We start from the raw sequence: 218,450 nt of genomic DNA, 5'->3' as shown, positions 1-218,450 counted from the left end.
CCGCGGTCCGCCGTTCGGTGCCCGCGGCGGCTCCGTCCATCGACGGCTTCTTGTCGCGCCGGCCTGCTACGACGGGTATCGGAACCCCCGAGGGACACTCGTGACACGGACCATCGACGCGCGGGCGACGCTCAGCTACACCGGGAGCATCGTGAAGCTCCTCTCGGCGTCCATGGCCGTCCCGCTCGTCGTCGCGCTGATCTACGGCGAGGACGCGCTCGCGTTCGCGGCGTCGATGACGGTCGCCGTCGCGATCGGCGCCGGGCTCGAACGGCTCGACGACGAGCCGGAGCTCGGCCCGCGGGACGCGCTGGCGGTCGTCTCGCTGGCGTGGTTGATGGCCGCGGTCGTCGGCGCCATCCCGTACGTCATCGCCGGCTACGGGACTCCCTCCGCGCTCGCGCATCCCGTGAACGCGCTGTTCGAGTCGATGAGCGGCTTCACGACGACGGGCGCGACCGCGACCGCGGAGATCAGCTTCGAGCAGCACTCCCACGCGGTGCTGATGTGGCGGCAGCTCACGCAGTGGCTCGGCGGGATGGGGATCATCGTGCTGATGATCGCGATCCTGCCGCAGCTGGCGGTCAACGGCGCCCAGCTGATGGAGTCGGAGGCGCCGGGGCCGGGGCTCCAGAAGCTCACCCCGCGGATCGTCGAGACGGCCCGCGCGCTTTGGCTCATCTACCTCGGGTTCACGGTGGCGATGGTCGCCGTGCTGGCGCTGCTCGGGCTCACCGGGTACGCGCCGGAAATGGACCTGTACAACGCCATCGCCCACGGGTTCTCCACGCTCCCGACCGGCGGGTTCTCGCCGGAGGCGGAGAGCATCGGCGCGTTCTCGCCGGTGGTGCAGTGGGCGTTCGTCCCGTTCATGGTGATCGCCGGGGTCAACTTCGCGCTGTTCTGGTACGTGCTCAGGGACGACCCGCGGGAGATGTTCGAGAACACGGAGTTCCGGATCTACCTCGGGCTGGTGACCGCGTTCGCGGCCGTGCTCGCGGTCGGGCTGTTCTACGGCGGCGCGCCGGCCACCGACATCGGCGGCGTCACGGAGGGCGTCCCGGAGAACGCGCTCCGGCAGGGGGTGTTCCAGGTCGCGTCGCTGATGAACTCGACCGGCTTCGCGACCGCGGACTTCGCGGAGTGGGACACCCAGACCCAGTTCCTCCTGCTGTTCGCGATGTTCATCGGCGGCTCCGCCGGGTCGACCGGCGGCGGGATCAAGGTGATCCGCTGGCTCATCCTGCTGAAGACGCTCCGCCGCGAGCTGTACACGACGGCGAACCCGGACGTGGTCCGGCCGGTCCGGCTCGGCGGCGAGGTCGTCGACGAGGACGTGATCCGCGGGATCCTCGTGTTCACCCTGCTGTACTTCCTCGTGTTCGCGCTCTCGGCCGTCTTCATCGAGCTCGACACGGCGCGGATCGGCGAGCGGCTCACCGGCACGGAGGCGCTCGCGGCGTCGCTCGCGACGATCGGCAACATCGGACCGGGGCTCGGCCCGCTGGGCCCCTTCGGGAGCTACGAGTTCCTGCCGAACACGACGAAGCTGCTGATGATCGGGCTGATGTGGATCGGGCGGCTGGAGATCGTCCCCGTGCTCGCGCTGTTCGTCGCCGGCGTCGACGAGCAGTGACCTTCCGGGGCGCGGTCAGGTCCTCGACGCGACGCCCGGGGAGGCGAGGCCACCTTCTTAAGCGCAGCCGGCCGTACTACCTCGCATGGACGGACCCGACGACACCGGCGGCCAGGATCTGCTCGGGCACGTGCTCCTCCCGGTCGCGAACGAGGAGGACGCGCTTCGAACGGCGCGGGCGCTCGACCCCTACGACCCCGCGCGGGTGACCGCGCTTCACGTCGTCGAGAAGGGGGACGGCGTGCCGGACAAGACCCCCATCGAGCAGTCGGAGGAGCTCGCGGCCGAGTCGTACGCGGCGGTCAGAACGGTGTTCCCCGACGCCGCCGAGCACACGGCCTACGCCCGGGACGTGGTCGAGGCGATCTTCGACGCGGCGGGCGAGGTGGACGCGAGCGCGATCGCCTACCAGTCGCGCGGGGGGAACCGCCTGGTCCAGTTCCTCTCCGGGGACCTGTCGGCCGAGATCGCGACCGACGCGCCGGTGCCCGTGATCGCGCTCCCGCGCGCCGACGCGGACGAATGAGCCGCCGTCGCGCCCGCGAGGGCGGGTCGTCGGCGCGCTGACGCGGCGGTCGACCGATGCCGCACAGCGACGACCGACCGACGGGACGCGCCGACGACCGCCCCGTCGTCATGGTCGCCCTCTCGAACCCGCGCACCGAGGCGGCGCTCGTCGCGCTCGCCGGCGCCGTGGCCGACAGCCGTGACGCCCGCCTCCTCGCGGTTCACGTCGTCACCGTCCCCGACCAGACCTCGCTGGAGAACGCTGCCGCGAACCGGGAGCGGCTCGACCGGTCTTCCGCCGAGCTGCTCTCGGCGGCCGTCGCCGACGCGGCGCCGTTCGACGCGCCGGTCGAGACGAAGACGATCCTCTCGCACCGCGGGATCGAGGAGGTGTTCGACGCCGCGCGGGCGACCGGCGCCGACGCCGTAGTGATGGGCTACGGCGGGGCGCGGTTCGCCGGCGGGCGCGTCGAGGGCTCGCTGGACGAACTGGCCCGCGACCTCCCCTGCGACTTCCTCGTCTTCGACGGGCGGCGGCTCGACCCCGCCGACGTGCTCGTGCCGACCGCCGGCGGCCCGTCGTCGGACCTCTCCGCCGAGGTCGCGCTCGCGCTCCGGGAGGCGGTCGGCGCCGAGGTCTCGCTGCTACACGTCGTCGAGGAGAGCGACGAGGCGGCGGGCCGCGAGTTCCTCGCCGACTGGGCCGAGGGGCACGGCCTCGGGGACGCCGACCTGCGCGTCGAGACCGGCGACGTGGAGGCGGCGATCGGTCGCGTCGGCGAGGGGTACGACCTCGTGATCGTCGGCGCCACTGAGCGCGGCCTCCTCTCACGGATCGTCCGCGGGTCGCTCGCGCTCGCGGCCGTCGAGGCCCTCGATACGCCGGTGCTGCTCGCGGAGCGCCCCACGCCGCGGTCGCTCCGCGACCGGCTGTTCGGGGATCGCTGAGCCGACCGCTCGGTGGGCGATCGGCCCGTGCCGAGCGCGACGAGGCGGTCGTTTCCGGGGTCGCTCGCGGCCGCCCCTTTCAGAATATAATGAATATTTATACCCGACCGGCGGGTAACGGGCGGTATGTACGACGACGAGGAGCTCTCCGAGATCCGCGAGGCGAAGGAGTCGTGGGAGGCGGAGACGCTCGACCCCACCCTCGACCGCCACGGGGAGCGGAAGTCGCGGTTCGCGACCGTCTCGAACCGCGAGGTCGACCGCCTGTACACCCCCGCGGACGTCGCCGACCTCGACTACGACGAGGACCTCGGGTTCCCCGGCGAGGAGCCGTACACCCGCGGCGTCTACCCGACGATGTACCGCGGCCGGACGTGGACGATGCGGCAGTTCGCGGGGTTCGGCACCGCCGAGGAGACGAACGAGCGGTTCCGCTATCTCATCGACGAGGGACAGACCGGCCTCTCGACCGCGTTCGACATGCCCTCGCTGATGGGGATCGACTCCGACGACAAGATGTCGCTCGGCGAGGTCGGCAAGGAGGGCGTCGCGGTCGACACGCTCCGCGACATGGAGGTGCTGTTCGACGGCATCGACCTCGCGGAGGTGTCGACCTCGTTCACGATCAACCCGAGCGCGCCGGTGATCTACGCGATGTACGTCGCGCTCGCCGACCGCCGGGGCGTCCCGCGCGAGGAGCTCCGGGGCACCCTCCAGAACGACATGCTCAAGGAGTTCATCGCGCAGAAGGAGTGGGTGATCCCGCCGGAGCCGTCCCTCGACCTGGTGACCGACACCATCGAGTTCGCGGTCGAGGAGACGCCCAAGTTCAAGCCGATCTCCGTGTCGGGCTACCACATCCGCGAGGCGGGGTCGACCGCGGTCCAGGAGCTGGCGTTCACCCTCGCCGACGGGTTCGCCTACGTCGAGGCGTGCCTCGACCGCGGGCTCGACGTCGACGAGTTCGCCCCGCAGCTCTCCTTCTTCTTCAACTCCCACAACTCGCTGTTCGAGGAGGTCGCGAAGTTCCGCGCCGCGCGCCGCATCTACGCGACCGTGATGGACGAGTGGTACGGCGCGGAGGCGGACGCCTCGAAGCAGCTGAAGTTCCACACCCAGACCGCGGGCCAGTCGCTGACGGCCCAGCAGCCGCTGAACAACGTCGCGCGCGTCACGATTCAGGCGCTGGCGGGCGTGCTGGGCGGCACCCAGAGCCTCCACACCAACTCCTTCGACGAGGCGCTCGCGCTCCCCTCCGAGCAGGCGGTGCGCGTCGCGCTCCGGACCCAGCAGATCATCGCCGAGGAGTCCGGCGCGGCCGACATCGTCGACCCGCTCGGCGGCTCCTTCGCGGTCGAGAGCCTCACCGACGAGACGGAGGCCGAGGCGATGGCGTACATCGAGGAGATCCGGGAGATGGGCGACGGCTCCGTGCGCGACGGCGTTCTCCACGGCATCGAGCAGGGGTACTTCCACCGCGAGATCCAGGAGTCGGCCTACGAGTACCAGGAGCGCGTCGACGAGGGCGAGGAGACGGTCGTCGGCGTCAACGCCTACGAGATCGACGAGGACACCCGGCCGGACCTGCTGAAGGTCGACGAGACGACCCGCGAGCGCCAGCTCGACCGGCTGGAGTCGGTGAAAGCCGAGCGCGACGACGACGCGGTCGCGGCCGCGCTCGACGACCTCCGCGACGCGGTCGCGGCCGGCGAGAACGCCATGCCCGAGATCGTCACCGCCGTCAAGGCGTACGCGACGATGGGCGAGATCATGGAGGTGTTCGAGACGGAACACGGCGCGTACCGCGAGCGGATCGGCGTCGCCTGACGCCGGAACGGAAAAACGAAACCGGACGGGTCGGTCGGCCGCGCGATCCCGCGGGCCGCGAACTACGCCGTCTCGACCGGACGCGCGGACTCCGCGCACCACGCGTTTCCACGGCGGCCCGCTCGCCGGAGGTCGAGCTCGACGACCGAGCCGGCGTCGAGCGACGACAGCTCGGCCTCCACGTCTGGGTCGTCGTACTCGACGACGTACAGCGTCCCGTTGCGCGGGTATTCACGGAGCGTGATCGCCCCGTGGTCGTTACACGCTCTGACGACCGTGTACTTCCCAGTCCGATTCATCACGCGCGGCGTTTCGGTTTCCAGAAACTTAGTTATGCCATCCGTCCGGCCGCGGCGGAGGCGACTGAGGCCGGCGAGCGGACGAGGGGGCGGCGGTCCGGCGCCGCCGACCGTGAACGGTCCATTTTAATCGACCCGTCGCCTCCCTCGGGTATGACGGAGACGGAGATCCCCGAGGACCACCCCCGGTACGCCTCGCTCGTGACGCGCCACCGGATCGAGGCGGGCGTCGAGAAGGGGATCACCTCGAAGCAGGGGCTGATCGCGCAGGGGCGCGGCGAGGCGTTCGACTACCTCCTCGGCGAGCGCACGCTGCCGAGCGCCGACGCCGCCGCGCGCGCCGCGGCCGCGACGCTCCTGCTCGCCGAGCGCCCCGTGATCTCGGTGAACGGCAACGTCGCCGCCCTCGCGCCGAGCGAGACGGTCGACCTGGCCGCGGCGGTCGACGCCGACCTCGAGGTGAACCTGTTCAACCACACCGACGAGCGGGTCCGGCGGATCGCCGACCACCTGCGCGAACACGGCGCCGACGAGGTGAAGGGGCTCGCCGGCGACGGCGAGATCCCCGGGCTCGACCACGCGCGCGGCGTCGTCGACGCTGACGGGATCGAGGCGGCCGACGTCGTCGTGGTCCCCTTGGAGGACGGCGACCGCGCCGCCGCGCTCGACGCGATGGGGAAGACCGAGATCGTGATCGACCTCAACCCCGGGAGCCGCTCGCCGCGCACGGCCGACGTGCCGATCATCGACAACCTGATCCGCGCCGTGCCGAACGTCGCGGCGCACGCGCGAGACCTCGCGGACGCGATGCCCGAGGAACTCCGCGGGATCGTCGACGAGTTCGACGCCGCCGCCGCGCTCGACGCGGCGGAGGCGGCGATCCGCGAGGGGTCGTTCGCGGACGCGGACGGGTCGTAGCCGCCGGTTGCTCCCGCCGGAAAACAAAAGCCTCCGCCCCCCGTACGGACTCGTATGGAACTCGACGAGACGGACCGGGCGATCCTGCGAATCCTCCAGGAGGACGCGCGGACCCCGTTCTCGGAGGTCGCGCGGCGGATCGACATGTCCAGCGCGACCGTCCACGACCGGGTCAGCCGCCTCGAGGAGGCGGGCGTCATCCGCGGGTACCACGCCGACATCGACCCGAAGGCGGTGGGGTACGGCGTCGGCGCGTTCGTCGGCCTCCGCGTCGAGCAGGGCCGCGAGGAGGACGCGCTCGAACGCCTCCGCGGTATCGACGGCGTCCGCGAGATCCACCTCACCACCGGCGAGTGGGACGTCATCCTCCGGGTCGTCGCGGCCGACACCGATCGGCTCCGGGAGCTGATGTTCGAGCGGATCGCGGAGACCGAGGGGTTCTCGCGCTCGCAGACGATGGTCATCCTCGGCACCGACTACGAGCGGGCCGGGCCGCCGCTGTAGGCCGGCGCGGCGGGGCGCCCCGCGGCGCGACCGCTCGACCGCGTCGCCCGCGACCGGAACGCTCAACTCGGGACCTCCCCGAACGGTGACCATGAGCACAGGCCTCGCGGACGGGTTCGACCCGTCGCCGGAGCGCGCGTGGGCGGCTGTCGTCGGCGGCGTCACGGCGTTGTTGGCGGTCGGATCCGTCGTCTTCCCCCGCGTCGTCTACGACCGGTTCCTCTGGCGCTACTTCTGGGGGCCGGTGGTCGCGGACGGCGAGGGCGCGCAGTGCGCGGTCCGGGAGGCCGGCGGCACCACGGAGCTGCTCGGCAGCAGCGCGGCGTGCGAGGCGGCGCGGAGCGCCGGCGAGGTCGTCGCGGCGCCGGGGTACACCACCTTCTCGACGGTGAGCTACGTGGTGATCCTGCTGGCGATGCTGATCGGTGTCGTCTTCCTCCTCCGCCGGCTCGACATCGCGACGGAGCTCCGCTTCTTCTACGCGCTGTTCCCGTTCATGCTGTTCGGCGGGGCGATGCGGACGGTCGAGGACGCGGGCGTCGCCGCGACCGCCGCCGGCGTCGACCCGCTGATCGCGTTCCCGGCGAGCGCGGTGCTGATCAGCCCGTTCATCTACTTCACGGTGTTCCTGTTCACGCTCGCGTGCGTGCTGACGGCGTACGGCCTCGAACGCCGGGGCGTCGTCGACGACTACGCGCGGCCGCTGTTCGCGCTGGGAACCGCGGGGCTCGCGCTCGCGGTCGGCTACCTCGCGTACCTGGCGGCCACGACGGGCTACGTCACCTTCTACCCGCAGGTGCTCGTCCCCACGCTCGTCATCGCGACGGTCGCGACCGCGGTCACGTGGGCGCTGGCGACGCGCCGGATCGCGACGATCCGCCAGGGCACCGGCGCCGCTGGGATCGTGATCATCTGGGGACACGCGATCGACGGCGTCGCGAACGTGATCGGGCTCAACTGGATGCCCGCGCTGACCGGCACCGCGAACCTCGTCCCGAAGCACGTCGTCAACGCGCTGATCGTCGACTGGACCGGGCGGCTGCTGCCGGAGTCGATCGTCTCCGTCACCGGGGACGCGTGGCCGTTCCTGTTGGTGAAGCTCGCGGCCGCGACGTTCGTCGTCTGGGTGTTCAACGGCGAGATGTACGAGGAGTCGCCGCGCTACACGCTGCTGTTGCTGATCACGGTGCTGGCCGTGGGGCTCGGCCCCGGCACGCGGGACATGCTGCGCGCGACGTTCGGGGTCTGAGAACCGACCGCCGTGGCCGCGCGTCGCTCTCGGGGGTCGTCGCAGTTCTCACTCGCTCGGTTCGTTGACTGGGACAGCCCGGCGGCGCAACGTCCGGGTCGCACGATAGCGTCGACCGTAGGTGCCCCGAGAGCCGTCTCGCTGAACGGAAGATTTTCACTCGTTCCGACGGCAGTACCGCTCGTGCCCTCCGAAATCGGCGGTCAATCGGCTCGCGTGTACGCGATCCAGGTCGGTTTCTGGGCGATCGTGTTCGCCGCGGGCGCGCTCGCCGTCGGATATCAGCGAGCGGTCTCGCTGGCCGCTGCTGTCTTCGGTGCGGCGATCCTGCTCGGCTCGGTCGCCTTGGAACTTACCGAGCGGTAGACGCGATTCGCGTTCGGAACTGCTCGCCGAGAGCGTCCCGTTCGGGTTCCGTCCCCGATCCGCAACGGCATCATATAAGCCGTCGGGGGCGGAACGGACTCGGTAATGCTGGACGGGGTCAACGTCGCGCTCGGCGTCTCGGGGAGCATCGCGGCGGTGAAGGTCGTCGAACTCGCGCACGAACTGCGCCGACAGGGCGCGAGCGTCCGCGCCGTCATGTCCCCGGCGGCGACGGACATCGTCCACCCGTGGGCGGTCGACTTCGCGACCGACGAGCCGGTCGTCACCGAGATCACCGGCGACGTGGAACACGTCGAGCTCTGCGGCCGCGAGGGGTGGGCCGACGTGCTGCTGCTCGCGCCCGCGACCGCCAACACCGCGGGGAAGGTCGCGGCCGCGGTCGACGACACGCCCGTGACGACCTGCGCGACGACCGCCCTGGGCGCCGACGTGCCGGTCGTGATGGCGCCCGCGATGCACGAGCCGATGTACGACCACCCCGGGGTGTTGGACGCCTTGGACCGCCTGGAGTCGTGGGGCGTCCGCTTCGCTGACCCGCGGATCGAGGAGGGGAAGGCGAAGATCGCGGCCGAGGGCGACATCGTCACCGAGGTCGCGCGGGCGACAACGCCGCAGACGCTCGCCGGGACGCACGTCGTCGTCACCGCCGGCGCGACGAAGGAGCGGATCGACCCGATCCGCATCCTGACGAACCGCGCGTCGGGGAAGACCGGCCGGGCGGTCGCGCGGGCGCTGTACGTCCGCGGCGCGCGGGTGACGCTCGTCCAGGACGGGCCCGAGGTCCCCTACGCCGACGTGGTCGCGGTCGAGACGGCAGACGAGATGATGGCCGCCTGCCGGCGGACGGCGGCGACCGCGGACGCGCTGGTCTCCGCGGCCGCCATCTCCGATTTCACCGCCGACGCGGTCGGCGAGAAGATCCGGTCCGGGTCGCCGCTGTCGCTTGACTTAGAGCCCACGCCGAAGCTCATCGACTCGGTGCGCGAGGCGTACCCGGACCTCCCAATCGTCGGGTTCAAGGCCGAGACGTCGGGAGACGACGCGGCGATGGTCGCGGAGGCCGAGCGCATCCGCGACCGGGTCGGGCTGGCGTTCGTCGTCGCGAACGACGCGAGCGTGATGGGCGACGACGAGACGCGCGTCCTGCTGGTCGGCGAGGCGGGCACCGAGCCCGCGGAGGCGACGGGGTCGAAGGACGCGGTCGCCGGGCGCATCGCCGACCGGCTCGCGGCAACGCTCGACGCGTCGGCTTGAGCGTCGGCCGACTCGGTCGCTCGCGTGAACGCTCGCGACGCCCTCGCGCGGGCCGCGGGCCGTGCGGACCGTATCGCCCGCCTCCGGCAGGGTCACCGCGGATACAAACTGTTTTGGGGCGGTAGGGTAACCACACGGATAGAGTAACCCATGTGTAACGAGACGGTCACGCACGGCTCCGTGGGAGGTGTGGTGGGTGGCTGACGGCGACCCTCCGACCGGCCAGGTCACCGACGGCGACGCGCCGGCGGACGCCGCGGCCACGGCGACGGACGCGACGGCGGAGTCGGCGTCGGCCGGCGCGGTCATCGTTCCGGTCGAGCCGAGTTCCACGCTCCGCTCGACGGTCGCTCACGTCGCGGAGGCGGCCGCGGCCGACGGCGCCTCGGCGATCCACTTCGTCGAGATCGCCTCGTGGCGGAACGGCGACCCGGAGAGCGACGAGCGCGCCGCCGCGGCCGAGCGCGTGCTCGAACGGGTCACGTCGTGGGCGACCGCCGACCTCGACGACTCGGAGGCGGAGGCCGCCTCGGAGGTCGAAGTCGTCTCGGCGGTGCTCGGCGCCGACGACTACCTGTTCGGCGCCGACGACTACGTCCGCGTCCTCGCGGAGTACGCCGAGGCCAACGGGGCCGACCGCGTCGTCTTGGACCCCGAGTACACCCCGGTCGGGAACACGACGCTGCTCCAGCCGCTGGAGTTCGCGCTCTCGAACACCCCGCTGTCGGTCGAGACCGCGCCGGTCGACCGGCCGACGCGCCGCGAGCGGTTCCGGACCGAGGCCACGACCGGACGGTTCGTGGCGCTGTTCGGCCTGTCGCTGGCGTTTTACCTCCTCCTCGGGGACCCGACCTACTGGTTCGACTTGGTGACGGGCGTCGCCACCGCCGCGGTCGTCTCGATCACCCTCTCGCGGGTGAGCCTCGACTCGAACCCGGCGATCCCCCGGACGCCGATGCGGATCGTCCGCGGGGTGATCTACGTCCCCGTGCTGCTATTCGAGATCGTGAAGGCGAACCTCGTCGTCGCCCGCGTCATCCTCGACCCCCGACTCCCGATCGACCCGACGCTCAACCGGATGCGCGTGATCGTCGGGAGCGGGCTCCCGCTGATGACGCTCGCGAACTCGATCACGCTGACGCCCGGCACGCTCACCGTCCGCGCCCGCGACAGCGACCTCTACGTCCACTCGCTGGTCCCGTGGGCCCGCGAGGGGCTGTTCGACGGCTCCCTCGAACGGTGGACCCGGTTCGTCTACTACGGGCGCCGGTCGGCGCGGCTGCCGACCCCGCGCGAGCGCGACGACGTGGCGATCCTCCAGGGCGACGAGGCGACCGAGGAGCTGCCGATCGCCGCCGCGGACGGCGGCGCGGTCGAGGCGACCGAGGCGAGCGGTGAGGCCGAGTCGACGACCGGCGCGAGCGACGCCGACGGGGTGACCGACCGATGAGCCTCGTCGACGCGCCGCTCGCGGCCGGCTACACGCTCGGCGACTTCCTGCTCGTCGCGGCCGCCGGCTTCGCCGTCCTCGCGGTCGGGATGCTCTACCGCGCGGTCGTCGGGCCGACGATGCAAGACCGGGTGCTGGCGGTGAACGTCCTCGGGACGAACACCGTCGTCATCCTCGCCATCCTCGGCGCGGCGCTCGGCGAGCCGACGTTCCTCGACATCGCCTTAGTGTACGCGCTGCTCAACTTCCTGATGGCCATCGCCATCTCGAAGTTCACCGTCGAGCGGGGTGGTGTGCTGTGACCGCCGCGACGCTGGAGACGGCCCGCGTCTGGCTGGTCGTGGCCCTCACACTGCTCGGGCTGTTCTTCTCGTTCGTCTCGATGGTGGGCGTGCTCCGGCTGCCGGACGTCTACTCGCGGGCGCACACCGCCTCGCAGGCCGACACGCTGGGCGCGGGCTTCGGGCTCGCGGCCGTCGCGCTCACCGTCGGGCTGGCGGGGGCCGGCTTCAAGTCGGTGCTCCTGCTGTTCTTCATCTTCGTGACGAACCCGACCGCGGCCCACGCCATCGCCCGGGCCGCCTTCGAGGAGGGAATCGTGCCGTGGATCGAGGGGGACGACCGCCGATGACGGGGGCGCTCGCGGCCGCCGGTCCCCTCGGTGCGCCCGTCGTCGCGCAGGTCACCGCCGTCGAGGCGAGCCTGTTCGTCTTCGTCGTGTTGACCGCGCTGTTCACCGCGCTGGCGCGCGACGTGCTCGCGGCGGTGATCATCTTCGGCGCGTACAGCCTCGGGATGGCCGCGCTGTACACGTTCTACCGCGCCCCCGACGTGGCGATGACGGAGGCCGCCATCTCCGCCGGCGTCACGACCGTGCTGCTGCTGCTCACGCTCGCGAAGACGACCCGAATCGACCACGAGGCGGCCTTCGAGTCGGTGAACCTGCCCGCGGCCGGCGCGGCCGGCCTGCTGTTCGCCGGGCTGATGCTCACGATGGCCGACATCCCGGCGGTCGGGTCCGCGGACGCGCCGATCTGGTCGAACCCGGACGTGACCCAGTGGTACATCGCGGAGACGTACGCGGAGACGCACGTCGAGAACACGGTGATGGCCGTGCTGGCGGCGTTCCGCGGCTTCGACACGTTCGGCGAGGCCGTCGTCGTGTTCGCGGCCGGGATCGCCGCCCTCATCGTCCTCCACCGGGAGGTGTTCGCATGAGCGGCACAGACGCCGGCCCCAACGGGGACGCCGAGACCGCTTCCGACGGCGGGTTCGGTCGCGACCGCCCGCCCCGCGAGGACGGCCGCCTCGACTCGGACAGCCGGCAGGGCACCCCGTACACGGAGAGCCAGGTGATCATGCCGACGGTGAAGATCGTCGCGCCGTTCGCGTTCACCTACGGCCTGTTCGTCACCTTCCACGGCGCCGGCTCGCCCGGCGGCGGGTTCCAGGGCGGCGCCATCGTGGCCGCCGTCGTGTTCATGATCGCGTTCGCGTTCGGCATCGAGGCCACCCGGCAGTGGCTCGCGAACACCGTCGTCGTCGCGCTCGCGGTCGGCGGCGCGCTCGTGTTCGCCGGCATCGGGCTGGTCCCGGTCGCGCTCGGCGGCGCGTTCCTCCAGTACGAGCTGCTCCCGATCCCGGACCCGGTCAAGTACGGGATGGAGGGCGTCGAGATCCTCGGGATCGGCACCATCGTCGCCGGCGTCCTCATGGGCCTGTTCTTCGTCCTCGCGAAGGGGTTCGCCGACGCCGGCGGGTTCGCCGACGCGGACGCCTTCGACGACGAGGTCGGCGGCGACGCCGAGGGCGAGGCGTCGCCCGACGCGGAGGGCGAGAGCGCCGGATCGACCGCCACGACCGACGACGGCGGGTCGGACCTGGGCGCCCCGGGACCGGCCGCGACCGACGGGGGTGAGCTGTAGTGTCCGCCCCGCTCGGCGCCGGCGCGGCCGTCTCGACGCTCGCCTCGGCCACCGGCGCGGTCGACGTGCTCGCAACGAGACACGCGTACGTCGCGTTCGCGGTGCTGCTGTGCATCGGCCTTTACATGATGATCGCGAATCCGAACCTCGTGAAGAAGATCATCGGTCTCAACCTGTTCCAGACGGCGATCTTCCTGTTGTTCATCGCCTCGGCGTACGTCGACGGCGGATCGATCCCGATCGTCCCGACCGGCGGGCCGGAGGGCGGCCTCTACGTCAGTCCGCTCCCGCACGTCCTCGTGCTCACCGCCATCGTCGTGGGCGTGAGCCTCACCGCCGTCGGGCTCGCGCTGTGTATCCGGATATACGACGAGTACGGGACGCTGCGGACCGACACGCTCCGCGAACTGCTCCGCGACGAGGGGTCGATCCCGTCGCGGCGGTCGGCGGGAGCGTCGGGGGCGGACGGCGCGGTCGAGTCGCCCGAGACGGGAGGTGAGGCGGATGACTGACGTCCTCCTGCCGCTCGCGATCGTCGTCCCCATCGTGGCGGCGACGCTGCCGCTGGCGCTCGGCCTGCGGTACGACCGCGTCGGCTGGCCGGTCGCCGCGGTCGGGACGACCGCCGTGGCGGGGATCGCGGCCGCGATCGCCGCTGAAGTGGTGCTGAACGGCCCGTTCGACCACGCGCTCGGCGGCTTCCTCCCGCCGGTCGGGATCGAGCTCGTCGCCGACCGGCTGTCGGTCGCGGTGCTGCTGCTCGTGGCCGCGGTCTCGGTCGCGACGCTCGCGTTCGCGCGGGCCGCCGGCCCCCACGGGAACCCCTTCTACAGCGCCTACCTCCTGCTGGTCGGGGGGCTCGCCGGGATGACGCTCACCGGGGACCTGTTCAACCTGTTCGTCTTCTTGGAGATCACCGGGCTGACGACGTACGCGCTCATCGCTTCCGACCGCACCGGGGCGAGCGCGTACGCCTCGCTGAAGTACCTCGTCGTCGGCACGGTCGGCGCCTCGCTGTACCTGCTCGGCGTTGGCTACGTCTTCCTCGCGACGGGGACGCTCAACATGCTCGACGTCCAGGCGCAGATCGTCGCGCAGGCCGGCTACGGCGACCCGCTGGTCCGCGCGAGCTACGCGTTCATCGTGACGGGGCTGGCGCTGAAGATCGCCATCTTCCCGGTCCACTCCTGGCAGCCGGACGCCTACCAGCGGGCGCCGGACTCGGTCACGACGATCGTCGCGGCGCTGGTCTCGACGACGAGCGCGTACGCGCTCATCCGCGTGACCTACACCGTGTTCACGGTCGACTTCCTCGCGGCCAACGAGGGGATCGCGACCGCGCTGCTCGCCGTTTCGACGGTCTCGATCGTCGCTGGCTCCGCGCTCGCCGCGATGCAGTCGAACCTCAAGCGGATGTTCGCGTACTCCTCGGTCGCGCAGTTCGGCATGATCGGCGCGGCGGTCGCGCTGGCGAACGAGACGGCCCTGCTCGGCGGGATCGTCCACCTGATCGGCCACGCGATCCTGAAGTTCGGCCTGTTCCTCGGGATTGGGCTGCTCGCGCTGGGCTACGGCACCCGGCGGATCGAGGACCTCGCGAGCGCCGCGCGCGCCGCCCCGTACACGTCCGGCGCGCTCGCGGTCCTCGGGCTCGCCTTGGTCGGCATCCCGCCGTCGATCGGCTTCCTCGGCAAGTGGTACATCGGCGTGGGCGCGGTCGACGCCGGCCTCGCCGGCGGCGGCGCGGTCGGGATCGCGGTCGCGGCGGCGATATTCGTCAGCACGCTGTTCACGCTGTCGTACGTCGCGCGGCTGCTCGAGCGGTTCTACTTCGCCGGCGCCGGGCTCCCGGGCGACCACGGCGAGGTGCCCAGTGACGGCGCGGCCGCCGACGGTGGCCGCGCGGGCGACTCCGCCGCGACCGACGGCGGCGAGGGGTCCGTCGCGAAGACGGCCGACGGCCTCCCGGCGCCCGTCGAGGGCGCGCCGCGGTCGTCGCTCGTCCCCGACCGGGTGCCGACGGCGCCGCTGCTCGCGCTCGCGCTGGCGGTGGTGGCGGCGGTCGGCCTCGGATTCGGCGGCTTCTCGCTCGCGGAGTGGTTCGGCCCGTTCATCACGGAGGTGTTCGCATGACTGACGTTGTACTCTCAGACCCACGACCCCTGCTGGCGGTTCTCGTCTCGTTCGTCGCGGCGTTCCTCATCGTCGCGTCGCACCGCTCGCCGAACGTCCGCGAGGGCTGGACGCTCGTCGCGTCGCTCGCGAAGTTCGGTATCGTCGCGTCGATGCTCCCGGCAGTCCTCGACGGTCGGACCTTCGAGTGGTCGGCCGGCGCGTTCCTGCCCGGCGTCGGCGCGCCGATCGAGTTCGCCCTCCGCGCGGACGCGCTCGGCATGCTGTTCGCGTTCCTCGCCAGCGGGCTGTGGATAATCACCTCCTTCTACAGCATCGGCTACATGCGCGGGCTCGACGAGCCGAACCAGACCCGGTACTTCGCGGCGTTCGCGGTGTCGCTCGCCGCGACGATGGGCATCGCGTTCGCCGGCAACCTCGTGACGATATTCGTCTTCTACGAGCTGCTGTCGATCGCGACGTACCCGCTCGTCGCGCACGACGAGACGGCCGAGGCGCGCTCGGCCGGCCGCAAGTACCTCGCGTACACGATGTTCGGCGGCGGCGTGCTCGTCCTCGCTGGCACCGCGCTCGTCTACCTGCTCGCGGGCAGCGTCGACTTCACCGCGGGCGGCATCGCGGAGCTCGCGAACGCCGACCCCGGGCTGGCGATGCTCGCCTTCTTCCTGCTCGCGATCGGGTTCGGCGTGAAGGCCGGGATCATGCCGCTCCACCAGTGGCTCCCCGAGGCGATGGTGGCGCCGACGCCCGTCTCCGGGCTCCTCCACGCGGTCGCCGTCGTCAAGTCCGGCGCGTTCGGCGTCTCGCGGGTCGTCCTCGACGTGTTCGGCCCCGAACTGGTCTTCGACCTGTCGCTCCCGCTCGGCTTCACGGCGGGGCTCGTCCTATCGACCATCGGCGCGATCACGCTCACGGCGGCCTCGCTCATCGCCCTCCGGAAGGACCACCTGAAGCGCCGGCTCGCCTACTCGACGATCAGCCAGCTGAGCTACATCATCCTCGGGCTCGGCCTCTTCGGGTGGTACGGGCTCGTGGGCGCGCTCCTCCACATCCCGGCGCACGCGTTCATGAAGCTCACCCTGTTCTTCTGTGCGGGCAACATCCACGTGTCCACCCACACGGACTACATCTCGCAGATGGCGGGGATCGGCAAGCGGATGCCCCTGACGATGGGGGCGTTCACGGTGGCCTCGCTCGGGATGGCGGGGATCCCGCTCCTCGCCGGCTTCGTCAGCAAGTACTACATGCTCATCGGCGGGGTGCGGATGGGGATGAGCTTCACCCCGGTCGCGTACTACCTCGCCGGCGCGCTGCTGCTCTCCGGCGTGCTCAATATCGCGTACTTCTGGCCCGTGATCTACACCGCCTTCTTCGAGGCGGAGGACGCCCACGACGCGAAGCCCCTCGTGGACTTCCCGCTCGGCGGCGAGTCGCGGTCGATCGTCGCGGCGACGGACGGCGGCCGCGCCGAGGACCACGCGGCGACGGACGGCGGCCGCGCCGGTGACGACGCGGACGAGGGAAGCGACGAGGCGAACGAGGAGGACGACGACGCGGATCCCGCCGGCGACGTCGACGACATCGTCGCGGACGCTGGGGGACCGGCGCCGGACGACTCGGACGGACCCTCGTCCGCGCCCGACGGCGTCGACGAGTCCGAGGTCCCCGACGCCGACCTCGACGACCTCCCGACCGACGAGGAAGGCGTCGTCCGGCCGGACTTCGCGGCGACCGAGCGCGACTTCTCGGAGCCGGCCGAGCGCGTCGACACCGGCGACTACGCGGTCGACCAGCGGCCGTCCGACGCCGACGTGCCGTTCGGTCCCGGCCGCGGTGAGGCGAACTCGACGGACACGGGCAAGCCGGACGCCGGTGACGCGGACCGCGTCGCCGACGAGGGGCGTGGCCCCGACGACCCGCACGGCGACCACGACGACGACCCGCACGGCGGGCACGACGCCGACACGCACGACGACGGTCACCACGGCGGGCCGCCGCCGGGCGGCTGGGAGCACATTGCCGGCCTCGACGCGCTCCGCGGCCGGGAGTCGACGTGGTTCACGCTCGGGCCGATCCTCGCCGCGATGACGCTCGCGGTGCTGCTCGGCGTGATCCCCTACGAGATGGGCTTCCTGGAGCTGATCGAGCTCATCGTCGACGCGCGGCTCCCAGAGGGGGTGGTCCGCCCGTGACTGCGCCCGTCGGTCTCCTGAGCTCGATTCCGCCGTACGTCCTCGTCGCGTTCGCGGCGCTCGCGGTGCTGGCGCTGCCGCGGCGGGCAGGGCACGCGGTCGCGGCGCTGGCGACGGCGTTCACCTTCGTCCAGGCGGTGCTGCTGGGCGACGGCGGCACCGGCGCGCACCTCGCGACGCAGTTCCTCGGCTTCGAGGTCGTGTTCTTCAACGTCGACCAGTTCTCGCTGCTGATGGGCGTGGTCGTCGGCTTCCTCGCGACCGCCGCGGTGCTGTACGCCTACGGCAGCGAGGCGCCGACGTGGCTGTCCGCGTTCGCGCTGCTGTACGTCGCCACCACCCTCGGGACCATCTACGCCGGCGACTGGCTCACGCTCGTCTTCTTCTGGGAGCTGACGGCGGTCACGTCGACGCTGCTCGTCTGGCAGCACGGCGGGGCGGCCGTGCGGGCCGGCTACCGCTACGCGCTGTTCCACGGCACCGGCGGGACCGTCCTGCTCGCAGCGGTGGTCGTCCACTTCGCGAACGCCGGGACGTTCCTGTTCTCGGAGACGGCGGGCATCGACCCGGCCGCGACGGTGCTCGCCGCGATCGGGATCGGGATCAACTGCGGGTTCATCTTCCTGCACAGCTGGCTCCCCGACACCTACCCCCGCCCGCACGTCGCGGCGTCGGTGTTCCTCTCGGTGTTCACGACGAAGACCGCCGCCTACGTGATGTACCGCGCCTTCCCCGAGGGCGGCATGTGGCTCGCGTACCTCGGCGGGTTCATGGCCGTCTACGGCGCGTTCTTCGCGCTGCTCCAGTACGACCCGCGCCGCCTGCTGTCGTACCACATCCAGGCCCAGCTGGGCTACATGCTCGCCGGCTTCGGCCTCGCCACGGCGGTCGGCGAGTTCGCGGTCGTCGGAGGCTTCGCGCACCTGTTCAACAACGTCCTCTACAAGAGCCTCCTGTTCATGGCGGTCGGCGTCGTGGTGTACCGGACCGGAGTCGAGGACATCCGCGAGATGGGCGGGCTCTGGCGGGTGATGCCCGTCACCTTCGTCGTCTACCTCGTCGGCGCGGCCTCGATTACCGCGGTGCCGGGGTTCAACGGCTTCATCTCGAAGGGGATGGTGCTCGACTCCGCCCACGAGGTACACAACTACGTCCTGCTCTTGGACAGCGGGCTGCTCTGGTGGCTGCTCGTCCTCGGCGGCGTGGGGACGTTCATGTCGTTCATCAAGCTGGGCTACTACGTGTTCTTCCACGGGTCGGCGACGCTGTCGCCCGACGACGCCACGCCGTTCCAGACGGTCGGCATGGTGCTGGCCGCCGGGGCGTGCGTCTTCTTCGGCGTCTTCTACACCCAGCTGATCGAGGTGATGCCGTTCACCGACCTCATCCTCAGCGACGAGGTGTACTTCAAGCCGTACAGTCGGAGCCACCTGACCGAGAGCGCGGCGCTGCTCGTCGCCGGGTTCGTCGGCTTCTTCGCGCTGAAACGCCCGCTCGGCTGGCTCGCCCACCGGATGCCGGACGTCGACCGCGTGCTGTTCCCGGCCGCGTTCTACCTCGGGCGCAGCTCGGTGTGGGGCGTCACCGAGCTGTGGGCCGCCGTCGACCGCGCGACGATGGCGCTCGCGGGCGCGACGATGCGGACCGCGACCCGCCCGCGAGAGGTGCTCGCGCGGGCCGGGATCGACACCGAGATCCGCGCCGGCATCGGTCGCAGCGTGCTATTCTTGACGCTCGCGGCCGGCGTCGCGCTGTTCGCCTTCATGCTGGCCTGAGCCGGGATCGCTACCGCTCACGCATTCCCGTCGTCGAGCCGGCGCGCCCGTTCGCTGAGCGTGAGGAACGCGACCGCGCCGAAGAACGCGACCACGAACCCGAAGACCGCGGCGTCGCCGTCGGCGTAGTGGCCGAACAGGACGGGGGTGACGCTCAGACCGAAGAGGCCGAGGGCGTACCCCGCCCTGTCAGCCCGGTCCTCGAACCGGGGCGTCGCCGCGAGCAGCGACACGTCGAACGCGAGGTAGAAGTAGGCGGCGCCGGCGTAGACGGCCCCGGTGCCGAGGGCGGTCGGGAGGGACGGGACGAGCTGGTAGAGGCCGATGGCGGCGAGGAGGCCGACGCCGGCCGCGAGCGGGAGGGCTCGGTTCACGGACGCCCGATCCGAGAGCGCAGTGATAAAAGCCGCGAGCGACCGGCGCTCAGTACTCCTCGTACGCGAGGTTCATCATCCACTGCGAGAAGGCGTCGGCCTGCGCGTCGACCTCCTCCTCGCCGATGAACGGCGAGAGCATGTCGTCGGCCATCAGCAGCGAGAAGTCGAGGTCGCGCGGCGCGGGCTCCAAGTAGTAGGTGTTGTGACCGTCATAGACGGTGTCTTCCCGCTGGATGACCCCCGCCTCCTCTAAGGACTCGGCGATGCGGCTCCCCTTCCGCGAGGAGACGTCGAGCTCCTTCCAGAAGTCGCTCTGGTGGATGCCGCCGGTCTCGCGGATGAGTTCGAGGCCGGCGCGCTCGTCCGCCGACAGGTCGGACTCGATTTCGGACGCGCTCATACTCTCTCACGCCCCCCGAATCGCTTAAAACTGGCTTTCCGGTCGTCCGTGCCGCGCGGGCGACCCCTCGCGGGTCGACCGCGTTGCGGACCCGTCCTCCCCGGTCAGTCGTCGCCGACCGCGAAATCGGCCGGGAGCGACACCGGTTCCGCGGGCGTCTCGCACGGCGGTCCGTCGGCGTAGGCCATCTCGGGGGCGTCGCCGGTCCGGATCCGGGTGAACGACCGCGTGCCGAACGAGTCTCCGTGGAGGCAGGCGCCGTACTCGTGGTCGGCGAGGACGCCGCTCGCGCGGTCGAGCCACGACGCCCCCGACTCGCCCGGCTCCGGGACCAGGGCGGCCGCGATCCGTCTCGCGCTGTCGGCGCGCTCCTCGCCGAACGCCCGCCGCCGCTCGGGGACCGCGAACTGCTCCGTACCGTTGACCACGCCGCCGACGTTGCCGACGACGTGGACGCCCGGATCGAGCCTGGTCGCGGCCAGGCCGCCGTCGTACGCCAGCAGGAACGCCGCCCGCTCGTCCGCGAGGACGAGGTTGAAGCCGTCGTAGTCGCGCTCGTCGAGCTCGCGCTCGACCGCTCGCACCGCCGCCTCGGCGGAGGGGGCCGTCAGGCAGTCGCGGACGAGCAGCCCGCGCGACCGGTCGCCCTCGCGGTCGGCGTCGAGCCACCGGTTCGTGACGGCGACGACGAGGCCGCCCTCGGAGACGCCGATCCACGTCCCGCCGGCCTCCGCGTCGCGCGGAGCGACGTACCGGACGCGCCCGCCGGCGTCGCCGTCCGTTCCGCGGCCGCCGTCGTCCGCCCGGCCGCCGTCACCGCTCGTTGCGCCGCGAACCGCGGGGGGCTCGCTCGGGCGGTCGAGCGCCTCGTCGCGGGTGGCGGCGAGCGCGACGGGGGCGTCGCCGAACGTCCGCCACGCGAGAGTCAGGGTACACACGGCGATCCGTACGCCGGACCGACTGAAAACTCCCCCGGGGGAATCCGGAGCACGTGTTTACTCACAACAAAAGAAATCTTTTGGTGGCTGACCGCTTGGGTCGTGACATGAACGCGATAGCCGTCTACGAGGGAGCCGACGAACCGGTCGTGACAGAGAAGCCGCGACCGGAGCCCGCGCCCGGCGAGGCGCTCGTTCGGACCCTGCGGGTCGGCGTCGACGGCACGGACCACGAGGTCATCGCCGGCGGGCACGGCGGGACGCCCGCGGGCGAGGACCACCTCGTGTTGGGCCACGAGGCCGTCGGCGTGGTCGAGGACCCCAACGACACGCCGTTCGAGGTCGGGGACGTGGTCGTTCCGACGGTCCGCCGCCCGCCGAACGGCGCCAACGAGTACTTCGCGCGCGGCGAGCCGGACATGGCGCCGGAGGGGGAGTACCACGAGCGCGGCATCGTCGGCGCGCACGGGTTCATGGCCGAGTACTTCACCAGCCCCGCGGAGTTCTTAGTCGAGATCCCGCCCGCGCTCGCCGAGTGGGGGTTCCTCGTCGAGCCGGTCTCGATCGCGGAGAAGGCGCTCGACCACGCGTACGCCAGCCGGTCGGCGTTCCGCTGGGAGCCCGAGTCGGCGCTCGTGCTCGGCAACGGGTCGCTCGGCCTCCTGACCGTCGCGACCCTCGACGAGGAGTTCGAGCGGACCTACTGTCTCGGGCGGCGCGAGCGCCCGGACCCGACGATCGACATCATCGAGTCGCTGGGGGCGACGTACGTGAACTCCAACGAGACGCCGATCCCAGAGGTGCCCGGCGCGTACGAGCCCATGGACCTCGTCTTCGAGGCGACGGGGTACGCCCCGCACGCGTTCGAGACCATCGAGGCGCTCGCGCCCAACGGCGTCGGCGCGCTCCTCGGCGTCCCGGGCGACTGGGAGTTCGAGATCGACGGCGGCCGGCTCCACCGCGAGTTCGTCCTCCACAACAAGGCGCTCGTCGGCAGCGTCAACTCCGGGTACGGCCACTTCGAGTCCGCCGTCGAGTCGCTCTCGGCCCTTTCGGACGAGTTCTTAGGCGATCTCGTGACCGGCGTCCACGGGCTCGACGACTTCGAGGCCGCGTTCGCGGATGACGACACGACTATTAAAACGGCGGTCGAATTCGCCGCGTATGAAGAACGTTGACGACCTGATAGACAGCGCGGCGGAGCTCGCGGAGCGGGGGCTCTCGAAGGGCGAGATCGCTGACGAGCTGAACGTCTCCCGCGAGACGGCGAGCTGGCTCGTCGAGCGCGGCGGCGGCGCCGAGAGCGCGGAAGCGGCCGACGCGACCGCCTCCGCCGACATCCACGTCGACTGGTCGGCGCTCGGGCGCGACTCGACCCGCCTCGGCTACGCGGCGAGCGCGATGGCGGACCTCCTCGTCAAGCAGGGCGAGGAGGTCGACCTGACGGTCGGCATCGAGAAGGCCGGCGCGCCGCTCGCCACCGCGGTCGCGGACCGGCTCGACACCGACCTCGGCACGTACGCCCCCGCGAAACACCAGTGGGAGGAGGGAGACATCGACGAGCACGGCGGCGGCTTCTCGCGGAACTTCGCCGCGATCCGGAACCGCGACTGCTACGTCGTCGACGACATCATCACCTCGGGGACGACGATGCGGGAGTCGATCGACGCGATCCGCGAGCAGGGCGGCGAGCCCGTCGCGTGCGTCGTCTTGGTCGACAAGATGGGGTACGACGAGATAGACGGCGTCCCAGTCTACTCGCTCGTCGACGTGGTCCGCGTCGACCGCGACGAGTAGGCGCGGGGGCCGCGCGCGGACGACCCGTGCGCGGACGACAGCCGTGCGGAACCCATTTGCCTCGCCGACGCGTACGGATGGTCATGACGTTCAGCCCCGAAACGGACGCCGACCCGGAAGCGATCGAGGAGCGCGTCGAGACGACAATCGCCGACAACGACGTGGTGCTTTTCATGAAGGGGAACCGCCTGATGCCGCAGTGCGGCTACTCGCAGCGCGCCGTCGAACTGATCTCCCAGCACGTCGAGGAGTTCGAGACCGTCGACGTGCTGCCCGCGCTGCCGCAGTACCGCGAGGCGCTCGAGTCCCACAGCGGCTGGGAGACGATCCCGCAGACCTTCGTCGACGGCGAGTTCGTCGGCGGGAGCGACGTGCTCGCCGAGCTGGACGAGCGCGGCGAGCTCGCCGCGGAGCTTGGCGCCGAGTGAGCCCGGTTCCGCGCAGAACGTGACTCGGCCCCGGGGTGACCCCGCCCGCTCGCCGCACCGATCTTCACACCTCGAAGGGCAGGCCATATAAACCCACGGTGCCTATATAGGGCAGGTGCAGCCGTTGCCGCTGCCGCCGTGACCACCGGTTCGACCCCACCGCATCCCACAAACAATGACAGGCCGCGTGTTCCGACTTCATTCGACGCTCGAATTGCCCCTCGAAGACGTAGAGACGTACTTCGACGAAGACCCCGATCTGCCGGAGGAGATCGACGACATCGACATCACGCGTCGAAACAACACACTCATCATCAAGGCCCTGTCCGACGACGAGTCGATCAGCAAGTACACCCCCACGGCGCAGCTGAAGGCGTCGGTCACGGAGACCCGCGTCTGGGAGGAGGAGCCGCCCCGCGCCGGCGGCCCGCAGTGGATGGACGACGAGGAGGAAGAGATTCCCTCCGAGCTCGTCGAGTTCGCCTGCTTCAAGGGCGACCGCGAGACCGTCCTCCAGAACTCCGCGCTCCAGTACCCCATGTTCCTCGTGCTCCGCAAGATCGCAACCCTCTCCGAGAAGGGGACGCTGACCGCGATCACCGAGGAGGACGGCGACCTGGAGGCGACGCGGATCGTCGAGGGCGAGCCGCGCCCCGCCAGCATCGAGGTCGTCGAGAGCCCGCAAGGCGCCGGCGAGGGCGACGGCGGCGTCAACTGGCGCGACAACGAGTTCATCTCGGACTGACGCGGCGCGCCCGTCGCGCGCGCGACACGCGAAACGCGGCCCCGCTACGGCCCGACCGCCGACCCTTTATCCGCGCGACTCCCTCTCGAAGTCATGAGCAACTGGGTGAGCCTCTTCTCCGGCGGGAAGGACTCCTCGTGGGCGCTGTACCGCGCGCTGGAGGAGGGACTCGACGTCTCGCGGCTGCTGACCGTCCACCCCGCCGGCGACTCGTACATGTACCACACGCCGGCGACGGAGCTCGCCGCGCTCGCGGCCGAGAGCGTCGGGATCGACCTCGTCGAGGTGTCGCCCGACGACTTCGGCGCGGACGACGTCGACGACGCGGGCGCCCAGGGCGACGCCGAGTTGAAGCCGATGGAGGCGGCGCTCCGCGAGCTCGCGGCCGACGACGACCTCGACCTCGCGGGCGTCACCGCGGGCGCGGTCGAGAGCGAGTTCCAGACGAACCGGATTCAGGCGATGTGCGACCGGCTCGGGATCGACCTGTTCGCGCCGCTGTGGCAGCGGGACCCGGTCGAGCTGGCGGAGGCGATGTTCGACGCCGGCTTCGAGATCCGGATCGTTCAGGTGGCGGCGTACGGCCTCGACGAGTCGTGGCTCGGGCGGCGCTTCGACGCGGACGCGCTCGACGACCTGCTCGCGCTCCGCGAGGAGTACGGGGTCCACCCGCTGGGCGAGGGCGGCGAGTTCGAGACGTACGTCGTCGACGGCCCGCACATGGACCGGCGCATCGACCTCACCTACGACCCGGTGTGGGAGGGCGACCGGGGACACGTCGAGATTCGAGACGCCCGGCTGGAGTGAGGGCGGGGAGCGGCGACCGCTACGGCCAGCTACCGGCCTGGTCGTACGCGTCCACGATCCGACCGATGCCGACGACGTACGCCGCGGTGCGGAGGGTGCCGACGTCGTTCGACTCGTAGGTGTCGACCAGGGTGTCGAACGCCTCCGTGATCACCCGTTCGAGCTCCTCGTTGACGCGCTCCTCGGTCCAGCTGAACCGCTGTCGGTTCTGGACCCACTCGAAGTACGAGACGGTGACACCGCCGGCGTTCGCGAGGATGTCGGGGACGACGTGGACGTCGCGGTCGGCGAGCACGTCGTCGGCGTCCGGCGTGAGCGGCCCGTTCGCCGCCTCGACGATCAGGTCGGCGGCGACGTCCCTCGCGAGGGCCTCGTCGACCGCGTTCTCCAGCGCGGCCGGGACGAGGCAGTCGACGTCGAGCGTGAGCAGCTCGTCGTTCGTGAGCGCGTCGGCGCCCGGGTAGCCGGTCACCGACCCGGTCTCGGACTTGTGCGCCTTCACGTCGCGGGGGGCGAGGCCGTCCGGGTCGCGAACGCCGCCGGAGGAGTCGGACACCGCGACCACGTCCGCGCCGAGGTCGTCGAGCAGCGCGGCGGCGACGGAGCCGGCGTTGCCGTACCCCTGGACGGCGACCGTCGCGCCCTCCAGGTCGCGGTCGAGCCAGTCGAACGCCTCGCGCGTCGACAGCGCCACGGAGCGCCCCGTCGCCTCGACGCGGCCCTCGCTGCCGCCGGAGTCGAGCGCCTTCCCGGTGATGACGCCGGGCGCGGTGGTGTTCTCTAGGGTCTCGTAGGTGTCTTTGATCCAGTTCATCTCCCGCTGGCCGGTGTTGACGTCCGGCGCGGGGATGTCGCGGTCCTCGCCGATCAGGGGGCGCAGCTCGGTCGCGAACGCCCGGGTGATGCGCTCTAACTCCTCCTCGGAGTAGTCGGCCGGATCGATGGCGATCCCCCCTTTCCCGCCGCCGTAGGGCACGTCGACGACCGCGCACTTGTACGCCATCCAGCCGGACAGCGCCTTCACCTCGTCGCGGGTGACGCCCGGGTGATAGCGGATGCCGCCCTTGTACGGGCCGCGGTCGCCGTTGAACTGCGAGCGGTAGGCGCGCACCGTCTCCAGCGAGCCGTCGTCGCGCTCGAACGTGAGGTTCGTCTCCAGCACTCGCTCCGGGTTCTTCAGGCGCTCGATGACGCCCGGGGCGGCGTCGACGACCGCCGCGGCGTCGTCCACCTGCTCTCGCAGACTCTCGAACGGGTTCGCCTCAGAAGACATGCCAGTACGTGCTGGTGGACGGGGGTTAATTGTGACGGACGACCGGGACGATCCCGCGGCGGGCGGACGCTACCGGTCGGCGTCGGGCGCGCGGTCCAGGATCCGCTCCGCCTGCGCGATGAGCGGGGCGTCGATCATCTCGCCGTCGACCTGGAAGACGGCCCTCCCCTCCCGCTCCGCCTCGTCGCGCGCGTCGAGGACCCGCTCGGCCCACGCCACGTCCTCGGGGTCCGGGGTGAACGCCTCGGTGATCGGGCCCACCTGCGCCGGGTGGATGGCGAGCTTCCCGTCGTAGCCGAGCCGCCGCGCGAACGCCGCGTCCTCGCGGAGCCCCGCCTCGTCGGAGAAGTCCGTGAACACCGTGTCGACCGCGTCGACCCCGGCCGCGCTCGCCGCGAGGACGACGTGCTCGCGGGCGTACAGCACCTCGGTCCCCTCGTCGGTCCGGGTCGCGCCCACGTCGGCGGCGAGGTCCTCGGCGCCGAAGACGAGCGCGTCGGTCGCGTCCGCGGCCGCGATCGACTGCGCCGAGAGCACGCCGGCGGCGGTCTCGACGAGCGCGAACACGGCGGGGTCGCGCCCGCGCTCGGCGCACAGCGCGGCGACGCGCTCGACCCGGTCGGCGGCCTCGACCTTCGGGAGCATCACCGCGTCGAGGCGGACCGACTCGTTCGAGGGGTCGCCCCCGTCGAGGACGCCGTCCAGATCAGCCGCGGGCGACTCGGCGGTCAGCCGGACGCAGACCTCGGCGTCCGGGTCGAACGCGGGGTCCGCGAGCACGTCGCGGACCGCCGCCCTCGCCTCGTCCTTCCGACCGGGCGCGACGGCGTCTTCGAGGTCGAAGCAGATCACGTCGGCGCCGGCCCCGGGCGCCTTCCGCATGAGCTCGGGGCTGTCGCCGGGCGAGAACAGCAGGCTTCGGCGTGGCATGTGCGGAGGTCCGCGGGCGCGCGGCTAAAAGCCGCCGGCCGCGCCGAGAGCGGTACCGATTTCACGGCGCCGGCCGAGCGGGCGGCCATGCCCGGACTGTACTACGAGGAGTTCGCGGTCGGCGAGACGATAGACCACGCCAAGCGACGGACCATCAGCGAGGCGGACAACCAGCGCTTCTGCGACATGACGATGAACCAGCAGCCGCTCCACCTCGACGGCGACTTCGCCGCCGAGACGCAGTTCGGCGAGCGCTTGGTGAACGGCCTGTACACCATGTCGCTCGCGGTCGGCCTTTCCATCCCGGAGACGACCGACGGGACCATCGTCGCGAACCTGTCGTACGACGAGGTGGAACACCCGAACCCCGTCTTCCACGGCGACACGATCCGCGCGCGGTCGACGGTCACCGACAAGCGGGAGACGAGCGACGGCGAGCGCGGCGTCGTCACGATGCGCGTGGAGGCGTTCAAGGTCGTCGACGGGGACGACGACGTCCTCGTCTGCGAGTTCGAGCGCACCGTCCTCTCGGAGAAGCGACCGGCGGACGAGGGGGACGACTGAGCGGGCTCCGCTGGCCTCAGTCGTCCGCCGCGGCCAACAGCAGCCCGAGGTAGGAGGTCCGGACCTGCTCGGCCGCGTCGAGGCCGAGCCGGTCGAGCGCCGCGACCGCCGCCTCGCGCGCCGCGTCGACCTCGGTTTCGGCCCCGACGGTGCGTTCGATCTCGACGTACTCGTCGAGCCCGGCGACGGCGTCGAGCGTCACCGTGAAGCCGTCGTACGACCAGAACTCGCGCCGCTTCTCGACGGTCGCCGCCGGCTCGAACCCGAGCCCCGAGAGGACCGCGTCGAGGGCCTCGCCGTCGTCGATGCCGGTCTCGTGCTCGGCGCGCGTCTTCGAGGCGTCGTCGAGGAGCGGCCCCTTGTAGGTGACCGTCGCCGCCTCCTCGTCGGTCGCCTCGCCGTCCGAGAGCGGGACCTCGCGGCGGATCCGGAGCGCCTCGTCGGTCTCGGCGAACTCGCGGTGCGGCGCGTCGTAGTAGGTGTCCCGCTGCCGGCGGGCGTCGACGCGCTCGGCGCCGGCCTCCCGGAGGCGCTCCCGCGTCGCGTCCAGGTCGGCAGGGACCTTGATCTCGACCTCGTACATGCCCGAGGGTGCGGCCGGGGCGTTCATAAGCGGCGCGGGACGCCGCGCCGGTCCGGGACGGTACCGTCGGCCCCTTGGGGCGCGTCGTCCGCCGAACCGCCGCTGTCTCCCGTTCGCCGGCGGGCTTCGGGCCGAACCGTGCTTCTTAAGGGTGTAACAGGTGACCTTCAGGTATGAGCGATCAGGAGCAAGCGGACGCGGCCGAGGAGGCCGAGGAGACCGAGACCGAGACTGACGCCGACGGACTCGAAGACGGCGACTTCGTCCGCGTCGCGTACACGATCCGCACGGCCGACGACGACCGCGTCATCGACACGACCGACAAGGAGACGGCCGAGGACGCCGAGATCGACGTCGACGAGTACGAGTTCGAGCCCCGCATCATCGCGCTCGGCGCCGGCCACGTGTTCCCCTCCGTCGAGGAGGCCTTCATCGGCGCCGAGGTCGGCGACGAGGGCACGGTCGACGTCCCCGCCGAGGACGCGTTCGGCGAGTACGACCCCGACGAGGTCGAGACGGTCAAGGCCGACAAGATCCCCGAGGACAGCCGCTACCCCGGCGCGCAGGTCCAGATCGACAACCAGCAGGGCCACCTGGAGACGATCATCGGCGGCCGCGCCCGCGTCGACTTCAACCACCCGCTCGCCGGCGAGGACCTCGAGTACGAGTACGAGATCCTCGAAGTTATCGACGACCGCGAGGAGCAGGCGTCCGGCATGCTCGGCATGTACCTCCAGGAGGCGCCGGAGGTCCGCATCGAGACGGTCACCGAGGAGGAGGAGACCGTCACCGAGGACGACGACGGCGAGGAAACCGTCGAGACCGAGGAGGTCGAGAAGGAGGTCCTCTACGTCACGGCGACGCAGGCGATGCAGATGAACCAGCAGTGGATGTTCCAGAAACAGCAGATCGCGCAGGACCTCATGGACCGCCTCGACCTCGATCGCGTCGTGATCGAGGAGGTCATCGAGGGCGGCGGCATGGGCGGTCTCGGCGGCATGATGGGCGGCATGGGCGGCGCCGGCGCCGGCGACGTGGACATCGAGGAGGCGCTCGAAGACGTCGACGTCGACGCAGACGAGATCGTCGACGAGATCGACGAAGAGTAACCCGCTTCTGCCGGCCTCGGTTCGGCCGTTTTTCCCTCGCCGAGCGACGGCGTTCGCGCGCATGCGCCGGACGACCACGGCGGTGAGCGGGCGTCCGGCGAACGGATCCCTTTTGGCCGCCGCCGCGTCCACACCGAGTATGGAGATCGAACGGGCGCGCGAGGACGCGGTCGTCGCCGGGGTCGCGGGCGCGGCGACGGTCGGGGTCGCGCTGCTGTCGAGTTTCACCGGCGTCGTCTCCGTGGCGACGCTGCCGACGCTGGCGCCGCTCGCCGTCTACGCGCTGTACCTCTTCTCGCGGAAGGGCGGGCCGTACGGCGCGTTCGACACCGCGCGGAACTGGGCGGTCGCGGCGGCCGTCGCGGGCGTCCTCGTGGTCCTCGCGTCCGCGGCGCTGTAATCCGCGTCGGGGCGACCGACCGCGTCAGGCGATGTCGCGGCTCGTGTCGACCGCGACCGTGTCCGTGAGCTTCAGCTTCAGCGGCTCTTCGAGGGCCGCGCCGCCCCGGTACTTGGGGACGACGAGGCGGTTCGCGATCTCGGTCCCGGTGACGGTCGTGCGCAGGTCGAACACCACGTCCGCGACCTGCTCCGTGACCCGCCGCGTCCGCGGGTCCTCGCCGCCGCGGAGCGCGTGGAGCAGCGCGACACCGCCGGCGTCGTCGACCCGGGACCGCAGGTCGTCGAGGAACTCGGCGTACGCAGCCGGCGCCGCGCCGTCCTCCAGCGGCTCGACGGAGTCGACGATCAGCGTGCCGGCTTCGGGGAGGTCGCCAGTCAGCGCCGCGGCCTCGTCGAGGTCGCCGACTTCCGTCGTGGCCTCGACGGTCGTCTCCTCGTCGCCGTCGCCGCTCAGCGCCGCCTCCACCGCGTCGGCGGAGCGGACGGTGGTCAGGTAGCGACACCGGCGGACCCGGGCGAACCGGTCCAGGATGAGCTCTGACTGGCTGTCCGGGTTCGCCTTCAACACGACGACGCTACCGCTCGGGAGCCCCCCGCCGAACTGTCGGTCCAGCACCGAGATCCCAGTCGGAAGCGTCTCCATACGATCGCTGCCGCCCGTGGAGGCTTGGGTCTGTCGATGGCGGCCCTCTCGGCCGGTCGCGACCCCGTCGTCCGCCGCTCCGGCGTCGCCCGTAGGCGCGATCCTCACGCGACCTGCCACCCGCTCGCCGCCGCGGTCTCGCAGAGCCGCGAGGCGAGGTCGTCGTACGCGCTCCGGACGGCCGGGTCGGACAGCGGGGCGCCGCCGCCGTCCGGGATCGCGCCGAGGACGGGACAGCCGAGCAGGCTCGCCACTCGGTCCGGCACGCTCGCCTCCCCGATCACGACCGCGCCGACCGCCGGGCAGCCGAGCCGCCGGGCGATCGCCGCCGTCTTCGCGGCGTCGCGGAGCGCGGCGCGCCTAAGCGGCGTCGCGATCAGCGCGCGGTCCGCCGCCCGCAGGGGCGCGGCCACGTCCGGCGACGCGCCCGCGGGACTGTCGAGCAGTACCGGCGCCCCGTCCGGCGTCGCCCCCGCGAGGGCGTCGAACGTCGCGCCGGCGTCGACCGACCGCGGCGCGTCCGGCGCCGCGAGGACCGTCGGGGCCGAGCGGTCCGGACGGATCGGCTCAGCGTCGCGAATCGCGTCGAGGACGGTCCGCGCCGCCGCCTCGTCGGCGCGGCCGCCGGGGTCGACCCTCGGCGGCTCGGCGCCGGTTTCCGCGGCCAACCGCGCGAGGTTCGGCAGGTCCCAGTCGGCGTCGGCCGCGACCACCGGCGCGCCGCGCCGCGAGAGCGCGCGGGCGAGCCCGAGGGTAGTCGTCGTCTTTCCGCTTCCGCCCTTCCCGCCGGCGACGGCTATCACGGCGAGGATGGGTCGGGATCCGGGATAAGGAGTCGGTCGGCGACGCGCCGCGGTGCGGTGATTTCTTCGGCGCAGTCAAGACGGGACCGGCCCGCGGGTCAGTCCTGACAGCAGCCGCCGGCCTCGCCGCCGAAGTCCACCGCGAGCGGCTCCGAGATGGCCTCGTTGACCGCTTCGAGCGTGTCCTCCAGTTCCTCCTGCGCGTCGAGGTACTCGCTCATCACCGGCATCGAGTGGAGCTCGTCTTGCGCCTCCTGGACGCGCTGGAGCTCGGCGTTCGTCGCCTGCCCGGTCTGCCGGGCCTGCATGAACTCCGCGCGGAGCTGCTCGAACTCGTCGATTCGCTGCTGGACCTCCTCGTCGCGCTGGACCGCGGCTCTCGCCTCCTCGAAGCGCTCGTACTCCGGGGTTTCGGCGATCCGCTCGCCGAGCTCTCGGCCGAGGTCCTCGATGGAGACCTGTTCGACGCTCATACCCGAACGTCGTGGGCGAGCGGTTTGAACCTGCCGGAGCCGGGGCTCCGAGTCGGTTTCCCGCGCGCCCTACGCCGTCCGCGACCCGACGAACTCGACGACCGCTTCGAGCTCCTGCGGGCCGATGCCGTGCCCGCCCGGGAAGCTCCCGTGAGCGACGTCGGCGCCGACGGCTTCAAGCCGTTCGACCGCCGCCTGCGTCCGCGACTCGGGGATCACGCGGTCGCCGGCGCCCGCGCCGACGAAGACCGGCTTGCCCTCGATGCCCGCCGGGTCGAGGTCGGCGTGCGACTCCGCGAGGTAGCCGTGGAGCGCGACGACCCACGCGTAGCGGTCGGGGGCTTCGAGGAGGAGCGAGAGGCTCGTGATCGCGCCCTGGCTGAACCCGAGCAGGCCGATCCGGTCGGCGTCGAGCCCGTACGCGTCGACGGCGCCCTCGACGCTCTCGACGATCAGATCGAGGCTCCGGCGGAAGTCCTCGGAGTCCGGCTGGCTCGACTCCAGCCCGCCCGCCGAGAGGTCGAGTTCGTACCACGTGTACCCGCCCTGGAGCGGGTCGGGCGCGCGGAGGCTGACGACGTGGCGGTCGCCCGGCAGCTCGGCGGCGACGGGGAGCAAGTCCTCCTCGTCGGCGCCGCGGCCGTGGAGGACGAAGACGGCGGGCGCGGGCTCGCCGTCGGCCTCGTCGTCCGGCGCGACGTGAACGTGTTCGAGCGGAATGTCGGTCATCGGTGCGCGGTTGGCGAGGGCGGCGGTTAGGTCCGTCGGCCGCGGCAGCGCGTCCTCCCCGGGCGCCACAGGATACTTGCCCGCTCCCGGAGTAGCACCGGTCGCATGCGTCCCCGCGCCCTCCCCCTGTTGGTCGCACTGCTCCTCTGCGCGACCGCGGCGGTCGCCGTCCCGGCCGTCGACGCCCGCGCCCCGCCGACGCCCGTCTGCGGCGTCTGCGATCTCGACCGAACCACGCCGAGCGGCGAGCGCGTGGTCGCCGGCGAGAGCGAACTGACCGTCACGATTCACGCGAACGGCTCGACCACCTGGCGGGCGCGCGCCGACCTCGCGGCCGGCGCGGAGGCGCTCGCGGCGAACGAGTCCCTCCGTCGCGCGGTCGCGGCCGAGGCGGCCCGGGACGGCGTCGCGGAGCCGAGGGACCTCAGCGCCCGGCTCGATGGCGATACGCTCGTCGTCGACTACCGCGACCCGAACGCGACGGAGCGGCACCTCGGCGTCGCGGTCTTCACTCCCTTGACGCCCGCCTCGCCCTCGACTCCCTTCGTCATGGGCGGCGAGGGCGCGCGGTACCTCGCCGCCGACCGCCTCACGGTCCGCGGCGAGCCGGGGTGGGCGGTCCGCGGCGACGCGCCCGGCGGCTCCGACACCGAGTTGGTCTGGTCCCCTCGGGACGCCGCACGCGACGACGCCGGGCGAGCGCCGTTCGACGTCGCCCGCGACCCGGTCGCCGTCGAGAAGGGAGCGATCCTCCCCGGACCGAGGGCGTGGATCGCCCGACTGCTCGCCGCCGACGGCCCCTGAACTCCCGGCGGGCCAGCGACGGTCGCGACCGCCCGGAACGACGCTCGGGGTCGAACGCGCCGTTTAACCGTCCAGCCGCACAATTCGGTCGACATGAGCGGCTCTACTGAGGGCGACCTGACGAAGACGGGGATGGCCCTCAAACACGACCGAGAGTGGGACTACGAACTCGACCGGATCCTCGAAGCCATCGAGGAGCGCGACGCCTCGAAGGTCGGCCTCCAGTTCCCCGAGGGACTGAAGCGCCGCGGCCCGAAGGTCGCCGACGACCTCCGCGAGGTCGCGCCCGACGACGTGACGTTCATGCTCTCCGGGCAGCCCTGTTACGGCGCCTGCGACCTCGACACGTACCTGATGCGCCGGACGGACGTGTTCGTCCACTTCGGCCACACGCCGATGAAGGAGTCCGACAGCATCGTCTACGTTCCCCTCTTCTCGAACGTCGACCCCTTCCCGATCATGGAGGACGCGCTCGACGAGGAACTGGCGCCCCCCGAGGAGGACCCTGACGTGGGCCTCGTCACGACGGCCCAGCACATGAACCGCTTCGAGGAGATGACCGACTGGTTAGAGGAGCGCGGCTACGAGGTCCACACCCGCCGGGGCGACGATCGCCTCACCAAGGAGGGGCAGGTGCTCGGCTGTAACTACGCCTCCGCGGACATCGACGCCGAGCAGGTGCTGTACGTCGGCGGCGGGAAGTTCCACCCGGTCGGGCTCGCCATGGAGCACCCGGACAAGCGCGTCGTCATCGCTGACCCCGTCAACAACGCGGTGTCGATCGCCGAGCACGACCAGTTCCTCAAGCAGCGGTACGCCGCGGTCCACAAGGCGATGGACGCCGAGAAGTGGGGCGTCATCTTCTGTACGAAGATCGGCCAGGGCCGCTGGGAGAAGGCCCAGGAGATCGTCGACAACAACGAGAACGCCTACCTGATCACCATGGACGAGGTGACGCCGGACCGCCTGCGCAACTTCGACATGGACGCGTTCGTCAACACCGGCTGTCCGCGGATCACGACCGACGACGGCCCGCGCTTCCACAAGCCGATGCTGACGCCCGGCGAGTACGAGGCCGCCATCGGCGAGAAGCCGCTCGACTCGATCGAGTTCGACACGTTCCACGACACCTGGTAGGGCGGCGCAGCGGAGGCAACAGCTTTCTTGCTCCCGATCACTCCCGCGGCGGGGGCCACACATCGCTCCCGCTCCCGTCGAAACCAGTGACTGACGGGCGTCTTCATCCGGGCGTGACGGCGCCTGCCGGCACCATCGCCCGCCCGTGCCGGAGCGCGAGAACGAAGACTATCGCCCACCACAGGCCCGCCCCGACGACTACTGGGACGAGCCCCGTTCCGTCCAGCACGCCGCCGGACCCCGATAGGACCGGCCCTAAATTCACGGTTCCGTGCATCAGCATCAGCGGGAGCACGCTGCCCTCGGTGAGGTTCACGAGCGCCCCGAACACCGCGGACGCGCCGACGACGAACAGCGTGTACTGGGCGAGGAAGGCCGGTTCGAGCGTGTACTGCTCGTGACCGATGAACAGCGGGAGATGCCAGACCCACCAGAGGACGCCGATCCCGAGTCCGGCGGTCAGTACGGACGTCGACTCCTGAACACGCGGCTGGAGGAATCCGCGCCAGCCGATCTCTTCGACACCGCCCAAGAGGAGCACCTGTGCGACCACGAACAGCGCGATGGCGGGCAGGCTCCCGGGCGGCGAGTAGGACACCGATCCCCCGCCGAGCGAACGGACGACGGGCTGGACGTTCGTGATGAACAACGGGACGAGAAGGGCGGCACCAAACAGGACGGGACGAAGTCGCCAGTCGAGCACACGTCCGAGCCACTCCCGGACCGAGAGGTTCCCGGCCCAGACGACCGCGAGCGCGGCGATCGGGACGCCCCACTGTCGCCCCAGGGTGACGGGGAGGAGTTCGCCCCAGTCGAAGACGTAGTAGAGCGCATCCCACGTCCACGTCCAGCCGAAGGCGACGAGCACGAAAGCCGCGATCTCGTGCGTCCGAGCCCATTCTCTGATCATATTCGACGGAATGTCATTAATCTGTGAAAAATATTGCTCGAACCGACTGCCGACTCTCCCGTCCGGCCTCCCTCACGTCTCGCCATCGAGTGAGCGGGAGGCGGTTGAATCGGCCGAGGCGCGCTCCGTGTCACACACGGCTACGGGAGCGCCGTCCTCGTCCTGAATGTTCCTCACGCCTCGTCGGGCGGGTTCACGAAGAGCCCGTCGACCACGAGGGCGCCGGCCGCGAGCGAGCCGCCGGCGACGGGGACCGTGTACCCGCGGGCGACGAGCGACGCGGCCGCGTACGCGGCGCAGAAGGCGAGCGGGATGGCGAGCAGGAGGAGGTCGGCGCGCTCGATTTCGTCGAGAGCGCTCGACCCCGCCCTCCGGTGCCGCCCGCTCATTCCATGTACCCCAGATCCCGGAGCTTCTGGGCGATCTGTTTCGCCTCCGCCTCGGAGACCCCCTCGTCGGACTCCATCTCCTGGACGACGACGTGTTTCACGAACTCCTTGACCGAGCCGAACGGCTCGTCTTCGATGTACGCCTCCACGTCCGCGACGAACTCCTTCCGCAGCGAGATCGTGGTGTAATCGCTCATTGCCGGATCCGTTTCGCCGCGGCCTGATAAATCTTAATTACATCTAATTACCGAGTTCGCGCCCGGAGTCGATCCCGCAGTCACGTCCGATGACGGATGAGATGGGCCCGGCGTCGCCGAGCGCCGGTGCGCTCGTCGAGGCGTGGCGAACTGCGAGCGGTTCGGTCGGAGCCACCGGCGGTGCCGGAGCTGTAAACCGCGGTTCTGCCCCGGACTTCTCTGATAACACGCCCGACCGGCGGCCGAGCGTCGACCCTACCCCGTCAGTCCGTCCGCGCGGCCCGTTCGACGTACTCGACCGCCGCCGCGGGCGAGTCGACGGCCTCGACCCCGTCGACGGCGTGGGTGTCGAGCCCGGCCACGGGGCGCCCCTGCGCGAGCGCGAGCCCGATCTCGGAGAGCGTGCCGCCCGCGCCGTCGACCGCGACGGCGGCGTCGCCGTTCATCACGACGAGCGCGTTGCGCGCGTGGCCCATCCCCGTCGCGATCGGGGTCGTGACGTGTGGGTTCGCGTCCCCGCGGTCGTCCGTCGGGAGGATCCCGATCGTCTCGCCGCCCGCCGCGCGGGCCCCGCGGCAGACCGCCTCCATGACGCCCCCCAGCCCGCCGCAGACGACGACGTGGCCGCGCTCCGCGAGCCGTTCGCCGAGGGCCTCCGCGACCGCCGCGGTCTCCGGACCGACCGAGCTCCCGCCGATGACGCTGACGCGCATACGGGGCCCACGGCCCGCGACCGGGTAAAACCGCCCGACGCCTCCCGCCCGTCGACGGAGCGACGGGGGCTCGCGTCGATTCTCGCCGGTGAGACCGCCACTGAAACCCTTATCCCGCCTCGCCGTGAATAGGTGCTATGACGTACGATACCGTCGTGTTCGACAACGACGGTGTCCTCGTGGGCCGCACGCGCTTCGACGTGCTCCGGGACGCGACCCGGGACGCGTTCGAAGAGTGCGGCGTCGAGGAGCCCGATCCGGACGACGTAGAGCAGATGACCATCGGTGCGACCCCCGGCAGCGTCGGCACCGTCTGCCAGACGTACGACCTCGATCCGGGGTCGTTCTGGCGGACGCGCGACGACGTGGTGTCGCGGGCCCAACAGCAGGAGGCCCGCGAGGGGCGCAAGACCCCGTACGACGACCTCGACGAGCTCCAGGACCTCGACGTCCAGATGGGGATCGTCTCGTCGAACCAGCAGGCGACCGTCGACTTCCTCGTCGACCACTTCGACGGCTTCGACCGCATGGGCGCCGCGTACGGCCGCGAGCCGACGATCCACTCGCTCCAGCTCCGCAAGCCGAACCCCCACTACATCGAGCAGGCGCTCGGCGACCTCGACGCCGACAACGCCCTGTTCGTCGGCGACAACGAGTCGGACGTGCGCGCCGCCGAGAACGCCGGCATCGACTCGGCGTTCATCCGCCGTCCCCACCGCCGCGACTGGGAGCTGAACGTCTGGCCGACCTGGGAGATAGAGCGGCTCTCCGACCTCCACGACATCGTGGAGTGAGGCCGCACCGCCTCCGCGCCGCCCTCGGCCGCGACAGCGACGCGTCGCGGACCCCCCGCGCCGTGCCGCCGATGAAGCGTTTAACTCGGATGGCGCGTAACTCGCCCTCGTGACCGATTCGCCCCCGTGGGCCGACCTCTTCGGCCACCCCGAACCGTACCCCGAACAGGCCGACGGCATCGACGCCGCCGTCGAGGCCGCCGACGACGGCGGCTTCCTCGCCCTCGAGGGCGCCTGCGGGACGGGGAAGACGATGCTCGCGCTCACCGCGGGCCTCGACCGCGTCCGCGACCCGGACTCCGACTTCGAGCGCGTCTTCGTCCTCACCAGCGTCAAACAGCAGCTGCGCCAGTTCGAGACGGACCTGCGGACGATAAACGGCGACCTCCCCGAGGGGTACGACCCGGTCTCCGGGCTCACCCTCGTCGGCAAGGCGGACGTGTGTCCGTACGCGAGAGAGAACCGCGGCGGGATCGACCGCGAGAACGTCTACGAGCGCTGCGAGGGGCTCCGCGAGCGCACGCGCAACCTCGTCGGCGACGGCGGGGCGACGACGACCTCGAACCTCGTGAGCGAGGCGCGCAGCCAGCAGGTCGGACTCATGGACTCCGGGACCGACGCCGGCTCGCCCGCCGACGGGCCCGCCGCCGACTACCTCTCCGTCGACGGCGAGCCCACTCCGTACCGCCCGGACACCGAGGAGTACGATGACGTCGAGTTCTGCCCGTTCTACGCCGGTTTCCTCGACGACCTCCCGGAGGACGGCGACCCCGCGGAGGCGGTCCCGTTCGACGTAACCGAGCTCGGCCACGTCGACGCCGACGAGCTGGTCCGGCTCGCCGCGGGCCACGGCTCCTGTCCCCACTCGATCATGGGCGCGCTTGTCCCGGAGGTCGAGGTCGTGATCGGCAACTACTACCACGCGTTCGACCCCGTGACGACCGGGACGTTCACCGGCGCGCTGTTGGACGACTCGACGTTCGTCGTCTGCGACGAGGCGCACATGCTCGAACCGCGCGTCCGCGACCTCGTGAGCGACGCGGTCGCCGACGCGAGCCTCCGCGACGCCGAGAACGAGCTCACCCGCGTCGTCCAGCCGCTCTCGTTCGAGTCGGCGGGCGCGGAGTCCGAGGACGCGGCGCTCGTCCGGGGGGAACTGGCGAACGCGGACGTGACCGTCGAGGAAATCGAGGCCGTCCGCGAGTTCTACGCCGACCTCCGCGGCGAGCTCGACCGCCGCGTGACCGCGCACCTCGACCGCGAGCGCCCGGACTGGCGGGCGTCGATGCGCGAACTCGACGACGAGGAGATCCCGCTCCGCGACCCCGAGGAGCCGGGCGAAGACGAGATCACGACCTGGGCGGACCGCGAGGGGTACGGCGAGCGCGTCTGGGCGCGCGCCGAGCAGGTGGGCGCGGTCGTCAAGCGCGTCCTCGACTCGCTGGAGGATGAGGACAAGCAGCGCGCGGCCCCGGGCGTCGGCCGCACCCTCAACGCCTGGTACCGCGAGGGGCACACCGACTTCTTCCGGGCTATCGAGCTCGAACGGACGTTCGACGAGACGGAGCCGCCGGACTCGTGGCGCCGGGCGTACAACGCGCGGCTCGCGCTCCACAACTGCCTGCCGAGCGAGCCGATCGGCGACCGCCTCGCGGAGTTCGGCGGCGGCGTCCTCATGAGCGCGACGCTGGAGCCGATGGACCTCTTCCGGGAGGTGACCGGGCTCGACCACCTCGCGGAGCGCGGTCGCCCGGTCGTCGAGCGGACGTACGGCCTCTCGTTCCCCGCGGAGAACCGCGCGAGCCTCGCGGTCGACGCGCCGAAGTTCACCCACCAGAACCGCGGCGCGCCCGGCGAGGAGAACCCGACGCGGCTCGCGCACCTCGACGCGACGGCCGCGGTCGCGCGCCGCGACGGGAACGTCCTCGTGGGCACCCCGAGCTACGCCGAGGCGACGTGGATGGCCGAGTCGCTCTCGGCGCGGCTCGACAAGCCGGTCCTGCTCGACGAGTCCTCCGGCGACCGCGAGACGGAATCGCTGAAGGACGACTTCTTCGCCGGCGAGGGGAAGGTGCTGGTGACGAGCCTCCGCGGCACGCTCACGGAGGGCGTCGACTACCGCGGCGACCGCCTCGCGGCCGCCGTCGTCTGCGGCGTCCCGATCATCAACACGGCGCGGCCGCAGACGCGGGCGGTGATCACCGCCTACGACCGGCGGTTCGAGTCCGGATTCGAGACGGCGCTCACGGTCCCCGCCGTGCGGAAGGCCCGGCAGGCGGTCGGCCGCGTCATCCGCGGGCCGGACGAGCGGGGCGTCCGCGTCCTGCTCGACGCCCGCTACGCCCGCGACTCGTGGAACGGCGTCCGGGAGTACCTCCCGGCGCACGAGCGCGAGGAGTACCAGCCCGTCAGCCCGGACATGCTGGAGGTCGCGCTCGACCGGTTCGAGTCGCGTTCCTCGGCGACGCCCGAGTGACGCAGGGGCCTCTCGCCGCGTGGTAGGGACTGACTATCGGGGCGGTACGGTGCTCGTAACTATGCTCCGGGGGTGAGTGTAGAGGGTATGTACTCCTCGTTCGAAGCCGAACGCTACCACGTCGTCTGTCGCGAGTGTCCCCTCGAACGCCTCTGTGACGCCTCGACGGACGCGGAGGCGCTCGGTCGGGACCACGTCGCCGACACCGGCCACCGGGTCGCCGTCGAGCGGATCGCCTGAGCGCCCGCGCTCAGACGACGTTCGAGTCGATGTCGCGCGGGTAGTTGGTGAGCCGCTCCGTTCCCGACTCGGTGATCGCGACCGTGTCGGAGTGCCGGTAGCCGTACTCGTCCGTGTAGAGGCCGGGCTCGATGGTGTAGACGTGTCCGGGCGCCATCACCGCGTCGTCGCCGTCGTAGCGCTCGCCCCAGCCGCGGTCGATGTAGGGCGGCTCGTGTGCGCCCAGTCCGATGTTGTGGCCGACGTGGTGCTGCGCGAGGTCGGTCACGCCCTGCTCCTCGAAGTACTCCCAGACGACTCGGTCGACCTCGGCGACCGGTACGCCCGGCCCCAGCGCGTCGATGGCGAGCGTCTGCGCCTCCAACATCAGCTCGAAGTAGTGCTCCTGCTCGTCGTCGTAGTCGCCGACGAACATCGTTCGCTCCAGCTCGGAGCGGTAGCCGTCGACGTTCGCCGTCGCGCCGGTGACGAGCACGTCCCCCTCGGCGAGCCGCTCGTTCGGCGTGTGGCCGTGGGGGAGCGCGGTCTCCTCGCCGGAGATGTAGCCGGCGTGGACCGGACCGTCGCCGCGGACGCGGACGCTGTAGGCGTCACCGAGCGCGTCGAGCATCGCGCGGGAGGCGTCCGCGGAGGCGCGCTGCGAGACGGTCGCCGGGTGCGCGCCCGGCTCGGAGTAGTCGGCGAGGTAGCGGTGGCCGAGGTTCGCCCACTTCGCGGACTCGCGGATCAGGTCGACCTCGGCGTCGGACTTCGCCCAGCGCATCCGGTCGACCCACGACTGCGTCTCGACGTCGAGCGACTCGGAGAAGGCGGGGCCCTCGTATCCCATCACACCCGGCGGCCCGTCCGCGTCGGCGGCGACCGCGTCAGCGCCGAGCCCGTCCAGCATCTCGACGGCGACCGAGACCGGCTCGCCGCCGGGGTAATCGAAGTAGTGATGGACGGCGTCGATCCGCGGGTTGGGCTCGACGCGCTCGACCTCCAGCCGCGGCACGGTGATCTCGACGCGGTCGTCGGTGACCGCGAGGACCACCGGCCGCTCCGTCTGGATGTGGTGGAAGCCGGTGAGGTACTCGATCGCCGTCGCGCCCACCCACGTCGCGGCGTCGGCGTCGGTCGCCGCGAGCCGGTCTCGGACCGCGGCGAGCCGGTCGTCGAAGGCCGACTCGGGGAGTTTCGTGGCCATGCCTCAAGATGTACGAACGGGCCGATAAACGGTCGGGTAGCGGAACGGCGGCGCCGCGCGGGGATACCCCCGGCGCCGCGGTCGCGCCGGCGGCTCAGTCCTCGCGGCGGGCGAACGCGAGGTTGCCGGAGACGTTCTTGATGTAGGCGGTCACGGTCTCGCCCTCCTGTGCGCCGGGAACGAAGATGGTGTACTCGCCGCGCTCGGCGACGCCGTCGCCCTTACGGCCGGTGCCGACGATCTCGAGTTCGTACGTGTTGCCCGACTCGACGGCGTCCTCCTGCCGCTGGGTGTTGGAGGTGTTCTGCTTCGCCACCGGGCGGAAGGCCCCGCAGGCCTCACAGCGGAGCATCGGCGTCCGGTTCTCGGTCTCCAGTCGCGTGTCGGGGAGGCCGCACTCCGAGCAGGTGACGAACGACTCGATGTACGAGTCGATCGCGGCCTGGAAGTCGCGCTCGCGGAAGTTCCCGCTGTAGCGGGCGCGGCCGTCCTCGTACTGGCCCGCGGTCCCCAGCTCCTGCTGGATCTTCGAGTGGACGTGCTCGGGCTCGCGGCTCAGCGCGTCGGCGATCCCGGAGAGGTTCGTCAGGCGGGTGAACGCCCCGTCTTTCTGCCATTCAGGATCGGGGACCGACAGCCGCTCGTCGGAGCCCCCGAGGTCCGGTACCGCATCCATCGCGCGGTCGAGGCTCGATTCGTAATCCATACCCGAGGGAACGACAGCGCGACGGAAATCGCTTCCGGGTTCGGTGGCCGCGGCTCCGAGCGGAGAGAGACGACGCTGGGAGGGTAGCAGCCGGCCAGAAGTAGCGGGAGGTAGATTTGAACCACGGTCACTCCGTTCCCTGGTTCAAATCTTCTCCGAGGCTATCTCGTCGACGACGGCGCTCACGCCTCGCTACGCTCGGCGTTCACGGTCGTCGACAGAAGATAGCGGGAGGTAGATTTGAACTACCGATCTCCGGGTTATGAGCCCGGCGGAATCTCCTGGCTATCCCATCCCGCTATCGTAGCAAAATCGCGTGCGACTGTTAAGGGTTCTGATCCCGACGCCGGTGTGCGATTCGTCCACGCGTCCGCGGCGGTCGCGCGCCCCGGCGGTGGCGACCGAAATCGATGCCCGGCCTCAATCCCGTTCCGTCCGTCACGCCTCGCTCTCCTCCGCGTCGCCCTCCCGCGCCGCGACGGCCTTCGTGCGGATCCGGAGCGCGAGGACCGCGACGAGCGCCAGGCCGACGGTCACCCCGACGTCGGCGGGGTCGCCCGAGAGCGCCCGCTGCGCGGTGAGTCCCGCCATCAGCGCGAACGCGAACGCCAGCAGCCCGGCGATCGGAATCACGTACCCCTCGCCGAGCGGCGACCCGCCGGTCTCGTCGGTCATTTCCCCTCTCTGCGCGGCCGACCGTGAAAAGCCTCCCGCGACCGCCGCTCCCTTGCGGCGGCCGCAAACGATTTTACTCATCATCGATAGTGATAGACGATGAACAAGCCGCTGTTGACGACGGACTTCTTAGACCGGGCGCGACGCCACTACGCCGACGAGGAGGCCGTCCTCGCGGTCGACGGCACGCGCTACACGTACGCGGAGCTCGGCGACCGCGCGGACAGGTTCTCCGCCGCGCTTCAGGCGCGCGGTATCGAGAAGGGCGACCGGGTCGCCGTGCTGGACCCGAACACGCACTACCACCTGGAGGCCGCCTACGGCGCGATGCAGGTCGGCGCGATCCACGCGCCGCTGAACTACCGCCTCACGCCGGACGACTTCTCGTACATGCTCTCGGACGCGGGCGTCGACGCCATCTACGCCGACGCGGAGTACGCCGCGAACGTCGAGGCGATCCGCGACGAGGTGCCGACCGAGACGTTCCTCACGAACGACGCCGACGCGGTTGAGGGCGACTGGGAGTCGTTCGACGCGGCGCTCGACGACGCCGACCCCGACGCCTACGACCGCCCGGAGATGGACGAGGACGACGTGATCACGATCAACTACACCTCGGGGACCACCGGCGACCCGAAGGGCGTCTGCCGCACGCACCGCGCCGAGACGCTCCACGCGTACCTCATCTCGATCCACCAAGAGATCACCGACGACGACGTGTACCTCTGGACGCTGCCGATGTTCCACGTCAACGGCTGGGGCCACATCTACGCGATCACGGGGATGGGCGCCCGGCACGTCTGTACCCGCGGCGTCGACGTCGCGGAGACGTTCGAGCGGATCCGCGGGGAGGACGTGTCGTACTTCTGTGCCGCGCCGACCGTCCTCAACATGCTCGGCGACCACTACGCCGAACACGGCGGCGAGACGACCGGCGACAACGACGTGCGGGTCGCCACCGCGGGGGCGGCGCCGCCGGAGGCGACGATCCGCACCGTCGAGGAGGAGTTCGGGTGGGACCTCAAGCACGTGTACGGCGCCACCGAGACGGGCCCGCTCATCACCACCTCCGACGCGAAGCGCCACTTCGACGAGGGCGCCGACGACCGCTTTGCGGTGAAGAAGACGCAGGGGATCGGCTACCTCGGCACGGACGTGCGCGTCGTCGACGAGGACGGCGAGGACGTCGCCGCCGACGGCGAGACGATCGGCGAGATCGTCGTCCGCGGCAACCAGGTGATGGACCGCTACTGGAACAAGCCCGAGGCCACCGAACAGGCGTTCTCGGAGCGGTTAGAGGGGTACTACCACATGGGCGACCTGGCCGTCGTCGACGAGGACGGGTTCGTCTCGATCCAGGACCGCAAGAAGGACATCATCATCTCCGGCGGGGAGAACATCTCCTCGATCGAACTGGAGGATACCCTCTTCGAACACGAGGCCGTCTCCGACGCGGCCGTCATCCCCGCCCCGGACGAGCGCTGGGGCGAGACCCCGAAGGCGTTCGTCGTCCCGGCGAGCGGCGACCCGGACGACGCGGGCGCGACGCCCGAGGAGCTCAAGGCGTTCGTCCGCGAGCGCGTCGCGGACTACAAGACGCCCGGCGAGGTGGAGTTCGTCGCGGAGCTCCCGACGACCGCGACCGGGAAGATCCAGAAGTACGAGCTGCGCGAGCGCGAGTGGGACGAGGAGGAGCGGATGGTCGGCGAGGGGTAGCGGTCGCTCGCCGCGGTCGGGAGGCGTTCGGCCCGACTCAGTCTCCGCCGTTGTCGATTTCGTCGGTGCCGTCCGCCTCGTCGCCTGCTGCTCCGCCCGACTCCTCGCCGCCGGAGTCGCTCAGGCGGTCGGTGTCGATGCTCACGCCCGGCGGCGTGACGACGAGGAAGCCCCGGAAGTGCATCAGCTCCCCGTCCATGTCCTTCACGTCGCGCGCGAAGGGCGCGGCGAGCTCGTTGAGGTCGCCGTCTATCGACAACACCAGGGTGTTCCCGTAGTCGACGCTGCGGACCCACTCCTCCGGGTCGGTCGTGCCGTCCAAGACGCCGAGGACGACGTCGCCCGCCGCCGCGAACGCCTCGTCCATCTTCGCCTCGGCGTCCCGCAGGTCGAGGTCCCAGTCGCTCATACGTGGGGGTCGACAGGGGACGGCAAAAGCGTTCGGGAGCGGTCCGACCGCCAGCGGCCGGGGTTGCCGTCGGGTCGCGGAGTCATTAAGTGCGCGCCGACCCCACCACGGATATGGAACGCACGCGGCGGTCCCTGCTCGCGAGCGCGGCGTCGGTCGGCGTCGTCGGCGCGGCGGGATGTCTCGGCGGCGGCGGGGGGACGACCCTCGACCTCAGCGGCGTGGAACTCGACACCGGCGAGTACGACTGCGACCTGACGGAGCCGTCGGACCCGGACCTCGACTACCGGCCGACCCTCGGGGACCCGGACGCCGACGTGGTCGTTCAGGCGTTCGAGGACTTCACCTGCGGGCACTGCGCGAGCTATAAGCTCGACCACTTCCCGGTCATCCGCGACGAGTACATCGACCCCGGCGAGATCCGGTACGAGCACTGGGACTTCCCGATCCCGGTCGACGAGACGTGGGCAGTTCCCGTCGCCAGCGCGGCCCGCGGCGTCGGCGCCCGGAACGGCGACGAGGCGTTCTTCGAGTTCGCCACGGCGGCCTACGAGCCGCAGCGGAGCTACAGCGGGGAGACGCTCGGCGCCGCCGCGGAGGCCGCCGGCGCGGACCCCTGTGCGGTGCTGTCCGACGCCCGGTTCGCGGCGTTCGGCCAGGCGTCGGCCGACGACCGAGCGGAGGGCGCGTCGATGGGCGTCGAGGGGACGCCGACCATCTTCGTGAACGGCAGTCCCGTCGAAGAGGGCTACGGGGCCCAGTCGATCGCCGCCGCGATCGAGTCCGAACTCTGAGGCGCGGCCGACCGGCCGGACGGCGCCGTGAGCCCACGTCTCCGAGCGGATCTTCCCGGAGCGTCGGTCTTTTGACCGTTCGACTCGTTTTATACGTAGATGAGCGACGCCGACCCCTCCCCCGCGACCGAGGCCGCCGGCGGCGACCGCTCGGTCGACGCGGACGCCGTCGGGGGCGACGCGGACGCCGCCGACCGCCGGCGGCTCGGCGCGGTCGTCCTCGCGGTGCTGATCTCGCAGGTCCTCCTCTACCCGGGCGTGCCCGACCTCGTCGTCGCGCTCGGCGCGCCCGCCGGCATCGACGCCGGCATGTGGTTCCTCGTCGCGGAGTTCGGCGCGTTCGTGGCGTTCGCGGTCGTCTGGGGCGCGCTCTCGGACGCGCTCGGACGGCGGGTCCCCCTGATCGTCGCCGGCGCCCTCGGCGGCGCGGGCTCGTACGTCGCGCTCGCGTCGCTGCCGGCCCTGGGGCTCGGCTTCGGGGCCGCGCTCCTCGTGCGGGCCGTCGGCGGCGCGCTCACCATCGGCGCGTTCTCCCTCTCTATCACCCTCCTCATGGACCTCCGCGGCGGCAACGGCCGCAACATGGGCGCCGCGGGGCTCGCCATCGGCCTCGGCGCGGCGGTCGGGTCGGTCGTCGGCGGGTCGCTCGCCGGCCTCGGCGCGCTGTACCCGGTGTACGCCGGCGCCGTCGTGCTCGGCGGCGCGGGGCTGCTCGCGGCGACCGTCGACGACCGGGCGGCGACGGTCTCGGCGGAGGGGAGCGCGGACACCGGAGCGACCGACGAGGCCGGCTTCGGCGACGTGCTCGCGCGGGCCCGGACGACGCCCGGCCTCCTCGTCCCGCTCGCGTTCGGGTTCGTCGACCGGCTCACGGCGGGCTTCTTCGCCTTGGTCGGAGTGTACTACTTCCAGGACCCGGCGACGTTCGGCCTCTCGGCGGCCGGCGCGGGCGCGACGCTCGCGCTCTTCTTCGTCCCCTTCGCGCTGCTCCAGTCGCCGTTCGGCGCGCTCTCGGACCGGATCGGCCGCTTCTTCCCCGTGGTCGCCGGGTCGCTCGCCTACGGGGTCGTCACGATCGGCGTCGGGATCGCGCCGGTCTATCCGGTCGCCGCGGGGCTGATGGTGCTGGTCGGCGTCTGCGGCGCGCTGATGGCGCCGGCGACGATGGCGCTCGTGACCGACCTCGTCGAGCCCGAGGTGCGGGGCGCGGCGATGGGGCTGTTCAACGTGTTCGGCTCGCTCGGGTTCCTCACCGGGTTCCTCATCGGCGGGAGCGCCACCGAGGCGTTCGGCTACACGCCGGCGTTCCTCGCGGTCGGCGGGCTGGAGCTGGCCATCGCGCTCGCGCTGCTGCCGGCGGTCCGCTCCATCTCGCCCGGCGCGGGCGTGGTCGGCCGGCTCGGCGCGGAGGGGTGAGACGCGTCGTGACGGCGCGCTCCGCGCTCCCCCCGTCGCGAGGCGAGTCCTTTTAACCGTCGCGTCGCCTCGGATCCCGTAACCGATGGACCTCCTCGTCGTCGGCGCCGGTGAGATCGGGCGCTGGGTGGCCGACACCGTCGCGGCCGACGCCGCGCCCGTCGACGCGAGCGTCGCGTTCGCCGACCGCGACCCGGCCGTCGCGGCCGACGCCGCGGCGGGGCGCGACGCCCGGACGGTCGAGGCCGACGGGGACTCCGTCCACGACGCCGTCTGCCTCGCGGTGCCGATGTCGGCGGTGCCGGCGGCGGTCGAGGCGTACGCGCCGCGCGCCGAGGAGGCGATCGTCGACGTCTCCGGCGAGATGACCGACGCGCTCGCGGCGATGCGCGAGCACGCCCCCGGCCTCGAACGCGCGAGCTACCACCCGCTGTTCGCGCCGCCGCGCGTCCCCGGCAACGTCGCGCTCGTCGTCGACGAGGGCGGCCCGGCGGTCGAGGGGCTCACCGCGTCGGTCGAGGCCGGCGGCAACGAAGTCTTCGAGACGACCGCCGCGGAGCACGACGGCGCGATGGAGACCGTTCAGGCGGGCGCGCACGCGGCGGTGCTCGCGTGGCGGCTCGCCGCGGAGCCGGTCCGCGAGGAGTTCCACACCCCCGTGTCGACCGCGCTCGACGACGTGGCCGACACCGTCACCGAGGGGTCGCCCGCGGTGTACGCCGAGATACAGCGCGCCTTCGACGGCGCCGAGGACGTGGCCGACGCCGCGGCCGCGATCGCGGACGCGGACGACGAGGCGTTCGCCGCACTCTACGAGCGCGCCCGCGGCGACCGCGAGGGGCGGGAGCGACTGGAGTGAGACGACGGGAGAAGACACCAATGATCGACAGAACCGCGGTCCGGAACAACGCGAACTACCTGCGCAACGTCAGACCGATCGACCCCGAGGAGATCGCGGAGTACATCGAGGGGACGCCGCACCCGGCGGTCGTCCGCGAGACGCTCCGCGAGGAGGCGTTCGACCTCCGGCTCCGCGAGCGCGAGGACGGGGCGTTCGTCCCCGTCGAGGAGGCGCCCGTCGACCCGCCGGGCTGGGCGCCCGAGGCGCTCCCCGAGGCGTACTCGTTCGCCCTGGAGGACCTGCTGGTCCGCGAGTACGGCGCGAACTGGCACCGCGGGGAGTCGGGCGCCGAGCTCCGCGAGCGCGTCCGCCAGATGAAGACGGACTACCTCTACGAGAACGAGGTCGAGTACGACCGCGTCGCGGCGCTCGGCTACGCTATCTACCACCTCCCGGCGTACTACGCGACGGTCGGGTACGTCCTCGACGACCTGACCGAGAACGGCCTGCTCGACCGCACGCTCCGCGTCCTCGACGTGGGCGCCGGCGTCGGCGGTCCCGCGCTCGGGCTCCACGACTACCTCCCGGACGACGCCGTTGTCGACTACCACGCAGTCGAGCCGAGCGCGGCCACGGAGGTCCTCGACCGGCTGCTGGAGGAGACCGGTCGCAACTTCCGCGCGACGGTCCACGAGACGACCGCCGAGGCGTTCCTCGGGCTCGACGAGGGCGAAGAGCCCGCCCCGGCGACCGACGAGGCCTTCGATCTCGTGCTGTTCGGCAACGTCCTCTCGGAGCTCGCCGACCCCGCGGCGGTCGCGGGCGCCGCGGTCGACGCGCTGGCGCCCGACGGCAGCGTCGTCGCGTTCGCGCCGGCCGACCGGAACACCGCGACCGGGCTCCGCCGGGTCGAGCGCGAGGTCGTCGCGTCCGGCGGCGACCTCGGTCGGGACGCCGAGATCTACTCGCCGGCCCTCCGCCTGTGGCCCGACGCGGTCCCGACCGACCCGGGCTGGTCGTTCGACGTGGCCCCCGACCTCGCGGTCCCGCCGTTCCAGCGCCGGCTCGACGAGGCGGCGGCGCGCGGCGAGACAGACGAACCGGGCGAGTTCGTCAACGTCGACGTGCAGTTCGCCTACTCGATCCTCCGCCCCGACGGCCGGCGGCGCGTCGACATCGAGGCGAGCGCGGAGCGGTGCGCGCGCATGGCCGAGTCGGAGCGGCACGTCACCGACCGGGTGAACCTGCTCGCGGTGAAGCTCAGCCACGACCTGAGCGAGGGGGACAACGCCGTCTACCGCGTCGGCGACGGCTCGCAGGCGACCGACCACTACCTCGTCTGTACCCGTGAGACCGCGCTGAACCGCGACCTCCGCGAGGCCGGCTACGGGTCGGTCGTCTTCGTCGAGAACGGGCTCGTCCTCTGGAACGAGGACGAGGGCGCGTACAACGTCGTCGTCGACGATGAGACGGTCGTCGACTTGGTCGCGCCCTGAGCGGGCGAAGCCGGTCCCGACGGTCGCCGCGATTCAGTCGCTCGCAACCGGTTCGATCAGCTCCGGCGCGTCGACGCTCGGCGAGTTCACCCGCGTCGACACCGGGTGCGCGGTCAGTTCGTCGCTCGGGTAGGGATCGAGCAGGGCGGCCGCCTCGTCGGCGTCGCCCCGGAGCCACGTCTCCTCCTCGCCGGCGTCCGGGTCCAGAATCACCGCCATCCGGTGGTGGAGGTCGGCGACGAGGTCGTTCGGCTCGGTGGTGACGACCGCGAACGTCTCGATCACGTCCGGGTCGTCGCCCCCGGAGCCGCCGTCACCGGCGCCGCCGCCGAACGCGTCGAGGCCGGTCTGGGTCGTCTCCGGCGTCGGCGGCTCCCACCGCTCGTAGATGCCGGCCATCGCGAACGGCCGGTCGTCCTCGAAGGCGACGCGGTAGGGGGTCTTGCCCGACCCGCGGTCGCCGCCGACCCACTCGTAGAAGCCGTCCGCGGGGACGAGGCAGCGCCGGCGCTCGAAGGCGTCCGCGAAGCTCCGCTTCTCCCGCACCGTCTCCGCGCGGGCGTTGATGAGGTCGAACGACTCGTCGGCCCACGAGGGCGTCAGCCCCCACTCCATCCGCGTCGCCGCCGACGGGTCCGCGTCGCGGATGACGGGGAGCGACTGCCCGGGCGCGCAGTTGTAGCTGGGTTCGTGGTCGCCGAACGCCGCGCCGAACCTGTCTTCGAGGTCGGCGGCGGGGGTGAAGAGGGTGTAGCGGCCGCACATACCGATCGCTTGCCGCGAGCCCACTTAATTCCGCGACGACCGGTCGGCCCCCGGCAGCAGGTCCCACCGGTCGGCGATGACCCCGTCGACGCCGGCCGCGACCAGTCGCTCGGCGTCCTCTCGGTTGGCCGCGGTCCACGCGTTCACCGCCAGGCCCGCCTCGTGCGCCGTCTCGACGAAACCTGGTTCGGTCGCGAGGTCGATCGGCGGGTGGACCGCGACGCACCCGAGTTCGGTCGCCCGCTCGACCGCGCGCTCGGGGGTCGCGTCCGCGACGAGCAGCGCGCGGTCTGTCGCCGGGTCGCGGTCGCGCAGCGACGCCAGCGCCTCCGGGCGGAACGACGAGAACAGCACCTCGCTGTCGGCCCGCCGCGCGACGGCGAGCGCGTCGAGCGCGGTCTCCGACTCCTTGATCTCGACGTTGACGCCCACACCGTCGGGGACGGCCGCGAGCGCCTCGCCGAGCCGCGGGATCGGTTCGCCGGAGTCGAGCACCGTCAGCCCGCGCAGGTCCTCCCAGTCGGCGTCCGCGACGCGGCCCGCCGCGCCGGTCAGTCGGTCGAGTTCCGCGTCGTGGACGACGACGAGCTCGCCGCTGGCGCACCGGCGCACGTCGACCTCGACGGCGTCGACGCGCGGCGCCGCGCGCTCGACGGCCGCGACCGTGTTCTCCGGGTACTGGCCGGCGCAGCCCCGGTGGCCGATCAGCGTGACACCGTCACGACCCGCCCGCTTCATCGGGCCGCCCTCGGCGCGTCGGTCGCCCCGTTCGATCGGTCGTTCACGCGCTCGCATCGGTGCCGCGGCGTGTTAGCTCTTCCCTCATGGTCGGCTCCGCGGCCGCTCCCGTCGGCTTTTTGCCCGCGCGCCGCTCGGGGACGGACATGCGCATCGAGAACAGCTTCATCCCCGTCGAGGGGGTGGGCGAGACGACCGAACGGCGCCTCTGGGAGCGAGGGGTCACGACGTGGGACGAGTTCGACCCCGCGGTCGACGTGGCGGGCGTGGGCGCGACGACCGCCGACCGGATCGAGTCGTTCATCGCGGAGGCGCTCGCGCGGCTCGACGACGGGGACGCCGCCTACTTCGACCGGGCGTTCCCCTCGGGCGAGCGCTGGCGGCTCTACGAGAACTTCCGCGAGGAGACCTGCTTCTTCGACATCGAGACGACCGGGCTCGACGAGCGGCGCGACCGCGTGACGACCGTCAGCTTCCATCAGGGCGGCGAGACGACGACCCTCGTCGCGGGCGAGGACCTCACCGCGCGGCGCCTCCGCGAGCAGTTCGCGGACGCCAGCCTGCTCGCGACGTTCAACGGCGCGCGCTTCGACGTGCCCTTCCTGGAGACCTCCTTCGACGTCGAGATCGACACCCCTCACCTCGACCTGATGTACCCCGCGAAGCGGATCGGCCTCTCGGGCGGGCTGAAGCCCATCGAGGAGGAGATCGGGATCGACCGCGACCGCCCGGACATCTCCGGTCGGGACGCGGTCCGCCTCTGGCGCGAGTACGAGCGGGGGAGCGACGAAGCGCTGGAGACGCTCGTCACGTACAACCGCGAGGACGCGGTCAACCTGCGGGCGCTCGCCGACGCGGTCTGCGACCGCCTCGACGACGAGGTGTTCGTCGCCGCCCCGGACGGAGACGGCGACTGAGAGGGACCCGATAGGTCGCGGACGGCGGGTATGGACCGCCGCGGTCGGAGTCGTCGTCGCGGTCGGCGGGGTCGACGCCCGCGTTACCGACGCAGGACGAGCCCGCTGTTACCGACGACGACGGCGTCCCCGTCGACGTCGACCGCGTTCAGGTTCTCGCCGGTCGGCGTGTCGAGCGCGAACCGATCGTCGGCGGTGAGCTCCTGGACGACGCCGCCGCTGCCGACGACGTACCCCGCCTCGCCGTCCGTCTCGACGTCGACGAGGTCGGCGTCGCCGAGCGCGTCGGGCGTCCAGTTCGCGCCGTCGTACGTCAGGACCGTCCCGTTGCCGCCGGAAACGGCGACGTCGTCGGGCGCGTCGCTGTCGAGGCCGTAGAAGGTCACGTCGGCGTCCTCGATGCCGATCGCGTTCCAGGTGACGCCGTCGTCCGTGACGAACACGCGGCCGTTCGTGTCGATCGCGTGCCCGCTGCGGGGGCCGTGGAAGTCGATCGCGGGGAGCGCGGAGCCGCTGCCCGGCGTGACGTAGTCCCACGTGCCCGTGGCGCCGTTCTCGAAGCTGTAGTAGATCTTCCCGGAGTCGCCGGCGACGTAGACGTTCGCCTCGCCGGCCTGCCCGGTGACGGCGACGGCGTTGTAGTTGTTCGTGTTGTCCATCGGCGCCGAGTGGTCCACGAGCGTGTCCGTCGCGGGGATGTACTCGCCGATGGCGCCGCTCGCGCCGACGAACCAGACGCGCTCGCCGTCGTCAGTGACGGCGGCCCCGTAGAGGTTGTTCCCGTTCCCGGTCGGGCCGCCGTCGCGAAGCGTCCGCCAGCCCTCCGCGGCGGGGGCGGTGAGGACGCCGCCGCCGCCGACCGCGAAGCGGCCGGCGTTCGCCGACACCACGTCGTGGAGCGTGCTGTCGGTCTCGGTCGCCTCGACGGTCCAGTCGCCCTCCGCGGCCGCGGCGACACCTGTCACGCTTCCCGATGCGACGATCGCACCCAGTCCCGCCAGCGTCGCGCGGCGGGTCGCCGTCAGAGATCGGCTCATGACGCACCCGGGGCTTTCGGTGCCTGTTGTAAGTGCCTTGTGTCAGTTTAGACTTATCGTGAAATTAAATTGGCTAAAACCGCGTTAAACGTCGAATGGAGCGGGGGGTTCCGCGATAAACTATCTCCAAACGACTGCGGAAAAACGGCTGTTTAGACGTAGAGAACCGGATTCCGGATTCTGTCCCTGACGGACGCAACACGTCCGACGCAACGGGTCAGGAGTTGTCGTCGGACTCGACCGTCTCGGTCGCCGCGCCGGCGTCGGCGGTCACCGCCGCGGTCTCCTCGGCGTCCGCGGCGGATCCGTTTTCGGAGGCGGTCGTCTCGTCCTCGCGCGCGGACGCCGCGGGCTCGCTCTCGGCGGTCGCGTCGGCATCCGCCTCGCCGTCGAGGTCGCGGTCGTCGTCCGCGTCCTCCGAGTCGGCGGCTTCTCGGTCGTCGACCGATCCGTCGTCGCTGTCGCGGTCCGACTCGTTCGCCTCCTCGGCTTCCGCGTCGGCGGACTCCACTGTCTCTGCGTCCGCGCCGGCGGACTGGTCAGCCTCGGCGTCTACGGCGTCGGCCCCGGTTTCGGCGTCTGCGGCATCGGCTCCGGTTTCGGCGGCCGCTTCGGTCTCCGCCTCCTCCGGTTCATCGGACTCGACCCCGTCGTCTTCGCTCGGCCGCTCCGCTTCCTGGATCAGCTTCATCTCGCCGCGCGCCCGGAGGGTCCCCTGAATCTCTGCGCCGTCGTACACCACGAGATCCCCCGCGGAGACGTCGCCGAGGACGCGCGCGCCGCTCTCGACGGTCACGGTCCCGCCGCGGGTCGTCACGTCGCCGTGGATGATCGTGTCGGCGCCGACGGTGACGTCCTCGCGGGCGCGCAGCGAGCCGAACACCTCGTTGCGCTCGCCGACGCGGATCGACGCCGCGCGGAGGTTACCGTGGAGCCGGCAGTCGTCGCCGACGGTGGCCGGGGTCGACACCCGCCAGGCGTCGTCGGAGATCTCGGCGTTCCGCGGGACCAACAGCGGGTCCCGCACGTCGTCGCCGTCGGCGAGCGCCTCCGCCAGTTCGTCGGCGGCGTCGGTCTCGCCGACGCGCAGCAGCTGCGAGAGGACGATGAAGTAGAAGACGATCGTCGGCACCGGGTTGCGGATGACGATCCAGCCGTTGGCCTCGAACCCCTCCTCGATCGTCACGTCGTCGCCGATATCGAGGTCGCCCGACACCATCAGGCGGCCGGTGACGGTCACCCGCTCACCGAGGTACGCGTCCTCGCCGACGAGCACGTTGCCGTCGACGGAACACCAGGTGTCGAGCCGGCAGTCGCCCTCGGCCTCGATGTCGTCGCCGACGCGCACGCGCTCGCCGATCGCGACGTTGCGGCCGCGGACGCCGAGCTCGACGGTCGACTGCCCGCCCACGAGCACGTCGCCGTCGACGACGACGTCGTGCTCCTCGACGGTCGTCTCCGAGGGGATCGCGAGCTCCTCTATCGGGCCGTCTCCTCGCAGCGACACACCGGGAGCAGTCGCCCCGAGCGTATAAACGGTGCGGGGCGTCGGACGAGCGTCGGACGAGAGCGCGCCGCCTCCAGCCCGAGCGGGGGCCTCCGGAGCGGGACGTGAACGCTTCCCGCGGCGGCCCCCTGTCGCCGCGCTTTTCAGTGCGCCGCCGGTAGCCCGCTCATGGGATTCGGATCGTACGACGAGAGCGAGCAGAAGGACCAGGACGTCGACACCGACGAGGACGACGCGGTGAACGTCCACGAGAACGATCACGACGGCGACGTCACCATCGAGGGCGACGCCGACACCGACGACCTCGTCGGCCGCCTCTCCGAGATGCGCGACGACGACGAGTAACGCCCGACGAACGCTCGCCGCCGACGGCCCCGTGTCGCGCTCCTTTTACAGATTCGCCGCCTACGGCCGGGTATGAGCACCGACCTGACCTTCACCGACCGCGGCGTCGACGTCGTCTACGAGGGCACCGAGTTCGAGTTAGAGAAGACGCTGATCGAGGAGGCGACCGGGAAGTCGTACCGCGACGTCACCGACCACGAGGTGCTGACGATAGTCGCCGAGGACCCGGACCTGGACGGCGAGCCGGTCCGGATCGGCGACGTGCTGTAACGGAAGACGGCCGACCGCTCACCGGACGCTCCTCGGACGACCCTGACTCTGGACTGCCTCGTTGAATCCGCTCTTGCCCTCCGACTCGACGAACTCCTCGCGAGCGCTCGCCTCGCCGACCGGAGTAAGAAATATATAACGTTAGATCGAATTAGCACACAGAGGTGACAACCGCATGCGACCTCGCACGAAGTACCGCATCGGACGGGCCGTTCACATGCTCGTCACGGTGCTGACGCTCAACCTCGGACTGGCCCGGGAGTCGGCCCCGCTCATCGCCAGCGGCGCGGTGCTGTTCGTCGCGTTCTTCCCCGTGAGCAGGACGCTCGCCGACCGCGTCGGCTACACGCCGACCGACGAGCGGACCCGAGCGCTCACGCGGACGGCCGCGAGCCGCGCCGCGGTGCTGCTGTTCGGGGGCTCGCTCGCCGTCTTCCTGGTCGGATCCGCGCTCCAAGCGACGGGCGGGATCGACGGTGTCGCACAGACCGCCTACGCGCAGGCCCGCGTCGTGGTCGTCTGGGCCGCCGTCGCGATCTGCGTCTCCTCCGTCGCCCACGGGACGCGCGCGTGGGTGCGGCGGCGCGGCGTGGAGGCGTGATCGTGGAGTTCGACACCCGCATCCGCGAGCTCCGCGAGGAGGCCGGGCTGACGCAGGCCGAGCTCGCCGACCGCGTCGACGTGACCCGCCAGACGGTCCTCTACGTCGAGAAGGGCGAGTACAACCCCTCGCTGGAGCTGGCCTGGCGCATCGCGCGCGAGTTCGACGCGCGCGTCGAGGACGTGTTCGACCTGCCCGACGAGCCACACTCGTAGCACCGCTGTCGCGCGGTCCGACCGGACGACTTTTTCCGACGCCCGCCGAAGCGAACGGCATGGACATCGGATTCGACCTCGGAGCGAACGTCCCGTCCGGCGTGCTCGCGCTCCACGCCGTCATCGCCGTCGTGTTCCTAGGCCTCGCGGGCGTGAACGGCGCGAACGGCGAACTGATCGGGCTGGGGATCTACCTCGCGATGGCGGGCATGATCGGGCTCGTCGGCCTCATGGCCGGCCGGATCGTCGCGCGTCGCTGACTCGCGTCGACTCGTCTCCCTCGGGGTGCTGTTCGTTACTGTGGCGACGCGAAAGCTCGGGACAGCATAACCCCGGAGTACGCGAACCGAAACGGATTGCGAATCGCTGTCATGCGTCTTCGGGACACGCGGCACCCGACCGTCGTTACGAGGGAGTGAAATCCTGTAGGAGTACCGTTTTTCCCAGCCCCTGTTTCGTGTACGTGACGGTGACGTCGTACTCGGTTTCGACCCCGACGGTCACGCTGTCTCCCGGACCGAATCGCGAGCGCTGCGTCGCCTCTGCGATCGTCGCTCCCGCGGTCGAAATGTCCGGATCGGCGCCCTCGGGATCGACGATCGTTCCGAAGAACGCGGTTCCCCTCGCGGGGAGCGGTCCGCCACCGCTGTGTCTCACCGTCAGTACGCCGGTCTCGTCGCCGTCGGTCGCTTCCGAGTCGAACTCCGCGTCCATGAAGACGGACGGCGGTCCCAGCGGCTCCCCGTCGATGATGAGTCCACCGACGACCAGAATCTGTTCGATGTACCACTCTTCCCTGGACTGGGACAGTCGGAACGAGACCGCTTCCGTCCGCGAGTCCCCTCGGTGCGTGATCGTGAGCTCCGTCTCGAGGATCACGTACGTCTCGTCGCGGTCAGTTCGGCGCAAGTCCCCCCGATCGAACGTGTAGTCCCCGATGTTGTCCGCCGTGAACGCACCGGCGGCCCACGACCCGACGGCCTCGTCCACCGCGTCGAGGTCGTCCTCGTTCACGCCGGTGACGAACTGGTCGACGACCGCTTTCTGCGCCTCCAACTGGGACGATCCCCCGCCGAGTTGGTCCAGGCCCCCCGAGCAGCCGGTGAGCGCTACCAGCGACAGACTTCCCCCGACCGTCAGAACCCGCCGGCGTCGATATGGCATCGCGTGTACATGTCCGGAGCGGGGCTTCAATCCACCGGCAGACGGCGGGCCGCCGTCCGCCTCTGAAACATGGTACGCGGTCCAACCAGTCGAGGGCTAGTGGGAGCGCTGCCTCGCCTCTGGGGACAAGCCCGGCTACGGCCTGTCTCTCTTCGGGCACTTATTACCGACACGTGATTCGGTACGGCGAAGTCGGCTCTGGGGTCGGAGAGATTGTGAACCGCCGTCGCCGTCGCTCGCGGTGTTGCTCGCGACGGCAAGAAGTGGGGCCGGAGGGATTGTGAACCACGCGGACTTCGCTCCGCTCCTCCGCTGGGTTCAAATTCCTCCTCAGCACGTCGCCGTCGCTCGCGAGAGTGCTCGCGACGGCAAGAAATGGGGCCGGAGGGATTTGAACCCCCGATCGACTGATATCTCCGGTGCGCCTCGGAACTCCAGAGGGTCGTCAACACGACCGATGATCAGTCGGCCGCTCGGTATATCAGTCTGGAGTGTCGTCCCGGGCGCAAGCCTCTGGAGTCAGTCGCCATGCCTGGCTTGGCCACAGCCCCGCGTGATCTCGCATCAGACAATTGCCGAAACGCGGATAAAGGGGTTTCGATCGAAAGCGATCGAGGGACGGCGGGGGGCTTCCACTCCGGGCGCCTCCGGCCCGTTCCGCCGATCGTCGGGTGAGTCGGGTCGGGCGTTTCAGTCGCGGTCGTCGGCGCTCCAGTCGCAGTCCTGGCACTTGTACCCGGTGACGAACTCCGTCACGCTCGGCATGTACCCGACCGAGATGACGTCGCCGCCGCAGTCCGGGCAGTCGCGGTCGGCGTCCGTGATCGACTCGGCCTCCAGCACCGACTCACCTTCGACCAGCTCTGCGAGCTTCTCGGGCGTCACCATCCGCCCCTGAACGACGCGGTTCGACATACCGGCCGTTCGGGGCCGAGTGCCTAAACCCCGGCGACACGCGCGGCGGTCGGAGCCACTGAGATAGCGGTCAGACGGGCGCGCCGTTCGCGGGCGGCTACCCGTCGCTCACAGCCACGGCGCGCGGGAGTCGTCGTCCGCGAACGGGTCCGCGCCGTCGTCGTCGGTCTCTCGCCCGTCGCCCCCGTTCGCGAGGACGGCGACGTCGTCGTCGACGATGGGCGAAGGCCCCTCCGGCGGGGCGTCGAGCGGCGGATCGCTCGGGGTCTCCGTGTCCGGCTCCCCGCCGGCGTCGGTCGCGTCGCCGTCGTCCGCCTCGGAGGAGTCGTCGACCGGCGCGTCGTCTTCGGGCGCGTCGTCGTCGACGCTCGCCTCGCCGTCCGCGCTCGGGTCGTACGCGAACAGGGTCGTCACCGCGAGCACCGCGAGCGCGATGGGCGCGTCCGTCTGCATGAGGTCGAACGGGCCGAGCAGGATCGGCAGCGCGAGCACGCCCAGCGCGACCGCGGAGCCGAACCGGAACCGGTCGATGTCGACGCGGCCGCGGAGGTGCGGCGAGAGCAGCGCGATCGACAGCGCGAACGCCACGCCTACGGCGGCGGCCGCGGTGCCGTTGACCACGTACTCGGTCGAGGTCTCGACGGCGAACCCCGACGGATCGAAGCTCGCGACGAGGCCCAGACCGATGATGACGCCGGGGCTCGGCAGGAACTCGCCGACCTCCGAGCTGGCGGTCTTGGCGGCGATGGTCAGGATAACGAGCCCCGCGAACCGCTCGAAGACGGGCAGGTTCAGGAGCCCCTGGAGGGTCGGCGCGAGGGCGGCCTCGACGGCGGCGACCGGGATGATGACCGCGCCGATCAGCAGGACCGAGGTGGCCATCTCCCGCCGCGAGCCGTCCATCTCGGCGAGGATCACCGCGGCGGTCGCGGAGCCGCCGAAGATGAGGATGCCGGTCTCGACGACGCCGGTGGCCGATCCGAGGACGCCGGCGACGACGAGCGCGGGGAAGATGCCGTCGACGAGCGGGAGGGCCATGACGGTCGCGAGCAGCTTCGTCGCGCTCCCGACCTGCTGTTCGAGCCGCAGGGCGACCGGATGGCGTGACGTGCTCATTTAGGGACGATAGCCCTGACCGACGGGGTGGCGGTGGGACGCGTGCGACTCGCGATGGTCCGGGGACCACCACGCGGAGTCCACGCCGCGACGGGTCCGACGAGCCCATGTAAAGCGTTTGCGCGTATTGCCGGCTGTAAAGCGGACGCCGAGGGCGGCGTTCGGCTGGCCGGCGATGCGCGCGTTCACGGGACTGTCGGAGTCCATACCCAATATACGCGTTTCGGTCGCGTTAAAGGTTGTGTGAGACGTGTCCGCACGACACGATGGATCGACGGCGATGGTAGCGCTTCGATGACGATACATCGACGTTCGCCAAACATCCCCGATCATCTCTCGGTTTTCGGACCGCGGCCGTCGGGCGGACCGAACAGTCGAGGCTGTCGCATCCGATCCGACCGCGGTCGCGTTCCCACCCGTCGAAATAGGCACGATTCTGTATATAACACGGATTCGGATGTGAGCAACCACCACGTCCGTGCCGTCTCGCAACGCTTTTCATCGGGCGCTTGTGACGGATTATATGGCGACAGATTCTGGCCGGTTCTCGGCGAAGCTCGAGGTTCCGGAAGCGCTGACGTTCGACGACGTGCTGCTCCGACCGAAGGAGAGCCGCGTCGAGCCCGACGACGCGGACCTCTCCACCCGCGTCTCGAAGAACGTCGAACTCACCGTCCCCGTGCTGTCGGCGGCGATGGACACCGTCACGGAGAGCGACCTCGCCATCGCGATGGCCCGCGAGGGCGGGCTCGGCGTCCTCCACCGCAACATGACCGTCGAGGAGACGGCCGCGGAGGTCGAGCGCGTCAAGCGCGCGCACGAGCTCGTGATCCGCCGCGAGAACGTCGTCACCGTCTCGCCCGACGACACCGTCCGCGAGGCCGACGCGGTGATGGAGCGGCAGGGCGTCTCGGGCGCCCCCGTCGTCGCCGAGGACGACACCGTCCTCGGGATCATCTCCGGCACCGACATCCGCCCGTACTTGGAGGTCGGCGAGGACGACGCCGTCCGCGAGGCGATGACCGACGAGGTCATCACCGCGCCGGAGGACGTGGACGCGCGCGAGGCGCTCGAACTGATGTACGACCACAAGATCGAGCGCGTCCCCATCGTCGACGGCGACGAGCGGCTCGTCGGCCTGGTGACGATGCAGGGGATCTTGCAGCGCCGCGAACACGAGGAGGCCGCCCGCGACGAGCGCGGCCGCCTGCTCGCCGGCGTCGCCGTCGGCCCCTTCGAGGAGGAGCGCGCCGTCGCGGCCGACGAGGCCGGCGTCGACGTCATCTTCATCGACTGCGCCCACGCGCACAACCTCAACGTCCTCGACTCCGCGGAGGCGATCAAGGCCACCGTCGACGCCGACGTGGTCGTCGGCAACGTCGGGACGCGCGAGGCCGCCGAGGCGGCGGTCGACTTCGCCGACGGCCTGAAGGTCGGCATCGGCCCCGGGTCGATCTGTACCACGCGCGTCGTCAGCGGCGCGGGGATGCCGCAGATGACCGCGGTCGCGGAGGTCGCCGACGTCGCGGCCGAGCACGACGTGCCCGTCATCGCCGACGGGGGCATCCGCTACTCCGGCGACGCGATCAAGGCCATCGCCGCGGGCGCGGACGCGGTGATGCTCGGCTCGTACTTCGCCGGCACCGACGAGGCGCCCGGCCGCGTCATCACGATGCAGGGGAAGAAGTACAAGCAGTACCGCGGGATGGGCTCCGTCGGCGCCATGAAGTCCGGCGGCGGCGACCGCTACCTCAAGGAGGAGGACGAGGACGAGGAGTTCGTCCCCGAGGGCGTCGAGGCCGCGACGCCGTACAAGGGGAGCCTCGCCTCCGAGCTCCACCAGCTTACCGGCGGCATGCGCTCCGGGATGGGGTACGTCGGCGCCGAGACCGTCCCCGACCTCCACGAGCGCGCGGAGTTCGTCCGCGTCTCCTCGGCGGGACAGAGCGAGAGCCACCCGCACGACGTGATGATCACCGACGAGGCGCCCAACTACAGCCCGGGCGAGTAACCGCGGAGGCCGCGCGGCGGGCGAGAGCGGCTTCGAGCACGGACCGGGCGGAGTCGAATCCGGCCGCGCCGCCGATCGACCCCCGAGTCGAAGAGGTATTTTAATATAGCCAGCGGCGAGACGAAACGTGTGAGCGAACACCCCCTCGCTCCCGTCATCCATGAGTGAGCAACCGCCGCTGGTCCTCGTGGTCGAGGACGAACCCGACTTGGCCGACCTGTACGCCGCCTGGCTCGGCGACGAGTACCGCGTCCGAACCGCGTACGGCGGCCGCGAGGCGCTCGATCAGCTCGACGAGGCCGACAACCAGGTCGACGCGATCCTACTCGACCGCCGGATGCCCGGCCTCTCGGGCGACGAGGTCCTCACGGCGGTCCGCGACCGCGGTATCGACTGCCGGGTCGCGATGGTCACCGCCGTCGAGCCCGACTTCGACATCCTGGAGATGGGGTTCGACGACTACCTCGTCAAGCCCGTCACGAGCGACACGCTCCGCGAGACCGTCGAGGGGCTCCTGCGGCGCGGCGAGTACGACTCGGAGGTCCAGGAGCTGTTCTCGCTGACCTCGAAGAAGGCGATGCTGGAGTCCGAGAAGAGCGCCAACGACCTCGCCGACAACGAGGAGTACCAGCGGCTCACCGACCGGATCGAGGAGCTCCGCGAGCGGGCCGACGAGTCGCGCGACGCGGTCGCGAGCGACGACGAGGACTACGAGAAGCTCTTCCAGGACTTCGACGCCGACGCGTAACCCGCGGCGGCCGAGGGGGATTCCGCCGACTCTTTATCACCGGTCCCGCCGAACGAGCGGTACATGCGCGTCCGGGACCTGCCGCTGTCTCAGCCCGTCGTCGACCACTTCGCCGAGCGGGGCGTGCGCGAGCTGTACCCGCCCCAGCGCGCGGCGGTCGACGCGGGCGTCTGCGAGGGGGCCGACGTCGTCGCGGCGGTGCCGACCGCGTCGGGCAAGACGTTCATCGCCCAGCTCGCGCTGTTGACGGCCGGCGGCCCCGGCCTGTACGTCTGTCCGCTCCGCGCGCTCGCCCGCGAGAAGTACGAGACGTTCGCGGCGCTGCCCGGCGTCGACGTGGGCATCTCCACCGGCGACTTCGACGCGACGGGCGAGGCGCTCGCCGGCAACGACGTGGTGGTCGCCACGAGCGAGAAGGTCGACTCCGCGATCCGCAACGGCGCCTCGTGGGTCGACGAACTCGCCTGCGTCGTCGTCGACGAGGTCCACCTCCTCGGCGCGAAGCGACGCGGCCCGACGCTCGAAGTGACGCTGGCGACGCTCCGGCGCCGGAACCCCGACCTCCAGACGGTGGCGCTGTCGGCGACCGTCGACAACCCCGACGCCATCGCGGACTGGCTCGACGCCGCCCTCGTCGAGTCCGCGTGGCGCCCGGTCGACCTGCGGACCGGCGTCGCGGTCGGCGGCGAGGTCGCGTTCGACGACGGCACGAGCCTCTCGGTCGACGTCGGCCCCGACGAGACCGTCGGCGACGGTGACGGCGGCGAGGCCCGGGACGGGGGTGCCGACGACTCCGACGACCCCGACGCGACCGAGGTCACCGCCGCGCTCGTCGCCGACGCGGTCGCGGACGGCGGCCAGTGCCTCGCGTTCGTCCGCTCCCGCCGCGAGGCGGTCGACCTCGCGGAGCGGCTCGCGGACGAGGGCCTCGCCGCGGCGCTGGGCGTCGAGGACGCGGCCGCGGCGGCCGCCGAGGAGGCCACCGACGTGGACGGCACCATGACCGGCCGACAGCTCGCGGACTGCCTGCGCGCCGGCGTCGCGTTCCACCACGCCGGGCTCCGCTCGGGCCACCGCGCGGTCGTCGAGTCGGCGTTCCGCGAGCGCGACGTGGCCTGTATCTGCGCCACGCCCACGCTGGCGGCCGGAGTCAACGTCCCCGCGCGCCGCGTCGTCGTCCGCGACCAGCGCCGCTACGGGGAGGGCGGCATGTCGTGGATCCCGACGCTCGAAGTCCACCAGATGTGCGGCCGCGCGGGCCGACCGGGGCTCGACCCCCACGGCGAGGCGGTCCTCGTCGCGGACGCCGACGCGCGCGACGAGGTGCGCGAGCGCTACGTCGAGGGCGAGCCCGAGGCGGTCGAGTCGCAGCTCGCCGACCCCGGCGCGCTCCGCACGCACGTCCTCGCCGCGATAGCGACGGACTTCGCGGCGACCGAGACGGAGATCCTCGACGTGTTCGAGGGGACGTTCTACGCGCGGGAGACCGGGGCGGGCGGCCTCGCCGACGCGGTCGCCGTCGCGGTCGACGACCTCGTCGCGGCCGGGATGGTCGCCCGGGAGACGGGCGGCGTCGAGGACTACCGGCTCGTCGCGACGGCCGTCGGCGAGACGACCTCGAAGCAGTACGTCCGCCCGGAGACCGGCCAGCGGATCGTCGCCGGGCTCCGCGCCGCGGCCGACCTCCCCGAGGCGACCACGCTCACCGCCTTCGAGGTGATCTGCGACACGCCGGACATGCAGGACACCTACCTCGGCAACGCCGAGCGCGCGGACGTCTACCGGTTCGCGCGGCGGAACGCCGCCCGTCTCACCACGGACATGACCGACCCGGACGACTTCGAGGGGTGGCTGGAGTCGGTGAAGACGGCGCGAATCTTAGACGAGTGGATCGGCGGCGCGACGGTCGAGGAGCTCGTCGACCGCTACCGGATCGGCCCCGGCGACCTCGACTCGCGCGTCGAGCGCGCGGAGTGGCTGCTGAGCGCGGCCGAGGCGCTCGGGGAGACTATCGGGGTGCGCGTCCCGGCGGTGTCGCGGGCGCGGTCGCGGCTGTGAGAAAGTAGCGGAGAGAAGCTGGTAGAGAGATGCGAGGGGAGCCGGCGGCGTCGGCCCGTGGTGGTCAGTCCGCCGACCCGACCGCGCGGTGGAAGGGGGTCCGCGCGATGGTCTGTCGCAGCTCCGCCAGCGAGTCGCGGCCGACGCCGCTCGCGGCGGACATCACCGCGAACACCTCCTGTCTGGACACCTTCACGCCGGTCTCGGTGAGCGCGTCCTCAGGGCGGCTCCCCAGCTCGCGGAGGGTGCCGACCGCGAGCAGGTACGGGACGGTCCACGCCTCCATCGTGTTGCCGTTCGAGAGCGGCATCGTCTCCAAGTACGCCTGCGCGTCGTCGAGGAACGAGCGGGCGTAGTCGGCGGTGCGGTCGACGACGCGCGCGGACGACTCGCGGTTCTCGGGGTGGACGACGCGCTCCTGGTCGACGCCCTCCGCCTCCAGCCACTCGGCGGGGAGGTAGACGTTGTTCTCCTCGGTGTAGTCGTCGTACACGTCCTTCGAGACGTTCACGAGCTGGAGGAGGAGCCCGAACTCCTCGGCGGTCTCCCGCAGCCGCTTCGCGCGCTCCTCGGCCACGTCGCCGCGGGTGAGCAGGTTCGTGATGAGGTTGCCGACGGTGCCGGCCGCGTAGTAGCAGTACTGCTCCAACTCGTCGCGGTCGTCGATGCGGAGCCCGCCCTCGGTGGCGTGGCGGTCGACGAACATCGCCATCCCGTCGACCATCTCCAGCACGGGCGGGACGATGGCCGCCTGCGCCTCCGGGTCGAGCTCCTCGAACGTCGCGACGATCGTGGGCGCGTCGGCGACGACGCTCCAGTCTTCGTCGCGCTCGGCCGGCAGCCACTCGTCGACCGTCTCGCGGAACTCGGCGATGTCGGTCTCGTCGTCCGGGTCGATCGCTCGCCGGTACGTCCGCAGCACGTCGCTCTGGGCGTCCGGCGGGATGTGCCCGGCGTCCTCGACCGTGTCGGCGACGCGACAGAGGAGGTACCCGACGCAGATCTGCGACGCCATCGGTTCCTCTAACACGTCGACCGTCAGCGCGAAGGTCCGCGAGACCCCCTGGACCGCCTCGTGACACCACGCGAGGTCGGCCTCGGCGGGGGCGTGTTCTCGTCCGCTCATTCAGTTGCCGGTGTTTACGGCACAACGCATAAAAAGCCTCGTGGAACGGCGGCCGCGCGTCGATCGCCGCTCGCGGCGGCGAAACCGCACGACTCGGTCCCCGTCGGCGCCGACGAACCGCCGACCCGTGTACAACCGTGTGGAAACGGCTAAGTCCGCCCGGCCGAAGGCTCCGGCATGGAGTTCACGCTCACCGAAGAGCAGCGTCAGATCCGCGACACCGTCGCGGAGTTCGTCGACGAGGAGGTCGTCCCCCGCGCGGCCGAGATCGACGAGACCGACGAGTTCCCCGCGGACTTGGTCGAGGAGATGGCCGACCTCGGACTCATGGGCATGCCGTTCCCCGTCGAGTACGAGGGCGCCGGCCTCGACTACCACAGCTACGCGATCGGGCTCGAAGAGATCTCCCGCGGCTCCGGCGGGCTCGGCACCGTCGTCGCGGCCCACACGTCGCTGGCCGGGAACATGCTCTACGAGTTCGGCGACGAGGCCCAGAAGGAGGAGTACCTCACCGCCCTGAACACCGCCGAGGACATCGGCGCGTTCGCGCTCTCGGAGGCCGAGGCCGGGTCGGACGTGCCCGCGATGTCGACGACCGCGGAGCGCGACGGGGACGGCTACCTCGTCAACGGCGGGAAGCTCTGGATCTCGAACGGCTCCGTCGCCGACACGGTCACGCTGTTCGCCAAGACCGACCCCGACGCCGGCCGGAAGGGCATCTCGTCGTTCATCGTGCGTCCGGAGGAGGACGACGGGTTCGTCGTCGAGGGGACGGAGGACAAGCTCGGGGACAAGGGGTGTCCGACCGCGGAGCTCCGGTTCGACGACATGTGGATCCCGGAGGAGCGCCGGCTCGGCGAGGAGGGCGAGGGGTTCGTCCACGCGCTGAAGACGCTCAACGGCGGCCGGATCACCATCGCGGCCCGGTCGGTCGGGATCGCGCGCGCTGCCCTCGACGAGGCAAAGTCGTACGCCCAGCAGCGCGAGCAGTTCGACCGCCCGATCAGCGACTTCCAGGCCATCCAGCACAAGCTCGCGGACATGGACACCAAGGCCCGCGCCGCGGAACTGCTGATGCACGAGGCCGCCGACCTGAAGATGCGCGACGACGACTACATCAAGGAGGCCGCGCAGGCGAAGCTGTACGCCTCGGAGATCGCCCGCGAGGTCGCCAACGAGGGGATCCAGATCCACGGCGGCTACGGCTACACTAAGGACTTCCCCGCCGAGCGCTTCTACCGCGACGCGAAGCTCTCGGAGATCTACGAGGGGACGAGCGAAGTGCTGCGCAACACGATCGCCCAGCAGCTGCTCGACGAGTAGGTCCGCGGATCGGTCCCGTCGGTCAGGTCCGCGAATCGGTCCCGTCGCCCTCGGGGTCGTCGCCATCGCCGTCGGGATCACCCCCATCACCCTCAGAACCTTCGCCGTTGGCGTCCGCCCGACCGCCATCCGTGCCGTCGCGGTCTCTTTCCCTATCCTCGTCGCGGTCGTCGTCTACCTCGGTCCCGTCGCTACCACTGTCCGCGTTCGGCCCGTGCGCCACGTCGGCGTCCGACGGGTTCTGGTCGACCGCGTACTCGCCGGTGTCGATGCGCTCCGCGGGCTCCGAGTAGTCGCGGTCGCTCGGCGAGAAGTCCGGGCGGACGACGCCGTCTTCGGGGATGTCGGGCGCGTCGTCGTCCGTCGTCTCGTCGGCGTCCGGGACCGACGGCGTCGGATCGGGCGCCGTCTCGTCGAGGTCCGCGTCGGGGTCGTCGTCGCCGGGTGCGGGCGCCCCGTCGATGTCCGCGTCGGGATCGGCGGCGTCCGCGTCGGGGCCGTTGTCCTCGTCGCCGCTCTCGTCGGCGTCGACGTTCCCGTCGAACCACTCGAAGCGGTCGGTCCCGGCGCCGCGCCGCTCCGCGACGGCGGTCGCGAGGCGCTCGGTCAGCGTCTCTTCTAGCGCCTCGGCCTCGGCCACCTCGAAGTCGACCGCGGCGGCGTCGCTGCCGGTCAGCGAGCCGGTCCCCGCCGTGTCGGCGACGACCGTCGCGACGCCCCACCGGCGCTGGAACACGGTGCGGCTGTCGATCACGTTCTGGATCCGGTAGTACGGGACGACGGCGACGGTCCGGCTCCAGAAGCCGTTCCGCGTGAGCAGGTGGTCCTCCCCGACCCAGTAGCCGCGGTGCTTCCACTTCAGGTGCGCCGCGGGTGGCGCGACGAGGAGGAGTGCGGCGACCGCGTACCACGGCAGCGACGGCGAGACGTACCAGTTCACGCCGTACGCGATCCCCGTGAGGACGCCGACGAGCAGCGCGTACCGGATGACGTACCGCCACCGGATGCGCTTCGGCGGCCGGTTGAAATCGGGGGTGCCGAACGACTCTATCTCGTGTGCGAGCCGGTAGACGCGGTCGGTCGCGGCGATGGGCACCGCGGACTGGTTGCCGGACTCCGCGCTCTGCCCGGGGGCGTACCCCGCGGTCTCGATGGAGAGGCTCGCGTAGCCGAGCGCGCGCTTGGCGGGGTTGTCCGTGATCCGCAGCGTCTGGACCTTCTCGGTCGGGATCGACCCGCTGTACCGCCGGAACAGCCCGCGCTCGTACCGGAGTTCGTCGCCGGCGCGGGAGAGCCGGAAGCCGTAGTAGTTCGAGAAGGCGACGCCCGCGCCGATGAGCCACGACGCGATGAACAGCGCCGCCACGCCGACGAACGCCGTCGCGGTGAGCGCGGCGGCCGACGTCTCCGGCAGGAAGCTCGACAGCACCGGGAACGACCCGGAGCTCAGGAACGCCAGGAGTCCGATCAGGCGCCCGTCGAACGAGAGCGCCCCGACTAAGGCCAGCTCGCTCGGCGAGATGGCGAACAGCTCCTCCTCGTCGGGCGCGAACGCGTCCTCGCGGCCGGCCTCGACCGCGTCCACGTCGGCCGACGATCCCTCGCCGGCCTCCTCGGGCCGCGCGCCCCCGGCCTTCCGGCGCTGGACCTCGCGCTGGAGCCGGGTCGCCTCGTCGGGCGTGACGAACCGGATCGACCCCTCGGTGCTGGAGCCGCCGGCGGTCTCTAGGTCGACTGCGGCGACGCCGATGGCGCGCTGGATCACGCTCCGGCTCACGTCGACGTTCTGTATCCGCCGGTACGGGATCTCGCGCTCGCGGCGGGAGATGACGCCGGAGGAGATGTCGAGGGTGTCCTCGGTGAGGACGTACTCGAACCGGCGGTAGTACGCGACCTCGTAGGCGAACATCGCGAGGAGGATGGCGGCCCCGCCGCCGACCGCGAGGGGGAGGCCGAACCCGCCGCTGTTCACGATCACGAACAGCGCGACGGCGGTTCCGGCCGCCTTCTGGAGCGCGCGGTACGGGACCGACTGCGGCGCCAGCTTCACACCGCGTCCTCCCCGTCGGCGCGGATCGCCAGCCGCTTCAGCTCCTCGCGGAGGTCGCTCGCGCCGTCCGGCGTCAGCCCCGGGATCCGCACGTCGGCGCCGCGCGACCCGGCGGTGTACACCACGCAGGAGGCGAGCCCGACGGTCCGCTCGATCGGCCCGCGGCGGGAGTCGACGTGCTGGATGCGCACCAGCGGCACCGTCGTCCGCACCTGCGTGAGCACGCCGCGGTCGAGGTAGATGGCGTCCTCGCGGATCTCGTAGCTCCAGCGTCGGTACCGGAGCAGCGCGTGCGCGACGGTCAGCGTCAGGACGACGGCGCCGACGGCGACCGGCGCCCATCGCGGGAGGTACTCGAGGTACGCGCCGCCGGCGAACGGGGCGGTCACGAGCGCCGACAGCAGCACCGCGCGGAGGACCCACACGATCTGGACCCGGGGGTGGAGCGTCTGTGCCGTCATCGACGGTCCCCCGTCGCACGTCCGTGTGTCATGGGGGGCGATTGAGGGGCCCGACGTATAAGTCCGGTCGGAACCGCACGGTGGAACTCGGCCCGACCGCCGTGCGAGAGGATCTCTCTCGGAGGCGATACTTGCCGAAACCGATATCACGGGCGACGGAGTCGTGCCGGCCATGGCCGACGACCCGTTCCAGAACATGCTCGCCCAGATGGACCGCGCCGAGGAGTACGCAGACGTGGACCACGGGGTGTTCGAGCGGCTCAAGCACCCGGAGCGCACGCTGAAGGTGACGCTCCCCGTGGAGCTGGAGTCCGGCGAAGTCGAGGTGTTCGAGGGGTACCGCTGTCAGTTCGACAGCGCCCGCGGTCCGTTCAAGGGCGGCGTCCGGTTCCATCCGTCGGTCACCCAGCGCGAGGTCGAGGCGCTCGCCGGCTGGATGACGTGGAAGACGGCGCTCGTCGACCTCCCCTACGGCGGCGCGAAGGGCGGCGTGATCTGCGAGCCGAAGGACCTCACCGACCGCGACCTCGAACGGCTCACCCGGCGGTACACCGAGGGGATCCGCCGGATGATCGGCCCCGAGATCGACGTGCCCGCGCCCGACATGAACACGAACCCCCAGACGATGGCGTGGATGATGGACACCTACTCGATGTACGAGGGGTACTCCGTCCCGCAGGTCGTCACCGGGAAGCCGCTGGAGATCGGCGGGACGCCGGGCCGCGTGGAGGCGACCGGTCGCGGCGTCTCGCTCGTCACCGAGCGGCTCTTCGAGTACCTCGACCGCGACCTCTCCGACGCCTCCGTCGCGATCCAGGGGTTCGGCAACGTCGGGTCGAACGCGGCCCGGCTCCTCGACGAGGCCGGCGCCAACGTGGTCGCGACCTCGGACGTCTCCGCCGCGGCCTACGACCCGGACGGCCTCGACGTGGCGGCGCTCGGCGCGCACGTCGACGCCGGCGGCCTGATCGAGGAGTACGTCGCGGGCGAGTACCGGGGGAACGCGGACGGGTCGAGCTGGGACGACCCCGACCGGATCACCAACGCGGAGCTGCTCACCCTCGACGTCGACGTGCTCATCCCGGCCGCCGTCGAGGGCGTGATCACCGCCGACAACGTCGACGACCTCCGGGCCTCAGCGGTCGTCGAGGCCGCGAACGGGCCGACGACGGTCGCCGCCGACGAGGTCCTCACCGAGCGCGACATCCAGGTCGTCCCGGACATCCTCGCGAACGCGGGCGGCGTCATCGTCTCGTACCTGGAGTGGGTCCAGAACGCCCAGGAGTTCTCGTGGCCGCTGGAGACCGTCAACGCCGAGCTCGAGCGCCGCATCGGGAGCGCGTTCGACAAGACGATCGACCAGTACGACGAGAAGGAGCTGCCCGACCTGCGGACCGCGGCGTACACGCTCGCCTTGGAGCGCACGGCGAAGGCCCACGAGTACCGCGGGCTCTTCCCGTAGCGAGTCGCGCGCGGCCGGGGCGAACGCCCCGCGGCCCTCAGACCCGGCGGATCCGGTCCGCGGTGACCGCGATCGGCTCGGCGTAGTGGAGCAGCGGCTCGCCGTCGGGGTCGTCGAACCCGTTGGCCGCGAACAGCGTGTTCGCCCGGATCTCCGCCGCGGCCGGGCGCAGCGTCCACGGCTCGTGTTCGATCTCGCCGACGTACAGCCGCCCGCCGGAGCCGGCGGTGTAGAAGCGGTAGTTCTCCGTGAGGAACGCCGGCAGCGACCCCGGTTCCGGCGTGAACGCCTCGCCGGCCGGGGCGTACGTCGCGTCGAACCGCGCGTGCGGGGCGCCGTCGTGGACGCGGCGGCTCGCGAACCGCACGGCGCGGTCCGCGTCCGCGCCCTCGGCGCCGCCCCCGTCCCACGCCCCCGGGTGTCGAACGTCCGTCTCGGCGCGGTAGTAGGGGAGCCGGAACAGCCCGCGGGCGACCGCGACGCCGAGCCGGTCGTCCGCGTCGAGGCTGTGGAAGTAGACGCCGGGCCCGTTCGGTCCCTCGACGTAGGTCCGGAGGTTGAGTTCGGGGAACGACAGCCCCGCCGGCACGCCCCGCGGGCGGATGTCGTCCATCACGAACGGGACGACCCCGAGGTAGGCGTCGCCGTCGTGGGTCGCGACCGACAGGCCCTCCGGCAGCGCCGCGGCGACGGTCGACGGGTCGACGGGCCAGTGCGCGAACAGTCCGTCCCGCCACGTCATCTCCAGCCAGCGGCGTTTCAGCATACCCGATCTAGGGGACGGACGGGCAAAACCCGCACGCCCCCGGCGGCCTCGGACCTCGAGCGACCGCACGGTCGACCCGCCTCACTCCGTCGGCGCGTCCGGCCCGCCCGACGGATCCGGCTCCCTCGACGCGTCCCGCTCTCCAGACGGGTTCGGCTCTCCCGACGCGTCCGACCCGTCCGCCGCGTCCTCCCACTCCGGCGCGTCCTTCCACTCCCCGAGGCCGGACGGGTCGAGGTGGACGTGGACGTCCCCGACGTCCTCCAGCGCGCGGAGGCTCGTGACGAGGTCCGTCTCCACGTCGTGGGCCGCGCGGAGCGTCATCTCCCCGTCGACCTCCACGTGGACCTCGACCTCCAGGTCGGTCCCGTCGTAGTAGACGGTGAGGTCGTGGACGCCCTCGACGGCCGGGTGGTCGCGGAGCGCGGCGACGACGCGCTCGCGGTCGCCGGAGGGCGGCGCCGCCCCGACGAGGTACGTGACGTTCTCGCGGCCGATCTCGACCCCCTGGTACACGACGAGGAGGCTGACGAGCGCGCCGGCGACCGGGTCGAGGATCGGGACGTTCAGGAACACGCCGAACACGCCGACGAGCGCCGCGATCGTCGTGTAGATGTCGTTGAGGCAGTCCACGGCGAGCGCGTCGAGCGCGGTCGAGCCGAGGTCGGCGTTCACCAGCTCCGTGTACCGGTACAGGAGGTACATGTCGGCCATCGCGAACAGCAGCGCGCCGACGAGGAGCGGGCTCGCCGTCACCTCGACCGACCCGACCAGCCCGCTGACCGACTCGCGCAGCAGGAGCAGCCCCAGGATCGCGACCGTCGCGCCGACGAACAGCGCCGTCAGCGGCTCGATCCGCTGGTGGCCGTGCGGGTGCGTCTCGTCCGGGCTCTCGTACCGCGAGCCCCCCCAGACGAACACGACCGCGCTCGCGACGAGGTCGGCGACCGAGTGGGCGGCGTCGGCGACCAGCGCGACGCTGCCGAACGCGAGCCCCGCGGCGCCCTCGACCGCGATCTTCACCGCGTTGCCGGCGACGTTCACCGCCGCCGCCCGCTGGAACCGAGCGCGGTCGTCGTTCCCGAAGGGACTCAGCATAGACGCCGGTGCGCCCCCGACCCTGTTAAGCGTCCCGCGTCGCGCCGCCGCCCGCCGCGGAGGCGTCGCCCCGACCGATCGCCCGCCGCGTCAGCGGCCGGAGACTCCGTCGTAACGCCTAAGACCGAAACGCTCCTCGGTGACGGTAATGAATCACGATCTTTTCGCCCGAGGTGGTCCCGGTGGGCGTCGAAATTAAGGAAACGGAGGTGAGCGACGAGGATTTCGAGGAGATGAAGGGGTTCGTCCGCGACTACCTCGCGGCCAGCGTCGAGAGCGAGGACGACGGCGGACGGATGCGCTGGTACCCCTGGCACTCCGCGTCGTACCGCTTCAACCACATCCTCAACGTCGTCGACCTCGCGACCGAGATCGCCGAGGCCGAGGGCGCCGACGTCGACGTGGTCCGGGTCGCGGCCGTCTTCCACGACGTCGCGAAGCTGGAGGCCGAACAGGACGTCCACGCGGAGGCCGGCGCGCGCGTCACCCGCGAGTACCTCCAGAGCCGCGGCTCCTACCCGGAGTCGTTCATCGAGGAGGTGTGCGGCGCGGTCGTCGACCACTCGTACACGGGCGACCTCGACGACGTGCCCTTGGAGAGCCGGTGTCTGATCGAGGCGGACGTGCTCGACAAGGTCGGCGCCAACGGCGCCGTCCTCATGCTGTTGCGCATGGGGTACGAGTCGCGGACGCACATGGACGCCGCGAAGATGGTCGACCGCGTGCTCCAGCGCGCGCACGACCACACCGACCGCGTCGTCTCCGACACCGCCGAGAGCATCGCGCACCAGCGGATCAAGCGCGTGAAGTGGCTCCGCGAGTGGCTCGAAGAGGAGGTCTCGCGGATGGACGCCGAGGGCGTCACGGACCGCTGAGCGCGGCTCCGGCCGCTATTCTCCCGCGCCGCTCGCGTCGACGAGCGGCAGCATCGCCTCTAGGTAGCGGTCGATCCCGGCGCGCGAGCCCGCGACCCACGGGCCGCCGTTCGTCGTCGCCCAGCGGAACATCCCGCCCGTCGCGAACGTCTGGAGCGTCGCGGCCACCTCGGCGGCGTCGACGGCGTCGGGTCCGGGCGAGTCGTCGGCGGGGCCCGGTGACCCGTCGCCGTCGGCCTCGGCCGCGGCCTCGCGGACGAGCCGTTCGAGGTACTCGCCGAAGACGCGGTCGCTGCGGTCGAAGTGGTCGCGGTACGCCTCGTCGCTCGCGGCCTGCGCGCGGAGCTCCGTCATCACCGTGACGAACCGCTCGTCGGGGGCGTACGGATCGTCGAGCGACGCGGGGTCGACGACCGCCGTGAGGTAGTCGTCGAGCTGGTCCCGGGCCGAGCGATCGAAGGCCTCCGGGGCCATCTCCGGCACGTCGTCGCCCGCGCCCGCCGCGGCGTCGCCCGACGGCTCCGCGAGGGACCCGTCCGCGACGGCCGCCTCGAACTGGTCGAGCAGGAAGCCGAGGAGGTCGAGCAGCAGGTCGTCTTTCCCGTCGTAGTGGTGGTACACGAGCGACGGGCTCTTGTCGAACTCGTCGCCGATCCGCTGGATCGTGACGTTCGCGTACCCGTGTTCGCAGAGCGCGCGGAACGCCGCGCCGAGGATGGCCTGCCGGGTGTTCGACGGCTCCGCGAACGGGTCGTCCATACCCGACGTATTCGCCCCCGGTATATACAGCCCTTGATTGAACGTTCATTCAACACGCTTATGTCGCGGGCCTCGCTCGGGGACGTATGACTCGTTCCGACGCGTCACGGTACGACCGGCCGCTCCGCGCGGCCAGATCCTCCCGCGGTCCCGCCGGAGGGGACCGATGAGCCGACCGGCGCGACTCGCCACCGCCGCGCTCGCGGTCGCCGCGGTGAGCGCCCTCCTCGTCGGGGTCTCGCTCGCCGGTGCCGCGGCGCCGAGCGCGGGCGGATCGCCAGCGGACTCGGCCGCCCTGTCCGGAGGCCCGACGGCCGACGGCGTCGTCGCGCAGACGAGCGATCCGACCGCGCGACAGATCCGCGGGTCGCCGGTCCTGGAGGTCTTCGCGTCGCAGCGAACCGTGCCTGCGGGCGCAGAGTCCACCGTCACGCTCGACATCGTCAACACCGGCGAGATGGAGATCGGCAACCAGCTCGACTCCCGGGTGACGACCGCGCGCGGGCTCACCGTCGAGGTCGACGACGGCGGCGTCCCGATCGACGTCGAGGACGGCGAGATCCCGGTCGGCGATGTCTCGACCGCCGCGAGCCCGGTCGCCGTGCCGCTCGACGTGACCGTGCCCGAGGACGTGCCGGACGGGCGGTACGAGGTGGAGGCGACCCTCCGCTACCGCTACACCTTCGAGATCATCCCCGAGTTCAACGACCACAAGGACCGCCGCGGCATCGACGACTTCGACGTCACCATCGTCGTCGACGACGGCGCGCGGTTCGCGGTGCTGGAGACCGACACCGACGCGCAGGTCGGCGGGAGCGGCGACGTGACCGTCACGCTGGCGAACGTCGGCGACGAGACCGCCCGCGACGCGGTCGTCTCCGGGAGCACGACCGCGCCCGGCGTCACCCTCGGGCAGGGCGGCGGCCAGTCGTTCGTCGGCGACTGGGCGCCCGGCGAGAACCGGACGGTGACGTTCGACTCCTCGGTCGGGCAGTCGTTCGCCGGCGGCGCCTACGCGCTCTCCTCGACCGTCGACTACCGCGACCCGAACGGACTCGACGAGACGGCGGCGCCCGCCCGCGCCGGGGTCGTCCCGCTCCGCGAGCAGTCGTTCTCCCTGGACGACGTCTCCGGCACGCTCGAAGTCGGCTACTCCGGGACGGTCACCGGCACGATCACGAACGAGGGGCCGCGCACCGTCGAGAACGCGGTCCTGATCGCCGACTCCGGGAGCAACCGCGTGAGCCTCGGCGAGAGCCGGTACGCGCTCCCGCGGATCCCGCCCGGCGAGTCGGCGGAGTTCACCTTCGACGCGGACGTGAGCGGGAGCGCCGACCCCGGGCCGCGACAGTTCCGGTTCACCACTGAGTACGAGAGCGGCGACGCGACCCTCACGGCCGAGCAGACCCGGCGCGTCGAGGTCGCGCCGCGACAGCCCGAGTTCGAGCTGGCCGTCGAGAACGCGACCGTCCAGGCGGGCGAGACCCGCCGGATCAACGCCACGATCACGAACCGGCGGCCGGAGACCCTCTCGTCGATCAACGCCGGGCTCTACGCCGACAGCCCGCTGACGGCCGTCAACGACGAGGCGTTCGTCGACGAGCTCGAACCCGGCGAGTCCGCGCGGATCTGGTTCGAGGTGGCCGCCGCGGGGAGCGCGAGCGTCGAGGACCACCCGGTCGAGCTCGACTTCCGTTACGAGGACGCCCGCGGCAACGACCGCATCTCGGACATCACCCAGGTCCCGGTGACCGTGACCGAATCGGTCGACGACGGCGGGCCGCCGCTCGGCCTCGTCGCCGTCGCCGCCCTGCTCGTCGTCGCCGCGGTCGGCGGCGCCGTCTGGTACCGACGACGGTGATCGGATGAGCGGACGCACCACCGCGCCGGGTCGCCCGCCGAGGGGTCGCCCGACGACGGACCGCGGGACAGCGGGGCACCGGTGACCGCGGCCGACCGGCTGATCGAGGAGATCGACCGCGTCGTCACGCAGCGGCCGCTGGCGGTCGTCGCGGTGTTCCTCGTCGTGACGGCCGGCTTCGCCGGCGGGCTGACCGGCATCGAGACCAGCGCGGGCGCGGACCAGTTCACGCAGGACATCCCCGCCCAGCGGGCGCTCGACGACATCGACGAGGAGTTCGAGACCTCGATCGGCGGCTCCGCGACGTCGGCGCAGGTGATCGTCTCCGACGACAACGTCCTCTCCCGCGACGCGCTCGTGCGGACCTTGGAGACGCAACACCGGCTGGAGTCGCGCTCGACGCTCCGGGTCGCGTCGACGTCGAGCCACGCGGACGCGGTCGCGCGGCAGTTGGACCCGAGCGCTTCGACCGCCGCCGAGCGGCGCGACGCCGTGACCGAGGCGACGCCCGCCGAACTGCGGACGGCCATCGCCGACGCCGACGCGACGGGCGCGATCGCGGCCCAGGTGTCGGTCGACTACAACCCCACCGCGCAGGCGGCCGACACGGCCATCGTCGGGATCACCTACGACCTGCCGGACGCGGCGACGACGGCGCGCGTGACCGAGCTACAGACCCGCAGCGTCGAGGTCGTCGACTCGGTCCCGGGCAACGAGGCCGGCGAGAACGTCATCCTCTTCGGGGACGGCGTCCTCCAGTCGGAGATCACGGCGCTGTTGACCGACACCGCGATCATCGTCTTCCCGGCGGCGCTCATCCTGATCGTCGGGTTCCTGATCTTCTCGTACCGCGACCCGTTCGACATGGCGATCGGGATCGCCGCGCTGCTCCTGTCGCTCCTCTGGACGTTCGGCTTCATGGGGTACGCCGGGATCCCGTTCTCGGACTCGCTCGTGACGGTGTTCCCGCTGCTGCTCGCGGTCGGGATCGACTTCGGGATCCACATCGTCAACCGCTACCGCGAGGAGCGGGCGACCGGGACCGGCATCGAGGCGTCGATGCGGACCACCACCGACCAGCTGCTCATCGCCTTCCTGCTGGTGACGATCACCACGGTGTTCGGGCTCGTCTCCAACGTCGTGAGCCCGTTCGACCCGAACCGCGACTTCGGGATCGTCGCGGCCGCGGGGATCACGTTCACGCTGATCATCTTCGGCGTCTTCCTCCCCGCGGCGAAGGTGCTCGTCGACCGGCTGCGCGAGCGGTTCCCGGTCCCGACGTTCGGGACGAGCGCCCTCGGCGCCGGCGGCTCGCGGCTCGCGCGCGTCCTCCACGTCGGCGTCGACCTCTCGCGGATCGCCCCGGTCGCGGTCGTCGCGCTCCTGCTCGTCGGCGGCGCGGTCGGCGGCGCCTACGGGACCGGCGTGAACACGGAGTTCTCCGAGGAGGCGTTCTTCCCCGACCAGGACCGGCTTGAGACGTACGCCGACCTCCCGGAGCCGTTCGCGCCGACGGAGTACACGTTCCTCGACGTGTTGACCCTCTTCGAGGAGGAGTTCGAGCAGGACTTCGTGGGGTCGGTGACGCTGTACATCGACCAGTCGGTCAGGGACGACGACTCCCTGGAGCTGATCCACCGCACGACGCGGAACCCCCCGGACACCTTCGCGACGACCGACGAGCGCCGCGCGCAGGCGACGAGCGTCGTCACCGTGATCGAGGACCGGGCGTCGCGCGACCCCGAGTTCGCGGCGCTCGTCGAGCGCAACGACCGCCTCGGCAACGGCGTGCCCGATCGCAACGTCGACGAGGTGTACGACGCGCTCCTCGACTCCTCCGCGGACGGCCGAGCACGCGGGTACGTCGCCGCCGACCGCGGCAGCGCGCGGATCGACTACACGATCCGACCCGGCGTCGACAACTCCGAGGCGGTCGCCGACGTGCGCGAGCTCGCCGAGCGCACGCCGCTCGACGCGGTGCCGACCGGCTCCCTCGTGGTCAACGAGGCGGTGATCGACCTGCTGACGGAGTCGGCGATCCGCAGCCTGTTCGCCGCCTTCGGGCTCACGGCACTGTTCTTGGCGCTCTCGTACGCCTACCTCGAAGGGAAGGCGGTCTACGGCCTCCTCAACCTGGTTCCGGTGCTCGTCACGGTCGGCCTGCTCGTCGGGTCGATGCGGCTGTTCGACATCCCGCTGACGCCGATCAACGCGCCGATCCTCTCCGTCTCCATCGGGCTCGGCGTCGACTACACCGTCCACTTCGTCCACCGGTTCGTCGACGAGTACAAGGCGGGCCTGCCGATAGACGAGGCGCTCGACGTCACCATCGCGGGGACGGGCGGCGCGCTCACCGGCAGCATGCTCACCACGGTCTCCGGGCTCGGGGTGCTGTGGCTCGCGGTCATCCCCCTCCTGCGCGACTTCGGCGTCCTGCTCGCGCTCGGCGTGTTCTACGCCTACCTCTGCTCGATCCTGCTCGTCCCCTCGCTCGTCGTCGTGTGGGACCGGTACGGCTCGCTCGTCGGCCTCGGGCTCGACGACGGGCTCCGCGGCGCCGGCGCCGAGCGCTGACGCCCCGCACCGAGCGACTTTCGACCGGACGGCAGAGACAGAAGGAGACCGAGTCAGCCGACCACGCCGACGACCAGCTGGACCGTGACGAGGACGAGGAACGCGGCGCCGGTCGCCAGGGTGCCCGCGGCGACGCCGTGCGCGTTCCCGAGTCCGCGGCTCCGCGTCGCGAAGTAGGCGCCGAGGAAGACGAAGCCGACGAGCAGCAGCCCGACGGCCAGGAAGGCGACGTTCACCAGCGTCCCGGCGAGCCCCTCGGGGATCCCGAAGCTCCCGACGCCGAGGAGGATGCTCCCGCCGACGAGGACCGTGATGCCGACGAACGAGACCGCCCACACGACCGGCGTCCGGACCACGTCGCCGAGCGTGTCGACGACGGCCTCGTAGCGTCCGCCCGTCTCGTCGCGGCCGGGAGCGACTCGCTTCGCCCCGATTTCGGCGACCGCGACGAACGTGGCGACGACGAGGAGGCCCATCAGCCCCGTACTCAAGAGGGTGAGTGATGTCATGGATTTCCGTTGTTAGGGGCTCCGTTCGCGCGTACAAATACCCTTCGACGCGCCTTCGACGCGGGGTCTCCGCACCGATCGGTCCCCTCGACCGCGGCGTCGATCGACCGGCCGGCGGGGTCGCACTCGGGGGGCGAAACGGGTGGGTCCACCCCCGATGGCCCGCCCCGCTACACAAGAGATAAGTGTACCATCGCTAAGGGTGGTACAAGAGCAGACAGACGAACATGATAGATCCAGTTATCCTACAACAAGGGGGCGACTGGCGCGCACAGGCGGAGGTCTTCGACGAGATCTTCTTCGTCTTCCTCGCGCTCGGCACCCTCGTCGGAACCATCGTCGTGTCGTACACGCTGTGGAACGTGTACAAGTACCGCGACGACGGGAACCGGTCGGACGAGGAGTTCGACGCGCCGGTCGTCGGCGAGCTCCCCACGGGACAGGGCGGTCCGAAAGCCAAGAAGCTCTTCCTCTCGTTCGGGTTGAGCGCGATCGTGGTCATCAGCCTCGTCGTGTACGCGTACGGGCTCCTCCTCTACGTCGAGCAGGGACCGGACACCGGCGACGAGGGAGACATCGAGATCATGGTCGAGGGGTACCAGTACGGCTGGGCCTACGAGTACCCCAACGGGCACACCGAACGGGGTGAGCTGATCGTGCCGGCCGACCAGCGGATCGACCTCAACATCACGTCGAGGGACGTGTGGCACAACTTCGGCTCGTCGGACTTACGGATAAAGTCCGACGCCATCCCCGGGGACTACAGCGAGACGTGGTTCGCTGTGAGCTCCGAGGACGTCGAGGCGCAAGGCGGGGAGGCGACCTACCGCGTCGAGTGCTTCGAGCTGTGCGGTCCGGGTCACTCCCAGATGAAGAGCCAGATCACGGTCCTGCCGCAAGACGAGTGGGAGGAGTGGTACGCGGGCACCGGTAACAGCTCCGAGAGCGCCAGCATCGGGGCCTCCGGCGCCGGCTTCGCCGCGGCCAGCGGGGTGGGCGCATGAGCGAACTCCCGCCGACGACCTCCGTCAAGCGCTGGTTCGTGACGACCAACCACAAGGACATCGGAATCTTGTACACGATCACCGCGCTGTTCTTCCTGCTGTTCGGCGGCGTGATGGCGCTGCTCATCCGCCTCCAGCTGTGGGACCCGACGAGCCAGATCCTCTCCGGGCTGGCGTACAACGAGGCCGTCACCGCGCACGGGCTGATAATGGTGTTCTGGTTCCTCTCGCCGTTCGCGTTCGGGTTCGCGAACTACTTCGTGCCGCTCCAGATCGGCGCGGACGACCTCGCGTTCCCGCGGCTCAACGCCCTCTCGTACTGGCTGTACCTAGGCTCGGGCCTCCTGCTCGCGATCAGCTTCTTCCAGGGCGGCACGCTGTCGGCGGGCTGGACGATTTACGCCCCGCTCAACGTGCCGATGTACACGCCGAGCATCGGTTCGACCGGTGCGGTGCTCGCGCTCGCGATGTTCGTCACCGGCACCACGGCGTCGACGGTGAACTTCCTCACGTCCATCCACCACTCCCGGGCCGAGGGGATGGGGATCATGGACATGCCGATGTTCACCTGGTCGATGCTCGCGACCGTCTGGATGATGCTGTTCGCATTCGCCGCGCTGCTCGCGGTGGGCCTCATCCTCGCGGCCGACCGCGTCCTCGGTAGCGTTTACTTCTCGGCGACCGAAGGCGGGTCCCTGCTGTGGGGGCACCTGTTCTGGTTCTTCGGTCACCCGGAGGTGTACATCGTCTTCTTCCCGGCGCTCGGCGTGATGCTGGAGCTGTTCCAGACGTTCTCCGGGCGCCGCCTCGTCGGTCGGAAGTGGGTGATCATCTCCATCTGTCTGATCTCCGTCCAGTCGTTCCTCGTGTGGATGCACCACATGTTCCTGACGACGATCAACCTGGAGATCAAGACGCTGATGATGGCGACCACCATCGGCATCTCGCTGCCGTTCGACCTGGTCGTCTTCGCGCTGATCTACACGCTGATCAAGGGGCGGATCCAGTTCACGACGCCGTTCCTGTTCGCGTTCGGCGCGCTCCTGCTGTTCATCCTCGGCGGGATCACGGGCGTCTTCCTCGGCGCCATCGTGCTCGACTACGAGTTCCGCGGCACCTACTGGGTGGTCGCGCACTTCCACTACGTGATGTTCGGCGGGGCGACGGCGTTGTTCGGCGGGGCCTACTACTGGTTCCCGAAGATCACGGGGAAGATGTACGACGAGTTCCTCGGCAAGCTCCACTTCGTGATCTTCTTCATCGGGTTCAACGCCGTCTACTTCTCGATGTTCCTCGGCTGGGAGACTCCCCGCCGGGTGTTCGAGTACAACCCCGAGTTCCAGATCTACCACCAGTTCGGGACGATCGGCGCGTTCGTGCTCGGATTCTCGTTCTTCATCATGTTCTACAACTTCGCGAAGTCCTACGTCTCCGGCGAGCCGGCCGGCGACAACCCGTGGGACTACTCGCGGACGGCTGAGTGGGCGGTCTCCTCGCCCCCGCCGCTCGAGAACTGGCCCAACCGTCCCTCGTACGCCTCCGGGAAGCTGGAGTTCGTGAAGGACTACGTGCCGGACGGCGGCCCCGCGATGAAGACCGACGACAACGGCGACGTGGCCACCGACGGCGGCGACAGCCACTCGGCGCACATCTCCGAGTACCCGTACTGGGACAAACACCCGAGCCACGCCAGCATCTGGCCGTTCGCGCTCTCCGTCGCGCTCGGCGTCACGCTGTTCGGCTTCTCCGGGTTCGCGGACGCGGTCACCGTCGAGCTGGGCGAGACGGCGATGCAGAGCAACGTCGTCATCTCCAACGCGATGTACCCGATCGCCATCGTGGTCGGCATGGTCGGCCTCCTCTACACCGGCGTGAAGTGGGGACTCGAAGACTTCTACGCCCCGCCGTCCGAGTTCGCCGAACGCTGGCCGTTCAACGGCGTCGAGAAGGTGAAGCTGGGGATGTGGTTCTTCCTGGCCTCCGACGTGATCGTCTTCGGTGCGTTCCTCTCGGCGGCCATCTTCGTCCGCTACAACGCGGGCTGGATGACGTGGGAGCCGCTGACCGACCCGTTACCCGGACTGATCAACACCTTCGTGCTGCTCACGTCCTCGTTCACCGTGATCCTCGCGCTGGTCGCGGCCCGCCGGAAGAGCCGGCAGGGTCTGCTGGCGTCGCTGGGGTCGACCATCCTGCTCGGGTTCGTCTTCATGGCGATCAAGATGTGGGAGTGGAACCACGAGGTCTTCGACAAGGGCGTGACCATCTCCGCGAACGCCCACGGCGACCCGATCCAGGCGTCGATCTACTACGTCACGACCGGGCTCCACGGGATCCACGTGCTGCTCGGGTTAGTGATCGCCATCTTCCTGTTCGTCAGGGCGTACCAGGGTCACTACCTCGACGACGAGCGGCCGATCGAGTACTTCGGCCTCTACTGGCACTTCGTGGACATCGTCTGGGTGTTCGTCTTCCCGCTGTTCTACCTCTTCTGAGCCGGTTCGCGGCCCCGTTTTTTCGCCGTCACGCGTCGCCCTCACCGACCGGTTCGGCGCACCACTGACAGAAGTCGAACGTCGGGTCGGTCTCCCTCCCGCACTCGGGACAGCGGATCGTCTCCCCTGACTCCGATTCCGACTCCCCGCCCGCCACCTCCGCGGACGCGCCGTCGGGACCGGGTACCGCGGCCGGCGAGTCCGTCGCTCGTCCGCGGTCGCGGTACCGCTCTGACCCCCGGTTGTGGCGGACCGCCACGACGTACGCGTCGACCACGCTGGCGACCACGACCGCGGCGGCGGGCGCGACCTCCGAGACCGCCGGCGGGTCGCCCGCGAGCGCGCCCGAGATCGCGGACTCCGGGACGAACACGAACACCGCCGCGGCGACCGCCAGGTACCATCCGAGCCCGCGGGCCCACCGGCGGAGGTACGCGTGACCCAGTCCCGAGACGACGAGCGCGAGCAGTGCGGCGAGCCAGGGCCGCCGACGAGTGCGTTCGGACATGGCCGCCCGTACGACCTCCCGCCCCGAGAACCTACCTCTCTCGGAGCGTTTATGTGGCGGACGCGCCGAACTCCGGTATGTTCGGCGTTCCGCTCGGCGAGTTCCTCTACGGGGCCGCGTTCGCGGTGTTCGGCGTCGGCACCTGGGGGATCGGCCTCGGCGTCGCGTACCTCCTCTACCGCCGGTGGCGCGGCGACGGCCCCCGCGGCGACGGCGACTGAGCCGGACGGTTCGAATTCCGGTTCGGCCACGCTTTTCACGTCGCTCGTCCGATCCCAGGTATGACAGACACGGCGCTCGTCGTCGGCGGCACGCGGTTCATCGGCCGACACACCGTCGCGGAGCTGCTCGCGCACGACTACGAGGTCGCGATATTCAACCGCGGGAACCACGAGAACCCCTTCGCGGACGACGACCGGGTGACCCACGTCGAGGGCGACCGGAAAGACGAGACCGCGCTCCGGGCCGCGAAGCTGTCGGTCGAACCGGACGTCGTGATCGACTGCGTCGCGTACCACCCGGCAGACGTGGCGACCGCGACCGACGTGTTCGCCGACGTCGACGGCTACGTCTACATCTCGTCGGGCTCCAGCTACGCCGCCGAGGAGATTCCCAAGCGCGAGGGCGAAACGCCGCTGGAGCCGTGTACCGACGCGCAGGCGGTCGACGACGACCACGAGACGTACGGCAACCGGAAGGCCGAGGGTGACCGCGAGGTGTTCGCGGCCGCCGAGGCGGGCGTCAACGCGATGGCCGTCCGCCCGTGCATCGTCTACGGCCCGTACGACTACACCGAGCGGCTCGACTACTGGATCGACCGCGTGCTCACCCACGACCGCGTCGTCGTCCCCGGGGACGGGCAGAACCTCTGGCACCGGGCGTACGTCGAGGACGTCGCGAGCGCGCTGCGGATCGTCGCCGAGCGCGGCGAGCCGGGCACGGCGTACAACGTCGGCGACCGACGGGCGCTCACGCTGCGGGAGACGCTGGAGACTATCGCCGACGCGGCGGACACCGAGGTCGATATCGTCCCCGCGAGCGCGGACGCGCTGGCGGCCGGCGGCCTCGACCCCGAGGAGTTCACCCTCTACCGCGAGTACCCGCACCTGCTCGACACCCGCGCGCTCGCCGACCTGGGCTGGGAGTCGACGCCGGTCGACGAGGCGATGGCGCGGACCGTCGAAGAGCACCGCGAGTCGGACCGGGACGGGAGCGAGTGGGACCCCGGCCGCGAGGCCGAGGAGCGCGTCATCGGCGTGAAGGAGACGCTCTGAGCCGGTCGCGCCGTTCCGTCGGCGACCCGTCAGTACGCCGCGTCCCACCGCGCGGGCTTCCGCCGGTTCCCGCAGTCGCGGCACTCCATCCGGTCCATCGTGTCGATGGCGACGTCCGTCCCCTCGCAGTTGCCACAGAGGTAGCCGTAGCGGCGCTCGTGGTCCGGGTCGACGTACGCGACGTAGAACGGCGCCTGCGAGCCGCGGTCGCTCTCGTCGAACGCGACGTGGACGGTCTCCCCGTCCTCGGTCTGGTACGTCGCCTCGGAGATGCCCCTGAGCCGCCCGACCTGCTTCCGGAACTCCCGTTCCGCGAACAGCTCGCCGCCGATGTCCACCTCGCGCTCGCCGGCGAGCTCGTACCCCTCGCGCTCGTAGAACTCGGTGCCCGCCTCGTTGTCGGCGAGGACGCGCGCCTCGATGCGGTCGACGTCGGCCGAGCGGAGCGCCGACTCGACCCGCTCTAACAGCGCCGAGCCGATGCCCGAGCCCCGGTGGTCGGGGTGGACGTGGAGCCAGTCTATCTCGCCGACGCGCTCGCGGCGGCCGACGACGTAGCTCTCCGCGAACCCGACGACGACCCCGTCAACCACGGCGACCGGGAACACCGCGTCGTCGTCCTCCACGTCGTCGCCGAGGTCCCCGGCGTCGTACCACTCCTCGACGGCCTCGTCCAACAGCGCCTCGTCGACGGCGTGCCCGTACGACGCCACGAGCGACTCGCGGGCGACCGACCGGACCGCGTCGACGTCTGCGGCGGTTGCTTCGCGTAGGTCCATGGGTGTAGATACCACCCCGACTACTAAAAACTCGGTCGGGATTTCCGTCGCACGCAACGGATCCCTGCCACCGTCGCGCGCGCCGCGGCGACCGAACGAGTCGCCCCTGCCGGATCGGTTATTACCGCACCCGCGCCGCCCTGCTCGCGCTCGACGCGGAGGCGGTCACGGCACCTCGCCTTGATCAGAGATGGTACGCATCACGATTACGGAACCCCGAATCGTTCAACCCCGATATAGTATTCTTTTATAATCGGATCTGAGTGCTGTTTTAGGGGATTTCACCTGCGTTCAGAAATAACAGGTGATTTACTGGAATGCGCTACAGAGAATCTTCTTACCCGTGCCGCGAGTACGTGTGAACGCATGAGCTACGAACTCGATCCGCTGCCGTACGAGTACGACGCGCTGGAACCGCACATCTCCGAGCAGGTGCTCGAATGGCACCACGACACCCACCATCAAGGGTACGTCAACAGCTGGAACGCCGCCGAAGAGACGCTCGAAGCGAACCGCGAGGCCGGCGACTTCTCGTCGTCCGGCGGAGCCATCCGCAACGTGACCCACAACTCTTCGGGCCACATCCTCCACGACCTGTTCTGGCAGAACATGTCGCCGGCGGGCGGCGACGAGCCCGAGGGTGAGCTGGCCGACCGCATCGAGGAGGACTTCGGCTCGTACGAGGCCTGGAAGGGCGAGTTCGAGGCGGCGGCCTCCGCGGCCAGCGGCTGGGCGCTCTTAGTGTACGACACGTTCTCGAACCAGCTCCGCAACGTCGTGGTCGACAAGCACGACCAGGGCGCGATCTGGGGCGGCCATCCGATCCTCGCGCTGGACGTCTGGGAGCACTCCTACTACCACGACTACGGCCCGGCCCGCGGCGAGTTCGTCGACAACTTCTTCGAGGTCGTCGACTGGAACGAGCCCTCTCACCGCTACGAGCAGGCCGTCGAGCTGTTCGAGTAACGCGCTCGACGCGCCGGTTTCCGCTCCGGGCGCCCGGGCCGCCGGCGACGGAGCGAGGCTGTGGGCACTCGCGGCGGTCCGCTCTCTCTTGTCTTCCTTTCGAATAACCGCCCAGCCGCGGGGTCGTCCGGCGGCTAAACCGCGTCGAACTCGGGCCCGTCGGTCTCGACGACCGTCCCGGTCTCGTCGACGCCCACGCGCATCTCGTCGCCCCCGCAGGCGACCGTCACGCGAACGCGGAGCGGCTCCTCCGAGACGACCGTCGTCGCGGCGTCGCTCACGCACCAGTCGAACGTCCAGAACGGCGCCGAACTCAGGTCGACGCCGCGGTCCGCGTGGAACCGGAGCACGTCGGCGTCGTCGAGCAGCAGGAGCCCGACCGTCGACCGGAGGTCGTAGCTACAGCGCCGGCAGGCGTGTTCGACCGCGACGGCCTGGTCCGCTTCGTCGGGCGTCCGCACGAGGTCGGTCTCGACCGTGCCGGCACACTCCGGGCAGACGCCGTCGGCGGCCAGACAGTAGTGGTGGCGGACGTAGTGGTGGAACGCGTCCAGCAGGTCGTCGGTCGACCGGCCGTCGAGCGCGCCCGCCGGGAACGGGTAGCTCACCTGGATCGCGCCGCAGTCGACGCAGCCGATGGAGAGCGTGTCGTCGACGTACCAGGCGTGGAGGTCGCCGCCGCAGGCGTGACACGAGCCGTCCGCCGGGAAGAAGCCCAACTGCGCCCGCTCCGTGAGGGTGCCGGTGAAGATGGCGCTCACCACCTTCCGCCCGGGCGCGCGGAACTCGTAGCCGTCGTCGCGCCGCCGGACGAAGTGACCGGTGAGCTGGTCGAGGTGGTAGCTGAAGTTCGCGCTGTCCGTCGCGTCGACCCGCTCGAACAGCTCGGAGAAGCTCACCGGCGACTCGTCCCCGCCGAGGTCGAGCAGCGCGTGGAGCGTCTCGACCCGCGTCTCGTTGCCGAGGACCGCGAATACCTCGGCGGGCGGGATCCGCGACTCGGTCCGCGGGGCCGCGGCGGGGTCGGCCCCCTCGATGCGGTCCGCGCGCTCGCCGTCGGGGGCGACGCCGCCGGACCGGTCGAACTGACTCATACATCTTCCCTCGTTTACCAGAAGGTAAAGTCTGTTGGAGCCGACGGAACGCGGCGACGCCCGCCCGACCGATCCGGCGGGCATCTCCGCTATCTCTCCCCTTTTTGCTGTTTCTACCATTTGGTAAAACGCAATGAGCGACCTATCGATCGACGCGGACTGGGACCGGATCTACGTCGACGGCGAGTGGCGGACCGGCGAGCGCGGCGAGACCATCGCCGTCGAGGACCCCTCGACGCGCGAGACGGTGACCGAGGTGGCCTCGGGGACCGAGGCGGACGTGGACGCGGCCTACGAGGCCGCCGCCGAGGCGCAGGCGTCGTGGGGCGCGCAGCCGCCCGCGCGCCGCCAGGCGGTGATCGAGCAGTTCCACGAGGCGCTCGACGCCCACGCCGACGAGATCATCGAGCTGCTGGAGTACGAGGTCGGCGGCTCGGCGATCATGGGCGAGACCTCGATCCAGATCGCGGGCGACCACGCGGGCGAGGCCGCGACGCTCCCGCGCCGGATGAAGGGCGAGCACGCCGCCTCCAACATCCCCGGCAAGGAGAACCAGCTCCAGGTCGGCCCGAAGGGCGTCGTCACGGTGATCTCGCCGTGGAACTTCCCGCTGAACCTCTCGATGCGGGCGGTCGCGCCCGCCATCGCGGCCGGGAACGCGGTCGTGCTGAAGCCCTCGACGAACTCGCCGATCACCGGGGGGCTGCTGTTCGCGAAGCTGTTCGAGGAGACCGACCTCCCCGACGGCGTCCTCAACGTCGTCACCGGTCGCGGCTCCGAGATCGGGGACCGCGTCGCGAGCCACCCCGAGAGCGACGTGGTCGCGTTCACCGGCTCGACGGAGGTCGGCCAGCACGTCGCGAGCCTCGCCGGCGAGAACCTCGCCGTCCCGGCGATGGAGCTCGGCGGCAACAACGCGCACGTCGTCACCGCGGACGCCGACATCGACCGCGCGCTCGACGCCGCCGCGTTCGGCTCCTTCGTCCACCAGGGACAGGTGTGTATCTCGATCAACCGCCACGTCGTCCACGAGGACATCTACGACGAGTACGTCGCGGGCCTCGTCGACCGCGCCGAGTCGCTGCCGACCGGGAGCGTCCACGACCCCGAGACGATCGTCGGCCCGATCATCGACGAGTCGCAGCGCGACGAGATGCTGGAGTACGTCGACGAGACGGTCGAGGCCGGCGCGACGCTGGAGACGGGCGGCCGCACGGTCGATGTCGACGGCGTCGACGACTCGCTGGTCGTCGCGCCGACCGTCCTCTCGGGCGTCACGAACGACATGCCCGCGGCGGCGAACGAGCACTTCGGCCCCATCGCCCCGGTGATCCCGTTCTCCGACGTGGACGAGGCGGTGGCGATCGCCAACGACACCGAGTACGGGCTCTCCGGCGCGGTCCACTCCGGCGACCTCGCCACGGCGAAGGAGATCGCCGACCGCATGGAGACCGGCAACGTCCACATCAACGACCAGCCGATCAACGACGAGGCGCACGTCCCGTTCAGCGGGATCGGCGCGTCCGGCGTCGGCCACTACAACAGCGACGCGTTCCTCTCGGAGATCACCGAGACGAAGTGGATCTCGATCCAGCACGAGCCGCGCGAGTACCCGTTCTGAGGCGACCACGCCGTCGGCGCGGCCGCTGACCGGCGCGCTCCGTCGACACGCCGCGTCAGACGCGCCACTCCTCTTCGGTGTAACACATCTCCCAGAACGCGTGTTCGAGCCGGGCGCTCCGCAGGAACGCCGCCCGCATCGCGTCGCGCTCGCCGGGGTACGCCTCGGCGTGCCGGTCCACGAGGTCGCGCATCCAGGCGACCGTCTCGCGGAAGGCGTCGCTCGTGTACTTCTCGATGAACGGGGTGTAGCGGTGCTCCTCGGTCGCGCGGTCGGCCATGTGGTCGGCGACGTCGAGGTAGCCCTGTCCGCACGGGTACACGGCGGCGACGATCTCCGCGATCGACCCCTCGTGGGCCGTCCGGACGAGGAAGTCGGTGTAGGCCGCGCAGGTCGGCGCCTTCTCGACCGCCTCCAGGTCCGCGGCCGAGAGTCCGTAGTCGGCGGCGAACGAGCGGTGGAGGTCCATCTCGTCGTCGAGCGTGGCGTGCGCGGTGGCCGTCAGCCGTCGAGTCGTCTCCTCGTCGTCCGCCTTCGTCCCCGCGATCGCGAAGACGCGCGCGTAGTCGAGCAGGTAGCGGTAGTCCTGTCTCACCCAGTGTCTGAACGCCGCCTCGTCCAGTTCCCCGTCCGCCAGTTCGACGACGAACGGGTGCTCCTTCTGTGCGTCCCAGATGTCCGATCCGGCCTCGAGGAGTCGGTCGCTGAACGCCATCTCGCCCGAAGGTCCGTTTCGGACCGTGTTATAACTAACTAATACCACTTGGTAATAACAGGCGGCGGCAACGGGGATGGAGGCGTCGCTCCACGGAAAGCGGGAGGGTCGAGAGGAGATCCGGGAGGAGGGTCCGCGGCCGTCGCGGGGTCGTTACGAGATGGAGTACGTCGCGGCCGCCATCAGCAGCATGGTGAGCGCGAGCGCGAGGCCCATCAGGTAGGTCAGCGAGCGGTTCTCCCACCGGAGGTGCTGGAAGTACGCGACGATGAGCAGCGTCTTGACCGTCGCGATCACCAGCGTCCCGGCGATCGCCGTCGTGTACGAGAACTCGATGAACGACGTCTCGAAGAGCGCGAAGTTCAGCGTCGCCGCGACGAGGAGGGCGACGTATATTGCCGAATACAGTTTCACGGAGTCGTGCGCCATCTTACGCCTCTCTTCGTCCCTGCGCTTAAAGAATTAACCATCCGGGGTCCCCCGACCTCGACGCTGAGCGAGTCCGCGGTGGCGCCCGAGGGATGGCGCCGGCGTTCCGGATCCCGAAACGCCTATCCGCGCGACGGCCGGACCTGCGGTCGGTCGCAGACACGACCGGTGCTCCCGTGACTCCGCTGGAACCGACGGACGACCTGCTCGAATCGCTGTACGTCGTCAACAAGGTCGCGAAGCAGTTCGCCGACGAGGCCACCGCGGCCTACGAGCGCGGCGACGTCACTGAGAGCAACGTCCGCTCGGCCCGCAAGGACGCCCTCTACCGGCTCAAGACCGCCGTGCTCTCCCGCGTGGTCGCGTACGACGCCGACGAGGTCACCGGCGAGTACCACGCCATCAACGGCGACGTGTGGCTGTTCCTCACGGTCGGCGACTGGCACTTCCACCAGCCGCCGCACGCGATCGGCGGCGACCTCACTGACGCGATCGCGATCTCGAACTCTCGGGCGAACCCGATCGACGCGCCCTACGAGCGAGACGCCGCCGTGCGGCGCTCAGATCGGACGCTCGAAGAGGCGCTGTCGCGGCTCGCCGAGGTCGGCGCCAACGCCAACGACCACCTCGCGCGGCCGACGGTCACCAGCGAGCACGACCGGATCGTCGACGTCCGCTGGTCGTTCCTCTCGTGAGCGCCGTTCCGCCGCCGAAAAATAGCGTTCCGTCGGACCGCCGGTCGGGACCGGCTCAGGCTTCGACGACTTCGATCGCGCCGAGCATCCCGTTCGCCTGGTGAGGCGTACACTGGTACAGCTGGATCCCGGTGTTGTCGAACGACTGCTCGAACGTGGTCCCCTCCTCGGAGACCGCGTCACCGCTGTTGAAGTCGGACTCGGACGCCTCCACGGAGGCGACGTTGTGCGCCCCGCCGGTCCCGGTCCACTCCCAGACGACGGTCGTGCTGGAGTCGATGCGGATCGCCGCCGGCGAGAAGGCGAACCCGACGTCCCCGGCGCCGACCTGGACGGTCACCTCGTCCTGTCCGGTGAAGTCCATGATGGTCCCCTCGTACATCCGGGCGTCCGAGAGGTACTCGTCGATCTCGTCGGGAACGTCGTCGGCCGCGTTCCCGCCGCCGGACCCGTCGCCGCCGTCCCCGCCGTCCGACCCGTCGCCGCCGTCCCCGCCGCCCGAACAGCCGGCGAGCGTTCCGATGGTCAGCGCGGCGCCGGTTCCGGCGAGATACCGCCGTCTGGACAGTTTGTCAGACATCACCTGAAGTAGGAGATGAAGCCTTACAAACCCCGTGATGGCTCTCGGATCGCGGGAACGCGCCGAGGGGAAATCGTCCCGTTCGGCGCGCCGCGGACTCGCCCGGGAGGGGCGGGTTTATCGCGCTTCGGACCCTCCCGGCGACCAATGCGCGAAGACGCGCTGGCGACCCGGCTCGTCGAACACTACGAGGCGACGGCCGACGACCCGGCGATCCGCCTCGAAGAGCCGTACGACGCCGACGGGCGCGAGGGCGTCGTCGACCTGTTCGTCCGGACGCGGACGCCTGAGCCGGTCGACCGCGTGATCGAGCTCAAGGCGGATGCCGCGGTCCGCCGCGCCACCGGCGCGAACGAGGTCCTCCGACAGTACCGGCGGATGGAGCGGTACTTCCACGCCGACGAGCGCCACGCGCTGCGCCCCAAGCTCGGGCGGACCGAACCGGGCGCCCGCTACCTGCTCTGTTTCGCGCCGACGCCCACCTGCGTCCACCACGTCGCGACGAACCGCACGCTGTACGGCTCCGTCGACCGGGACGCGTACGCCGGCGACGTGCCGGCGGTCCGCACCGTCGCGTTCCTGACGGGGCTGGAGGGCGACCCGGCCGACCTCGGCCTCGTCTCGGTCAACGGCGACGCGACGTTCGGCTCAGAGCCGTTCAAGCGAGCGGTCCCGGAGGGCTCGCGGCTCGCCGAGAGCTTACGCGGCGTCGACGACGACCTGATCGAGTTCCCCTGAGGCCGGACGGCGGACGACAGAGAACGCGGGACGGCCCCGTCAGAGGCCGAGTTCGCGCCCGATGACGACGTGTTGGATCTCGCTCGTCCCCTCGCCGATCTCCATCAGCTTCGCGTCGCGGTAGAAGCGCTGCGGCGCGAAGTCGGTGGTGTAGCCGTAGCCGCCGAGCGTCTGGACCGCCCCCTCGGCCACCTCGCGGGCGGCCTCGCTGGCGTCGAGCTTGGCGAGCGCCGACTCGCGGGTGACCGACTCGCCGGCGTCGTACTTCGACGCCGCGCGGTGGGTCAGCAGGCGGGCGCGCTCGATCTGGCGGTACATGTGGACCACCTTGTCGCGGACGGCGTCGAACTTCGATATCGGCTTCCCGAACTGCTCCCGCTCGCCCGCGTACTCCTTGGCGGCCTCGTAGGCGCCCTGCGCGAGCCCGACCGAGAGCGCGGCGATGGAGATCCGCCCGCCGTCGAGCGTCTTCATCGTCTGCGTCCAGCCGTCGCCCTCCTCGCCGAGGAGCCGGTCCGCCGGGATCCGCACGTCGTCGAAGGCTATCTCGCAGGTCGGCGAGCTGTTCAGGCCCATCTTGTCCCAGACCGTCGTCACCTCGAACCCGTCGTCGGCGTCCGGGTCGACGATGAACGTCGAGATGCCGTCGTACCCCGCCTCCGGGTCCGTCACCGCCTTCACGAGGATCGAGTTGGCGACGTTCGCGTTCGTGATGAACTGCTTGGTGCCGTTCAGCACGTACTCGTCCGCGTCGGCGTCGTACTCGGCGGTCGTGTCCATGTCGGAGGCGTCCGAGCCGCTGCCGGGCTCGGTGAGGGCCCACGCGCCGATTCCCTCTCCCTCCGCGAGCGGACGGAGCCACCGCTCCTTCTGTTCGTCGGTCCCGAACAGGTCGATCGGCTTCGCGCCCAGCGAGGTGTGGGCGGCGTACGAGAGCCCGATCCCGCCGGAGACGCGGCCGAGCTCCTCCGTGACCAGCGCGTACATCAGCTGATCGCCGCCGAGACCGCCGTACTCCTCCGAGACCGGGACGCCCATCATGTCCAGGTCCGCGAGCGACTCGAACACCTCCTCGGGGAAGCGGTGTTCGTCCTCGATCTCCTGCGCGATGGGCGCGATCTCCTCCTCGCAGAACTCCCGGACGGTGTCGCGTATCATCCGGTGCTCGCCGGGTACCTCGAAGTCCATGGGCAAGAATTGCGACCCGCGGGCATAAACGATGCGAACGACCGTGACAGACCGCGGCGCGCGGCGGTCGGCGAGCCGACGACTTATGACGCGTCGCCGCGTTCCGCCGGTATGGAGTTCCGGCAGCTCGTCCGCGGTCGCGTCGACTGGCCCGACATCGAGCGGGTCGCGCGCGAGCTGGCGGCCCGCTACGACCGCGACGAGATGCGAGTTCGCTTCCTCGACGCCGACAACTGGCTGTCGACGCCGATGGTCGTCGACGAGGACCTCTTCGTGAAGGTGATCACGCGGCAGAACACGATCGTCCACGCGCTGTTCACCACCGGGCGGAACCTCGGCGCGTTCTCGGCCGGCACCGAGGGGTTCTTCGAGCGCCACGAGACCCCCTACGAGATGGCGCGCCACGAGCTGGAGGCGACCCGGCGCGTCCGCGAGCTCGGGGTCAACGCGCCCGAGCCCGTCGAGGCGTTCGAGGTCGGCGACCTCGGCGTGCTCGTGTTGGAGTACCTCCCCGAGTTCCGCACGCTGGGGGAGCTCGACGCGGCGGCCGTCGCCGAGCTCGCCCCCGAGCTGTTCGGGACGCTCCGGACCATCCACGACGCCGGCCTCGCGCACGGCGACCTCCGCGCGGAGAACGTCCTCGTCGCCGACGGCGAGCTCTACGTCATCGACGCGACCCGCGTGAGCGAGGACGGCCGCGAGGCGGCGCGCGCCTACGACCTCGCGAGCGCGCTGGCGGCGCTGGAGCCGCTGGTCGGCGCCGCCGAGACGGTCTCGGCCGCGCTGACGAGCTACTCGACGGACGAGCTCCTCGCCGCGCGCCGGTTCCTCGACTTCGTCGCGATCCGGCCGGACCACGACTTCGACGCCGCGGAGCTGACCGGCGAGCTCGAAAAGCGGACGACCTGACTCGGGGCCGCGCGACCGGACCGCGGGGGGATCACCCCCCGAGGTACAGCTGCGAGACCTCGTCGTCGTTCAACAGCTCCTCGGGCGTCCCCTCGAACCGGACCGTCCCCTGGTCGAGGACGTAGCCGCGGTCGGAGATGCCGAGCCCCTTCGTCACGTTCTGCTCGACCATCAGGATCGCCGTGTCCATGTCGTTGACCTCCTGGACGTCCGCGAACACGTCGTCGGCGGTGTTCGGCGCGAGGCCGGCCGACGGCTCGTCGATGAGGAGCACGTCGGGCTCCATCACGAGGGCCCGCGCGAACGCGAGCACCTGACGCTGGCCGCCGGAGAGCGTCTTCGCCTTCGCGGTCCGCTTCTCTTCGATGATCGGGAACCGGTCGTACAGCGTCTCGATGACCGCGTCGAGGCCGCCGTCGCGGGCGACCCCGCCCATCCGGAGGTTCTCGTCGATCGTCAGCGAGCCGAACACGTTGTCGGTCTGCGGGACGTAGCCGATCCCCTCGCGGACGATCTCCTCGGGCGCCATGCCGCCGATCTCGCGGCCGTGGTACTCGACGGTCCCCGTCCACGGCGTCAGCATGCCGAACGCCGTCTTGAGCACCGTCGACTTCCCGGCCCCGTTGGGCCCGACGAGACAGACGATCTCGCCGGGGTCGAGCCGGACCGAGAGGTCGTCGAGCACCTGTACCTCCCCGTACCCGCTGTCGACGCCCGACAGCGCGAGCACCGGGTCGGTCCCGGCGCCCGAGCCGGCCTCGGGAGCGTCGCTCACGCGCCACCCCCGAGGTACGCGTCGATGACGCGGTCGTCGCTCCGGACCTCCTCGGGCGTCCCCTCGGTCAGCACGTGCCCCTGGTCCAAGACGACGATCGGATCGGCGAGGTCCATCACGAACTCCATGTCGTGCTCGATGAGCAGGAACGTCGTCCCCTGGTCGTTGAGCCGCCGTATCTGCCGCTTCAGCTTCTTCGCGAGCGTCGGGTTCACCCCCGCCACCGGCTCGTCGAGCAGGAGGACCTCCGGCTCGGCGAGCATCGCCCGCGCGAGCTCGACGAGCTTCATCTGCCCGCCGGAGATGTCCGTCGCGGGCTGCGCGGCGAGGTGATCGATCTCGAAGTCCGCCAGTATCCGCTCGGCCTCGGCGAGGTTCGCCGACTCGCTCTCGGCGACCGTCCCCGGCGACGCGAACAGCGTTAGGAACGACTCGCCGGGCTGTTTCCGCGGCCCGACCAGCATCGCCTCGCGGACCGTCATCCCCTCCAGCTTGCGCGGCGTCTGGAACGTCCGGACGAGCCCGTGGTCGGCGACCTGATACGGCTCCATGCCGGTCACGTCGGTCCCGTTGACCTCGACGGTCCCGCCGTCCGGCTCGTAGAAGCCGGAGATGAGGTTGAACAGCGTCGACTTGCCGGCGCCGTTCGGGCCGATGAGCCCGGTGATCGTGCCGCGCTCGACAGCGAACGTCGCGTGGTCCGTCGCCGCGAGCCCGCCGAACGACTTCTGGAGGTCGTCGACGCGCAACACGGCGTCCTGCTTGGGGAGCGCGCCCTCACTCACCGTCACCACCCCCCTTGCGCTCGCGGACGCCGCTGTCCGGCCGCTCTGGGCGTCCGCCCCCGTCGACCGCGCTCGGCCAGATCAGCTCCCGCTGCGGCGGGAGGACCCCCTGCGGCCGGTAGCGCATGACGGCGATGATCACGACGCCGATGAGCAGCAGCCGCAGCGGCGCGGGGTCGACCGGCAGCGCCACGTCGTTGAGGAACCGCGTCCCCTCGCGGATCGCGACGATGACGATCCCGCCGAACAGCGCGCCGCGGTTGGAGCCGCTGCCGCCTAAGATTACGGCGACCCAGGCGTAGAACGTCGTGATCGGGTCGAGGTCGCCCGGCCCGACGTAGAGGTTCAGGTGCGTGTAGAACACGCCCGCCAGCGCCATGATCAGGCTCCCGAGGACGAACGACTGCATCTTGAACGAGTAGGTGTTCTTCCCCAGCGCCCGCGCGAGGTCCTCGTCGGAGCGGATCGTCCGCAGGACACGGCCCCACGGCGACCGGTGCGCGCGCCGGAGGACGAAGTAGGTCGCCCCCGCGAACGCGAGCACCAGCAGGACGTTCAGCGAGGCCTGCCAGAACGCCGTCTCCAAGAACACCGGCGACCCCGGCACGACCTCCAGCCGGAGCCCGGGCATCGCCTCCGGGAACGTCGACAGCACCGGCCAGCCGGCGAAGAACCCGGGAATGCCCCGGACCCCCGCGCTGCCGTTCGTCAGCCAGCGCTCGTTGAGGACGACGAGCCGGACGACCTCCGCGAGCCCCAGCGACGCGATGGCGAGGTAGTCGGCCCGGAGCCGCAGCGTCGGGATCCCGATGAGGAGCGCCAGCAGGAGCGCGACGAACAGGGCGACTGCGAGGCCGACGAGCGGGCTGAGCCCGCCCGCGATCGGCGAGCCGTCTGCGGTCATCAGCGCGGAGCCGTACGCGCCGATCCCGAAGAACGCCGCGACGCTGAAGTTGATCAGGCCGGTGTACCCCCACTGCGCGTTGAGCCCGAAGGACAGCAGCGCGTACATGCCCGCGAGGCCGACGAGGAAGAGGAAGTACGTCGGGCCGAGCCCGCCCGTCAGCAGCGCGGCGAGCAGGAACAGCGCGAACCCGACGCTGACGGTGAGCACCCACCGCTCCGGGCGGCTCAGGTCCGTCACCGCCGCCTTCGCGTCGTCGAGGCGACTCATGTCGCCCCCTCGCCGGCGATCCCGTTGGGGCGGACCAGCAGGACCGCGACCATGATCACGAAGGCGATAGCGTTCGCGTACTCGATGCTGACCAGGCTCTCGAGGAGGCGCGCGAGCCACCCCGGCCAGATCGGGAGCGCTTCGACCACGTCGGAGAAGAACGGTGTGAGCTGATTGATCATGCCGATGAGGAAGCCGCCCGCCATCGCGCCGTAGACGGAGCCGATCCCGCCGAGGATCACCGCCGCGAAGATCACGAGGAGGAGGTTGAACCCCATCCGCGGCGAGAGCTGGTTGAACAGCCCGAGGAACACGCCGCCGGCGCCGGCGAGCCCGGCGCCGATGACCCACGTCCAGAGCTTGACCCGCTTCGTCCGGATCCCGCTGACCCGCGCGAGGTCGGGGTTGTCGGCCATCGCGCGCATCTTCCGGCCGAGGTCGGTGTACTGGAGCAGCACGTGGAGCCCGACGACGAGTATCACGGCCGAGACGACGATCGCCACGTCGTGGAGCGTCACCCGGATCCCGAAGGGGACGAGCGACTCGATCGGCCGCAGCGGCTGGATGTCGAACCGCGTGAAGTCGGAGCCGAACCGGATCTGGATCAGCGCGCGGTAGACGAAGGCGATCCCGATGGAGGTGATAAGCAGGCCGATCGAGTCGATCTCCAGCGGCTCGTAGATCAGCCGCTCGGTGACGACCGCGACGACCGCGGCGGCGGCGATGCCGACGACCAAGGCGACGAAGAACCCGAACGGGAGCCCGAGCACCGCGCCGCCGAGCCCGCCGATCGCGCCGAACGTCACGAGCGCGGTGTACGCGCCGATCGTCATCGTGTCGCCGTGCGCGAAGTTCGCGAAGTCCGCGATGCTGTACACGAGCGACAGCCCGATGCTCCCGAGGACGATGATGCTGCTGAAGACCAGCCCGTTGGCCAGGTATCCGAGGACGGTCATCGGTCGGAGTTAGCCTTCGACGAAGTCGATACCTTCGTACTCGTGGTTCTGGACCTCCAAGACCTGGAGGAACCCGACCGGGTCCCCGTCCTCGTTGAAGTCGATGGGCCCGCTGACCCCCTGGTAGTCCACGTCGTCGGGACCGCTGCCGTCGGCGAGGATCTCGCTGGCGGCCTCGAACGAGGTCACCTGCTCGCCCTCGGGGCCGGAGACGCGCCGGACGGTCTCCTGGAGCGCGGCGCCGCTGAACTCGTCGGCGGCCTGGATCGCCAGGGCGGCGTTGATGACGCAGTCGTACGCGTACGCCGCCCACGAGGTCGGGCGACGCCCGTACTCGGACTCAAAGGCGTCCGCGAACGACTGGTAGTTCTCCTCCTCGACCGGCGCGGAGGGGACGACGATCTTCATGCCGTCGATGCTCCCCTCAGGGGTGTTCTCCAAGACGTTGTCGCCGGAGACCGAGTCGGCGCCGTAGAACTGCGCCTCGTAGCCCGACGAGAACACCTCGTTGACCATCGTGGCGAACTCGGCCTGGTAGGTGACGAACAGCCACGCGTCCGCGCCGGAACTGTTCATCTCGGAGACGACGCCGGAGTAGGACTGCTGGTCCTGGTCGTGGGGCGTGTTGTACACCACGTCGCCGTCGTAGGCCTCGACGAACGCGTCGGTGAGGCTCTGCCCGTAGTCGTTGTTGACGTAGGTGACCGCCACCTCGTCGTAGCCGTCGTCGGCGATGATGTTCGAGAGCGCGAGCGACTGGCTGCGGCCGGACGGCGACATCCGGAGCAGCCCCGGGAAGTCGGTGAGGTTGAGCCCGGTGGAGTTCTGGCTCAGCTGGACCACGTCGGTCCCCTCGACGACGCTCTCGTAGATGGCGAGCGAGACGCCGGAGCCGACCGCGCCGATGAGGAACGGGACGCCGTCCTGGTTGACGAGCTTCTGTGCGGCGGCGATGCCGCCCTGGTTCTCGCTCTCGGAGTCCTCGGTGATCAGGGCGAGGTCGCGGCCGTTGATGCCGACGTCGTTGACGCGCGATAACGCGAGTTCGACGCCGCGCTGGTTCCGCTCGCCGAACGCCGACAGCGACCCGGTCAGCGAGTCGACCATCCCGATCTCGTACGGGCCGGACGAGTCGCCGCCGTCGCTCCCGTCGCTCCCGTCGCTCCCGTCGCCGCCGTCACTTCCGTCGCTGCCGTCGGAGCCGTCGGAGCCGTCCGATCCGTCCGATCCGTCGCCGCCGTCGTCGGTCGTGCTCAGGCAGCCGGACAGGGCGATCACTCCCGCGCCGCCGGTCAGTTTCAGCAGGGTACGCCGGTCAGCCACGTCCGTGGTATCTCGTGACATGTTTATCCGGTAGACCGGAGCACATCCGGGTATCTTAACCCCGGCCCGTCCATGGTCGGGACGAGCGGTTCGGACCGGCGAATTCGTACGTACGGGCACCGTCACAGATTTATACAAATGACATATATTCGTAAGAATTGGTCGGGTGGCAGTATATAGCGGCCCGGGGTCGCAGTGTACACATGCTACCGCCCATCGCGAGCAATTTCGTCGCCGGGGAGACGCCCGAGGCGGCGCTCGCCCACGTCGAGGGGCTGAACGACCGCGGCGTGGCCGGCATCCTGAACCTGCTCGGCGAGCACTACGAGGAGCGGCCGCCCGCCGACGAGGACGCGGACGCCTACGTCGACCTCGTCGGATCGATCGCGGACCGCGACGTCGACGCCTGCGTCTCGGTGAAGTCGAGTCAGATCGGCCTCGACGTCGGCGACGACGTCTTCCGCGAGAACCTCGCGCGGATCATCGCGGCGGCCAACGAGGGAGCCGGGGCCGAGGGGGACGGGACTGGGACGTTCGTCTGGATCGACATGGAGGACCACGAGACCACAGACGTGACGCTCGACGCCTTCGAGCGACACGCGCGCGAGACCGACGGCAACGTCGGCGTCTGCGTCCAGGCGAACCTGAAGCGGACCCGGGACGACCTCGAGCGGCTCGCGGAGCTGCCGGGCAAGGTCCGGCTGGTCAAGGGCGCCTACGACGAGCCCGCCGACATCTCCTACAAGAAGAAGGCGCGCGTCGACGAGTCGTACCGCGACTGCCTCGCGTACATGTTCGAGGCGTTCGACGACGGGATCGCGGTCGGGAGCCACGACCCGGCGATGATCGAGCACGCGGCGGAGCTCCACGCCGACCACGGGACCCCCTACGAGGTCCAGATGCTGACCGGCGTCCGTGAGTCGGCGCAGTTCGACCTCGCGGCCGACGGGGTGACCGTGTACCAGTACATCCCGTACGGCAGCAAGTGGTTCTCGTACTTCTACCGGCGCGTCCGGGAGCGCAAGTCGAACGCGCTGTTCGCGCTGCGAGCGGTCGTCGGCCGCTGACAAGGGGCCGAGGTCACGGGTCCAGGAGCTTCGACTCCGCCTTCCGCAGGTGTTCGAGCAGCGTCGTCTTCGAGACGTCCATGTCGTCGGCGAGCTCCCGGGTCGACGCCTCTCGGGGCCACTCGTAGTAGCCGGCCTCGCGCGCGTGTTCGTACACCGCTCGCTGCGTCGGCGTCAGCGTGTCGAGCCGCTGCTCGCGGGGGGTCCGCCCGGCGTGCCCGGTCGACGACATCGACTCCACCGTCACCTCGGCGCCGGACGCCGCCTGAACCGCGTCGAGCGACTCGCGGATGTCCGTCCGCTCGCCGACGAAGCACACCTGCCACTCCTCGCGCCCGTCCTCGATCCGGACCGGCGCGCTGTGGACGAAGCCGTGTTCGAGCAGCGTCGGACACACCATGTCGGCGGGGTCGTACTCCAGGAAGAACTCGCGGACGACGTTGCCCGGGGCGTCCCGCGCGCGTCCGAACCGCTCCTGGAGCTCCAGGAGGTTGCCGGCGCGGTCGGAGTCGCGGATCGCGTCGAGGAGCGCCTCGACCTCGTCCGTGGTGTCCGCGAAGGCGGTGAACAGCCCGTTCACCGAGTTGGGCGCGGCCGCGTCGGTCCGCGGCGAGTTGTAGATGGCGTGCGCGAGCACGCCGCCCTCCGTCCTGCCCGTCGCCTCGATGGCCCAGCAGTTCGGGTGCCACAGGTCGAGCGTCAGCCTGGTCCCGCTCCAGTCCTCCCGCCCCTCCGCGTCGGTCGTCGCCATTATCCGACACAGTAGGTACCGCACCACGAAGACCCTGCCGCCCATGGTAGGGTGGGTTATTTGGACGTGCCGACGGTAACCGCCACACATGGCGCAGCCCTACCAGCACTACATCGACGGCGAGTGGGTCGACGGCGACGGGTCCGAGACCTTCGAGAGCGCGAACCCCGCGACGGGCGAGTCCCTCGGCGAGTTCCGGCGCGGAACCCCCGACGACGTGGAGCGCGCGGTCGACGCCGCGGACGCGGCGTTCGAGGAGTGGCGCGAGCTCTCGCGGATCCAGCGCGCGGAGTACCTTTGGGACGTGTACCACGAGCTCCGCGACCGGACGGACGAGCTCGGAGCGGTGGTCTCGAAGGAGTGCGGCAAGGAGATCAGCGAGGGGAAAGCCGACGTGGTCGAGGCCGCGCACATGGTCGAGTGGGCCGCGGGCGACGCCCGGCACCCGAAGGGCGACATCGTCCCCTCGGAGATCCCGTCGAAGGACGCGTACATGCGCCGGAAGCCCCGCGGCGTCACCGGCTGTATCACGCCGTGGAACTTCCCGGTCGCGATCCCGTACTGGCACATGGCCATCGCGCTGGTCGAGGGGAACACCGTCGTGTTCAAGCCCGCCGAACAGACCCCGTGGTGCGCTCAGATCATCGCGGAGATGTTCGACGACGCCGGGATCCCGGACGGCGTGTTCAACATGGTCCAAGGGTTCGGCGACGCCGGCAACGCGATCGTCGAGCACGACGACGTCTCGACCGTGCTCTTCACCGGATCCGCGGAGGTCGGCCACCACATCCAGGACAAGCTCGGCGGCGTCGCCGGCAAGCGCGCGGCCTGCGAGATGGGCGGCAAGAACGCCATCGTGGTCACCGAGGAGGCGGACCTCGACGTCGCGGTCCACTCCGCGGTGATGTCCTCGTTCAAGACGACCGGCCAGCGCTGCGTCTCCTCCGAGCGCCTGATCGTCCACACCGACGTGTACGACGAGTTCAAAGAGCGGTTCGTCGAGGTCGCGGAGTCGGTCGCGGTCGGCGACCCGCTCGACGAGGACACGTTCATGGGGCCGCTGATCGAGCCGGAGCACTTGGAGAAGGTCACCGAGTACAACGAGCTCGCCCGCGAGGAGGACGTGAACGTCCTCGTAGACCGGACGGAACTCGACGCCGACGAGATCCCCGACGGCCACGCGGACGGCAACTGGATCGGCCCGTTCGTCTACGAGGCGGACCCCGACGCCGACCTGCGGTGTACCCACGAGGAGGTGTTCGGCCCCCACGTCGCCCTGCTGGAGTACGAGGGCGGCATCGAGCGCGCCGTGGAGATCCAGAACGACGTGGACTACGGGCTGGCCGGCGCGATCATCTCCGAGGACTACCGGCAGATCAACTACTACCGCGACCGCGCCGAGCTGGGGCTGGCGTACGGGAACCTCCCGTGCATCGGTGCCGAGGTCCAGCTCCCCTTCGGCGGCGTGAAGAAGTCCGGTAACGGCTACCCCTCCGCCCGCGAGGCCATCGAGGCCGTCACCGACCGCACCGCGTGGACCCTGAACAACTCGAAGGAGATCGAGATGGCGCAGGGGCTCTCCGCGGACATCAAGACGACCGACGACTGACAAGTCCGGGCTGACATCCGCCGCCGGACCGCCCGGAAACTCTCTTATTCCGTCACGTCGCGGACCGCCGCGACCGTCTCTTCAGGGGTCTCGGCCGCGGCGAGCGCGCCGCGGGGCGCCAGCCGCTCCCGCGGTCGCCCGACCGGCTGCGGCTCGGCGACCGTCTCGATCAGGTCGGCCGCCAGCAGGAGCCGCTTTATCCGCGTGAACGTCGAGGGGCTCCCGAGCCCCGCGTCCTCGCAGGCCCGCCGGAGGGCGCGGTCGAGGACGCCCTCGCGGGCCCCGACCGCGTAGGCGCGGACGCGGGCCGCTTCCGGGTCGGGACCGTCCGCGCTCGCGTCGCCCGAACCCTCCGGCGTGTCGCCCGCGTCGTCCACCGTGTCGCCCGCGTCGTCCGTCACGTCGAGCGCGCGGAGCACCGCCGCCGCGACCGACTCGTCGCACCGCGCCGCGACCCCCTCGTAGACCCGTCGTCTGCTCGGCGTTCGGAGCCCGTACGCCTCGGCGTCTCCGAACGCCGCCCCGTACCGCTCGCGGAGCGAGGCGTCGTCGCCGACGCGGTGCCACCGGGTCGTCTCCGCCGTCACCCCGTCCTCGCTCCCGACCAGGGCGAACCCGATCTCCTCGCCCGCCAGCACCGGGTTCGACTGCGGCGCGTCGAGGACGCGGAGGTCGACGACATCGGCGCCGAGCAGCGCCGCGAGCCGGCTCGCCGACCGGAACCCCGCCGTCGCGTCGTCGACCGCGCTTTCGCCCGCGAGCACCTTCAGCGTCGGGAGTCCCGACGGGTCGGTGCCGTCCGCGTCCCTGTCACCCGCGCCGCCCGACAGGTCCGCGACGCTCGGCTCGACGAGCGTCGGCGCGGCCTCGCGGTACGCCGCGACGACCGCGCGGAGCAGCCGCGGTCCGGGGTCGACGAGGAGCGGGTCGGCGAATGCGCCGAGCCGGATCGGCTCGGGTGTCGAGGGGAGCGCGGGACCGGTCGCCATCAGGCCACCCTACGGACGCGACGGATTAAGCGTGCGGGACCGGACGGAGCGCGGGACGCGGCGGCGCCGGCGCGGGGGCGTCGGATCGCGGCGTGCCGGCTCGCGCGCCTTTTTTATTCAGCGGCCGGAACCGTCTCGCGTGCCACCGCTCGACCTGTCGATCGGGCTCGGAACGTCCGGGCTCGACGACCCCGAGACCTGTACCGACACCGTCGCCGCGGCGCTGGACGCCGGCTACCGCCACGTCGACACCGCGCAGATGTACGACAACGAGGCCGCGGTCGGCGCGGGGATCGCGGCGAGCGACGTCGAACGCGACGACGTGGTCGTCGCCACGAAGGTCCACCCGGAGAACCTCGCGCCCGACGACGTGCGCGAGACCGCGCGCGAGAGCCTCGACCGCCTCGGCCTCGACCGCGTCGACCTCCTGTACGTCCACTGGCCGATCCGGGCGTACGACCCGGAGGCGACGCTGCCGGCGTTCGACGACCTCCGCGACGCGGGCGTCACCGACCACGTCGGCGTCTCGAACTTCACCCCCGACCTGCTGCGCGAGGCGCGCGAGATCCTCGACGCGCCGATCGCGGCCCACCAGGTCGAGTGCCACCCGCGGTTCCGCCAGCCGGAACTGCGCGCGCTCGCTGCCGAGTTCGACCACCGCCTCGTCGGCTACTCCCCGCTCGGCCGGGGCGAGATCCTCGACGACCCGGAGGTCGCCGCGATCGCGGAGCGGAACGACTGCTCGCCCGCGGTCGTCGCACTCGCGTGGGCGCTCGACCGCGGCGTCGCCCCGATCCCGAAGGCGCGCGGCGACCACGTCCGCGAGAACCTCCGCGCGCTCGACATCGACCTGCCCGAGTCCGACCTCGACGCCATCGACGCGCTCGATCCGGGCGAGCGACAGATCGACCCGGAAGACGCGGCGTGGAACCGCTGAGCCGGGCGGCCGACTCCCCGCCGCGGTCAGACTGCGTCAAGCCGCGCCCGTAACTCGGCGTCCGCGCGTTCGATCAGGGCGTCGACCGGCTCGTCGAGGTACGTCGCCCACTGGTCGACGAAGCCCGACCGGCCGAGCATCCTGACGACCTCGTAGACGGGGCGCCGCCGCTCGAACCCCGCCGGGAGCCCCCCGGCCCGCTCGCGGTACCCCTCGCGGAGGGCGGCGGCGAACCGCTCCGGACCGGTCGAGTCGAAGCCGTTGAGCAGTTGGTCCTCCGCGCGGACGAGGTCCCGCGCCGGGTCGCCGACGTGGGACAGCTCCCAGTCGATCGCCGCCACCGCGTCGGCGTCGATGAAGAGGTTCGGCTTCGTGACGTCGCCGTGGAGCAGCGCGGCCGGCGCCTCGTCGAGCGTCCCCCGGTTCGCGCGGACGCAGTCGATCACCGCGTCGTAGTGGCCCGCGAGTCGCTCGGAGGTACCGATCTCCCGGGTCTGCTCGATCGTCGCGAGCAGCACGTCGGACCACGGCGCGAACTCTATGGAGAGTCCGGTTGGCCCGTCGGGTCCCGCGGACATTGCTTTCTCCGCGGTCGCCGCGCGCTCCGCCGCGCTCCCGCGCTCCGTGCCTGCCCCGACTATCTCCCCGTGGTCCGGGAACCGGTCGGCGTGGAGCGCGGCGAGCGCGTCCCCGACGCGGCGGAGCAGTCGCTCGCGCTCGTCGTCGCTCGCCGCCTCGTAGGCGTCCAACAGCCCTCGGCCGGGCGCCGGCGCCGTCGCGAGGTACGCCGGGTCGCCGTCGGGCTCGGCCCCCAATACCTCGGGGACCGGGAGGGGCCCGTGTTCCGCGACGTACCGGAGTACGGCGCGCTCCCGGGCGATCCGGCGGCTCTCGTCGGCCAGCGCGACCTTGAGGAACACCCGGCCACCGTCGGCGAAGACGACGCCCACCGTCTCGTTGGCGCCGTTCCACGAGGGGCCGACGCCCGTCAACCGGTCCACGGCCCGGTCCGGAAACGCCGCCGCGAGGGCCCGTTCGATCGGCTCCGACCCGGCATCGTTCATGGCATTCGTTCCGCGCGGAGCCGTGTTAACATTGTTGTCAGGACGAAATTAGTCGGGGTGCGTGAAATCTCGGAACACGTTTCAGAATCCCGGAACCCGGTGATTATCGACACGCTCATACGTGTTGGCGAACCAAAATAAGCTCGTGAAAGACGGGGTTTCGGACGAGCGTATCGGGTTCGAGGTCGACGGGACGACGCTCACGGTCCGCGACGTGATCGAGGGCGAGGAGATGCAGTTCCATGTCGACCGCGAGCCGGAGCTCTCGCCGGCGCTCCCGGCGCTGTTCCCCTCTCCGGTCGACAACGCCGTCAGCTTCGAGGCGACGTCGCTCGTCGTCCCGGCGTACACGTCGATCGTCGTGCGCGACGCCGAGGGCGAGTTCGTCGAGCGCCCGAACGACCCGACGGAATTCCCGCGGGGATCGTACTGTGTCGAGACCACGGGCGCAGTGAAGTCGACCCTCAGGGTCGAAGACGCGGAGCTGTCGGTCAGCGGCGTCGAGGGACCGGAATCGGTCGAGATATCGCTGGACCGTCCCGCGACCGTCTCCCTCGGCGCCCGCTCGCTCCATACCCGTCCGGAGGCGACGATCACCGTCCCGGACGACCCGGAAGCCCTCGCGGAGGCGGTGTCGGTGCTGGGATCGTCCATCAGAGAGTTTTCGGCGGAGCGGTCCTGGCCGACGCTTCGCGGGTACCCGCCCCGCATCCGCCGAGGGGAGTCGCTCGAAATCCCGAGCCCGCTGACCGTCCCGGACACGGGCCTCGAGGTAGTCGTCCGACCGACGTACGCCGACGTGTACCGCCTCTCGACGCTCGCCTACTACCTCGGGGCCCGGATGACGATCGGCGAGGCGCCGGCCGTCCGGCTCGACAACGGGTACACGGAGCGGCTTCCCACCGACGGCCACCGGCTCGAAGAGCGGGCAACGGACCTGCTTCGCACGTGGTTCTTCCTCGACACGCTCGTGCGGACCGACGGCTACACGATCTCCGACAGGGTGGAGTACGACCTAGTCGGCCCGCAACTGCCGTTTTACCCGCCGAACCTGGACGATCTCTCGCTGAGCGAACGGCTGATGGAGTTCCTGGAAGTCGACGCGGAAACCGTCGAACCGTACGCTCCCGAGTGGGCGACGGAAGCGGTACTCCGTCCCGGCCCCGAAGGGGCCGAGCTCCTGCCGCACCTCGCGCACGTCCTCGCGCCGATTCGAGTCCGTGGCTCCGCCGAGGGGGTTCGCTCGGGGGATCCGGTCGGAGTCACGACGGCGGACCGGCCGACCGGCAGCCGATCGCTCTCCTCCCGCGAGGGCGACTCGGTTCCCGCCCTGGATCCGATACCGGAGTGGACCGCCGCGGCGCTCCCGGCGGCGTACGAACACGAACTTCGGCGGACGCCCCCGGACGCCGGAGACGCGAACGTCACCCTCCTCATCCGGTCCGATGAGCGAGCCCGGCGACTGCGCGAGGCGCTCACGAGCCCGTCGACGCCGGCCCGCGTCGGGTCGCTCTCGGTTATCGGAACGCCGACTTCGGACTCCGTCGCGGACGCGCTGTCGGACCCGTCGATCGACCTGTTGTACTCCGATCTCCCCGTTCGCGAAGGCCTGCCGGTCGCGGACGACCTCCCTCGTTACCCGGCGGCCGACGGCCGATCGGCTCCGGCCGTCAGCGTCTTCGAGGGAAGCTCACGTCCCGCCGTCGCCGTCGACACGGTCCGCCGCGGCGGCACCGGGGCCGCGGTGATCGACGGTCACCTCCCGGCGGACCAGCTTCGAACCGCGATCGAACTGCTCGCCGCCGAAGGCCTTCCGCTCGACACGGCCCTCGCGACGCTACGGCTTCCCAGTCACCCCCCGGTCCGCTTCGCGGGGAACTGCTCCACCAACGTGATGCCCCCGGATCCTCCGACGCCGAGGCTCATCTCTATTGAGTCGGTCTCGGAGTCACAACACCGGGTCACCTGGCGAACGGTACTTTCCCCGGCTTCGTGGCTCGGGGCGGAGTATCAGATCGTCTACGACTGTTTCGACGAGAAGACACGGCTCGTCGGACGCGACCCGACGGAGCGGCCGATTCTCTCCTCGGAAGTGGTGGCCGATTGCTCGGCCGAGCCCGACACCACGCTGTTCCTCAACGGTCAGTTCGTGCCCCCGACAGTCGATCTCACCGTCGAGGACATCGAAGCATCGGCTCGGAAGGCGCTCGCGACCGACGAGTCCGACATCGGCGACCCGAGCGAACTCCGCAGCGAGTCCGAGTGACGCGACTGACGCTGCGCCGAGCGCCGCGAACCGAGTCCGCCTCGGCGACGCCGTCAGGGATCACGCCCGTCGACATTTTTTATTCCCCCGCCGACCAACCGCCGAGTATGCCCCAGATCCACCTCGACGAGGAGACGGTCGAGCGGCTCGACGCGCTCCGGGTCGACGACGAGGAGTACGACGAGATCGTGAGCGAACTGATCAACATCTACGAGGCGGAGGAGCTGACGCTGTTCCGCGGCAGCGACCTGAAGTAACCCCGGCGTCGGCCCCGCGCCTCGGCCGCCCCGCTACTCCTGATACGCGACGCGGACCTGTTCCCACTTCCCGACCTCCTCTAAGTGCGCCTGTAGCTCGTCGGCGTACTCTTGGACGAGCCGCTCGGCGGCCTCCAGTTCCTCGTCGGACGGCCCACCGCCGCCGCCACCCCCGAGTCCGAGCGCGCCCTTGATCGAGTCGACGACCCCGCCGCCGGAGCCGCCCGAGTCGCCGCCGGGGGCGCCGCCCATGCCCGCCATCTGCGACCGGAGGTTCTCCAGTTCGGGCATGATCGCGGGCAGGCTCGACGTGTCCGCGACGACGCGGGCGGCCTCCGGGTCGTCGGCGTTCTCGATCTCGAACTCGGTGGCCGTCATGATCAGTCCCCACTCCTGGCTGGAGAAGCGCGACGCCGCGACGCGCTCGTTGAACTGGTTGTCGACGGTCATCCGCTCGCCGACGATGGCGTCGGTCCACTCGCTCATACCCCTCCGTTCGCCGGTCGCGGTGAAAAGTCCGTCCCCCTGCGGCGAGCGGCGGGTCCGCCCCCGTCGCGCTACCGCCGCAGGTCGTCGAACGCGCCGCCGGCGAGTCCGGGACCGGTCGGGACAGCGATCCGACCGCCCTCGACCCGGCAGGGGTCCGGCGCCAGGTCGCCGTCGAGCAGCGACGCGGTCGCGAGGCCGCAGGGCGACACGTCCGGGACCGCGGCCGCGACGTGGACGGCGGCCGTCCGCGCGACCACCGCGTCGATCGTGGTGGTGACGACCGGCTCGACGCCGGACTCCCGCGCCCGCAGCGCGGCCGCGAGCGCGCGGTCCGGCCCCCCGAGCGCCATCGGCTTGAGCACGACCGCGTCGGCCGCGCCCGCGCCGAGCACCGCGTCGATCCCGCGGGCCGCGACCGACTCGTCGGCGGCGATCGGGACACCGCCGCCGTCGTCGCCTCCGCCGCCATCGTCGCCTCCGCCGCCGTCGGACGGGTCGCCCCGGCGAAGCGCCGCCAAGCCGTCGAGGTCGTCCGGCGGGAGCGGCTGTTCGACGTACGCGAGGTCGAAGGGGGCCAACGCGTCCAGCGCGCGGGACGCCGTCTCGCGGTCCCACGCGCCGTTCGCGTCGGCGCGGAGCGCGACCGCGTCGCCGACGGCCTCCCGGACGGCGCGGACGCGCTCGATGTCGGCGTCGACGTCGCGGGCGCCGACCTTCACTTTCAGACAGTCGAACCCCGCCTCGACCGCGCGCCTCGCGTCGGCGGCGGTCTCCGCCGGCGAGCCGTCCCCGACGGTCGCGTTGACCGGGACCGCGTCCGCGGGGGCGGCGCCGACGCCGGCCGCGTCCGCGAGGTGAGCCGCGAGGCGCCGTCCGCGCTCGCGGGCCGCGGCGTCGGCGACCGCGAGCGAGACGCCGTGGCGCGCGGCCGGCGTCGACGCCGCGTCCAGCGCCTCCGCGGGCGACTCGACTTCTCCCCGGCCGCCGAGGCCGTCGAGCGCGGTCTCGCAGGCCTCCCGCGACTCCGTCCACCCCGGGAGCGGCGTCGCCTCGCCGAGGCCGACCGCGCCGCCTCCACCGTTCCGGCGCTCGACGGTGACCACGAATCCCTCCCGGCGGCCGATCTCCCCGCGGGCGGTGCCGAGGGGACGGGTCAGGTCGAGCGCGAACGGTCGGTGTCGAACGGTCCGGGCCGGCCCCTCGCCGCGCGTGTCGTCGTCGGTCACACCGCCAGGCCGACCGCGAACGCGACCGCGTACGCGGCGAGCAGTTTGCCGGTCGATTCGAGCGCTGGGTTGAGCGCCTCGCCGGAGGTCTCGGTCAACACGGTCCGCGCGACGGTCGCCGCCAGCGGGAGCGTGACGAACGGGAGCAGCGCCGCGAGGCCGTCCCCGCGCGCGACGAACCACAGCGGGGCGAGGTACGCGAGGGCGAGCATCGCGAGGTACTCGCCGCGGGCGAACCGGTAGCCGAAGCGGACCGCGAGCGTGCGCTTGCCGGTCGAGGCGTCCTCCTCGCGGTCGCGGAGGTTGTTGACGACGAGGATGTTCGTCGACAGCGCGGCGATCGGGAGGCTCGCGACCGCGGCCCCGACGGTGACGGTCTCACCGGGCACCCCGACCGGGAACCACCCGGCGAGGAGCGCGGCCGCCTGGACGTAGTACGTCCCCGTCACCGCGATCACGCCGAAGAAGACGAACACGAAGAGGTCGCCGAGCCCGTGGTAGCCGAGCGGGTACGGCCCGCCGGTGTAGGCGATGCCGGCCGCGACGGAGGCGAGTCCGATCACGAGTATCGGGACGCCGCCGACGGCGACGAGGTAGGTGCCGACGCCGATGGCGGCCGCGAAGGTGAGCCACATCGCCCGCTTCACCTCCGCCGGTTCGATGAGGCCGCTGGCGACGACGCGGGTGAACCCCTCGCGGTCGTCGGTGTCGGCGCCCTGGATCGCGTCGTAGTAGTCGTTCGCGAAGTTCGTCCCGACCTGGATCAGCGCCGCCCCCACGAGCGCCGCCAGCGCGGGCAGCGGGGCGAACACCCCGTCGGCGAGCGCCAGCCCGACGCCGACGATCACCGGCGCGGCCGCGGCCGGGAGCGTCTGGGGCCGGGCGGCCATCACCCACGCCCGGCGGCGGGTCACCTCGGTACTCATTGCCGCCAGTTGGTGCGTGGCGTCCCTTAACCTTGCCATCGCGGATCGCCGCCGCCCGCCCCGAGAGCGGTCGGCCGACGGCGATCGACTCGCTCCCCCGCCCTTCGCGGCGAACGATACCGAGTCGCGTACACCTATGCCGCCCGGGCGCGACCGCTCGCTATGGCCCGCGTTCCCTACGCCGAGGCGGCGGACGTGCCGGACGAGTACGAGGACCTCCTGGAGTCGTCGCTCCAGGGGAAACCGCTCCACGTGTACCAGTCGGTCGGCAACAACCCCGAGGTGTTGGCGGGGCTGCGGTCGTTCCTCGGGTCGCTGTGGACCGACAGCGGGCTCACTGAACGGGAGCGCGAGCTCGTCATCCTGGCGGTCGCGAGCGAGGTCGGCAACCGCTACGAGTGGCACCAGCACGTCAACATCGCCCGCGGGGTGGGGATCGGCGACGACGAGATCGCGGCGCTCGGGCGCGGTGACACCGCCCCCTTCGGCGACGATGAGACGACCCTGATCGAGTACGCACTCGCGGTCGTCCGCGGCGAGGTCGACGCGGTCGCGCACGACGAGGTCGCGGCGCTGTACGACGACGAGGCGATCGTCGGCATCGCCGCGACCGCGCGGGGGTACGACGCGCTCGGCGGGATGATCGACGCGTTCGACCTCGAACTGGAGCCCGGGACCGAGTTCCACGGGTGGGACCCCCGCTAACGACCGACAGGTTCGACAGGGTCCGGCCCGTATCGCGGGTATGACCGACACGGAGGCCGCGTCGGCGAACGGCGTCGAGGCGCGGTACGAGGAGACGGGCGGCGAACGACGGCTCACCTTCTCGCGGGACGGCCGCGAGGCGACCGTCGCGCAGAACGTCGAGGGGTACGCCATGCTGAAGGTCCGGCCCGGCCCCGACGGCGACGAACTGGAGCGGTACTACGGGTTCGACATGGCGCTCGACCACGCCGCCGAACTCCTCGGCGTCGCCGTCCCGGATCTCCCGATTCCGGACGCCGCCGCCGACATGGGGATGTAATCGCGGAGGAACTCTTCTTCCTCAGTCGGCGCCCCTCGCGGCCGAGACCGGACCTCGTGAGGAGTCAGCAACATGATCCGGTACCCCGAACGCGAGCCGAACGCCTTCGACCGTGCGGGCGACCGCGATCGAACCGCGCGTCCGGGCGACAGCGCGGTCGACGCCGCGTTCTGTTCGCGTGTGAACCGTCGTCACTGATGAAAATAAATAACTTAGGAGCATCATAGCCGTAGCCGAATATTCTCAATAGCCATATCGGTTTATGAGTGGCACCGGTACGAGGAGTCACGATGGAGCGAAGACAGTTCTTGCGCGGTACCGGCGCGGCGATCGGCGGCTCGCTCGTCGCCGGCTGCGTCGGGGGCGGGAGCGGCTCGGGGACGGTGACGGTCGACTACGCGTACTATAATCCGGTCAGCCTCGTGCTGCGCGAGAAGGGCTGGCTCGAGGCGGCGTTCGCGGACACCGGCACCGACGTCGAGTGGGTGTTGAGCCTCGGCAGCAACCAGGCGAACGAGTACGCGCAGAGCGGCGAGGCCGACGTCTCCTCGACCGCCGGCATCGCGGCGCTGATGGCGCGCACGAACGGCGTGCCGATCACGACGCCGTACGTCTACTCGGAGCCCGAGTGGACGGCGCTCGTCACCTTCCAGGAGACCGGCATCGAGTCGGTCGCGGACCTGGAGGGGAAGCGGGTCGCCGCGACCCGCGGGACTGACCCGTACTTCTTCCTGCTGCAGGCGCTCGGCGACGCCGGGCTGAGCGAGGACGACGTCGAGGTCGTCAACCTCCAGCACCCGGAGGGGCAGTCCGCGCTGGTCCGGGGCGACGTGGACGCGTGGGCCGGGCTCGACCCGCACATGGCCGAGCTCGAGCTCGAACACGACGGGGCCGAGCTGTTCTTCCGCGAGCCGCGGTACAACACCTACGGCTTCCTGAACTTCCTCGACGGGTTCCTCGCGGACCGCACGGAGCAGGCGCGCCGCGTCCTCGAGGCCTACGAGCGCGGCCGCGAGTGGGCGATCGAGAACCCCGAGGCGACCGCGGGGATCCTCGCGGACGCCTCCGAGATGTCGGCGCCGGTCGCGGAGCGCGTGTTCACCCGGCGGACCGACCTCTCCGAGCCCGTCCCGGGCGAGCCGCACCGCGAACTGCTCTCGGACCTCTCGCCGATCCTCGAACGCGAGGGGCTCGTGACCGACGACGCCGACCCCGCCGGCACCGTCGACGAGCTGATCGACTCCGAGTTCGCGACCGAGGTCGTCTGAGATGGCCGCGGACACCCGTCACGAGTCCGAGGCCCGCCGCGGATCGGACGGGGACGGGTCGGCCCGGAGCGCCGAGTCGCGCGGTCTCGGACCGGTCCCGCTCCCCGCCGCGAGCCGGCTCCGGCCGCTGCTCGGGCTGCTCGTTCCCGCCGCGCTCGTCGTCGTCTGGCACGTCGCGGTCGCGACCGGGGTCTTCGCGGCCCATCAGCTGCCGGCGCCGCTGCGGGTGGCGGAGACGCTCTGGGGGATGGCGGCCTCGGGCGAGCTGTGGGATCACGTCGCGATCACGGTTCAGCGCGTCGTCCTCGGCGCCGGCCTCGGGATCGCCGTCGGAATTCTGTTCGGGACCGCGACCGGGCTCTCGCGGACCGCGAGCGACCTGCTCGACCCGCTGTTACAGAGCCTGAAGAACATCCCGTCGCTGGCGTGGGTGCCGCTGTTCCTCCTCTGGTTCGGCATCGGCGAGACCGCGAAGGTGCTGCTCATCGCCGTCGGCGCGTTCTTCCCGGTGTACCTCAACCTCTCGACCGGCATCGCCGCGGTCGACGAGGAGCTGCTGGAGGTCGCCGAGGTGTACGACCTCGGCCGCGTCGAGTCGCTGCGGCGGGTCGTGTTCCCGGCCGCGCTCCCGGACCTGCTCGTCGGGATCCGCGGCGGCGTCGGGCTGGCGTGGATGTTCGTGGTCGCCGCCGAGCTGATCGCGGCGAGCCAGGGGATCGGGTTCCTGCTGAGCGACGGGCGGACCCTCGCGCGGCCCGACATCATCGTCGGGTCGATCCTGCTCTTCGCGTTCCTCGGCAACTGCTCGGACCTCGCGGTGAAGGAGGTGAGAGACCGTGTCGTCGGACGCTGACGCCGACGCCGCGCCGCCGACCGCCGACGCCGCGCCCTCGGACGCGGACCCCGTGCTCGCGGTCGACGGTCTCCGCAAGCGGTACGACGACACCGTCGCGCTCGACGGGGTCGACCTCGCGGTCGCGGACGGGGAGTTCGTCGCCGTCGTCGGCCCGTCGGGCTGCGGCAAGTCGACGCTGCTCCGCGTGCTCTCCGGGCTCGAACCGGCGTTCGAGGGGCGCGTCACGGTCGACGGGACGGACGTGCGCGACGGCGGCAGCGACGCCGTGGGGATGGTGTTCCAGGAGCCGCGGCTGCTCGACTGGGCGGACGTGCGCGAGAACGTCGCGGTCGGGCTCCCGGCGGACGTGGACCCCGACACCGAGGCGGCCCGCGGGCGCGTCAACGACCTGATCGAGACGGTCGGGCTCGACGGCTTCGCCGAGAGCCGCCCGGGCGAACTCTCCGGCGGCATGGCCCAGCGCGTCGCGCTCGCCCGGGGCCTCGCCTACGACCCGTCCGTGCTGCTGCTCGACGAGCCGTTCTCGGCGCTCGACCGGTTGACGAAGGCCGACCAGCAGGACCACCTGCTCGACGTGTGGGCGGAGCGGGGGACGACCGTCGTCCTCGTCACCCACGACGTCGAGGAGGCCGTCTACCTCGCGGACCGCGTCGCCGTCCTCGGCGGCCAGCCCGGCACGGTCGAGTCGGTCGTCGACGTGGACATCGACCGCCCCCGCGACCGGGCGGACGCCGACTTGGTCGCGCTCCGGCGCGAGGTGACGGCGGCGCTCGGTCGGTGAGGGCGGACCGCAGCGACCCCCGACGGGCACCGGCGGGCGGCGCGCGCCGATACGCGGCGCCGCTCACCGATCCGCGGCGCCGCGCGCTGCCCGCCGCCTCCCGTCGTCCCGTGCCACCGCGTGCCGCGCCGCGCGTTCCCACCGCGCGCCGGCCGCGGATCGAAGGAAACGAACGTCGATTCGGCTTATTAACCGGCTTCCGGATCGGAATAGGTCATCAATCACCGGTGTGTGTATAATCTCCTTAAGGTGTATTGATGCCGGTGCTGTCATGCGATTCTCTCGGTTCCCCTCGCGGCGCGCCGAACTTCCGGTCCGCTCCGATTTTGCGATCGTCCAAACGGTTAAGTACCCGACTGTCTTGTCGTGAGTCGATGACAGACATCACGGAGGCTTCGTCGGACACCCCGGCGGATCGAGTTCTTCCAGGGCACGATAGCTTCTAACGTCGACATAGGTCCGGTACGGATCTTCGACACGACCCTGCGAGACGGAGAACAGTCACCACGTACGTCGTTCAGCTACGATGAGAAACGCCGCATAGCGGCGACGCTGGACGACATGAACACCCACGTCATCGAGGCGGGGTTCCCGGTCAACTCGGACGCGGAGTTCGAGGCCGTCAGCGACATCGCCGCCGCGACGGACACCACCGTCTGCGGGCTGGCGCGGGTCGTCGAGGGCGACATCGAGGCCGCCATCGACTCCGGCGTCGAGATGGTCCACGTGTTCGTCTCCACCAGCGACGTTCAGCTGGAGGACTCGATGCACGCGACCCGCGAGGAGGCGAAGGGGCGAGCGGTCGACGCCGTCGAGCAGGTGAAAGACGCCGGCGTCGAGTGTATGTTCTCGCCGATGGACGCCACCCGGACGGACCCGGAGTACCTGATCGACATCGTCGAGGCCGTCTCCGACGCCGGCACCGACTGGATCAACATCCCCGACACCTGCGGCGTGGGGATGCCGACCAGCTTCGGCGAGACGGTCAACGCCGTCGTGGAGGCGACCGACGCGCGCGTCGACGTCCACACGCACGACGACTTCGGCATGGCCGCCGCGAACGCAGTCACGGGCTTCGAGAACGGCGCGGAGCAGGCGCAGGTGTCGGTCAACGGGATCGGCGAGCGCGCCGGCAACGCCGCCTACGAGGAGGTCGTCATGGCCGTCGAGTCGGTGTACGGCGTCGACACGGGCATCGACACGACCCAGATCACCAAGCTGGCTCGGATCGTCGAGGAGGCCTCGGACATCCCGGTGCCGGCGAACAAGCCGATCACCGGGCGGAACGCGTTCGCCCACGAGTCCGGCATCCACGCCGCGGGCGTCATCGAGAACGCCGACACGTTCGAGACCGGCGTGATGACCCCGGAGATGGTGGGCGCGGAGCGCGAGTTCGTGCTGGGCAAACACACCGGCACGCACAGCGTGCGCAAGCACCTGGTGGAGGCCGGCTTCGACCCCACGGACAGCGAGGTCCGGAAGATAACCAAGCGGGTCAAGGAGTACGGCGCCGGCAAGCGGCAGGTGACCGCCGGCGACGTCGAGCGGTTCGCCGAGGAGGCGGGCGTCACGCGCGAGGAGGAGGTCCGGGTCTGATGGACCCCGCCCCGACCGGAGCGCCCCCCGAGCGACCGCGAGGGCGGTCGCGGGAGCACCCGACCGAGGGGCCGTGCGCCGCCCGGCGCCGCGTCCCCCGACAGGAATTTATACCCCGGCCGCGTTGTCTCGGGCGAGATGCGACGGCGTTCCACGGCCGCGGCGCACGCGAGCGTCCCGGGAGCCGTCGCGCCGATCATCGTAGGGGTCTGACCCCCTACACTACCCCTTCCTCACCGACGCGACGCACCGCCGAACGCCGGTGGCCGGACCGTTCTCGAGCCCCGGAGTGCCGCGTTCGACGGGTCGAGGCCGCCCCCGGCCGCCCCGCGTTCGCAGCGACCGACACGACAACCCGCCAGATGCCACACCGCACACCACCACGACAATGAGCGACACAGCAGCACAGCCGCGATCCGACGCCGACGAGTCGGACGACGGCGCGACCGAGGAACCGACCGACCCGGACGACGGACCGGCCGCGGGTGCCGTCTCGACCGGCGCCGAGTCGGTCGTCGCCGCCCTCGAGGCCGCGGGCGCGAAGACCGCCTTCGGCGTCCAGGGCGGCGCGATCATGCCCGTCTACGACGCCCTGTACGACTCGTCGATCCGGCACGTGACGATGGCCCACGAGCAGGGCGCGGCCCACGCCGCCGACGCGTACGGCGTCGTCGCCGGCGAGCCGGGCCTCTGTATGGCCACGTCCGGCCCGGGCGCGACGAACCTCGTCACCGGCATCGCCGACGCCGACATGGACTCCGACGCGATGGTCGCGCTGACCGGCCAGGTCCCGACGGAGTTCGTCGGGAACGACGCGTTCCAGGAGACGGACACGGTCGGGGTCACCCGCCCCATCACGAAGCACAACTACTTCGCGGGCGGCGCGGACACCGTCGGCGACACCGTCGGCGAGGCGTTCGAGCTGTCGCGGGCCGGACGCCCGGGGCCGACCCTCGTCGACCTCCCGAAGGACGTGACGCAGGACGAGACGGACCGGACGCCCGGGCCGGCGACGCCGCCGGCCGGCACCGACCCCGACCCGAACGCCGACGCCGACGCGGTCGAGGAGGCCGCGCGCGCCATCGAGGCCGCCGAGCGCCCCGTCTGCCTGTTCGGCGGGGGCGTCATCAAGGCCGACGCGAGCGACGAGGCGCGGACCTTCGCCCGGAGCTACGGCATCCCCGTGACCACGACGATGCCCGGCATCGGCTCGTTCCCCGAGGACGACGACCTCTGCCTCTCGTGGGCGGGGATGCACGGCACCGGCTACGCGAACCTCGCGATCACCCACACCGACTGCCTGATCGCGGTCGGCACGCGGTTCGACGACCGCCTCACGGGCGGCATCGACACGTTCGCGCCCGAGGCCGAGGTCATCCACGTCGACATCGACCCCGCGGAGATCAGCAAGAACGTCCACGCCGACTACCCGCTGATCGGCGACGCCGGGCGCGTGCTGGACCAGCTGACGGCGGCGGTCCGCGAGGCGCCCGACGCCGCCGCGTGGCGCGACCGCTGCGAGGAGTGGAAGGAGACGTACCCGCTCACGTACGCGACGCCGGACGACGAGCCGCTGAAGCCGCAGTTCGTCGTCGAGGCGTTCGACGAGGCGACCGACGACGACACCATCGTGACGACCGGCGTCGGGCAACACCAGATGTGGGCCTCGCAGTTCTGGACGTACACGGAGCCCCGCACGTGGGTCTCCTCGCACGGCCTCGGCACGATGGGGTACGGCGTGCCCGCCGCGGTCGGCGCGCGCGTCGCCGCCGACACGATGGGCGAGGAGGACCGCGACGTGGTGTGTTTCGACGGCGACGGCTCCTTCCTGATGACGATGCAGGAGCTGTCGGTCGCGGTCCGCGAGGAGTTAGACGTCACCATCGCCGTGCTGAACAACGAGTACATCGGCATGGTGCGCCAGTGGCAGGACGCCTTCTACGAGGGGCGCCACATGGCGTCCGACTACACCTGGATGCCCGAGTTCGACAAGCTCGCGGAGGCGTTCGGCGCCCTCGGGCTGCGCGTCGACGACTACGACGAGGTCGCGCCCGCGGTCGAGGAGGCGCTCGACTACGAGGGGCCGGCCGTGATCGACTTCCACGTCGACCCCGAGGAGAACGTCCTGCCGATGGTGCCGAGCGGCGGCGCGAACGGGAAGTTCGCGGCCGCGGAGGACCAGCTATGAGCGGCGACTCGCCGTCCGCCGGCGCGCCGGAGGCCGACTCGCGGCCCCTCCCGGACGAACAGCCCGGGCCGGACGAGCGTGACCATCCCGAGGGGCGCCGGAATCTGGAAGGGATCCGGATCGACCCGGTCGTCGAGGCTGAACACGAGTCGCGGCGCGCCGTCATCTCGGCGCTCGTGGAGGACGAGCCCGGCGTGCTCGCGCGCGTCTCCGGGCTCGTCTCCCGCCGCCAGTTCAACATCGAGAGCCTGACGGTCGGGCCGACGACCGTCGACGGCCACTCGCGGATCACGATGGTCGTCGAGGAGACGGACCCTGGCATCGACCAGATCGAAAAGCAGATGGCGAAGCTGAAGCCGGTCATCTCGGTCGGCGAGGTCGCGGGCGACGCGGTCACCTCGGAGCTCGTCCTGCTGAAGGTCGAGGCGGACGACCCCGCCGCGGTCCACGCCGTCTCCGAGATGTACGACGGCCGGACGGTCGACGCCGGCCCGGACACGATCACGGTCGAGCTCACCGGCGACAAGGCGAGCATCGACAGCGCGATAAGCGCCTTCGACCGGTTCGGCATCGTCGAGATCGCGCGGACGGGCCCGACCGCCCTCGCGCGCGGCGACACCCCCACGGCGCCAGGAGAGAAACCCGGAACGGCCGGCGAACCGACGACGCACGACGACTGACACGCGGACCCACGCGGACACAACACGATACACATGACCGAAGACGACACCCAGACGTTCGACTCGACAGTATACTACGACGACGACGCGGACGAGGAGGCCATCGCGCACAAGACGGTGGCCGTCCTCGGCTACGGCTCGCAGGGCCACGCCCACGCGCAGAACCTCGCGGACAGCGGGGTCGACGTGATCGTCGGCCTCCGCGAGGACAGCTCCTCGCGGGCCGCCGCCGAGAGCGACGGGCTCCGCGTCGAGACGCCCGCGGACGCGGCCGCCGAGGCCGACGTGGTGAGCGTCCTCGTCCCCGACACCGTCCAGCCGGACGTGTACGAGAACGCGATCGAACCGAACCTCGACGCGGGCGACACGCTGCAGTTCGCGCACGGGTTCAACATCCACTACAACCAGATCCAGCCGCCGGAGGACGTCGACGTGACGATGGTCGCGCCCAAGTCGCCGGGCCACCTCGTCCGTCGGAACTACGAGAACGACCAGGGGACGCCCGGCCTGCTCGCGGTGTATCAGGACGCGACCGGCGACGCCCGCGACGAGGGGCTCGCGTACGCGGCCGCCATCGGCTGTACGCGCGCCGGCGTCGTCGAGACGACGTTCCGCGAGGAGACCGAGACCGACCTGTTCGGCGAGCAGGCCGTCCTCTGTGGCGGCGTCACGTCGCTCGTCAAGCAGGGGTACGAGACGCTCGTCGACGCGGGCTACTCCCCCGAGATGGCGTACTTCGAGTGCCTCAACGAGCTGAAGCTCATCGTCGACCTGATGTACGAGGGCGGGCTCGGCGAGATGTGGGACTCCGTCTCCGACACGGCGGAGTACGGCGGGCTCACGCAGGGCGACGTGGTCGTCGACGAGCACGCCCGCGAGAACATGGAGGAGGTCTTAGAGAAGGTCCAGAACGGGCAGTTCGCCCGCGAGTGGATCGCCGAGAACCAGGCCGGACGGCCCTCCTACACGCAGCTCCGGAACGCGGAGAAGAACCACGACATCGAGGCCGTCGGCGACGAGCTGCGCGGCCTGTTCGCGTGGGAGGAGTCGGCCGACGAGGACGAGGAGGAGTCGGCAGAGGTGACCGCCTGATGAGCGAGGGGACGCTGTACGACAAGGTGTGGGACCGACACAAGGTCACCGAGCTCCCGAACGGGCAGGACCAGCTGTTCATCGGGCTCCACCTCGTCCACGAGGTGACGAGCCCGCAGGCGTTCGGCATGCTGCGCGAGCGCGAGCTCGACGTGGCGTACCCCGACCGGACGTTCGCGACGACGGACCACATCGCGCCCACCGAGGCCGACAAGCGCGAGCGTCCCCTCGCCGACGACCAGGCCGAGGAGATGCTCTCCGCGCTCGAACGCAACGTGAGCGACAGCGGGATCACGTTCTTCGGCTTCGAGTCCGGCAAGCAGGGGATCACCCACGTCGTCGCCCCGGAGCTCGGGCTCTCCCAGCCCGGGATGACCGTCGCCTGCGGCGACAGCCACACCGCGACCCACGGCGCGTTCGGCTCCATCGGCGTCGGCATCGGGACGAGCCAGATCCGCGACGTGCTCGCGACCGGCTGTATCGCCGCGGACAAACAGAAGGTCCGCCGGGTCAACGTCGAGGGCGAACTCGGCGAGGGCGTCTACGCGAAGGACGTGATCCTGAAGGTGATCCAGGACCTCGGCGTCGACGGCGGCGTCGGGCACGTGTACGAGTACGGCGGCCCCGCCATCGAGGCGCTCGACATGGAGGGCCGGCTCGCGGTGTGTAACATGTCCATCGAGGGCGGCGCCCGCGCCGGCTACATCAACCCGGACGAGACCACCTACGAGTACCTGAAGGGCCGCGAGTACGTCCCCGAGGGCGAGGCGTTCGAGGAGCGCAAGGCGTACTGGGAGTCGATCAGCTCCGACGACGACGCCGAGTACGACGACGTGGTCACGGTCGACGCCGACGGGCTCGACCCGCTCGTCACCTGGGGGATCAACCCCGGACAGGTGATCGAGATCTCGGAGCCGGTCCCGCACCCGGACGACTTCGAGGCCCGGACCGACCGCGAGGCGGCCGAGCAGGCGCTCGACCACATGGAGATCGAGGCCGGCCAGTCGATGCTCGGCTACGACGTCGACGTGGCGTTCCTCGGCACCTGTACAAACGGCCGCCTCTCCGACTTCGAGGAGGCCGCGAAGATCTTAGAGGGGAACACGGTCGACGAGGACGTCCGCGCGCTGGCCGTCCCCGGGTCCGAGACCGTCCGCCAGCAGTGCGAGGAGCGCGGCATCGACCAGACGTTCATCGAGGCCGGCTTCCAGTGGCGCCGCGCCGGCTGTTCGATGTGCCTCGCGATGAACGACGACGCCCTGGAGGGCGACGAGGTGTGCGCCTCCTCGTCGAACCGGAACTTCATCGGGCGGCAGGGGTCGAAGGACGGCCGCACCGTCCTGATGAGCCCCGCGATGGTCGCGGCCGCGGCCGTCGAGGGCGAGGTCGCCGACGCGCGCGAGTACCTCGACGACGGGCCGACGGGCGGCGCCGGCGGCGTCGAGGAGGTGGCCGACTGATGAGCGCGAACGACGCGGACGACCAGCACATCACCGAGGTGTCCGGCACGGGGGTCCCGATCCCCGGCGACGACGTCGACACCGACCAGATCCTGCCGGCGAAGTTCATGAAGGAGGTCACGTTCGACAACATGGCGGACTACCTCTTCTACGACGCCCGGCGGGACGACGACGGCGAGTTCAACGACCACCCGCTCAACCGCTTCGAGGGGGCGTCGATCGCGGTCGTCAACTCCAACTTCGGCTGCGGCTCCTCCCGGGAACACGCGCCGCAGGCGATGATGCGGTGGGGGATCGACGGCGTCGTCGGCGAGTCCTACGCCGAGATCTTCCGCGACAACTGCAAGTCGCTGGGCATCCCGGCGGTCACGACGGACCACGAGACGGTCGTCGAACTCCAGGAGTGGATCGAGGCGAACCCCGACGGCGACATCGACGTGGACGTCGAGAACGAGACCGTCACCTACGGCGACACCGTCATCGACGTCGACGTCGACGACGCGATGCGCGAGGCCCTGGTCGAGGGGATCTGGGACACGACCGCCCTGATGTACTCGAACCGGAGCAAGGTCGACGAGACGGTCGCCGACCTGCCGTACGTCGAGGGGGACGACTGACCGGATGCCCGACGAGATAGTCGTCATCGAGGGCGACGGCATCGGCCGCGAGGTCGTGCCGGCCGCCGTCGAGGTGCTGGAGTCGCTCGACGTCGAGTTCGAGTTCGTCGCCGCCGACGCGGGCGACGCGACGAAAGAGGCGACCGGCGAGGCGCTCCCCGCCGAGACGTACGAGCGCGTCGCCGACGCGGACGCGACGCTGTTCGGCGCGGCCGGCGAGACGGCCGCCGACGTCATCCTCCCGCTGCGCGAGGCGGTCGACTCGTTCGTCAACGTCCGGCCCGCGAAGGCGTTCCCGGGCGTCGACGCGCTCCGCCCGGAGACGGACGTGGTGTTCCTCCGCGAGAACACCGAGGGCGTGTACTCGGGCCACGAGGACCGGCTCTCCGAGGACCTCTCGACGCTGACGCGGGTCGTCACCTCGTCGGCGTCCCGGGAGCTGGCCGAGTACGCCTGCGAGTTCGTCGACGACGGGCGCGGGCCCGCGGGCGACCCCGACGAGGGGTTCACGGTCGCGCACAAGGCGAACGTGATGCGCGAGACGGACGGCCGGTTCCGCGAGGAGGTGCTCGACGTGGCCGCCGAGCGCGGCGTCGACGCGGACGAGGAGCTGATGGACGCGTTCGCGACGAAGCTCCCGCTAGACCCGAGCCAGTACGGCGTGATCGTCTGCCCGAACCTCGCGGGCGACGTGCTCTCCGACCTGGCCGCGGGCCTCGTCGGAGGGCTCGGCCTGCTCCCCTCGGCGAACGTCGGCCACGACAACGCGCTGTTCGAGCCGGTCCACGGGACCGCGCCCGACATCGCCGGCAAGGGGATCGCGAACCCCACGGCGGCCATCCTCTCGGCGGCCATGCTCCTGGAGTACCTCGGGCACGTTGAGGAGGGCCAGCGGGTGCGCGACGCGGTGGAGGGCGTCCTCTCCGACGGGCCCCGCACCGGCGACCTCGGCGGGTCGGCGACGACCGACGAGGTCACCGCGGCGGTCGTCGACCGCGTGTAAGGCGCGTTTCGCCGCCGATCGGCCCGACGTCGGCGGTCGCGCCGACCGCGGGCGAACCACAAGACAAGAAACCCTGCGGCTCCTCCGGCCGAGTATGAGCAACTACGAAGTCGCGATGGAAGCCGCCTGGTTGGTCCGTGACGTCGAGGAGACCGACGACGCCATCGGCGTCGCGGTCAGCGAAGCCGGCAAGCGACTCAACGAGACGGACAAGCAGTACGTCGAGGTCGAGCCCGGCGTCACCGGCTGTCCGGCCTGCGGCGAGCCGTTCGACGCCGCGTTCCTCGCGGCCAACACGGCCCTCGTGGGACTCCTCTTGGAGATCGACATCTTCAACGCCGACAGCGAGGAGCACGCCGAGCGGATCGCGAAAAGCGAGGTCGGCGGCGCGCTCCGCGACGTGCCCCTCGAAGTCATCGACGTCTTCGAGACGGAGGCGGACGAGGACGAGGACGCGCCGGAGCGGTAGACGCGAGCGCGAGATCGGTCGGTGCCGAAAGCTTTTCTAATAACCTCGGGTAATTTAGCGGTATGGAACTGCCGACGCCCCAAGACCTCCGCGAGCGCCGGACCGCGCTGGAGCTGACCCAGAGCGAGCTCGCCGACGCCGCGGACGTCTCCCAGCCCCTCATCGCGCGGATCGAAGGCGGCGACGTCGACCCGCGGCTCTCGACGCTGCGCCGGATCGTCAACGCCCTCCAAGAGGCGGAAGGCGAGGTCGTCCGCGCGGCCGACCTGATGAACGAGACGGTGATCAGCGTCGCGCCGGACGACGCGGTGAGCGGGGCGGTCGAGCTGATGGAGGCGGAGGCGTACTCGCAGCTCCCCGTCCTCCAGAACGGCGTGCCCGTCGGGTCGATCAGTCAGGGCGACGTGGTCCACGCCGGCGAGAACGTCGGCGACCACCCCGTCAGCGAGGTGATGAGCGAGTCGTTCCCGACGGTCGCGCCGTCGGCGACCGTCGACGAGGTCCGGAACCTCCTCGACCACTACAAGGCCGTGATGGTCACCGACGGCGGCGAGACCGTCGGGATCATCACAGAGGCCGACATCGCCGCGCAGCTGTCGTAAGAGATCGACGCGGGGCCGCGTTCACTCCTCCCGGCGCTCCGAAAGCCGCTCCCAGATCTCCGTACAGCCCGCCCCGTCCGGCACGTCGTCGAGGTGTCCCGCGTCGTCCGGCTCGTCGCCCTCGCGCGTCTCGCCGTCCTCGCCGTCGCGCTCGTCCGGCGACGCGTCCCGGTCTGTCATCGTCTCCCGTTCGGCCCCGACGGGCATAAACGACGCCGCGTCGGCGCGCCGGGCCGACGGTCCGTAGTACCGGCAACAATAACTGCTATCGAGCGCCGATCACAGCTCCAGCCCGCGGATCGCCACCGTCGCGTCGCCGTCCGGGGCGTCGGTCCCGGCCTCGACGCGGCCGATGACGCGACCGTCGGTCTCGGCCGCCAGCGACTCGGCCGCGTCCGGGTCGACGGCGGCGACGAAGCCGGTCCCCATGTTGAACGTGCGGTGCATCTCCTCGTCGGAGACGTTCCCCTCGCGCTGAACGAACTCGAAGACCGGCTGGGGGTCGAACGCGTCCTCGACGACGTAGCGGTGGTCGCCGAGGCGTTCGAGGTTCGTCCAGCCGCCGCCCGTCACGTGGGCCGCGCCGCGCACGCCGTGAGCGCGCATCGGGTCGAGGAGGTCGGTGTAGATGGCGGTCGGTTCGAGCAGCGCCTCGCCGAGCGTCTCGTAGCCGTCGAACGGGCAGGGGTCGGCGTACTCGTGATCGCGCGTCACCGCCTCCCGCGCCAGCGTGAGCCCGTTCGAGTGGATCCCCGACGAGCGCCAGCCGACCAGGGCGTCGCCCGGCTCCGCCCGCCCGTCGAACACGCCGTCCTTCGCGGCGAGGCCGGCGCAGGTGCCCGCCAGGTCGAGCCCGCGGACCACCTCCGGCATCACCGCGGTCTCGCCGCCGACGAGTTCCATGTCGGCGCGCTCCGCGCCGCGGGCGAGCCCCTCGCCCACCTGCTCGGCGAAGCGCTCGTCCGGCTCGTCGACCGCGAGGTAGTCGACGAACGCGACGGGGCGGACGCCGGCCGCGACGAGGTCGTTCACGTTCATCGCGATACAGTCGATGCCGACCGTCGAGTAGTCGCCGAGCGCCTCAGCGACGAGCAGCTTCGTCCCGACGCCGTCGGTCGCCAGTGCGAGGTAGCGGTCGCCGATGTCGAGCAGCCCGGCGTACTCGCTCCCGGAGCCCTCCGCCTCGGTGTCCGCGCCGACCGCGCCGATCAGCGCCGCGGTCGCGGCCTCGCTCGCGTCGATGTCGACGCCCGCGTCCGCGTAGGTGAGTTCGTCGTCGGCGTCCGGTCCCCCGTCGTCGCTCCCGTCGCCCTCGGTCATGTCTGTGGGGGCACGCCCGCGGAGCAAAAACGCACCGTTCCGCCGGGCCCGTCGCGGGCCGGCCGCGTCGCCCGTCAGAACGGCCCGCCGAACCCGAGGCCGAGGACGAAGACGAGCCCGAACGCGAGCAGCGCGGAGGGGACGAAGACGGCGGCCCAGACGGGCTTGCTCCACGACAGCACCGTCTTCCCGTCGAGCGGGCCGTACGGGACGAGGTTGAACGCCGCGAGGAACGCGTTGATCGCGATCCCGCGCGCGCCGAGGACCGTGACGATCTCGCTCCCGACGATCCCCCCGAGCGCGAACAGCGGGAAGAAGACGGCCATCAGCCCGAGGTTCACGACCGGCCCGGCCAGCGCGATGTGGCCGTGCTCGCGGGGCGTCAGCCGGCCCCGGTGGTGGACGGCGCCCGGCGCGGCGAAGATGAACCCGAGGAGCGAGCTCATCACGGCGAGGAACAGCATGCTGTTGTCCGCGCGGAACTCCGCGACCTGGTCGTAGTGGACCGCGACGACCTTGTGCGCGACCTCGTGGAGGAGGAAGGCGACCCCGGCGGTCGAGAGGGCGACGAACAGCGGCGGGACCACGCCCGCCGCGAGGATGCGGCCGATACCGCCCGAGCCGCCGACGAAGAACAGCATGAACGCCACGCCGAGGGCGAGCCACGCGACGAGCAGGTCGCGGATCTCCGCCCCGCTGAAGTACAGGCCCGCGATCCGGCGCCCGGACACCGCGCTCCCGCCGCTCATGCGATCCCCCCCACGGCGCCGCGGACGAGGTCCGCGCCGTTTATCGCCCCCTCGACGAGCAGCCGGCCGACGTCCTCGACGCCGCCGACCTCGGCGCCGAACATCGCCGGGATGACGTACGCCGCGAACAGGAAGCTGGCGACGATGCTCCCGACGTTCGTCATCGCGACGACGACGATGAGCCGGAACAGCGGCACGTCGAGCATCGCGGAGACCAGCTCGGCGGCCGACCGCGTCTCGTCGGCGAGCAGGTCGTTGAGCGCGCCGATGTCGGCGACGTTGACCGTCAGGCTGCGCAGCTCGACGTAGCCGGTGAACCAGCCGGGCGCGAGCAGCGGGTTGATCGAGGTCAGCCACGCGACGGCGCCGCCGACGCCGGCCGAGAGCCAGCGCGCGCCCGCGACCTTCGCGAACGCGAACGCGAAGACGCCGTTGATCAGGAACCACGCGCCGAACAGGCGGAGCAGGAAGGCGTTCCCGGCCCCGCCCAGCGCGAGCAGGAGGAAGAAGCCGACGAAGCCGACGGTGATCGCGTAGCCGATCGCCTTCTTCCAGGGGAGCCCGCGCCCGGACTCCTGGCCGACCAGGCTCTCCATCGGCGGGAGCGTCGCGGGGTCGGCGAGGTAGCCCTCGATCCCCGCCCGGTGGCCGGCGCCGACGACGGCCACCACGTCGTGGCCCGCCTCGCGGAGCGCGACGAGCCGGTGGGCGATGAACGCGTCGCGCTCGTCGATGAGCGCCTCCGCGCCGCCCGGGGAGAACTGCCGGAACTCCTCCATCATCATCGTCACCACGTCCGTGTCGGTGAGGTCGGCCTCGTCGAGCTCCTCGATCCCCCCGGCCTCGGGGTCGACCTCGCCGCCGGCGAACGCGCCGACCGCGAGCGCGAGGACGGCCCCGACGACGAGCCCGAGGCCGATCCCGATCCCGAAGCCGCCGATGGCGGCCACGGGGAACCCGCCGAGGTACGTCGAGACGAGGCCGTTCGCGACGCCGGTGACCCCGGCCGCGACGCCGGCGGCCAGCCCGGTGCCGGCCGCGGCGTAGAGCCGCTGGTCCGGCGAGAGCGCGAGCGTGCCGACCTGGTCGACGGCGATGCCGACGGCGAGCGCGACGAGGACGCCCGCGGCGACGCTCGTCAGCACGCCGGTCGTGATCCCGACGGCGCCGCCGAAGAGCCCGATCGCCGGCCCCGCGAGGATCCCGACCATGAGCCCGCCGATCACGCCGGCGACGCGCGGGTCGCTGACGCCGAACGCCAGCCCGCCCACGAGCCGGAGCTTCTCGGGTATCGTCATGCGCGCCCAGAACCGCTGGATCGTCGTCTGGATGTCGCGGTCGACCAGGGCGACGTCGATGCCGAGCGACTCGGCGACGTCGACGGCGGCCTTCATGTCGGCGCCCGGCTCGATGTCGAACCGCTCGCCCAGCTGCGTCTGGACGTACGAGAGCATCCAGTACGCCAGGAACTGGAACACGGTGTTCCCCTTGAGCAGGTCGCCGGCGTCGAGGTCGTCCGGGGTCTCGCCGTTGAGCTGTCGGTAGCGCCCCTCGTCGAGCTCGACGGCGACGACGTCGGGGCGCTCCCGCTCTATCGTCTCCTCGACCTCGTCGACGGAGCGCTCCGACACGTGCGCGGTCCCGACGACCGTGACGCTCCCCTCGCCGCCGGAGGGCGCGCGGCGCGTCGCCCCGTCCAAGTCGCCGCCGTCGGCCCGCGGGGACCGGTCGGTCGACGGGGGCGCGTCGTCGCCGCTCCCCCGTGACGTCTCTGTCATCACCCGTCGTACTCGGTCGCCGCGTTTAGGGTTTGTGAGTCGATCGCGGGATCCGCCCCGCGAGCGCCGACTCGTCCCCGACGATCCAACAAGTTTGTATCCTCACGCGCCCCATGAGAGCGTATGTCCCGGCTGTTGCCCTCCCTGCCGGACGCGACTCCGGAGGAGCGCGAACCCCGTGTCGTCGGCGTCGACGACGAGGAGGCCGACGACCTCATCGCCGCCCTCGGCTCCGAGACGGCGCGAGCCATCCTCTCGACGCTCCACGACCGCCCGGCGACGAAGTCGGAGATCGCCGACGAGGTCGACACCTCGCTCCAGAACGTCCAGTACCACCTCTCGCGGCTCGACGAGGCCGACCTCGTCGACGTGGTCGACACCGCCTACTCGGAGAAGGGGCGCGAGATGGACGTGTACGCCGCCGCGGACGAGCCCCTCGTGCTGTTCGCGGGCGGGTCCGAGGAGTCGACCGGGATCAAGACCGCGCTCATGCGCCTGCTCGGCGGCTACGGGATCATCGGGCTGGCGGCGGTCGCGGTCCAGCGACTGCTCGCGGTCGGCTCGCTCGGGTCGCAGTTCACCGCCCGCTCCGGGGACGACGCGGGCACCGCCACCGCCGACGGCGGCGACGGCGGCGGCCCGACCATCGAGAGCGTCCCGGACCAGAACACCGCCGCGGAGGGGACCGACGGCGCGGTCGAACTCGTCGGCGACCCGATCGCGCAGTACGCCGTCTCCCTCGTCGAGCCGGGGGTCGTGTTCTTCCTCGGGGCCGCGCTCGTGTTCACGCTCGCGTGGGCGTACTGGTACCGCGCGTCGGACTGAGGCCGCGCGTGGGACAGCTATTCAAGCCGCCGTCACCACGTTCGCGTATGGAACACGAAGCCGAGGTCGTCGGGGTCGGTGCGGGCTCGGCGCCGAGCGGCGACGTCCCGGCGGTGATCCTCTCCGCGCGCGGCGAGTACGTCCCCATCTTCGTCAGCGGCGACCAGGCCCGGTCCATCGGCATGGCGCTGGAGGGCGAACCGTTCGACCGACCGCTCACGCACGACCTCCTCGTGGAGGTCCTCACGGAGTTCGGCGGCGCGATCGACCGCGTTCGCGTCGACGACCTCCACGACGGCACCTTCTACGCGAAGGTGGACGCCGAGCGCTACGACGACGGCGAGCCGGAGCGGTTCGTCTTCGACGCCCGCCCCTCGGACGCGCTCGCGCTGGCGGTCCGCGTCGACTGTCCCATCGTCGTCACCGACGAGGTGATAGACGAGGCCGGTCGGCCGCCGGACTCGATCCGGTTCGGCGACGACGACGGGCCCTCCGAAGAGCGGTAGCGCGCTCGTGCCGCGTTCCCGGCCGCCACCCGCGACGGAAGCCGGCCGTTCAAGTCGCCGGCCCTCCCACGACCGGCATGGACGAGACGGCCACGCTCGCCTCCTCGCACACCGAGATGACGGAGATGCTGCTCCCGAACGACACGAACAACCTCGGCCGCGCGCTCGGGGGCGCCGTGTTGCACTGGATGGACATCTGCGGCGCCATCGCCGGCATGCGCTTCGCGAACCGGCAGGTGGTCACCGCCTCGATGGACCACGTCGACTTCATCGCGCCCATCGAGATGGGCGAGGTCGCCATCATCGAGGGCTACGTGTTCAACACCGGCCGGACGAGCGTCGACGTGAAGGTCGACGTGCGCGCCGAGAACCCCCGCACGGACGAGACGCGGCGGACGACGACCTCTCACTTCACGTTCGTCGCGCTCGACGACGACGGGCGTCCCACGCCGGTCCCCGACCTAAACTGTCCCACCGAGGACGAGGAGGCCCTCCGCGACGCCGCCATGGAGGGGCGCGAGGAGCAGCTCCGGCAGGTGGTCGACCGGTACGACCTCTGAGGAGAGCCGCCCGGCGGCTCACTCCCCGGAGCCGTCGACCACGTCGACGGTCGCGTCCGGATCGTCCGACGACGCGACCGCCGCCTCGTGGGCCGCCAGCGCGCGCTCCACGAGGGCGTCGAGCCCGTCGCCGGCGGACAGGTGGGCTTCGCAGCTACAGTCGGAGGCGCCGAACCCGTCGATCGGCCCGGGCGGTAGGCGCTCGGCGACCGCGCACTCGATGTCGACGCCGACGCTCCGCACGACGCGGTCGATCCGCGCCGCCGGGTGACTGAGTAGATAGTCGACGTGCCAATGCCGGGTGTCGTTGTCGCCGCGCGCGGTCCGGCGGTGCCTGTCGACCCGCGAGAACCCGCCCGCGCCCAGCGCGCTCCCCGTGTAGGCGTACGCGCCCGCCGGGAGCCGGTGGTCGCCGAGCGCCCCCGCCGTCACCGTCGCGTCCGCCGCGAGGCCGACGACGAGGGTGTAGCTCCCGCCGGTCGCGTCGCTCATCGGTCGCTCCCCGTCGCGGCCGCGGTCGGCGCCCCGGTCACGACAGCGCGGCCGGCGCCTCCGCGGCGGCCGTCCGGAGCGATCCCACCAGGTCGCCCGCCTCGTCGTCGAGGCGGTAGGTGTCGTGGAAGTCGTCCGGGTCGCGGGCCCGCCCCGACAGCGTCCCGACCACGTCGGCGATGCGGTCGTAGTTGTCGCGGACCAGCCCGCCGACGATCCCGGGGGTGCCCGCGCGGTCGGCCAGCTCCTCCGCGGCCGACCGGCCGGCGTACACGCGGCGCTCGGCGGGGTCGACGAGCACCATCGCGAACGGCCGGGAGCCGAACTGCGCGTCGAGGAACGGCCCGACGGGGTCGGCCTCCCACGGGACTGCGACCACGCCGTCGAGCCGGCGCAGCGCGACCGCCGCGACCGAGCAGTACGGGCAGTCGCCGTCGAATATCAACACCGGGGCGTCCGCGCCGTCCGGGTCGGTAGGCATGCGAAAACGTAGGGGCTCGACCGGCTTAAGCGGCCGGTCGGCCGAACTCGTTCGGGCGGTGCGACGCGCCGGCGTCGGTCGGAACGACCGCGTGGCGCCCGCTCAGTGCGAGTGGCCGAGCGCGTCTTCGAGCGACTGCCCGAAGCGCTCCTCGAACAGCTCAGCGGCGGTCTCCTCCATCGCCGCGATGTCCTCGGGCACGTCGCCCTCGCTGTGGTGGACGATGACGTGGGCCTGCTGGGCCATCGCCTGGACGACCACGTCGGAGACGACGGCGGTCGACGGCTCGCCCTGCTCGCTGAGCACGTCGACGAGGCCGGCGGGCAGTTCGAACGACTCTTCGTCACCGTCGGGGCCGGTGACCGTGTAGGTCTCTGTGTCTCCCATAGACGTGTCTGGCGGCCGGGACATAAGGGTCTGTGGAAACCGGACGCGAGCCGGGTCACGCGACGGGAACGGGCGGCCGCTCGCCGTCAGCCGTGCGCCGACACGGGCGTTCCGGAGGCCCCGGAGCCGAGAATGCTCGCGAGGTACACCGCGATGGCCGTGACGACGATCGATCCCCCGGAGGGCAGCCCGAACCCGATCGAGATCGCGAAGCCGCCCAGCACCGACAACTGTCCGAAGATCACGCCGAGGTACATCGTCTCGCGGAAGCTCCGCGCGACCTGCGAGGCGGCCGCGACGGGGACGACCAGCATCGCGGCGACGAGGATGACACCGAGCACCTGCATCGCGCCGACGACGACGACCGCGGTCAGCACCACCAGCAGGGTGTTGTAGCCGGTGACGTTCAGCTGGGCGACCCGCGCGGCCTGCTCGTCGAAGGTGATGAAGAGGAGCTGTTTGTACGTCAGCGCCACGCCCGCGACGACCGCGAGCGAGAGCGCGCCCATCAGGCGTGCGCCCTCCGGCGTGACGACCGCGAGGTTCCCGAACAGGTAGCCCTGAATGTTGACGCCGGTGAGTCCGTCGCCGTAGCTGATGATCAGCGTGCCGACCGCGAAGCTCCCGCTGAGCATGATCGCGATGGGCACGTCGCCGTAGGCGTCGGTGCGCTCCGTGAGCCACTGGACCGCGAGCGCGCCGAGGACGCCGACCGCGAGCGCGACGAGCAGCAGCGACCCGTTCCACCCGGTCGAGGAGGTGACGAGGATGCCGACCGCGACGCCGGCGAACGCGGTGTGCGCGAGCGTCTCGCCGATCAGCGCCATCTCGCGGTGGACGAGGAACGAGCCGACGAGCGGGGCGACGACGCCGACGAGCACGCCCACCGCCATCGACTGCCACATGATCGGGTGCCGGAACACGTTGGTGCCGAGCGCGGCGTCCATGCCCCGGCCGAGCGAGCGGAACGCGGCGTAGAGATCGCTCGCGACCGGGAGGTCCTGCGCCCAGTAGAGCAGGAGGAACCCGAGCATGCCGACCGCGACGAACGCGGTGAGGCCGACGCCGGCGAGTTCGACGCGACGCCGGCGGTCGCGGGTCGATCCCTCGACGGCCGCGGTCTCTCCCTCGCCGTCAGCGGCGCTGCTCCGGCTCATCAGTGGTGGTGGTGGACGACCTGCCCAGTCGTGCCGTACGCCTCGGCGAGGGCCTCGCTCTCGACGAACGACTCGGTGTCGCCGTGGTGGTACAGCTCGGTGTTGATACAGGCGATGCGGTCGGCGCGGTTGGTGACGACGCCGATGTCGTGCTCGATGAGGATGATCGTGATCCCGTCGTCGTTGAGCTCGTCGAGGAGCGCGTAGAAGGCGTCGCGCGACTCGGCGTCGACGCCGACCGTCGGCTCGTCGAGCGCGAGCAGGTCGGCGTCGCTCGCCAGGGCGCGCGCAATGTACGCGCGCTGCTTCTGTCCGCCCGAGAGCTCGGAGACCAGCCGGTCGGCCAGGTCGCCGATCCCGACCGTCTCGATGGCGTCCGCGACGGCGGCCCGGTCGGCCGCGGAGAGCCGGCCCCGCCCGGCGTGCGCGAACCGACCCATGGTGACGCACTCGCGGACGGTGACCGGCATCGCGCCGCCCTGGCTCGTCGCCTTCTGCGAGACGTAGCCGATCCGACCGCCCTCGTCGAACTCCGCCACCGGTCGGCCGAACAGCTCGACCGACCCCGCGTCCGGCTCGTGGAGGCCGAGCATGAGGTGGAGGAGCGTGGTCTTCCCGGAGCCGTTCGGCCCGACCAGCCCGAGGAAGTCACCCTCCTCGACCGTGAGGGAGACGTCTCTCACGGCGACGGTGTCGCCGTAGGCGAACGTCACGCCGTCGAGGTCGACGATTGCGCTCACTGCGTGTCTCCGGTATGGGTCGGCCGCACGTTTAGCTCTTTTAGTCCGGCGGCGCCGCCGTCGCCGGGCGCCGAGCCGGTCGGCGCGCGCGTCGACCGGCTCACTGCGCGCCGAACGCCCGCTCGAAGGCGGGGACGTTGATCTCGGTCATCTGTTCGAGGTAGCCGTAGCCGGCGTCGTTCCACTCCCGCGTCGTCCCCCCGGCGGGCGTGACGGGGACCGCCTCCGTCGCGTCGCTGTTCTCTACGATCGACTCGGCGAGCCGGGGCGACTGGAAGTGGTCGTATAACACCACGTCGATCCCCGCCGAGTCGACGAGGTCGATCGTGTCGGCGATCTCTGACTGCGTCGGCTCGTTCTGCGGCGAGACCCCGACCGGCGAGTGGAGCCGGAACCCGTAGCGCGCCTCTAAGTACTGGAAGGAGTTGTGGCCCGCCAGCACCGCCACGTCGCGCGCGGCGTCCTCGGCGATCGACTCGAACGCGTCGTCGACCGCGCCGAGTTCGTCGGCGTACGAGTCGGCGTTGGCGGCGTACGCGTCGGCGTGCTCCGGGTCCGCCTCGCCGAGCCCCGCGGCGATCGACTCGACCATCTCGGCCGCGAGGACCGGGTCGGTCCAGACGTGGGGGTCGTACCGGGTCCCCCCTTCGCCGCCGTGGTCGTCGCCCTCGTGATCGTCGCCCTCGTGGGAGTCCCCTTCCCCGTCGTGGCTCTCGTCGCCGTGGTCGCCGCCCTCTCCGCCGTGGTTGTGGTCCCAGTCGAGCAGGTCGTCTTCCAGCCCGTCGAGCACGTCGACCACGGCGACGGAGTCGTAGTCGCTCTCCAGCGTCTCCGCGAGGTCCTGCGCCCACGAGAACTCCGGGCTGTCGAGGTAGACGAAGGCGTCCGTCGCGGCGACCTCCGCGGCGAGCGTCCCGTCGGGCGTCCACCCGTGGCCGAGCTGTCCCACGTCGACCGGGTCCTCGAAGCTCGCGTGCTCGCCCGCGACCTCGTTCGCCCAGTCGTTGAGGGTGAAGAAGGCCGCGTACCCCGAGTCGAACCCCTCGGAACCGCCGGTTCCCCCGCCCGAGCATCCCGCCAGCGACGCCGCCGCCCCCGCGGCCGCGAGCCCGGCGCCGCGCCGCAGTACCGACCGCCGTGAGTGAGTCATACCGATCCGTACCGTGGATTAACAGAAAAACGTTATTATTTCACAAGACAGAATTAATAACTCAGTCGTCGAGAGCGCGCTCGCTTAACAACGCGCCGCCGGCTCCGCGCGTCGGGGGCGTCGCTCGCTACTCCGTGAGGTCGACGACGGTCGCGTCCGCGAGGTCGGCGAGCGCGTCCGGACCGATCGCGAACACCGCGCTCGGCGTCCCGGCGGCGCCGTAGACGGTGTCGTACTCGGCCAGCGTCGGGTCGAAGACGGTCGGGAGCGCGGCGTCGTGCCCGATGGGCGGGACGCCGCCGATGCTCCAGCCGACGACCTCGCGGATCCGCTCCGGGTCGCCCATCTCGGCCGCGTCGGCGTCGAAGAACTCGGCGACTGCGTCGAGGTCCAGCCGGTTCGCGCCGCTCGTGACCGCCGCGACGAGCACTCCGTCCCGGTCGCCGCCGACGAGGGAGAAAACGATGGTCGACGCGATGGCGCCCGTCTCGCAGCCGACGGCGTCGGCCGCGGCGGCCGCCGTCTCCGTGCCCGCGTCGAACTCCAGCACGTCGACGTCGACGCCGTGCCGTTCCGCCGCCCGCTCCTCGAACTCCGCCGCGCGTGGATGCATGCGATCCGAGCCGCGGCCCGCCGGTATCAACCCCGCGGAGGCGGTGAAAATACGTCGCGAGCCGACAGTCCAGTCAGCGGGTCCGCAGCTCGTCTTTGTCCTTGATCACGCGGGCGTCGCCCTCGCCCGAGGTGACCTCGTTGACGAGGTCGTAGAGGTCGTTCTGGAGGCCGGCCGGGAAGGTGAGCACGCCGACCCACGAGCCGTCGTTCTGCCACTCCTCGCGTTCGAGGTCGCCGAACTCGCGGATCTGCGCCTGGCCGGACCCGGCGTAGTCGGCCGGGAGCTGGACCGCCATCGTCACCTCCTCGAACCGGATCGGGATCACCGGCCGCAGCGCGTCGAGCGCGTCGTCGACCTGGTTCTCCACCGGCTCCATCGGGTCGATCTGGAAGCCGGCCTCCTCCAGCGCGCGCTCGATCCGCTCGGGCGGGTGCGGGGAGTCGTCCATCTGCGGGTTCACGGCGTTGCGCGTGATGGTGGTCACCAGCTGGTTGTGCTTCCGCTCTTGCATCTCCGCGCGCTGCTCGGCGGTGATCTGGATCTCCCCGCGCTCGACGACCTCCGGGATGATATCCAGCGGGTCCGTGGTGCCGAAGACGGTCTCTAGGTCCTCCTCGGCCGGGCGGTCGCCCCGCGAGGCGTTCTCGAAGACGTCCTCCGCGGCGATGACCTCCGCTAAGTCGTCGTCGAACTCGCCGCGCTTGATCGCGAGCGCGGCGTCGGGGTCGATCAGGACCTCGAACCGCTCCCCGTGTGACTCCAGTCGGGCCGTCACGGCCTCGTCGAGCGATATCATACCGAACGCTACCACCCCCGCGGGCAAAAAGCCTCCCGCCGTCACCAACCGTCGCGCCGCGTCGTCGCGTCCGCCCTCCGGTCACCGCCCCGGTCGTCGCGCCGTCGTTCCCCGACTACCCGCCCGCGGAGGGCCGCTCGTCGTCCCAGCCCGCGCGGCACGACGGCGAACAGAAGTGTCGGTGGACGGCGTCGCCGCCGTCGACCCACGTGACCGTTCGGTGTCCGGTCCCCAGCGCCGGCTCGCCGCACGTCGCGCAGCGCGGCGCGGACTCCTCGTCGACGTCCTCCTCGAGCTCCGAGGTCGGATCCACCATACCTCCCCGTACGCCCGGGGACACTTGAACCCGCGAAGGGCGGCAGTTCTGGCCACGGCGGCCGCCGCCGCGCCGGCGGGCCTCCGCTCGGGGCCGCTCGGCCGCTACCGCCGCGTCCGGGCGTCGCGGTCCGTCGCCTTCCGAGACGGGTGTCTGACCGTTATCTCCCGGTCGGCGCTCGGGCCGACGACGGTCCGCTCGCGCCCGTCCGGCCACCGCACGTCGACGCGCAGCGGCTCCGCGCCGCCGAGCCCGAAGTGCGCGACCGGCTCCGTCTGACAGAGGCAGCCGCCCCCCGCGTCGACCGTCCGCCGCTGGACGCCCTCGGTCGTCTCCAGGGTGGCGACGGCGCCGCGCGCCGGGGCGCCGTGTCGCGTCGTCGGGCGCACGCGCAGCCACCCGGCGTCGGGCGCGTCGGCGACGCCGTAGGCGGTCACGGGCTGGGCGGCGACCTCGCCGTGGACCACGAGGAGCTCCAGCGCGCCGTCGCCGTCGAGGTCGGCCGCCACCGCCCCCGTGCCGAACCCGTCCGGCTCCGCGGCGGCCCCGAGGTCCGCGGGCTCCCACTGTGGCGGCCCCCAGGGCCGATCCACGCGCTCGAACAGCCGGTTCTCCGCGCCGCAGACGTTGAAGAAGAGCTCCTCGCGGCCGTCGTTGTCGAAGTCCGCCGCGACGACGGTCCGGACCGGCCCAACGTCGCGGAGCGCGTCGGGGGCCACGTCGTCGTAGCCGCCGTCGGGAGAGCAGCGGAGCAGCCGGCTCGGCGCCGACTCGTTGCCGACCGCGAGCGCGAACGTCCCGCCCTCGTCGACGAGCGCGGCGCCTCGCGTGTCGCCGCCGGGGTCCGAGAGGTCGGGGCCGCCGTCGGTCCGGTCGTAGTGCCCGTCCCGGTTGCTGAACAGCCGGTTCGGTCCCCCCTCGACCCCCGCGAAGAGGTCGCCCTCGCGCGAGCGGTACGGGACCGCGAGCAGCGACCGGCACCCCCCGTCGACCTCCAGGCCGACCGCCTCGGCCATGTCGGTCACTTCGCCGTCGTCGCCGAGTTCGTAGAACGCGAGCGGGGCGGCGTAGCCGGAGACTGCGACGCCGTAGCGACCGGTCCCCAGTCGGTCGAGCGCGGCGACGGAGCGCCCGGCGCGCACGTCGATGCGGTCGGCGTTCACCTCGCGCGCGAACACGTCCGTCCAGCGGTACCTGTCGGCCTCCAGGCGACTCAAGAGCAGGTCGGGGTCGCCGCCGTCGACGCCGCGCGCGCAGTTGTGGACGTACACCTCCTCGCACCCGTCTGCGTCGAGGTCGGACGCGCACACCCCCATCCCGTGGTGGGTTCCGTCGGCGACGATGCCGCAGGCGGTGTCGGAAAAGCGGCCCCCCTCGCGGGCGTACAGCCGGTTCGGCTCGCCGTAGCCGGCGACGAAGACGAGCGGCCCGTCGCGGCCGGGCGTCACCGCGACGCCGTACCCGCGCATCGGGCGCCCGTCGTCGACGAGCGCGGACCGCTCCGTGAACATGGCCGCCCGTCACCGCTCCGAGAATATGAACGCACGGGTTGGATACGACCGGTCGCCGGCGGGAGGAAATCCTCGATCGGCCTACAGGTTGCGCTCGATGTACCGATTTATCCGCGAGACGCGGTCCGCGTCGAACGTCCAGAGGCCGCGCCAGACGCGCGGCTCCGTCTCGACCGCGAGCAGTCCGACGCCCCCCTCGACCCCCCGGACGAGGTCGCTTTCCGGGTCGCTCCGCGCGGGGTGCGGTCCCTCCGGGGGCCGGTACACCACGAACCAGCTGTCGGTGAAATCGGGGTCGCTCCCGGCGTGTATCACCGCGTCGAGGTCCTGCGGGAGTTCGTCGGGCACGCCGTATAGGTGCGTGTCGACGCCGGTGTCGGCGACGCGCTCGTACACCTCCCGCGTGCCGACCTCGTCGTCGATGCGCGAGAGCCGCTGGAACGACGAGCGCAGGGTGCCGTCGCCGGCGGTCCACGCCGCCCGCTCGATGAACCGCGAGATGGTGATGAGCAGCAGCTTCTGTCGGTTCGACTCGGGGTACCCGCGGAGCGTGAACGTCGCGTCGTCGAGGCCGCTTATCACCGAGGGAAGCTCCACGTCGGAGAGCGACCGGCTGCCGGTGATGTACAGGTCGGAGTTGACGAACAGCACCGCGTCGCCGAGCTCGCCGAGCGTCGAGCCGGCGACCACCTCGTCGTCCTCCATGAGCAGCACGAGGTTCTCGATGTCGGAGGGGTCACCGCCGTCGAACGGCACGTCCTCGTGGCGGCGGAGCACCTCGACGTCGAGCGACGGGACGGCGTCGCCCTCCCCGTCGACGACCGCGTTCGTCGCCAGTTCTCGCGCTGTGAGACCGCTCGTCCGATCGAGCCGCGGGGCCCCGGAGCCGTCGGTCAGCCGGCCGTCCCCCCCGGCGCCGCCCGCGTCGGGGTCGTCCGGGCCCTCGACCACCCGGCCCTCCACGACCCGCACTGCGTCGTCGCCGAACGTGTCCACGAGCATGTTCAAGACGGGGTCCGGGTCGGTTCGGTTGACGATGACCACGGACCGCTCGGGACCGTCGAAGCGATCGAGAAACTGTTCGAGCGTCACGTGTCCCGACTGAGGGGGTTCCCCCCATAAGGATTCCCACGCGGTTATCGTACCTGAGAACGAACAGCGCAGGCTACGAGACGCGTCGTAAGCGCGGTCCGCGAGGGGCGCTGTCCCGGCGGCGTTGACCCCTGCCGGGGGCGGCCCCACCTACGCGCCGAGCGCGTCCTCGAGCAGCTGGAGGGGGTGTTCGATCTCGTAGCCGGTGCCGTGCTCCATCTGCATCGCGCAGGTCGGGCACTCCGTCATGCCGACCTCGCCCTCGGCGTCCTCCATGTGCTCGAACATCTCCGCGCCGATCTCCATCGACTTCTCGTACTTCTCCTCCTTCCATCCGTACGTCCCGGAGATCCCCGAACAGGAGTCGCCCACGTCCTCCATCCGAACGCCGTCGACGTCCCGGAACGTCTCGACCGCCTGCCGGGAGAGGCCCTGGTTGCGCGCGTGGCACGGCGCGTGGTACGCGAACGCGCGCTCGTCGTCGAGCCCGCCGGCCGCGTCGAGTTCGCCCTCCAGGTCCTCGTGGATCCGGAGGTACTCCAGCGCCTCGAAGGTGTGCTCGGCGAGGTCCTCGATGCCGTGGAGGTCGAACAGCTCCGGGTACTCCTGGCGCAGCGACATCGAACAGGAGGTACAGGAGGCGATCACGTCCGCGCCCTCGCCGATGGCCTCGACGAGGTTCTCGACGTTCGTCTCGGCGTGGCGCCGGGCGTCCTTCAGCATCCCGTTCGCGAACATCGGCGTGCCCGAGCACTTCTGGGGCGGCACCATGACCTCGTAGCCGAAGTGCTCGTAGACGCGGACCATGGCCTTCCCGACCTCGGGGGTGTTGTAGTTGGAGTAACAGCCGTGGAAGTAGGCCACGCGCTTGTCGGGATTTTCGACCTGCGCGCCGCCGCGCGCCTTCCACCACTCGCGGAACGTCTCCGTGGCGAACTCGGGGAAGTCGCGCTCCTTGGGGATCCCCATCACCTTCTCCATCGCCCACCGGGCGGGCCCGAAGTTCATCGCGAACGACGCCGTCCGCGGGAACATGCTCGCGAGGCTCGCCGAGGTGCGGTAGTTGGCCAAGATTCGGTTCCGAATGTACTCCATCGAGAGCTTCTCCATCTGCCGCTCGACGAACTGCCCGCGCGCCTCGTTGTGCATCTGCGAGAGCGGCACCCCGGAGGGGCAGGCGTCGTCACAGCGCATGCAGTTCGAACAGGAGGTGATCGACTCGTCGATGTCGTGGTCGTCCTTCCGCTTGAGCCGCCACTGCTCCGGGCCCTGGAACTTCGGCCCGGGGAACTCGTCGTCGACCTCCGCCACCGGACAGGAGGTGTCGCAGCTCGTGCACTTGTAACAGGAGTCGGCCCCCTCGCGGAGGTCGAGGTCGCCGCCGGGGAACACGTCCACCGGGTCGTACGCGTCCGGGTCGAGCTCGGTCGAGTCGCTGCCGCCCGACGCGCTCTCGACGCCGCCGTCGGTGGCGGCGCGCTCCGCGGCGCCGGCGGGGTCCGCGGCCGCCCCCGCGCCGTCGTCCGGGACCTCCCCCTCGTCAGGAACGAATATCGACGGCTGCTCGTCGCGGCCCGCCTCGGGGACGCCCGGGCTCGGCTCCCCGCAGCCGCAGTTCCCGCACCCGGCGCGCCCGCGGCCCCCGCCGCGTCCGCCGCTCGGTTCGGTCGTCCCGTTCGCGTCTCCCCCGTCGCCGTCGTCCGCCGTGTCTCGTGTCATTGGCTCGCCTCCGTCGCCGCCTGCCGCCCGGCCGCGAGGCCGGTCGCGAGCGACACCCCGCTCGCGGACTTCTCCCGCGCCGCGTCCGCGCCGCCGACGACGCCGCCGGCCGCGAACACGTTCTCGTACTGCGCCTCCCCGTCGGCGTCCGTGGGCCGACACCGCTCGTCGGGCCGGACGCCGAACCGCGCGTACGGCTGGTCGCCGAACGCGTCGTCGACGAACCACTCGTACCGGTCGTCCGGCTGGTCGACGTACAGGTCGAAGACGGGCTCGCGGACGCCCTCGCGGTCGGAGTCGAGCCCCTTCCCGACGAGCCCCCCGGTCGCCAGCACGAACGCGTCGGCTCCGTACGGCGCCGTCCGACCCTTCCGGTCGACCGCGACCGCCTCGACCCGCCCGTCGCTCGCGGATTCGACGCCGACGACGGGGTTGCCGGTCTCGAACCGCACGCCCTCGGCGTCGAGCGCGTCGAACAGGCGGTCCTCTAGCCGCAGGCCCGGGAGGCTCGGCGGTCCCATCGGGACCTCGAACACGTCGGCGCCGAGCCGGTCGGCGAGCTCCGCGCGCACCTCGTCGCCCCGGTCGTCGCCGAGGAACGCCGGGAAGCCGACGCGCTCGACGCGGTCCACGCCGCCGTCCGCGTCGACCACGTCGTGGAGGTGCGGCGCGACCGCCTTCGCCAGCGCCTCGCGGGCCGGGACGCCGTCGATGTCCTCGTCGTGGTCGAGCGCCTTCGCGAGCCGGGTGATCTTCGCGTCGGCCCGGAACGCCTCCGCGAACTCGACCTCAGCGCCGGCCACGTCGAACGGGACGCCGGCGGCCTCCAAGCGCCCGGCGAAGGCGCGCGCGTCGTACTCGGTCAGCGACCGGAACCCGACGATCAGCATCGGCCGCTCGTCGCTCGCGAGCCCGGCCTCGGCCGCGGCCGGGTACCGCGCCGTCGGCTTCACCGCGCCGCCGAACGTCGGGACGAGCGCGTTGCGGTCGGTGTGGCCCCCGCGGTAGGCGTCACCCGCGAGGTCGTCGAACAGAGCGAGCCCGTCGCGGAGCGCGTCCGCGCCGACCACTTGGTACGGGTGCGACTCCGGCAGGCGCTCGATCCCCTCGAACGGGTCCGCGAGCGGCCCCTCCGGGTCCGGCCACTCGTCGCGGTCGAGCTCGCGGCCCGCGGTCGGCGGCCCGTCGCGGAGCGGTTTCGCCGGCTCGGTCGCCGGGACGTAGCCGAGCGCGTCGATCAGCCCGGAGGCCTGCCGCAGCGTGCTCGCCTTGTGAGAGACGAGCCGCACGTCCGCGCCCTCGCGGGCGGCCGACACCGCGGCCGTGACCGCGGCGAGCCCGCCGCCGATCACGAGCACGTCGCTGTTGATCGCCATCAGCGACCTCCGTCGGTCGCCGCGTCGTCGCTTGCGCGGCCACCGTCCGTGACCGCGTCGTCGTCTGCGCGGCCGCCGTCGGTCGCCGCGTCGTCGCTTGCGCGGCCACCGTCCGCCGCGGCGGTCCCGGTCTCGCCGTCGGAATCGCCCGGGCTCGGCGCCCCCGCGCCCGCGTCGAACGCGCCGAAGTCGACCTTCTCGTCGAGGTTCGCGGGGTCGCCGTCGCGGTTCATCGTGGTCGCGTGGAGCATGTGGTTCAACATTGCCTGCGAGAGCTGCTCGCCCCACAGCGCGTGGCGCTGGCCCTTCCAGCGCTCCTGGTACAGCTCGTCCTCGGCGTCGCGCACGACGGGCTCGGGGTACTCCTCGGCGAGCTCCGCGGCGATCCGGTGAGTACAGAAGCCGCCCTGGCAGTTCCCCATCGAGGCGCGGGTGCGGAGGCGGACCGCGTTGAGGTCGGAGCCGGCCTCCCCGATCGCGTCCTGGACCTCCGCGCGGGTGACGCTCTCGCAGTTACAGACGATCGGGTTCGGGTCGTACTCGTCGAGCACGTCGTCGGCCCGGGAGCCGAGCCGCTGGCCCGAGCGGCGCGCGACCGGCGAGCGCAGGCCGAACTCGTCCATCAGCTCCTCCATGCGGGCCTCGCTCTCCGAGCCCGGGAGCGGCGCGTCGGCGGTGTCGCAGGTCGCCTCGTGGCCGAGCGTCTCGCACACGTGGTCGGAGATGGACTCGGCCATCATCCGGTAGGTGGTGAGCTTCCCGCCGACGATGGTCGTCATGCCGGGGAGGTCGTCGCGGTCGCCGTGGTCGAGGAGGAAGTAGTCGCGCGTGATGTCCGTCGGGTCCTCGGTGCCCGTCCCCGGCGGCTCGTACAGCGGGCGGACGCCCCAGAACGAGCGGAGCGTCCGCGCGTCTTCGAGCGCCGGGACGAGCTCCGAGAGCGTCTCGATCATCAGGTCGACCTCCCACTCCTCCTCGGGGTAGTCCTCCGGGTCGTCGACCTCCTCGTCGGTCGTGCCGAGGATACAGGCGGTCTCGTGGGGGACGATGATGTCGGCGTCGCCCTTCGGCCGGCAGCGGTTGATCACGGTGTCGACCTGCCGGGTGTTCATCACCGTCATCACGCCCTTCGAGGGGCGCACCTCCACGTCGACGCCGGCCATCTCGCCGACGTTGCCCGCCCACGCGCCCGTGGCGTTGACGACGTGGCGCGCGCGGATCTCCTCGGTCGTCCCCGGCTCGCGGTGGACGCGCTTGCCCGGCCCGGTCTCGTGTTCGATCTCGACGCCGACGACTTCCCCGTCCTCGACGAGCACGTCCGTCACCGGGGCGTGCGTCTCGATCCGCGCGCCGTGCTCCCGGGCGTCCGCGGCATTCGACACGCAGAGCCGGAAGGGGTCGACCGCGCCGTCCGGCAGGGCGATCGCCTTCTCCACGTCGCGCGCGAGGTACGGCTCGCGGCGCCGCGCCTCCTCCCCGTCGATCACCTCGACCGGGATGTCGCACGCCTTACAGCCCTCCAGCTTCTCTTGGAAGTACTCCTCGGAGTCCTCAGGCCGCTTGACGAACATCCCGCCCGTCTCCTCGACGCAGTGGGACGCGATGTCGCGCAGCACCCTGTTCTCCTCGATACACTCCTTCGCGCTCTTCTGGTCGGAGACCGCGTACCGCCCCCCGCTGTGAAGGAGTCCGTGCATCCGTCCGGTCGTGCCGTGCGTCAGGTTCCCCTTCTCGACGAGGACCGTATCGAGCCCGCGCCGCGCCAGGTCCCTGACGACGCCGCACCCCGTCGACCCCCCACCGACGACCACGACGTCCACTTGTCTGTCCATGCGAGGCCCTTGGGCCACGTCCACTTTACTTTACCTCCCGGCGTGCCCCAACAGTAACTATCAGGGTCATTCAAGTACTGTAATCGCTGACACAGCCGATGGGTTTATCACTCCGCCTTTTTCACTCGCGTCGAACTCGGGATTTCAACAGGAAGATTATTATGGTAGTACATTATGTTCACGATTGGCGTGGTAGCTTCCGTGAAGATATGCCGCGGCGCGTTTCGCGACCGTCTCGGGTCGGCTCCGGACGGGTCTGACCGGTCGGTCGCGCGCCGCGGCGACGGACGCGGGCCCGAAACCGCCCTCGACGGCGAGGGCGAGCGGGCGATCGCCGCGCACGGACCAGCGCCACAGGAGGGATCCAGAACATGACACAGTACGTCGGTGCGATAGACCAGGGGACGACCGGAACTCGATTCATGGTGTTCGACCACGAGGGCCAGGTCGTCGCGAACGCCTACGAACAGCACGAACAGATCTACCCGAACCCGGGTTGGGTCGAGCACGACCCGATAGAGATCTGGGAGAACACCCAGCAGGTCGTCCTCGACGGCCTCGCGGACGCGGGCCTCGACGCCGACCAGCTCGACGCGATCGGCATCACCAACCAGCGCGAGACGACGATCGTCTGGGACAAGGACTCGGGGAAGCCGGTCCACAACGCCCTCGTCTGGCAGGACCGCCGGACGACCGACCGCGTCGAGGAGCTTCAGGAGGCGGACAAGGTCGAGGAGATCCGCGAGAAGACCGGCCTCGAGGCCGACGCGTACTTCTCCGCGACGAAGACGGAGTGGATCCTCGACAACGCCGAGCCGCTGAAGATGCAGAGCTCGCGCGGCGGCGACCTGCGCGACCGCGCCCGCGCCGGCGAACTCGTGATGGGCACCATCGACTCGTGGCTCATCTACAACCTGACGGGCAACCACATCACTGACGTCACCAACGCCTCCCGGACGATGCTGTACAACATCCGGGACCTGGAGTGGGACGACGAGCTGCTCGACGAGTTCGACGTGCCGAAGGAGATGGTGCCCGAGGTGCGGCCGTCCTCCGACGAGGACTACTACGGCCACACCGACGCGGACGGTTTCCTCGGCGAGGAGGTCCCGGTCGCGGGTGCGCTGGGCGACCAGCAGGCCGCGCTGTTCGGACAGACCTGCTTCGACGAGGGCGACGCGAAGAACACCTACGGCACCGGCTCGTTCTACCTGATGAACACCGGGACCGACGCCGTCGAGTCCGACCACGGCCTGCTGACGACGATCGGGTTCCAGATGTCCGGCGAGCCCGTCCAGTACGCGCTCGAAGGGTCCATCTTCATCACCGGCGCCGCCATCGAGTGGCTCGAGGACGTCGACCTGATCAACAACGCGGCCCAGACCGCGGAGCTGGCGCGCTCGGTCGACTCGACCGACGGCGTCTACATGGTCCCGGCGTTCACGGGGCTCGGCGCCCCGCACTGGGACGGTCGCGCCCGCGGCACCATCGTCGGGATGACGCGCGGGACGAGCAAGGAGCACATCGTGCGGGCGACGCTCGAATCGATCGCCTACCAGACCCGCGACATCGCCGAGGCGATGGAGGCCGACTCCGGCGTGGAGACGACGAGCCTCCGCGTCGACGGCGGCGCGGTCAAGAACAACTTCCTCTGTCAGCTCCAGTCCGACATCATCCAGACGGAGATCGCGCGACCGGAGGTCGACGAGACCACCGCGCTCGGCTCGGCGTACGCCGCCGGGCTCGCGGTCGGCTACTGGGACACCGTCGACGAGCTCCGCGACAACTGGCAGATCGACCGCGAGTTCACCCCGGAGAAGTCGCAGGACGAGGTCGACAAGCTGTACAGCCGCTGGGACGACGCGGTCGAGCGCTCGAAGAACTGGGCGATCGACGAGGAGGACGAGTAGATGAGCGTCGAACTGCTCCCGGAGCTGGCCGTCGCGGCCGACACCGTGCTACAGGTCGGCTACGAGCCGGGCGCGCCGACCGACGTGATCGAGAGCCTGACGAATCCGGCCATCCTGCTCGGCGCGCTCGCGGGCGGCGCCTTCGGGGCGGCGCTCGGCGCGCTGCCGGCGTTCATCTTCACCGGGTTCCTCGTCATCGGCGGGTCGCTCGGCGGCGGCGGGTTCGGCGTCGACGTCGGCTTCGGGCCGGTGTTCGGGCCGCACATCTCCTTCGCGGGCGGCGTCGCGGCGGCCGGCTACGCGGCCAACAAGGGCTACATGGAGTCCGGGTTCGACTACCACAACGCGAAGGACATCGGCTTTGCGTTGGGGAGTAAGCCGGACGTCCTCGCCGTGGGGGCCGTCTTCGGCATCTTCGGCGTCCTCATCGAACAGCTCTCCCGACAGCTCGCGCTCCCGGTCGACCCGATCCCGGTGAGCATCGTCATCAGCGCGCTCGTGGTCCGCGCCGTCTTCGGCTACAGCATCGTCGGCAAGGTCAGCGACAAGGCCAACGGCTACTTCGACATGGGGCCGTTCGAGCGCGAGGAGATGCGCGAGCCCGGCGAGGTCAAAGGCGACGGCGGGAAGGCCAGCGAGGACCGCCTCGCCGTTGAGCCGTGGCTGCCGAACATGTACAAGTGGTCGCACGTCGCCGCGATCGGCTTCTTCACCGGACTCGGCGCGGGCGTCATCACGTACAACATGATCAGCGGCGGGCACGGCCTCATCGCCGTGTTCGCCGGCTTCGGGATCAGCGCGGCGTCGCTGCTGTTCCTGAACCTCGGCGTCGACCGCATCCCGGTCACCCACCACATGACGCTCGCGGGGGCGACCGCGTTCCTCGCGACGTGGCAGGAGGGGATCCTGATGCTCACCGACCTGTCGGCCGGAGACCTGACCGCGCCGCTGGCGTTCGGCGCCGCGCCCGCGCTGCTGTTCGGCGCGCTGTTCGGACTCTTCTCCGCTGTCGTCGGCGAGGCGAGCCAGCGCGTGTTCTACGCGCACTCCGACACCCACTTCGACCCGCCGGCGGCCGCCATCGTCGTCTGGACGCTGACGATCGGGCTGCTGGTCATCGCGGGGCTGCTCAACTGGGGCGTCTGGATCCCTGGTACGGGAATCTAACGCGTCCGCATCCCCGGCAGCACCTTTTTATCATGGAACCTCGCTCACCCGCGGTCGCTCGGAACCGGTCGGCGAGCGGCGCGCACGAGACCACGGCCGAGCGCGCACGTCGCTCAGTCGGGGAGCAGCACCGAGAGTCCGAGGAACCCGACGACGCCGACCGCCGCCGCGGCGACGGCGATCGGGACGACCTCGACGCTGAGGGCGCGGCCCACCAGCGCGGTGGCGCCGGCCGCGGCGAGCGCGACGCCGGTCGCGCCGTGGTGGAAGCTCCCCGCGGTGGGCTGGTCGGCGATCGTCACCGCGTCGTCGTCGACGAAGGCGCGGACGCCCGCCCAGACGGACGCGAAGCGGACGCCGATCCCGAACGCGGCCGCGGCGATCGAGACGAACTCGATGTCGCCGATCGCGAGCATCCCGGCCCCGAACGCGGCCGCCGTCGACAGGACCGCGACGACCTTGCTCCTGTCGTCGACCGTGTGCAGCGTCTCGACGGCCGCGTCGTTCGACATACCCGTCGTAGTTCGCCCGACGGTGGTATAGGTTTCCATCGCCCCGACCCCGGCCGCCGGCCCCGGGCGAGCGCGGCGCCGCCCGTCCGCTCGACGGGGCGCGGTCGCGAGCCGAACGCGGGGCGTTTAACTGCCCCGGCCGAGACGACGTGGTATGCTAGACCGGATCGGGCTGGACCGGCGGGACCGACGGAACCTCCTCGTCGTGATGGGGGCCGTGGCAGTCGTGATGGCGGTTGTTTCGGAGGGAACGCCCGCGGTCCGACTGGCGGTCGGCGCGATCGCCGGCGTCATCAGCGGGGTCGTCTTCGTCGTCTCGACGGTCGTCATCAACCGGTACAAGCCCGCCCACTGGTAGGCGGCTCCGGCGGCCGGAGCGGTCCGCTCCGCGGGGCGTCGTCCGGTCCCGATTCGGGGCTGTTTTGTTCGACTATCTCGGAGGGTCGACCGTGAATATCGACGACCGGATCGAGCGACGACTCGGCTACGACGCCGGCATGAGCGTTCTCGCCGACTTCGAAGCCGTGTCTCCGGTCAGACACGTCGACTCGCCGGTCGGCCGCGGGCCGGCGATAGAGCGGCTCCTCGACGTGTTCGAGCCCGCCTTCTCCGGGTCGCTCCCGCCGAGCGTCTACGTGTACGGACCGAAGGGGAGCGGGAAGTCCGCGGTCGTCTCCGCGCTGTTCGACCGGCTCGCGAGCCACAGCGGCCCGCGTCGGGCGATCCAGACGACCACGCGGGCGGTCGAGCCGACGATCCCAGGGTTCGTCTACGTCGACGCGCGGAACGCCTCGACCCGGTTCCGACTGTACCACGCGATGCTGGCCGCGATGAGCGACGAACACGTCCCCGACCACGGGATCGGTACCGAAGACCTGGCCGACTCGCTGCGCGACGCGATGCGCACCGGGCCCGACCTCGTCGTCGCGGTCGACCACACGAACGAGGCCGAGACGCCGACCGCGGCGACGCTCGTCGACTGGCTCACCGACGTGGGCGAGCAGCTCACGCCGGCCTGTATCGGCCGCGACCCGCCGGACGCGGTCGACTGGGAGCCGGAGACCACCGTCGAGTTCGCGAAGTACCGCCGGCACGTGCTCGTCGAGCTGCTGACGAGCCGGTGTTCGACCGGGCTCGGCCGCGACGCGCTCAGCCACGACCAGATCCGCGAGATAGTCGAGTGGGCCGCGGGCGACGCCCACGACGCGCTCGCCGCCGTGATGGGCGCGGCGGTCAACGCGGAGCGGGCCGGCGCGTCGACGGTCAGGTCGGGCGACGTCGACGCCGGCACCGACGGGGTCCCGCGCCCCTGCGTGGCGCTGGGCCGCGTCCTCGCGCTGCCCGAGAGCCGCCAGCGGCTCCTCTACGAGCTCGCCGGGCTCACGGAGGAGGAGCGGTCGACCGTGGGAATGGCGACCGAGGCCATCGCGGGGCGCCCGGGCGTCGACCTGTCGGCGTCGACGGTGCGGCGCGTCCTCTACGAGCTGGCCGACGCCGGCCTGCTCGAACGGGTCACCGTCCACCGGAGCGACGGCAAGGGCCGGCCGCCGAGCCGGCTCGTGCCGCTGTTCCCGACGGTCGTCTTCCGCGAGCTGTTCGACCGCCGCGTCCGGACCGGGTAACGCCGCGCGACCCCTCGGCTGCGCTCCGCGCTCGCCTCGGGCGGGCGCTCCGCGTGCGGACGGCGCGCGGCCGCTCCGACCGCGCTCCGTTCGAACGGAAGACAGTTGTCGCCGAGCCGCCGACTCGGGGTATGGTCCCGCCACTCGCGCTCGACATCGACGGCACGCTGACGACGCCGACCGGCCGGATCGACCCGCGGGCCTTCGAGCTGCTGCCCGACTGGGACGCCCCGATAGTCTTCGCCACAGGGAAGGCGTTCCCCTACCCGGTCGCGCTCGCGCACTTCCTCGGCCGCGAGGAGACCGTTATCGCGGAGAACGGCGGCGTTGCGTACGTCGACGGCGAGACGACGGTCGTCGGCGACCCGGACGCCGCGCGGGCCGTCGTCGAGGCGTTCCGCGAGCGCGGCGGCGAGGTCGGGTGGGGGGACGGCGACACGGTGAACCGGTGGCGCGAGACGGAGGTGGCGTGCTCGCCCGATGCCGACGAGGCGCTCCTGCGGGAGGTCGCCGCGGCCGTCGACGACGTGGAGGTCGTCGACACCGGCTACGCCTACCACGTGAAGTCGACGGGCGTGAGCAAGGGGCGGGCGCTCGGCGTCGTCGCCGACGCGCTCGGGCTCGCCGCCGACGAGTTCGTCGCGGTCGGCGACAGCGAGAACGACGTCTCGACGTTCGGCGTCGCCGGCGAGTCGTACGCGGTGGCCAACGCGGACGACGCGGCCCGCGGGGCGGCCGACGAGGTGGTCTCGGAGGGGTTCATGGACGGGACGGCCTCGGTGCTCGCGGCGCTGCGCGAGCGCGCCGAGTAGCCGCGGTTACTCCCCGTACGGGTACCGCGCCGTCGCCCCGCACTCCGTACAGCGGACGACTACGCGGCCGGGCCGCGTCCGGACGCGGCTCGTCTTCCCGGGCCGGAGGTAGACGGCGCAGTCGTCGCAGGCGCGCCTGGAGAGCTCTGTCGGAATGCCGCAGCGGTTCCGCTCTGCGATCCGGCGGGCGCGGGCGACGTACTCGCGGGCGCGGTCGTACTCGTCGTCGACGACCGCCTCGCGGGCGAGGGCGAACAGCCGCTCGATCCGCTCCGCCGGGATGCCCATGTCACGGAGGGCGGCGCCCGACGGCAAAGAGGTTGTTATCCGGAGCGACCGCGGCGCCGCGACGCCGCGACGGCCCGCTCGGCCGGTCCGAGACGGCGCGACGGTCGCGACCCGCACGCTTTTTTATCGGTCCACCCCAACCGAGCGGTATGAAGGAATCCCTGATGGACGTGATCTGCTGTCCGCTCGACAAGGCGCCCCTCGAACTCGACGTCGACGACGAGGACGACGAGGAGGTGCTCGCGGGGACGCTCACCTGCACCGAGTGCGGCGAGACGTACCCCATCGAGGACGGGATCCCGAACCTCCTGCCGCCGGACATGCGCGAAGAGGCGGCGGCGTAGGGCCGGGCCGGGCGGGCGACGGTGGCGGTCCCCTGCCTCGAAACCCCTCGCTCGTGTGAATCTTTTTTTAGTACGGGGGCGTGGTCCCGACCGTGCCGACACTCGACGTCGAACTGAACGGGGAGGCGGTCCACGACATCGACGCGCCGGACTCGTTCGTCACCGACGGGCCGTTCCCGGTCGTGCTCGAGAACAGCGGGCGCTCGACGCACGTCCACCTCCACTTCGACGACGACCTCGACCGGGCGGCCGCGCTCGACGACGGCAACCACTTCGTCGCCGACGAGGCCACCCGCCGCGTCCACGTCTCGACGGCCGACGTCGACGAACCGGTCCGCGGCAAACTGAAGATCGTCACCGGCTACGGCTCGAACACGGCGTACGTCGACGTTCGGATCGACCCGTCGCCCGAGACCCCGAGCGAGTCGGTCGCGGTCGACGAGACCTTCTCGGCGCCCCCGGAGCGGCCCCCGGAGATCCCGCCCGGGCAGCGCGCGGTAAACGCGCTCGACCGCCTCGTCAGGAGCGGCGGGGTCGCGGGCGCGGTCTTCGGGCTCGTCGCGGTCGGCGCCGCGGTCGCGGTCGCGGTGGCCGTCGACAGCGCCCTCGTCTGGCTCGCGGTCGGACTCGCGCTGATGATCGCGTTCGGCGCCGCGCTGCTCGCCGTGACGTGAGGCGACGGGTGGCGGCTTCCCCGAGGCCGTCGCCGTCTCACGTCCCTCGTCTCGGTCGGGATCCGCGCGCTTTTAACCGTCCCGGCGGAACGAATCGCCATGAGCTTCGAGAAGGAAGACGAGGTCGTGCTCCACGACAAGCACAGCGAGTACGACGGCGAGTCGGGCACGATCACGCAGGTGATGGAGACGATGTTCGGCGACGCGACGTACACCGTCAGCTTCGAGGACGGTCAGGAGACGGGCGTCCCGGAGGACGCGCTCGACGCCGTCGAGAGCGAGGAGTAACGCCGCCCCCACCCCGTACCGCATGCCGAAAGTCCCCTTCCATTACGTCGACCTCCGCGCGTTCTCGTACGCCACGGAGGACGTCAAACGGGTCGAGCAGGCGCTCCGCTCGCTCCTGCCGGAGGACGTCGAACTTGACCGCGTCGAGAACGTCGGCCATCACGGGGACCGGATCGTCGTGCTCTCGGCCCGGGTCGAGCGGGCCGACGAGATGCGCCACGTCCTCGACCGGCTCTCCGAGTTGGAGGACCTCGACCGCGTCCTCGACGAGCTCGACGAGCGGGTTGACGACAACTGCGCGCTGTTCCTCCGCCTCGACAAGCAGGCGGCGTTCCGCGGCGACGTCAGGCTCGGACCGGGGGTCACCGTTCGCACGAAGGTCGAGGCGTACCCGGCCAAAAAGGAGAAGGCGGTCGCGAACGCCCGCGAGACCCTCTCGCGGCTGGCGGACGACGGCGGCGACTGATCGCCCCGCGCCCGCACCCGGCCGGTCGCGTGCCCGGTCCGCACCCGCGGCGTGACTTTTTCACCCGCCCCGTCGATGTCCGGCCATGAGCGATCCGTTCGTGGTCGTCGGGGCCGACGCGGCGGGGTTGAGCGCGGCCAGTAAGTTCCGACGCGAGGCGCCCGACCGCGAGGTCGTCGTCTTCGAGAAGGGCCGGTGGATCTCGTACGCCTACTGCGGGATGCCGTACTTCATCGCCGGCTACGTCGACCGCATGTCGAACCTGCTGTCGCTGTCGCCGAGCGAGGTCGACGAGCGCGGGATCGACCTCCAGCGGGGTCACGAGGTCGTCGCCGTCGACCCCGACGCGAAGCGCGTGACGGTCGAGACGGCCGACGGCGACCGCTTCGAGCGGGCGTACGGCGACCTGCTCGTCGCCACTGGAGCGCGCGCGACCACCGGCCCCTTCGACGTGCGCGGCGTCGACGGCGCGTTCACGCTCCACGACATGGACGCGGCCGCCGCCATCGACGCCTACGTCGCCGAGCCGGACGCCTACGACCCGGCCCGCGCCGACGTGAGCGCCGTCGACCGTGAGCGCGTCGACCGCAACGCCGCGATGCCGGCCCCCGAGACCGCGGCGGTCGTCGGCGGCGGGTACGTGGGCGTCGAGGTCGCCGAGGCGCTCACGGAGCGCGGGCTGGACGTCCACGTCTTCCACCGCTCCGGGCACCTCCTCTCGCCGTTCGGCGAGACCGTCGGGAACCGCGTCGAGGCGGCGCTCGAAGCCGAGGGCGTGACCGTCCACACGAACGCCCCGGTCGACGCGCTCGTCGGCGACGGTCGGATCGAGGCGATCGAGGTCGGAGCCGGCGGCGGCGAGGCGCCGGAGCGAGTCCCCGTCGACATGGCGGTCGTCGGCGTCGGGATCCGGCCGAACACCGACCTGCTCGACGGCACCGGCGTCGACCTCGGGCCCGGCGAGGCGATCCGGGTCGACGACCACGGCCGCACCAGCCTCCCGGACGTGTACGCCGCGGGCGACTGCGCGACCGCGCGCCACGCGGTGACCGGCGAGCCGGACTGGGTCCCGCTCGGCCTCACCGCGAACCGCGCCGGGCGCGCTATCGGGGCGACGGTCGCCGGCAACCCGACGCCGGTCGGCGACATCGCGGGCACCGCGGCGGTGAAGGCGTTCGACGCCGAGGCCGCCCGCGTCGGGATCTTGGACCGCGACGAGGCCGAGGCCGCCGGGTTCGACCCGGTGAGCGAGACGGTGACCGCGGGGTCGCGCTCCGGCTACTACCCGGGCGCGGCCGAGACGGACGTGACGCTCGTCGCCGACCGCGACACGGGGCGGCTGCTCGGCGGGAGCATCGTCGGCACTGACCGCGCGGCGGTCCGGATCGACACGCTCGCGACCGCCATCGAGGCGGACATGACCGTCTCCGAGGTCGAGCGGCTCGACCTCGCGTACGCGCCGCCGTTCAGCCCGGTGTGGGACCCGATACTCGTCGCCGCGAAGGTGCTGAACGGGACGCTCGACGACTGAGACGGCCCGAGTTCGATCCTACCGTGACGCGGCGATACGCGAGAGAAGGTACCCGATGACCGTCGACGCGGCGCCGACCGCGACCGCGACCGCGCCGGCGAGCGCGAGCGGGGCGGTGAACGCGGCGGTCGCCGGGCCGCCGGCGGTGAACGGGAGGACGTACGGCTCCGGCCCGAGTCCCCGGAGGAACGTCCCCGCGAACGGGCCGTACGTCAGGAGGATCGCCGGGAACGCGCCGCCCCCGGTCGCCGCGAACGCGACCGCGGCGACCGCCGTCACCGCGGCGAGGGCGCCGACGACCGCCGGGTCGCCGACGCCGACCGCGGCCGTCGCGTCGAAGGCCGCGTACGACAGCGCGAAGCCGACCGCGCTCCACACCGTCGCCCGCTCGAAGCCGGATTCGCCGAGGGCGATCCGACGCAACGTCGCGCGCCGGGAGGCGGCCGCGTCCGCCTCGCTCGCGTCGCTGCCGGTCATTCCGGGCGCGTCGCGCCCCGCCCCTCGCGGTCGGGGGTGAGGTTGCCGTGCTCGTCGATCTCGCCCGCGACGATCCGCGTCGAGGAGATGCGCTCGCCGTCCTCCGCCGCCACGTGGTCCACGACGACCAGGTCGAGCGGGTCGCGGCCGTGCTCGGCGCGGATATCGTTGATCCGCTCGCCGCCCGCCTTCGTCTCGGGGGACACGATCAGCGCGTCGAACTCCGGCTCGACGGCGATGCCGGTCGGCTCCGTCAGCTCGCGGATCTCGTAGTCGCGGCCGTGCGCCTCGGCGCGGGGGGCCAGCTCCGCCTCGAGGTCGCGCTCGCGTCGGTCGTAGGGGCGGACGTACCGCTCGACGTGTCGGGTCTCCGGCGCCAGCTCGTCGGAGGTGAGCCCGACGGTGACGTCACCCAGCTCGAACGCCCGTTCGAACAGCTTGCGGTGGCCGTCGTGAACGGGATCGAACGTACCCCCCAGCGCGACGTTCATGCCTCTCCGTTACGCGGGTCGAACTTAAATGGTCCCGAACCGCCGCCGGCTCAGTTCGACGGCTCGTCGCCGCCGTCGTCCGCGTCCGCGTCGCCGACGGGCTCGCCGTCGCCGTCCACGGAGATCTGGACGGGCTCGGTGTCGCCGTCGGGCGACTCGCCGCCGAGCCGGCGGTCGAGGTTGAAGACGGCGTTCAGCTCCGCCTGGACGTCGCCGACGACGCCGCGGACGAGGTCGCTCGGCGCGATGGCCTCGTACTCGTAGGGGTTGTTGCCCGCCCCCTCGGCCTTCCGCTTGTCGCGCTCGACGGTGCCCTCGTCGTGGAGCTCGGCGAGCGCCTCGCGGACGGTGCTCGGGTACAATCCCGTGCCGTCGGCGACCTCGTCGCTCGTGCTGTGGGGGTTGTCGCGCAGGTAGACGTAGATGCGGGCCCGGGTCTCGGTGTCGAGCAGCCACGCGAGCAGGTCGACGACGTTGTCGTCGAACCCCTTCACCGCCCTGTCGGCGCCCTCGCCGAGCCGCTCCTTCGTCTTCCGCAGCTCCTCGCGGGTCCGCTCCGTCGGGGACTCCTCTGCGTCGTCGCCCGGTTCGGAGGGTGAATCGTTCGCGGTCATGGCGGAGAGTGGGAGCTACGCGGCCAAAAGGGTTTCTCGTCGCTTTCGTTCCGACGGAACGCCGGGAGCGCGTCTCGGGGCTTTCGGCCCCGGTGTCAGGGGATGACGACGGCGTCAGGGACTCACGAGGAGGTCCGCGCGCAGCGCGTCGGCGCCCGACTCCTCGCGGATCCGGCGCTGGCGCGCGGCGCCGCTCTCGGCCTCGTACACCTCGCGGATACCGTCGATCCCGAGCCGGTCGCACTCGGCGTCGACCACCTCGCCCAGCGGGGTCGTCCCCTCGCCGTCGCGGTCGACAAACGCGGCGTCGTGTCCGTGCCGGATCGCCCGCCACTTGTTCTCGTCGAGCAGTTCCCGGCGCAGCGACGCGGGCGACTCGCCGTCCTCGTACCGCTCGGCGTAGTCGACGACCAGCGCCCGGACGTACTCGGCGAGCGCGAGGGACACGTCGGGGTCGCGCTGGGCGTCCGGCGCCCGCACCTCGACCGTGCCGTGACCCGTGTGGGGGCGCACGTCGAACCACAGTTCGCCGCGGTCGGCGATGGAGTCGGTCTCGACCATCCGGCGCTCGTACCGCCGGAACGCGTCGAAGTCCTCGAACGCCGACGGGATACCGGTGTTCGGGAGGTTCTCGAACACCTTCGCGCGGGCCGAGGCGAGCCCGGTGTCGAACCCGTTCCAGAACGGCGAATTGGCCGACAGCGCGAGCAGCACGGGACAGTGCCACCGCAGGCGGTTCGCGACCCAGACGGCCTTGTCCGCGTCGTCGACGCCGACGTGGACGTGGAGCCCCGCGGTCGTGTTCCGGTGTTGGGGGTACTGGATTCGGTCCAGTTGGGCCTGGTACCGGGGCTTCTCGACGTGGTCGAGCTCGCGCCACTTCGCCGCCGGGTGGAGGCCGGCGGCCGCGATCCGATAGCCGTCCGCGGCGGCGTGGTCGACGAGCGCCTCGCGGACCGTTTCGAGCGCGTCCGCGGCGTCCGCGGGGTCCGCCATCGTCTCGGTTTGGGCCTCTATCGTGCACTCGAACAGCTCGTGGTCGAACCCCTCCGGCACCGCCGCCGGCGGGTCGCGGCCGTACACGAGGTCGTCCGTCCCTGACGTGGGGTAGCCGTCGGCATCGACGATGTAGAACTCCTCCTCGATGCCGAGCGTCCCCATCCGGGAGAACGCGTCCCGCGAACCGAGTTCCATTACGCCCCCGTTCCGCCCGCGCGGTCTTATATCGATTGGAACCCGAAACGGAGGCCAGGTGTCGCGAGCGGCCACACCAGCACGAGCCGTCGCGGTGGCGCGTGCCTGCGAGCGGCCGCCTCCGGCGGTCGCGAGACAGCACGCGCGAGGGAGTCGGTCGCCGAGCGAAGCGACGGCGACCGACGAGGCTGGGGAGGCGTGAGGTGCGGTGCCGTGCGGGGCGGGACTCGAAGGGGCAGTCGAGAGGAGCCCGTAGGCGACGCAAGCACCGGAACGAGAGAGCGGTAGCGACCGAGTGAGGAGCGCAGCGAGCGTACGGGCTCCTCGCGACTGGGGCTTTGGAGGTCTCCTCGGCAGCAGCGGCCGCGTCTCGCCGAGTAGCTGGGTCTTTGGAGGCATCCCCCGGCGATTCACAGTCAGACATTTATCAACGCGCGGTGGCAACGCGGCCGCTCTCCGTTCCAAAACTGATTGCGAAAAGTGAAGCAGCCACACCGTACGTCGCATATCGAAAACGAGTCGGCGGCGCGCCGTCACGCGCCCGGTTCCCCCCGCGCCGCGTCGGCCCCGTTCAGCCGAGGACGTAGCGGAGCTTCGGGAACCGCTCGACGAGCGCCTGCCCGCCGACCTCGATCCGCTCGATGTAGGCGTCCAGTCCGAGGACGCGGCCCGCGCCGAAGGCGGCGACGGTGAGGAATACCATCGCGTACACCAGCGTCGAGTCGAACAGCGCGAGCGCCTCGCCGCTCCACCCGCCGAGGTAGAACAGCGTCATCTGGATCGCGCCGCCGAGCGCGGCCAGTCGGACGAACGCGCCCGCGACGAGCGCCGCGCCGATGAGCACCTGCGTGACCGGAACGATCACGTTGACGACCTCCATCAGCGCCGGGCTCGACGCCATCGCCCCGTACAGCCCGCTGACCGGGCTCGCCGGGTTGATGTTCGCGAGGTAGCCCGCGGCGTCGAACGGCCACTCGGAGACCTTCCCGAGGCCGGCGAACAGGATCATCCCGCCGATGGTCGCCCGGAGCAGGACGATGAACAGCGCCGACAGCGAGTGCGCCTTCCCCAACAGGGTGATTCCGCCAATCTCGCCGCCGAACTCGTTCGTGGTTTTGGTGGACATAGTGTCTCTCCTCGGTTACCGATACGCCGGTTCCCCGTATAAAGCGACGAGCGGGTTCCCTCCCGGCGGGACGGATCCGGGCCGTTCCCCGCATCGGCGGGGTCTTTAAATACTCCGTGCCGAACGCTATCGGTCCCGGGCGCTCTCCGACCCGCTCACCACGCCTCGCCGCTCGCGAGGTCCACATCGCCGTCGCCCTTCTCCGAGGGGCAGACGTCGGCGAGCACGCAGTCGGCGCAGTCGGGGTTGATCGCGGTACACGTCGCGCGACCGTGGTCGATCATGAGGTGCGTGAACTGCTGCCAGTCGCTCTCGGGGACCACGTCGAGCAGGTCCTGTTCGATCGCTTCCGGACGCTCCTCCTCGGTGATCCCCAGCCGCCGCGTGAGCCGCTGGACGTGGGTGTCGACGACGATGCCCTCGACCACGTCGTGGCCGTGCTGGAGGACGACGTTCGCGGTCTTGCGGCCGACGCCCGCGAGGTCGGTCAGGTCCGACATCGTGTCCGGCACCTCACCGCCGTGCTGCTCCGCGATGTCCGCGCACGCGGAGCGGATGTACTTCGCCTTGTTGTTGTAGTAGGTAATCGAGTTTATCGCCTCCGCGAGCTCTTCTTGGGGGGCGTTCGCGTACTCCTCGGGCGTCTCGTACGTCTCGAACAGGTCGGCGCACACCGAGTTCACGCGCTCGTCGGTGCACTGCGCCGAGAGGATGACCGCGATCAGCAGCTCCAGCCGGTTCGAGTAGTTGAGCGAGATGGTCGAGTCCGGGTACTCCTCGTACAGCCGGTCGAGGACCTCGGCGACCTGTTCCTCCCGCGCATCGCGTGGCGTTCCCATACGGATCCCCTCCGCCCGGGCGACATTGAACGATCCGACTGCGCCCCTCGTCCGCGGGGCGAGCCGTCGCTCGGCCGCCGGGTCTCGGCCGCCGGGCCTCGACCGAGTAGTAAGACAGTTACCACCCGGCGCGCTGGATGGCGTATGGACGTACTCGACGTCGCGGCGCGCGCGACCGAGACGGGGCCCGTGTGCGACGCCTGTCTCGGCCGGCTCGTCGCCGACCGGAGCTTCGGGCTGTCGAACGCCGACCGCGGCTCGGCGCTCCGGGTGTCGCTCGCGCTGCGCGACGACGAGGACCACGAGGCGGTCGACACCGCGGACTGCTGGGTGTGCGAGGGGCGCTGCGCCGAGTTCGACGACTGGGCCGCCCGCGCCGCCGAGGCGGTCGAGGGGATCGAGTTCGACACGTACAACGTGGGCACGCGCCCGCCGCCGCTGATCGAGGAGAACGAGGCCCTGCTCCGCGCCGACGCCGGCCTCGACGAGGACGCGGGCGAGCCGTTCAAGTCGGAGTTCAACCGCGAGGTCGGCAAGCGGGTCGGGCGGACCACGGGCGCCGAGGTCTCCTTCGACCGCCCGGACGTCCAGTTCACGATCGACCTGGCCGAAGACGAGATAGACGCGAAGGTGAACTCCACGTTCGTCTACGGCCGGTATCGGAAGCTAGAGCGCGACATCCCCCAGACCGAGTGGCCCTGCCGCGAGTGTAAGGGCTCCGGGCGGCAGGGCGCCGACCCCTGCGACCACTGCGGCGGCTCCGGCTACCTCTACGACGACAGCGTCGAGGAGTACACCGCGCCGATCGTCGAGGACGTGATGGACGGGACCGAGGCGACGTTCCACGGCGCGGGCCGCGAGGACGTCGACGCCCTCATGCTCGGCACCGGCCGCCCGTTCGTGATCGAGGTCGAGGAGCCGCGCCGGCGCCGGGTCGACACCGACCGCCTCCAGTCGGACATCAACGCGTTCGCCGACGGTGCGGTCGAGGTCGAGGGGCTCCGGCTCGCGACCTACGACATGGTCGAGCGCGTGAAGGAGCACGACGCCGGGAAGCGGTACCGCGCGCAGGTGGCGTTCGACGCCGACGTCGACGCCGACGCGCTCGCCGCCGCGGTCGCGGAGCTGGAGGGGGCGACCGTCGAGCAGTACACGCCGAACCGCGTCGACCACCGCCGCGCGAGCATCACCCGCGAGCGCGACGTGTACGAGGCGACCGCCGAACTCGACGACCCGCGGCGCGCGACGGTCGAGATCAGCGGCGAGGGCGGGCTCTACATCAAGGAGCTGATCTCCGGCGACGAAGGACGCACCGAGCCGAGCCTCGCCGGCCTGCTCGGCGTCGGCGCCGAGGTGACCGCGCTCGACGTGCTCGCGGTGGAGGGCGAGGCGGAGCCGTTCGAGGACGAGGCGTTCTTCCGGGAGTAGCGCGCCCGCGTCTCGGGTCGCGACCTCCCGGGTCCGGCCCCGCAGCGCACCGCCTCGGACCGTGACGGTCGCGGAACCAACGGGATTTATCTGACGAGCGTCAGACGTTCGCACATGGACAGGAGCGACGCCGACGGTGGAAACGCCCGCGAGGGCGGGACGCGAAACGGCGGGGCACGCGGCGGGTCGGGCGGTTCGGTCGGGACCGGGGGCGCCGGCCACGCGGCCGAGCCCGCGGTCGGCGACCCCGTCATCCGGCCCGCGGTCGACGAGGCGGGCGAGGTCCTGGCCGCCGCCGACGTGTCGCTGAACGGCGCCGACCGCGCGGACCGCCCCGACCGGGTCTCCTCGGTCCTCGTCGCCGTCGGCCCCGGCCCGCACTCTGGCGCGACCGTCGACGTGGCGCGGGAAATCGCGTCGGAGACCGACTCGTGGCTCGAACTGTTCCACGTCGTCCCCTCGGACGCGGCGCTCGCCGACGCCGGACCCGACGAGGACGCCTCCGGCACGGTCGTCGCCGCAAGCGACGCGGACGACACCGACTACGCGGCGGCCGGCGAGCGGCTCCTCGACGCGGCCGAGGACAGGCTCGGCGGGTTCGACCGCGCGGACAGATGGCTCGTCGAGGACCGGACCGCGGCGGGCGCGATCGTCGAGCAGTCGGCGTACTACGACCTCGTCGTCGTCGGCGCGCCGACCACCGGGACCGTCGGCCGCTTCGTCTTCGGCTCCACGACCGACACCGTCATCGGCGACGCCGAGGTCCCCGTGGTCGTCGTCGAGGCCGACGGGTCGCGGGCGCTCGACCCGGCGTAGGGGCTGATCCGCTCTGCCGTCGGCGTCGCTTCTCCGCTCTCGGTCGCCTCTCCTCGTGTTCTTCCGCGTTCACGGCGCGTGGTACCGCTTCCCGTCACGGCGACAGCGTTAAATTAGTGTACATACTTGTACATCACAACGCGGAATACTACATCGGTGGACACAATGAATCTCAACGACACGGTCGAGCGCGTGACGGACGGGGAGGATCTGACCGTAGCCGAGGCGCGCGAGGCCGCGCGGCTGGTCTTCGAGGAGGCGACGGACGCCCAGATCGGGGCGCTGCTGGCCGCGCTCCGGACGAAGGGCGAGACCGAGGCCGAGATCGCCGGCTTCGCGCAGGGGATGCGCGACGCGGCGCGCACGATCGAGCCCGACCGCGAGCCGCTCGTCGACACCTGCGGCACCGGTGGCGACGACTACGACACGATCAACGTGTCGACGACCGCCGCGATCGTCGCCGCGGGGGCCGGGGTGCCGATCGCGAAGCACGGCAACTACTCCGTCTCCTCGTCGTCGGGGAGCGCGGACGTGCTGGAGGTCGCCGGCGCCGACGTGGAGGCCGAACCGCCAGCCGTCGAGGCGGCGATCGAGGCGGACGGGATCGGCTTCATGCTCGCGCCGGTCTTCCACCCGGCGATGAAGGCCGTCATCGGCCCCCGGAAGGAGCTCGGCATGCGGACGATATTCAACGTCCTCGGGCCGCTCACGAACCCCGCGGGCGCCGACGCGCAGGTGCTCGGCGTCTACGACCCCAACCTCGTGCCCGTCATCGCGCGCTCGCTCGCGCACATGCCCGTCGAGCGCGCCCTCGTCGTCCACGGCGCCGGGATGGACGAGATCGGCATCCACGACGAGACGGTCGCCGCCGAGGTCGACGGCGAGGACGTGACCGAGTTCACCATCGCGCCGGAGGACCTCGGGCTCGACCGGGCCCCGATCGACGCGGTCGCCGGCGGCGGTCCGGAGGAGAACGCGGCGGACCTGCGCGGGATCGTCGACGGCTCCGTCACGGGCCCGAAGCGCGACCTGATCCTGGCGAACGCGGGCGCGGCGATCTACGTCGCCGGCGAGGCCGACACGCTCGCTGCGGGCGTCGAGCGGGCGGCCGAGGCGATCGACTCCGGCGCGGCCGCCGAGAAGTTCGCGGCGCTCTGCGGCGACGGCGAGCCGGTCGACGGCGGGCTCGGCGCGACCGCGGAGGACGACGACTGATGGCCCGGGTGAAGATCTGCGGGCTCACCGACGAGGCCGACCTCCGCGCCGCGGTCGACGCGGGCGCCGACGCGGTCGGCGTGATCACGGAGGTCCCGGTCGACTCGCCGCGCGAGGTCGACCCGGCGACGGCGGCCGAGCTGCTCGCCGCCGTGCCCCCGTTCGTCACCGCGACGCTCGTGACGATGCCCGACTCCGCCGAGCGCGCGGTCGAGCTGGCCCGGACGGTCGCCCCCGACGCGATCCAGCTCCACGGCGAGTGGACGCTCGACGAGCTGCGGTACGTCCGCGCGGAGACGGAGCGGAAGGTGCTGCTCACGGTCGACGCCGACGACCCGGCCCGCGCGGAGGAGCTGGACGGCGCGGTCGACGCGCTGGTCGTCGACTCCACCGACGACTCGGGCGCGGGCGGGACGGGCGAGACGCACGACTGGCGCGCGACCGGCGACCTCGCCGCCCGGCTCACGACCCCGGTCGTGCTGGCGGGCGGGCTCACGGCCGACAACGTCGCCGAGGCGGTCCGCGTCGCCGACCCCTTCGCGGTCGACGTCGCCTCGGGCGTCGAGATCGAGGGCGGCCGGAAGGACCACAACGCGGTCGCCCGCTTCGTCGCGAACGCGGGCCGGGAGATGGAGCTGGCATGAGCGACGCGCCCCCGCTGAACCGGACGAAGGCCGAGTTCGTCGACCTCGCGGCCGACGCCGAGCGGCCGGTCGTGGTCCGCGCGTCGGCCGCGCTCGACGCCGACGTGCCCCCCCTGGGCGCGTACGCGACCCTCGTCGGCGAGGGGCCGTACGGCTTCCTGCTGGAGTCCGGCGAGAAGGTCGCCTCCAGCGACCCCGACGGCGCGTTCACCGCGGGCGGGAAGGCGGACCGGCACGCCCGCTACTCGTTCGTCGGCTACGACCCCGAGGCGATCGTCTCGGTCCACCCCGACCGCACCGAGGTGACCGAGCTGGGACCGGCCGCCGAGTTCGTCGGCGCTGGCGCGGGTGCGACCGACGGCGACCTCGGACCCGCCGCGGGCGACGCGGTCGACCGCGTCCGCGCGGCGTTCCCGGACGTGAGCCTGCGCGGCTTCCCGGACACCGATCGGCAGATCCTCTCGGGCGGGTTCGTCGGGTTCCTCGCGTACGAGGCGGTGTACGACCTCTGGCTGGAGGAGGTCGGCGTCGAGCGCCCCGAGACGGAGTTCCCCGACGCCGAGTTCGCGCTCACGACCCGGACCGTCGTCTTCGACGAGAAGGAGGGCGGCGCCGAGCTGGTGTTCACGCCCGTGATCGGCGTCGACGACGACCCCGCCGCCGTCTACGACGACCTCGTCGCGGAGGCGGAGCGGGTCGCGGCCGAACTGCGCGAGGCCGCGCCGCCCGACCCGGACGGGGTCCGCGTGCGCGAGGAGTCCGCGGACCCGCGCGAGGAGTACGAGGAGGCCGTCCGGACCGCCAAGCGACACGTCCTCGACGGCGACATCTATCAGGGCGTGATCTCGCGCAGTCGCGAGCTCCGCGGCGAGGTCGACTCGCTCGGGCTGTACGCGGCGCTCCGCGACGTGAACCCCTCGCCGTACATGTACGTGCTCCGGCACGATGACCGGACCGTCGTCGGCGCGAGCCCGGAGACGCTCGTGTCGGTCCAGGGCGACCGCGTCGTCTCGAACCCGATCGCCGGCACTTGCCCGCGCGGCACGAGCCCGGTCGAGGACCGGCGGCTCGCGGGCGAGATGCTCGCGGACGGCAAGGAGCGCGCCGAGCACACGATGCTCGTCGACCTCGCGCGCAACGACGTGCGGCGCGTCTCCGAGCCGGGCTCCGTCCGTGTCGAGGAGTTCATGAACGTGCTGAAGTACAGCCACGTCCAGCACATCGAGTCGACCGTGACCGGGACGCTCGCGGCCGACGCCGACGCGTTCGACGCGACGCGCGCGACGTTCCCGGCCGGGACGCTCACCGGCGCGCCGAAGGTGCGCGCGATGGAGATCATCGACGACCTGGAGACGACCCCGCGGGAGGCGTACGGCGGCGGCGTCGGCTACTACTCGTGGACCGGCGACGCGGACTTCGCGATCGTCATCCGGACCGCGACGCTCGACGAGTCGGGCGACGAGTCCGTCGTCGGCGTGCGCGCCGGCGCTGGCCTCGTCGCCGACTCCGACCCCGCGGCCGAGTACGAGGAGACCGAACAGAAGATGGACGGCGTGTTGACCGCGATCGACCGCATCCGCGAGGACGAAGCGCGGGACGGCGACGCCGACTCGGCGGCGCCCGCCGAGGGCGACGACGGGCCGCTCGCCACCGGCACGGAGGCCGAGCGATGAAGGTCGCCGTCGTCGACAACTTCGACTCGTTCACCTACAACCTCGTCGAGTACGTCTCCGACCAGACGATCGGCGGGGAGCCGGTCGCCGTCGACGTGTTCAAGAACACGGCGTCGCTCGACGAGATCGAGTCGGCCGAGCCCGACGCCGTGATCATCAGTCCGGGGCCCGGCCACCCGAAGAACGACCGCGACGTGGGCGTGACGATGTCGGTGCTCCGCGACCTCTCGCCGTCGGTGCCGACGCTCGGCGTCTGTCTCGGCTTGGAGGCCGCGGTCTACGAGTACGGCGGGACCGTCGGGCACGCCCCCGAGCCCGTCCACGGCAAGGCGTTCCCCGTCGACCACGACGGGGAGGGCGTGTTCCGCGGGCTCGACCAGGGATTCCGCGCCGGCCGTTACCACTCGCTGGCGGCCACCGAAGTCCCCGAGGCGTTCGACGTCACGGCCACCACGGACCACGACGGCGAGTCGATCGTGATGGGGATCTGCCACCGCGAGCACCCGATCGAGGCGGTCCAGTTCCACCCGGAGAGCGTGTTGACCGGGTCGGGCCACGACCTCATCCGGAACTTCCTCACCGCCGTCTGAGCGCCCCCTGGGTCAGGCGTCTCCGCCTTCCTCGTCGCCCCCTCCGCCGTCGCGGCTATCCGCGTCGTCACCCTGCCCTCCCTCTCCGTTCTCGTCCTCGGCCGGTTCGCCGTCGTCGTCGAGCCCGCGGCCGGCGAGCCCGACGAGGTGGCCGACCTCGGCGAGGACGATCTCGTCGACGCCGAGCCGGACCGCGTTCTCCGATCCCGGGAGACAGAACACCGGCGTGGCGGAGACGACGCCGGCGACGGCGCGCGAGCCGATGGTCCGCGTGCCGATCTCCTCGTAGGAGAGCCGGCGGAACAGCTCGCCGAACCCGGGGAGCCGCTTCGCGAACAGGCCGCGGACCGCCTCCGGCGTCACGTCGTCGGGCGTGACGCCCGTCCCGCCGGTCGTCACCACCACGTCGGTGTCCTTCCGGCGAGCGAGGCGGTCGACGGTGCCCTGAACGCTGTCGTAGTCGTCCGGGATCAGTTCGCGGACCGACACCTCGTGGCCCGCCTCCTCGAACGCCGTCTCGACGTAGTCGCCGGCCGGGTCCTCGTCCGCGCCCCGCGACGAGGACACCGTGACGACCGCGACCGCGACCGAGTCCGCGTCGTGGTGGTGATGGTCGTGGTCACCGTGATCGTGGCCGTGGCTGTGGTCATCGTGGCCGTGCTGGCCACTGTGGTCATCGTGACTGTGGCCGTGGCCATCGTGACCGTCTCCAGAATGGTCGCCGTCGTGGCTATCGTCGCCGTGGTCGGTCATACGTCCGCCTTCGGCGCCCGCGTCAAAACACCTCCCGGTCTCGTCAGGGCCAGTCGTCGCGCGCCCGCTCCTCGGGCGCCTCGTCGTCCGGCTCGCCCGTCGCGAGCGTCCACCCCGCGGCCTCGGCGGCGTCCTCGACCTGGAGGAACTCCCACCCGGTCGCCTCGGCGACGGCCGCGTCCTCGTCGTCGACGCCGACGAAGACGTGCCGGTCCGTGTCGAACTGTCCGCTGATGTTCTCTAAGCTCTCCTCGACGCCGCGCGGGCCGGAGAAGAAGTCCTGTCGCACGCGGTGTTTCCGCGTGAAGTTCGTGACGACGTAGGTGGGCTTCTCGCTGACGACCCCGACGTACTCCGTCCACTGCCGGGCGTTGTTGAACACCGCGTTGGGGTCCGCGAGCGCTTTCAGCGCCTCCAACTCGAACGCCAGCGTCATGTCTGTGGATCCGCCGCTGTCCATGCGCCCCGCTTGCCGCCCGCCGGCGAAAACAACTTCGCTTCCGCGTAGCCCGCCGGCCGCTCACCCCGAGACGGCCGCCGTCACCGCGACCGGACCAGGTAGTAGTCGGTGAACTTCACCACGTCGCCGTCGTCGAGGTCGCCGGTCTCGGGCGCCGTCCACGGCTCGCCCGCCAGCTCCCGCACGACGCCCTGCTCGTCGTCGTCCAGTTCGTCGTAGTGGCGGACGCGCGCGTCCGACGGGACGCGGCCGGTGCGGCGGAGCCGCAGCCGTCGCCCGGTGTCTCTGAGTGACATGTGATACCGTATAACACGATTAATCATAAGCGTTTCGCGGCGGCCGTCGTCCCGACCGGGGCCACGGGCTCGGCGAGCCCGCCGTAGACGCCTCACTCGCCGGGGAGTCGGCCTTCCCGGCGCGACAGCGTGAGCGTGACCGCCGTGCCGCGGGGCTCCGCGTCCGCGACGGCCGCCGAGCCGCCCGACTGCTGTACGACCCAGTAGACGAGCCAAAGGCCGAGGCCGCTGCCGTGGTACAGCGCGTCGACCGCGGCGCCGTCGACGAGCACGTCTCGGTTCATGTCGCTCAGTCCCGGCCCGTCGTCGGCGACGCGGACCGCGACCGAGTCGTCGCTCGTCTCGACCGACACCTCGACCGTCGGTCGGTCCCGGTCGTGGTGAACGATCGCGTTCCGGATCAGCTCGTCCACCGCCCGCGAGAGCCACGTCGTCGCGGACGCGACCGCGATCCCGTCGTCCGGCACCGAGACGTCGACGGTCGCGCTCGGGAACTCGTCGGCCGCCGCGGCCGCCACCTGTCGGACGATCCGGCCGACGTCGACGCGCTCCGTCTCCGCCCCGTCGCTCAGTATCTCGGTGATGTGATGGGCCTTCTCGCTGGTCTCTAAGAGGTCGTCGGCCCGGGAGACGACGTACTCCGCGGCGGCGGCCGGGTCGGCGTCGCCAGCCGCGATCTGCTGTGCGCGCCCCCTGACGACCGTCAGCGCGTTCCGGAGGTTGTGCTGGAGGACGCGGTCGACGACCCGCAGTTGTCGCGCGCGGTTCTCGCTGTCTGTCACGTCCCGGAGCACGCCGACCACGCCGGCGGGCGCCTCGCCGTCGGGACTGTCGAGCGGGTAGTACCGGACGTCGAACGTCCGCTTCCCGCGGGTCGGGTGGGTCCGCGTCGTCCGGTACTCGACGGACTCGCCGCGGAGCGCCCGCTCCACCTGTCTCTCGACGCGCTCGTAGCTCCCCTCCGGGACGACGTCGGCGAGCGTCAGATCCGTCACGTCGCGGTCGCCGATCCCGTGGTACTCCCGGTACTGCGGGTTGGCGAACAGCAGCCGCCCGTCGCGGTCGACCGCGGCGATGAGGTCCGTCGCCCCGTTGATGGCGCGCTCGTACCGTTCCAGCTCCCGCTCCCGGCGCTTGCGGTCGGTGACGTTCCGGCAGATGGCGAAGGTCCCGGCCAGTTCGCTGTCGGCGTCGTAGTACGGGTACCGCTGCGTGCTGAACGTCGCCTCGCGGCCGCTCGTCGGGAACTCGGGCGAGACCTCGTACTCGACCGTCTCCTCGCGTTCGAGCACCTCCCGCCGGCGCTCGTCTATCTCGGCCGCGGCCGCCGGATCCATGAGCGCGAACTCGTCGGTGCCGTACAGCGCCTCGCGGTCGACGCCCGCGAACTCGCTCACGGCCTCGTTCAGCAGTTCGAACTCGCCGTCGCGGTTCTGGAGGAGCACCGGGTCGTCGAGCCGTTCGACGATGTCCCGGTACTGCTTCAGCCGCCCCGTGGCGGCCTTCCGCTCCGTGATGTCCGTCTGAATGGCGACGAACCGCGACACCTCCCCGTCGTCGTCGACCACGGGCGCGATCGTCTGGTGGGCGTGATACGGCTCGCCGTCGCGGCGTCGGTCGACTATCTCCTCCTCCCACACCTCGCCGTCCAGCAGGGTCGCCCACAGCGCGTCGAAGTACTCGTCGGGCATCTCGCCGGAGTTGAGTATCGCCGGGGTCTCGCCCAGGGCCTCCTCCGGCTCGTAGCCGGTGTGCTCGGTGAACGCCGGGTTGACGTACTCGATCGTTCCGTCTGTGTCGGTGACGTAAATCGCGTGGCCGGCGTGTTCGACGAGGTTGCGGAACGTCTCCGCCCGCCGGCCGCCGACCTCCTCGACGCCGTCACGGAAGATCCCAGTGTACACCGGATCGCGGCCGTCACGGTCCGCCTCGTCGCCACCGTCGCCTCCCTCCCCGCCGGGAACGTGTTCGTGGAAGCGCACGGAGAACGTCACCGTGTGGCCGTCGGCGTGGCGGATCGGCACCGAAACGCTCCCGCTCTCGTCGAGTCCCTCGACCCGCGCGATCCGCTCCCGAGCCGACTCAGCCCCCGCGTCGCCGGCGTCTGACGCGATGATGGACGCGAGTTCGCGTCCCTGTAGCTCGTTCGGCTCGTAGCCGAACGCCGACGCGGCCGCCGGGTTCGCGTGGACGATCACTCCCTCGCCGTCGACGGAGATGACCGGGTCCGAACACTCCGCGACGAAGGAGGCGAAGAAGTCCCCGTCGGGAAGTCGTCCAGCGTTCATGAGCGGAGAGTACGCCTCGCGGGCGAAAAGGTAGTCGGACGCGGCGTCGCGTTCTACTGCTCCGTCGTCGCCGCGAGGTCGTCGACGGAGAACCCGGGCTCCATGAGGAGGTCGGTCTGTCCGCTCACGTCGCGGCCCTCGCGCATCAGCTGCTTGAACGCGGACTGCGGCGAGAGGTCGCCGATGAGCACGCCGCCGACGACCTTGCCGTCCTTCAGCGCGACGCGGCGCCACTCGCCGTCGCCGGTGGTCGCCTCCACCGACTCCTCGCCGAGCGTCGGGTGACCGAACGAGAGGAACGGGAAGTCGAAGTGCGTGATCGAGTACGAGGAGACCCACTTGAACGCCTCGCTGCCGTAGTCGAGCATGTTGCGGGCCGCGATGGACCCCTGCTCTTTCGCGGAGCCCCACGAGCCGTTCTTCGCGCGCTCGCCGAGGATGAGGTCGTTGAACGTGGTGATGTCGCCCGCGGCGAACACGTTGTCGACGTTGGTGCGCATAAACTCGTCGACGACGATGCCGTCGTCGAGCTCAAGCGGCGTGTCCTCGACGAGCTCGGTGTTGAAGTTCAGGCCGATGGCGACGCCGGCGAAGTCGCACTCGTAGCGCTCGCCGTTCGGGTCGACCGCGGCCTCGACGTGGCCCTCGTCGTCGACCTCGAAGCGGTCGACGCCGGAGTCGAAGACCGGCTCGACGCCGCGCTCGCGCATCGCCTCGTGCATGATCTCCGCGCCCTCCTCGGAGAGCGCGTAGCGCCACCAGCAGTCGCCGCGCATGAGGTACTTCGCCTCGACGCCCTGCGCGCCGCAGATGGCCGCGAAGTCGATGCCGAGGAGGCCGGCGCCGACGATGACGCCCTTCTCGGCGCCCTCCACGCTCTCTTTGATGTTGCGGGCGTCCTGGAACGTCCAGAAGTGGTGGATCCCGTCGGCGTCGGCGTTCTCGACCGGGAGCTGCTGGGGCGTGCCGCCGATGGCGAGCAGGAGGGAGTCGTACTCGAAGGTCTCCCCCTCGTGGGTGTGAACCGCGTCGTTCTCCACGTCGATGTCGACGACGACCGTGTTCAGCCGGAGGTCGACGTCGTGCTCGTCGTACCAGTCCTCTTGGTGGATCGAGATCGGGGCCTCGGGCAGCTTCCCCTTCGCGTACTCCTTGATCAGAATCCGGTTGTAGAGGGACTCACCCTCGTCCGTGAGAACCGTGATCTCGGCGTCGGGCGCTTCCTCGCGGAGCGTCTCGGCCGCGGACGCGCCCGCGATACCGTCACCGATGATCACGTACGAATCGCTCATGTCCGGCCGTTCGGATTCATGGTTAATGTGGGTTGTCATCCGCGTCCGAACCCGTGATACGGCCACGCATACCCGCCGAAAACCACCTACTCGGGGGCGCTCGCGGGCGACAGTTCGCCGCGGCTCAGTGGTCGGCGCCGGCCGGCTCCGCGGGGAAGTCCTTCTCGCCGGCCTCGATCGCCACGTCGAGCCAGTTCTCCGTCGGGACGAGCGGGCACTCGTAGGCGTGGTTGTACGCGCACGTCGGGTTGTACGCGAGGTTGAAGTCCACAACCCACTCGCCGTCGACGCGGTCGCGGTCGGGCTCTAAGTCGAGGTACCGGCCCGCGCCGTACGTCTCGTCGCCGCTCGTCGCGTCGCGGAACGGCACCCAGAACCGGTCCGCGCCGTCTGCCGGCCGATACGCCTGGAGCGTCGCCGCCTCGCCGTCGACCTCGAAGCGGAACTCCCCCCACCGGCGGTACGTCTGTTCGCCCTCGGCCGTCGTCTCGACGGTCACCGTCTCCTTCTCGTCGTGCTCGTGAAGAGGGAGGACGAACCGGTACGCCGGGTCCGGGTCGTAGTACGCCAGTCCGGGGAACCCGTCGCCCCGCATCGAGACCGGCAGCGGCGACCGCGCCGACTCGCGGAACTGTCGGGTCTTCGCCTCCCGCTGCGCCTCCACCTGTGCCGCCCAGTCGTCGGTCGCCTCGTCCGTGTCCATGTCTGCGACAATATTGTTTGCTGAGCGCAATAACAGTTCCGCGGCGGGGCCTGCGTCGCACACGAGCACGCGCCGCCCGTCCGCGACGGGTTCGCGGAGGTCGCTCGCGGCCCCGACGCCACACATTCAAGAGCGTCCCGACCCAACGACGCGTATGAAAATCCGGCAGAACATCCGCCACTGGGCCGCCAAGAAGGCGTTGACCACGCCGGTCGTCGGCGACGTCGCCAACGACAAACTCGTCGACCTCCACACGAGCATCTTCCTCAACAAGGCCGACGAGGACCGCCGGGAGGAGCGCCGCGACCACCTCGACAGCTTCTTCGACGCGACGATGGACACCTACGTCGCCGCGTTGGAGGCCGGCTTCCCGGAGGCCGAGGCCCGGGAAATTACCCACGTCCAGGCGAACTTCGACTTCTTCAACTACGGCTGGACGGAGATGATGGAGATCCCCGGCGACGAGCTGGAGCCCCACTACCGCCGGTACGAGTCCTTCTTCACCGAGTACGGGATCACGATCGACGACCCGCTCGGCGACTTCCGCCCGCCGGAGGGAATCGTCGACGCGCCGGAGACCCCGGAGAAGCTCGCCTCGCCGGAGTACGAGAACGCCCTGGCCGGCTTCGCGGACGACGTGTACGTCGAGACCGACGACGGCGAGACGGTCGTCGGCGGCGACACGGAGGAGCCGGACGAGGTCGACGCCGCGGCCGCGCCCGGCCTCGACGAGGACGAGGCCAGCGCCTGAGTCGTCCTCGCTCACGTCGACCGTCGAATTGATCTCTCAGCTTGTCCGCGGTGCGTGACGCGCACGCTTAGACGACCGGTAGCGGCGCGGCTGGCAGGCGAACCAGCAAAAAGCGATTAGCGTTCGGTGTGGGTCACGCCGAAGACATCCGAGTCACCGGGGTCACCGCGCGTCAGTCGTCGTCTTCGTCCGCTTCATCGTCGTCTTCGGCTTCCGCCTCTTCGTCGTCGTCGTCATCGTCCTCCTCGTCATCTTCGTCGTCCTCCTCTTCATCGTCGTCTTCTTCGGCCTCGTCGTCAGCCTCCTCGGCCGCGTCGTCAGCCTCCTCGGCCGCGTCGTCGTCATCGTCGGCGTCGACGTCGCGATCGTACTCGTACTCCTCTTCGAGGAGCGTCAGCGAGCCGTTGGCGACGGCGTACTCGAGTTCGCCCTCGACCCCCTCGGTTTCGATCTCGATCTCCGCCTCGTCGTCGTCGGCGACGGCGAACGATGCGGTGCCGTCCGCGCCGGTCTGTACGGTCCGGTCGTCGTAGCTGACCGAGACGTTCTCGGCGGGCTCGTCGTCGGCCGTGACGGTCACGACGAGGGTCTCGTTATCGATCGTCGCGCTCGCGTCGATGGTTGCGGCGCTCGTCGACTGGTCGTCGGTCTGTGCGAGCTGGCCGGCACCCGGGGTGGCGGCACCGGTCGCGCCGGCGACGCCGGCGACACACAGCAGCGCGGCCGCGACGATCGCGGCGATTGTGCTTCGACTCATGCGCTCGTCACGTGGGGCCTGACGGGAATAAACGGGCGAGACCGTTAGCGCCGCTGTCGCTGATTTAACCGGATTTAACGTGATTCGTCGCGGGCGATGAGCCTAACGTCAGCGCTCATCGAGGGACAAGCGCCTCTGATCGACGTGGTCGCTGGGCGCGCGCACTCCGCGCCGCCGAGAGGCGCTGCCGTCGTTCCGGGGCGGCTCCGACCGGAGTCTCCGTCGGTCGGCTCCGCCCGCCGCGCATATTTATATTCCGGGGGAGACACCGACTTCCATGAACCGCGGGCAATCGTTCCTGCTTCTCCTCATGGGGTCGGTCGCGCTGTTGACCCTCTTCGTCATTCTCCCGTTCGTCGAGTACGTGATCGCCGCGGCGATCCTCGCGTTCGTCCTCTACCCGTTCCACCGCCGGCTCTCGCGGTGGCTCCGGGCCCGCGTCTCGAAGCGCTTCGGACAGATGCTCTCGGCGCTGACGCTCATCTTCTCCGCCATCGTCGCCGTAATCATCCCGCTGGCGTACATCTCGTGGGTGTTCGTGCGCGACCTCACGGCCATCGCCGCGGGCGACTCCGCGATCAACGTCGCGGCGATCGAAGCCGAGATCGCGGCGCTCACCGGACAGGACCCCGAGGTCGCCGACCTGCTCCAGACCGCCGGCGAACTGCTCGTCGAGGTCCTGTTCGGCGGGTTCAGCGGCGTGGTCACCACGGGGCTCCGGGCCTCGGTCGGCCTGTCGCTCGCGCTGTTCCTGCTCTACTACACCCTCATCGACGGGCCGGCGTTCGTGCGGTGGATCCGGGACACGAGCCCGCTGCCGCCCGACGTCACGGCGGACCTCGTCGACCGGATCGACGCGATGACGCGCGGGGTGGTGATCGGCCACATCTCCGTCTCGCTGCTTCAGGCCGTCATCGCCGGGGTCGGGCTCTGGGTCGCCGGGATTCCGAACGTGGTGTTCTGGACGTTCGTGATGGCGGTGCTGGCGCTGTTACCGCTCATCGGCGCCTTCTTCGTGTGGGGGCCCGCCGCGGCCTACCTCGTGATCGTCGACCAGGTCACGGCCGGGGTCTTCCTCGCGGTGTACGGCGTCGCGGTGATCGCGATGGTCGACAACTACGCCCGGCCGCTCGTCATCGACCAGCGGGCGCACCTCAACCCCGCGATCATCCTCCTCGGCGTGTTCGGCGGCATCTACTCGGTCGGCTTCACCGGCCTGTTCGTCGGGCCGATCGTGATCGGCGTGCTCGCGGCCACGCTGGAGACGTTCCGCGAGGACTACGACGCGATCTGACGGATTTAACCGCTCAGCCCGCGAAGGTCGCCCATGGCGACGACCGCGACCTCTCGGCTCCCGGACCGCCGCGACGCCCTCCTCATCGCCGCCGCGGCGGTCGCGGTCAACCTGATCGGCGCGCTCGGCGTCCCCTTCACCACGACGCAGAGCGCGTGGTTCGCGTCGCTTGAGCTCCCCGCCTTCTACCCGCCGGGCTGGGCGTTCGGCGTCGTCTGGCCGATCCTGTACGCGCTGTGCGGCGCCGCCGCGGCCCTCGTCTACATAGCCGGGCGCGACGGCGCGGTGCCGGCGGGGCGCGTCCGGACGGCGCTCGCGCTGTTCGGCGTCCAGCTCGCCGTCAACGTCGCGTGGTCGCCGACCTTCTGGGGGCTCGAACGCGCCGACCTCGGCCTCGCCGTCCTCGCCGTCCTCCTCCCGCTCGTCGCCGCGACGATCCGGCTGTTCGACCGCGTCGACCGCCGGGCCGCGGCGCTGCTCGTCCCCTACCTCGCGTGGGTCTGCTTCGCGACCGCGCTCAACTACGCCATCTGGTCGCTCAACTAGGGATCTCCCCCGGAGTTCGCCGCGTCCGCCACCGGCGGCGGCCCGCGCTCCAGTCGCTCCGCGACGAACCGGCGCTCGGCCCGGCTCAGTTCGCCGTCCGTCTCGCGGAACGCAGACAGCCCCTCGCGGTACCGCTCCGGGTCGATGTCGGCTGGCGCCCCGGCCGGCCGCTCGAGTTCCAGTTCGGCGATCCCGGTGCGCTCGCCCGTGTAGGCGAAGCCGCACTTGTGGCACGCCTCGTAGGCGAACGGGTTGTTCACGGCGATCTTCACGCGCTCGAAGCCGGCGACGGCCAAGTCGGCGACGGTCTCGCCGATCAGCTCCGGGCCGATCCCCTCCCCGCGGCGCGCCGCGTGGACCGTGACGTACCGCAGCCGGCAGCAGTCGGGGTCGGTCCGGTCGGGCGAGAAGGAGACGGCCGCGATCACCTCGTCGTCGAACGCCTCGGGGTCGACCGTGTCGGGCAGCGGTTCGTCCGGCTCCCAGCCCGGCGCCGCCGGGGACCCGTCCGGCGTCCGGACCACCGCCTTCCCCGGCCCGCCGACGACGAACTTGCCGGCGTACGCGAACGCTCGGTAGTCGAGCCGGAGGGTCTCCCCCTCGCCGGGCGGACACACGAGCGCGTACTCCATGGGGATCGTACGGCGGCGAACGGGTAAATAGGGTCGGTGGCTCTTTGTCCGTCGCGGCGGTCGGACCGCTCATGTACGGCCTCGGCGACGTGGACTTCTTCGACCGGACGGCCCCGCTGTACGACCTCGCGATGCCGCCGGCGGACGGCGAGGCGCTCGCCGCCGGCCTCGACCACGCGACGCGGCCGATCGAGCGCCTCCTCGACGTCGGCGGGGGCTCGGGCCGCGCGGCGGCCGCGCTGACGGGCCCGGACATCACGGTAGTCGACGCCTCCGTCGAGATGCTCTCGCGGGCGCGCCGCGGCCGCGGCCTCGACGGGCTCGCCGCCGACGCCGGGCGCCTGCCGTTCCGCGACGCGAGCGTCGACGCCGTCACGGTCGTCGACGCCCTCCACCACCTGCCCGACCACGACGCCGCGCTCGCGGAGGCGGCCCGCGCGCTCGCGCCCGGCGGCGCGCTCGTCGTCCGCGAGTTCGACCCGAGTCACCCGCTCGGTCGGCTGCTCGTCGCCGGCGAGCACGCGATCGGCATGAAATCGCGGTTCCGGACGCCGGCCGACCTCGCGGCCGCGATGGACGGGGTCGGCCTCGACCCCCGGATCGTCGACCGCGGCTTCGGCTACACGGTCGTCGGCGTTCGGCGCTGAGATCGCCCCCGAGGTCCCCGGGCCCGCGCTCGCGACGGGGCGACACCGCCGACACCGACGACACCGCCGACACCGGCGACGGTTCGGAGACAGCGTTAACCCCGTCGGGTCACGACTTGCGAACGAATGACAGGGAGACACGCGCGGCTCTCCAGGCGCGAGGCGCTGGCCGCCGGCGGCGCGGCGCTCGCGGCGACCGCCGGCTGCCTCGGCGTCCTCGACGACGGACGCCCGGCGGCGTACAGCACCCCCGCGGCCGAGGCGTTCGACGACGTCGTCGACGCCCGCTGGCTCTCCGAGAACCGCGACAGCGTGGCGCTGCTCGACGTCCGCGACGAGTCGGCGTTCGACAAGGCTCGGATCCCCGGCGCCCACCGCTTCTCCACCTCGGCGATGCTCGAGAGCCACTCGGCCGAGACGCCGGACGGGTTCGAGGCCGACCCCGGTGCGATCGCGCGGACGCTCTCGCGGGCGGGGATCGCTCGCGACGACGACGTGGTGGTGTACGGCGCCGCCTCGGGCCTCTGGGAGACGTACGCCATCTACACGCTCAACGCCGTCGGCCACCGCGGGAGCGTCAGCCTCCTCGACGGCGGGTTCTCCGTCTGGGAGGCGGCCGGCGAGGAGACGACGTCGGCGGCGCCGTCGGCGAGCGAGACGGCGTACGAGCCGGCGATAGACACCGGCGTCGTGGCGACCCGCGAGTTCGTCGCGGAGCGCGTCTCCGAGGACGACGCCGCGGTCCCGATCCTCGACATGCGCTCGACGGCGGAGTACTGGGGGCAGGACCGGCGGGGCGACCTCGACCGGTTCGGGCACATCACCGGCGCGACGAACCTCCACTTCGTCCAGAGCATCGACGGCGAAGCGGGGCGGCTCCGCTCGCCGGCGGACCTCGAGACCCTCTGGCTCGACGACGCCGGGCTCTCGGACGACGGCGAGCCGGCGATCACGTACTGTCAGACCGGCGTCCGCGGTTCCGTCGGCTGGTTCATCCTCGATCAGCTCGGCCGGACGGACGCGCGGAACTACGAGGGCAGTTGGGCGGACTGGGGGACGCTCTCCGAGGCCGACGGCTACTACTACACCACGGGGGAGGGGACGGGGACCGTCGTCGACACGTTCGCCTGAGCGCCGCGGCGTCGCTCAGTCGTGCGAGGCGCCGTGCGCGGCGTGGTCGTGGTCGTGCGACCCGTCGCCGGACTCGTCGTGGGTGTGCTCCTGTTCGCCGGAGCTCGTCTCGCCGAGCACCTCGGCGCCCTCGCCGTCGATCATGTCCATGTTCTTCAGGTTATCGCGCTCCTCGAAGTCCTGGACCGCCTCCATCACGTCCGCCTGCGTGATCGTCATCCGGTCCTCGGTGAGCGCGCCGAGGACGGCCTCGCGGAGCACCATCCGGAGGTCGGAGCCCGTGAGCCCGCTGGTCCGGTCGGCGACCTCCTCGGGGTCGAAGTCGGCGATCTGCATCTCCTTGGTCACGACGCGGAGGATGTCGGCGCGCATGTCGCGGTCCGGCTTGGGGAAGTTTACGATCTCGTCGAATCGGCGCCACGCCGCGGCGTCGAGCTGGTCCGGGTGGTTCGTCGCGCCGATTAGCAGCACCTCGTCGCGCACGAGCGACACCTCGTCGATCGACTTGAGGAGGGTGTTGACCGCGCGCTTCAGGGCGGCGTGCTCGTCCGAGCGGCGCGTCTTCGCCACCGAGTCGAACTCGTCGATGAAGAGGATACACGGCGAGAGCCGCTTGGCGACCTCGAAGCTCTTCTCGACGTTCTTCGACGTCTCGCCGAGGTACTGGCTCGTGATCATCGAGAGCTTCACCTCGACGAACGGGAGCCCGAGCTCGTGGGCGAGCGCGCGCGAGACGGTCGTCTTCCCGGTGCCCGGCGGGCCGACGAACAGCAGCTTGCCGATCTCGCGGAGGCCGATCTCCGCGAGGTACTCGCGGTGCTCGATCGCCTTGACGATCTTCTGGATCTCGCCCTCCTGGTCGCCGGTCAACACGAGGTCGGCCAGCGTCGTCTCGATCTCCTCGGGCGCCCGGACGTTGACGAGGTCGAGCATCTCGCCGTCCTCGTCCTCGTCGAAGTACTCCGCGAGCAGCGCGTCGATCCAGACGCGGTCGGCCTGGACCGGCCGCACGTCCTCACGGGCCTCCTCGCGGGTCACCGGCGGTTCGAGGTCCTCGGCGGCGGCCATCGCGGCGACGACCGTCGGGTTCCCGGCGATACGGTCGTCGTCCGCGTGATCGCGGTACCACTCCAGCCCCATCGCGGGCTGGGTCAGCGAGATCTCGCCGGAGAACTCCGTGCGCTGGGTGAAGAGGAGGTCCGAGACCGCCTCCCACGGCCGCTCGACGCCGGTCGCGGTGCGGGTGGTCTCGTCGGTCGCCTTCAGCGGTCGCTCCACGCCGCCGGGGGCGTCGTCGGCGGCGTCGGCCGACCAGAACACCTGCCGGAAGCGGGGGGGCAGGTCGTTCTCGTCGAGGTCGCGGTCCTGCGTGTAGAAGTGCGTCGTCAACACGAACTCGACGACGTCGAGCGCCGGGTCACTCATCCGCGCGAAGTAGCGCCGGGACGCGGTTAAGAGCGTCGAAGCGCCGCCGGTCGCGGGCGACCCCGCGGCGGACGCGACCGGACGCCGGGGGGGAGACGGTGGGTAGCGCGGGAACGGGCGTCCGGGAGCGCCGGTTGCCGCGGCGAGGCGCCCTCGGGGCTCGCGAGCGGCCGCGGTATCGAACCCTTATTAGCCCTGGTCCGCGACGTAACGCGCATGAGTTCCGAAGACGCGGCCGCACCGGGGGACCCCGCCGGCGACGGCGCGAGCGAGCCCGAGGACACGACCGACGCAGACCACGAGAACGCCCTTCAGGACGTCATCGCCGTCGACCCCGACGACGTCGCGCAGGGGACGGTGAACCGGCTCGACGCGCACACCGGCGACGGGATCCGCCACCGCGCGTTCACCTGCCTCGTCTTCGACGGGGACGGACACGTCCTGCTGGCCCAGCGCGCGCCGACCAAGCGCCTCTGGGACGGCCACTGGGACGGCACGGTCGCCTCCCACCCCGTCGAGGGGCAGTCACAGGAGGAGGCCACCGAACAGCGGCTCGAGGAGGAACTGGGCATCTCGCCCGACCAGTACGACGACCTCCGGGTAACGGACAAGTTCGAGTACAAGCGCTACTACCCCAACGAGGGCGTCGAGTGGGAGGTTTGCGCGGTGCTGAAGGTCACCCTCGACGACACGACCCTCGACCCGGACGAGGAGGAGATCGGCGGCATGCTGTGGGCCGACTACGACCACCTCCACGAGCACCCCGAGCTGTACCGCCAGCTCCGCCTCTGCCCGTGGTTCGAGATCGCGATGCGGCGCGACTTCTCCTGAGCGGGCCGACCGACGCGCGTCGGTCCCGCGGGCTCGCGCCGCGGTCGGGTTCCCGCCGGACCGAAGCAGCGAGTTGAAGGCGCTCCCGCGCCGCGTTCCGATATGACCGTCGTCGCCCTGCTGGCGAACCCGCCCCGCGAGGGGCTCGTCGGAACCGCGATCGCCGATTCGACGCCGCTGTCGCCCGCCGAGGCGGCCGACCTCTACGAGGCGCAGTTCCGCGACGCCGTCCTCGCGGTCGAGCGCTCGGGCGGCGAACTCCTCGTCAACTACCCCGACGAGGACGACCTCCCCGCCGACTACCGGACCGAGACGAGCCCCGAGGCGGAGCTCCGAACGCTCGTCGCGGACACCCTCGGCGGCACCGACGAAGTCCGCTTCGAGCGGCAGGTGGGGTCCTCGTTCGGCGCGCGCGCCGGCAACACCGTCACGCACCTGCTGCGCGAGGAGGGCGCCGACTCCGTCGCGGTCGTCACCCCGACGGCGCCGCTGCTCTCGCGCACCATCGTCGACTCGGCGGCGATGAAGCTCCGGACGACAGAGGTCGTCCTCGGCCCCTCGTCGAACGGCCGGGCGTACTACGCGGGATTCACTCGGCCGATCGACTTCGACGGCGCGTTCGAGGCGCCGGCGTTGCCGACGCTCGCGGAGCGCGGCCGCGACGCCGACCGGTCGGTGGACTTCGTCGAGCCGTCGCCCTCGCTGGAGACCGGTGACGACCTCCTCGACGTGGTGCCGATGCTCCGCGCGCGGTTCGCCGCGGAGCGCGTGGTGCCCGACTACACGGCCGCGTTCGTCCACGAGAAGGGGCTCGACGTGGTCGTCGAGGACGGCGAGCAGCGGTTGGTTCGGGACTGACGGCCACCCGTCCGAGTCCGGCCCGGCTCCGAGCTTCCCCGCCGCGGTGGCGTCGCGTCACCAGTTCGCGGCCCTCGATCGGGTTCTGATCCTCCGCTCGAACGGCCACGAGGTTTATGTTCGTCTATTCGTTACCGATCTGTCACGATGGGGCTTTCGGCGAGCGACGCGTTCCGGCGCCTGCTGTGGGGCGGCGAGGGGGATCGGCTGCGCGCGACGTGGCGGATCCTGCTCGGGTTCGCCGTGGTGCTCGGAGCGCTGCTCACCGGTAGTCGGCTGCTCGGGCGAGTCGAGGTCCCGGGCGTGCTGGTCAACGGTCCGGTGGCGTTGATCGTCCTCCTCGCCGTCGGGGCGTACGCGCTGGTGGCCTCGCTCGTCCCCGGCGAGCGACCGGTGCGCGGGTACGGCCTCGCGCTCGACCGCCGCTGGGCGCGCGACTTCCTCGCGGCGGTCGCCGTCGGGTGCGTCTTCCAGGGGCTCGTCACGGCCCTCCTGCTGGCGACCGGGACCGGGCGCGTCGTGGAGACGCTCTCTCCCGGAGTCGCGAGCGGCGGCGGCGCCCCGGCGGTCGCCGTCGCGGTCGCGGCGACGGCCGTCGGGTTCGTCGGCGTCGCGCTCTGGGAGGAGCTGCTCTTCCGCGGGGTGTTCATCGTCAACGCGAGCGAGGGGCTGGCCGCACGCGGGCTCGAACCCCGGCGAGCGGTCCTGGTCGCCGGCGGCGCGAGCGTGCTCGCGTTCGGCCCCGCGCACGCCCTCGTCGCCGCCCAAGGGGCGAGCCCGATCTTCGCCGCCGGCCAGGCGATGGCCGCGGCGGTGTACTTCGCGGCCGCGTACGTCCTCACCGGCAGCCTCGCGTTCCCCGTCGGGCTCCACTTCGCGACCAACTTCTGGACGGTGTCGGTGTTCGGACTGGCCGACAGCGGGTTCCCGGCGCTCGTCAGGCTCGACCGGAGCCTCGGGGCGGGCGCTATCGAGTTGCTGTTGGTCGTCCTCCCGACGCTCGTGATGCTCGGACTGATACTCGGGTGGGTGCGGGTCACGCGGGGGGGCGTGTCGACCGACGAGGCGCTGGCCGAGACCGTCCGTCGCCGACACGGGTCGGCCGTCGGCGAGTAGCCCGTGCCCGCTCGCGCCGGCGTACCGCGACAGACCGCGGTCGTCGAGCGGGGAGTCGCGAGAGCGATAGCTTCAAACTCCCTCGAACGGATCGATAACCGACGCCGCGTCGCGACGAGTGCCGGCGATCTCGACGGCCCCGAATCGGCTGCGGGACCCACCGGTCGTCGACTCCGGATCGGACGACGGCGTCGGAACGCACCGAGCGGTGGGATGGCAGAGTGGCCCATTGCGCCTGCCTTGAAAGCAGGTAGCCTCACGGCTTCCTGGGTTCGAATCCCAGTCCCACCGTAAGCGCGCAGCGCACATCGCGCTGCGCGCGCCACGTGCGGGATTCGAAGCCTGCGAGTCGCAGCGCCCGAGCGGAGCGAGGGCGACCGTCTCGCATCGGTTCGAATCCCAGTCCCACCGCTTCTCCGCGGACGCCAGTGAGCCGAGAGCGGTAGCTGGATTCGAATCAGAGAGCGACCGCAGGGAGCGACCGTGGTTCGAATCCCAGTCGCACCGTGAGCACGCGGATCCGACACCGGAGAGTGGCCCGCCGACCGAGAAACCACTTTCAGTTACGTCTTCGTTTCGGGCGCCTTTCACGAGTGGCTTCCGCGTTCGACGCGCGCACTCGCGGAACCGCAACCACACCGTTGGAGCCCCGAAACTCCCGATAACACTCACGTCCGGTGCCGCGTGGTAGCGCGTGCCGCATTATCTTTAACAGGTTTCCGGCACATGTTCGTGATAGGTGATACAAGCATGAGCTACGAACTCGATCCGCTCCCGTACGAGTACGACGCGCTTGAGCCCCACATTTCCGAGCAGGTGCTCGAATGGCATCACGACACCCACCACCAGGGGTACGTCAACGGCTGGAATTCCGCCGAGGAGACGCTCGAAGAGAACCGCGAGGCCGGCGACTTCTCTTCGTCCGGCGGCGCCATCCGCAACGTGACCCACAACTCTTCGGGCCACATCCTCCACGACCTGTTCTGGCAGAACATGTCGCCGGAGGGCGGCGACGAGCCCGAGAGTGAGCTGGCCGACCGCATCGAGGAGGACTTCGGCTCGTACGAGGCCTGGAAGGGCGAGTTCGAGGCGGCGGCCTCCGCGGCCAGCGGCTGGGCGCTCCTGGTGTACGACACGTTCTCGAACCAGCTCCGCAACGTCGTGGTCGACAAGCACGACCAGGGCGCGATCTGGGGCGGCCACCCGATCCTCGCGCTGGACGTGTGGGAGCACTCCTACTACCACGACTACGGCCCGGCCCGCGGCGAGTTCGTCGACAACTTCTTCGAGGTCGTCGACTGGAACGAGCCGTCGGACCGCTACGAGCAGGCCGTCGAGCTGTTCGAGTAACGCGCCCGAGAGGACGCGTTACGCGCGTCGAGATCCGCATTTTTTCGCAGTACGCTACACTAATAGTGACTCCTGTCCGTGCCGCGGCTGCTTGGAAAACAGCCGGGACAAGCACCGCAAAAGCCCCAGCCGCTCGGCGATACGCGATCAACGAGTGTGCGATGAACACTTCCAAAGCCCCAGCCGCGAGGGCTCGGTGCGCTCGTTGCGGTCCTCAGTCGCTCGCGCTGCTCGCTCCTTGCGGTCCTTACGTCGCGCGCCGTCGCCCTCGCGGCTGCCCCTTTGAGTCCCACCCGACCGCGACGGCACAGCACCTCACACCTCCCCAGCCTCGTCAGTCGCCGTCGCTTCGCTCCGGCGACTGACTCCCTCGCGCGTGCTACTCGGCCGCTTCGCGGCCTCGCAGGCACGCGCCACCGCATCGGATCAGTTGATCTCGGATCGATTCGGGTCGTATCGGCAGCGTTTACGGACGCGGCCGCGTATCGCCGCGCATGCCCGAACCGAAGTCGGCGTTCGACGCCACTTACCCGTGCGACTTCTACGAGCCCGCGGAGCTGTTCGAGCCGGACCAGATGTACACCATCCCGGAGATCGGGCGCCTGCTTCAGGGGTTAGAGCCGGACGCCGAGGTCGACCCGGACACCGAGGCCGTGCTGGTCGACTGGGCGGTCCCGTGGGTGATGGTCCACGCCGAAGAGATGGTCGTCGCCGAGCCGCTGACCGAGGACGGCCCGGGGTACTACGGGCTCGCGACCGACGCGGACCCCGAGGCCGATCCGGACGCCGAGGCTGAGGCCGACGACGGCGACGGGTCGGCGTGACCGGGGACCGCTCCGACCCGCCGACCTTCCTCGTCGCCGGGGGCTCGCGCGTCGACGCCGGGAAGACCACCTTCTCGGCGGGGCTGGTCGCGCACCTCGCCGAGCGCGCGGGCGACGCGGTCGGCGTCAAGCCCCGCGCCGGCAACGACTACTGGTTCGACCACGACGACTACCGGGTCGCGACCGACGCGGGCCGCCTGTACGGGAAGGACGCCCGCACGCTCGCGGCCGCGAACACTCGCCCCCTGGCGGCGGCCGACGACTCGTCGCCGTCGGCGTCGGCGGTCACGCCCGAGTCGATCAACCCCGTCCACAGGCTCTGGAAGCCGACCCCGGGCCGGACCGGGATGCTCGGCGACGCCGACCGCACCTTCCTTTGCGACCGCGTGACGACCGACGCCGGAACGCGGTTCGTCGTCAACGGCGCGGCCGCGGAGGCGGGGCTGCTCCCCGACGGACTGACCGACCGCCTCCCGCTGGCGGAGGCGACCCGCGTGCGCGACGTGCCCGAGTTCAACGACGTGATGGCCGAGACACACCTGCCCGCGATCGAACGCCTCGCCGACCGCGTCGCCCGCACGCCGGTCCCGGTCGTCGTCGAGTCGTACGCCGACGTGGCCGGGACGTTGCCCCGCGACGGCCCGGTCGCGCCTGACGCGGTCGCGGTCGTTGACCCCGGCCGCGCCCGGATCTACGCGGGCGACCGCTACGCGAAGGCCCGCGCGGTCGCCGCCGGGAGCCCGCGCGAGGGGACCCGCGAGGAGCACGTCGACGCGGTGACCGAGATGATCGAACCGCTCGCGACCGAGCCGCTCCCGGCGCTGTCGGGCGAGGTCCGCGGCGACCCCGACCGCGTGGCGGCGGCGTACGAGCCGGCGTACGCGGCGCTGGTCGACGCGGCCAAGAACTGAGAACCCGCCTGCGCGGCCCGCGATCAGGCGTTCCGCTTCGTGTAGTGTTCCAGCGCGGACTCGATCGAAGAGAGCTCGGCCGTCACGCGGCTGTCCGCGACGCGCATGAAGCCGGGCGTGTACGACGACGAGTAGTCGAAGATGCGGTTGACGGCGCGCTTCGGGGCGGAGACGGCGCCGAAGTCGGTGACCGTGTACACGCGCGTGGTCGGGAAGGCGGTCCAGAACGTCCCGCTCGCCCAGCGGTCCTCGTCCGCGAACGCCTCGCCGACGCGGCCGGTCGCGACGTACTCGTCGTCCGCGTAGAACAGCAGGAGGTCGCCCGACTCCATCTTCTCGAACGTCGACCCGTTGCCGCTGTCGTCGTCGACGGCCCACAGGCGGGCCTCGTCGAGGTCGGCGAGGGGTTCGGGGCGATCGGGGTAGTCGGTGAGATCGACCGGGGTCCGGACCGTTCGGTCGAAGTTCTCCGGGTCGATCGGGACCAGGAAGACGTTCTCGCTCATTACCCGACGTTTCGCCGGCAGGGGTTTAAAGCCGTTCGTTGATGCGTCGGGTCACTCCCCGTAGTCGGCGTACAGGCGGTCCATCCGCGCCGCCATCACGAAGTCGGCGCGCGTCAGGCCGCCGACCTCGTGGCTCCACATCTCGATGCCGACCTCGCCCCACGACAGCGCGATGTCGGGGTGGTGCCACTCCGCCTCGGCGAGCTCGCCCACGTCGTTCGTGAACGAAAGCGCCGTCTCGAAGTCGGGGAACTCGTAGCTGGCCTCCAGGTGGTGCTCGTCGATCACCTCCCAGGCGTCGCCGAGTTCGGCGGCGTAATCGGCGTACTCCTCTTCGTCGAGCGGTTCCGCGTCGTCGCCGGCCGGCTCGACCGGCTCGTCCGCGAGCGGTGAGGACATACCCCACGTTGGGCCACGAGCGGTTTGTACCTTCCGCGGGCGGAAGGCCGGCGTCTCCGACCGCCGAAGGGGCGCGCGGCACTCACCGGAACCGCGAAAGCGCGTTCCGGAGCGCGCGCCGGGCCCGCGCGAGCCGGCCGGCGCGCCCCTCGTCGGCGGCGTCCGGCGCCCCCGGCTCGGAGAGCTCCCAGCCGGCCTTCTCGGCGGCCTCGTCGACCCGGAGGAACTCGTACCCCGTCTCGGTCGCGACGCGCTCGTCCGCGCGGGTGGTGCCGACGAAGACGTACCGCGGGGCGGCGCTCTCCTCGCGGACGTCGGTGAGCGTGCCCCACTTGTCCCAGCTCCGGAGGGCGTAGTCGTTCTCGACGCCGTGCTCGCGGGCGAACGCCGCCACCCGGTCCGCCTCGTTCGCGACGACGCCGACGTGGCGGCTCCACCGGCGCGCGTCGGCGAACGCCGCGGGCGGGTCGGCGAGCGAGCGCGCGGCGCCGAGCGAGAAGACGAGCGTCACGTCGCCGTCGCCGGGCTCCGTCGCGTCGATTCCCATCTCGGTCGGATTCAGACGGGCACCGGCCTAAACGCTGTGGGGAGGCTTTTGTCGGGGCGCCGCGTCGCTCCCGACGATGGAGTTCGAATCCACCTTCGGCACGGCCGCGCCGCTCCTCGGCATGGTACACCTCCCGCCGCTCCCCGGAGCCCCCCGGGCGCCGGACGACGGGCGCGAGGCGATGCGCGCGGCGGTCGACCGGGCCGCGAGCGACGCGCGGGCGCTCGACCGCGGCGGCGTGGACGGGATCGTGATCGAGAACTTCGGCGACGCGCCGTTCTACCCCGACGAGGTCCCGCCCCACGTCGTCGCGGGCGTGACCCGCGCCGCGACGGCGGTCGCGGCCGAGACCGACCTCCCGCTCGGGATCAACGTCCTCCGGAACGACGCCGAGGCCGCCCTCTCCGTCGCCGCCGCGGTCGACGCCGACTTCGTCCGCGTGAACGTCCACACCGGCGCCCGCGTGACGGACCAGGGGATCGTCCAGGGGCGCGCCCACGAGACGCTCCGGCTCAGGGAGCGCCTCGGCGTCGACGTCGGCGTCTTCGCCGACACCGACGTGAAACACTCCGCGCCGCTGACGCCCGAGGGGTACACCGCCGAGTCGTTCGCCGACACCGCCGAGCGCGGCCTCGCCGACGCCGTCATCGCCTCCGGTTCGGGGACCGGCGAGGCGGTCGACGCCGGCGCGCTGGAGGCGGTCGTCGCGGAGCGCGAGCGCCACGGCCTCGAAACGCCCGTCCTCGTCGGCAGCGGGGTCACGCCGGAGACCGTCGCCGACCTGCTCGCGGTCGCCGACGGCGCGATCGTCGGCACCGCGCTCAAGGCGGGCGGCGAGACGACCGCCCCGGTCGACGCCGACCGCGTCGCGGACCTCGTCGCGACCGCCGACGAGGCGCGGTAGCTCCCGCCGGCCGGCCCGCGCGCCCGGCCCGGTCGCTACGGGCTCCCGTCGGACCCGAACCCGCGCTCGGCGAGGAACGCCTCGACCTCGTCGCGGGTCGGGAGCCCGGGCTGCGTGAACCGGCTCGTACAGTTGATCGCGGCGACGGCGGCCGCGAACCGGACGCCGGAAGCGACGGCCTCGCGGTCGGCCGAGGTCTCCCGCGACTCGTCCGCTCCCCGCGGTTCCCCCGCGAGCCACCGGTCGATCAGCCCCGCGGTGAAGGCGTCGCCGGCGCCGGTCGAGTCGACCGTCTCGACGTCGAACGCGTCGAACCGGGACGCCTCGGCGCCGGCGACCGCGGTCATCCCGTCCGCGCCGCGCGTGAGGACGGCGCGGGGCCACGTCGGGCCGCGGCGCGACAGGGTCCCGGGCCCGGTCTCGGAGTCGGCCTCGGTCTCCGCCCGACGCTGCGCGGCCGCGACCCGCTCGACCGCGGCCGCCGCCGAGCCGAAGAACGCCCGGGCGGCGACGCCGTCCGCGACGAACAGGTCGGCGCGGTGGAGGAACCGGTGGATCGTCGCCGGCTCGGTACCGCGCCCGACCAGCTCCTCGACGGCCCCGGAGAGGTCGAAGACGAGCGCGGGCGGGGCGTCGCCCGCGTCGGCCGCGGCCGCCCTGAGCGACTCCACTCGGTCGAGGATCCGCCGCGCCGCGCGGTCGGGCGCGTAGGCGGTGAGGAAGACGACGTCGGCGTCCGCCATCGCCGCGAGCGCGTCCCCGTCCGGGCGGAGGCCGCGGAAGCTCTCGCCCGCGGTGACGATGGCGCGCTCCCCGTCGGGGTCGCGGAGGATGAGCGAGCGCGTGTGGGCGGCGTCGCCGACGGCCACGTGGGTCCCGTCGACGCCGGTCTCGTCGAGGTACGCCAGCGCGCGGCGCCCGTACTCGTCGTCGCCGACGCGGCTGACGAGGCCGGCGTCGCGGCCGAGGCGGTCCAGCGCGACCGCGACGTTGGCGCCGACGCCCCCGAACGCGGAGGTGACCTCGCTGGCGAACGCGCCGCCGTCCGGCTCCGGGAGGTTGCTGACCGCGTACCACTCGTCGATGGCCGCGGCGCCGACGGAGAGGACGGCGGGGGTTTCGTCGGCGGCGCGGTCCGCGGCATCGCCCCCGCCGTCGCCGCCCGCCTCCGGTCCCGTCGTCACGGCTCGCGGAAGAAGTCGTCGTGGACCGCCATCGCGGACTCGACGGCGACCGGTCCCTCGACGGTCGTGTCGCCGTCGGCGCGCCGGATCACCTCTTCGAGGGGGATCGGCACCACATCCCCGGAGAGCTCGCCGAGGGTCTCGCCGTCGACGCCGAAGACGACCCGCCCGACGCCCGCGTAGTGGATCGCCGTCGCGCACATCGGGCACGGCTCCGTGCTGGCGTACATCGTACAGTCGTCGAGCTCGTCGGCGTCGAGCTCGCGGGCCGCCCAGCGCGCGAGGGTCAACTCGGGGTGGGCCGCCACGTCGCCCTCGGTCCGCGTCTCGTTGTGCGCCTCGCCGACGACCTCGCCGTCGACCACGAGCAGCGCGCCGAACGGCGTATTGCCGGCCTCGACCGCCTCCTCGGAGAGCCTGATCGCTCGCTCGACGTACTCCCGGTCGGTCGGGTCGTCGGGGAGGTCGTCGAGGGACTGGAACTCGCCGTCGCCGGACGCGTCTGTCATACGCCCCTGTTCGCCTCCGGGTACCTAACGGTTGGTACCGCCCTCGTCGGACGGCTTCGTACGGTCGTCGTCCGCGTCGCCCGCACTCCCCGCGTCCTGCGACCGCCGCACGTCGCGGAGCGCGTCGACCGCGTCGTCGGTGGCGCTCGCGGTGCGCGTCTCGGTCGCGCCGGCGGGGTCGAGCCCGCCCGGCTCGTCGCCGTCGCTCGTGTCCCCGTCGTCGTCGCCGCTCGTTCCCGCCTCGTCGCCCGATTCGTCCGCGTCGGTCGCGTCGTCGTCCGCGCCGAAGAGCCACGCGCGGACCGCGTCGATGAATCCCATGTGTGGTCCCCGTCAGTAGTTCCGGAACAGCAGCGCGCGCACGTCGTCCTTCGTCCGCGCCGTCTCGACGCTCCCGTCCGGGAGGTCGACCTCGTACCGCGCGTCGCCGTCCGCCTCGCGCCACTTGTCCGCGTGGGTGTCGAGCAGGCTCATCATCGCGTCCAACTGGCCGGCGCCGCCGTCGTCGCTCCCGCCGGCCGCGTCCTCGCTCGCGTCGGCGCCGTCGTCGTCCGCTTCAGTTCCGTCGCCGTCGTCGTCCGCTTCAGTTCCGTTGCCCTCGTCGTCGCCCGCGTCGTCCGCATCCTCCGCGTCCGCGTCGTCGTCGAGGTCGATGTCCACGCGCGAGAACGGGTCCGCGGCGAGGGCCGCCGCCGCGTCGAGGACGGCGTCGATCAGCTCGTCTTTCGTCATCTCGCTGCGGCCGGTGACCTCGAAGGCGGCGGCGATGTCGGACAGGTCCATCGGGTCGTCCGGGTCCGGGTCGCTGCGGCGGCGGTTCCGCGACGCCAGCAGCTCCCGGGCGCGGTCGCGGTCGAAGGGCTCGTCGTCGCCCGCGGCCGCCGTCCGCTCGCTACCGTCTTGGTCGTCGGTCGCCGGCGCCGCGACGCGGTCCGGGTCGTCGACGGCGTCCGCGAGGTCGAGCAGGTACGCGAGCGCGTCCTCGCGGTCGACGGAGGCGTAGGGGCCGGCGTGGGCCGCGGCCAGCTCCGCGCGGAGCGCTTCGATCCGGTCGGCGTGGTCCTCGGAGATGTCGAGCGTGGGCATGGTGTGGGTTGGGTCGACCGCTACTGGTTCTCCTCGAAGCGCGCGAGCGCGTCCGCCCAGCTCTCGGCGAGCTCCGGCTCGCCGGAGTGGTCGGCCTCGACGTCGGCGTAGCCGCACTCCTCGCAGGCGACGGCGGTGGCGGCGCCCAGCGACAGCGACGACAGGGCGGCGCCGCAGCGGGGGCACTCGGGCGTCACGGATTCTCGCGTGGAAACTCGTCGCCCGCGGTGAAAAACGCACGGGTCGGCGGGGGTCGACCGCCGACCGCTCCGGACGAGCGCCGCCGCGCGGTCGGGACCGCCGGGGTAACAGTCATTACACTCGGCGGAAACGTTCGCGTATGAGCGAAGCGGACGCAGAGAACGTCCTCATCGAGTACTACCGCCGATACGTCGGCGACCCGGACCGGACGATCGACGTGTACGCGGGGTTCGGGCTGTTCTCCGCCGGAATCGCCCTCGGGGTGATCGGGGTCGTCGTGTTCCTCTACAGCGCGACGCTCGACCCGACCGCGCTCTCGACGTACGCGGTCCGCGAGGTCGCGGCCGTCGCCGCCGCGGCCGGGCTCCCCGCCCTGCTGTTCGGCATCGTCGTCCTCCTCCCGGTCGACCGCCGAATGCTGTACCTCGCGGGCGTCGGCGTCGCGATCACCCTCGTCGGCACCGCCGCGTTCACCTGGGCGTACCCGCGCAATTGGAACGTCGTCGCCAACCCCGACTACAGCGCGCAGATCGTCGCGGGCTACACCCTCGGGCTGGTCGCGGTCATCGGCGCGACGGGCGGCGCCTTGGTCGCCCACCGCGTCGAGCGCGCCGCGGGCGGCGCGGTCGGGAGCGGCGCGTCCGAGGCCGGGAGCGGCGCCGCGGACGCGGGCGGCGGGTCGGGGTCGGACGCGGCCGGCGGCGACGGCGAGGCCGTCACCGAGGAGTCGGTCCGCGCCGACATCGAGCGCGAGCTGGAAGACGCGGAGCTGACGTGGGGCGGCGTCGAGCGCTCCGAGACGCGCCGGCTCGAACTGAACACCAGCGCGGTCGACGACGCGGACGTCGACGCCGAGAAGCTGGCGGGCTCCGCGACCGAGACGCGGACGACCTCCGGCGCGGTCAACGACGCGGTCTCGGAGCTGAAGGGGCTCCAGGGCGGCGACGTGAAGACCGACAGCGGCCAGGGGACCGACGACCAGGCCGCGAAGCTCCGCGAGCTGCGCGAACAGCAGCGGAAGGATGCCGAGGAGGCCGCCGAGGACGAATCGGTCGTCGACAAGATCAAGGGGCTGTTCGGCTGAGCCCGCCCGGGCGCCGTCGCTGGCCCATTTATATACTTCCCGCCGCGTAGTCCGGGCGTGTCCAGCGTCACCGTCAGCATCGACCCGCACGTCCACTCGGAGGGGAGCTACGACGGCCACGAGCCCGTCGAGCTAATCTTGGAACACGCGGCAGAGATCGGCCTCGACGCGGTCGTCATCACCGACCACGACGTGATCCGGGAGTCGAAGCGCGCGGCCGAGATCGCCCACGAGTACGGGCTGATCGGGATCCCCGGCGTGGAGGTGTCGACCGCGCACGGCCACCTGCTCGCGGTCGGCGTCGACCGGATGCCGCCCCGCGGGCGCCCCTACGCCGAGACGGTCCGCTGGGTCCGCGATCGCGGCGGCGTCGCGATCGTTCCCCATCCGTTCCAGCGCTCGCGCCACGGCGTCCGCCAGCGCAACATCCCGACCCCCGGCCCGGCCGACGAGGCGACGGCGACCCCTGGCCCGGCCAATGAGGCTGAGGGCGAGGCGGTCGAATCGGCGGCGCCCGAACCGACGCCGAACGGCGGGGCGACCCCCGAACCGGCGACGGCCACCGAGGTCGACGCCATCGAGGTGTTCAACGCGTGGCTGTTCACCGGGTACCGGAACCGCCGCGCGCGGCGGTTCGCGGCGGAACACGGCTACCCCGGCGTGGCCGCGAGTGACGCGCACCACCTCCAGTACGTCGGCCGGGCGTACACCGACCTGACGATCGAGGGCGCCGGATCGGTCCGCGAGGTCACCGCCGACGACGTGCTGGCGGCGATCCGCCGCGGCACGACGACCGTCGAGGGACGGCGCGCGCCGATCCGGATGGCGGCGAAACACTACGTCGGCGCGGCCGGGCGCCGGTCGGCCTACTACGCGCGGACCGGCGCCGCGCGGGGCGCGCGGGCCACCAAGCGGACCGCGGTCGACGGCGCCGTCGCCGCGAAGGTGGCCGCGCTCCAGTCGGCCCACCGCACCCGGCGACTCCTCTCCTGGTTCGCCTGACGGACGAAGCGGAGCGACGAAGCGGCACAGCGACGGAGCGACGCGAAGCGGTCGGCGGCCGGAGACGACGGCGCCCGCGCCCGCGGAGAACGGGGTTTTTGCCCGCGGCCGCGAATGTGATCCCATGAGCCACGACAGACGCGAGTCCGGGTTCAAGCGGCGGACCCGGGTCGCGGACGCGAGGGCGACGCTGCTCGACGCCGTCACGCCCCACGACCGGACGGAGTCGGTCCCGGTCGCGGCGGCGGACGGCCGCGTCGTCGCCGAACCGATTGACGCGCCCGCGCCGGTCCCGGGGTACGACCGGGCCGCGATGGACGGGTACGCGGTCCACGCGAGCGACACCTTCGGCGCCGGCGACCGCTCGCCGGCGGTCCTCGCGGCCAAGCCCGCCGAGGCCGACGCCGTCGCGCCCGGCGAGGCCGCGCGCGTCCACACCGGCAGCGCGGTCCCCGAGGGCGCCGACGCCGTCGTGATGGTCGAGCAGGTCGAGGCGGTCGGCGACGAGGTCGAGGTGTTCGACGCGGTCGCGACCGGCGAGAACGTCGGCGAGGCCGGCGAGGACGTGGCGGACGGCCAGCGGCTGTACGAGCCCGGCCACGTCCTGCGCCCCTCCGACCTCGGCCTCCTTCGCTCGGTCGGCCTCGACGAGGTGACGGTCAGGGAGCCGCCCGAGGTGGCCGTCATCCCGACCGGCGAGGAGCTCGTCGAGTCCGACCCCGGCCCCGGCCAGGTGATCGAGACGAACGGACTCACCGTCTCCCGGCTCGTTGAGCGCTGGGGCGGCGAGGCCCGGTACCGCGACGTGGTCACCGACGACCCGGACGCGCTCCGCGAGGCGGTCGCGGCCGACCTCGACGCCGACGTGGTCGTCACCACCGGTGGCTCCTCGGTCGGCGAGCGCGACCTGATCCCCGAGGTCGTCGACGGCCTCGGCGAGGTGCTCGTCCACGGCGTCGCGCTGAAGCCCGGCCACCCGGTGTGCCTCGGGGCGGCCGAGGGGACGCCGATCGTCTCGCTCCCGGGCTACCCGGTCGCGTGTATCGTCAACGCGGCGCAGTTCCTCCGCCCCGCGCTGAAGCGGGCGGGCGGGACCGACGCCGACCCGTTCCCGACGCGCCGCGCCACGCTCGACCGGAAGGTCGCGAGCGAGCCTGGCGTGCGGACGTTCGCGCGGGTGTCGCTGGCGGAGCCGGACGAGAGCGGAGATTCGACCGACGGCGAGGGAGACGACGCCCTCCCGACCGCGACGCCGACGCGCGCCAGCGGCTCCGGGATCCTCTCCAGCGTCGCGCTCGCCGAGGGCTGGGTCGTCGTCCCCGAGCCGCGCGAGGGGCTCGACGCCGGCGAGACCGTCGACGTCGAGCTCTGGGAGGTGACCGAATGAGCGACCGCAAGGAGTTCCGCGACCTCGCGACCCCCGAGGCCGCCCGCGAGGCGATCGCGTCGCTGGACCTCTCGCCGTCGCCGGAGACGGTCCCGCTGCGGGAGGCCCGCGGCCGCGTCCTCGCCGAGCGCGTCGACGCCGCAATCGACGTGCCGGGCTTCGACCGCGCCTCGATGGACGGGTACGCGGTGCGGGCGCGCGACACCTTCGGCGCCGACGAGGCCGACCCCGCCGAGCTCGACCTGGTCGGCGCGGTCCACGCGGGCGCGGCGCCGGACGTGACCGTCGAGCCGGGGACCTGCGCGGAGATATCCACGGGCGCGGTGATGCCCGACGGCGCCGACGCGGTCGTGATGGTCGAGCGGACGGACGAGGTCGGCGGGGACGACGCGACCGACGGCGACGCCTCTCGCATCGCGGTCCGCACGTCGGTCGCGCCGGGCGACCACGTGATGACCGCGGGGACCGACATCGCCGCCGGCGCCCGCGCGCTCGGCCCCGGGACGCGGCTGACGCCCCGTGAGATCGGCCTGCTGTCCGCGCTCGGCGTTGACGAGGTCCCGGTCGAGGGACGCCCGCGCGTCGGCATCGTTTCGACCGGCGACGAGCTGGTCCGGCCGGGCGAGGAGCTCGACCCCGAGCGCGGCGAGATATACGACGTGAACTCGACGACGATCGCGGCGGGCGTCGAGGAGGCCGGCGGCGAGCCCGTCCTCTACCCGCACGCCGGCGACGACTACGCGGAGATGGAGCGGCTGCTCCGCCGCGCGGCCGACGAGTGCGACCTCGTGCTCTCCTCGGGGTCGACCTCGGCGAGCGCGGTCGACGTCATCTACCGCGTGATCGAGGCGCGCGGCGAGCTCCTCCTCCACGGCGTCGCCGTCAAGCCCGGCAAGCCGATGCTCGTCGGTCGCCTCGACCGGTCGGGCGACGGGGCCGACGGCGACGGACAGACGGGCGACGCCGCCGACGCCGGCGAGTCGGCGTACATCGGCCTCCCGGGGTACCCGGTGTCCGCGCTCACCATCTTCCGGACGTTCGTCGCTCCCGCGATCCGCGAGGCGGCCGGGCGGGACGAGCCCGCGACCGCGACCGTCGAGGGCCGGATGGGCGTCGGAGAGCGGTACGGCGAGGGGCGCCTGCGGCTGATGCCCGTCGGCCTGCTCGACCTCGACGACGGCAATCGCCCGCTCGTCTACCCGGTCGACAAGGGGTCGGGGGCGACGACGAGCCTCGTCGAGGCGGACGGCGTCGTCGCGGTCGACCCGGACACGGAGTACCTCGACGCCGGCGAGACGGTCTCAGTCGACCTGTTCTCGCCGGACGTGCGCGCGCCGACGCTGCTCGGCGTCGGCGAGGACGACCCCGCGCTCAACCGCCTGCTCGACCGGCTCGCGAACCCGCGGTACCTCGCCGTCGGCTCGCGCGAGGGGCTCCGCCGGCTCCGCGACGGCGTCCCCGACGTGGCCGTGACCGCGGGCCCGACCGACCGCGACGTCGACGCCGCGGTCCTCGGCGGCTGGACTCGCGAGTGGGGGCTCGTCGTCCCCGATGGCAACCCGGACGACGTGACCGGGCTCGCGGACCTCGTCGACCGCGACCTCCGCCTCCGCAACCGGCCGACCGTCTCGGGGCTCCGGCGCAGCCTCGACGCGACGCTCGACGACCTCGCGGCCGACCGCGACGCCGACCGCCGCGACCTGGCCGAGCGGATCGACGGCTACGAGCGGACCGCGAAGGCGTTCGAGAGCCCGGTCCGCGCCGTCGTCGCCGGCGACGCGGACGCCGGCCTGGGCCTCCGCGAGACGGCGGAGCGGCTCGGCTGTGACTTCGTCTCGCTCGGCGAGCAGTCGGTCGCCGTGCGGGCCGCCCCCGACCGCGCGGACCGCGAGCCGGTCGCGGCGCTGGCGGCGGCGCTCGGGACTGGCGCCGGCGACGGCGTAGATGCCGACGACGACGCGGCCGCTGACGAGGCCGAGCCGCCCCTCGACTCGATCCTGGCCGACCTCCCCGGCTACTCGCGGAACAGCCGGAACGAGCCCTGACCGACGACGACCTCCGACCGGTCCCCGTCGCTCGCGTCGTCGTCCGCGGTCGCCTCGCCCCCGTTTCCGGCGGTGGTGACCGTCATCTCGCTGACCCCGATCGAGCCGCCCGCGCGCACCACCTCGGCCTCCGCGCGGAGGTCGCCGTTCGCGGGGCGGAGGTAGTTCGCGTTGAGGTTCACCGTCGCCACGCCGCCGTCGAGGGGGTCCTCGAACGTCGTGCGCTGAGCCACGCCGCCGGCCGTGTCGATCAGCGTCGCCGCCACGCCGCCGTGGATCGTCCGCCCGTCCGCGTTGGTGAGCTTGTCGTCGAAGGGGATCGAGAGGACGACGCGGCCGCGTTCGATCGTCTCGACCGACGTGTTCAGCCACGAGAGGTAGCCGTGCTCGTCCTCCAGCTTCCGCTCGACGAACTCGGTCGCCGCGTCGGGCAGCGGGTCCATCTCGGCGATGTCCGTGCGGTCCATGTTTTCCGGCAGACGCCGGGCCGGCTTGTACCCCCCGGAAACGCGAGACAACCGGCCGGCGATTCCCGTCGCCGCTCACCCGACGCCGAGGCGGATCGGGTCGTCGCTCGGGACGACCTCGACCGTCACCGGCTCGCCGACGGCGAAATCGCGGTCCGGACAGACCACCTTGACGCCGAACCGGTCGCTCCGGGCCGCGAACAGGGACAGCCCCGTCACGCGCTCGCCGTTCGCGAGGACGTCGACGGCGTCCCACTCGACGCGCGGCGCGCCGCCCGGCGCCTCGTGGTCGGCCGCGGTGCCGACCCGCGTCCCGAGCAGCGACACGGCGTCGCCCGGGCCGAGCGCTCCGGTACTCGCGCCCTCCGCCGGCTTCGGGGCGCGCGCGAACGTCCCGCCGCCCGCGTAGTGCGTCAGCCCGCCGTCGAGCGGGACGCCCCCGTCGCTCGCGAGCGCGGCGAACGCCGGCCCGGCCCCGGAGCGGCGCGGCCCGTCGAGGACGACGTGGGTCGGCCCGCGCTCCACGACGGCGCCCGTCCCGTCCCAGGCGACCGGCTCCACGGGCACGTCCGCGGCGACCGGGAGGGACCCGCTGGCCCGGAGGGGGTCCGCGTCCGGGGCCCGGAAGCCGAGGTGGACGTGGTCGTCGACCCACTGGCCGAAGAAGCCGGAGCGCGTCGTTGGGCCGAGCGCGTCGCCGACGGCGACCCGGTCGCCGGGTTCCACCTCGGGGATCACGTGGAGGATCCGCGCGACGGTGCCCGGGGGCACGCCCGCCCGGGCGCACCACCCATCGTCGAGGTCGACGACGATCAGGTGGTCCTCCGCGGCCGCGTACGGGCGGTCCGGACAGCCGACGGTGCGGACGTGGCTCACGACCCCGGCGACCGGGGAGCGCCCGACGCCGTCGCCCGGGTATAAGTCGACGGCGCGGCCGCGGTCGTGGGCCGGGTACGGGGAGTTGAACCGCGAGAACTTCTCGTACTCGCTGACGACCTCACCGGGGAGCGCGACGGTCGTCCCGGGCGTGTCGGCCCCCTCGGCCTGCGGTTCGGTCACGCGTCCGCCGCCTCCATCCCCTCGATGACGAACTCCGCGCCGCCGGCGTCTGACTCGGCGACCGAGAGCGACCACCCGTGCGCCTCGACGATGTCGCCGACGATGGCCAGCCCCAGGCCGGTCCCGCCGCCGAGCGACACGCCGCGCTCGGTGACGCGCTCGCGCTCCGCCGCGGGGACCCCGGGCCCGTCGTCGCCGACCGCCAGCGCGACCCGGTCGCCGTCGGCCTCGATGGTGACGGTGACGGCGACGTCCTCGCCCGCGTGGTCGACCGCGTTGCGGAACAGGTTCGAGACCAGCTGTTCGAGGCGGTCGCGGTCCGCCAGCACCGTCGCGTCGCCGCCCCCGACGGTCAGGGTCGCCTCGGCGGTCTCGAGCCGCGACCAGACGCGCCGCACCGTCCCGTCGAGCGAGACACGGTCGAGCTCGTCGACCGTCTCGCCGGCGGTCGCCAGCGCGAGCAGCCCCTCGATCATGTCGTCCATCCGCTCGTGGGCGTTCGCCGCCCGCTCCAAGGCGCCGTCGGGGTCGTCGCCGCGCTGGCGGGCCAGTTCGACGCCCGCCGACGCGGCGGCGAGGGGGTTGCGCAGGTCGTGGGAGACGACGCCGGCGAACTCCTCTAAGCGCTCGTTCTGCCGTTCGAGCTCGGCCTCTCGGCGCTCCAGCTCGGCCTGTCGCTCCTCGCGGGCGGTCACGTCGCGGAGCAGGAAGACGTGGCCGCGGTCGGTCCCCCGGGGGTCGGTGATCGGGTTCTCCTGGATGTCGAACTGTCGGCCGCCGATGGCGATCGGGTGTTCGACGCCGACCTCCAGGCGCGGGAACACCTCCGACAGCGAGGACCCGACCGCGTCCGGCGGGAGGATCGCCTCGGCGGCGGGGTTCAGGTCGCGGATTCGTCCGTCGGAGCCGGAGACGATCACGGGGTCTTGCATCACCTCGACGGCGGTGTCGCGCGCGACGACCGCCGCGTCGAGGGTGCCGAGCCAGAAGACGGTGCCGTAGAGGAAGACGCCGTGGATCACGAACGCCGTCGGCAGCCACGAGAGGTTCGCGTAGCTGCCCACGTCGACGAACGTCGCGATGCCGGCCAGGAACGGAAACAGCGTGCCGAGCAGGACGACGAACGTCTGGAGCCGGTAGCGGTTCCCCGTCCGCTCGTAGAGGTCGACGACGAGGAACGCGCCGGCGACGCACAGCGCGTACCCGAGGAGGACGAACAGGCCCCCGGCGGGACCGAGCCCGTATCCGAGCAGCGTGAACGGCCCGTCCGTGACCGGCGTCACCGAGCGGCGGGCGAGCCCGTGGGTGCCGCTCGACCACGCGAGCAGGACCCAGACGAACGCGGGGGTCGCGAGCGCGACGATCCGGTTCTCGGTCCGCCAGCGGTCGCGGCCGGTGAACGCCAGCGCGAAGAGGATCCAGAGGACGGGTAACGCGCCCAGCAGCGGCGTCGACAGGTTGAGCGCCACCGTCATCGCGACCTCGCCGGACGCGGCGACCTGGAGGGCGTACAGGAGCGAGGCGCCGCCGCCGCACAGGAGGTAGAGCGCGACCTCGATCCCCCCGGGCTCGTCGCGCTCCCGCCACGCGACCCGGCCGAGCCAGAGCCCGATGCCCCCCGCCAGCAGGCAGGCGGTCAGGTACGCTTGGACCGGTAGCGCGCCCAGATCGCTCATCGATACCTGTACCACTTCCAGGGCCGACAAAACTGTTGTGTCACGGGACGGCGGCGGGCGGACGGTCGCCGGCCGCGCAGATCCGCGGGCGTCGCCGCGCGGCGCCCTCGGCGCAAAGGGCTTGTGCGATCCCCCCCTCAGCTCCGTCATGCGCGTCTTCAGAGGGGAGTTCGCGACGCCGGCCGCGGACCGGGAGCCGACGGCCGACCTGCTCGCGTCGGCCGGGGACGGCGTCCCCGCGGTCCGCGTCACCGCGCCCCCGCGACAGGTCGCGTTCGGCCGGCGCGACGCCCGCGAGCCCGGGTTCGAGGCGGCGAAGCGGGCGGCCGAGGCGGCGGGATTCCCGGCCGTCGAGCGCGACGTGGGCGGCCGCGCGGTCGCGTACACGGGATCGACGCTGTCGTTCGGCGTCGCGGTGCCGACCGGGGCCGGCCGCGGGTCGATCGACGCGCGGTACGAGACGGCGACCGAGACGCTCCGCGACGCGCTCCGCGACCTCGGCGCGGACGTGGTCCGCGGAGAGCCGCCGAACGCGTTCTGCCCCGGCGACCACTCGCTGCGGGTCGCCGACGGCGCCGGCGACGCGAGCGGGGGGAAGATCGCGGGGCTCGCCCAGCGCGTGCGCGCCGACGCGGCGCTCGTCGCGGGCGTCCTCGTCGCCGCGGCGGCGGACCCCGACCCGATCGCGCGAGTCACCGACCGCGTCTACGGCGCGCTCGACGTGCCGTTCGACCCCGGATCGGTCGGGAGCGTCGCGGACGCGGGCGGCCCGGACGACCCCGACGCCGTCGCTCGCGCCGTCGAGGCCGCGTTCGTCGAGGGCGCGTGGGGGGACGGCGAACGCGAGATCGTCCGCGTCGACGGGGCAGACGCCTGAGCGCGCCGCGGCCCGCGGTTCCGACGTTTCGACGTGCTTTTTATGCGCGGGCATCTGGGTTCGCGCATGGCCGAATTCAAAGTCGTCGTCGCCGACCCCGAGACCGGCGAGACGTTCCAGCGAGAGGTCGACGGACAGGACGCCAACCGATTCCTCGGTCGCGAACTCGGCGACGAGATCGGCGGCGACGCGGTCGGACTCCCCGAACACACCATCGAACTCACCGGTGGCTCCGACGAGACCGGACGCCCGATGCGCGAGGACGTCTCCGGCACTCGCCTGAAGGAGCTCCTCTTAGAGGGCGGCGTCGGCTTCGAGCCGTCCCGCGAGGGCGAGCGCAAGCGGATCACCGTCCGCGGCCGCGAGATCGACGACGACATCGCGCAGATCAACGCCAGCGTCGTCGACGGCGACGGCGACGTGGCGGCCGCGCTCGGCGAGGGCGACGACGACGCCGACGAGTAAGGCGCCCCGATGCCTCGCGTTCCCTCCGACGGCGAGGACGTTTCCTCGATTCGCGTCTCGCTCGCCCGCAGCGGCGGCACTAGCCGCCCCTGCGTCAGGCTCCCGGACGACGACGCGCTCGACGGGCGCGTCGAGTCCGGCGCCTGCGACGCGCTCGGCGTGAGCGCGGGGGACGTGATCCGCGTCGCGATCGACCGCGAGGAGTACCACGCGCGGGTCGCGGCCGACTCGAACGGGCGGCTGCTCCGCGGCGCGTACGACAACCGACGGCTCGCGCGCGAGGCCGGCGAGGGGACGAACCGCTTGGTCGAGTGGCTCGACGCGAACGGTCGGGAGCCCGGGGACAGCGTCGTCCTCGACGTGGTGGTGCCCGGCGAGCTGTACGGGCTGCGTATCCCGGGCGAGCGGACCCTGTACGACGCGAACCGGGGGCCGCGGTCGTCGCTCGCGGACATCGCCCGCGACCTCGACGGGTAGACCCGTCGCGGCGACGGGTCGAATCGCTTATTCTCGCTCGGGTCCGAGATCGGTCCATGCAGGAGGTCGACGCGGATCTGACGGCGCTCGACCGCGCGATCATCAACGCGTTCCAGGGCGGCTTCCCGGTCGCGGAGCGGCCCTTCGACGCGGCGGCAGCCGCGCTCGGGGAGCGCGGCGTCGAGGTCACGGGGCCGGCGCTCTGCGAGCGCGTCCGCGAACTCGACGAGGAGGGAATCCTCTCGCGGTTCGGCGCGCTCGTCAATGCCGAGGAGATCGGCGGGGCGGCGTCGCTCGTCGCCATGCACGCGCCGGAGGACCGCTACGACGAGATCGCGGAGACGGTGAACGAGTTCACCGCGGTCGCGCACAACTACGAGCGGGAGCACCCCCACCTCAACATGTGGTTCGTGGTGAGCGTCGCCGACCACCCCGACCCGGACAAGGACGGCCACGACCGCGTCGAGGAGGTGCTCGCGGAGATCGAGGCCGCGACGGGCCAGGAAACGTACAACCTCCCGAAGCTCCGGGAGTTCCACGTCGGCGCGAAGTTCCTCGTCGACGGGCCGGTGCCCGACGGCGACGTGGACCTCTCGCATCTGGGTCCCGAGGTCGCGCCGAGCGACCGCGGGACGCTCACGCCCGACGAGCGCGACCTCGTGGTCGAGATCCAGGGCGGCCTCCCGATCACGGAGACGCCGTACGCCGACGTGGCGGCGGCGATCGGGGCCGACGTCGACTGGGTGGTCGAGACGATCAAACGGTTCGAGCGGGAGGGGAAGGTGCGCCGCGTCGGCGTCATCCCGAACCACTACGCGCTCGGCTACACGGAGAACGGGATGACGGTCTGGAACGTGCCCGAAGAGGTCTTAGACGAGGTCGGGCCCGCGGTCGCGTCGCTGGACTTCGTCACGCACTGCTACGAGCGCCCGCGCCACGCCGGCGTTTGGGAGTACAACTTCTTTGCGATGACGCACGGCCGCACGGAGGCGGAAAGCGAGCGCCGGATCGCGGAGGTCAGGGAGCTCATGGACGAGCACTGGGACGTGGGCGCCGACGACTGGGACACGCTGTTCTCGACGCGCATCCTGAAGAAGACCGGCATCCGCATCGCGGACCGGGCGGACAGCAACACGGCGTGACCCCGCTGTACCACGACCTCGCGGGCGAGACGGTCGCCGTCTTCGGCGGCGGCGCCGTCGGCGCGCGCAAGGCGCGGGGATTCGACGAGGCGGCCCGGATCGTCGTCGTCAGCCCCGAGTTCGACGAGCGGCTGCTGTCGCTTGCCGACGAGCACGAGGCGGCCGAGCACGAGACGGCCGAGCGCCCGGACGGGCCGTCCGTCGAACTGATACGCGCCGCCCCCGACCCGGAGGCGGTGCCCGACTGGATCGACCGCCTCGACCCGGCGCTCGCGGTCGCCGCGACCGACGACGCCGCGGTCAACGCCGCCGTCGAGTCGGCCGCGCTGGACCGCGGGATCCTCGTCAACCGGACGGACGTGTCGGGCGGCCGCGACCCCGGGAGCGTCGTCGTCCCCGCGACGGTGGAGGACGACCCCGTCACCGTGGCGCTCTCGACGGGGGGCACGAGCCCCGCGCTCGCGAAGGCGCTGCGCGAGCGGATCGAGGCCGAGATCGAGGGGGCGGGCGCGATGGCGGCCCTCTCGGGCGAGATCCGCGAGGAGCTGAAAGCGGCGGGCGTCCCGCCCGCGAAACGCCGGGAAGCGGTCCGGCGCGTTGTCAGATCCCGGGGGGTTTGGAAGGGTTTACAAAAGGGGAGATCCAACGGACGGCAAGAGGCCGACACCGTGATCGAGGAGGTACTCGACCGATGAGAGAGACGGGTGCGATCGCCGGTGTGAGCGTCGCCCACGCCGACGCGACCGTCGACGAGATCGAGGCCGCCGGCGGCGACGGCGTCCGCGCGACCGTCTCGGACCTGCTCGCACGCGAGGGAGTCGAAGAGGCGTTCGCGGTGCAGACGTGTAACCGCTCGGAGGCGTACGTCGTCACCGACCGGACCGTCGACGGGGCGACGGCGCTGTCGACGTTCGCGCCCGACGTGCGCGCCGGGGCGGTCCGCCGCCTCGACCACGAGGAGAGCCTGGAACACCTGATGCGCGTCGCCTCCGGGCTGGAGTCGCTCGTGCTCGGCGAAGACCAGATCATCGGCCAGCTGCGCGAGGCCTACGAGGAGTCGAAGTCGGCGGGCGGCATCGGGCCGGTACTCAAAGACGCCGTGACGAAGGCGCTCCACGTCGGCGAGCGCGCGCGGACGGAGACCGAGATCAACGAGGGCGTCGTCTCGCTCGGCTCCGCGGCCGTCCGGCTGGCGGCGGGCGAGATCGACCTCACCGACGGGACGGCCGTCGTCGTCGGCGCCGGCGAGATGGGGACGCTCGCGGCCCGGACCCTCGACGACACCGCCGTCTCCGAGATCGTCGTCGCGAACCGCACCGTGCCCCACGCGGAGTTCGTCGTCGAGGAGGTCGACACCCCGGCGGAGGCGGTGTCGCTCGCCGACCTCCCCGCGGTGATCCCCGAGGCCGACCTCGTCGTCACCGCGACCGGGAGCCCCGACCTCGTCGTCCACCCCTCCTACGTCGACGGCGCCGGTCGCGTCGTCTGTATCGACATCGCGCAGCCCCGCGACGTCGACCCCGCGGCCGGCGCCCGCGAGGGCGTCACCGTCTACGACATCGACGACCTCGAGGACGTCACCCGGCGGACCCGGGAGAGCCGCGCCGAGGAGGCCCGGAAGGTCGAGTCGATCATCGACGACGAGCTCGACCGCATCCTGGAGGCGTACAAGCGCAAGCGCGCCGACGACGCCATCTCGGCGATGTACGCCGGCGCGGACCAGGTGAAGGCGCGCGAGCTCGACCGCGCGATGTCGAAGCTGGAGGCGCAGGGCGACCTGAGCGACGAGCAGCGCGAGACGGTCGAGGACCTGGCGGACGCGCTCGTCGGCCAGCTGCTCGCCGCCCCCACCCGGTCGCTCCGGGACGCCGCCGGCGAGGACGACTGGGAGACGATCCGGACCGCCCTCCAGTTGTTCGACCCCGAGTTCACCGCGCAGGCGGAGGCCCCGGACGAGGCGGACCTCACCGAGGCCGGGGCCGGAGGCCCGGACGCGATTCCGGACTCCGTCGCAGAGGAACTCGACGACTGATTCTCGTCTCGGCCGCTGCGTCACCGACCGCTCACGATCCCGACCGGGCCGGTGCCCGCGGACCGCCGCGCTTTATTCCCCGGCCGGTCCACGGGTCGGTATGAAGCTCTCCGAGTACGTCGACCGACTCGACGACGAACTCGACACGGCCGCGTACGCCGACGTCGACGCGAGCGCGAACGGGCTCCAGGTAGGCCCGGACGACGCCGAGATCGAGCGCGTCGCGTTCGCGGTCGACGCCGCGCGGGCGACGATCGAGGCCGCCGCCGACGCGGATGCCGACGCCCTCGTCGTCCACCACGGGCTCTCGTGGGGCGGCATCGAGCGCGTCACCGGACGGGTCCACGACCGGATCGCGGCCCTGATCGAGCACGATATCGCGCTGTACGTCTCGCACCTCCCGCTCGACGGCCATCAGGAACTGGGCAACGCCGCGGGCGTCGCGGACGCGGTCGGGCTCGCGGACCGCGACCCGTTCGGCGAGATGGGGCCGGTGACGATCGGGACGATCGGCGAAGCGGCGGAACCGCGGTCGGCGGCGGCGATCCGGGAGACGCTCGACGGCTTCGAGGGGCAGCCGGACGGCGAGCCGTCCCCGACGCGGGTGCTCGACTTCGGTCCCGACGAGATCGAGCGGGTCGCGGTCGTCACCGGGTCCGGGGTCGACTGGCTCGACGAGGCGGTCGCCGCCGGCGCCGACGCGCTGATCACCGGCGAGGGGAAACAGCAGGCCTACCACGACGCGCGGGAGGCGGGGGTCACGGTGTTCCTCGCCGGCCACTACGCCACGGAGACGTTCGGCGTCCGCGCGCTCCAGTCGCTGACCGACGACTGGGGCGTCGAGACGACGTACCTCTCGCACCCGACCGGGCTGTAACTGGGGGGCGCGACCGCGCTCCCGGCGGCGCGCTCGCCGCCGAACGCAACCCTTACCGCTCGCGTCCGCGCAGTCGGGGTATGCGCGATCACTTCGAGATCCGGGACCACGACGCCGCCGGGCGGATCGGGCGGCTGGAGGTCCCGCGCGCCGGCGTCACGGTCGAGACGCCGGCGCTTCTGCCCGTGGTCAACCCCAACGTGCTCACGATCGAGCCCGAGCGGCTCCGCGAGGAGTTCGGCGCGGAGATGCTGATCACGAACTCCTACATCATCCGCAGCACGGACCGCATCCGCGACCGCGTGGTCGACGAGGGGCTCCACGAGTTCCTCGGGTTCGACGGCGCGATCATGACCGACTCCGGCTCCTTCCAGCTGGCCGAGTACGGCGACATCGACGTGACGACCGCGGAGATCATCGAGTTCCAGCGGCGGATCGGCAGCGACGTGGCGACCCCCGTCGACGTGCCGACGCCGCCCGACGCGGACCGCGAGCGGGCGGAGCGGGAGCTGGCGACCACGAAGCAGGCGCTCGCGGACGCGGAGGACGCCGACACCGGCGAGATGCTCGTCAACGCCCCGGTCCAGGGCGCGACGTACGCCGACCTCCGCGAGGAGGCCGGCCGGCACGCGGCCGCGACCGACCTCGACGTGTTCCCGGTCGGCGCGATGGTCCCGCTGCTCAACTCCTACCGCTACGCCGAGGTGGTGGAGGCGGTCCGCGCGGCGAAGCGCGGGCTCGGCCCGGGCGTCCCGGTCCACCTGTTCGGCGCCGGCCACCCCATGATGTTAGCCCTCGCGGTCGCGGCCGGCTGCGACCTGTTCGACTCGGCCGCCTACGCGCTGATGGCCCGCGACGGCCGCTACCTCACGGTGTCGGGGACGGAACACCTGGAGGATCTCGACTACTTCCCCTGCTCGTGTCCCGTCTGCGCGGACCACGCCCCGGCCGACCTCCGCGGCTTCGGCGACGGCGAGACGGAGCGGCTGCTGGCCGAGCACAACCTCCACGTCACCTTCGAGGAGCTGCGCCGCGTGAAGGAGGCGATCCGGTCCGGGAACCTGCTCGACTTGGTCGACCGACGCGCTCGCGGCCACCCCGCGATGCTCGACGGCTACCGCGCGCTGCTCGACCACGCCGAGGAGCTAGAGCGCACCGACCCCGGCTCGAAGGACGCGTTCTTCTACACCTCCCACGAGGCGGCTCGCCGGCCCGAAGTGCGGCGGCACCGGGACCGCCTCGGCCGGCTGGCGGCGCCGGACGACCTGTTGCTCACCGAGTCGAAGGCGCCCTCCGACCACGCCTACGACGCCGTGTGGCGCGTGAAGCCGCCGTTCGGCCCCTACCCGCCCGCGCTCTCGGAGACGTACCCCCTCACCGCCGAGGTGCCCGAGCGGACCGACGACGCGGCGCAGGTCGCGGCCGCGGCGGGCGTGGCCGCGCTCGCGGACGCCAATCCGGAGACGACGCTCACGCTCGGTCACGACGCGTGGTGCGACGCGGCGCTGGAGCGGCTCCCGGACCGCGTCGCGACGGAGAACCTGCGGACGCTCGGCTGACGGATCGGCGGCTCGCTGGGGAGTGTCGTCGCGCCGAAAAAGCAGCCGTGACCGCGTCGCCCGGCCGGTCGGGACGGGGGACCGGCTCAGTCGCGTCGGTGCCCGAGCGGCTTCTTCTGGTCGACCTCGACCTCGACGTGGATCGAGTCGGGGAAGTCGCGGCCGACCACGTCGCGCGCGATGTCGTCGGCGCCGTGGATCTCCATCGAGCGGCGGTACACGTCGTAGCGCCACGGCGAGAACTCGTCGCCGGGCGCGAGGTCCTTGTACAGCGGGACGGTGACGCGCTCCGAGGGGCTCGCGTGCGGGCCCTTACACTCGGCGCCCTTGCGTTCGAGCGTCTCCTTGAGCTCCTGGACGGTCTCGACGAGCACGTCGCGGTCGCCGGACGCGAAGTCGAGTTTCGTGACGAAGGTCATGGCTGGGGGTCGTCCGCCAATGGCCGCCCGAGCGGTAAAAACGCATCTACCCGCGATTCCGGCCCCGAATTCGCCCCGGCCGCGACGGTCGCTGGAGCCGAGCGTAGCCCGCGGTATCCGCACCGCCGCGCGCCGCGGCGGCGTTCGGCTCGAACCCCGAGTTACGGCTTCGCGTTTAGCCGGTCCGCGGAGTCGTCCCGCTCGCCGGACGGTCGGCGCTGCGTCGGACCAGTTCCCTGAAGACGGCCGGCCGGAGCGTTCCCTCGGTCGACCTCGCGTAAGCGGATGATCCGCCAGCCGTCGCCCCGACAGCGGACGGATTCGAGGACGACTTCGACCGCGTCCCCGAGGCGTAGGTCAGCCAAGCGATCGCGGGCGTCCTCGGTCGCGTCGATGGCGTGATACGTCCGGCCGTCGACGCCGTGGAGCGTCACGCCCCTGTCGCGGTGCGGTTCCGTCGCGAGCCGACACCGCCGCCGAACCTCAGCGGTCGCGCCCATTATTCCGGGTCACGTGCGACGCAATCATAAAACAAACTATGAGACCGACGGAGTGCTATTGACCGGTACCGAGAGCGGTGTGGCGCCGTTTCGACCGTCCGGCGATGCTCGGAACCTCGCCGTCTCGTCTTTCAGCCCGCACTGACACGACCGTTCGGAAGTCCGACACGCTCTTTAGGGGTGATCGCTTACCTGCGGCCAATGACGGTCGAAGCGACCAGTGCCGGAGCCATCCTCTTCCGCGATACCCGCGGCGAACGGGAGTACCTGCTCCTGAAGAGCCGACCGGGGGACTGGGAGTTCCCCAAAGGCGGGGTCGAGGGGGACGAGGAGCTCCAGCAGACGGCGATACGAGAAGTCGGCGAGGAGGCCGGAATCGAGGACTTCCGGCTGATCGACGGGTTCCGCAGGGAGTACGACTACGTGTTCGAGGCGAACGGGAAGACCATCCACAAGACGGTCCACCTCTTCATCGCCCGCTCGTTCGAGGCGAGCGCGGAGCTCTCGAAGGAACACCGCGACCTCCAGTGGCGCGACTACGACCAGGCGATCAACACGATCACGCAGGACGGCCCGCGCGACATCTTAGAGGAGGCCCACGAGTACCTCGACGAGCGGAAAGACGAGGAAGACGGCAAGTACGTATAGGCGCCCGCCCCGGGCGGTTCGCTTTTGTCCGCCCCGCTCGACTGGTCGACCAGTGACGCCAGACGCCGAGTTCGGCTACGAGCTTCTGGTCTGTCGGTACGCCGAGCTGGCCTGGCACCCCAGCGAGGGGCTGCGCCCGGCGATCGTCGCCCGCCAGCTCGGCACCAAGGAGCGCCGCTGGGACACGGTCGTGATCGAGGTCGACCCGGCGGCGTTCGCGCGGCGGCGCGCGTTCGGCGACCGGACCATCGACTCCGACCTCCTCCACGTGGTCCGCGGCGCGCCCACCGAGTGGGCGTGGTACCGCGACGCCTTGCCCGACCCGGGCTACCCGTGGCGCTACGTGCGGCAGGCGGTCCACCGCGCCGCGGGCCGGGACCTGATCGAGAAGCGCCGCGACGGCAACCGCATCGAGATCCGGCGGGTGCGCCCGTACCCGGGCTGGGTCGAGCGGATCGTCGCGGTCGAGAACAAGCCGGACCTCGACCGCTCGGCGGCCGACCGGCTCGCCGACCAACTGGCCCACGACGTCGAGGCCGCGCTCGCCGACGAGGCGTGGCTCGCGACCGAGACGACCGGCGAGCGCGTCGAGCCCGCCCTGCTCCGCGAGCTGCCCGTCGAGGCGGGCATCCTCGCGACTGACTTCTCCGCGGGCGTCGACGCCGACGCCGCGGACGTGGCGTGGCACCCGAGCGACCTCGCGCCGGGCGAGGGCGAGCGCCGAGACCCCGAGACGGAGACGCTGCGGCTGGAGATCGCCGAGCGGGCGTACGGGAAGGGGTGGCGCTCGTTCCACGACACGATGCGCCCCGACTGCCGACACTTCGAACTCCGGCGCGAGGGCCGCGCGCTCGTCCCGCACTGCGCCGCGAAAGGGAAGGTGCCGACCGCGCGGGAGTGCTCGGGCTCCTGTCCGGAGTTCTCGCCGGAGCCGCCGCAGTGGCGCACGCGGGGGTGGCCCATCGAGGGCGGCCCGGGGAAGGGGATCGAGCGGCTGCTGGCGCGGCGCCGCGAGCGGGAGCGCGACGCGGTCGCGGGCGCGGGACGACCCGGGTCCGAGTGAGCCCAGCCTACGCCAGCGCGGCCGCCAGCTTCTGGATCGGGTGCGTCGGCTCCGGTACCTCGCCGGGGCCCTCCTCCAGCTGCGTCCGGCAGGAGGTGCCCGGCGCGACGAGGGCGTCGCCGCCGCTGGCGTCCACCTGCTCGAACAGCGTCTCGCCGATGGCCTTGCTCATCGAGTAGTGCTCGGCCTCGTAGCCGAACGAGCCGGCCATGCCGCAACACGAGGAGTCGAGCGGGTCGACGCCGTAGCCGGCGCGCCGGAGGACGCCGACCGCGTGGTGGTCCTTCTTCGTCGCCTTCTGGTGGCAGTGGCCGTGGTAGGTGAGCGACTCAGTGGGGGCGTCGAGGGCGAGCTCCTCGTCGAGCCGGTGGGCGTCGACGTACTCCATGACGCCGTAGGCGCTCTCGGAGACGGCGGCCACGTCGGCGTCGGGCACGTCGCTGGCGTCGCCGTCGAGCAGGTCGTGGTAGTCCGACTGGAGCATCACGGCGTCGGAGGGCTCGACGACGACCACGTCCCAGCCGTCGCGCACGTCGGGCGCGAGCGTCTCGACGGCGTCTCTCGCCGTCGCGCGCGACACGTCGAGCAGCCCCTTCGAGTGGGGCGGGCGCCCGCTGCCGTCCACGTCGGGGATCCGCACGTGGCAGTCGGCGGCCTCCAGCACGCGCACCGCGGCCTTCCCGGCGCCGGGGTTCGTGTAGGTGGTGTACACGTCGGGGAACAGCAGGACCTCGCGGGCGGCCTCCTCGCGCGGGACGCCCGCGCCGCCGCGGGCCTCGAACCAGTCGACGAGCGTCTCCGAGCGGAAGGTGGGCAGGTCGCGCTCCCTGGCGATGCCGAGCGCCTTCTCCGCGATGAGGCCGCTCCCGGGGATCTTGTTCGGGAGGTTCGAGAGGGGCGCGAACCGCGACGCGAGCGGGGCTAGCGACTCGAAGCGGCCGAGCAGCCGCGTCCGGAGGTCGGCCCCGTGTTCCTCGTGGTGGGCGTGCTCGACCTCGGCCTTCAGCTTCGCCATGTCGACGCCGCTCGGGCAGTCCACCTTACAGCCCTTACAGCCGACACAGAGGTCCATCACCTCGGTGACGAACTCGTCGTCGGTCGGGTCGTCGGGGAGTTCGCCGTTGATGGCCCCGCGGAGCATGTTCGCCCGGCCGCGGGTCGACTGGATCTCCTCGTCGGCGGCGCGGTAGGTCGGACACATCACGCCGCCGGTCGTCTCCTGCGGGCCGCGGCAGCCGCCGCAGCCGTGACACAGTTCGACCATCCCCTGCATCCCGTTGTCGACCGCCCACTCCATCGCGGGGTCGAAGCCGGCGTCGTACTCGTAGTCGGCGTCGAACCGCAGGTTCTCGCGCATGTCGACCTCCCCGCAGACGTTGCCCGGGTTGAGCAGCCAGTCGGGGTCGAACGCGGTCTTCAGGTCGCGGAACGCCTCCCAGAGGTCGTCGCCGTACAGCTTCCGGTTCCACTGGGTCCGCGCGCGGCCGTCGCCGTGCTCGCCGGACACCGAGCCGCCGAGCCGGACCACGGCGTCGGTGACGCGGTCGGCGATGTCGAGCATCGCCTCCACGTCGTCGACCTCCTTCGTGTTGATCAGCGGGCGGACGTGGAGGACGCCGGGGCCGGCGTGCGCGTAGAAGGTCGCGAACGTGTCGTTGTCGGCCAGGATCTCCTGGAACTCGCGGGTGTACTCGGGGAGGTGCTCGGGCGGGATGGCGCAGTCCTCGATGAAGGAGATGTGCTTCTCGTCGGTGGTCCGCGAGAGGAGGATCGGGAGGCCGGCCTTGCGCATCTTCCAGAACCGGTCGCGCTTCTCGGGGTCGTGGGCCTCCATGGCGTGGGCCGCGCGGCGCGGGTGGCTCGTCGTCTCGGCGGCGCCCGCGCTCGGCTCGACCGCTGTGTCGACGCCGCCGTCTCCGTCGGCGGCGCCCACGCGGTCGGCGATGAGGTCCGCGACCTTCCGTTTCCCCTCGGCGTCGCTGTCGGCGTAGAACTCCACGAGGAGCGCGGAGTCGGTGCCGTCCGGGAGCATCCCGACCACGTCCTCGAACTCAGGCGTGTCGGCCGCGAGGCCGAGCAGCACGTCGTCCATCACCTCGACGGCGGCGGGGTCGTGTTCGAGGCATGCCGCCACGTCCTCCATCGCGTCCAGCAGGTCGTCGTAGGTGAGCAGCGCCACCGCCTTCGTCTGGGGGATCTCGACGAGCGAGACGGTCGCCTCGGTGACCGTCGCGAGCGTCCCCTCGCTGCCGGCCATGAGCCGGGCGAGGTTGACCACGCCCGCCTCGCCGTGCTCGCCGCGGTACTCGGCGAGGAGCCGGTCGAGGTTGTAGCCGGAGACGTTCCGCTTCAGCTCCGGGTAGCGCTCGTCGATCCGGTCGGCCTCCTCGTCGAGGACTCGGACGACCTCGGCGTGGATCCGGGGGAGCAGGTCGTCGCTGTCGGCGTCGGCGGACTCGCGGAGCTCCTCGACCGCGACCTCGCCGAACGTCGCCACGGTGCCGTCGGCGAGGACGACCTCGGCCTCCTCGACGTAGTGGTCCGTCTTGCCGTACTTCAGCGAGTGCGAGCCGGTGGAGTTGTTGCCGATGGCGCCGCCGACCGCCGACTTGTCGCGCCACGCCGGGTCCGGCGCGAACTTCAGGCCGTCGCCCTCGACGGCGGCGTTGAGGTCGCCCACGTACGCGCCGGCCTGGACGCGGGCCGTCTTCGCGTCGGCGTCGGTCTCGATCACCGCGTCCATCTCGCCCGTCAGGTCGAGGACGACCGCCTCGTTGACGGTCTGCCCGGCGAGGGAGGTGCCGCCGCCGCGCGGGAGGACGGGGATCCTCTCCGCGAAGCAGTACTCGTGGACGGCCGCGACGTCCGCCGTCGACTCCGGGATCACGACGCCGATTGGGGTGACCTCGTACGCCGAGGCGTCGGTCGCGTACAGCCGCTTCGAGTAGTCGTCGAACCGCACGTCGCCGTCGACGCGGGCGTCGAGCGCGTCGACGAGGTCCGGCCGCTCCACGGACCCGCCGGTGTAGTCGAAGTCCCCGCCGTCCGTCGGATCCGGCTCCGGCGTGTTGGTGGCCATGCGAGACCCTCGCGGTCGAACCATGAAAAACCTCCTGCCGCCCGCGCGTCGCGGGAACTCCATCCGATCGCGCGGCCGCATCCGATCGCGCGGCCCGGTTCGCGTCCGCGAGAAGCGCCGCAACACCCTTATGCCGACCGGCGAAGTGACCACCATGTCGCTCGCAGACACGTCGACGTTCACGGGTCGACTCGACGACCTCGGCGTCGCGGTCTCGGCGGGGCCGCCGGCGGAGTGCGCGGCCATGGTCGAGGCGGCCGCGGGCGAGCCCGCGGTCGGGGTCCCGCTCGACCGGTCCGGGCCGGCCGCTTTCGCCGATTCGCCCGCGACCCTCCCGGAGCGGATCGAGACGGAACCGACCACCGCCGACCTGCGCGGGGCGCACACCGGTGTCACGGCGGCGTCGCTGGGCGTCGCCGAGTACGGGAGCGTCGCGCTGGAGGCGGACGCGGCCGGCACGGAGCCGGTGAGCCTGTTCGTCGACCGCCACGTCGTCGTCCTCCGCGAGGCGGACTTGGTCCCCGACATGCCCGACGCCTTCGAGTGGCTCGGGCCGCGGGCGCGCGACGAGTCGGTCGACGTGGTGTTCGCGACCGGCCCGAGCGCGACGGCGGACATGGGCGGGCTCGTCCACGGCGCGCACGGGCCGAAGGAGGTCCACGTGGTGCTGCTCCGCGAGGACGACCCCGGCGAGGGGGAGCGATGAGCAGCGACGCCGACCCCGGCGCGGGGACGGAGGACGCGCGTCCCGCCGAGGCGCCGGGCGACCTCGACCGGGAGGCGAAGGCCGACCGGATCCGCGAACTGCTCGCGACCGAGGGCGACGCGGTCGCGGCGAACACCCGCGGCTTCAACGAGGGGCGTTACGAGTCGACCGCCCGCCTCGACGGCTACGAGGCGCTGAAAGACGAGGCGCGGGCCATCAAGGAGGACGCCATCGAGCGCCTCCCGGCCCTCATCGACGAGGTGACGGAGACGGTGGAGGCCAACGGCGGGACGGTCTACCTCGCCGACGACGCGGCCGACGCCAACCGGTACATCCGGGAGGTGGCGGCCGAGCGCGGCGCCGAGCGCGCGGTGAAGTCGAAGTCGATGACCTCCGAGGAGATCGAGGTGAACGACGCGCTCGCGGACGACGGCGTCGAGGTCGTCGAGACGGACCTCGGCGAGTGGGTGCTCCAGCTGGCCGAGGAGGAGCCGTCGCACATCGTCGCGCCGGCGATCCACAAGTCCCGCGAGGCCATCGCCGAGCTGTTCGCGGAGCGGTTCGACCCCGACGACCCGCCCGAGACCGCCGAGGAGCTCACGATGTTCGCCCGCGAGCGGCTCGGCGAGCTGATCGAGGACGCCGACCTCGGGATGACCGGCGCGAACTTCGTCGCCGCGGACTCGGGCACCATGCTCCTCGTGACGAGCGAGGGCAACGCCAGGAAGACGGTGACCGCGACCGACACGCACGTCGCGGTCGCGGGCGTCGAGAAGCTCGTCCCGACCGTCGAGGACTTCTCGCCGTTCGTCGAGCTGATCGGCCGGTCGGGGACCGGGCAGGACGTGACCTCCTACATCTCGACGCTCACGCCGCCGGTCGACTCGCCGGTGCCGGACTTCGCGGCCGACGAGGGCCCCCTGGCCGACGGCTCGGAATCCGACCGCGAGTTCCACCTCGTGCTCATCGACAACGGGCGCTTGGCGATGCGCGACGACGAGACGCTGAGGGAGACGCTGTACTGCATCCGCTGTTCGGCCTGCTCGAACGCCTGCGGCAACTTCCAGAGCGTCGGCGGGCACGCGTTCGGCGGCGAGACCTACTCCGGCGGCATCGCGACGGGCTGGGAGGCGGGCATCGAGGGGCTCGACACCGCGGCCGAGTTCAACGACCTCTGTACCGGCTGCTCGCGCTGCGTCCCGGCGTGTCCGGTCGGCATCGACATCCCGTGGATCAACACCGCGGTCCGCGACCGGATCAACCGCGGCGAGGCCGACCCGAGCCAGCTCGACTGGGCGTTCGAGGAGCTGGTCCCCGACGAGGAGCCGGGCGGCCTCGACCTCGGCACCCGGCTCGTGGGCAACTACGCGACGCTCGCGAAGTGGGGGCACAAGACGGCGCCGCTCGCCAACCGGCTCGCGGACGTCGGCCCGCTGCGCGCGGTCGCCGAGCGGGTCGCCGGCATCGACCGCCGCCGCGACCTCCCCGCGTTCGCGCGCGAGTCGCTCGTGGAGTGGTTCGAGGCCCGCGGCGGCCCCGCGGTCCCGGCGGACGAGGCGACCCGCGAGGCGGTCGTCTACCCCGACACCGCGACGAACTACGTCGACGTCGCGCGCGGCAAGGCGACCGTCAGGGCGCTGGAGGCGCTCGGCGTCCGCGTGCTGGTGCCCGACCTGCCCGGCAGCGGTCGCCCGCCCCTGTCGCAGGGGATGGTTGCGACCGCCGAGGCGGCCGCCGAGGACGTGTACGCCGGGCTGGCGCCCCACCTCGACGCCGGCCGCGACGTGGTGGTGATCGAGCCGAGCGACCTCGCGACGTTCCGCCGCGAGTACGAGCGGTTCCTCCCGACCGACTCCCACGAGCGGCTCGCGGCCGCGAGCTACGACGCCATGGAGTACGTCTTCGGCCTGCTGGAGAACGGCGCCGACCCCGCGGCGCTGCGCGCGCCGAGCGAGGGCACCGGTCCCGTGGCGTCGGGCAGGCGGATCGCCTACCATCCGCACTGTCAGGCGCGCACGGTCGAGGTGGGCGAGTACGCGACCGCGACCTTCGAGCGGCTCGGCTACGACGTGCTGGTCTCCGACACCGAGTGCTGCGGGATGGCGGGCTCGTTCGGCTACAAGACGGACTACTACGAGCTGAGCGTGGACGTGGGCGAGCCCCTCGTCGAGCAGTTCGGCGACACCGACCGGACCGTCGTCGCGCCCGGCACCTCCTGTACCGAACAGCTCGACGCCCTGCTGGAGGCGTCGCCGCTCCACCCGATCGAAGTGATCGCGCCGCGGGAGTGACGGGCGCCGGGAGTTGCGGGGTTCGGACGGCGGCGACCGGACGGCGTCCGACGCGCGTCGTTCGACAACGAACGCTTATTAGGCGCGCTCGTGACCGTATCGTGTATGAACGCAGCCCCCGAAGAGATCACGTCGCTCGTCGGCCGCGAGGTGTACTCCAGCAACGGCGTCTTCGTCGGCGAAATCGAGGACATCCAGCTCGACTTGGACGCCCGCGCCGTGACCGGCCTCGCGGTCGCCGAACTCAACCACGAGCTGTTCGCCGGGCAGGTGAGCGGCTCGACGGGCGTCATCGTCCCGTACCGCTGGGTCCGCGCGGTCGGCGACGTCGTCCTGATCAACGACGTCATCGAGCGCTACGACGCCGGCGAGTCCGACGAGGAAGCGAGCGAGATCGCCGAGTCGCGGTGAGGGGTCTCGGTCGGGCGGACCGCGCCCGACCGACTCAGAAGGGTAAGGCGTCGCGAAGGCTGGCGATCACGCCGCGCTCCTCCCGGCGGGCCTCGTCGAACACCGGGTAGAGCGCGTCGAGGAACGCCGTCTCGTTTTCGAACTCCCGTTGCGGCACGCGGTCGAGCGCGTCCGAGAGCGCGATCGAGCGCCCCTGCGCGTCGTAGGGCACCTCCTGATCGCCGAGCGCGTCGCGGAGCTCCGCGGCCGTCGCGGGGAACGACACGTCCGCCTCGTCGAGCCGGGCGTCGAGCGCGGCGATGCCGAACTCGATCGCCTCCGGTTCCTTCGTATCGCCGCCACCGGGTGGCCGTGCTGCCATTGCGACCGGATACTCCCTCCGACGGCTTGAAACCCCTGCTCTCGGCTCACTCCGGCACGGACTCCGTCGGCGGGACGGCGTCGACGACGGCGAGTTCGACCCCGTCCCCGGTCCGGTCGAAGGCGGCGACCGAGTCCGCGTCGTACGGCGGGACCGCGACGATCACCACGCCCGCGAGGTCGTCGGTGCGGGAGACGCCGAGGAACCCGTCCGGGTGCGAGAGGAACCGCGCGCCGCCCTCGCCGGCCGGCGTGCCGAGGTCGACGCCGAACACGGAGCTGACCGAACTGCCCACCGACGGGAGCGTGAAGTGCGTCACCACCGGCGTCGCCGGGTCGAGCCCGAGGTCCGCCTCGAACTCCTCGGCGGGCGTCGCCGAGAGCCGGACGTTCACCTCGTCGGGGTCCTCGCTCGCGGCGCGCTCGCGGAGCACGGTCAACAGGTCGCGGGTGACGTAGATCACTGGTCGCCCGTCGCTACGGGACGCATTGGCAAAAGGTCACGCACCGCTCGGCCGACGCCCCGAAGGCCCTGAAAGCCGCCGCGGCGCCGCGGCACCGCCGTTCCCGCTCAGAACGGCAGCGCCGACGCGAGCGTCTTCGCGTACAGCCCGGGCGCCTTCGACCGGGAGTCCGAGAGGGCGTCCTCGACGGCGACGGCCGCGCGCTCGTGGACGCCGACGCCGTGCCCGGTCAGGACCCGTTCGGGGTCGAGCCCCGAGAGGGCGGTCGTCGGCGGCGTGAGCCGCAGCATCGGGTGGACGCCGAGTCGCTCGCGGTCGCCCCGGAAGTACGACGCGGTGCCGAGCGACTCGGGGACGATGAGCGTCTCGCCGTCGAAGAGCCCGACCTCCTGCCACGGCGGCAGCGAGGAGTCGCGGATCCGGATCGCCTCAAAGCCCGTGTCGGCGAGCCGCGAGCCGAACCGCTCGACCTCGACGTCGGGGTCCAGCTCCTCGGCGACGCCCGTCATCCACTCGGGGACGTACACCGGAACGCCGTGGCGCGCGGCGACCTCGCCGCTGTCGCGCACGTGGCGGTCGAGCCCGACCACGACCCCGGCCACCTCGCCGAGGTCGTCGAGCAGCTCGTCGACGCCGGGCGCGTCGACCGGGTCGACCACCCACACGTCGGCCGCGTCCGTCTCCTCGTTGTCGACCGCGAACGCGTGGCTCGCGCGCTCCATCGTCTCGTCGGGGTACGCGATCCAGCCGACGCCGCCGTCGTAGCGATCGATCTCGTGGAGGTCCGGCTCGTCGCCTTTCATGCCCATACCCTCCGTTCGGCCCGGACCCTTGTTAATGGTGTTCAGTCGCTAGGGCTCCCTCTTTCGATGGGCGACGTAGATAGAAGGCCGAGTAGCACAGTCGGGAGCGAATACAGCGCCGTCATCGTTTCTCATACACTCTGCGGCGACCAGCCAATCGCTAGCTTCATGTCTGTACAATGTATATACATCTGCTGTGGACAGATTTGAGATCGAAGGCAAGGAGGTTCTCGAAGGGATCGCAAAACCTTCGGGCAATAGTGCCCACGTCATCGTTCCTAAGCGCTGGCGCGGAGCCGACGTGAAAATTGTCCGCGTCTCAGACCCCGACACAGACGAGTAGATTATGTATTACAACTACAAGTATCGACTTGATCCACCGGAAAACCTCCGTGAGGAGCTCTCAGATCACGTCGATACTTGTAGACAACTGTACAACCACGTTCTCTACCTGCTCAACGAAACAGACGAGATTCCAACTCGCTACGACGTACAAGGGCGACTTCCCGAGTTCAAAGAGTGGTGGGACGACCTTGGAGATGTCTACTCAAAAGTCCTCCAGATGGTCGTTAAGCGCGTTTATGACAACCTCTCCACGCTCAAAGCTCAAAAAGAGACTGGGCGTGCCGTGGGAATGCTCAAGTGGAAATCGCCTCGAGAGTATCGGTCACTCACCTACAACCAGTCCGGCTTCGAACTCAAGAATACGAGTGGTCGGCCAGTGTTGTGGTTGAGTAAAATCGGTGAAATTCCGATTCACCTCCACCGAGACATCCCCGATGAGGCAATCATCAAACAGGTCACGGTCAAACGGGAACCAACTGGGGAGTGGTATGCCACATTTGGAATCGACGTAGAGGAAGCCACGCCGGCAAAACCGGATACTCTCGAAAAAGTGGTTGGCATCGACGTGGGGATCCTCACGTACGCCCACGACACCGATGGATACGCCATCGAGAGTCCGAACTTCAGCGAGGAACGCGAGCGAATTAAACGCGCCCGACGCGACCTTTCTCGGAAGGAACATCGGTCTTCGAATTGGGAGGAACAGCGCAAGGTCGTGGCCGAACGTTATGCTGACCTGAAACGAAAGCGACGAGACTTCCTCCACAAATTGTCAAACTACTACGCCACTGAGTACGACTTGGTGGCGGTAGAGGACTTAGACGCGAAGGGGCTGGTTGAGCTTCCTGGTAACTCTCGGGACCGTGTTGGTGCGGCGTGGGGAATGTTTCGTCGAATGCTCAAATACAAGTGCGAACGCGAAGGGACGCAGTTCATCACGGTGAATCCGGATGGAACGACCAAAGAGTGTGCTTCCTGTGGCGTTTCGACAGAGAAGCCGTTGTGGGTTCGTGAACACTCCTGTCCAGCGTGTGGGTTTGAAGCTGACAGGGACGCAAACGCGGCATGGAATATTCTTTTTCGCGGTCTTGAAGACGTAGGAGTGGGACACTCCGAATCAACGCCTGTGGAGACTGCGCTCCCTACGGATACATCTGTGTCCGCAAAGCGCGTCGTGGAAGCAGGAAGCCCTACTCTCAAGGAGCGAACCGCGTCAGCGGTAAGCAAGTAGGGTTGGGTAGTTCACGGCGTCTCCGCCGGTATCACGTTCCGGCTTGGACTGACGTACGGCGCGATCACTGCCTTACTCGTCCGGCCACTTGATCGAGCAGCCCCGCGAGGGCCGGTCCGGAATCTCGACGTCGTCGCCCGCGAGGACGGCGTCGACCGCGTCGCGGACGTAGCACTCGGTCGGCTCGTCGTCGGGGTTGAGCGCGTCGTCGAGGCGGCCGTGATACCGGAGCTGCCACGCGCCGTCCTCGCGGCCGAAGAGGAACGGGTCGGGCGTACAGACGGCGTCGTAGGCGGCCGCGACCTCGCCGGTCTCGTCGCGGAGGTACGCGTCGTACGCGACCGTGCCGTCCGCGACCGCCTCGCGCATCGCCTCGAACGAGTCGTCGGGGTACTCGTCGGCGTCGTTCGGGTTGATCCCGACGACCGCGAGGTCGTCGTACTCGGCCGCGAGGTCGTTCAACAGGTCGACCTTCGCCTTCGCGTACGGGCAGTGGTTACAGGTGAAGACGACGAGCAGCGCCTCCGTCGCGAAGTCGTCGAGCGCGTGCGTCTCGCCGTCCGCACCGGGCAGTTCGAAGTCGGGCGCGGCGTCGCCGCGGTCGAGCGCCGAGTCGGATTCCATCTGAACCATAATCGGACGTACGACCGGGAGCGGAAAAGGCGTTGCGCGGGCGCGGCGGCCGGTGCGGGCGCAGTTGGAGCCACCGACCCGTCGACTCAGTACTCGATGGTCGCGGAGTAGCGGTTCAACAGGGCGACGAGCCCGGCGCCGACGAGCGCCGCAAGCGCGAACCGCGGCGCGGCCGCCCGCCACGGCTCGCCGCTCTCGGCCAGCCGCGCGGACACCTCGACCAGCGGCGCGCGCAGCGCGCCGACGACGAGGCTCACGAGGAACGCGAGCGTGGCGGCCCGCGCCCGCGAGAGCGCGTAGCGGACGGCGTGCGCGATGGTGAAGAGCCCGCCGACGCCGCCGAGGAGGAACGCGGCCACCGGCGGCAGCGTCTCGACGAGCGCGTCCGCGCCGTTCCCGAGCGCGGCCGCGCCGACGCCGTCGACGAACCGGGCGACGACGCCGGACATGTACTCGTACTGGCCGAGGACGATGAGCAGCAGCGACCCCGAGATGCCCGGCAGCACCATCGCGCTGACGGCGACGCCCCCGGCGAGGAAGACGACCGGGAGCGGGCTGCCGAACGCGGTCGCGGCGACGCCGGACGCGAGGAAGGCGAGCGCGAAGCCGGCGGCCGCGGCGGCCTTCCGGCGCGCCGTCGAGAGGTCGACGTCACCCAGCAGTACGGCCGCGCTCGCCGCGATCAGCCCGAAGAAGAACCCGTACGTCGCGACCGGCTGCGTCGCGAGCAGTCGGTTCACCGCACTCAACACCGTCACCACCGCGGTCCCGATCCCGGCGCCCAACACGAGGAGGAAGCCGCCGTCGACCTCGCGGAACGCGGCGCGCGCGTCGGCGCGGCCGCCCGGTCGCACCCCGCCGAGCACGCGGCGCGCCCGGTCGGGGTCGACGGCGGTGACCGCCGCGATCAGCCGCTCGTAGATTCCGACGATGAGCGCGATGGTGCCGCCGGAGACGCCCGGGACGGCGTCGGCGCTCCCCATCGCGACGCCCTTCAGGTACAGCGTCACCCATTCGCGGAGGTCGGCCATCTGCTCGCCACAAACGGGGCCGCGGTAAAGAAGCGTGTGATCGGACGGCCGCGTCGACCGCGGGCGCCGAGACCGCGGTCGGGCCCCGCGGTCAGTTCGGTGCGGTCGCCGCCGTCGCGGTCGTCGCCGCCACCGGTTCGACGCCGATCAGTGATCCGGCGTCGGTGGAGTTCGTTGAGTCGCCGCCGTCGCTCCCGCTGCCGCCGTCGACCGGACACTCGGGGTCGCCGCTGGGACAGTCGATGATCCGCTCTTCGAGTTCGACCGTCGCCGCCGCGTCGTCGGCGCCGACGACCTGCCCCTCGGTCACCTCGACCTGCCCGAACCGCTCGGTGGTGTAGAGGTCGTCGTCGGTCGTCGCCGCCGTGGTGACGTTGTACGGCCCGGTCGCGCGGACGCTCGTGTTCGTGTACCCGTTCTCTGGACCGAACTCGTCGTACCCGGTCGTGGAGTACGGAAGCGTGAACTCGAAGTTCCCGTCGTCGTCCGCGGTCGCGTACTGCGTGTACTCGAACGTCTGCCCGTTCGGCTTCCGCAGTTCGACGGTCGCCTGGACCTCTTGGCCGGGCGCCGCGCCCGATCCCTCGACGGT

General features: G+C 71.4%; 234 protein-coding genes and 3 tRNA genes (1 of these 237 only partly in view). 129 read left to right on the top strand and 108 right to left on the bottom strand.

Annotation, left to right across the window (positions count from 1 at the left end):
- Positions 1-100 precede the first annotated feature (100 nt).
- The 4 genes from HPS36_RS01465 to HPS36_RS01450 all read left to right on the top strand — a co-directional run bounded on the left by HPS36_RS01465 (position 101) and on the right by HPS36_RS01450 (position 4,918).
- Positions 101-1,636, top strand: coding sequence for a TrkH family potassium uptake protein (locus HPS36_RS01465; protein WP_173228228.1), 1,536 nt, complete (start codon positions 101-103; stop codon positions 1,634-1,636).
- Between the two features lie 85 nt (positions 1,637-1,721).
- Positions 1,722-2,162, top strand: coding sequence for a universal stress protein (locus tag HPS36_RS01460; RefSeq protein ID WP_173228227.1), 441 nt, complete (start codon positions 1,722-1,724; stop codon positions 2,160-2,162).
- A 56-nt stretch (positions 2,163-2,218) separates the two neighbouring features.
- Positions 2,219-3,091 (top strand): universal stress protein, encoded by an 873-nt coding sequence (locus HPS36_RS01455; protein WP_235681722.1) that lies wholly within the window; start codon positions 2,219-2,221, stop codon positions 3,089-3,091.
- Between the two features lie 126 nt (positions 3,092-3,217).
- The gene (locus HPS36_RS01450; RefSeq protein WP_173228226.1) at positions 3,218-4,918 is read left to right on the top strand and encodes an acyl-CoA mutase large subunit family protein; all 1,701 of its coding nucleotides are present in this window, start codon (positions 3,218-3,220) and stop codon (positions 4,916-4,918) included.
- Positions 4,919-4,980: 62 nt separating this feature from the next.
- Here HPS36_RS01450 and HPS36_RS01445 read toward each other — a convergent pair whose 3' ends face one another.
- Positions 4,981-5,217, bottom strand: a complete 237-nt coding sequence (locus tag HPS36_RS01445) for a hypothetical protein (RefSeq protein WP_053772270.1) — start codon at positions 5,215-5,217, stop codon at positions 4,981-4,983.
- A gap of 153 nt (positions 5,218-5,370) precedes the next feature.
- On the opposite strand from HPS36_RS01445, the gene HPS36_RS01440 reads away from it, so the two are divergent.
- The 14 genes from HPS36_RS01440 to HPS36_RS01375 all read left to right on the top strand — a co-directional run bounded on the left by HPS36_RS01440 (position 5,371) and on the right by HPS36_RS01375 (position 19,004).
- A complete protein-coding gene (locus HPS36_RS01440) occupies positions 5,371-6,135 on the top strand; it encodes a 4-phosphopantoate--beta-alanine ligase (RefSeq protein WP_173228225.1) in 765 nt (254 codons plus the stop codon).
- 54 nt (positions 6,136-6,189) lie between these two features.
- Positions 6,190-6,639, top strand: coding sequence for an Lrp/AsnC family transcriptional regulator (locus tag HPS36_RS01435; protein WP_053772268.1), 450 nt, complete (start codon positions 6,190-6,192; stop codon positions 6,637-6,639).
- 91 nt (positions 6,640-6,730) lie between these two features.
- Complete coding sequence (locus HPS36_RS01430; RefSeq protein ID WP_173228224.1) at positions 6,731-7,888, top strand: DUF63 family protein; 1,158 nt, start codon at positions 6,731-6,733, stop codon at positions 7,886-7,888.
- A 216-nt stretch (positions 7,889-8,104) separates the two neighbouring features.
- Positions 8,105-8,254 (top strand): hypothetical protein, encoded by a 150-nt coding sequence (locus tag HPS36_RS01425; protein WP_173228223.1) that lies wholly within the window; start codon positions 8,105-8,107, stop codon positions 8,252-8,254.
- A 105-nt stretch (positions 8,255-8,359) separates the two neighbouring features.
- The gene (gene coaBC, locus HPS36_RS01420) at positions 8,360-9,529 is read left to right on the top strand and encodes a bifunctional phosphopantothenoylcysteine decarboxylase/phosphopantothenate--cysteine ligase CoaBC (protein ID WP_173228222.1); all 1,170 of its coding nucleotides are present in this window, start codon (positions 8,360-8,362) and stop codon (positions 9,527-9,529) included.
- A gap of 196 nt (positions 9,530-9,725) precedes the next feature.
- Positions 9,726-10,979, top strand: coding sequence for a monovalent cation/H+ antiporter subunit E (locus HPS36_RS01415; protein WP_173228221.1), 1,254 nt, complete (start codon positions 9,726-9,728; stop codon positions 10,977-10,979).
- On the top strand, positions 10,976-11,281 hold the full coding sequence (locus HPS36_RS01410; RefSeq protein WP_053772262.1) for a cation:proton antiporter: 306 nt from the start codon (positions 10,976-10,978) through the stop codon (positions 11,279-11,281). The genes HPS36_RS01415 and HPS36_RS01410 overlap by 4 nt, the downstream gene beginning before the upstream one ends.
- On the top strand, positions 11,278-11,610 hold the full coding sequence (gene mnhG / locus HPS36_RS01405) for a monovalent cation/H(+) antiporter subunit G (protein WP_121562015.1): 333 nt from the start codon (positions 11,278-11,280) through the stop codon (positions 11,608-11,610). The genes HPS36_RS01410 and mnhG overlap by 4 nt, the downstream gene beginning before the upstream one ends.
- Positions 11,607-12,197, top strand: a complete 591-nt coding sequence (locus tag HPS36_RS01400; RefSeq protein ID WP_173228220.1) for a DUF4040 domain-containing protein — start codon at positions 11,607-11,609, stop codon at positions 12,195-12,197. Before mnhG ends, HPS36_RS01400 begins: the two co-directional genes overlap by 4 nt.
- Positions 12,194-12,904 (top strand): MnhB domain-containing protein, encoded by a 711-nt coding sequence (locus tag HPS36_RS01395; protein ID WP_173228219.1) that lies wholly within the window; start codon positions 12,194-12,196, stop codon positions 12,902-12,904. Before HPS36_RS01400 ends, HPS36_RS01395 begins: the two co-directional genes overlap by 4 nt.
- Positions 12,904-13,416, top strand: a complete 513-nt coding sequence (locus HPS36_RS01390; protein ID WP_173228218.1) for a cation:proton antiporter subunit C — start codon at positions 12,904-12,906, stop codon at positions 13,414-13,416. The genes HPS36_RS01395 and HPS36_RS01390 overlap by 1 nt, the downstream gene beginning before the upstream one ends.
- On the top strand, positions 13,409-15,037 hold the full coding sequence (locus HPS36_RS01385; RefSeq protein ID WP_173228217.1) for a proton-conducting transporter transmembrane domain-containing protein: 1,629 nt from the start codon (positions 13,409-13,411) through the stop codon (positions 15,035-15,037). Before HPS36_RS01390 ends, HPS36_RS01385 begins: the two co-directional genes overlap by 8 nt.
- Positions 15,034-17,229, top strand: coding sequence for a proton-conducting transporter transmembrane domain-containing protein (locus HPS36_RS01380; RefSeq protein ID WP_173228216.1), 2,196 nt, complete (start codon positions 15,034-15,036; stop codon positions 17,227-17,229). The genes HPS36_RS01385 and HPS36_RS01380 overlap by 4 nt, the downstream gene beginning before the upstream one ends.
- Entirely contained in the window at positions 17,226-19,004 is a 1,779-nt protein-coding gene (locus tag HPS36_RS01375; protein ID WP_173228215.1) for a Na(+)/H(+) antiporter subunit D, read from the top strand. The genes HPS36_RS01380 and HPS36_RS01375 overlap by 4 nt, the downstream gene beginning before the upstream one ends.
- Before the next feature lie 17 nt (positions 19,005-19,021).
- Here HPS36_RS01375 and HPS36_RS01370 read toward each other — a convergent pair whose 3' ends face one another.
- The 3 genes from HPS36_RS01370 to HPS36_RS01360 form a co-directional block, all read right to left on the bottom strand.
- Complete coding sequence (locus HPS36_RS01370) at positions 19,022-19,378, bottom strand: hypothetical protein (RefSeq protein ID WP_173228214.1); 357 nt, start codon at positions 19,376-19,378, stop codon at positions 19,022-19,024.
- Between the two features lie 49 nt (positions 19,379-19,427).
- Positions 19,428-19,781, bottom strand: coding sequence for a helix-turn-helix transcriptional regulator (locus HPS36_RS01365; RefSeq protein ID WP_004598213.1), 354 nt, complete (start codon positions 19,779-19,781; stop codon positions 19,428-19,430).
- A gap of 104 nt (positions 19,782-19,885) precedes the next feature.
- On the bottom strand, positions 19,886-20,719 hold the full coding sequence (locus tag HPS36_RS01360; RefSeq protein WP_173228213.1) for an NRDE family protein: 834 nt from the start codon (positions 20,717-20,719) through the stop codon (positions 19,886-19,888).
- A 107-nt stretch (positions 20,720-20,826) separates the two neighbouring features.
- On the opposite strand from HPS36_RS01360, the gene HPS36_RS01355 reads away from it, so the two are divergent.
- From HPS36_RS01355 to HPS36_RS01335, 5 genes are all read left to right on the top strand, one after another.
- Complete coding sequence (locus tag HPS36_RS01355) at positions 20,827-21,897, top strand: glucose 1-dehydrogenase (protein WP_173228212.1); 1,071 nt, start codon at positions 20,827-20,829, stop codon at positions 21,895-21,897.
- On the top strand, positions 21,884-22,516 hold the full coding sequence (gene gfcR / locus HPS36_RS01350; RefSeq protein ID WP_121562025.1) for a transcriptional regulator GfcR: 633 nt from the start codon (positions 21,884-21,886) through the stop codon (positions 22,514-22,516). Before HPS36_RS01355 ends, gfcR begins: the two co-directional genes overlap by 14 nt.
- Positions 22,517-22,599: 83 nt before the next feature.
- Complete coding sequence (locus HPS36_RS01345) at positions 22,600-22,944, top strand: glutaredoxin family protein (RefSeq protein WP_137715495.1); 345 nt, start codon at positions 22,600-22,602, stop codon at positions 22,942-22,944.
- 175 nt (positions 22,945-23,119) lie between these two features.
- Positions 23,120-23,689, top strand: coding sequence for a DUF7110 family protein (locus HPS36_RS01340; RefSeq protein ID WP_121562027.1), 570 nt, complete (start codon positions 23,120-23,122; stop codon positions 23,687-23,689).
- Between the two features lie 93 nt (positions 23,690-23,782).
- Complete coding sequence (locus HPS36_RS01335) at positions 23,783-24,496, top strand: diphthine--ammonia ligase (protein ID WP_173228211.1); 714 nt, start codon at positions 23,783-23,785, stop codon at positions 24,494-24,496.
- Positions 24,497-24,515: 19 nt separating this feature from the next.
- Here HPS36_RS01335 and HPS36_RS01330 read toward each other — a convergent pair whose 3' ends face one another.
- Entirely contained in the window at positions 24,516-25,769 is a 1,254-nt protein-coding gene (locus tag HPS36_RS01330; protein WP_173228210.1) for a Glu/Leu/Phe/Val family dehydrogenase, read from the bottom strand.
- Positions 25,770-25,838: 69 nt separating this feature from the next.
- Positions 25,839-26,699: an HpcH/HpaI aldolase/citrate lyase family protein gene (locus tag HPS36_RS01325; protein ID WP_173228209.1), complete on the bottom strand. Its 861-nt coding sequence runs from the start codon at positions 26,697-26,699 to the stop codon at positions 25,839-25,841.
- Positions 26,700-26,786: 87 nt separating this feature from the next.
- Here HPS36_RS01325 and HPS36_RS01320 point away from each other — a divergent pair, with 87 nt between their 5' ends.
- On the top strand, positions 26,787-27,263 hold the full coding sequence (locus HPS36_RS01320; protein ID WP_137715499.1) for a MaoC family dehydratase: 477 nt from the start codon (positions 26,787-26,789) through the stop codon (positions 27,261-27,263).
- A 16-nt stretch (positions 27,264-27,279) separates the two neighbouring features.
- On the opposite strand, the gene cyaB is transcribed toward HPS36_RS01320, so the two are convergent.
- A complete protein-coding gene (gene cyaB, locus HPS36_RS01315; protein ID WP_173228208.1) occupies positions 27,280-27,846 on the bottom strand; it encodes a class IV adenylate cyclase in 567 nt (188 codons plus the stop codon).
- A 173-nt stretch (positions 27,847-28,019) separates the two neighbouring features.
- Between cyaB and HPS36_RS01310 the strand changes: the two genes are divergently transcribed.
- Complete coding sequence (locus tag HPS36_RS01310) at positions 28,020-28,955, top strand: FKBP-type peptidyl-prolyl cis-trans isomerase (protein ID WP_173228207.1); 936 nt, start codon at positions 28,020-28,022, stop codon at positions 28,953-28,955.
- A gap of 139 nt (positions 28,956-29,094) precedes the next feature.
- Positions 29,095-29,355, top strand: coding sequence for a hypothetical protein (locus tag HPS36_RS01305; protein ID WP_173228206.1), 261 nt, complete (start codon positions 29,095-29,097; stop codon positions 29,353-29,355).
- Between the two features lie 24 nt (positions 29,356-29,379).
- Here the strand turns inward: HPS36_RS01305 and HPS36_RS01300 are convergent, their stop codons facing one another.
- The 4 genes from HPS36_RS01300 to HPS36_RS01285 all read right to left on the bottom strand — a co-directional run bounded on the left by HPS36_RS01300 (position 29,380) and on the right by HPS36_RS01285 (position 32,005).
- Positions 29,380-30,000 carry an RAD55 family ATPase gene (locus tag HPS36_RS01300; RefSeq protein WP_173228205.1) on the bottom strand — a complete coding sequence of 207 codons (621 nt, stop codon included), beginning with the start codon at positions 29,998-30,000 and terminating at the stop codon, positions 29,380-29,382.
- A 104-nt stretch (positions 30,001-30,104) separates the two neighbouring features.
- On the bottom strand, positions 30,105-30,803 hold the full coding sequence (locus tag HPS36_RS01295) for a nucleotide-binding protein (RefSeq protein ID WP_173228204.1): 699 nt from the start codon (positions 30,801-30,803) through the stop codon (positions 30,105-30,107).
- 98 nt (positions 30,804-30,901) lie between these two features.
- The gene (locus tag HPS36_RS01290; RefSeq protein WP_137715505.1) at positions 30,902-31,276 is read right to left on the bottom strand and encodes a YlbF family regulator; all 375 of its coding nucleotides are present in this window, start codon (positions 31,274-31,276) and stop codon (positions 30,902-30,904) included.
- A gap of 69 nt (positions 31,277-31,345) precedes the next feature.
- Positions 31,346-32,005: an alpha/beta hydrolase gene (locus HPS36_RS01285; protein ID WP_173228203.1), complete on the bottom strand. Its 660-nt coding sequence runs from the start codon at positions 32,003-32,005 to the stop codon at positions 31,346-31,348.
- 105 nt (positions 32,006-32,110) lie between these two features.
- On the opposite strand from HPS36_RS01285, the gene HPS36_RS01280 reads away from it, so the two are divergent.
- Both HPS36_RS01280 and dph2 read left to right on the top strand, forming a co-directional pair.
- The gene (locus HPS36_RS01280) at positions 32,111-32,809 is read left to right on the top strand and encodes a hypothetical protein (protein WP_173228202.1); all 699 of its coding nucleotides are present in this window, start codon (positions 32,111-32,113) and stop codon (positions 32,807-32,809) included.
- A gap of 93 nt (positions 32,810-32,902) precedes the next feature.
- Positions 32,903-33,946 (top strand): diphthamide biosynthesis enzyme Dph2, encoded by a 1,044-nt coding sequence (gene dph2, locus HPS36_RS01275; RefSeq protein WP_137715508.1) that lies wholly within the window; start codon positions 32,903-32,905, stop codon positions 33,944-33,946.
- A gap of 103 nt (positions 33,947-34,049) precedes the next feature.
- Here dph2 and HPS36_RS01270 read toward each other — a convergent pair whose 3' ends face one another.
- The 4 genes from HPS36_RS01270 to HPS36_RS01255 form a co-directional block, all read right to left on the bottom strand.
- On the bottom strand, positions 34,050-34,856 hold the full coding sequence (locus HPS36_RS01270; RefSeq protein ID WP_173228201.1) for a CPBP family intramembrane glutamic endopeptidase: 807 nt from the start codon (positions 34,854-34,856) through the stop codon (positions 34,050-34,052).
- A gap of 173 nt (positions 34,857-35,029) precedes the next feature.
- The gene (locus HPS36_RS01265) at positions 35,030-35,245 is read right to left on the bottom strand and encodes a hypothetical protein (protein WP_137715509.1); all 216 of its coding nucleotides are present in this window, start codon (positions 35,243-35,245) and stop codon (positions 35,030-35,032) included.
- Entirely contained in the window at positions 35,242-35,442 is a 201-nt protein-coding gene (locus HPS36_RS01260; RefSeq protein WP_007993996.1) for a hypothetical protein, read from the bottom strand. Before HPS36_RS01260 ends, HPS36_RS01265 begins: the two co-directional genes overlap by 4 nt.
- Before the next feature lie 263 nt (positions 35,443-35,705).
- On the bottom strand, positions 35,706-36,155 hold the full coding sequence (locus HPS36_RS01255; protein WP_173228200.1) for a TIGR00725 family protein: 450 nt from the start codon (positions 36,153-36,155) through the stop codon (positions 35,706-35,708).
- A 137-nt stretch (positions 36,156-36,292) separates the two neighbouring features.
- Here HPS36_RS01255 and HPS36_RS01250 point away from each other — a divergent pair, with 137 nt between their 5' ends.
- The 3 genes from HPS36_RS01250 to HPS36_RS01240 all read left to right on the top strand — a co-directional run bounded on the left by HPS36_RS01250 (position 36,293) and on the right by HPS36_RS01240 (position 39,665).
- Entirely contained in the window at positions 36,293-36,949 is a 657-nt protein-coding gene (locus HPS36_RS01250) for an HAD family hydrolase (RefSeq protein WP_121562044.1), read from the top strand.
- 109 nt (positions 36,950-37,058) lie between these two features.
- Positions 37,059-39,425, top strand: coding sequence for an ATP-dependent DNA helicase (locus tag HPS36_RS01245; protein ID WP_173228199.1), 2,367 nt, complete (start codon positions 37,059-37,061; stop codon positions 39,423-39,425).
- Positions 39,426-39,512: 87 nt separating this feature from the next.
- Complete coding sequence (locus tag HPS36_RS01240) at positions 39,513-39,665, top strand: hypothetical protein (RefSeq protein ID WP_173228198.1); 153 nt, start codon at positions 39,513-39,515, stop codon at positions 39,663-39,665.
- A gap of 10 nt (positions 39,666-39,675) precedes the next feature.
- Here the strand turns inward: HPS36_RS01240 and HPS36_RS01235 are convergent, their stop codons facing one another.
- The 4 genes from HPS36_RS01235 to HPS36_RS01220 all read right to left on the bottom strand — a co-directional run bounded on the left by HPS36_RS01235 (position 39,676) and on the right by HPS36_RS01220 (position 42,232).
- Positions 39,676-40,851: a M24 family metallopeptidase gene (locus HPS36_RS01235; RefSeq protein WP_173228197.1), complete on the bottom strand. Its 1,176-nt coding sequence runs from the start codon at positions 40,849-40,851 to the stop codon at positions 39,676-39,678.
- Between the two features lie 94 nt (positions 40,852-40,945).
- On the bottom strand, positions 40,946-41,557 hold the full coding sequence (locus tag HPS36_RS01230; protein ID WP_121562047.1) for a translation initiation factor IF-2 subunit beta: 612 nt from the start codon (positions 41,555-41,557) through the stop codon (positions 40,946-40,948).
- A gap of 225 nt (positions 41,558-41,782) precedes the next feature.
- Positions 41,783-41,857: transfer RNA gene (locus HPS36_RS01225), tRNA-Met, on the bottom strand.
- Between the two features lie 138 nt (positions 41,858-41,995).
- Entirely contained in the window at positions 41,996-42,232 is a 237-nt protein-coding gene (locus tag HPS36_RS01220; protein WP_137715512.1) for a hypothetical protein, read from the bottom strand.
- A 99-nt stretch (positions 42,233-42,331) separates the two neighbouring features.
- Here HPS36_RS01220 and HPS36_RS01215 point away from each other — a divergent pair, with 99 nt between their 5' ends.
- The gene (locus HPS36_RS01215; protein WP_173228196.1) at positions 42,332-43,948 is read left to right on the top strand and encodes a long-chain-fatty-acid--CoA ligase; all 1,617 of its coding nucleotides are present in this window, start codon (positions 42,332-42,334) and stop codon (positions 43,946-43,948) included.
- Between the two features lie 37 nt (positions 43,949-43,985).
- Here HPS36_RS01215 and HPS36_RS01210 read toward each other — a convergent pair whose 3' ends face one another.
- Positions 43,986-44,357, bottom strand: a complete 372-nt coding sequence (locus HPS36_RS01210) for a DUF5779 family protein (RefSeq protein WP_173228195.1) — start codon at positions 44,355-44,357, stop codon at positions 43,986-43,988.
- Positions 44,358-44,470: 113 nt separating this feature from the next.
- Here HPS36_RS01210 and HPS36_RS01205 point away from each other — a divergent pair, with 113 nt between their 5' ends.
- The 4 genes from HPS36_RS01205 (at position 44,471) to HPS36_RS01190 (ending at position 48,904) form a co-directional block, all read left to right on the top strand.
- Positions 44,471-45,151 carry a DsbA family protein gene (locus HPS36_RS01205; protein ID WP_173228194.1) on the top strand — a complete coding sequence of 227 codons (681 nt, stop codon included), beginning with the start codon at positions 44,471-44,473 and terminating at the stop codon, positions 45,149-45,151.
- A gap of 99 nt (positions 45,152-45,250) precedes the next feature.
- Positions 45,251-46,567 carry an MFS transporter gene (locus HPS36_RS01200; RefSeq protein ID WP_173228193.1) on the top strand — a complete coding sequence of 439 codons (1,317 nt, stop codon included), beginning with the start codon at positions 45,251-45,253 and terminating at the stop codon, positions 46,565-46,567.
- An 85-nt stretch (positions 46,568-46,652) separates the two neighbouring features.
- On the top strand, positions 46,653-47,426 hold the full coding sequence (locus tag HPS36_RS01195) for a prephenate dehydrogenase (RefSeq protein ID WP_173228192.1): 774 nt from the start codon (positions 46,653-46,655) through the stop codon (positions 47,424-47,426).
- 20 nt (positions 47,427-47,446) lie between these two features.
- Positions 47,447-48,904 carry a small ribosomal subunit Rsm22 family protein gene (locus tag HPS36_RS01190; RefSeq protein WP_173228191.1) on the top strand — a complete coding sequence of 486 codons (1,458 nt, stop codon included), beginning with the start codon at positions 47,447-47,449 and terminating at the stop codon, positions 48,902-48,904.
- A gap of 33 nt (positions 48,905-48,937) precedes the next feature.
- Here the strand turns inward: HPS36_RS01190 and HPS36_RS01185 are convergent, their stop codons facing one another.
- Positions 48,938-49,669, bottom strand: a complete 732-nt coding sequence (locus HPS36_RS01185) for an SOS response-associated peptidase (RefSeq protein ID WP_173228190.1) — start codon at positions 49,667-49,669, stop codon at positions 48,938-48,940.
- A 24-nt stretch (positions 49,670-49,693) separates the two neighbouring features.
- Positions 49,694-50,407, bottom strand: coding sequence for a glycerophosphodiester phosphodiesterase (locus tag HPS36_RS01180; protein ID WP_173228189.1), 714 nt, complete (start codon positions 50,405-50,407; stop codon positions 49,694-49,696).
- 146 nt (positions 50,408-50,553) lie between these two features.
- Between HPS36_RS01180 and HPS36_RS01175 the strand changes: the two genes are divergently transcribed.
- Positions 50,554-51,324, top strand: a complete 771-nt coding sequence (locus HPS36_RS01175; RefSeq protein ID WP_173228188.1) for a ribonuclease H-like domain-containing protein — start codon at positions 50,554-50,556, stop codon at positions 51,322-51,324.
- Between the two features lie 83 nt (positions 51,325-51,407).
- Here the strand turns inward: HPS36_RS01175 and HPS36_RS01170 are convergent, their stop codons facing one another.
- Entirely contained in the window at positions 51,408-52,289 is an 882-nt protein-coding gene (locus HPS36_RS01170; protein WP_173230766.1) for a WD40/YVTN/BNR-like repeat-containing protein, read from the bottom strand.
- 289 nt (positions 52,290-52,578) lie between these two features.
- Complete coding sequence (locus HPS36_RS01165; protein ID WP_173228187.1) at positions 52,579-53,868, bottom strand: polymer-forming cytoskeletal protein; 1,290 nt, start codon at positions 53,866-53,868, stop codon at positions 52,579-52,581.
- A gap of 168 nt (positions 53,869-54,036) precedes the next feature.
- On the opposite strand from HPS36_RS01165, the gene HPS36_RS01160 reads away from it, so the two are divergent.
- From HPS36_RS01160 to HPS36_RS01140, 5 genes are all read left to right on the top strand, one after another.
- Entirely contained in the window at positions 54,037-54,213 is a 177-nt protein-coding gene (locus HPS36_RS01160) for a DUF5786 family protein (protein WP_173228186.1), read from the top strand.
- 72 nt (positions 54,214-54,285) lie between these two features.
- Complete coding sequence (locus HPS36_RS01155) at positions 54,286-54,483, top strand: DUF5800 family protein (RefSeq protein WP_004598428.1); 198 nt, start codon at positions 54,286-54,288, stop codon at positions 54,481-54,483.
- A gap of 175 nt (positions 54,484-54,658) precedes the next feature.
- A complete protein-coding gene (locus HPS36_RS01150) occupies positions 54,659-55,084 on the top strand; it encodes a hypothetical protein (protein ID WP_235681720.1) in 426 nt (141 codons plus the stop codon).
- 2 nt (positions 55,085-55,086) lie between these two features.
- Positions 55,087-55,299 carry a helix-turn-helix transcriptional regulator gene (locus tag HPS36_RS01145; RefSeq protein ID WP_173228185.1) on the top strand — a complete coding sequence of 71 codons (213 nt, stop codon included), beginning with the start codon at positions 55,087-55,089 and terminating at the stop codon, positions 55,297-55,299.
- A 59-nt stretch (positions 55,300-55,358) separates the two neighbouring features.
- Entirely contained in the window at positions 55,359-55,559 is a 201-nt protein-coding gene (locus tag HPS36_RS01140; protein WP_121562064.1) for a hypothetical protein, read from the top strand.
- Positions 55,560-55,704: 145 nt separating this feature from the next.
- Here the strand turns inward: HPS36_RS01140 and HPS36_RS01135 are convergent, their stop codons facing one another.
- The 4 genes from HPS36_RS01135 to HPS36_RS01120 form a co-directional block, all read right to left on the bottom strand.
- The gene (locus tag HPS36_RS01135) at positions 55,705-56,493 is read right to left on the bottom strand and encodes a hypothetical protein (protein WP_173228184.1); all 789 of its coding nucleotides are present in this window, start codon (positions 56,491-56,493) and stop codon (positions 55,705-55,707) included.
- A gap of 346 nt (positions 56,494-56,839) precedes the next feature.
- Positions 56,840-57,014 (bottom strand) — tRNA-Trp (locus tag HPS36_RS01130).
- 139 nt (positions 57,015-57,153) lie between these two features.
- Positions 57,154-57,378 carry a DUF5795 family protein gene (locus HPS36_RS01125; RefSeq protein ID WP_121562065.1) on the bottom strand — a complete coding sequence of 75 codons (225 nt, stop codon included), beginning with the start codon at positions 57,376-57,378 and terminating at the stop codon, positions 57,154-57,156.
- Positions 57,379-57,486: 108 nt separating this feature from the next.
- Positions 57,487-58,494, bottom strand: coding sequence for a DUF5794 domain-containing protein (locus tag HPS36_RS01120; RefSeq protein ID WP_173228183.1), 1,008 nt, complete (start codon positions 58,492-58,494; stop codon positions 57,487-57,489).
- A 523-nt stretch (positions 58,495-59,017) separates the two neighbouring features.
- Here HPS36_RS01120 and guaB point away from each other — a divergent pair.
- The 3 genes from guaB (at position 59,018) to HPS36_RS01105 (ending at position 63,311) form a co-directional block, all read left to right on the top strand.
- On the top strand, positions 59,018-60,505 hold the full coding sequence (gene guaB, locus HPS36_RS01115; RefSeq protein ID WP_173228182.1) for an IMP dehydrogenase: 1,488 nt from the start codon (positions 59,018-59,020) through the stop codon (positions 60,503-60,505).
- Between the two features lie 160 nt (positions 60,506-60,665).
- Complete coding sequence (locus tag HPS36_RS01110; protein WP_173228181.1) at positions 60,666-61,253, top strand: HalX domain-containing protein; 588 nt, start codon at positions 60,666-60,668, stop codon at positions 61,251-61,253.
- A 63-nt stretch (positions 61,254-61,316) separates the two neighbouring features.
- The gene (locus HPS36_RS01105) at positions 61,317-63,311 is read left to right on the top strand and encodes a DEAD/DEAH box helicase (RefSeq protein WP_173228180.1); all 1,995 of its coding nucleotides are present in this window, start codon (positions 61,317-61,319) and stop codon (positions 63,309-63,311) included.
- A 64-nt stretch (positions 63,312-63,375) separates the two neighbouring features.
- Here the strand turns inward: HPS36_RS01105 and HPS36_RS01100 are convergent, their stop codons facing one another.
- Entirely contained in the window at positions 63,376-64,437 is a 1,062-nt protein-coding gene (locus tag HPS36_RS01100) for a phytoene/squalene synthase family protein (RefSeq protein WP_173228179.1), read from the bottom strand.
- A 177-nt stretch (positions 64,438-64,614) separates the two neighbouring features.
- Between HPS36_RS01100 and HPS36_RS01095 the strand changes: the two genes are divergently transcribed.
- On the top strand, positions 64,615-65,760 hold the full coding sequence (locus tag HPS36_RS01095; protein WP_121599005.1) for an acyl-CoA dehydrogenase family protein: 1,146 nt from the start codon (positions 64,615-64,617) through the stop codon (positions 65,758-65,760).
- 22 nt (positions 65,761-65,782) lie between these two features.
- On the opposite strand, the gene HPS36_RS01090 is transcribed toward HPS36_RS01095, so the two are convergent.
- Both HPS36_RS01090 and HPS36_RS01085 read right to left on the bottom strand, forming a co-directional pair.
- Positions 65,783-67,810: a PH domain-containing protein gene (locus tag HPS36_RS01090; protein ID WP_173228178.1), complete on the bottom strand. Its 2,028-nt coding sequence runs from the start codon at positions 67,808-67,810 to the stop codon at positions 65,783-65,785.
- Positions 67,807-68,271, bottom strand: a complete 465-nt coding sequence (locus HPS36_RS01085; protein ID WP_121562074.1) for a PH domain-containing protein — start codon at positions 68,269-68,271, stop codon at positions 67,807-67,809. The genes HPS36_RS01090 and HPS36_RS01085 overlap by 4 nt, the downstream gene beginning before the upstream one ends.
- 172 nt (positions 68,272-68,443) lie before the next feature.
- On the opposite strand from HPS36_RS01085, the gene HPS36_RS01080 reads away from it, so the two are divergent.
- Positions 68,444-69,733 (top strand): Glu/Leu/Phe/Val family dehydrogenase, encoded by a 1,290-nt coding sequence (locus tag HPS36_RS01080; RefSeq protein WP_137715533.1) that lies wholly within the window; start codon positions 68,444-68,446, stop codon positions 69,731-69,733.
- Between the two features lie 37 nt (positions 69,734-69,770).
- On the opposite strand, the gene HPS36_RS01075 is transcribed toward HPS36_RS01080, so the two are convergent.
- Together HPS36_RS01075 and HPS36_RS01070 are read right to left on the bottom strand one after the other, a co-directional pair.
- Positions 69,771-70,499, bottom strand: coding sequence for a YqjF family protein (locus HPS36_RS01075; RefSeq protein ID WP_173228177.1), 729 nt, complete (start codon positions 70,497-70,499; stop codon positions 69,771-69,773).
- An 81-nt stretch (positions 70,500-70,580) separates the two neighbouring features.
- Positions 70,581-71,597 (bottom strand): cation diffusion facilitator family transporter, encoded by a 1,017-nt coding sequence (locus tag HPS36_RS01070; protein ID WP_173228176.1) that lies wholly within the window; start codon positions 71,595-71,597, stop codon positions 70,581-70,583.
- A 173-nt stretch (positions 71,598-71,770) separates the two neighbouring features.
- Between HPS36_RS01070 and HPS36_RS01065 the strand changes: the two genes are divergently transcribed.
- Positions 71,771-72,472: an HD domain-containing protein gene (locus HPS36_RS01065; RefSeq protein ID WP_173228175.1), complete on the top strand. Its 702-nt coding sequence runs from the start codon at positions 71,771-71,773 to the stop codon at positions 72,470-72,472.
- Positions 72,473-72,487: 15 nt separating this feature from the next.
- Here the strand turns inward: HPS36_RS01065 and HPS36_RS01060 are convergent, their stop codons facing one another.
- Positions 72,488-73,231 (bottom strand): TetR/AcrR family transcriptional regulator, encoded by a 744-nt coding sequence (locus HPS36_RS01060; RefSeq protein WP_137715536.1) that lies wholly within the window; start codon positions 73,229-73,231, stop codon positions 72,488-72,490.
- Positions 73,232-73,397: 166 nt separating this feature from the next.
- Here HPS36_RS01060 and HPS36_RS01055 point away from each other — a divergent pair, with 166 nt between their 5' ends.
- Positions 73,398-75,092 carry a COG1361 S-layer family protein gene (locus HPS36_RS01055; protein WP_173228174.1) on the top strand — a complete coding sequence of 565 codons (1,695 nt, stop codon included), beginning with the start codon at positions 73,398-73,400 and terminating at the stop codon, positions 75,090-75,092.
- Positions 75,093-75,173: 81 nt separating this feature from the next.
- Positions 75,174-77,666 carry an efflux RND transporter permease subunit gene (locus tag HPS36_RS01050; protein WP_173228173.1) on the top strand — a complete coding sequence of 831 codons (2,493 nt, stop codon included), beginning with the start codon at positions 75,174-75,176 and terminating at the stop codon, positions 77,664-77,666.
- A gap of 53 nt (positions 77,667-77,719) precedes the next feature.
- On the opposite strand, the gene HPS36_RS01045 is transcribed toward HPS36_RS01050, so the two are convergent.
- A complete protein-coding gene (locus tag HPS36_RS01045) occupies positions 77,720-78,142 on the bottom strand; it encodes a hypothetical protein (RefSeq protein WP_137715807.1) in 423 nt (140 codons plus the stop codon).
- 260 nt (positions 78,143-78,402) lie between these two features.
- Between HPS36_RS01045 and coxB the strand changes: the two genes are divergently transcribed.
- Entirely contained in the window at positions 78,403-79,179 is a 777-nt protein-coding gene (gene coxB / locus HPS36_RS01040; RefSeq protein WP_173228172.1) for a cytochrome c oxidase subunit II, read from the top strand.
- The gene (locus HPS36_RS01035) at positions 79,176-81,674 is read left to right on the top strand and encodes a cbb3-type cytochrome c oxidase subunit I (RefSeq protein WP_173228171.1); all 2,499 of its coding nucleotides are present in this window, start codon (positions 79,176-79,178) and stop codon (positions 81,672-81,674) included. Before coxB ends, HPS36_RS01035 begins: the two co-directional genes overlap by 4 nt.
- Positions 81,675-81,702: 28 nt before the next feature.
- Here HPS36_RS01035 and HPS36_RS01030 read toward each other — a convergent pair whose 3' ends face one another.
- Entirely contained in the window at positions 81,703-82,182 is a 480-nt protein-coding gene (locus HPS36_RS01030) for a zinc ribbon domain-containing protein (protein ID WP_173228170.1), read from the bottom strand.
- Positions 82,183-82,259: 77 nt separating this feature from the next.
- Between HPS36_RS01030 and HPS36_RS01025 the strand changes: the two genes are divergently transcribed.
- On the top strand, positions 82,260-82,403 hold the full coding sequence (locus tag HPS36_RS01025) for a hypothetical protein (RefSeq protein ID WP_173228169.1): 144 nt from the start codon (positions 82,260-82,262) through the stop codon (positions 82,401-82,403).
- A gap of 60 nt (positions 82,404-82,463) precedes the next feature.
- Positions 82,464-83,456 carry an NAD-dependent epimerase/dehydratase family protein gene (locus tag HPS36_RS01020; protein WP_173228168.1) on the top strand — a complete coding sequence of 331 codons (993 nt, stop codon included), beginning with the start codon at positions 82,464-82,466 and terminating at the stop codon, positions 83,454-83,456.
- Between the two features lie 29 nt (positions 83,457-83,485).
- Here HPS36_RS01020 and HPS36_RS01015 read toward each other — a convergent pair whose 3' ends face one another.
- Positions 83,486-84,235: a GNAT family N-acetyltransferase gene (locus tag HPS36_RS01015; RefSeq protein ID WP_137715543.1), complete on the bottom strand. Its 750-nt coding sequence runs from the start codon at positions 84,233-84,235 to the stop codon at positions 83,486-83,488.
- Positions 84,236-84,601: 366 nt separating this feature from the next.
- On the opposite strand from HPS36_RS01015, the gene sod (HPS36_RS01010) reads away from it, so the two are divergent.
- Positions 84,602-85,201, top strand: coding sequence for a superoxide dismutase (gene sod / locus HPS36_RS01010; protein ID WP_173228167.1), 600 nt, complete (start codon positions 84,602-84,604; stop codon positions 85,199-85,201).
- 134 nt (positions 85,202-85,335) lie between these two features.
- Here the strand turns inward: sod (HPS36_RS01010) and HPS36_RS01005 are convergent, their stop codons facing one another.
- Complete coding sequence (locus HPS36_RS01005; RefSeq protein ID WP_173228166.1) at positions 85,336-86,295, bottom strand: ArsR/SmtB family transcription factor; 960 nt, start codon at positions 86,293-86,295, stop codon at positions 85,336-85,338.
- A gap of 133 nt (positions 86,296-86,428) precedes the next feature.
- Between HPS36_RS01005 and HPS36_RS01000 the strand changes: the two genes are divergently transcribed.
- Positions 86,429-87,916 (top strand): aldehyde dehydrogenase family protein, encoded by a 1,488-nt coding sequence (locus tag HPS36_RS01000; RefSeq protein ID WP_173228165.1) that lies wholly within the window; start codon positions 86,429-86,431, stop codon positions 87,914-87,916.
- Positions 87,917-87,971: 55 nt separating this feature from the next.
- On the opposite strand, the gene tenA is transcribed toward HPS36_RS01000, so the two are convergent.
- Positions 87,972-88,631 carry a thiaminase II gene (tenA, locus tag HPS36_RS00995; RefSeq protein WP_173228164.1) on the bottom strand — a complete coding sequence of 220 codons (660 nt, stop codon included), beginning with the start codon at positions 88,629-88,631 and terminating at the stop codon, positions 87,972-87,974.
- 153 nt (positions 88,632-88,784) lie between these two features.
- Positions 88,785-89,060 (bottom strand): cytochrome C oxidase subunit IV family protein, encoded by a 276-nt coding sequence (locus HPS36_RS00990; RefSeq protein ID WP_053772186.1) that lies wholly within the window; start codon positions 89,058-89,060, stop codon positions 88,785-88,787.
- A 176-nt stretch (positions 89,061-89,236) separates the two neighbouring features.
- Between HPS36_RS00990 and HPS36_RS00985 the strand changes: the two genes are divergently transcribed.
- A complete protein-coding gene (locus tag HPS36_RS00985) occupies positions 89,237-89,755 on the top strand; it encodes a hypothetical protein (protein ID WP_173228163.1) in 519 nt (172 codons plus the stop codon).
- A gap of 55 nt (positions 89,756-89,810) precedes the next feature.
- On the opposite strand, the gene HPS36_RS00980 is transcribed toward HPS36_RS00985, so the two are convergent.
- A complete protein-coding gene (locus HPS36_RS00980; RefSeq protein ID WP_137715549.1) occupies positions 89,811-90,335 on the bottom strand; it encodes a halocyanin domain-containing protein in 525 nt (174 codons plus the stop codon).
- A 147-nt stretch (positions 90,336-90,482) separates the two neighbouring features.
- On the opposite strand from HPS36_RS00980, the gene HPS36_RS00975 reads away from it, so the two are divergent.
- A complete protein-coding gene (locus HPS36_RS00975; RefSeq protein ID WP_173228162.1) occupies positions 90,483-91,073 on the top strand; it encodes a hypothetical protein in 591 nt (196 codons plus the stop codon).
- A 39-nt stretch (positions 91,074-91,112) separates the two neighbouring features.
- Here the strand turns inward: HPS36_RS00975 and HPS36_RS00970 are convergent, their stop codons facing one another.
- A complete protein-coding gene (locus HPS36_RS00970) occupies positions 91,113-92,261 on the bottom strand; it encodes an acyl-CoA dehydrogenase family protein (protein ID WP_173228161.1) in 1,149 nt (382 codons plus the stop codon).
- 111 nt (positions 92,262-92,372) lie between these two features.
- Between HPS36_RS00970 and HPS36_RS00965 the strand changes: the two genes are divergently transcribed.
- A complete protein-coding gene (locus tag HPS36_RS00965) occupies positions 92,373-93,170 on the top strand; it encodes an RIO1 family regulatory kinase/ATPase domain-containing protein (RefSeq protein ID WP_173228160.1) in 798 nt (265 codons plus the stop codon).
- 31 nt (positions 93,171-93,201) lie between these two features.
- Here HPS36_RS00965 and HPS36_RS00960 read toward each other — a convergent pair whose 3' ends face one another.
- The 5 genes from HPS36_RS00960 to HPS36_RS00940 are packed head-to-tail and all read right to left on the bottom strand — an operon-like array spanning position 93,202 to position 98,204.
- Positions 93,202-93,945: an ABC transporter ATP-binding protein gene (locus tag HPS36_RS00960; protein ID WP_121562098.1), complete on the bottom strand. Its 744-nt coding sequence runs from the start codon at positions 93,943-93,945 to the stop codon at positions 93,202-93,204.
- On the bottom strand, positions 93,942-94,730 hold the full coding sequence (locus tag HPS36_RS00955) for an ABC transporter ATP-binding protein (RefSeq protein ID WP_173228159.1): 789 nt from the start codon (positions 94,728-94,730) through the stop codon (positions 93,942-93,944). Before HPS36_RS00955 ends, HPS36_RS00960 begins: the two co-directional genes overlap by 4 nt.
- Entirely contained in the window at positions 94,723-95,904 is a 1,182-nt protein-coding gene (locus HPS36_RS00950) for a branched-chain amino acid ABC transporter permease (protein WP_173228158.1), read from the bottom strand. The genes HPS36_RS00955 and HPS36_RS00950 overlap by 8 nt, the downstream gene beginning before the upstream one ends.
- Positions 95,901-96,860 (bottom strand): branched-chain amino acid ABC transporter permease, encoded by a 960-nt coding sequence (locus HPS36_RS00945; protein WP_173228157.1) that lies wholly within the window; start codon positions 96,858-96,860, stop codon positions 95,901-95,903. Before HPS36_RS00945 ends, HPS36_RS00950 begins: the two co-directional genes overlap by 4 nt.
- A 9-nt stretch (positions 96,861-96,869) precedes the next feature.
- On the bottom strand, positions 96,870-98,204 hold the full coding sequence (locus HPS36_RS00940; protein WP_173228156.1) for an ABC transporter substrate-binding protein: 1,335 nt from the start codon (positions 98,202-98,204) through the stop codon (positions 96,870-96,872).
- 182 nt (positions 98,205-98,386) lie between these two features.
- Here HPS36_RS00940 and HPS36_RS00935 point away from each other — a divergent pair, with 182 nt between their 5' ends.
- The gene (locus tag HPS36_RS00935) at positions 98,387-99,250 is read left to right on the top strand and encodes a proline dehydrogenase family protein (RefSeq protein ID WP_173228155.1); all 864 of its coding nucleotides are present in this window, start codon (positions 98,387-98,389) and stop codon (positions 99,248-99,250) included.
- Positions 99,251-99,263: 13 nt separating this feature from the next.
- Here HPS36_RS00935 and HPS36_RS00930 read toward each other — a convergent pair whose 3' ends face one another.
- Positions 99,264-100,001, bottom strand: a complete 738-nt coding sequence (locus HPS36_RS00930; RefSeq protein WP_137715556.1) for a helix-turn-helix domain-containing protein — start codon at positions 99,999-100,001, stop codon at positions 99,264-99,266.
- Positions 100,002-100,089: 88 nt separating this feature from the next.
- Here HPS36_RS00930 and HPS36_RS00925 point away from each other — a divergent pair, with 88 nt between their 5' ends.
- Positions 100,090-101,610: an aldehyde dehydrogenase family protein gene (locus HPS36_RS00925; RefSeq protein WP_121562104.1), complete on the top strand. Its 1,521-nt coding sequence runs from the start codon at positions 100,090-100,092 to the stop codon at positions 101,608-101,610.
- Positions 101,611-101,654: 44 nt separating this feature from the next.
- Here HPS36_RS00925 and HPS36_RS00920 read toward each other — a convergent pair whose 3' ends face one another.
- The gene (locus HPS36_RS00920) at positions 101,655-102,599 is read right to left on the bottom strand and encodes a transcriptional regulator TbsP domain-containing protein (RefSeq protein ID WP_173228154.1); all 945 of its coding nucleotides are present in this window, start codon (positions 102,597-102,599) and stop codon (positions 101,655-101,657) included.
- Positions 102,600-102,738: 139 nt separating this feature from the next.
- Between HPS36_RS00920 and HPS36_RS00915 the strand changes: the two genes are divergently transcribed.
- Positions 102,739-103,536, top strand: a complete 798-nt coding sequence (locus tag HPS36_RS00915; RefSeq protein ID WP_173228153.1) for an aldo/keto reductase — start codon at positions 102,739-102,741, stop codon at positions 103,534-103,536.
- 26 nt (positions 103,537-103,562) lie between these two features.
- Here HPS36_RS00915 and HPS36_RS00910 read toward each other — a convergent pair whose 3' ends face one another.
- A complete protein-coding gene (locus HPS36_RS00910) occupies positions 103,563-104,600 on the bottom strand; it encodes a phosphotransferase family protein (protein WP_173228152.1) in 1,038 nt (345 codons plus the stop codon).
- Positions 104,601-104,745: 145 nt separating this feature from the next.
- Between HPS36_RS00910 and HPS36_RS00905 the strand changes: the two genes are divergently transcribed.
- Together HPS36_RS00905 and HPS36_RS00900 are read left to right on the top strand one after the other, a co-directional pair.
- A complete protein-coding gene (locus HPS36_RS00905; RefSeq protein ID WP_173228151.1) occupies positions 104,746-106,866 on the top strand; it encodes a hypothetical protein in 2,121 nt (706 codons plus the stop codon).
- A 107-nt stretch (positions 106,867-106,973) separates the two neighbouring features.
- Entirely contained in the window at positions 106,974-107,123 is a 150-nt protein-coding gene (locus HPS36_RS00900) for a DUF7557 family protein (RefSeq protein ID WP_167551910.1), read from the top strand.
- Between the two features lie 33 nt (positions 107,124-107,156).
- On the opposite strand, the gene HPS36_RS00895 is transcribed toward HPS36_RS00900, so the two are convergent.
- The 3 genes from HPS36_RS00895 to HPS36_RS00885 form a co-directional block, all read right to left on the bottom strand.
- Complete coding sequence (locus HPS36_RS00895; protein WP_137715561.1) at positions 107,157-107,609, bottom strand: DUF5799 family protein; 453 nt, start codon at positions 107,607-107,609, stop codon at positions 107,157-107,159.
- Positions 107,610-107,680: 71 nt separating this feature from the next.
- Entirely contained in the window at positions 107,681-108,838 is a 1,158-nt protein-coding gene (locus HPS36_RS00890; protein ID WP_173228150.1) for a mandelate racemase/muconate lactonizing enzyme family protein, read from the bottom strand.
- Positions 108,835-109,764 (bottom strand): 1,4-dihydroxy-2-naphthoate polyprenyltransferase, encoded by a 930-nt coding sequence (locus HPS36_RS00885; RefSeq protein ID WP_173228149.1) that lies wholly within the window; start codon positions 109,762-109,764, stop codon positions 108,835-108,837. Before HPS36_RS00885 ends, HPS36_RS00890 begins: the two co-directional genes overlap by 4 nt.
- 162 nt (positions 109,765-109,926) lie before the next feature.
- On the opposite strand from HPS36_RS00885, the gene HPS36_RS00880 reads away from it, so the two are divergent.
- From HPS36_RS00880 to HPS36_RS00815, 14 genes are all read left to right on the top strand, one after another.
- Positions 109,927-110,469, top strand: a complete 543-nt coding sequence (locus HPS36_RS00880) for a carboxymuconolactone decarboxylase family protein (RefSeq protein ID WP_173228148.1) — start codon at positions 109,927-109,929, stop codon at positions 110,467-110,469.
- Positions 110,470-110,509: 40 nt separating this feature from the next.
- Entirely contained in the window at positions 110,510-110,788 is a 279-nt protein-coding gene (locus HPS36_RS00875; protein ID WP_173228147.1) for a DUF7111 family protein, read from the top strand.
- A 290-nt stretch (positions 110,789-111,078) separates the two neighbouring features.
- The gene (locus HPS36_RS00870; RefSeq protein ID WP_137715565.1) at positions 111,079-112,056 is read left to right on the top strand and encodes an aliphatic sulfonate ABC transporter substrate-binding protein; all 978 of its coding nucleotides are present in this window, start codon (positions 111,079-111,081) and stop codon (positions 112,054-112,056) included.
- A gap of 1 nt (position 112,057) precedes the next feature.
- Positions 112,058-112,909, top strand: coding sequence for an ABC transporter permease (locus HPS36_RS00865; protein WP_173228146.1), 852 nt, complete (start codon positions 112,058-112,060; stop codon positions 112,907-112,909).
- Entirely contained in the window at positions 112,893-113,693 is an 801-nt protein-coding gene (locus tag HPS36_RS00860) for an ABC transporter ATP-binding protein (RefSeq protein ID WP_173228145.1), read from the top strand. Before HPS36_RS00865 ends, HPS36_RS00860 begins: the two co-directional genes overlap by 17 nt.
- Before the next feature lie 414 nt (positions 113,694-114,107).
- Complete coding sequence (locus HPS36_RS00855) at positions 114,108-115,289, top strand: LeuA family protein (protein WP_449405252.1); 1,182 nt, start codon at positions 114,108-114,110, stop codon at positions 115,287-115,289.
- A gap of 388 nt (positions 115,290-115,677) precedes the next feature.
- On the top strand, positions 115,678-117,477 hold the full coding sequence (gene ilvB / locus HPS36_RS00850; RefSeq protein WP_173228144.1) for a biosynthetic-type acetolactate synthase large subunit: 1,800 nt from the start codon (positions 115,678-115,680) through the stop codon (positions 117,475-117,477).
- A complete protein-coding gene (gene ilvN, locus HPS36_RS00845) occupies positions 117,474-118,157 on the top strand; it encodes an acetolactate synthase small subunit (protein WP_173228143.1) in 684 nt (227 codons plus the stop codon). The genes ilvB and ilvN overlap by 4 nt, the downstream gene beginning before the upstream one ends.
- A gap of 33 nt (positions 118,158-118,190) precedes the next feature.
- The gene (gene ilvC, locus HPS36_RS00840; RefSeq protein WP_137715571.1) at positions 118,191-119,249 is read left to right on the top strand and encodes a ketol-acid reductoisomerase; all 1,059 of its coding nucleotides are present in this window, start codon (positions 118,191-118,193) and stop codon (positions 119,247-119,249) included.
- Positions 119,249-120,709, top strand: a complete 1,461-nt coding sequence (gene leuC / locus HPS36_RS00835; RefSeq protein WP_121562121.1) for a 3-isopropylmalate dehydratase large subunit — start codon at positions 119,249-119,251, stop codon at positions 120,707-120,709. The genes ilvC and leuC overlap by 1 nt, the downstream gene beginning before the upstream one ends.
- Positions 120,709-121,326 (top strand): 3-isopropylmalate dehydratase small subunit, encoded by a 618-nt coding sequence (leuD, locus tag HPS36_RS00830; RefSeq protein ID WP_173228142.1) that lies wholly within the window; start codon positions 120,709-120,711, stop codon positions 121,324-121,326. The genes leuC and leuD overlap by 1 nt, the downstream gene beginning before the upstream one ends.
- Positions 121,327-121,330: 4 nt before the next feature.
- The gene (locus HPS36_RS00825) at positions 121,331-122,329 is read left to right on the top strand and encodes an isocitrate/isopropylmalate family dehydrogenase (protein ID WP_173228141.1); all 999 of its coding nucleotides are present in this window, start codon (positions 121,331-121,333) and stop codon (positions 122,327-122,329) included.
- Positions 122,330-122,423: 94 nt separating this feature from the next.
- Positions 122,424-122,798: a DUF555 domain-containing protein gene (locus tag HPS36_RS00820; protein WP_053772161.1), complete on the top strand. Its 375-nt coding sequence runs from the start codon at positions 122,424-122,426 to the stop codon at positions 122,796-122,798.
- Between the two features lie 62 nt (positions 122,799-122,860).
- Positions 122,861-123,400, top strand: coding sequence for a CBS domain-containing protein (locus tag HPS36_RS00815; protein WP_006628588.1), 540 nt, complete (start codon positions 122,861-122,863; stop codon positions 123,398-123,400).
- Between the two features lie 21 nt (positions 123,401-123,421).
- Here the strand turns inward: HPS36_RS00815 and HPS36_RS00810 are convergent, their stop codons facing one another.
- From HPS36_RS00810 to HPS36_RS00795, 4 genes are all read right to left on the bottom strand, one after another.
- The gene (locus HPS36_RS00810) at positions 123,422-123,580 is read right to left on the bottom strand and encodes a hypothetical protein (RefSeq protein WP_173228140.1); all 159 of its coding nucleotides are present in this window, start codon (positions 123,578-123,580) and stop codon (positions 123,422-123,424) included.
- Between the two features lie 99 nt (positions 123,581-123,679).
- Complete coding sequence (gene purM / locus HPS36_RS00805; protein ID WP_173228139.1) at positions 123,680-124,720, bottom strand: phosphoribosylformylglycinamidine cyclo-ligase; 1,041 nt, start codon at positions 124,718-124,720, stop codon at positions 123,680-123,682.
- Positions 124,721-124,794: 74 nt separating this feature from the next.
- Positions 124,795-125,469 (bottom strand): zinc metalloprotease, encoded by a 675-nt coding sequence (locus HPS36_RS00800; RefSeq protein WP_173228138.1) that lies wholly within the window; start codon positions 125,467-125,469, stop codon positions 124,795-124,797.
- A complete protein-coding gene (locus HPS36_RS00795) occupies positions 125,466-127,247 on the bottom strand; it encodes a TraB/GumN family protein (protein ID WP_173228137.1) in 1,782 nt (593 codons plus the stop codon). Before HPS36_RS00795 ends, HPS36_RS00800 begins: the two co-directional genes overlap by 4 nt.
- Before the next feature lie 123 nt (positions 127,248-127,370).
- On the opposite strand from HPS36_RS00795, the gene HPS36_RS00790 reads away from it, so the two are divergent.
- The 3 genes from HPS36_RS00790 (at position 127,371) to HPS36_RS00780 (ending at position 129,138) form a co-directional block, all read left to right on the top strand.
- A complete protein-coding gene (locus HPS36_RS00790; RefSeq protein ID WP_173228136.1) occupies positions 127,371-128,072 on the top strand; it encodes an ArsR/SmtB family transcription factor in 702 nt (233 codons plus the stop codon).
- 47 nt (positions 128,073-128,119) lie between these two features.
- Positions 128,120-128,578, top strand: coding sequence for a bifunctional nuclease family protein (locus HPS36_RS00785; RefSeq protein WP_137715577.1), 459 nt, complete (start codon positions 128,120-128,122; stop codon positions 128,576-128,578).
- Positions 128,579-128,655: 77 nt separating this feature from the next.
- Entirely contained in the window at positions 128,656-129,138 is a 483-nt protein-coding gene (locus HPS36_RS00780; protein ID WP_173228135.1) for an acyl-CoA thioesterase, read from the top strand.
- An 18-nt stretch (positions 129,139-129,156) separates the two neighbouring features.
- Here HPS36_RS00780 and HPS36_RS00775 read toward each other — a convergent pair whose 3' ends face one another.
- From HPS36_RS00775 to glpA, 14 genes are all read right to left on the bottom strand, one after another.
- Positions 129,157-129,630 carry a GIY-YIG nuclease family protein gene (locus tag HPS36_RS00775; protein ID WP_173228134.1) on the bottom strand — a complete coding sequence of 158 codons (474 nt, stop codon included), beginning with the start codon at positions 129,628-129,630 and terminating at the stop codon, positions 129,157-129,159.
- 37 nt (positions 129,631-129,667) lie between these two features.
- The gene (locus tag HPS36_RS00770; protein WP_173228133.1) at positions 129,668-130,111 is read right to left on the bottom strand and encodes a thiol-disulfide oxidoreductase DCC family protein; all 444 of its coding nucleotides are present in this window, start codon (positions 130,109-130,111) and stop codon (positions 129,668-129,670) included.
- 102 nt (positions 130,112-130,213) lie between these two features.
- Positions 130,214-130,498: a DUF7545 family protein gene (locus HPS36_RS00765; RefSeq protein ID WP_173228132.1), complete on the bottom strand. Its 285-nt coding sequence runs from the start codon at positions 130,496-130,498 to the stop codon at positions 130,214-130,216.
- An 86-nt stretch (positions 130,499-130,584) separates the two neighbouring features.
- A complete protein-coding gene (locus tag HPS36_RS00760; RefSeq protein WP_173228131.1) occupies positions 130,585-131,655 on the bottom strand; it encodes a metal ABC transporter permease in 1,071 nt (356 codons plus the stop codon).
- Positions 131,655-132,395, bottom strand: a complete 741-nt coding sequence (locus tag HPS36_RS00755) for a metal ABC transporter ATP-binding protein (RefSeq protein WP_173228130.1) — start codon at positions 132,393-132,395, stop codon at positions 131,655-131,657. Before HPS36_RS00755 ends, HPS36_RS00760 begins: the two co-directional genes overlap by 1 nt.
- A gap of 100 nt (positions 132,396-132,495) precedes the next feature.
- Positions 132,496-133,545 carry a metal ABC transporter substrate-binding protein gene (locus HPS36_RS00750; RefSeq protein WP_173228129.1) on the bottom strand — a complete coding sequence of 350 codons (1,050 nt, stop codon included), beginning with the start codon at positions 133,543-133,545 and terminating at the stop codon, positions 132,496-132,498.
- A gap of 127 nt (positions 133,546-133,672) precedes the next feature.
- Positions 133,673-134,158 (bottom strand): YbaK/EbsC family protein, encoded by a 486-nt coding sequence (locus HPS36_RS00745; RefSeq protein ID WP_173228128.1) that lies wholly within the window; start codon positions 134,156-134,158, stop codon positions 133,673-133,675.
- A 73-nt stretch (positions 134,159-134,231) separates the two neighbouring features.
- The gene (locus tag HPS36_RS00740; RefSeq protein WP_173228127.1) at positions 134,232-134,957 is read right to left on the bottom strand and encodes a ribosome assembly factor SBDS; all 726 of its coding nucleotides are present in this window, start codon (positions 134,955-134,957) and stop codon (positions 134,232-134,234) included.
- A gap of 115 nt (positions 134,958-135,072) precedes the next feature.
- Positions 135,073-135,273, bottom strand: coding sequence for a DUF7576 family protein (locus HPS36_RS00735; protein WP_173228126.1), 201 nt, complete (start codon positions 135,271-135,273; stop codon positions 135,073-135,075).
- Positions 135,274-135,377: 104 nt separating this feature from the next.
- A complete protein-coding gene (locus HPS36_RS00730; protein ID WP_173228125.1) occupies positions 135,378-136,784 on the bottom strand; it encodes a CRTAC1 family protein in 1,407 nt (468 codons plus the stop codon).
- 81 nt (positions 136,785-136,865) lie between these two features.
- Positions 136,866-137,876, bottom strand: a complete 1,011-nt coding sequence (locus HPS36_RS00725) for a hypothetical protein (protein WP_173228124.1) — start codon at positions 137,874-137,876, stop codon at positions 136,866-136,868.
- A 150-nt stretch (positions 137,877-138,026) separates the two neighbouring features.
- On the bottom strand, positions 138,027-139,595 hold the full coding sequence (locus tag HPS36_RS00720; protein ID WP_173228123.1) for an anaerobic glycerol-3-phosphate dehydrogenase subunit C: 1,569 nt from the start codon (positions 139,593-139,595) through the stop codon (positions 138,027-138,029).
- Positions 139,592-140,971, bottom strand: a complete 1,380-nt coding sequence (gene glpB / locus HPS36_RS00715) for a glycerol-3-phosphate dehydrogenase subunit GlpB (RefSeq protein ID WP_173228122.1) — start codon at positions 140,969-140,971, stop codon at positions 139,592-139,594. The genes HPS36_RS00720 and glpB overlap by 4 nt, the downstream gene beginning before the upstream one ends.
- The gene (glpA, locus tag HPS36_RS00710; protein ID WP_173228121.1) at positions 140,971-142,803 is read right to left on the bottom strand and encodes an anaerobic glycerol-3-phosphate dehydrogenase subunit GlpA; all 1,833 of its coding nucleotides are present in this window, start codon (positions 142,801-142,803) and stop codon (positions 140,971-140,973) included. The genes glpB and glpA overlap by 1 nt, the downstream gene beginning before the upstream one ends.
- Positions 142,804-143,174: 371 nt before the next feature.
- Between glpA and glpK the strand changes: the two genes are divergently transcribed.
- Positions 143,175-144,713, top strand: coding sequence for a glycerol kinase GlpK (gene glpK / locus HPS36_RS00705; RefSeq protein ID WP_173228120.1), 1,539 nt, complete (start codon positions 143,175-143,177; stop codon positions 144,711-144,713).
- The gene (locus tag HPS36_RS00700) at positions 144,714-145,880 is read left to right on the top strand and encodes a hypothetical protein (RefSeq protein WP_173228119.1); all 1,167 of its coding nucleotides are present in this window, start codon (positions 144,714-144,716) and stop codon (positions 145,878-145,880) included.
- Positions 145,881-145,993: 113 nt separating this feature from the next.
- Here the strand turns inward: HPS36_RS00700 and HPS36_RS00695 are convergent, their stop codons facing one another.
- Positions 145,994-146,392, bottom strand: a complete 399-nt coding sequence (locus tag HPS36_RS00695; protein ID WP_173228118.1) for a hypothetical protein — start codon at positions 146,390-146,392, stop codon at positions 145,994-145,996.
- Between the two features lie 154 nt (positions 146,393-146,546).
- On the opposite strand from HPS36_RS00695, the gene HPS36_RS00690 reads away from it, so the two are divergent.
- The 3 genes from HPS36_RS00690 (at position 146,547) to HPS36_RS00680 (ending at position 148,826) form a co-directional block, all read left to right on the top strand.
- A complete protein-coding gene (locus HPS36_RS00690; protein ID WP_121562145.1) occupies positions 146,547-146,750 on the top strand; it encodes a hypothetical protein in 204 nt (67 codons plus the stop codon).
- A gap of 91 nt (positions 146,751-146,841) precedes the next feature.
- Positions 146,842-148,014: a Cdc6/Cdc18 family protein gene (locus tag HPS36_RS00685; RefSeq protein WP_173228117.1), complete on the top strand. Its 1,173-nt coding sequence runs from the start codon at positions 146,842-146,844 to the stop codon at positions 148,012-148,014.
- A 131-nt stretch (positions 148,015-148,145) separates the two neighbouring features.
- Positions 148,146-148,826, top strand: coding sequence for an HAD-IIB family hydrolase (locus HPS36_RS00680; protein WP_173228116.1), 681 nt, complete (start codon positions 148,146-148,148; stop codon positions 148,824-148,826).
- A gap of 6 nt (positions 148,827-148,832) precedes the next feature.
- Here HPS36_RS00680 and HPS36_RS00675 read toward each other — a convergent pair whose 3' ends face one another.
- On the bottom strand, positions 148,833-149,114 hold the full coding sequence (locus tag HPS36_RS00675) for a ribonuclease P protein component 4 (protein WP_173228115.1): 282 nt from the start codon (positions 149,112-149,114) through the stop codon (positions 148,833-148,835).
- A gap of 149 nt (positions 149,115-149,263) precedes the next feature.
- On the opposite strand from HPS36_RS00675, the gene HPS36_RS00670 reads away from it, so the two are divergent.
- From HPS36_RS00670 to HPS36_RS00650, 5 genes are all read left to right on the top strand, one after another.
- Positions 149,264-149,458 (top strand): methytransferase partner Trm112, encoded by a 195-nt coding sequence (locus tag HPS36_RS00670; protein WP_173228114.1) that lies wholly within the window; start codon positions 149,264-149,266, stop codon positions 149,456-149,458.
- Between the two features lie 92 nt (positions 149,459-149,550).
- Positions 149,551-150,132 (top strand): DUF7524 family protein, encoded by a 582-nt coding sequence (locus HPS36_RS00665; RefSeq protein ID WP_173228113.1) that lies wholly within the window; start codon positions 149,551-149,553, stop codon positions 150,130-150,132.
- Positions 150,133-150,231: 99 nt separating this feature from the next.
- Positions 150,232-150,420, top strand: coding sequence for a hypothetical protein (locus HPS36_RS00660; RefSeq protein WP_006113388.1), 189 nt, complete (start codon positions 150,232-150,234; stop codon positions 150,418-150,420).
- 22 nt (positions 150,421-150,442) lie between these two features.
- The gene (locus tag HPS36_RS00655; protein ID WP_173228112.1) at positions 150,443-150,886 is read left to right on the top strand and encodes an RNA-binding protein; all 444 of its coding nucleotides are present in this window, start codon (positions 150,443-150,445) and stop codon (positions 150,884-150,886) included.
- Positions 150,887-150,971: 85 nt separating this feature from the next.
- Positions 150,972-152,417 carry an FAD-dependent oxidoreductase gene (locus HPS36_RS00650; protein ID WP_173228111.1) on the top strand — a complete coding sequence of 482 codons (1,446 nt, stop codon included), beginning with the start codon at positions 150,972-150,974 and terminating at the stop codon, positions 152,415-152,417.
- Positions 152,418-152,435: 18 nt separating this feature from the next.
- Here HPS36_RS00650 and HPS36_RS00645 read toward each other — a convergent pair whose 3' ends face one another.
- The 6 genes from HPS36_RS00645 to nth form a co-directional block, all read right to left on the bottom strand.
- Positions 152,436-152,894, bottom strand: coding sequence for a hypothetical protein (locus HPS36_RS00645; protein ID WP_173228110.1), 459 nt, complete (start codon positions 152,892-152,894; stop codon positions 152,436-152,438).
- Complete coding sequence (locus HPS36_RS00640) at positions 152,891-153,385, bottom strand: phosphopantetheine adenylyltransferase (RefSeq protein WP_173228109.1); 495 nt, start codon at positions 153,383-153,385, stop codon at positions 152,891-152,893. The genes HPS36_RS00645 and HPS36_RS00640 overlap by 4 nt, the downstream gene beginning before the upstream one ends.
- 50 nt (positions 153,386-153,435) lie before the next feature.
- Positions 153,436-153,999 carry a winged helix-turn-helix domain-containing protein gene (locus tag HPS36_RS00635; protein ID WP_137715601.1) on the bottom strand — a complete coding sequence of 188 codons (564 nt, stop codon included), beginning with the start codon at positions 153,997-153,999 and terminating at the stop codon, positions 153,436-153,438.
- Positions 154,000-154,113: 114 nt separating this feature from the next.
- Positions 154,114-155,193, bottom strand: coding sequence for a glutamate--cysteine ligase (locus HPS36_RS00630; protein WP_173228108.1), 1,080 nt, complete (start codon positions 155,191-155,193; stop codon positions 154,114-154,116).
- Positions 155,194-155,764: 571 nt separating this feature from the next.
- Positions 155,765-156,319 carry a DoxX family protein gene (locus tag HPS36_RS00625; protein WP_173228107.1) on the bottom strand — a complete coding sequence of 185 codons (555 nt, stop codon included), beginning with the start codon at positions 156,317-156,319 and terminating at the stop codon, positions 155,765-155,767.
- Positions 156,320-156,474: 155 nt separating this feature from the next.
- The gene (gene nth / locus HPS36_RS00620; RefSeq protein ID WP_173228106.1) at positions 156,475-157,158 is read right to left on the bottom strand and encodes an endonuclease III; all 684 of its coding nucleotides are present in this window, start codon (positions 157,156-157,158) and stop codon (positions 156,475-156,477) included.
- Positions 157,159-157,302: 144 nt separating this feature from the next.
- On the opposite strand from nth, the gene HPS36_RS00615 reads away from it, so the two are divergent.
- From HPS36_RS00615 to trpG, 6 genes are all read left to right on the top strand, one after another.
- Positions 157,303-158,586, top strand: a complete 1,284-nt coding sequence (locus tag HPS36_RS00615; RefSeq protein ID WP_173228105.1) for a tRNA pseudouridine(54/55) synthase Pus10 — start codon at positions 157,303-157,305, stop codon at positions 158,584-158,586.
- A 114-nt stretch (positions 158,587-158,700) separates the two neighbouring features.
- Positions 158,701-159,402 (top strand): universal stress protein, encoded by a 702-nt coding sequence (locus HPS36_RS00610; RefSeq protein WP_173228104.1) that lies wholly within the window; start codon positions 158,701-158,703, stop codon positions 159,400-159,402.
- Positions 159,403-159,567: 165 nt separating this feature from the next.
- Positions 159,568-160,617 (top strand): anthranilate phosphoribosyltransferase, encoded by a 1,050-nt coding sequence (gene trpD, locus HPS36_RS00605; RefSeq protein WP_173228103.1) that lies wholly within the window; start codon positions 159,568-159,570, stop codon positions 160,615-160,617.
- A complete protein-coding gene (locus tag HPS36_RS00600; RefSeq protein WP_121562162.1) occupies positions 160,617-161,261 on the top strand; it encodes a phosphoribosylanthranilate isomerase in 645 nt (214 codons plus the stop codon). Before trpD ends, HPS36_RS00600 begins: the two co-directional genes overlap by 1 nt.
- Entirely contained in the window at positions 161,258-162,934 is a 1,677-nt protein-coding gene (gene trpE, locus HPS36_RS00595; RefSeq protein ID WP_173228102.1) for an anthranilate synthase component I, read from the top strand. The genes HPS36_RS00600 and trpE overlap by 4 nt, the downstream gene beginning before the upstream one ends.
- A complete protein-coding gene (gene trpG, locus HPS36_RS00590) occupies positions 162,931-163,524 on the top strand; it encodes an anthranilate synthase component II (RefSeq protein ID WP_173228101.1) in 594 nt (197 codons plus the stop codon). Before trpE ends, trpG begins: the two co-directional genes overlap by 4 nt.
- A 12-nt stretch (positions 163,525-163,536) precedes the next feature.
- Here trpG and HPS36_RS00585 read toward each other — a convergent pair whose 3' ends face one another.
- From HPS36_RS00585 to HPS36_RS00560, 6 genes are all read right to left on the bottom strand, one after another.
- Positions 163,537-164,277 carry a MogA/MoaB family molybdenum cofactor biosynthesis protein gene (locus tag HPS36_RS00585; RefSeq protein WP_173228100.1) on the bottom strand — a complete coding sequence of 247 codons (741 nt, stop codon included), beginning with the start codon at positions 164,275-164,277 and terminating at the stop codon, positions 163,537-163,539.
- Between the two features lie 43 nt (positions 164,278-164,320).
- Positions 164,321-164,737: a DUF7124 domain-containing protein gene (locus HPS36_RS00580; RefSeq protein WP_173228099.1), complete on the bottom strand. Its 417-nt coding sequence runs from the start codon at positions 164,735-164,737 to the stop codon at positions 164,321-164,323.
- Positions 164,738-164,817: 80 nt separating this feature from the next.
- Entirely contained in the window at positions 164,818-165,033 is a 216-nt protein-coding gene (locus tag HPS36_RS00575) for a hypothetical protein (protein WP_233559299.1), read from the bottom strand.
- Positions 165,034-165,125: 92 nt separating this feature from the next.
- A complete protein-coding gene (locus HPS36_RS00570; protein ID WP_173228098.1) occupies positions 165,126-167,321 on the bottom strand; it encodes a PAS domain S-box protein in 2,196 nt (731 codons plus the stop codon).
- Between the two features lie 53 nt (positions 167,322-167,374).
- On the bottom strand, positions 167,375-168,613 hold the full coding sequence (locus tag HPS36_RS00565) for an NAD(P)/FAD-dependent oxidoreductase (RefSeq protein WP_173228097.1): 1,239 nt from the start codon (positions 168,611-168,613) through the stop codon (positions 167,375-167,377).
- 124 nt (positions 168,614-168,737) lie between these two features.
- Positions 168,738-169,316: a DUF1684 domain-containing protein gene (locus HPS36_RS00560; protein WP_173228096.1), complete on the bottom strand. Its 579-nt coding sequence runs from the start codon at positions 169,314-169,316 to the stop codon at positions 168,738-168,740.
- 154 nt (positions 169,317-169,470) lie between these two features.
- Between HPS36_RS00560 and HPS36_RS00555 the strand changes: the two genes are divergently transcribed.
- Positions 169,471-170,067, top strand: a complete 597-nt coding sequence (locus HPS36_RS00555) for a DUF6149 family protein (RefSeq protein ID WP_173228095.1) — start codon at positions 169,471-169,473, stop codon at positions 170,065-170,067.
- A 172-nt stretch (positions 170,068-170,239) separates the two neighbouring features.
- Here HPS36_RS00555 and HPS36_RS00550 read toward each other — a convergent pair whose 3' ends face one another.
- A complete protein-coding gene (locus tag HPS36_RS00550; protein ID WP_173228094.1) occupies positions 170,240-170,824 on the bottom strand; it encodes a hypothetical protein in 585 nt (194 codons plus the stop codon).
- Positions 170,825-171,101: 277 nt separating this feature from the next.
- Here HPS36_RS00550 and HPS36_RS00545 point away from each other — a divergent pair, with 277 nt between their 5' ends.
- Complete coding sequence (locus HPS36_RS00545; RefSeq protein WP_173228093.1) at positions 171,102-172,118, top strand: AI-2E family transporter; 1,017 nt, start codon at positions 171,102-171,104, stop codon at positions 172,116-172,118.
- Positions 172,119-172,151: 33 nt separating this feature from the next.
- Positions 172,152-172,664 (top strand): TspO/MBR family protein, encoded by a 513-nt coding sequence (locus HPS36_RS00540; protein ID WP_173228092.1) that lies wholly within the window; start codon positions 172,152-172,154, stop codon positions 172,662-172,664.
- On the opposite strand, the gene HPS36_RS00535 is transcribed toward HPS36_RS00540, so the two are convergent.
- Complete coding sequence (locus tag HPS36_RS00535; protein WP_173228091.1) at positions 172,661-173,296, bottom strand: GNAT family N-acetyltransferase; 636 nt, start codon at positions 173,294-173,296, stop codon at positions 172,661-172,663. The genes HPS36_RS00540 and HPS36_RS00535 overlap by 4 nt on opposite strands.
- Before the next feature lie 71 nt (positions 173,297-173,367).
- Between HPS36_RS00535 and HPS36_RS00530 the strand changes: the two genes are divergently transcribed.
- Both HPS36_RS00530 and HPS36_RS00525 read left to right on the top strand, forming a co-directional pair.
- Positions 173,368-173,943 carry a class I SAM-dependent methyltransferase gene (locus HPS36_RS00530; protein ID WP_173228090.1) on the top strand — a complete coding sequence of 192 codons (576 nt, stop codon included), beginning with the start codon at positions 173,368-173,370 and terminating at the stop codon, positions 173,941-173,943.
- Positions 173,944-174,069: 126 nt separating this feature from the next.
- Complete coding sequence (locus HPS36_RS00525) at positions 174,070-175,074, top strand: sulfurtransferase (protein ID WP_235681719.1); 1,005 nt, start codon at positions 174,070-174,072, stop codon at positions 175,072-175,074.
- Between the two features lie 15 nt (positions 175,075-175,089).
- Here the strand turns inward: HPS36_RS00525 and HPS36_RS00520 are convergent, their stop codons facing one another.
- A complete protein-coding gene (locus HPS36_RS00520; RefSeq protein WP_137715619.1) occupies positions 175,090-176,499 on the bottom strand; it encodes an ATP-binding protein in 1,410 nt (469 codons plus the stop codon).
- A gap of 216 nt (positions 176,500-176,715) precedes the next feature.
- On the opposite strand from HPS36_RS00520, the gene HPS36_RS00515 reads away from it, so the two are divergent.
- The 7 genes from HPS36_RS00515 (at position 176,716) to HPS36_RS00485 (ending at position 182,389) form a co-directional block, all read left to right on the top strand.
- The gene (locus HPS36_RS00515; RefSeq protein ID WP_173228089.1) at positions 176,716-177,330 is read left to right on the top strand and encodes an NUDIX hydrolase; all 615 of its coding nucleotides are present in this window, start codon (positions 176,716-176,718) and stop codon (positions 177,328-177,330) included.
- 102 nt (positions 177,331-177,432) lie between these two features.
- Positions 177,433-178,188, top strand: a complete 756-nt coding sequence (locus tag HPS36_RS00510; RefSeq protein WP_173228088.1) for a DUF2064 domain-containing protein — start codon at positions 177,433-177,435, stop codon at positions 178,186-178,188.
- A gap of 147 nt (positions 178,189-178,335) precedes the next feature.
- Positions 178,336-179,304 carry a CPBP family glutamic-type intramembrane protease gene (locus HPS36_RS00505; protein ID WP_173228087.1) on the top strand — a complete coding sequence of 323 codons (969 nt, stop codon included), beginning with the start codon at positions 178,336-178,338 and terminating at the stop codon, positions 179,302-179,304.
- Between the two features lie 207 nt (positions 179,305-179,511).
- Positions 179,512-179,595, top strand: a tRNA-Ser gene (locus HPS36_RS00500).
- A 459-nt stretch (positions 179,596-180,054) separates the two neighbouring features.
- Positions 180,055-180,654 (top strand): superoxide dismutase, encoded by a 600-nt coding sequence (gene sod / locus HPS36_RS00495; RefSeq protein WP_173228086.1) that lies wholly within the window; start codon positions 180,055-180,057, stop codon positions 180,652-180,654.
- A gap of 494 nt (positions 180,655-181,148) precedes the next feature.
- Complete coding sequence (locus HPS36_RS00490; protein ID WP_173228085.1) at positions 181,149-181,478, top strand: DUF5827 family protein; 330 nt, start codon at positions 181,149-181,151, stop codon at positions 181,476-181,478.
- Positions 181,475-182,389, top strand: a complete 915-nt coding sequence (locus HPS36_RS00485; protein ID WP_173228084.1) for an ATPase — start codon at positions 181,475-181,477, stop codon at positions 182,387-182,389. The genes HPS36_RS00490 and HPS36_RS00485 overlap by 4 nt, the downstream gene beginning before the upstream one ends.
- Before the next feature lie 23 nt (positions 182,390-182,412).
- On the opposite strand, the gene HPS36_RS00480 is transcribed toward HPS36_RS00485, so the two are convergent.
- The 3 genes from HPS36_RS00480 to HPS36_RS00470 all read right to left on the bottom strand — a co-directional run bounded on the left by HPS36_RS00480 (position 182,413) and on the right by HPS36_RS00470 (position 183,841).
- On the bottom strand, positions 182,413-182,895 hold the full coding sequence (locus HPS36_RS00480) for a hypothetical protein (protein WP_121562182.1): 483 nt from the start codon (positions 182,893-182,895) through the stop codon (positions 182,413-182,415).
- A gap of 51 nt (positions 182,896-182,946) precedes the next feature.
- Entirely contained in the window at positions 182,947-183,294 is a 348-nt protein-coding gene (locus tag HPS36_RS00475) for a 4a-hydroxytetrahydrobiopterin dehydratase (RefSeq protein ID WP_173228083.1), read from the bottom strand.
- Positions 183,295-183,376: 82 nt separating this feature from the next.
- Entirely contained in the window at positions 183,377-183,841 is a 465-nt protein-coding gene (locus HPS36_RS00470; protein WP_173228082.1) for a DUF7124 domain-containing protein, read from the bottom strand.
- A 76-nt stretch (positions 183,842-183,917) separates the two neighbouring features.
- On the opposite strand from HPS36_RS00470, the gene HPS36_RS00465 reads away from it, so the two are divergent.
- Positions 183,918-184,745 (top strand): BtpA/SgcQ family protein, encoded by an 828-nt coding sequence (locus HPS36_RS00465; RefSeq protein ID WP_173228081.1) that lies wholly within the window; start codon positions 183,918-183,920, stop codon positions 184,743-184,745.
- Positions 184,746-184,780: 35 nt separating this feature from the next.
- Here the strand turns inward: HPS36_RS00465 and HPS36_RS00460 are convergent, their stop codons facing one another.
- From HPS36_RS00460 to HPS36_RS00440, 5 genes are read right to left on the bottom strand one after another with little or no spacing between them, the layout of a single operon-like run.
- Positions 184,781-185,929 (bottom strand): carbohydrate kinase family protein, encoded by a 1,149-nt coding sequence (locus HPS36_RS00460; protein ID WP_173228080.1) that lies wholly within the window; start codon positions 185,927-185,929, stop codon positions 184,781-184,783.
- Positions 185,926-186,438, bottom strand: coding sequence for a nucleoside deaminase (locus tag HPS36_RS00455; RefSeq protein WP_173228079.1), 513 nt, complete (start codon positions 186,436-186,438; stop codon positions 185,926-185,928). The genes HPS36_RS00460 and HPS36_RS00455 overlap by 4 nt, the downstream gene beginning before the upstream one ends.
- 24 nt (positions 186,439-186,462) lie before the next feature.
- Positions 186,463-186,759, bottom strand: coding sequence for a hypothetical protein (locus HPS36_RS00450; RefSeq protein WP_173228078.1), 297 nt, complete (start codon positions 186,757-186,759; stop codon positions 186,463-186,465).
- 12 nt (positions 186,760-186,771) lie between these two features.
- The gene (locus tag HPS36_RS00445; protein WP_173228077.1) at positions 186,772-187,524 is read right to left on the bottom strand and encodes a hypothetical protein; all 753 of its coding nucleotides are present in this window, start codon (positions 187,522-187,524) and stop codon (positions 186,772-186,774) included.
- A 20-nt stretch (positions 187,525-187,544) separates the two neighbouring features.
- Entirely contained in the window at positions 187,545-187,721 is a 177-nt protein-coding gene (locus HPS36_RS00440; protein WP_173228076.1) for a hypothetical protein, read from the bottom strand.
- 143 nt (positions 187,722-187,864) lie between these two features.
- On the opposite strand from HPS36_RS00440, the gene HPS36_RS00435 reads away from it, so the two are divergent.
- From HPS36_RS00435 to HPS36_RS00420, 4 genes are all read left to right on the top strand, one after another.
- Positions 187,865-188,809, top strand: a complete 945-nt coding sequence (locus HPS36_RS00435) for a DUF7139 domain-containing protein (protein ID WP_173228075.1) — start codon at positions 187,865-187,867, stop codon at positions 188,807-188,809.
- A 57-nt stretch (positions 188,810-188,866) separates the two neighbouring features.
- On the top strand, positions 188,867-189,811 hold the full coding sequence (locus HPS36_RS00430; protein ID WP_173228074.1) for a CehA/McbA family metallohydrolase: 945 nt from the start codon (positions 188,867-188,869) through the stop codon (positions 189,809-189,811).
- Between the two features lie 124 nt (positions 189,812-189,935).
- Entirely contained in the window at positions 189,936-191,198 is a 1,263-nt protein-coding gene (locus HPS36_RS00425) for a molybdopterin molybdotransferase MoeA (RefSeq protein ID WP_173228073.1), read from the top strand.
- Positions 191,195-193,243 (top strand): molybdopterin biosynthesis protein, encoded by a 2,049-nt coding sequence (locus tag HPS36_RS00420; protein ID WP_173228072.1) that lies wholly within the window; start codon positions 191,195-191,197, stop codon positions 193,241-193,243. The genes HPS36_RS00425 and HPS36_RS00420 overlap by 4 nt, the downstream gene beginning before the upstream one ends.
- Here HPS36_RS00420 and HPS36_RS00415 read toward each other — a convergent pair.
- From HPS36_RS00415 to HPS36_RS00405, 3 genes are all read right to left on the bottom strand, one after another.
- The gene (locus tag HPS36_RS00415) at positions 193,213-193,710 is read right to left on the bottom strand and encodes a PaaI family thioesterase (protein ID WP_173228071.1); all 498 of its coding nucleotides are present in this window, start codon (positions 193,708-193,710) and stop codon (positions 193,213-193,215) included. The two genes, HPS36_RS00420 and HPS36_RS00415, sit on opposite strands and share 31 nt — an antisense overlap.
- 75 nt (positions 193,711-193,785) lie before the next feature.
- On the bottom strand, positions 193,786-194,769 hold the full coding sequence (locus HPS36_RS00410) for a hypothetical protein (RefSeq protein ID WP_173228070.1): 984 nt from the start codon (positions 194,767-194,769) through the stop codon (positions 193,786-193,788).
- Entirely contained in the window at positions 194,766-196,445 is a 1,680-nt protein-coding gene (locus HPS36_RS00405) for a sensor histidine kinase (RefSeq protein ID WP_173228069.1), read from the bottom strand. The genes HPS36_RS00410 and HPS36_RS00405 overlap by 4 nt, the downstream gene beginning before the upstream one ends.
- 148 nt (positions 196,446-196,593) lie before the next feature.
- Here HPS36_RS00405 and HPS36_RS00400 point away from each other — a divergent pair, with 148 nt between their 5' ends.
- The 8 genes from HPS36_RS00400 to tgtA all read left to right on the top strand — a co-directional run bounded on the left by HPS36_RS00400 (position 196,594) and on the right by tgtA (position 203,874).
- On the top strand, positions 196,594-197,322 hold the full coding sequence (locus HPS36_RS00400; RefSeq protein WP_173228068.1) for a lipoate--protein ligase family protein: 729 nt from the start codon (positions 196,594-196,596) through the stop codon (positions 197,320-197,322).
- 66 nt (positions 197,323-197,388) lie between these two features.
- Positions 197,389-197,787 (top strand): 30S ribosomal protein S6e, encoded by a 399-nt coding sequence (locus HPS36_RS00395; protein WP_121562198.1) that lies wholly within the window; start codon positions 197,389-197,391, stop codon positions 197,785-197,787.
- Positions 197,788-197,796: 9 nt separating this feature from the next.
- Positions 197,797-198,264 (top strand): DUF7112 family protein, encoded by a 468-nt coding sequence (locus HPS36_RS00390; RefSeq protein WP_173228067.1) that lies wholly within the window; start codon positions 197,797-197,799, stop codon positions 198,262-198,264.
- 56 nt (positions 198,265-198,320) lie between these two features.
- Positions 198,321-199,406 (top strand): siroheme decarboxylase subunit beta, encoded by a 1,086-nt coding sequence (gene ahbB / locus HPS36_RS00385; protein ID WP_173228066.1) that lies wholly within the window; start codon positions 198,321-198,323, stop codon positions 199,404-199,406.
- Positions 199,403-200,101, top strand: coding sequence for a precorrin-2 dehydrogenase/sirohydrochlorin ferrochelatase family protein (locus tag HPS36_RS00380; protein ID WP_173228065.1), 699 nt, complete (start codon positions 199,403-199,405; stop codon positions 200,099-200,101). The genes ahbB and HPS36_RS00380 overlap by 4 nt, the downstream gene beginning before the upstream one ends.
- Complete coding sequence (hemA, locus tag HPS36_RS00375) at positions 200,098-201,438, top strand: glutamyl-tRNA reductase (protein WP_173228064.1); 1,341 nt, start codon at positions 200,098-200,100, stop codon at positions 201,436-201,438. The genes HPS36_RS00380 and hemA overlap by 4 nt, the downstream gene beginning before the upstream one ends.
- Before the next feature lie 100 nt (positions 201,439-201,538).
- A complete protein-coding gene (locus tag HPS36_RS00370) occupies positions 201,539-202,315 on the top strand; it encodes a Nif3-like dinuclear metal center hexameric protein (protein ID WP_173228063.1) in 777 nt (258 codons plus the stop codon).
- An 80-nt stretch (positions 202,316-202,395) separates the two neighbouring features.
- Positions 202,396-203,874, top strand: coding sequence for a tRNA guanosine(15) transglycosylase TgtA (tgtA, locus tag HPS36_RS00365; protein ID WP_173228062.1), 1,479 nt, complete (start codon positions 202,396-202,398; stop codon positions 203,872-203,874).
- 86 nt (positions 203,875-203,960) lie between these two features.
- Here tgtA and HPS36_RS00360 read toward each other — a convergent pair whose 3' ends face one another.
- Positions 203,961-204,293, bottom strand: a complete 333-nt coding sequence (locus tag HPS36_RS00360) for an uS10/mL48 family ribosomal protein (RefSeq protein WP_121562205.1) — start codon at positions 204,291-204,293, stop codon at positions 203,961-203,963.
- A 161-nt stretch (positions 204,294-204,454) separates the two neighbouring features.
- Positions 204,455-204,793, bottom strand: coding sequence for a hypothetical protein (locus HPS36_RS00355; protein WP_173228061.1), 339 nt, complete (start codon positions 204,791-204,793; stop codon positions 204,455-204,457).
- A gap of 201 nt (positions 204,794-204,994) precedes the next feature.
- On the opposite strand from HPS36_RS00355, the gene HPS36_RS00350 reads away from it, so the two are divergent.
- A complete protein-coding gene (locus tag HPS36_RS00350) occupies positions 204,995-205,441 on the top strand; it encodes a bis(5'-nucleosyl)-tetraphosphatase (protein ID WP_121562207.1) in 447 nt (148 codons plus the stop codon).
- Between the two features lie 52 nt (positions 205,442-205,493).
- A complete protein-coding gene (locus HPS36_RS00345) occupies positions 205,494-206,504 on the top strand; it encodes a DUF5787 family protein (RefSeq protein WP_173228060.1) in 1,011 nt (336 codons plus the stop codon).
- A 7-nt stretch (positions 206,505-206,511) separates the two neighbouring features.
- On the opposite strand, the gene HPS36_RS00340 is transcribed toward HPS36_RS00345, so the two are convergent.
- Positions 206,512-209,583, bottom strand: a complete 3,072-nt coding sequence (locus HPS36_RS00340) for an FAD-binding and (Fe-S)-binding domain-containing protein (protein ID WP_173228059.1) — start codon at positions 209,581-209,583, stop codon at positions 206,512-206,514.
- Between the two features lie 154 nt (positions 209,584-209,737).
- On the opposite strand from HPS36_RS00340, the gene HPS36_RS00335 reads away from it, so the two are divergent.
- From HPS36_RS00335 to HPS36_RS00325, 3 genes are all read left to right on the top strand, one after another.
- Positions 209,738-210,289, top strand: a complete 552-nt coding sequence (locus HPS36_RS00335) for an LUD domain-containing protein (RefSeq protein WP_137715652.1) — start codon at positions 209,738-209,740, stop codon at positions 210,287-210,289.
- Positions 210,286-212,580 (top strand): LUD domain-containing protein, encoded by a 2,295-nt coding sequence (locus tag HPS36_RS00330; protein WP_173228058.1) that lies wholly within the window; start codon positions 210,286-210,288, stop codon positions 212,578-212,580. The genes HPS36_RS00335 and HPS36_RS00330 overlap by 4 nt, the downstream gene beginning before the upstream one ends.
- Before the next feature lie 105 nt (positions 212,581-212,685).
- Positions 212,686-212,991, top strand: coding sequence for a PRC-barrel domain-containing protein (locus tag HPS36_RS00325; RefSeq protein WP_173228057.1), 306 nt, complete (start codon positions 212,686-212,688; stop codon positions 212,989-212,991).
- 34 nt (positions 212,992-213,025) lie between these two features.
- On the opposite strand, the gene HPS36_RS00320 is transcribed toward HPS36_RS00325, so the two are convergent.
- The 3 genes from HPS36_RS00320 to HPS36_RS00310 all read right to left on the bottom strand — a co-directional run bounded on the left by HPS36_RS00320 (position 213,026) and on the right by HPS36_RS00310 (position 214,618).
- Positions 213,026-213,352 (bottom strand): DUF5789 family protein, encoded by a 327-nt coding sequence (locus HPS36_RS00320; RefSeq protein WP_121562212.1) that lies wholly within the window; start codon positions 213,350-213,352, stop codon positions 213,026-213,028.
- A 46-nt stretch (positions 213,353-213,398) separates the two neighbouring features.
- A complete protein-coding gene (locus HPS36_RS00315) occupies positions 213,399-213,815 on the bottom strand; it encodes an MPN domain-containing protein (RefSeq protein WP_173228056.1) in 417 nt (138 codons plus the stop codon).
- 107 nt (positions 213,816-213,922) lie between these two features.
- The gene (locus HPS36_RS00310) at positions 213,923-214,618 is read right to left on the bottom strand and encodes a hypothetical protein (protein ID WP_173230762.1); all 696 of its coding nucleotides are present in this window, start codon (positions 214,616-214,618) and stop codon (positions 213,923-213,925) included.
- Positions 214,619-214,814: 196 nt separating this feature from the next.
- Here HPS36_RS00310 and HPS36_RS00305 point away from each other — a divergent pair, with 196 nt between their 5' ends.
- Both HPS36_RS00305 and HPS36_RS00300 read left to right on the top strand, forming a co-directional pair.
- On the top strand, positions 214,815-214,961 hold the full coding sequence (locus HPS36_RS00305) for a DUF2080 family transposase-associated protein (RefSeq protein ID WP_173228055.1): 147 nt from the start codon (positions 214,815-214,817) through the stop codon (positions 214,959-214,961).
- Positions 214,962-214,964: 3 nt separating this feature from the next.
- The gene (locus tag HPS36_RS00300) at positions 214,965-216,194 is read left to right on the top strand and encodes an RNA-guided endonuclease InsQ/TnpB family protein (RefSeq protein WP_173228054.1); all 1,230 of its coding nucleotides are present in this window, start codon (positions 214,965-214,967) and stop codon (positions 216,192-216,194) included.
- Positions 216,195-216,266: 72 nt separating this feature from the next.
- On the opposite strand, the gene HPS36_RS00295 is transcribed toward HPS36_RS00300, so the two are convergent.
- The 3 genes from HPS36_RS00295 to HPS36_RS00285 all read right to left on the bottom strand — a co-directional run.
- Positions 216,267-216,827 carry a thioredoxin family protein gene (locus tag HPS36_RS00295; RefSeq protein WP_173228053.1) on the bottom strand — a complete coding sequence of 187 codons (561 nt, stop codon included), beginning with the start codon at positions 216,825-216,827 and terminating at the stop codon, positions 216,267-216,269.
- 86 nt (positions 216,828-216,913) lie between these two features.
- A complete protein-coding gene (locus HPS36_RS00290) occupies positions 216,914-217,858 on the bottom strand; it encodes a DUF368 domain-containing protein (protein ID WP_173228052.1) in 945 nt (314 codons plus the stop codon).
- Between the two features lie 91 nt (positions 217,859-217,949).
- Positions 217,950-218,450, bottom strand: partial view of an oligosaccharyl transferase, archaeosortase A system-associated gene (locus tag HPS36_RS00285; protein WP_173228051.1) — the final stretch only. It continues 2,640 nt past the right edge of the window; 501 of the gene's 3,141 nt are visible here — the last part of the coding sequence; its start codon lies off the right edge, out of view; the stop codon is at positions 217,950-217,952.

This window comes from Halorubrum salinarum (assembly GCF_013267195.1).
GTDB lineage: Archaea > Halobacteriota > Halobacteria > Halobacteriales > Haloferacaceae > Halorubrum > Halorubrum salinarum.
The sequence above is the reverse complement of the archived record's forward strand: the minus strand, read 5'-3'. Positions and strand labels throughout refer to the sequence as shown.

What these genes read in the sequence shown, in the direction of transcription:
- HPS36_RS01460 (WP_173228227.1), top strand. Translation starts at nt 1,722, where the DNA reads ATGGACGGACCCGACGACACCGGCGGCCAGGATCTGCTCGGGCACGTG.
- HPS36_RS01455 (WP_235681722.1), top strand. Translation starts at nt 2,219, where the DNA reads ATGCCGCACAGCGACGACCGACCGACGGGACGCGCCGACGACCGCCCC.
- HPS36_RS01450 (WP_173228226.1), top strand. Translation starts at nt 3,218, where the DNA reads ATGTACGACGACGAGGAGCTCTCCGAGATCCGCGAGGCGAAGGAGTCG.
- HPS36_RS01445 (WP_053772270.1), bottom strand. Translation starts at nt 5,217, where the DNA reads ATGAATCGGACTGGGAAGTACACGGTCGTCAGAGCGTGTAACGACCAC.
- HPS36_RS01440 (WP_173228225.1), top strand. Translation starts at nt 5,371, where the DNA reads ATGACGGAGACGGAGATCCCCGAGGACCACCCCCGGTACGCCTCGCTC.
- HPS36_RS01435 (WP_053772268.1), top strand. Translation starts at nt 6,190, where the DNA reads ATGGAACTCGACGAGACGGACCGGGCGATCCTGCGAATCCTCCAGGAG.
- HPS36_RS01430 (WP_173228224.1), top strand. Translation starts at nt 6,731, where the DNA reads ATGAGCACAGGCCTCGCGGACGGGTTCGACCCGTCGCCGGAGCGCGCG.
- coaBC (WP_173228222.1), top strand. Translation starts at nt 8,360, where the DNA reads ATGCTGGACGGGGTCAACGTCGCGCTCGGCGTCTCGGGGAGCATCGCG.
- HPS36_RS01410 (WP_053772262.1), top strand. Translation starts at nt 10,976, where the DNA reads ATGAGCCTCGTCGACGCGCCGCTCGCGGCCGGCTACACGCTCGGCGAC.
- HPS36_RS01400 (WP_173228220.1), top strand. Translation starts at nt 11,607, where the DNA reads ATGACGGGGGCGCTCGCGGCCGCCGGTCCCCTCGGTGCGCCCGTCGTC.
- HPS36_RS01395 (WP_173228219.1), top strand. Translation starts at nt 12,194, where the DNA reads ATGAGCGGCACAGACGCCGGCCCCAACGGGGACGCCGAGACCGCTTCC.
- HPS36_RS01385 (WP_173228217.1), top strand. Translation starts at nt 13,409, where the DNA reads ATGACTGACGTCCTCCTGCCGCTCGCGATCGTCGTCCCCATCGTGGCG.
- HPS36_RS01380 (WP_173228216.1), top strand. Translation starts at nt 15,034, where the DNA reads ATGACTGACGTTGTACTCTCAGACCCACGACCCCTGCTGGCGGTTCTC.
- HPS36_RS01365 (WP_004598213.1), bottom strand. Translation starts at nt 19,781, where the DNA reads ATGAGCGCGTCCGAAATCGAGTCCGACCTGTCGGCGGACGAGCGCGCC.
- HPS36_RS01355 (WP_173228212.1), top strand. Translation starts at nt 20,827, where the DNA reads ATGAACGCGATAGCCGTCTACGAGGGAGCCGACGAACCGGTCGTGACA.
- gfcR (WP_121562025.1), top strand. Translation starts at nt 21,884, where the DNA reads ATGAAGAACGTTGACGACCTGATAGACAGCGCGGCGGAGCTCGCGGAG.
- HPS36_RS01345 (WP_137715495.1), top strand. Translation starts at nt 22,600, where the DNA reads ATGACGTTCAGCCCCGAAACGGACGCCGACCCGGAAGCGATCGAGGAG.
- HPS36_RS01340 (WP_121562027.1), top strand. Translation starts at nt 23,120, where the DNA reads ATGACAGGCCGCGTGTTCCGACTTCATTCGACGCTCGAATTGCCCCTC.
- HPS36_RS01335 (WP_173228211.1), top strand. Translation starts at nt 23,783, where the DNA reads ATGAGCAACTGGGTGAGCCTCTTCTCCGGCGGGAAGGACTCCTCGTGG.
- HPS36_RS01330 (WP_173228210.1), bottom strand. Translation starts at nt 25,769, where the DNA reads ATGTCTTCTGAGGCGAACCCGTTCGAGAGTCTGCGAGAGCAGGTGGAC.
- HPS36_RS01325 (WP_173228209.1), bottom strand. Translation starts at nt 26,699, where the DNA reads ATGCCACGCCGAAGCCTGCTGTTCTCGCCCGGCGACAGCCCCGAGCTC.
- HPS36_RS01320 (WP_137715499.1), top strand. Translation starts at nt 26,787, where the DNA reads ATGCCCGGACTGTACTACGAGGAGTTCGCGGTCGGCGAGACGATAGAC.
- cyaB (WP_173228208.1), bottom strand. Translation starts at nt 27,846, where the DNA reads ATGTACGAGGTCGAGATCAAGGTCCCTGCCGACCTGGACGCGACGCGG.
- HPS36_RS01310 (WP_173228207.1), top strand. Translation starts at nt 28,020, where the DNA reads ATGAGCGATCAGGAGCAAGCGGACGCGGCCGAGGAGGCCGAGGAGACC.
- HPS36_RS01305 (WP_173228206.1), top strand. Translation starts at nt 29,095, where the DNA reads ATGGAGATCGAACGGGCGCGCGAGGACGCGGTCGTCGCCGGGGTCGCG.
- HPS36_RS01300 (WP_173228205.1), bottom strand. Translation starts at nt 30,000, where the DNA reads ATGGAGACGCTTCCGACTGGGATCTCGGTGCTGGACCGACAGTTCGGC.
- HPS36_RS01290 (WP_137715505.1), bottom strand. Translation starts at nt 31,276, where the DNA reads ATGAGCGTCGAACAGGTCTCCATCGAGGACCTCGGCCGAGAGCTCGGC.
- HPS36_RS01285 (WP_173228203.1), bottom strand. Translation starts at nt 32,005, where the DNA reads ATGACCGACATTCCGCTCGAACACGTTCACGTCGCGCCGGACGACGAG.
- HPS36_RS01280 (WP_173228202.1), top strand. Translation starts at nt 32,111, where the DNA reads ATGCGTCCCCGCGCCCTCCCCCTGTTGGTCGCACTGCTCCTCTGCGCG.
- dph2 (WP_137715508.1), top strand. Translation starts at nt 32,903, where the DNA reads ATGAGCGGCTCTACTGAGGGCGACCTGACGAAGACGGGGATGGCCCTC.
- HPS36_RS01270 (WP_173228201.1), bottom strand. Translation starts at nt 34,856, where the DNA reads ATGATCAGAGAATGGGCTCGGACGCACGAGATCGCGGCTTTCGTGCTC.
- HPS36_RS01265 (WP_137715509.1), bottom strand. Translation starts at nt 35,245, where the DNA reads ATGAGCGGGCGGCACCGGAGGGCGGGGTCGAGCGCTCTCGACGAAATC.
- HPS36_RS01260 (WP_007993996.1), bottom strand. Translation starts at nt 35,442, where the DNA reads ATGAGCGATTACACCACGATCTCGCTGCGGAAGGAGTTCGTCGCGGAC.
- HPS36_RS01255 (WP_173228200.1), bottom strand. Translation starts at nt 36,155, where the DNA reads ATGCGCGTCAGCGTCATCGGCGGGAGCTCGGTCGGTCCGGAGACCGCG.
- HPS36_RS01250 (WP_121562044.1), top strand. Translation starts at nt 36,293, where the DNA reads ATGACGTACGATACCGTCGTGTTCGACAACGACGGTGTCCTCGTGGGC.
- HPS36_RS01240 (WP_173228198.1), top strand. Translation starts at nt 39,513, where the DNA reads ATGTACTCCTCGTTCGAAGCCGAACGCTACCACGTCGTCTGTCGCGAG.
- HPS36_RS01235 (WP_173228197.1), bottom strand. Translation starts at nt 40,851, where the DNA reads ATGGCCACGAAACTCCCCGAGTCGGCCTTCGACGACCGGCTCGCCGCG.
- HPS36_RS01230 (WP_121562047.1), bottom strand. Translation starts at nt 41,557, where the DNA reads ATGGATTACGAATCGAGCCTCGACCGCGCGATGGATGCGGTACCGGAC.
- HPS36_RS01220 (WP_137715512.1), bottom strand. Translation starts at nt 42,232, where the DNA reads ATGACCGACGAGACCGGCGGGTCGCCGCTCGGCGAGGGGTACGTGATT.
- HPS36_RS01215 (WP_173228196.1), top strand. Translation starts at nt 42,332, where the DNA reads ATGAACAAGCCGCTGTTGACGACGGACTTCTTAGACCGGGCGCGACGC.
- HPS36_RS01210 (WP_173228195.1), bottom strand. Translation starts at nt 44,357, where the DNA reads ATGAGCGACTGGGACCTCGACCTGCGGGACGCCGAGGCGAAGATGGAC.
- HPS36_RS01205 (WP_173228194.1), top strand. Translation starts at nt 44,471, where the DNA reads ATGGAACGCACGCGGCGGTCCCTGCTCGCGAGCGCGGCGTCGGTCGGC.
- HPS36_RS01200 (WP_173228193.1), top strand. Translation starts at nt 45,251, where the DNA reads ATGAGCGACGCCGACCCCTCCCCCGCGACCGAGGCCGCCGGCGGCGAC.
- HPS36_RS01195 (WP_173228192.1), top strand. Translation starts at nt 46,653, where the DNA reads ATGGACCTCCTCGTCGTCGGCGCCGGTGAGATCGGGCGCTGGGTGGCC.
- HPS36_RS01190 (WP_173228191.1), top strand. Translation starts at nt 47,447, where the DNA reads ATGATCGACAGAACCGCGGTCCGGAACAACGCGAACTACCTGCGCAAC.
- HPS36_RS01185 (WP_173228190.1), bottom strand. Translation starts at nt 49,669, where the DNA reads ATGTGCGGCCGCTACACCCTCTTCACCCCCGCCGCCGACCTCGAAGAC.
- HPS36_RS01180 (WP_173228189.1), bottom strand. Translation starts at nt 50,407, where the DNA reads ATGAAGCGGGCGGGTCGTGACGGTGTCACGCTGATCGGCCACCGGGGC.
- HPS36_RS01175 (WP_173228188.1), top strand. Translation starts at nt 50,554, where the DNA reads ATGCGCATCGAGAACAGCTTCATCCCCGTCGAGGGGGTGGGCGAGACG.
- HPS36_RS01160 (WP_173228186.1), top strand. Translation starts at nt 54,037, where the DNA reads ATGGGATTCGGATCGTACGACGAGAGCGAGCAGAAGGACCAGGACGTC.
- HPS36_RS01155 (WP_004598428.1), top strand. Translation starts at nt 54,286, where the DNA reads ATGAGCACCGACCTGACCTTCACCGACCGCGGCGTCGACGTCGTCTAC.
- HPS36_RS01150 (WP_235681720.1), top strand. Translation starts at nt 54,659, where the DNA reads ATGCGACCTCGCACGAAGTACCGCATCGGACGGGCCGTTCACATGCTC.
- HPS36_RS01140 (WP_121562064.1), top strand. Translation starts at nt 55,359, where the DNA reads ATGGACATCGGATTCGACCTCGGAGCGAACGTCCCGTCCGGCGTGCTC.
- HPS36_RS01125 (WP_121562065.1), bottom strand. Translation starts at nt 57,378, where the DNA reads ATGTCGAACCGCGTCGTTCAGGGGCGGATGGTGACGCCCGAGAAGCTC.
- HPS36_RS01120 (WP_173228183.1), bottom strand. Translation starts at nt 58,494, where the DNA reads ATGAGCACGTCACGCCATCCGGTCGCCCTGCGGCTCGAACAGCAGGTC.
- guaB (WP_173228182.1), top strand. Translation starts at nt 59,018, where the DNA reads ATGGCGACAGATTCTGGCCGGTTCTCGGCGAAGCTCGAGGTTCCGGAA.
- HPS36_RS01110 (WP_173228181.1), top strand. Translation starts at nt 60,666, where the DNA reads ATGAGTGAGCAACCGCCGCTGGTCCTCGTGGTCGAGGACGAACCCGAC.
- HPS36_RS01105 (WP_173228180.1), top strand. Translation starts at nt 61,317, where the DNA reads ATGCGCGTCCGGGACCTGCCGCTGTCTCAGCCCGTCGTCGACCACTTC.
- HPS36_RS01100 (WP_173228179.1), bottom strand. Translation starts at nt 64,437, where the DNA reads ATGAGCGGACGAGAACACGCCCCCGCCGAGGCCGACCTCGCGTGGTGT.
- HPS36_RS01095 (WP_121599005.1), top strand. Translation starts at nt 64,615, where the DNA reads ATGGAGTTCACGCTCACCGAAGAGCAGCGTCAGATCCGCGACACCGTC.
- HPS36_RS01085 (WP_121562074.1), bottom strand. Translation starts at nt 68,271, where the DNA reads ATGACGGCACAGACGCTCCACCCCCGGGTCCAGATCGTGTGGGTCCTC.
- HPS36_RS01080 (WP_137715533.1), top strand. Translation starts at nt 68,444, where the DNA reads ATGGCCGACGACCCGTTCCAGAACATGCTCGCCCAGATGGACCGCGCC.
- HPS36_RS01075 (WP_173228177.1), bottom strand. Translation starts at nt 70,499, where the DNA reads ATGCTGAAACGCCGCTGGCTGGAGATGACGTGGCGGGACGGACTGTTC.
- HPS36_RS01070 (WP_173228176.1), bottom strand. Translation starts at nt 71,597, where the DNA reads ATGCTGAGTCCCTTCGGGAACGACGACCGCGCTCGGTTCCAGCGGGCG.
- HPS36_RS01060 (WP_137715536.1), bottom strand. Translation starts at nt 73,231, where the DNA reads ATGGACGACCCGTTCGCGGAGCCGTCGAACACCCGGCAGGCCATCCTC.
- HPS36_RS01055 (WP_173228174.1), top strand. Translation starts at nt 73,398, where the DNA reads ATGAGCCGACCGGCGCGACTCGCCACCGCCGCGCTCGCGGTCGCCGCG.
- HPS36_RS01045 (WP_137715807.1), bottom strand. Translation starts at nt 78,142, where the DNA reads ATGGGCCTCCTCGTCGTCGCCACGTTCGTCGCGGTCGCCGAAATCGGG.
- coxB (WP_173228172.1), top strand. Translation starts at nt 78,403, where the DNA reads ATGATAGATCCAGTTATCCTACAACAAGGGGGCGACTGGCGCGCACAG.
- HPS36_RS01035 (WP_173228171.1), top strand. Translation starts at nt 79,176, where the DNA reads ATGAGCGAACTCCCGCCGACGACCTCCGTCAAGCGCTGGTTCGTGACG.
- HPS36_RS01030 (WP_173228170.1), bottom strand. Translation starts at nt 82,182, where the DNA reads ATGTCCGAACGCACTCGTCGGCGGCCCTGGCTCGCCGCACTGCTCGCG.
- HPS36_RS01025 (WP_173228169.1), top strand. Translation starts at nt 82,260, where the DNA reads ATGTTCGGCGTTCCGCTCGGCGAGTTCCTCTACGGGGCCGCGTTCGCG.
- HPS36_RS01020 (WP_173228168.1), top strand. Translation starts at nt 82,464, where the DNA reads ATGACAGACACGGCGCTCGTCGTCGGCGGCACGCGGTTCATCGGCCGA.
- HPS36_RS01015 (WP_137715543.1), bottom strand. Translation starts at nt 84,235, where the DNA reads ATGGACCTACGCGAAGCAACCGCCGCAGACGTCGACGCGGTCCGGTCG.
- sod (WP_173228167.1), top strand. Translation starts at nt 84,602, where the DNA reads ATGAGCTACGAACTCGATCCGCTGCCGTACGAGTACGACGCGCTGGAA.
- HPS36_RS01005 (WP_173228166.1), bottom strand. Translation starts at nt 86,295, where the DNA reads ATGAGTCAGTTCGACCGGTCCGGCGGCGTCGCCCCCGACGGCGAGCGC.
- HPS36_RS01000 (WP_173228165.1), top strand. Translation starts at nt 86,429, where the DNA reads ATGAGCGACCTATCGATCGACGCGGACTGGGACCGGATCTACGTCGAC.
- tenA (WP_173228164.1), bottom strand. Translation starts at nt 88,631, where the DNA reads ATGGCGTTCAGCGACCGACTCCTCGAGGCCGGATCGGACATCTGGGAC.
- HPS36_RS00990 (WP_053772186.1), bottom strand. Translation starts at nt 89,060, where the DNA reads ATGGCGCACGACTCCGTGAAACTGTATTCGGCAATATACGTCGCCCTC.
- HPS36_RS00980 (WP_137715549.1), bottom strand. Translation starts at nt 90,335, where the DNA reads ATGTCTGACAAACTGTCCAGACGGCGGTATCTCGCCGGAACCGGCGCC.
- HPS36_RS00975 (WP_173228162.1), top strand. Translation starts at nt 90,483, where the DNA reads ATGCGCGAAGACGCGCTGGCGACCCGGCTCGTCGAACACTACGAGGCG.
- HPS36_RS00970 (WP_173228161.1), bottom strand. Translation starts at nt 92,261, where the DNA reads ATGGACTTCGAGGTACCCGGCGAGCACCGGATGATACGCGACACCGTC.
- HPS36_RS00965 (WP_173228160.1), top strand. Translation starts at nt 92,373, where the DNA reads ATGGAGTTCCGGCAGCTCGTCCGCGGTCGCGTCGACTGGCCCGACATC.
- HPS36_RS00950 (WP_173228158.1), bottom strand. Translation starts at nt 95,904, where the DNA reads ATGAGTCGCCTCGACGACGCGAAGGCGGCGGTGACGGACCTGAGCCGC.
- HPS36_RS00945 (WP_173228157.1), bottom strand. Translation starts at nt 96,860, where the DNA reads ATGACCGTCCTCGGATACCTGGCCAACGGGCTGGTCTTCAGCAGCATC.
- HPS36_RS00940 (WP_173228156.1), bottom strand. Translation starts at nt 98,204, where the DNA reads ATGTCACGAGATACCACGGACGTGGCTGACCGGCGTACCCTGCTGAAA.
- HPS36_RS00935 (WP_173228155.1), top strand. Translation starts at nt 98,387, where the DNA reads ATGCTACCGCCCATCGCGAGCAATTTCGTCGCCGGGGAGACGCCCGAG.
- HPS36_RS00930 (WP_137715556.1), bottom strand. Translation starts at nt 100,001, where the DNA reads ATGGCGACGACCGACGCGGAGGGGCGGGAGGACTGGAGCGGGACCAGG.
- HPS36_RS00925 (WP_121562104.1), top strand. Translation starts at nt 100,090, where the DNA reads ATGGCGCAGCCCTACCAGCACTACATCGACGGCGAGTGGGTCGACGGC.
- HPS36_RS00920 (WP_173228154.1), bottom strand. Translation starts at nt 102,599, where the DNA reads ATGGCGACCGGTCCCGCGCTCCCCTCGACACCCGAGCCGATCCGGCTC.
- HPS36_RS00910 (WP_173228152.1), bottom strand. Translation starts at nt 104,600, where the DNA reads ATGAACGATGCCGGGTCGGAGCCGATCGAACGGGCCCTCGCGGCGGCG.
- HPS36_RS00900 (WP_167551910.1), top strand. Translation starts at nt 106,974, where the DNA reads ATGCCCCAGATCCACCTCGACGAGGAGACGGTCGAGCGGCTCGACGCG.
- HPS36_RS00895 (WP_137715561.1), bottom strand. Translation starts at nt 107,609, where the DNA reads ATGAGCGAGTGGACCGACGCCATCGTCGGCGAGCGGATGACCGTCGAC.
- HPS36_RS00885 (WP_173228149.1), bottom strand. Translation starts at nt 109,764, where the DNA reads ATGAGTACCGAGGTGACCCGCCGCCGGGCGTGGGTGATGGCCGCCCGG.
- HPS36_RS00880 (WP_173228148.1), top strand. Translation starts at nt 109,927, where the DNA reads ATGGCCCGCGTTCCCTACGCCGAGGCGGCGGACGTGCCGGACGAGTAC.
- HPS36_RS00875 (WP_173228147.1), top strand. Translation starts at nt 110,510, where the DNA reads ATGACCGACACGGAGGCCGCGTCGGCGAACGGCGTCGAGGCGCGGTAC.
- HPS36_RS00870 (WP_137715565.1), top strand. Translation starts at nt 111,079, where the DNA reads ATGGAGCGAAGACAGTTCTTGCGCGGTACCGGCGCGGCGATCGGCGGC.
- HPS36_RS00865 (WP_173228146.1), top strand. Translation starts at nt 112,058, where the DNA reads ATGGCCGCGGACACCCGTCACGAGTCCGAGGCCCGCCGCGGATCGGAC.
- ilvB (WP_173228144.1), top strand. Translation starts at nt 115,678, where the DNA reads ATGAGCGACACAGCAGCACAGCCGCGATCCGACGCCGACGAGTCGGAC.
- ilvN (WP_173228143.1), top strand. Translation starts at nt 117,474, where the DNA reads ATGAGCGGCGACTCGCCGTCCGCCGGCGCGCCGGAGGCCGACTCGCGG.
- ilvC (WP_137715571.1), top strand. Translation starts at nt 118,191, where the DNA reads ATGACCGAAGACGACACCCAGACGTTCGACTCGACAGTATACTACGAC.
- leuC (WP_121562121.1), top strand. Translation starts at nt 119,249, where the DNA reads ATGAGCGAGGGGACGCTGTACGACAAGGTGTGGGACCGACACAAGGTC.
- leuD (WP_173228142.1), top strand. Translation starts at nt 120,709, where the DNA reads ATGAGCGCGAACGACGCGGACGACCAGCACATCACCGAGGTGTCCGGC.
- HPS36_RS00825 (WP_173228141.1), top strand. Translation starts at nt 121,331, where the DNA reads ATGCCCGACGAGATAGTCGTCATCGAGGGCGACGGCATCGGCCGCGAG.
- HPS36_RS00820 (WP_053772161.1), top strand. Translation starts at nt 122,424, where the DNA reads ATGAGCAACTACGAAGTCGCGATGGAAGCCGCCTGGTTGGTCCGTGAC.
- HPS36_RS00815 (WP_006628588.1), top strand. Translation starts at nt 122,861, where the DNA reads ATGGAACTGCCGACGCCCCAAGACCTCCGCGAGCGCCGGACCGCGCTG.
- HPS36_RS00810 (WP_173228140.1), bottom strand. Translation starts at nt 123,580, where the DNA reads ATGACAGACCGGGACGCGTCGCCGGACGAGCGCGACGGCGAGGACGGC.
- purM (WP_173228139.1), bottom strand. Translation starts at nt 124,720, where the DNA reads ATGACCGAGGGCGACGGGAGCGACGACGGGGGACCGGACGCCGACGAC.
- HPS36_RS00800 (WP_173228138.1), bottom strand. Translation starts at nt 125,469, where the DNA reads ATGAGCGGCGGGAGCGCGGTGTCCGGGCGCCGGATCGCGGGCCTGTAC.
- HPS36_RS00795 (WP_173228137.1), bottom strand. Translation starts at nt 127,247, where the DNA reads ATGACAGAGACGTCACGGGGGAGCGGCGACGACGCGCCCCCGTCGACC.
- HPS36_RS00790 (WP_173228136.1), top strand. Translation starts at nt 127,371, where the DNA reads ATGTCCCGGCTGTTGCCCTCCCTGCCGGACGCGACTCCGGAGGAGCGC.
- HPS36_RS00785 (WP_137715577.1), top strand. Translation starts at nt 128,120, where the DNA reads ATGGAACACGAAGCCGAGGTCGTCGGGGTCGGTGCGGGCTCGGCGCCG.
- HPS36_RS00780 (WP_173228135.1), top strand. Translation starts at nt 128,656, where the DNA reads ATGGACGAGACGGCCACGCTCGCCTCCTCGCACACCGAGATGACGGAG.
- HPS36_RS00775 (WP_173228134.1), bottom strand. Translation starts at nt 129,630, where the DNA reads ATGAGCGACGCGACCGGCGGGAGCTACACCCTCGTCGTCGGCCTCGCG.
- HPS36_RS00770 (WP_173228133.1), bottom strand. Translation starts at nt 130,111, where the DNA reads ATGCCTACCGACCCGGACGGCGCGGACGCCCCGGTGTTGATATTCGAC.
- HPS36_RS00765 (WP_173228132.1), bottom strand. Translation starts at nt 130,498, where the DNA reads ATGGGAGACACAGAGACCTACACGGTCACCGGCCCCGACGGTGACGAA.
- HPS36_RS00760 (WP_173228131.1), bottom strand. Translation starts at nt 131,655, where the DNA reads ATGAGCCGGAGCAGCGCCGCTGACGGCGAGGGAGAGACCGCGGCCGTC.
- HPS36_RS00750 (WP_173228129.1), bottom strand. Translation starts at nt 133,545, where the DNA reads ATGACTCACTCACGGCGGTCGGTACTGCGGCGCGGCGCCGGGCTCGCG.
- HPS36_RS00745 (WP_173228128.1), bottom strand. Translation starts at nt 134,158, where the DNA reads ATGCATCCACGCGCGGCGGAGTTCGAGGAGCGGGCGGCGGAACGGCAC.
- HPS36_RS00740 (WP_173228127.1), bottom strand. Translation starts at nt 134,957, where the DNA reads ATGATATCGCTCGACGAGGCCGTGACGGCCCGACTGGAGTCACACGGG.
- HPS36_RS00735 (WP_173228126.1), bottom strand. Translation starts at nt 135,273, where the DNA reads ATGGTGGATCCGACCTCGGAGCTCGAGGAGGACGTCGACGAGGAGTCC.
- HPS36_RS00730 (WP_173228125.1), bottom strand. Translation starts at nt 136,784, where the DNA reads ATGTTCACGGAGCGGTCCGCGCTCGTCGACGACGGGCGCCCGATGCGC.
- HPS36_RS00720 (WP_173228123.1), bottom strand. Translation starts at nt 139,595, where the DNA reads ATGACACGAGACACGGCGGACGACGGCGACGGGGGAGACGCGAACGGG.
- glpB (WP_173228122.1), bottom strand. Translation starts at nt 140,971, where the DNA reads ATGGCGATCAACAGCGACGTGCTCGTGATCGGCGGCGGGCTCGCCGCG.
- glpA (WP_173228121.1), bottom strand. Translation starts at nt 142,803, where the DNA reads ATGGACAGACAAGTGGACGTCGTGGTCGTCGGTGGGGGGTCGACGGGG.
- glpK (WP_173228120.1), top strand. Translation starts at nt 143,175, where the DNA reads ATGACACAGTACGTCGGTGCGATAGACCAGGGGACGACCGGAACTCGA.
- HPS36_RS00700 (WP_173228119.1), top strand. Translation starts at nt 144,714, where the DNA reads ATGAGCGTCGAACTGCTCCCGGAGCTGGCCGTCGCGGCCGACACCGTG.
- HPS36_RS00695 (WP_173228118.1), bottom strand. Translation starts at nt 146,392, where the DNA reads ATGTCGAACGACGCGGCCGTCGAGACGCTGCACACGGTCGACGACAGG.
- HPS36_RS00690 (WP_121562145.1), top strand. Translation starts at nt 146,547, where the DNA reads ATGCTAGACCGGATCGGGCTGGACCGGCGGGACCGACGGAACCTCCTC.
- HPS36_RS00680 (WP_173228116.1), top strand. Translation starts at nt 148,146, where the DNA reads ATGGTCCCGCCACTCGCGCTCGACATCGACGGCACGCTGACGACGCCG.
- HPS36_RS00675 (WP_173228115.1), bottom strand. Translation starts at nt 149,114, where the DNA reads ATGGGCATCCCGGCGGAGCGGATCGAGCGGCTGTTCGCCCTCGCCCGC.
- HPS36_RS00670 (WP_173228114.1), top strand. Translation starts at nt 149,264, where the DNA reads ATGAAGGAATCCCTGATGGACGTGATCTGCTGTCCGCTCGACAAGGCG.
- HPS36_RS00660 (WP_006113388.1), top strand. Translation starts at nt 150,232, where the DNA reads ATGAGCTTCGAGAAGGAAGACGAGGTCGTGCTCCACGACAAGCACAGC.
- HPS36_RS00655 (WP_173228112.1), top strand. Translation starts at nt 150,443, where the DNA reads ATGCCGAAAGTCCCCTTCCATTACGTCGACCTCCGCGCGTTCTCGTAC.
- HPS36_RS00650 (WP_173228111.1), top strand. Translation starts at nt 150,972, where the DNA reads ATGAGCGATCCGTTCGTGGTCGTCGGGGCCGACGCGGCGGGGTTGAGC.
- HPS36_RS00645 (WP_173228110.1), bottom strand. Translation starts at nt 152,894, where the DNA reads ATGACCGGCAGCGACGCGAGCGAGGCGGACGCGGCCGCCTCCCGGCGC.
- HPS36_RS00640 (WP_173228109.1), bottom strand. Translation starts at nt 153,385, where the DNA reads ATGAACGTCGCGCTGGGGGGTACGTTCGATCCCGTTCACGACGGCCAC.
- HPS36_RS00635 (WP_137715601.1), bottom strand. Translation starts at nt 153,999, where the DNA reads ATGACCGCGAACGATTCACCCTCCGAACCGGGCGACGACGCAGAGGAG.
- HPS36_RS00630 (WP_173228108.1), bottom strand. Translation starts at nt 155,193, where the DNA reads ATGGAACTCGGTTCGCGGGACGCGTTCTCCCGGATGGGGACGCTCGGC.
- HPS36_RS00625 (WP_173228107.1), bottom strand. Translation starts at nt 156,319, where the DNA reads ATGTCCACCAAAACCACGAACGAGTTCGGCGGCGAGATTGGCGGAATC.
- nth (WP_173228106.1), bottom strand. Translation starts at nt 157,158, where the DNA reads ATGGGAACGCCACGCGATGCGCGGGAGGAACAGGTCGCCGAGGTCCTC.
- HPS36_RS00615 (WP_173228105.1), top strand. Translation starts at nt 157,303, where the DNA reads ATGGACGTACTCGACGTCGCGGCGCGCGCGACCGAGACGGGGCCCGTG.
- HPS36_RS00610 (WP_173228104.1), top strand. Translation starts at nt 158,701, where the DNA reads ATGGACAGGAGCGACGCCGACGGTGGAAACGCCCGCGAGGGCGGGACG.
- trpD (WP_173228103.1), top strand. Translation starts at nt 159,568, where the DNA reads ATGAATCTCAACGACACGGTCGAGCGCGTGACGGACGGGGAGGATCTG.
- HPS36_RS00600 (WP_121562162.1), top strand. Translation starts at nt 160,617, where the DNA reads ATGGCCCGGGTGAAGATCTGCGGGCTCACCGACGAGGCCGACCTCCGC.
- trpE (WP_173228102.1), top strand. Translation starts at nt 161,258, where the DNA reads ATGAGCGACGCGCCCCCGCTGAACCGGACGAAGGCCGAGTTCGTCGAC.
- trpG (WP_173228101.1), top strand. Translation starts at nt 162,931, where the DNA reads ATGAAGGTCGCCGTCGTCGACAACTTCGACTCGTTCACCTACAACCTC.
- HPS36_RS00585 (WP_173228100.1), bottom strand. Translation starts at nt 164,277, where the DNA reads ATGACCGACCACGGCGACGATAGCCACGACGGCGACCATTCTGGAGAC.
- HPS36_RS00580 (WP_173228099.1), bottom strand. Translation starts at nt 164,737, where the DNA reads ATGGACAGCGGCGGATCCACAGACATGACGCTGGCGTTCGAGTTGGAG.
- HPS36_RS00575 (WP_233559299.1), bottom strand. Translation starts at nt 165,033, where the DNA reads ATGTCACTCAGAGACACCGGGCGACGGCTGCGGCTCCGCCGCACCGGC.
- HPS36_RS00570 (WP_173228098.1), bottom strand. Translation starts at nt 167,321, where the DNA reads ATGAACGCTGGACGACTTCCCGACGGGGACTTCTTCGCCTCCTTCGTC.
- HPS36_RS00565 (WP_173228097.1), bottom strand. Translation starts at nt 168,613, where the DNA reads ATGAGCGATTCGTACGTGATCATCGGTGACGGTATCGCGGGCGCGTCC.
- HPS36_RS00560 (WP_173228096.1), bottom strand. Translation starts at nt 169,316, where the DNA reads ATGGACACGGACGAGGCGACCGACGACTGGGCGGCACAGGTGGAGGCG.
- HPS36_RS00555 (WP_173228095.1), top strand. Translation starts at nt 169,471, where the DNA reads ATGAAAATCCGGCAGAACATCCGCCACTGGGCCGCCAAGAAGGCGTTG.
- HPS36_RS00550 (WP_173228094.1), bottom strand. Translation starts at nt 170,824, where the DNA reads ATGAGTCGAAGCACAATCGCCGCGATCGTCGCGGCCGCGCTGCTGTGT.
- HPS36_RS00545 (WP_173228093.1), top strand. Translation starts at nt 171,102, where the DNA reads ATGAACCGCGGGCAATCGTTCCTGCTTCTCCTCATGGGGTCGGTCGCG.
- HPS36_RS00540 (WP_173228092.1), top strand. Translation starts at nt 172,152, where the DNA reads ATGGCGACGACCGCGACCTCTCGGCTCCCGGACCGCCGCGACGCCCTC.
- HPS36_RS00535 (WP_173228091.1), bottom strand. Translation starts at nt 173,296, where the DNA reads ATGGAGTACGCGCTCGTGTGTCCGCCCGGCGAGGGGGAGACCCTCCGG.
- HPS36_RS00530 (WP_173228090.1), top strand. Translation starts at nt 173,368, where the DNA reads ATGTACGGCCTCGGCGACGTGGACTTCTTCGACCGGACGGCCCCGCTG.
- HPS36_RS00525 (WP_235681719.1), top strand. Translation starts at nt 174,070, where the DNA reads ATGACAGGGAGACACGCGCGGCTCTCCAGGCGCGAGGCGCTGGCCGCC.
- HPS36_RS00520 (WP_137715619.1), bottom strand. Translation starts at nt 176,499, where the DNA reads ATGAGTGACCCGGCGCTCGACGTCGTCGAGTTCGTGTTGACGACGCAC.
- HPS36_RS00515 (WP_173228089.1), top strand. Translation starts at nt 176,716, where the DNA reads ATGAGTTCCGAAGACGCGGCCGCACCGGGGGACCCCGCCGGCGACGGC.
- HPS36_RS00510 (WP_173228088.1), top strand. Translation starts at nt 177,433, where the DNA reads ATGACCGTCGTCGCCCTGCTGGCGAACCCGCCCCGCGAGGGGCTCGTC.
- HPS36_RS00505 (WP_173228087.1), top strand. Translation starts at nt 178,336, where the DNA reads ATGGGGCTTTCGGCGAGCGACGCGTTCCGGCGCCTGCTGTGGGGCGGC.
- sod (WP_173228086.1), top strand. Translation starts at nt 180,055, where the DNA reads ATGAGCTACGAACTCGATCCGCTCCCGTACGAGTACGACGCGCTTGAG.
- HPS36_RS00490 (WP_173228085.1), top strand. Translation starts at nt 181,149, where the DNA reads ATGCCCGAACCGAAGTCGGCGTTCGACGCCACTTACCCGTGCGACTTC.
- HPS36_RS00480 (WP_121562182.1), bottom strand. Translation starts at nt 182,895, where the DNA reads ATGAGCGAGAACGTCTTCCTGGTCCCGATCGACCCGGAGAACTTCGAC.
- HPS36_RS00475 (WP_173228083.1), bottom strand. Translation starts at nt 183,294, where the DNA reads ATGTCCTCACCGCTCGCGGACGAGCCGGTCGAGCCGGCCGGCGACGAC.
- HPS36_RS00470 (WP_173228082.1), bottom strand. Translation starts at nt 183,841, where the DNA reads ATGGGAATCGACGCGACGGAGCCCGGCGACGGCGACGTGACGCTCGTC.
- HPS36_RS00465 (WP_173228081.1), top strand. Translation starts at nt 183,918, where the DNA reads ATGGAGTTCGAATCCACCTTCGGCACGGCCGCGCCGCTCCTCGGCATG.
- HPS36_RS00455 (WP_173228079.1), bottom strand. Translation starts at nt 186,438, where the DNA reads ATGACAGACGCGTCCGGCGACGGCGAGTTCCAGTCCCTCGACGACCTC.
- HPS36_RS00450 (WP_173228078.1), bottom strand. Translation starts at nt 186,759, where the DNA reads ATGGGATTCATCGACGCGGTCCGCGCGTGGCTCTTCGGCGCGGACGAC.
- HPS36_RS00445 (WP_173228077.1), bottom strand. Translation starts at nt 187,524, where the DNA reads ATGCCCACGCTCGACATCTCCGAGGACCACGCCGACCGGATCGAAGCG.
- HPS36_RS00435 (WP_173228075.1), top strand. Translation starts at nt 187,865, where the DNA reads ATGAGCGAAGCGGACGCAGAGAACGTCCTCATCGAGTACTACCGCCGA.
- HPS36_RS00425 (WP_173228073.1), top strand. Translation starts at nt 189,936, where the DNA reads ATGAGCCACGACAGACGCGAGTCCGGGTTCAAGCGGCGGACCCGGGTC.
- HPS36_RS00420 (WP_173228072.1), top strand. Translation starts at nt 191,195, where the DNA reads ATGAGCGACCGCAAGGAGTTCCGCGACCTCGCGACCCCCGAGGCCGCC.
- HPS36_RS00415 (WP_173228071.1), bottom strand. Translation starts at nt 193,710, where the DNA reads ATGGACCGCACGGACATCGCCGAGATGGACCCGCTGCCCGACGCGGCG.
- HPS36_RS00405 (WP_173228069.1), bottom strand. Translation starts at nt 196,445, where the DNA reads ATGAGCGATCTGGGCGCGCTACCGGTCCAAGCGTACCTGACCGCCTGC.
- HPS36_RS00400 (WP_173228068.1), top strand. Translation starts at nt 196,594, where the DNA reads ATGCGCGTCTTCAGAGGGGAGTTCGCGACGCCGGCCGCGGACCGGGAG.
- HPS36_RS00395 (WP_121562198.1), top strand. Translation starts at nt 197,389, where the DNA reads ATGGCCGAATTCAAAGTCGTCGTCGCCGACCCCGAGACCGGCGAGACG.
- HPS36_RS00390 (WP_173228067.1), top strand. Translation starts at nt 197,797, where the DNA reads ATGCCTCGCGTTCCCTCCGACGGCGAGGACGTTTCCTCGATTCGCGTC.
- ahbB (WP_173228066.1), top strand. Translation starts at nt 198,321, where the DNA reads ATGCAGGAGGTCGACGCGGATCTGACGGCGCTCGACCGCGCGATCATC.
- hemA (WP_173228064.1), top strand. Translation starts at nt 200,098, where the DNA reads ATGAGAGAGACGGGTGCGATCGCCGGTGTGAGCGTCGCCCACGCCGAC.
- HPS36_RS00370 (WP_173228063.1), top strand. Translation starts at nt 201,539, where the DNA reads ATGAAGCTCTCCGAGTACGTCGACCGACTCGACGACGAACTCGACACG.
- tgtA (WP_173228062.1), top strand. Translation starts at nt 202,396, where the DNA reads ATGCGCGATCACTTCGAGATCCGGGACCACGACGCCGCCGGGCGGATC.
- HPS36_RS00360 (WP_121562205.1), bottom strand. Translation starts at nt 204,293, where the DNA reads ATGACCTTCGTCACGAAACTCGACTTCGCGTCCGGCGACCGCGACGTG.
- HPS36_RS00355 (WP_173228061.1), bottom strand. Translation starts at nt 204,793, where the DNA reads ATGGGCGCGACCGCTGAGGTTCGGCGGCGGTGTCGGCTCGCGACGGAA.
- HPS36_RS00350 (WP_121562207.1), top strand. Translation starts at nt 204,995, where the DNA reads ATGACGGTCGAAGCGACCAGTGCCGGAGCCATCCTCTTCCGCGATACC.
- HPS36_RS00340 (WP_173228059.1), bottom strand. Translation starts at nt 209,583, where the DNA reads ATGGCCACCAACACGCCGGAGCCGGATCCGACGGACGGCGGGGACTTC.
- HPS36_RS00335 (WP_137715652.1), top strand. Translation starts at nt 209,738, where the DNA reads ATGTCGCTCGCAGACACGTCGACGTTCACGGGTCGACTCGACGACCTC.
- HPS36_RS00330 (WP_173228058.1), top strand. Translation starts at nt 210,286, where the DNA reads ATGAGCAGCGACGCCGACCCCGGCGCGGGGACGGAGGACGCGCGTCCC.
- HPS36_RS00325 (WP_173228057.1), top strand. Translation starts at nt 212,686, where the DNA reads ATGAACGCAGCCCCCGAAGAGATCACGTCGCTCGTCGGCCGCGAGGTG.
- HPS36_RS00320 (WP_121562212.1), bottom strand. Translation starts at nt 213,352, where the DNA reads ATGGCAGCACGGCCACCCGGTGGCGGCGATACGAAGGAACCGGAGGCG.
- HPS36_RS00310 (WP_173230762.1), bottom strand. Translation starts at nt 214,618, where the DNA reads ATGAAAGGCGACGAGCCGGACCTCCACGAGATCGATCGCTACGACGGC.
- HPS36_RS00300 (WP_173228054.1), top strand. Translation starts at nt 214,965, where the DNA reads ATGTATTACAACTACAAGTATCGACTTGATCCACCGGAAAACCTCCGT.
- HPS36_RS00295 (WP_173228053.1), bottom strand. Translation starts at nt 216,827, where the DNA reads ATGGTTCAGATGGAATCCGACTCGGCGCTCGACCGCGGCGACGCCGCG.
- HPS36_RS00290 (WP_173228052.1), bottom strand. Translation starts at nt 217,858, where the DNA reads ATGGCCGACCTCCGCGAATGGGTGACGCTGTACCTGAAGGGCGTCGCG.